General features: G+C 40.8%; 198 protein-coding genes (2 of these 198 running past the window's edge). 78 read left to right on the top strand and 120 right to left on the bottom strand.

The annotated features are described in order from the left end of the window. The 3 genes from G7092_RS12460 to holA all read right to left on the bottom strand — a co-directional run. On the bottom strand, nt 1-465 hold the 5' portion of the coding sequence (locus G7092_RS12460) for a sulfotransferase (protein WP_166089734.1). It extends 366 nt beyond the left edge of the window; 465 of the gene's 831 nt are visible here — the first part of the coding sequence; the start codon lies at nt 463-465; the stop codon falls past the left edge of the window. A 48-nt stretch (nt 466-513) separates the two neighbouring features. Continuing rightward, on the bottom strand, nt 514-1077 hold the full coding sequence (gene cysC, locus G7092_RS12465) for an adenylyl-sulfate kinase (RefSeq protein ID WP_166089736.1): 564 nt from the start codon (nt 1075-1077) through the stop codon (nt 514-516). Nucleotides 1078-1368: 291 nt separating this feature from the next. Continuing rightward, a complete protein-coding gene (holA, locus tag G7092_RS12470) occupies nt 1369-2391 on the bottom strand; it encodes a DNA polymerase III subunit delta (RefSeq protein ID WP_166089738.1) in 1023 nt (340 codons plus the stop codon). 186 nt (nt 2392-2577) lie between these two features. Here holA and G7092_RS12475 point away from each other — a divergent pair, with 186 nt between their 5' ends. Continuing rightward, entirely contained in the window at nt 2578-3039 is a 462-nt protein-coding gene (locus G7092_RS12475) for a type I restriction enzyme HsdR N-terminal domain-containing protein (RefSeq protein WP_166089740.1), read from the top strand. Here G7092_RS12475 and G7092_RS12480 read toward each other — a convergent pair. The 6 genes from G7092_RS12480 to G7092_RS12505 all read right to left on the bottom strand — a co-directional run bounded on the left by G7092_RS12480 (nt 3036) and on the right by G7092_RS12505 (nt 10853). After that, nucleotides 3036-4835 carry an ATP-binding protein gene (locus G7092_RS12480; RefSeq protein ID WP_235953871.1) on the bottom strand — a complete coding sequence of 600 codons (1800 nt, stop codon included), beginning with the start codon at nt 4833-4835 and terminating at the stop codon, nt 3036-3038. The two genes, G7092_RS12475 and G7092_RS12480, sit on opposite strands and share 4 nt — an antisense overlap. Nucleotides 4836-4924: 89 nt before the next feature. Beyond that, nucleotides 4925-7585, bottom strand: a complete 2661-nt coding sequence (locus G7092_RS12485; protein WP_166089745.1) for a valine--tRNA ligase — start codon at nt 7583-7585, stop codon at nt 4925-4927. Nucleotides 7586-8014: 429 nt separating this feature from the next. Beyond that, nucleotides 8015-8587, bottom strand: coding sequence for a cysteine hydrolase family protein (locus G7092_RS12490; RefSeq protein ID WP_166089747.1), 573 nt, complete (start codon nt 8585-8587; stop codon nt 8015-8017). 30 nt (nt 8588-8617) lie between these two features. After that, on the bottom strand, nt 8618-8926 hold the full coding sequence (locus G7092_RS12495) for a hypothetical protein (protein WP_166089749.1): 309 nt from the start codon (nt 8924-8926) through the stop codon (nt 8618-8620). A 17-nt stretch (nt 8927-8943) separates the two neighbouring features. Beyond that, nucleotides 8944-10209: an MFS transporter gene (locus G7092_RS12500; RefSeq protein ID WP_166089751.1), complete on the bottom strand. Its 1266-nt coding sequence runs from the start codon at nt 10207-10209 to the stop codon at nt 8944-8946. Nucleotides 10210-10235: 26 nt separating this feature from the next. Next, nucleotides 10236-10853, bottom strand: a complete 618-nt coding sequence (locus G7092_RS12505; protein WP_166089753.1) for a TetR/AcrR family transcriptional regulator — start codon at nt 10851-10853, stop codon at nt 10236-10238. A gap of 325 nt (nt 10854-11178) precedes the next feature. Between G7092_RS12505 and G7092_RS12510 the strand changes: the two genes are divergently transcribed. From G7092_RS12510 to G7092_RS12545, 8 genes are all read left to right on the top strand, one after another. Continuing rightward, nucleotides 11179-13251 (top strand): M13 family metallopeptidase, encoded by a 2073-nt coding sequence (locus G7092_RS12510; RefSeq protein ID WP_235953819.1) that lies wholly within the window; start codon nt 11179-11181, stop codon nt 13249-13251. 485 nt (nt 13252-13736) lie between these two features. Then, nucleotides 13737-14090 (top strand): DUF2200 domain-containing protein, encoded by a 354-nt coding sequence (locus G7092_RS12515; RefSeq protein ID WP_166089755.1) that lies wholly within the window; start codon nt 13737-13739, stop codon nt 14088-14090. A gap of 630 nt (nt 14091-14720) precedes the next feature. Further along, nucleotides 14721-16055: a rhodanese-like domain-containing protein gene (locus tag G7092_RS12520; protein WP_166089757.1), complete on the top strand. Its 1335-nt coding sequence runs from the start codon at nt 14721-14723 to the stop codon at nt 16053-16055. Between the two features lie 199 nt (nt 16056-16254). Beyond that, nucleotides 16255-16926 carry a tRNA (5-methylaminomethyl-2-thiouridine)(34)-methyltransferase MnmC2 gene (gene mnmC2, locus G7092_RS12525; RefSeq protein ID WP_166089759.1) on the top strand — a complete coding sequence of 224 codons (672 nt, stop codon included), beginning with the start codon at nt 16255-16257 and terminating at the stop codon, nt 16924-16926. A 194-nt stretch (nt 16927-17120) separates the two neighbouring features. Then, complete coding sequence (mazG, locus tag G7092_RS12530; RefSeq protein ID WP_166089762.1) at nt 17121-17924, top strand: nucleoside triphosphate pyrophosphohydrolase; 804 nt, start codon at nt 17121-17123, stop codon at nt 17922-17924. Between the two features lie 64 nt (nt 17925-17988). Continuing rightward, nucleotides 17989-18450, top strand: coding sequence for a hypothetical protein (locus G7092_RS12535; RefSeq protein WP_166089764.1), 462 nt, complete (start codon nt 17989-17991; stop codon nt 18448-18450). A 244-nt stretch (nt 18451-18694) separates the two neighbouring features. Further along, a complete protein-coding gene (locus G7092_RS12540; RefSeq protein WP_166089766.1) occupies nt 18695-19249 on the top strand; it encodes an RNA polymerase sigma factor in 555 nt (184 codons plus the stop codon). Next, nucleotides 19242-20741, top strand: a complete 1500-nt coding sequence (locus G7092_RS12545; protein WP_166089768.1) for an outer membrane beta-barrel protein — start codon at nt 19242-19244, stop codon at nt 20739-20741. Before G7092_RS12540 ends, G7092_RS12545 begins: the two co-directional genes overlap by 8 nt. A 105-nt stretch (nt 20742-20846) precedes the next feature. On the opposite strand, the gene G7092_RS12550 is transcribed toward G7092_RS12545, so the two are convergent. Beyond that, on the bottom strand, nt 20847-22067 hold the full coding sequence (locus G7092_RS12550) for an ABC transporter permease (RefSeq protein WP_166089770.1): 1221 nt from the start codon (nt 22065-22067) through the stop codon (nt 20847-20849). Nucleotides 22068-22152: 85 nt separating this feature from the next. On the opposite strand from G7092_RS12550, the gene G7092_RS12555 reads away from it, so the two are divergent. The 3 genes from G7092_RS12555 (at nt 22153) to G7092_RS12565 (ending at nt 25537) form a co-directional block, all read left to right on the top strand. Beyond that, nucleotides 22153-23403, top strand: coding sequence for an exo-beta-N-acetylmuramidase NamZ family protein (locus tag G7092_RS12555; protein WP_166089772.1), 1251 nt, complete (start codon nt 22153-22155; stop codon nt 23401-23403). A 177-nt stretch (nt 23404-23580) separates the two neighbouring features. Next, nucleotides 23581-24498 (top strand): methionyl-tRNA formyltransferase, encoded by a 918-nt coding sequence (gene fmt / locus G7092_RS12560; protein WP_166089774.1) that lies wholly within the window; start codon nt 23581-23583, stop codon nt 24496-24498. Nucleotides 24499-24739: 241 nt separating this feature from the next. Next, a complete protein-coding gene (locus G7092_RS12565) occupies nt 24740-25537 on the top strand; it encodes a DUF3050 domain-containing protein (RefSeq protein WP_166089777.1) in 798 nt (265 codons plus the stop codon). A 109-nt stretch (nt 25538-25646) separates the two neighbouring features. Here the strand turns inward: G7092_RS12565 and G7092_RS12570 are convergent, their stop codons facing one another. Both G7092_RS12570 and G7092_RS12575 read right to left on the bottom strand, forming a co-directional pair. Further along, nucleotides 25647-26483: an aminotransferase class IV gene (locus tag G7092_RS12570; protein WP_166089779.1), complete on the bottom strand. Its 837-nt coding sequence runs from the start codon at nt 26481-26483 to the stop codon at nt 25647-25649. Between the two features lie 143 nt (nt 26484-26626). Further along, entirely contained in the window at nt 26627-27685 is a 1059-nt protein-coding gene (locus tag G7092_RS12575) for an RluA family pseudouridine synthase (RefSeq protein WP_166089782.1), read from the bottom strand. Between the two features lie 338 nt (nt 27686-28023). On the opposite strand from G7092_RS12575, the gene G7092_RS12580 reads away from it, so the two are divergent. Further along, the gene (locus tag G7092_RS12580) at nt 28024-28911 is read left to right on the top strand and encodes a 1-aminocyclopropane-1-carboxylate deaminase/D-cysteine desulfhydrase (protein WP_166089784.1); all 888 of its coding nucleotides are present in this window, start codon (nt 28024-28026) and stop codon (nt 28909-28911) included. Between the two features lie 63 nt (nt 28912-28974). On the opposite strand, the gene G7092_RS12585 is transcribed toward G7092_RS12580, so the two are convergent. The 4 genes from G7092_RS12585 to G7092_RS12600 all read right to left on the bottom strand — a co-directional run bounded on the left by G7092_RS12585 (nt 28975) and on the right by G7092_RS12600 (nt 35138). Beyond that, nucleotides 28975-30372 carry a glycosyl hydrolase family 18 protein gene (locus G7092_RS12585; protein WP_166089787.1) on the bottom strand — a complete coding sequence of 466 codons (1398 nt, stop codon included), beginning with the start codon at nt 30370-30372 and terminating at the stop codon, nt 28975-28977. Between the two features lie 82 nt (nt 30373-30454). Next, nucleotides 30455-31873, bottom strand: a complete 1419-nt coding sequence (locus tag G7092_RS12590; protein ID WP_166089789.1) for a glycosyl hydrolase family 18 protein — start codon at nt 31871-31873, stop codon at nt 30455-30457. Nucleotides 31874-32570: 697 nt separating this feature from the next. Further along, a complete protein-coding gene (locus G7092_RS12595; RefSeq protein ID WP_166089792.1) occupies nt 32571-33896 on the bottom strand; it encodes an SGNH/GDSL hydrolase family protein in 1326 nt (441 codons plus the stop codon). Nucleotides 33897-33914: 18 nt separating this feature from the next. Continuing rightward, a complete protein-coding gene (locus tag G7092_RS12600) occupies nt 33915-35138 on the bottom strand; it encodes an OmpP1/FadL family transporter (protein ID WP_166089794.1) in 1224 nt (407 codons plus the stop codon). A gap of 242 nt (nt 35139-35380) precedes the next feature. Here G7092_RS12600 and G7092_RS12605 point away from each other — a divergent pair, with 242 nt between their 5' ends. From G7092_RS12605 to G7092_RS12665, 13 genes are all read left to right on the top strand, one after another. Beyond that, entirely contained in the window at nt 35381-36289 is a 909-nt protein-coding gene (locus tag G7092_RS12605; RefSeq protein ID WP_166089796.1) for a helix-turn-helix domain-containing protein, read from the top strand. A gap of 239 nt (nt 36290-36528) precedes the next feature. Further along, nucleotides 36529-37650: a tetratricopeptide repeat protein gene (locus G7092_RS12610; protein ID WP_166089798.1), complete on the top strand. Its 1122-nt coding sequence runs from the start codon at nt 36529-36531 to the stop codon at nt 37648-37650. 389 nt (nt 37651-38039) lie between these two features. Next, on the top strand, nt 38040-39836 hold the full coding sequence (locus tag G7092_RS12615; RefSeq protein WP_166089800.1) for an acyl-CoA dehydrogenase FadE: 1797 nt from the start codon (nt 38040-38042) through the stop codon (nt 39834-39836). A gap of 267 nt (nt 39837-40103) precedes the next feature. Further along, complete coding sequence (locus tag G7092_RS12620; RefSeq protein WP_166089802.1) at nt 40104-40847, top strand: electron transfer flavoprotein subunit beta/FixA family protein; 744 nt, start codon at nt 40104-40106, stop codon at nt 40845-40847. A 115-nt stretch (nt 40848-40962) separates the two neighbouring features. Continuing rightward, nucleotides 40963-41940: an electron transfer flavoprotein subunit alpha/FixB family protein gene (locus G7092_RS12625; RefSeq protein WP_166089804.1), complete on the top strand. Its 978-nt coding sequence runs from the start codon at nt 40963-40965 to the stop codon at nt 41938-41940. Nucleotides 41941-42114: 174 nt separating this feature from the next. Further along, nucleotides 42115-42573, top strand: coding sequence for an acyl-CoA thioesterase (locus G7092_RS12630; protein WP_202985264.1), 459 nt, complete (start codon nt 42115-42117; stop codon nt 42571-42573). A 2-nt stretch (nt 42574-42575) separates the two neighbouring features. Continuing rightward, nucleotides 42576-42836, top strand: coding sequence for an acyl-CoA-binding protein (locus tag G7092_RS12635; RefSeq protein ID WP_166089806.1), 261 nt, complete (start codon nt 42576-42578; stop codon nt 42834-42836). A 395-nt stretch (nt 42837-43231) separates the two neighbouring features. Then, nucleotides 43232-43684: a DUF2147 domain-containing protein gene (locus G7092_RS12640; protein ID WP_166089808.1), complete on the top strand. Its 453-nt coding sequence runs from the start codon at nt 43232-43234 to the stop codon at nt 43682-43684. A gap of 122 nt (nt 43685-43806) precedes the next feature. Next, nucleotides 43807-46182 carry a 3-hydroxyacyl-CoA dehydrogenase/enoyl-CoA hydratase family protein gene (locus G7092_RS12645; RefSeq protein ID WP_166089810.1) on the top strand — a complete coding sequence of 792 codons (2376 nt, stop codon included), beginning with the start codon at nt 43807-43809 and terminating at the stop codon, nt 46180-46182. A gap of 121 nt (nt 46183-46303) precedes the next feature. Beyond that, a complete protein-coding gene (locus G7092_RS12650; RefSeq protein WP_166089813.1) occupies nt 46304-47479 on the top strand; it encodes an acetyl-CoA C-acyltransferase in 1176 nt (391 codons plus the stop codon). A gap of 155 nt (nt 47480-47634) precedes the next feature. Beyond that, complete coding sequence (locus tag G7092_RS12655) at nt 47635-49446, top strand: AMP-dependent synthetase/ligase (protein WP_166089815.1); 1812 nt, start codon at nt 47635-47637, stop codon at nt 49444-49446. A gap of 181 nt (nt 49447-49627) precedes the next feature. After that, nucleotides 49628-50398, top strand: coding sequence for an enoyl-CoA hydratase/isomerase family protein (locus G7092_RS12660; protein WP_166089817.1), 771 nt, complete (start codon nt 49628-49630; stop codon nt 50396-50398). 171 nt (nt 50399-50569) lie between these two features. Further along, nucleotides 50570-51454: an SDR family oxidoreductase gene (locus tag G7092_RS12665; protein ID WP_235953820.1), complete on the top strand. Its 885-nt coding sequence runs from the start codon at nt 50570-50572 to the stop codon at nt 51452-51454. Between the two features lie 31 nt (nt 51455-51485). Here G7092_RS12665 and G7092_RS12670 read toward each other — a convergent pair whose 3' ends face one another. After that, nucleotides 51486-51905, bottom strand: a complete 420-nt coding sequence (locus tag G7092_RS12670) for a hypothetical protein (protein WP_166089820.1) — start codon at nt 51903-51905, stop codon at nt 51486-51488. A 75-nt stretch (nt 51906-51980) separates the two neighbouring features. Further along, the gene (locus tag G7092_RS12675) at nt 51981-52688 is read right to left on the bottom strand and encodes a hypothetical protein (protein WP_202985265.1); all 708 of its coding nucleotides are present in this window, start codon (nt 52686-52688) and stop codon (nt 51981-51983) included. Nucleotides 52689-52906: 218 nt separating this feature from the next. Here G7092_RS12675 and lat point away from each other — a divergent pair, with 218 nt between their 5' ends. Together lat and G7092_RS12685 are read left to right on the top strand one after the other, a co-directional pair. Next, nucleotides 52907-54238: an L-lysine 6-transaminase gene (lat, locus tag G7092_RS12680; protein WP_166089823.1), complete on the top strand. Its 1332-nt coding sequence runs from the start codon at nt 52907-52909 to the stop codon at nt 54236-54238. A 238-nt stretch (nt 54239-54476) separates the two neighbouring features. Beyond that, nucleotides 54477-54914, top strand: a complete 438-nt coding sequence (locus G7092_RS12685; protein WP_166089825.1) for a hypothetical protein — start codon at nt 54477-54479, stop codon at nt 54912-54914. Nucleotides 54915-54994: 80 nt separating this feature from the next. Here G7092_RS12685 and bshB1 read toward each other — a convergent pair whose 3' ends face one another. From bshB1 to G7092_RS12700, 3 genes are read right to left on the bottom strand one after another with little or no spacing between them, the layout of a single operon-like run. Beyond that, nucleotides 54995-55717, bottom strand: a complete 723-nt coding sequence (gene bshB1 / locus G7092_RS12690; RefSeq protein ID WP_166089827.1) for a bacillithiol biosynthesis deacetylase BshB1 — start codon at nt 55715-55717, stop codon at nt 54995-54997. Nucleotides 55718-55731: 14 nt separating this feature from the next. Continuing rightward, nucleotides 55732-56232, bottom strand: coding sequence for a glutathione peroxidase (locus G7092_RS12695; RefSeq protein ID WP_166089829.1), 501 nt, complete (start codon nt 56230-56232; stop codon nt 55732-55734). Between the two features lie 2 nt (nt 56233-56234). Beyond that, on the bottom strand, nt 56235-56852 hold the full coding sequence (locus G7092_RS12700; RefSeq protein WP_166089831.1) for a DUF4294 domain-containing protein: 618 nt from the start codon (nt 56850-56852) through the stop codon (nt 56235-56237). Nucleotides 56853-56960: 108 nt separating this feature from the next. On the opposite strand from G7092_RS12700, the gene G7092_RS12705 reads away from it, so the two are divergent. The 4 genes from G7092_RS12705 to G7092_RS12720 all read left to right on the top strand — a co-directional run bounded on the left by G7092_RS12705 (nt 56961) and on the right by G7092_RS12720 (nt 62575). Then, nucleotides 56961-59183 carry a RelA/SpoT family protein gene (locus G7092_RS12705; RefSeq protein WP_166089833.1) on the top strand — a complete coding sequence of 741 codons (2223 nt, stop codon included), beginning with the start codon at nt 56961-56963 and terminating at the stop codon, nt 59181-59183. A gap of 171 nt (nt 59184-59354) precedes the next feature. Beyond that, nucleotides 59355-59822: a Fur family transcriptional regulator gene (locus tag G7092_RS12710; protein WP_166089835.1), complete on the top strand. Its 468-nt coding sequence runs from the start codon at nt 59355-59357 to the stop codon at nt 59820-59822. A 38-nt stretch (nt 59823-59860) separates the two neighbouring features. Next, complete coding sequence (locus G7092_RS12715; RefSeq protein WP_166089837.1) at nt 59861-61138, top strand: adenylosuccinate synthase; 1278 nt, start codon at nt 59861-59863, stop codon at nt 61136-61138. A gap of 168 nt (nt 61139-61306) precedes the next feature. Continuing rightward, nucleotides 61307-62575 carry an anthranilate synthase component I family protein gene (locus G7092_RS12720; protein ID WP_317169993.1) on the top strand — a complete coding sequence of 423 codons (1269 nt, stop codon included), beginning with the start codon at nt 61307-61309 and terminating at the stop codon, nt 62573-62575. Between the two features lie 120 nt (nt 62576-62695). Here the strand turns inward: G7092_RS12720 and G7092_RS12725 are convergent, their stop codons facing one another. The 3 genes from G7092_RS12725 to plsY all read right to left on the bottom strand — a co-directional run bounded on the left by G7092_RS12725 (nt 62696) and on the right by plsY (nt 64977). Continuing rightward, complete coding sequence (locus tag G7092_RS12725) at nt 62696-63436, bottom strand: YqjF family protein (RefSeq protein ID WP_166089839.1); 741 nt, start codon at nt 63434-63436, stop codon at nt 62696-62698. 87 nt (nt 63437-63523) lie between these two features. Continuing rightward, a complete protein-coding gene (locus G7092_RS12730) occupies nt 63524-64324 on the bottom strand; it encodes a M48 family metallopeptidase (protein ID WP_166089841.1) in 801 nt (266 codons plus the stop codon). Between the two features lie 5 nt (nt 64325-64329). Next, complete coding sequence (plsY, locus tag G7092_RS12735; RefSeq protein ID WP_076374174.1) at nt 64330-64977, bottom strand: glycerol-3-phosphate 1-O-acyltransferase PlsY; 648 nt, start codon at nt 64975-64977, stop codon at nt 64330-64332. Nucleotides 64978-65327: 350 nt separating this feature from the next. Between plsY and G7092_RS12740 the strand changes: the two genes are divergently transcribed. Beyond that, on the top strand, nt 65328-65540 hold the full coding sequence (locus tag G7092_RS12740; RefSeq protein ID WP_166089844.1) for a hypothetical protein: 213 nt from the start codon (nt 65328-65330) through the stop codon (nt 65538-65540). A 161-nt stretch (nt 65541-65701) separates the two neighbouring features. Here the strand turns inward: G7092_RS12740 and nadC are convergent, their stop codons facing one another. Then, nucleotides 65702-66544, bottom strand: coding sequence for a carboxylating nicotinate-nucleotide diphosphorylase (gene nadC / locus G7092_RS12745; protein WP_166089846.1), 843 nt, complete (start codon nt 66542-66544; stop codon nt 65702-65704). Between the two features lie 144 nt (nt 66545-66688). Beyond that, nucleotides 66689-67084: a DUF4783 domain-containing protein gene (locus G7092_RS12750; RefSeq protein ID WP_166089849.1), complete on the bottom strand. Its 396-nt coding sequence runs from the start codon at nt 67082-67084 to the stop codon at nt 66689-66691. A gap of 188 nt (nt 67085-67272) precedes the next feature. On the opposite strand from G7092_RS12750, the gene gpmI reads away from it, so the two are divergent. Both gpmI and G7092_RS12760 read left to right on the top strand, forming a co-directional pair. After that, nucleotides 67273-68796 carry a 2,3-bisphosphoglycerate-independent phosphoglycerate mutase gene (gpmI, locus tag G7092_RS12755; RefSeq protein WP_166089852.1) on the top strand — a complete coding sequence of 508 codons (1524 nt, stop codon included), beginning with the start codon at nt 67273-67275 and terminating at the stop codon, nt 68794-68796. Beyond that, nucleotides 68783-69343 carry a hypothetical protein gene (locus G7092_RS12760; protein ID WP_166089854.1) on the top strand — a complete coding sequence of 187 codons (561 nt, stop codon included), beginning with the start codon at nt 68783-68785 and terminating at the stop codon, nt 69341-69343. The genes gpmI and G7092_RS12760 overlap by 14 nt, the downstream gene beginning before the upstream one ends. Nucleotides 69344-69429: 86 nt before the next feature. Here the strand turns inward: G7092_RS12760 and G7092_RS12765 are convergent, their stop codons facing one another. Then, a complete protein-coding gene (locus G7092_RS12765; protein ID WP_166089856.1) occupies nt 69430-70071 on the bottom strand; it encodes a tetratricopeptide repeat protein in 642 nt (213 codons plus the stop codon). A gap of 369 nt (nt 70072-70440) precedes the next feature. On the opposite strand from G7092_RS12765, the gene lon reads away from it, so the two are divergent. Together lon and G7092_RS12775 are read left to right on the top strand one after the other, a co-directional pair. Next, the gene (lon, locus tag G7092_RS12770; RefSeq protein WP_166089858.1) at nt 70441-72915 is read left to right on the top strand and encodes an endopeptidase La; all 2475 of its coding nucleotides are present in this window, start codon (nt 70441-70443) and stop codon (nt 72913-72915) included. A 121-nt stretch (nt 72916-73036) separates the two neighbouring features. Next, a complete protein-coding gene (locus tag G7092_RS12775) occupies nt 73037-73987 on the top strand; it encodes a lipid A deacylase LpxR family protein (protein ID WP_166089861.1) in 951 nt (316 codons plus the stop codon). Between the two features lie 239 nt (nt 73988-74226). On the opposite strand, the gene arfB is transcribed toward G7092_RS12775, so the two are convergent. Continuing rightward, a complete protein-coding gene (gene arfB, locus G7092_RS12780; protein WP_166089863.1) occupies nt 74227-74634 on the bottom strand; it encodes an alternative ribosome rescue aminoacyl-tRNA hydrolase ArfB in 408 nt (135 codons plus the stop codon). Nucleotides 74635-74790: 156 nt separating this feature from the next. On the opposite strand from arfB, the gene cmk reads away from it, so the two are divergent. After that, nucleotides 74791-75465 carry a (d)CMP kinase gene (gene cmk / locus G7092_RS12785; protein ID WP_166089865.1) on the top strand — a complete coding sequence of 225 codons (675 nt, stop codon included), beginning with the start codon at nt 74791-74793 and terminating at the stop codon, nt 75463-75465. 88 nt (nt 75466-75553) lie between these two features. Here cmk and G7092_RS12790 read toward each other — a convergent pair whose 3' ends face one another. Together G7092_RS12790 and G7092_RS12795 are read right to left on the bottom strand one after the other, a co-directional pair. Next, entirely contained in the window at nt 75554-76006 is a 453-nt protein-coding gene (locus G7092_RS12790; protein ID WP_166089867.1) for a deoxycytidylate deaminase, read from the bottom strand. 93 nt (nt 76007-76099) lie between these two features. Next, nucleotides 76100-77770 (bottom strand): MFS transporter, encoded by a 1671-nt coding sequence (locus tag G7092_RS12795; RefSeq protein WP_166089869.1) that lies wholly within the window; start codon nt 77768-77770, stop codon nt 76100-76102. 170 nt (nt 77771-77940) lie between these two features. On the opposite strand from G7092_RS12795, the gene G7092_RS12800 reads away from it, so the two are divergent. Next, nucleotides 77941-78597 carry a LysE family translocator gene (locus G7092_RS12800; RefSeq protein ID WP_166089871.1) on the top strand — a complete coding sequence of 219 codons (657 nt, stop codon included), beginning with the start codon at nt 77941-77943 and terminating at the stop codon, nt 78595-78597. A 175-nt stretch (nt 78598-78772) separates the two neighbouring features. Here G7092_RS12800 and G7092_RS12805 read toward each other — a convergent pair whose 3' ends face one another. The 4 genes from G7092_RS12805 to G7092_RS12820 all read right to left on the bottom strand — a co-directional run bounded on the left by G7092_RS12805 (nt 78773) and on the right by G7092_RS12820 (nt 83018). After that, a complete protein-coding gene (locus G7092_RS12805; protein WP_166089873.1) occupies nt 78773-80680 on the bottom strand; it encodes an amidophosphoribosyltransferase in 1908 nt (635 codons plus the stop codon). A 116-nt stretch (nt 80681-80796) separates the two neighbouring features. After that, a complete protein-coding gene (locus G7092_RS12810) occupies nt 80797-81159 on the bottom strand; it encodes a hypothetical protein (RefSeq protein ID WP_202985266.1) in 363 nt (120 codons plus the stop codon). 132 nt (nt 81160-81291) lie between these two features. Beyond that, a complete protein-coding gene (locus G7092_RS12815; RefSeq protein WP_166089875.1) occupies nt 81292-81912 on the bottom strand; it encodes an alpha-ketoglutarate-dependent dioxygenase AlkB family protein in 621 nt (206 codons plus the stop codon). Between the two features lie 212 nt (nt 81913-82124). Further along, nucleotides 82125-83018: a hypothetical protein gene (locus G7092_RS12820; RefSeq protein ID WP_166089877.1), complete on the bottom strand. Its 894-nt coding sequence runs from the start codon at nt 83016-83018 to the stop codon at nt 82125-82127. 412 nt (nt 83019-83430) lie between these two features. Between G7092_RS12820 and G7092_RS12825 the strand changes: the two genes are divergently transcribed. Then, nucleotides 83431-83784: a DUF1622 domain-containing protein gene (locus G7092_RS12825; protein WP_166089879.1), complete on the top strand. Its 354-nt coding sequence runs from the start codon at nt 83431-83433 to the stop codon at nt 83782-83784. A gap of 120 nt (nt 83785-83904) precedes the next feature. Here the strand turns inward: G7092_RS12825 and G7092_RS12830 are convergent, their stop codons facing one another. From G7092_RS12830 to yihA, 30 genes are all read right to left on the bottom strand, one after another. Further along, nucleotides 83905-85212 (bottom strand): ammonium transporter, encoded by a 1308-nt coding sequence (locus G7092_RS12830; protein WP_166089881.1) that lies wholly within the window; start codon nt 85210-85212, stop codon nt 83905-83907. A gap of 104 nt (nt 85213-85316) precedes the next feature. After that, the gene (locus G7092_RS12835; RefSeq protein ID WP_166089884.1) at nt 85317-86816 is read right to left on the bottom strand and encodes an NADH-quinone oxidoreductase subunit N; all 1500 of its coding nucleotides are present in this window, start codon (nt 86814-86816) and stop codon (nt 85317-85319) included. A gap of 5 nt (nt 86817-86821) precedes the next feature. Continuing rightward, entirely contained in the window at nt 86822-88822 is a 2001-nt protein-coding gene (locus G7092_RS12840; RefSeq protein WP_166089886.1) for a mucoidy inhibitor MuiA family protein, read from the bottom strand. A 4-nt stretch (nt 88823-88826) separates the two neighbouring features. After that, nucleotides 88827-90431, bottom strand: a complete 1605-nt coding sequence (locus tag G7092_RS12845; protein ID WP_166089888.1) for a complex I subunit 4 family protein — start codon at nt 90429-90431, stop codon at nt 88827-88829. Nucleotides 90432-90561: 130 nt separating this feature from the next. Continuing rightward, entirely contained in the window at nt 90562-92664 is a 2103-nt protein-coding gene (gene nuoL / locus G7092_RS12850; RefSeq protein WP_202985267.1) for an NADH-quinone oxidoreductase subunit L, read from the bottom strand. A gap of 1 nt (nt 92665) precedes the next feature. Beyond that, a complete protein-coding gene (locus G7092_RS12855) occupies nt 92666-93193 on the bottom strand; it encodes a hypothetical protein (RefSeq protein WP_166089890.1) in 528 nt (175 codons plus the stop codon). 16 nt (nt 93194-93209) lie between these two features. Continuing rightward, nucleotides 93210-93950: a hypothetical protein gene (locus tag G7092_RS12860; protein ID WP_166089892.1), complete on the bottom strand. Its 741-nt coding sequence runs from the start codon at nt 93948-93950 to the stop codon at nt 93210-93212. Between the two features lie 2 nt (nt 93951-93952). After that, nucleotides 93953-94258 carry an NADH-quinone oxidoreductase subunit NuoK gene (nuoK, locus tag G7092_RS12865; RefSeq protein ID WP_166089895.1) on the bottom strand — a complete coding sequence of 102 codons (306 nt, stop codon included), beginning with the start codon at nt 94256-94258 and terminating at the stop codon, nt 93953-93955. Then, nucleotides 94255-94803, bottom strand: coding sequence for an NADH-quinone oxidoreductase subunit J family protein (locus G7092_RS12870; protein ID WP_166089897.1), 549 nt, complete (start codon nt 94801-94803; stop codon nt 94255-94257). Before G7092_RS12870 ends, nuoK begins: the two co-directional genes overlap by 4 nt. After that, complete coding sequence (locus G7092_RS12875; RefSeq protein WP_166089899.1) at nt 94800-95387, bottom strand: NuoI/complex I 23 kDa subunit family protein; 588 nt, start codon at nt 95385-95387, stop codon at nt 94800-94802. Before G7092_RS12875 ends, G7092_RS12870 begins: the two co-directional genes overlap by 4 nt. 152 nt (nt 95388-95539) lie before the next feature. Next, a complete protein-coding gene (locus G7092_RS12880; RefSeq protein WP_166089902.1) occupies nt 95540-96610 on the bottom strand; it encodes a complex I subunit 1/NuoH family protein in 1071 nt (356 codons plus the stop codon). A gap of 221 nt (nt 96611-96831) precedes the next feature. Continuing rightward, nucleotides 96832-97671: a glutamate racemase gene (gene murI / locus G7092_RS12885; RefSeq protein ID WP_166089904.1), complete on the bottom strand. Its 840-nt coding sequence runs from the start codon at nt 97669-97671 to the stop codon at nt 96832-96834. 176 nt (nt 97672-97847) lie between these two features. Then, complete coding sequence (locus tag G7092_RS12890) at nt 97848-98360, bottom strand: OmpH/Skp family outer membrane protein (RefSeq protein ID WP_166089906.1); 513 nt, start codon at nt 98358-98360, stop codon at nt 97848-97850. A gap of 47 nt (nt 98361-98407) precedes the next feature. Continuing rightward, nucleotides 98408-98938, bottom strand: a complete 531-nt coding sequence (locus G7092_RS12895; RefSeq protein ID WP_076374198.1) for an OmpH/Skp family outer membrane protein — start codon at nt 98936-98938, stop codon at nt 98408-98410. A gap of 15 nt (nt 98939-98953) precedes the next feature. Beyond that, nucleotides 98954-101506 (bottom strand): outer membrane protein assembly factor BamA, encoded by a 2553-nt coding sequence (gene bamA / locus G7092_RS12900; RefSeq protein WP_166089909.1) that lies wholly within the window; start codon nt 101504-101506, stop codon nt 98954-98956. A gap of 63 nt (nt 101507-101569) precedes the next feature. Next, nucleotides 101570-102310 carry an undecaprenyl pyrophosphate synthase gene (uppS, locus tag G7092_RS12905; protein ID WP_166089911.1) on the bottom strand — a complete coding sequence of 247 codons (741 nt, stop codon included), beginning with the start codon at nt 102308-102310 and terminating at the stop codon, nt 101570-101572. A 392-nt stretch (nt 102311-102702) separates the two neighbouring features. After that, entirely contained in the window at nt 102703-103224 is a 522-nt protein-coding gene (locus tag G7092_RS12910; protein ID WP_166089913.1) for an ExbD/TolR family protein, read from the bottom strand. A 132-nt stretch (nt 103225-103356) separates the two neighbouring features. Further along, complete coding sequence (porG, locus tag G7092_RS12915) at nt 103357-104145, bottom strand: type IX secretion system protein PorG (RefSeq protein WP_166089915.1); 789 nt, start codon at nt 104143-104145, stop codon at nt 103357-103359. Nucleotides 104146-104154: 9 nt separating this feature from the next. Beyond that, on the bottom strand, nt 104155-105036 hold the full coding sequence (locus tag G7092_RS12920) for an NAD kinase (protein ID WP_166089917.1): 882 nt from the start codon (nt 105034-105036) through the stop codon (nt 104155-104157). 110 nt (nt 105037-105146) lie between these two features. Further along, complete coding sequence (locus G7092_RS12925) at nt 105147-105809, bottom strand: CBS domain-containing protein (RefSeq protein ID WP_166089919.1); 663 nt, start codon at nt 105807-105809, stop codon at nt 105147-105149. Between the two features lie 4 nt (nt 105810-105813). Then, complete coding sequence (locus G7092_RS12930) at nt 105814-106575, bottom strand: alpha/beta fold hydrolase (RefSeq protein WP_166089921.1); 762 nt, start codon at nt 106573-106575, stop codon at nt 105814-105816. A 225-nt stretch (nt 106576-106800) separates the two neighbouring features. Next, complete coding sequence (locus G7092_RS12935; RefSeq protein ID WP_166089923.1) at nt 106801-107250, bottom strand: GatB/YqeY domain-containing protein; 450 nt, start codon at nt 107248-107250, stop codon at nt 106801-106803. Nucleotides 107251-107389: 139 nt separating this feature from the next. Next, on the bottom strand, nt 107390-108148 hold the full coding sequence (locus G7092_RS12940; RefSeq protein ID WP_166089925.1) for an SDR family oxidoreductase: 759 nt from the start codon (nt 108146-108148) through the stop codon (nt 107390-107392). Between the two features lie 393 nt (nt 108149-108541). Further along, on the bottom strand, nt 108542-109213 hold the full coding sequence (locus tag G7092_RS12945) for a hypothetical protein (protein ID WP_166089927.1): 672 nt from the start codon (nt 109211-109213) through the stop codon (nt 108542-108544). Between the two features lie 334 nt (nt 109214-109547). Continuing rightward, nucleotides 109548-111251, bottom strand: a complete 1704-nt coding sequence (locus G7092_RS12950) for a M3 family oligoendopeptidase (protein WP_166089929.1) — start codon at nt 111249-111251, stop codon at nt 109548-109550. Nucleotides 111252-111377: 126 nt separating this feature from the next. Beyond that, on the bottom strand, nt 111378-112199 hold the full coding sequence (locus G7092_RS12955) for a universal stress protein (protein ID WP_166089931.1): 822 nt from the start codon (nt 112197-112199) through the stop codon (nt 111378-111380). Nucleotides 112200-112336: 137 nt separating this feature from the next. Beyond that, nucleotides 112337-113269 (bottom strand): NAD-dependent epimerase/dehydratase family protein, encoded by a 933-nt coding sequence (locus tag G7092_RS12960; protein WP_166089933.1) that lies wholly within the window; start codon nt 113267-113269, stop codon nt 112337-112339. A 195-nt stretch (nt 113270-113464) separates the two neighbouring features. Then, on the bottom strand, nt 113465-114070 hold the full coding sequence (locus G7092_RS12965) for a Crp/Fnr family transcriptional regulator (RefSeq protein WP_166089935.1): 606 nt from the start codon (nt 114068-114070) through the stop codon (nt 113465-113467). Beyond that, nucleotides 114058-114912: a UbiA-like polyprenyltransferase gene (locus G7092_RS12970; RefSeq protein ID WP_166089937.1), complete on the bottom strand. Its 855-nt coding sequence runs from the start codon at nt 114910-114912 to the stop codon at nt 114058-114060. Before G7092_RS12970 ends, G7092_RS12965 begins: the two co-directional genes overlap by 13 nt. A gap of 2 nt (nt 114913-114914) precedes the next feature. Next, entirely contained in the window at nt 114915-115538 is a 624-nt protein-coding gene (yihA, locus tag G7092_RS12975; RefSeq protein ID WP_166089939.1) for a ribosome biogenesis GTP-binding protein YihA/YsxC, read from the bottom strand. A gap of 150 nt (nt 115539-115688) precedes the next feature. Here yihA and G7092_RS12980 point away from each other — a divergent pair, with 150 nt between their 5' ends. Then, nucleotides 115689-116177, top strand: coding sequence for a VOC family protein (locus tag G7092_RS12980; RefSeq protein WP_166089941.1), 489 nt, complete (start codon nt 115689-115691; stop codon nt 116175-116177). 61 nt (nt 116178-116238) lie between these two features. Here G7092_RS12980 and G7092_RS12985 read toward each other — a convergent pair whose 3' ends face one another. The 3 genes from G7092_RS12985 to G7092_RS12995 all read right to left on the bottom strand — a co-directional run bounded on the left by G7092_RS12985 (nt 116239) and on the right by G7092_RS12995 (nt 119279). Further along, nucleotides 116239-116973 carry a hypothetical protein gene (locus tag G7092_RS12985; RefSeq protein ID WP_166089942.1) on the bottom strand — a complete coding sequence of 245 codons (735 nt, stop codon included), beginning with the start codon at nt 116971-116973 and terminating at the stop codon, nt 116239-116241. A 111-nt stretch (nt 116974-117084) separates the two neighbouring features. Continuing rightward, nucleotides 117085-117819: a 3-keto-disaccharide hydrolase gene (locus G7092_RS12990; RefSeq protein WP_166089945.1), complete on the bottom strand. Its 735-nt coding sequence runs from the start codon at nt 117817-117819 to the stop codon at nt 117085-117087. A gap of 89 nt (nt 117820-117908) precedes the next feature. Beyond that, on the bottom strand, nt 117909-119279 hold the full coding sequence (locus G7092_RS12995; protein ID WP_166089947.1) for a Gfo/Idh/MocA family protein: 1371 nt from the start codon (nt 119277-119279) through the stop codon (nt 117909-117911). 256 nt (nt 119280-119535) lie between these two features. Here G7092_RS12995 and ubiE point away from each other — a divergent pair, with 256 nt between their 5' ends. Beyond that, on the top strand, nt 119536-120267 hold the full coding sequence (gene ubiE, locus G7092_RS13000; RefSeq protein ID WP_202985268.1) for a bifunctional demethylmenaquinone methyltransferase/2-methoxy-6-polyprenyl-1,4-benzoquinol methylase UbiE: 732 nt from the start codon (nt 119536-119538) through the stop codon (nt 120265-120267). A 2-nt stretch (nt 120268-120269) separates the two neighbouring features. Further along, complete coding sequence (gene porT, locus G7092_RS13005; RefSeq protein WP_166089949.1) at nt 120270-121013, top strand: type IX secretion/gliding motility protein PorT/SprT; 744 nt, start codon at nt 120270-120272, stop codon at nt 121011-121013. Between the two features lie 62 nt (nt 121014-121075). Here porT and G7092_RS13010 read toward each other — a convergent pair whose 3' ends face one another. Continuing rightward, nucleotides 121076-121741: a phosphatase PAP2 family protein gene (locus G7092_RS13010; protein WP_166089952.1), complete on the bottom strand. Its 666-nt coding sequence runs from the start codon at nt 121739-121741 to the stop codon at nt 121076-121078. A gap of 80 nt (nt 121742-121821) precedes the next feature. Here G7092_RS13010 and G7092_RS13015 point away from each other — a divergent pair, with 80 nt between their 5' ends. Both G7092_RS13015 and G7092_RS13020 read left to right on the top strand, forming a co-directional pair. Then, nucleotides 121822-123753: an amino acid permease gene (locus tag G7092_RS13015; RefSeq protein WP_166089954.1), complete on the top strand. Its 1932-nt coding sequence runs from the start codon at nt 121822-121824 to the stop codon at nt 123751-123753. A gap of 14 nt (nt 123754-123767) precedes the next feature. Further along, nucleotides 123768-124184 carry a DUF5655 domain-containing protein gene (locus G7092_RS13020; RefSeq protein ID WP_235953821.1) on the top strand — a complete coding sequence of 139 codons (417 nt, stop codon included), beginning with the start codon at nt 123768-123770 and terminating at the stop codon, nt 124182-124184. 65 nt (nt 124185-124249) lie between these two features. Here G7092_RS13020 and G7092_RS13025 read toward each other — a convergent pair whose 3' ends face one another. Then, a complete protein-coding gene (locus G7092_RS13025) occupies nt 124250-124867 on the bottom strand; it encodes a phosphatase PAP2 family protein (RefSeq protein ID WP_166089956.1) in 618 nt (205 codons plus the stop codon). A 219-nt stretch (nt 124868-125086) separates the two neighbouring features. Continuing rightward, nucleotides 125087-127036, bottom strand: coding sequence for a KUP/HAK/KT family potassium transporter (locus G7092_RS13030; protein WP_166089958.1), 1950 nt, complete (start codon nt 127034-127036; stop codon nt 125087-125089). Nucleotides 127037-127289: 253 nt separating this feature from the next. Between G7092_RS13030 and G7092_RS13035 the strand changes: the two genes are divergently transcribed. The 12 genes from G7092_RS13035 to G7092_RS13090 all read left to right on the top strand — a co-directional run bounded on the left by G7092_RS13035 (nt 127290) and on the right by G7092_RS13090 (nt 140104). Further along, nucleotides 127290-127751 carry a T9SS type A sorting domain-containing protein gene (locus G7092_RS13035; RefSeq protein WP_166089960.1) on the top strand — a complete coding sequence of 154 codons (462 nt, stop codon included), beginning with the start codon at nt 127290-127292 and terminating at the stop codon, nt 127749-127751. A gap of 257 nt (nt 127752-128008) precedes the next feature. Then, nucleotides 128009-128620, top strand: a complete 612-nt coding sequence (locus tag G7092_RS13040) for a fumarylacetoacetate hydrolase family protein (protein WP_166089962.1) — start codon at nt 128009-128011, stop codon at nt 128618-128620. A gap of 3 nt (nt 128621-128623) precedes the next feature. Further along, the gene (locus tag G7092_RS13045) at nt 128624-130342 is read left to right on the top strand and encodes a M23 family metallopeptidase (protein WP_166089964.1); all 1719 of its coding nucleotides are present in this window, start codon (nt 128624-128626) and stop codon (nt 130340-130342) included. A 120-nt stretch (nt 130343-130462) separates the two neighbouring features. Continuing rightward, the gene (bcp, locus tag G7092_RS13050) at nt 130463-130924 is read left to right on the top strand and encodes a thioredoxin-dependent thiol peroxidase (RefSeq protein ID WP_166089966.1); all 462 of its coding nucleotides are present in this window, start codon (nt 130463-130465) and stop codon (nt 130922-130924) included. Between the two features lie 46 nt (nt 130925-130970). Further along, nucleotides 130971-131816 (top strand): transketolase, encoded by an 846-nt coding sequence (locus G7092_RS13055; RefSeq protein WP_166089968.1) that lies wholly within the window; start codon nt 130971-130973, stop codon nt 131814-131816. A gap of 102 nt (nt 131817-131918) precedes the next feature. Then, nucleotides 131919-132893, top strand: a complete 975-nt coding sequence (locus G7092_RS13060; RefSeq protein ID WP_166089970.1) for a transketolase family protein — start codon at nt 131919-131921, stop codon at nt 132891-132893. 16 nt (nt 132894-132909) lie between these two features. After that, nucleotides 132910-133464: an RNA polymerase sigma factor gene (locus tag G7092_RS13065; RefSeq protein WP_166089972.1), complete on the top strand. Its 555-nt coding sequence runs from the start codon at nt 132910-132912 to the stop codon at nt 133462-133464. A 61-nt stretch (nt 133465-133525) separates the two neighbouring features. After that, the gene (locus G7092_RS13070) at nt 133526-134473 is read left to right on the top strand and encodes a hypothetical protein (RefSeq protein ID WP_166089974.1); all 948 of its coding nucleotides are present in this window, start codon (nt 133526-133528) and stop codon (nt 134471-134473) included. 12 nt (nt 134474-134485) lie between these two features. Then, nucleotides 134486-134974: a hypothetical protein gene (locus G7092_RS13075; RefSeq protein WP_166089976.1), complete on the top strand. Its 489-nt coding sequence runs from the start codon at nt 134486-134488 to the stop codon at nt 134972-134974. A 176-nt stretch (nt 134975-135150) separates the two neighbouring features. Continuing rightward, nucleotides 135151-136344, top strand: coding sequence for an aspartate aminotransferase family protein (locus G7092_RS13080; protein WP_166089978.1), 1194 nt, complete (start codon nt 135151-135153; stop codon nt 136342-136344). A 362-nt stretch (nt 136345-136706) separates the two neighbouring features. After that, the gene (locus tag G7092_RS13085) at nt 136707-138986 is read left to right on the top strand and encodes a glycosyltransferase family 4 protein (protein WP_166089980.1); all 2280 of its coding nucleotides are present in this window, start codon (nt 136707-136709) and stop codon (nt 138984-138986) included. Nucleotides 138987-139096: 110 nt separating this feature from the next. Continuing rightward, nucleotides 139097-140104, top strand: coding sequence for a glycosyltransferase family 4 protein (locus G7092_RS13090; protein ID WP_166089982.1), 1008 nt, complete (start codon nt 139097-139099; stop codon nt 140102-140104). Between the two features lie 46 nt (nt 140105-140150). Here the strand turns inward: G7092_RS13090 and G7092_RS13095 are convergent, their stop codons facing one another. Both G7092_RS13095 and G7092_RS13100 read right to left on the bottom strand, forming a co-directional pair. Next, on the bottom strand, nt 140151-140753 hold the full coding sequence (locus G7092_RS13095; protein WP_166089984.1) for a TetR/AcrR family transcriptional regulator: 603 nt from the start codon (nt 140751-140753) through the stop codon (nt 140151-140153). 101 nt (nt 140754-140854) lie between these two features. Then, nucleotides 140855-141997, bottom strand: coding sequence for an MFS transporter (locus tag G7092_RS13100; protein ID WP_166089986.1), 1143 nt, complete (start codon nt 141995-141997; stop codon nt 140855-140857). A gap of 182 nt (nt 141998-142179) precedes the next feature. Here G7092_RS13100 and G7092_RS13105 point away from each other — a divergent pair, with 182 nt between their 5' ends. Continuing rightward, entirely contained in the window at nt 142180-143724 is a 1545-nt protein-coding gene (locus tag G7092_RS13105; protein WP_166089988.1) for a sulfatase, read from the top strand. Between the two features lie 333 nt (nt 143725-144057). Here the strand turns inward: G7092_RS13105 and G7092_RS13110 are convergent, their stop codons facing one another. Continuing rightward, a complete protein-coding gene (locus G7092_RS13110; RefSeq protein WP_166089990.1) occupies nt 144058-145557 on the bottom strand; it encodes a glycoside hydrolase family 130 protein in 1500 nt (499 codons plus the stop codon). Between the two features lie 190 nt (nt 145558-145747). Between G7092_RS13110 and G7092_RS13115 the strand changes: the two genes are divergently transcribed. Both G7092_RS13115 and G7092_RS13120 read left to right on the top strand, forming a co-directional pair. Beyond that, complete coding sequence (locus G7092_RS13115) at nt 145748-146425, top strand: response regulator transcription factor (protein WP_076374238.1); 678 nt, start codon at nt 145748-145750, stop codon at nt 146423-146425. A gap of 12 nt (nt 146426-146437) precedes the next feature. Further along, complete coding sequence (locus G7092_RS13120) at nt 146438-147766, top strand: sensor histidine kinase (RefSeq protein ID WP_166089992.1); 1329 nt, start codon at nt 146438-146440, stop codon at nt 147764-147766. Between the two features lie 97 nt (nt 147767-147863). On the opposite strand, the gene G7092_RS13125 is transcribed toward G7092_RS13120, so the two are convergent. The 3 genes from G7092_RS13125 to dnaE form a co-directional block, all read right to left on the bottom strand. Then, the gene (locus tag G7092_RS13125; protein ID WP_166089994.1) at nt 147864-148784 is read right to left on the bottom strand and encodes a DUF58 domain-containing protein; all 921 of its coding nucleotides are present in this window, start codon (nt 148782-148784) and stop codon (nt 147864-147866) included. A gap of 109 nt (nt 148785-148893) precedes the next feature. After that, nucleotides 148894-149214: a thioredoxin gene (gene trxA, locus G7092_RS13130; protein WP_166089996.1), complete on the bottom strand. Its 321-nt coding sequence runs from the start codon at nt 149212-149214 to the stop codon at nt 148894-148896. A 799-nt stretch (nt 149215-150013) separates the two neighbouring features. Continuing rightward, on the bottom strand, nt 150014-153598 hold the full coding sequence (dnaE, locus tag G7092_RS13140) for a DNA polymerase III subunit alpha (RefSeq protein WP_166090000.1): 3585 nt from the start codon (nt 153596-153598) through the stop codon (nt 150014-150016). A 233-nt stretch (nt 153599-153831) separates the two neighbouring features. Here dnaE and G7092_RS13145 point away from each other — a divergent pair, with 233 nt between their 5' ends. The 4 genes from G7092_RS13145 (at nt 153832) to G7092_RS13160 (ending at nt 162827) form a co-directional block, all read left to right on the top strand. Next, nucleotides 153832-159027 carry a translocation/assembly module TamB domain-containing protein gene (locus G7092_RS13145; RefSeq protein ID WP_166090003.1) on the top strand — a complete coding sequence of 1732 codons (5196 nt, stop codon included), beginning with the start codon at nt 153832-153834 and terminating at the stop codon, nt 159025-159027. Nucleotides 159028-159031: 4 nt separating this feature from the next. Next, the gene (gene tamL / locus G7092_RS13150) at nt 159032-161293 is read left to right on the top strand and encodes a translocation and assembly module lipoprotein TamL (protein ID WP_166090005.1); all 2262 of its coding nucleotides are present in this window, start codon (nt 159032-159034) and stop codon (nt 161291-161293) included. Between the two features lie 110 nt (nt 161294-161403). After that, nucleotides 161404-161835, top strand: a complete 432-nt coding sequence (locus tag G7092_RS13155; RefSeq protein ID WP_166090007.1) for an aspartyl protease family protein — start codon at nt 161404-161406, stop codon at nt 161833-161835. A 245-nt stretch (nt 161836-162080) separates the two neighbouring features. Beyond that, nucleotides 162081-162827, top strand: coding sequence for a basic secretory protein-like protein (locus G7092_RS13160; protein WP_166090009.1), 747 nt, complete (start codon nt 162081-162083; stop codon nt 162825-162827). Between the two features lie 93 nt (nt 162828-162920). Here the strand turns inward: G7092_RS13160 and gyrB are convergent, their stop codons facing one another. Next, nucleotides 162921-164879 carry a DNA topoisomerase (ATP-hydrolyzing) subunit B gene (gene gyrB, locus G7092_RS13165; protein ID WP_166090011.1) on the bottom strand — a complete coding sequence of 653 codons (1959 nt, stop codon included), beginning with the start codon at nt 164877-164879 and terminating at the stop codon, nt 162921-162923. Nucleotides 164880-165189: 310 nt separating this feature from the next. Here gyrB and G7092_RS13170 point away from each other — a divergent pair, with 310 nt between their 5' ends. Next, entirely contained in the window at nt 165190-165789 is a 600-nt protein-coding gene (locus tag G7092_RS13170) for an OmpH/Skp family outer membrane protein (RefSeq protein ID WP_166090013.1), read from the top strand. A gap of 88 nt (nt 165790-165877) precedes the next feature. After that, a complete protein-coding gene (locus tag G7092_RS13175) occupies nt 165878-166357 on the top strand; it encodes a nucleoside deaminase (RefSeq protein ID WP_166090015.1) in 480 nt (159 codons plus the stop codon). Nucleotides 166358-166420: 63 nt separating this feature from the next. Here the strand turns inward: G7092_RS13175 and G7092_RS13180 are convergent, their stop codons facing one another. After that, nucleotides 166421-166834, bottom strand: a complete 414-nt coding sequence (locus G7092_RS13180; protein ID WP_166090017.1) for an RNA-binding S4 domain-containing protein — start codon at nt 166832-166834, stop codon at nt 166421-166423. Nucleotides 166835-167250: 416 nt separating this feature from the next. Here G7092_RS13180 and G7092_RS13185 point away from each other — a divergent pair, with 416 nt between their 5' ends. Then, nucleotides 167251-168687, top strand: coding sequence for an N-acetylneuraminate synthase family protein (locus G7092_RS13185; RefSeq protein ID WP_166090020.1), 1437 nt, complete (start codon nt 167251-167253; stop codon nt 168685-168687). Between the two features lie 83 nt (nt 168688-168770). Here G7092_RS13185 and G7092_RS13190 read toward each other — a convergent pair whose 3' ends face one another. Next, nucleotides 168771-169568, bottom strand: coding sequence for a DUF4249 domain-containing protein (locus G7092_RS13190; RefSeq protein WP_166090022.1), 798 nt, complete (start codon nt 169566-169568; stop codon nt 168771-168773). Between the two features lie 16 nt (nt 169569-169584). After that, complete coding sequence (locus tag G7092_RS13195) at nt 169585-171912, bottom strand: TonB-dependent receptor (RefSeq protein WP_166090024.1); 2328 nt, start codon at nt 171910-171912, stop codon at nt 169585-169587. A 239-nt stretch (nt 171913-172151) separates the two neighbouring features. Here G7092_RS13195 and G7092_RS13200 point away from each other — a divergent pair, with 239 nt between their 5' ends. The 8 genes from G7092_RS13200 (at nt 172152) to miaA (ending at nt 179872) form a co-directional block, all read left to right on the top strand. Then, nucleotides 172152-173219, top strand: a complete 1068-nt coding sequence (locus tag G7092_RS13200; protein ID WP_166090026.1) for a sensor histidine kinase — start codon at nt 172152-172154, stop codon at nt 173217-173219. Further along, nucleotides 173216-173938, top strand: a complete 723-nt coding sequence (locus G7092_RS13205) for a LytR/AlgR family response regulator transcription factor (RefSeq protein WP_166090028.1) — start codon at nt 173216-173218, stop codon at nt 173936-173938. The genes G7092_RS13200 and G7092_RS13205 overlap by 4 nt, the downstream gene beginning before the upstream one ends. A gap of 162 nt (nt 173939-174100) precedes the next feature. Next, the gene (locus G7092_RS13210) at nt 174101-174916 is read left to right on the top strand and encodes a 2,3,4,5-tetrahydropyridine-2,6-dicarboxylate N-succinyltransferase (RefSeq protein WP_166090030.1); all 816 of its coding nucleotides are present in this window, start codon (nt 174101-174103) and stop codon (nt 174914-174916) included. 98 nt (nt 174917-175014) lie between these two features. Next, nucleotides 175015-176004: a glycosyltransferase family 9 protein gene (locus tag G7092_RS13215; RefSeq protein ID WP_166090032.1), complete on the top strand. Its 990-nt coding sequence runs from the start codon at nt 175015-175017 to the stop codon at nt 176002-176004. Further along, the gene (locus G7092_RS13220) at nt 175997-176563 is read left to right on the top strand and encodes an L-threonylcarbamoyladenylate synthase (RefSeq protein WP_202985269.1); all 567 of its coding nucleotides are present in this window, start codon (nt 175997-175999) and stop codon (nt 176561-176563) included. Before G7092_RS13215 ends, G7092_RS13220 begins: the two co-directional genes overlap by 8 nt. 170 nt (nt 176564-176733) lie before the next feature. Next, on the top strand, nt 176734-178152 hold the full coding sequence (locus G7092_RS13225; protein ID WP_166090034.1) for a CCA tRNA nucleotidyltransferase: 1419 nt from the start codon (nt 176734-176736) through the stop codon (nt 178150-178152). 34 nt (nt 178153-178186) lie between these two features. Continuing rightward, nucleotides 178187-178846, top strand: coding sequence for an IS1096 element passenger TnpR family protein (locus G7092_RS13230; protein WP_166090036.1), 660 nt, complete (start codon nt 178187-178189; stop codon nt 178844-178846). A 102-nt stretch (nt 178847-178948) separates the two neighbouring features. Continuing rightward, the gene (gene miaA / locus G7092_RS13235; RefSeq protein WP_166090037.1) at nt 178949-179872 is read left to right on the top strand and encodes a tRNA (adenosine(37)-N6)-dimethylallyltransferase MiaA; all 924 of its coding nucleotides are present in this window, start codon (nt 178949-178951) and stop codon (nt 179870-179872) included. A 50-nt stretch (nt 179873-179922) separates the two neighbouring features. Here the strand turns inward: miaA and rfbA are convergent, their stop codons facing one another. Then, nucleotides 179923-180783 carry a glucose-1-phosphate thymidylyltransferase RfbA gene (gene rfbA, locus G7092_RS13240; RefSeq protein WP_166090039.1) on the bottom strand — a complete coding sequence of 287 codons (861 nt, stop codon included), beginning with the start codon at nt 180781-180783 and terminating at the stop codon, nt 179923-179925. Nucleotides 180784-181114: 331 nt separating this feature from the next. On the opposite strand from rfbA, the gene cysD reads away from it, so the two are divergent. Next, nucleotides 181115-182020 (top strand): sulfate adenylyltransferase subunit CysD, encoded by a 906-nt coding sequence (cysD, locus tag G7092_RS13245; protein ID WP_166090041.1) that lies wholly within the window; start codon nt 181115-181117, stop codon nt 182018-182020. A 113-nt stretch (nt 182021-182133) separates the two neighbouring features. Then, nucleotides 182134-183378, top strand: coding sequence for a sulfate adenylyltransferase subunit CysN (gene cysN / locus G7092_RS13250; RefSeq protein WP_166090043.1), 1245 nt, complete (start codon nt 182134-182136; stop codon nt 183376-183378). 234 nt (nt 183379-183612) lie between these two features. Here the strand turns inward: cysN and rfbD are convergent, their stop codons facing one another. The 7 genes from rfbD to gmd form a co-directional block, all read right to left on the bottom strand. Further along, nucleotides 183613-184479: a dTDP-4-dehydrorhamnose reductase gene (rfbD, locus tag G7092_RS13255; RefSeq protein WP_166090045.1), complete on the bottom strand. Its 867-nt coding sequence runs from the start codon at nt 184477-184479 to the stop codon at nt 183613-183615. Nucleotides 184480-184498: 19 nt separating this feature from the next. Then, nucleotides 184499-185053 carry a dTDP-4-dehydrorhamnose 3,5-epimerase gene (gene rfbC / locus G7092_RS13260; protein ID WP_166090046.1) on the bottom strand — a complete coding sequence of 185 codons (555 nt, stop codon included), beginning with the start codon at nt 185051-185053 and terminating at the stop codon, nt 184499-184501. Nucleotides 185054-185151: 98 nt separating this feature from the next. Next, nucleotides 185152-186237 carry a mannose-1-phosphate guanylyltransferase gene (locus G7092_RS13265; RefSeq protein ID WP_166090048.1) on the bottom strand — a complete coding sequence of 362 codons (1086 nt, stop codon included), beginning with the start codon at nt 186235-186237 and terminating at the stop codon, nt 185152-185154. A gap of 126 nt (nt 186238-186363) precedes the next feature. After that, nucleotides 186364-187773 carry a UDP-glucose 6-dehydrogenase gene (locus G7092_RS13270; RefSeq protein ID WP_166090050.1) on the bottom strand — a complete coding sequence of 470 codons (1410 nt, stop codon included), beginning with the start codon at nt 187771-187773 and terminating at the stop codon, nt 186364-186366. 201 nt (nt 187774-187974) lie between these two features. Next, on the bottom strand, nt 187975-188958 hold the full coding sequence (locus G7092_RS13275) for a UDP-glucuronic acid decarboxylase family protein (protein ID WP_166090053.1): 984 nt from the start codon (nt 188956-188958) through the stop codon (nt 187975-187977). 16 nt (nt 188959-188974) lie between these two features. Beyond that, nucleotides 188975-189901: a GDP-L-fucose synthase gene (fcl, locus tag G7092_RS13280; protein WP_166090055.1), complete on the bottom strand. Its 927-nt coding sequence runs from the start codon at nt 189899-189901 to the stop codon at nt 188975-188977. A gap of 5 nt (nt 189902-189906) precedes the next feature. Further along, on the bottom strand, nt 189907-191022 hold the full coding sequence (gene gmd, locus G7092_RS13285; protein WP_166090057.1) for a GDP-mannose 4,6-dehydratase: 1116 nt from the start codon (nt 191020-191022) through the stop codon (nt 189907-189909). Nucleotides 191023-191343: 321 nt separating this feature from the next. Between gmd and G7092_RS13290 the strand changes: the two genes are divergently transcribed. Beyond that, the gene (locus tag G7092_RS13290; RefSeq protein WP_166090059.1) at nt 191344-192801 is read left to right on the top strand and encodes a glycosyl hydrolase family 79 C-terminal domain-containing protein; all 1458 of its coding nucleotides are present in this window, start codon (nt 191344-191346) and stop codon (nt 192799-192801) included. Nucleotides 192802-192950: 149 nt separating this feature from the next. On the opposite strand, the gene G7092_RS13295 is transcribed toward G7092_RS13290, so the two are convergent. The 32 genes from G7092_RS13295 to secE form a co-directional block, all read right to left on the bottom strand. After that, nucleotides 192951-194228, bottom strand: coding sequence for a WcaI family glycosyltransferase (locus G7092_RS13295; protein WP_166090061.1), 1278 nt, complete (start codon nt 194226-194228; stop codon nt 192951-192953). 87 nt (nt 194229-194315) lie between these two features. Then, nucleotides 194316-195659, bottom strand: coding sequence for an endo-1,3-alpha-glucanase family glycosylhydrolase (locus G7092_RS13300; protein WP_166090063.1), 1344 nt, complete (start codon nt 195657-195659; stop codon nt 194316-194318). A 129-nt stretch (nt 195660-195788) separates the two neighbouring features. Further along, nucleotides 195789-196886 carry an acyltransferase family protein gene (locus tag G7092_RS13305; RefSeq protein WP_166090066.1) on the bottom strand — a complete coding sequence of 366 codons (1098 nt, stop codon included), beginning with the start codon at nt 196884-196886 and terminating at the stop codon, nt 195789-195791. A 23-nt stretch (nt 196887-196909) separates the two neighbouring features. Beyond that, complete coding sequence (locus G7092_RS13310) at nt 196910-197467, bottom strand: WcaF family extracellular polysaccharide biosynthesis acetyltransferase (RefSeq protein ID WP_166090067.1); 558 nt, start codon at nt 197465-197467, stop codon at nt 196910-196912. A 38-nt stretch (nt 197468-197505) separates the two neighbouring features. Continuing rightward, nucleotides 197506-198588 carry a glycosyltransferase family 4 protein gene (locus G7092_RS13315; protein WP_166090070.1) on the bottom strand — a complete coding sequence of 361 codons (1083 nt, stop codon included), beginning with the start codon at nt 198586-198588 and terminating at the stop codon, nt 197506-197508. 39 nt (nt 198589-198627) lie between these two features. Then, nucleotides 198628-199758: a glycosyltransferase family 4 protein gene (locus tag G7092_RS13320; protein WP_166090072.1), complete on the bottom strand. Its 1131-nt coding sequence runs from the start codon at nt 199756-199758 to the stop codon at nt 198628-198630. Nucleotides 199759-199773: 15 nt separating this feature from the next. Next, nucleotides 199774-200514, bottom strand: a complete 741-nt coding sequence (locus G7092_RS13325) for an acyltransferase family protein (protein WP_369074290.1) — start codon at nt 200512-200514, stop codon at nt 199774-199776. 2 nt (nt 200515-200516) lie between these two features. Next, nucleotides 200517-200888: an acyltransferase family protein gene (locus G7092_RS13330; RefSeq protein ID WP_166090076.1), complete on the bottom strand. Its 372-nt coding sequence runs from the start codon at nt 200886-200888 to the stop codon at nt 200517-200519. Nucleotides 200889-200954: 66 nt separating this feature from the next. After that, nucleotides 200955-202166, bottom strand: coding sequence for a glycosyltransferase family 4 protein (locus G7092_RS13335; protein WP_166090078.1), 1212 nt, complete (start codon nt 202164-202166; stop codon nt 200955-200957). Next, a complete protein-coding gene (locus G7092_RS13340) occupies nt 202163-203440 on the bottom strand; it encodes an O-antigen polymerase (RefSeq protein ID WP_202985270.1) in 1278 nt (425 codons plus the stop codon). Before G7092_RS13340 ends, G7092_RS13335 begins: the two co-directional genes overlap by 4 nt. Before the next feature lie 50 nt (nt 203441-203490). Next, nucleotides 203491-204396: a glycosyltransferase family 2 protein gene (locus G7092_RS13345; RefSeq protein WP_166090080.1), complete on the bottom strand. Its 906-nt coding sequence runs from the start codon at nt 204394-204396 to the stop codon at nt 203491-203493. Further along, nucleotides 204386-205012, bottom strand: coding sequence for a CatB-related O-acetyltransferase (locus G7092_RS30650; protein ID WP_166090082.1), 627 nt, complete (start codon nt 205010-205012; stop codon nt 204386-204388). Before G7092_RS30650 ends, G7092_RS13345 begins: the two co-directional genes overlap by 11 nt. Continuing rightward, complete coding sequence (locus G7092_RS13355) at nt 204999-205943, bottom strand: glycosyltransferase (RefSeq protein WP_166090084.1); 945 nt, start codon at nt 205941-205943, stop codon at nt 204999-205001. Before G7092_RS13355 ends, G7092_RS30650 begins: the two co-directional genes overlap by 14 nt. 37 nt (nt 205944-205980) lie before the next feature. Continuing rightward, on the bottom strand, nt 205981-207435 hold the full coding sequence (locus G7092_RS13360) for an oligosaccharide flippase family protein (RefSeq protein ID WP_166090086.1): 1455 nt from the start codon (nt 207433-207435) through the stop codon (nt 205981-205983). Next, nucleotides 207432-208346 carry a glycosyltransferase family 2 protein gene (locus G7092_RS13365; protein WP_166090088.1) on the bottom strand — a complete coding sequence of 305 codons (915 nt, stop codon included), beginning with the start codon at nt 208344-208346 and terminating at the stop codon, nt 207432-207434. Before G7092_RS13365 ends, G7092_RS13360 begins: the two co-directional genes overlap by 4 nt. Continuing rightward, nucleotides 208339-209643, bottom strand: coding sequence for a lipopolysaccharide biosynthesis protein RfbH (rfbH, locus tag G7092_RS13370; protein WP_166090090.1), 1305 nt, complete (start codon nt 209641-209643; stop codon nt 208339-208341). The genes G7092_RS13365 and rfbH overlap by 8 nt, the downstream gene beginning before the upstream one ends. A gap of 48 nt (nt 209644-209691) precedes the next feature. Next, nucleotides 209692-211410 carry a thiamine pyrophosphate-binding protein gene (locus G7092_RS13375; RefSeq protein WP_166090092.1) on the bottom strand — a complete coding sequence of 573 codons (1719 nt, stop codon included), beginning with the start codon at nt 211408-211410 and terminating at the stop codon, nt 209692-209694. Then, nucleotides 211397-212332: an NAD-dependent epimerase/dehydratase family protein gene (locus G7092_RS13380; RefSeq protein ID WP_166090096.1), complete on the bottom strand. Its 936-nt coding sequence runs from the start codon at nt 212330-212332 to the stop codon at nt 211397-211399. Before G7092_RS13380 ends, G7092_RS13375 begins: the two co-directional genes overlap by 14 nt. Then, nucleotides 212325-213407, bottom strand: a complete 1083-nt coding sequence (gene rfbG, locus G7092_RS13385; protein ID WP_202985271.1) for a CDP-glucose 4,6-dehydratase — start codon at nt 213405-213407, stop codon at nt 212325-212327. Before rfbG ends, G7092_RS13380 begins: the two co-directional genes overlap by 8 nt. Continuing rightward, a complete protein-coding gene (rfbF, locus tag G7092_RS13390; protein WP_166090097.1) occupies nt 213407-214180 on the bottom strand; it encodes a glucose-1-phosphate cytidylyltransferase in 774 nt (257 codons plus the stop codon). Before rfbF ends, rfbG begins: the two co-directional genes overlap by 1 nt. 17 nt (nt 214181-214197) lie before the next feature. Then, on the bottom strand, nt 214198-215238 hold the full coding sequence (locus tag G7092_RS13395) for an FAD-binding oxidoreductase (protein WP_166090099.1): 1041 nt from the start codon (nt 215236-215238) through the stop codon (nt 214198-214200). 77 nt (nt 215239-215315) lie between these two features. Continuing rightward, nucleotides 215316-217679, bottom strand: a complete 2364-nt coding sequence (locus G7092_RS13400) for a GumC family protein (RefSeq protein WP_166090101.1) — start codon at nt 217677-217679, stop codon at nt 215316-215318. 13 nt (nt 217680-217692) lie between these two features. Next, nucleotides 217693-218493 carry a polysaccharide biosynthesis/export family protein gene (locus tag G7092_RS13405; protein WP_166090103.1) on the bottom strand — a complete coding sequence of 267 codons (801 nt, stop codon included), beginning with the start codon at nt 218491-218493 and terminating at the stop codon, nt 217693-217695. A gap of 235 nt (nt 218494-218728) precedes the next feature. Next, nucleotides 218729-219040 carry a DUF3467 domain-containing protein gene (locus G7092_RS13410; RefSeq protein WP_076374980.1) on the bottom strand — a complete coding sequence of 104 codons (312 nt, stop codon included), beginning with the start codon at nt 219038-219040 and terminating at the stop codon, nt 218729-218731. 248 nt (nt 219041-219288) lie between these two features. Next, a complete protein-coding gene (gene rpoC, locus G7092_RS13415; protein WP_166090105.1) occupies nt 219289-223575 on the bottom strand; it encodes a DNA-directed RNA polymerase subunit beta' in 4287 nt (1428 codons plus the stop codon). A 153-nt stretch (nt 223576-223728) separates the two neighbouring features. Then, nucleotides 223729-227532 (bottom strand): DNA-directed RNA polymerase subunit beta, encoded by a 3804-nt coding sequence (gene rpoB / locus G7092_RS13420; protein ID WP_166090107.1) that lies wholly within the window; start codon nt 227530-227532, stop codon nt 223729-223731. Nucleotides 227533-227738: 206 nt separating this feature from the next. Further along, nucleotides 227739-228122 (bottom strand): 50S ribosomal protein L7/L12, encoded by a 384-nt coding sequence (rplL, locus tag G7092_RS13425; RefSeq protein ID WP_090473137.1) that lies wholly within the window; start codon nt 228120-228122, stop codon nt 227739-227741. A 63-nt stretch (nt 228123-228185) separates the two neighbouring features. Further along, the gene (gene rplJ, locus G7092_RS13430; RefSeq protein ID WP_166090109.1) at nt 228186-228704 is read right to left on the bottom strand and encodes a 50S ribosomal protein L10; all 519 of its coding nucleotides are present in this window, start codon (nt 228702-228704) and stop codon (nt 228186-228188) included. Nucleotides 228705-228706: 2 nt separating this feature from the next. Continuing rightward, on the bottom strand, nt 228707-229405 hold the full coding sequence (gene rplA, locus G7092_RS13435) for a 50S ribosomal protein L1 (RefSeq protein ID WP_166090112.1): 699 nt from the start codon (nt 229403-229405) through the stop codon (nt 228707-228709). Between the two features lie 29 nt (nt 229406-229434). Then, on the bottom strand, nt 229435-229875 hold the full coding sequence (rplK, locus tag G7092_RS13440) for a 50S ribosomal protein L11 (RefSeq protein WP_076374896.1): 441 nt from the start codon (nt 229873-229875) through the stop codon (nt 229435-229437). 202 nt (nt 229876-230077) lie between these two features. After that, the gene (gene nusG / locus G7092_RS13445; RefSeq protein ID WP_076374894.1) at nt 230078-230620 is read right to left on the bottom strand and encodes a transcription termination/antitermination protein NusG; all 543 of its coding nucleotides are present in this window, start codon (nt 230618-230620) and stop codon (nt 230078-230080) included. Nucleotides 230621-230637: 17 nt separating this feature from the next. Further along, nucleotides 230638-230686, bottom strand: partial view of a preprotein translocase subunit SecE gene (gene secE / locus G7092_RS13450; RefSeq protein WP_076374892.1) — the 3' portion only. The gene runs 146 nt beyond the window's last position; only the last 49 of its 195 coding nucleotides appear in the window; its start codon lies off the right edge, out of view; it ends in the stop codon at nt 230638-230640.

The following is a 230686-nucleotide window of genomic DNA, read 5'->3' on the forward strand; positions in this document are numbered from 1 at the left end:
GGATAAGTATTTACGGCTCATATATTTCTGATCTACCTCTTTAAACTCCCGTCGCAGCAATGAACTTACAACCGACTGATAATCACGCAGGATAATTAAATAACAGGCTTCTGGCAGCAACTCCTGGTAAACATCTAAAAACAAACATGTACGCGGATCCTTCCAGCCCCATTGATCATATAGCTGCTGTTTAATTTTAATAATACTTTTCAGCTTCTCTTTTTCATATATAGAGAAAGTGTCTATTTGTACATCAGTTAAACCAGAAGATGGCAGATGGTTGTTATTCAAAACTTCCTCGTGCATTTTTAAAAATTCCACATCTTCAAAGTGGCCATCTTCATTTCCCCAACCCGGGCCAAGCAGTTGTTCGCCAAGTTGCAGCCCACATTTTGTAAGCCAGTTCGAGATCAATGAGGTACCGGAACGGTGCATTCCGGCAATGATAAGGGTTCTTTTTTGCATAATTTATAAAAGGACGATCGTTTTAAAATGCTTAAGCAGGTAAATAGCTTAAAAATTATCTGTCATTTTATTAGAAATTTTTTCGGTAGCGTAAAGGTTATTAAGTATAAAATAAACCAATAAAGAGGTGCTTTGCTGTATAGAGTTTTCGCTGGTATTAATATAAAGGTCAGCATCATAAGGCACATCAAACCGATCATTTATCCCGGTTAAGTTTAAGAGCTTATTGGGATGCCCTTCTGGTAAAAGAGCTCTCTGATAAAGACCTTTGGTATCGCGATCAATTAGTTTGTTAACCGGGCAGTCGATATGTACAATATTTACATCGTCGTACCGGTTGGCAAGCTCGCGTCTAACATCATCATAAGGGTTTATGGCACTGATAATGGGAACTATACCCTGGTTGGCGAAACGGCTGGCCACAAATCCCAATCTCCTGATGTTTTCGCTCCTGTCTTCCCTTGAAAATCCAAGATCTTTACAGATTTCCTGTCGATATTCATCGCCATCAATAATTTCAATCTTTATTCCGAGTTCTGTTAATTCGGCAGCAACATTTTTTGCTAATGTTGTTTTGCCAGCTCCTGATAGGCCGCAAAATAAAAGTATCATACTCCTTAGTTAAGTTAATAAACATCATCTTGCGAAAGTCTTGCAGGACACTTTCTGAACGTGAACTTATAAAATAACTTACGCGTTACGACGCGGCCGATTGTAAAAGATTATTTACAATCAGGTATAATACTTTCGTTGGAGATAATTTCAGAATACTTAAACCGCACAGAAAGGCCCTTAAAGGCAGTTTTTGACCAAACTCTGAGCTTTACGTGTAATCATTTCCAAATGATACACCTAACAGAAATGTTACGCACATTAACCGGGCTGCAAACAACAAGCAGTGGTTTAATGAAGAATTTTAAACATCAGTTCTTTCATCAACTCGCCATGCGGTGCATTTGACTCAACACCTTTACTTTTCAAATCATACTCGCGCAGATAACTAATGATTTGCATAGTTTTTTGATAATTATAGCTACGACCGGCTTGCTCATAATCTTTTACAAAAAACGGGTTTACCCCCAGTTCCCGGGCCAGGTTTTGCTGCGATTTATCTTTTACATAATGAAAGGCCAGCACCTTACTAAAGTAGTTATTCAGATTGCCCAGCACCAGCACAATAGGATTGGCCTTGGGATTGGCCTCAAAATAATTGATGATCTGGTTAACTTTATAAGCATCTTTTTTACTCAGGGCCGTTTGCAGTTCAAATACGTTATACTCTTTGCTGATGCCTATATTATCCTGGATATGTTTAAGCGTGATCTCCTGACCGGCAGCCACATTAAGCATTAGTTTTTCAAGCTCGTTGGCAATTTTTGAAAGATCATTGCCCAGATATTCCGAAAGCATAGCTGATGCCTGTGCGTTGATCTTATACCCTTTATCACTGATATAACCTTCTATCCAGGCCGGCACCTTATTATCATATAATGGTGCCGATTCAAAAACGATCCCATTTTTTTCAATGGCTTTATATGTTTTTTTCCGCTTATCAAACTTGCCGTATTTGTAGCAGAACACTAATATGGTACTTGGCAAAGGGTTTTCGAGATAGCTTAATACAGGATCGATACCTTTTTTGCCGTCATCATCCTTCCCCCATTTCATCTCCTGCGCCTCCTTTACCAATACTACCTGGTAATCGGCCATCATGGGGTAACGCTTAGCCGCGTTAAGCACCGTCATCATGTCGGTATCCTTGCCGTATACTACGGTTTGATTAAAACCTTTTTCGGCATCCGGTAACAGGCTATGTTCAATATAATTGCTTACCAGGTCAATAAAATAAGGTTCTTCACCATGCAACAGATACAAGGGCTTGTATTTACGGTTCTTTATATCTTTTAATAGCTCTGCTGCGGACATCTTTTTTAATTCAAAATTCAAAAGTAAAAATTGCGAAGCACTCTTGAACTACAAAAAAGAAATAAACATCCGTGAAAAATTCAAAACCGGTATAGTGTTAAAATTAAAGCTAAAAATCCCTTTTAATTTAATTACCCCTGATGATTAGCATTTTTTACTTTTGAATTTTTACTTTTGAATTTAAAAATGGATCTGCTGCAGCCGCTTAATCTTCCTCCTTACCCTTTTAAGATTACCGATCAGAACGGTCAGCTCAGTTTATTTGATGAGATCAGAAAGAGAAACATCATCATTACTCCCGAGGAATGGGTACGCCAGCATTTTGTACAATATCTTATTAAACACAAAAACTATCCACGTGCATTAATTAAGCTGGAAGGTGGGATGAAACTTAACGGACTACAAAAACGAACTGATATTGTTGTATTTAATACCGAAGGTAAACGAATATTGATTGTGGAGTGCAAAGCTCCTTTCATAAGCATTGATCAAAAAGTTTTTGACCAGATAGCCAGGTACAATATGGTTCACCAGGTACCGTTACTGGCCGTTAGCAATGGTTTGCAACATTATTATTGCCGTATAGATCACATCAACAAAAAGTATCTGTTTTTGGAGGATCTGCCTGCTTATCCAGAAGCGCTTTAAATCAATGCTATCAGGTTTTGTATCTTCTCCAGTAGTTCGTCGGGTTTAAATGGTTTGGATACATAATCGTTCATCCCCACTCTAAATACCCTATCCTTTATATCAACCAGGGCTGAGGCGGTTAGTGCAATGATGGGGATCCTTGCCTTTTTGGGATCGGCCATTTTCCTGATTTCCTGAGCAGCATCAAAGCCGTTCATTACCGGCATCTGCAGATCCATCAGTATAATATCAAAATTACCATATTGCATAAACTCAACGGCGCGTTCGCCATTTTCGGCAATAGTGGGTATTATTTTCCATTTTGATAGCAGCTTCTTCATCAGCATAACATTTACCATGTTATCTTCGGCAATAAGTACTTTCAGGCTTTTCAAGCCTTCTTCTTCGGCTGTTTCTGCCTGTTTACCCATGCCAGCGGCAATCACTTCTGTTGATACGGAGAGTTCCATATTAAATAAAAACTCAGATCCTTCACCAATTTTACTGATCACCTCAATGTGTGTACCTTGCAATTCGAGCAGACGTTTTACAATGGCCAAACCAAGTCCGGTACCTCCATACTCACGTGTGGTAGCTAATGACTCCTGCGTAAATGGTTCAAAGATATTTTTCAGGCTACTGTCTTTGATGCCTATACCGGTATCTTTTATAGAAAACCTTACGGTAAGGGTGTTATGCCTATCCTCCTGGCAGGTAACATTCACCCACACATTGCCCTTAGGGGTAAACTTTATAGCATTATTAACCAGGTTAAAAACCACCTGGGTGATACGGGTTGGATCGCCAAAAAAAACTTTGTTTTTCAGGGCATTGTCAACAGTAAGGGAAAACTGCAGGCCTTTTTCGTGAGCCTTTAGCATCTGCCCCCCGCAAATATTATACATCAGCTCAACCAGGTCAAAACGAACATTTTCAAACACCAGTTTCCCCGATTCAATTTTGTTAAAGTCGAGCACATCATTTACGATGGCCAGCAGGTTATTTGCCGAAAATTTCAATATTTCCAGGTTCTCCTTTTGTTCTGGCCTCGGGCTGCCCATCATCAACAAATTACTCATGCCAATCACCGCATTTAATGGAGTACGGATCTCATGCGACATAGTTGATAAAAACTCAGATTGGGCATGTGCCGATTTCTCCGCCTTCTCAATAGCCTTTTCTAGTTTCTGATTCAAGGCTTTTTGTTCATGAGCACTTTCTTTCAGCTGTTTCAAGTTTTTTATAAACGCGTTATAAAGATGGCTATGAATAAAAATGAGCAATATAAAATTGGCAAACAGACTAATCACAATGGTTGATTGATCTATCTTATCGGGCTTTATGGGTATTAAATAATTGTAATTATGCTCAATAAACAAAAAAAGCAGTATAGGTACTGTATTCAACAGGGAATAGATCAGTCCCCATTTTTGGCCCAGCATATAATAGCTGAATACAATCACGATAATAACTACCTGCACCGTAACTATATTGATGCTTTGCAACGATACGTATACAATACTTACATTGAGCAAAGTGCCCACAACGAGCAACACGTGGGATATAGCAAGCCAGTTTGGTTTGTATGTTAGCGCTTTAAACAATACAATGATGCTGAGCATTAAAAATAAAGAAGTATAGGCCAGCATCATCTGCCCCTGAAAATAAACACTGGTTAACAATGCAGCAGCAGCTACAAATACCAGAAAGAAACCATAATATAATAAACGTATGCGCGCCTGATCAAGAACAGATTGTTCCTTTGAAATGATTTTGTAGATAGAGAAGTTAAAAAAACTTGCTTTTTGGCACATACTCAAACGGCAAACATTTTACTAATGCTTAAGCCAACCAGGGCAGTACTGGTTAGCTTAAGCTGTTTGCAGCGAGCTTTTATATGCAATTAGCCAGCCAAATCATCAAGACCTTTTTGGATGATCTGTAATTTGGCTTCGGCATCAGCTTTTTTACGCTGTTCAATATCAATAATTTCGGGTTTGGCATTGCTCATAAAACGTTCGTTATTCAGCTTTGCATTTACCGATTTTAAAAATCCTAAAAGATATTCCTTCTCTTTTTCCAGTCTTTCACGTTCTGCTACCGGATCAATTTCTTCTTGAAAAGGAACAAAAAACTCATCTGTTGAAGCTAAAAAGCTGATAGCCCCGTTCACTTTATCCGTAACTGCCGAAAACTGGCTTATATTTCCAAGCCGGGCTATTATTGCCTCATATTCCAGATAATTTATACCAGAATTAGCTTTTACAAAAAGCTCAAGCGGCTCTTTGTCAGCAATATGTTTTGTTTTGCGGGTGTTCCGAATGGCAGCAATAACTTCCTTCACTGTTTCAACCTCAGTTAGTAGCCGTGCATTAATTTCCCCAATAATTGGCAATTGTGCAACAATACAGCATTCTTTTTCGGCACGTTCGCCAAACAGTTCATCATGCCATAATTCCTCGGTCAGGAAAGGCATAAACGGATGTAAAACTTTTAATATATTTTCAAAGAATTGTATGGTAGCTGAATAAGTTGCCCGGTCAATTGGGTGCTGATATACCGGTTTGATCATCTCCAGATACCAGGCACAGAAATCGTCCCATACCAGTTTATAAGTGGCCATTAAAGCTTCGGATAAACGGTATTGCGCAAAATTATCTTCTATTTCGCCTAAGGCCTGGTCAAAGCGGTTTGCAAACCATTCTATAGCTATAGTATTTGGGTTAGCAAGGGTATCATCAACTTCCCAGCCTTTTACCAGCTTAAACGCGTTCCATATTTTATTGGCAAAGCCACTGCCTTGTTTACAATAGCTTTCGTCGAACATCAAATCATTACCAGCAGGCGAGCAAAGCAGCATACCCACACGCACCCCATCAGCACCATAAGTCTCGATCAGGTCAAGCGGGTCCGGCGAGTTACCTAAGGATTTGGACATTTTCCGGCCCAGTTTATCCCTTACTATACCGGTAAGGTACACATTCCGGAAAGGTATTTCGCCTCTGAATTCATGCCCGGCCATAATCATTCTGGCCACCCAGAAAAACAGAATTTCAGGTGCGGTTACCAGATCGTTAGTCGGGTAATAATAGTTGATATCTGCATTGTTCGGATCTTTAAATCCGCCAAATACCGATATAGGCCATAACCATGACGAAAACCAGGTATCAACCACATCGGGGTCCTGGGTCAGATCATGAGCGGTGAGTGCCGGATTTTTGAGTTTGGCTTCAACCAATGCATCTTCTGCATTTTTGGCGATAACAAATTCGCCGTTTGGTAAATACCAGGCTGGGATCTGTTGCCCCCACCATAACTGGCGACTGATATTCCAATCCCTTACATTTTCCATCCAATGGCGGTAGGTATTGATAAATTTATCAGGTATCAGTTTAATCTCGCCATTCAGTACATAATCCAATGCAGGTTTAGCCATTTCGCCCATTTTGCAAAACCATTGCATGGATAACTTTGGCTCGATAACCGCATCCGTACGTTCCGAAAAACCGATCTGCGATTTATAATCCTCTACTTTATCCAGCGCGCCGGCTTCTTCCAGCAACACGGCTATTTTTTTACGGGCCGCGAAACGGTCGACACCAACAAGTATCTGGGCTTTCTCGTTCAGCGTACCATCGTCATTTAAAATATCGATAACAGGCAGATTGTGTTTCTGGCCAAGTTCGTAGTCATTCAAATCATGCGCTGGGGTAACCTTCAAACAGCCGGTACCAAAATCCATCGTCACATATTCGTCCAGGATAACCGGTATCTCGCGGTTAATCAGCGGGATAAAAACCCTTTTCCCATGCAGGTGCAAATACCGTTCATCATTCGGGTTAATACAAATTGCTGCATCTGCCATGATTGTCTCAGGACGAGTCGTCGCAATCGTAAGATATTCTGTAGGTGCAGCTACATGATTAGCCGCTTTATTAACTAAATCCGAAACAATCTCATACTTAATATAGTACAGTTTCTGATTTACCTCCTTGCGGATAACTTCCTCGTCGGATACAGCGGTTTTACTCTGCGGATCCCAGTTTACCATGCGGATGCCGCGGTAGATGAGCCCTTTTTTGTGCAGGTGGATAAAAGTATCAATTACCGCTTCGGACATATCCGCGTCCATGGTGAATTTGGTGCGGCTCCAATCGCAGGATGCGCCTAGTTTTTTAAGCTGTTCCAGGATGATACCGCCGTATTTCTCTTTCCATTCCAACGCATAAGCCAAAAATTCGGGCCGGGTAAGATCGGCTTTGCTGATACCACGCTCTTTGAGCATAGCCACAACTTTAGCCTCGGTAGCAATACTGGCGTGGTCGGTTCCGGGAACCCAGCAGGCATTTTTGCCTTTCATACGGGCGCGGCGAACCAATACATCCTGTATGGTATTATTCAACATATGCCCCATATGCAGAACGCCGGTAACATTGGGTGGCGGAATGACTATGGTGTAGGGCTCACGCTCATCAGGCACCGATTTAAAAAAATCGTGCTTTAACCAGTAACTATACCACTTCTCTTCGGTTTCTTTGGGCAAATATGTTTTAGCAATACTCATAACGCGCAAAAATAGGGATTTGCACGCTTACTTCATAGCTGATAGTTCATGGATAATTGTTTAACATTTTACCCCTGTATTTTGGCAGCCCAAATGGCAAACAAAAACTTTTTAAAGTTTTATTTTAACACTTTTTTGCCCTAAAACCTGGCAAAAACACTGCAAAAACATTCGAAAATTGATTCAAAACCATCGATTTTAACACTTTTTAACAAATCCCGGGCAGGATTTAAGAGGTTTAAAAAGATTTATATAATTGATATTCAAATAACTAAATTAAAAATAGTCGGTTTTTGGGCCCTATTTCCTTTTAACTAAACAGCCCGGTCATCTCTTTTGGAGAGATAATCGGGCTGTGCTATATACAAATATACGTTTTTTTTGAGTGGGATAAAAGCTCCCGGGGAGGCAAAATTTTAAATTACCGCGCTACAAGGTTTGCCATTCATCCACGGTGAGCACATCTGCCTGGCGCGGGAAAACTTTGGTGGTGAGTACGTGGTGTACTTCCTCGTCGCCATCGGCGCAGCAATCACTTAGTACGGTTAAGCGATAATCTTTATCAGCTGCTTCGCGCAGGGTTGATAAAACTACTCCGCTGGTAGATATACCGGTGAGCACCAGGTGCTGAGCGCCATAAGCACTTAAAACAACTTGCAGATCGCTGCCGGTAAACGCGCTGAAACGGCGTTTAGTAACCACAACTTCACCAGCCTGCGGTTTTAAATCGTCATGAACCTGCATAAACTCGGCCATGTTAACACTCGCGAACCGCTCTTTATTGGCAATGAAGCTTTTATTGTTCGGACTAACCTCCGGAGAACCTGGCCGGAAACCAACTACTACATAGATAACCGGAATTTTTTGATCACGCGCTTTCGCGATTGCTTTGGCTGTATTGCTCAGGATAGCTGCCGCGTTGGGCAGTGCAGCCAGCATGGGTACTATACCCGCCTGCATATCCATAACCAAAAGGGCTGTGTTTATTTTATTTTGTTCCATTTTTTGTTTTTATGATGATTAATTTTCTGATTAAATCTTGTCCTTATGTACAAAGTTCAGGGCTCCAAAAATGCTCATACAGGCAAAACCAATAAAGCAGATCAGGACAGATAGGTTGTCATCAACAGATACTTTACCACACCTGAAAAGCAGGTAAGCTACTGCTAAATTAAACAGGGCCCATAATACGTTTACCAGCGGGGTTGATAAGCCTTTACCTGGCGGTTTGGCAAAAGGCGTAGGAAAGTGATCGCCGGCGATGCCTTTAATAAAATGCGGAACAAAGTTGGCCAGGAACATACCCGCCCAAAAACCGCCGAAATAATTATACCATTGCATACTAAATAGTTTAATGATTAAATAATTGAATGATTTTTTTCTTTTAATTCCTGGCGATCGCTCCTTAAAATTACAGAAAAGCAAACCGCAATAACAAGTGCCGCTATACCCTGGCAAAGCATGGTTAATGGCGCGCCTAATTTTTGAGAAATGGTACCAATAAGCAAACTGCCCAGCGGTATCATTCCAAAATAAGCCATAGCCACAAAACTCATTACCCGGCCGCGCATATTGGCGGCTGCTTCTATTTGGATAATAGTAATACTGGTTGACATCGGTGTAATTGATCCCAATCCCAATATCACCGCAAACGGTAGGGCCAGGGCAAAATAGCTGGTTCGCGAAAACAAAATGAGCCCCATACCTAATGTGGCAATACTGAGTATCAATACCATCTTTAAATTGATCCCTTTTTTTGCCGAGGCGAGTAAAAAACTGCCTATAAGCGCTCCTAAACCAATGCAGCCGCTGATATAGCCGTAAGTAGCGGCATTGCCCTTAAAAATAACCTTGGCAAAAACCGGCTCCATGGTATCATATGGCAAAATCAGCAGGCTTAAACAGAGCATCAGCAGGATAAGCATACTGATGGCTGGGGTTTGTTTCAGGTACTTCAGACCCTCTGCCAATTCGGAGGTAACCTTTTTCTTAATGGCGGGCGGTTTAAAATCCGGAAACTTCATCAGTAACAGGGATATGATCACCGCTATAAAACTCACAGCATTAACAACAAAGCAAACGCCAGCACCAAATTTCTGCAAAACCATACCGGATAAAGCCGGACCAATAAGCCGGGCCAAATTAACCATAGCCGAATTGAGCGAAATGGCATTGGCCAGATCGGCCTTGTCATCTACCATTTCATGTACCATGGGCTGGCGTGCCGGCACATCAAAGGCGTTGATAGTGCCCAATATGGCGCTCAGGGTGAGTATTTCCCAAATAACATAATGATTGGTTAAAATGAGTACCGCCAGCAGTATGGCCTGTATCATAGAGGCGGTTTGGGTAACCAGCAATATTTTATACCGGGGGTACCGATCGGCAATTACGCCGCCAAACAACGAAAATAAAAATGCGGGAAATTGCTGTGCAAAAACAGCAAAACCAATCATAGAGGCCGAGTGTGTAAGCGTATAGATCACCCAGATCACTGCTGTACGCTGCATCCAGGTACCAATTTGAGAAATGGATTGCCCGGTAAAAAACAAGGAGTAGTTACGATTTCGAAAAGCGCGGAAAGTGTGCTCGCTTTTATTTTTCTTTTGGACATTATTTGTCATTTTGTCGAAAATAGTTTAAAAAAATTTTAATCCTTTAGTCCGTACATAGCCATGCGGATAAACATATCTGCCGCAGGCACAGCCTTTACCGTATCATCTTCCAGTTCCAGCTCGCGCTTTATCCCGCGTAGACTGCTTAATAGCACCATAATGAGCATCTCCAGTTCCGGAGCCGCCATTTTACGCAATTCGCCTTTATTCATACCATCGGTGAGCAATTGCTCCATCAAAGCGCTTTCCTGCCGAACAATGAGGTTATGAAGAATAATCTTGGCTTTCTGGAACTCAGATAAGGCATCAGCGTCCATCCCAACGTCGAGCATTTTAAAAAAAGCTCTCTTTTCACGAAGTACTTCTAATTTGGTGATAAAGAAGGCACGAAGTTTTTGTTCAACACCTGATGCCTGATTAACGGCATGGGTCATTGCCGACAGCATTTCACGGACTTCTATCATGACAACCGCGTCAAAAATTTCGTCCTTACTTTTATAGTAGTAATAAAGCGAGCTTCTACCCTTACCAATGGCCTTGGCAACATCATCCATCGTTACCTTAGCTAAACCATACACCTGAAACAAGCGCTTAGCCGCAGCCAGGATCTGCTGCTGCATGAAATCTTCTTTACTGGATGTATTTGCCGACATACGGGGATAAATTTTAACAATACAAACATAAGCCACTTTAGACAATTAAACAAAAAATGTTTAATTGTTTTACTTTTCACTTACAATCAACCGGGGGCTTTTGACTTGACAGTATCTTTATCACAATAATTTTACAAAAGGCACGTTCTTTACAAGAACAACCTTAACAGTCGTGAAATCAATGGACTTACATCGTGTTTGGCTTGATATCCTGAAAAAATCAAAGCTTTCCTTCTTCATAAACTGGTTTAACCGCTAAGTATTTTTTATAGGCCGGTTTGCGCATATCTGCCATAATTCCTTAACTTTAATTTTTGAATCTAACATGAAATTAAAGTTATCTTACGTAATGCTGGCGGGTGCTTTGGCACTATCAGCCAACAGTTTTGCTGCCGATGGCGGCGTATCCCCCAAACCAAAACACAAACCTGCAGTCCCTAAAAAATTTATTGATCCGGCCAATATGGATCTCAGTGTAAAACCTGGCGATGATTTTTTTGATTATGCTAATGGTAACTGGATAAAGCAAAACGCTATACCTGCCAAAGAAACCCGCTGGGGAAGCTTTAACATCCTGCGGCAGGAAAATACCGATAAATTATTAGGCCTGCTCAACGAGGTGAGCAAAACATCGGCCTCACAGCCAAAAGGCAGCCTGAGGCAGCGTGTTGGCGATCTGTACGCCAGCGGCATGGATAGCCTGGCTATCGAAAAACGCGGTTATGATCCCATAAAACCCGATCTGCAGCGTATCGACCAAATCAACAATCTCGATGCCGTGATCGGTGAGATGACCTATCAACGCGTTAATGGCGAAGGGAGTCCGCTTTTCAGATTTGGCGTTGGCCAGGACGAAAAAAATGTAAACAAATATGTGGTAGGCTTTAACCAGGGCGGTACAAGTTTACCAGACCGCGATTATTACCTGAAAGCCGATGCCCGCACCAAAGGCATTCAGGATGCTTACAAAAAATATATCGTAGCACTGTTTACGCTAACCGGCAGCAGCAATGACGAAGCACTTAAAAACGCCGACGTTATTTTTAGCCTGGAAACTACCCTGGCCAAAGCGCAGTTGAGCCGTGTAGCCATGCGCGATCCAAACGTTACCTACAACAAATTTTCTGTAGATGGTTTCAGCAAGATCACACCGCACTTAAACTGGAACACCTTATTACCGCAATTAAAAGCAGGCGGACAGGATACAGTATTGGTTGGTCAGCCTGGATTTTTTAAAGCGGCCGATTCCCTGTTAACCGTTACACCAGTTGACAGCTGGAAAATTTACCTCAAATGGAGCATCCTTAAAGGCGCGTCATCTTCCTTAAGCTCGCCGTTTGTAAACGCTACTTTTGATTTCAGTAAGGTATTATCTGGTCAAAAAGTACAAACACCACGTAATGAGCGTATGAGCGGCCTTGTTGACGGCAGCATTGGCGAATTGTTGGGCCAGCTTTTTGTAGAGAAATATTTTACACCGGCAGCCAAACAATACATGATTAACCTGGTGAACAACCTGAAAGAAACCCTGGGCGACCGTATTAAACGCCTGGAGTGGATGAGCCCGGAAACCAAAGCCCGCGCGCTTAAAAAACTGGCCGCATTTACCGTTAAAATTGGCTATCCTGATAAGTGGGAAGCGTATGACGGATTGGTTATTGACCGTAACGACTATGCCGCTAACCTGAAGGCTTTATCTATCTGGCGTTATAATTTTAATGTTAGCCGTCTGGGTAAACCGGTTGATAAAGCCCGCTGGGGTATGACACCGCCAACCGTAAACGCATACTATAATCCAACCAATAACGAGATCGTTTTCCCGGCCGGTATTTTACAGTTCCCTTTCTTTGACTTTAAGGCCGACGACGCCGTGAATTATGGTGGTATAGGTGCTGTTATCGGACACGAAATGACACACGGTTTTGACGATCAGGGCCGCCAGTATGATGCCGATGGCACCCTGCGCGACTGGTGGACTAAAACCGATGCCGATAAATTTAAAGTACGCGCCAACCAGGTGGTGGAACAATACAACGCCTTTACTGTGGTAGATACGCTGCACGTAAACGGTAAATTAACCCTGGGCGAAAACCTGGCCGATTTGGGTGGTTTAAACATAGCTTACGAAGCCTATAAAAAAACCAAACAAGGTCAGGAAAATAAAAAGATAGACGGCTTTACTGCCGATCAACGTTTCTTTTTATCATGGGCACAAGTATGGCGCAGCAGGCAACGTCCGGAATCGGCAGCACAACGCATCCTGACTGATCCGCATTCACCAGAGCAGTTCCGTACCAACGCACCATTAACTAACATCGATGCCTGGTACAAAGCTTTCAACGTGCAAGCGGGCGATAAAATGTACAAAAAGCCAGAAGACCGGATTAAGGTTTGGTAGTTTTTTTAAGTACTGAGTATAAAATACAAGTCAAAGCCTGGTGAAAGCCGGGCTTTGCTTGTTTTACACGTCACCCAACCCTCTCCAGGTATTTTGTCATCCTGAGGAACGAAGGATCTATTCGTAAACAGGCATATCGCTTAATAGATGCTTCACTTCGTTCAGCATGACAAACATAATTGGAATATATTTCCCCGTCGGCAGATAAGCTTCGGGCGAAAGCGGGCAGAACAATGGTGGCTTGTGCCATAAAAAACAACCATATCATTGCGAGCGTAACATAGCAATCCTCTGGCTGGCGTATTGAACGCGAGGAGATTGCTTCGTCATTCTTCCTCGCAATGACATATTTTTATTTTAGCTTATGGTCGGTGTTAAAAGCGGTCTACACCCTGGCGATTTATTTATGGAACTAAATATCTAAAGCCCCTTTTGTAACTTTACATACCTGCCTCTTTATTCAAGAGCAATTAATAACCAATATTATGGACAACCTTACAAGAGTTTACAAAATGTCTTTTGCGGGTGTTTATCCGCATTATATCCAAAAAGCCGAAAGGAAAGGCAGAACAAAGGCCGAGGTAGATGAGATCATATTCTGGCTCACCGGATATGACGAACAATCATTGCAGCAACACCTCGATAACAAAACCGATTTTGAAAATTTTTTTGCCCAGGCGCCACAAATTAACCCGAATGTCTCCAAAATCACAGGCGTGATCTGCGGGTATCGGGTAGAAGAAATCGAAGACAAGCTGATGCAGCAGGTTCGTTATTTAGATAAACTGGTAGATGAACTCGCAAAAGGAAAAACCATGGAAAAGATATTGAGGAAGTAGGGCTTTATCAATTATTGAATTAGTGATTTAGTGAATTATTGATTTCTGAACCATGATTTCTCCATTATTCAGTTAAACTAATTTGTCATCCTGAAGAACGAAGGATCTACTATTAAACAAGCATATCGTTTATATAGATGCTTCACTCCGTTCAGCATGACAAACATATGGTAAGAAATTCTTTATCTTCTTTCCCCGTCAGCAGATAAGCTTTGGGCGAAAGCGGGCAGAACAATGCTGGCCTGTGCGGTTGCGGGGCATAGCAAGTTTTTGCTGAAGGTAGAGATTGCGCGAACGAAGTGGGGCAAAATAATTGCAGCCCTGGTTCTGCCCGGTTTGTCCCGATAAATATCGGGATGCGGCAAAGAAGCATTTCTGTGAAAGCCGTTTGGCTACTTTGTGGCTACAAAGTAAAGGGCCTACCGCGGCCAAGAGCGGGTCTACGCCATGCAAAACTACCCTGTATAGCATGCGATTGCTTCGTCGTTCCTCCTCGCGATGACATATTTTTTTATATAAAACATCTGAATTACTGTATATTCCATCGTTTTCATAGTATTAATATTTACAACATGTAAACATTTCAACTCTGAAACAACCCGCCTAAACCATTATCTTTGCTGGTATAATATGATTATTCAACAGTTCTACGATAAAGGATTGGCGCATGCATCGTACGCCGTTATCCGTACAGGTAAAATGATCGTTATTGATCCGGCACGCAATCCGCAGCCTTATTATGACTTCGCTAATCAGCACGATGCCGATATTGTGGGCGTTATTGAAACACATCCGCATGCCGATTTTGTAAGTTCGCACCTGGAAATTCACCAGAGTACCAATGCCGTAATTTATTGCAGTAAGCTCACCGGTGCTACCTATCCGCACGAAACTTTTGACGATGGCGACCAGATACAATTGAATGATATCAAGCTAAAAGCTATCAATACCCCTGGTCATTCGCCCGATTCTATTTGTATCCTGCTGGAAGACGAAAAAGGTAAAGATGCCGCCATTTTTACCGGTGATACCTTATTTGTAGGCGATGTAGGTCGACCAGACTTGCGCGAGAATGTGGGTAACATCACCGCCAAAAAAGAAGAACTGGCCAAACAAATGTACCAGAGCACCCGCCATAAACTAATGACCCTGCCTAAAAGCGTGGTGGTTTATCCGGCGCATGGCCCGGGTTCATTATGCGGTAAAAATATGAGTCCTGATCTGGAAAGCACCATTGGCCGCGAACTGCGCGAAAACTATGCCCTTCAGCTAATGGACGAAATGACCTTTGTTAAAACCCTCACTACCGATCAGCCATTTATGCCCAAGTATTTTGGCTATGATGTGGATCTGAATAAAAGCGGGGCACCGCTGTTACAGCAAAGCATTGATGCCATAACCCGTATCAATGCAGAAACGGCTCTTGAAAAAGACGTACTGGTGATTGATGCTCGCCCGAAACAGCAGTTCAGGAATGGTCATCTTAAGGGCGCTATTAACTTGCAGGATGGCGAAAAATTTGAAACCTGGCTGGGTTCGATATTAAGTCCTAATGAGACATTTTATCTGATAGCCGAAACAGAGGAGAGTTTGAATATCCTGATCAAAAAAGCAGCTAAAATAGGTTACGAAAAAAACATTAAAGCCGCGTTGTTGGCTCCGGCCTCTGCTTCCGAAATGTCGGCTACGCTTGATCTGGACGATTTCAGGATCAACCCTAACAATTATCATATTGTTGACGTGCGTAACCACGGCGAGGTAAATGATGGCAAGGTATTTAAAGACTCCATCACCATTCCACTACCCGAACTGCGCGAACGCATCAACGAAATACCAACCGACAAACCCATTGTAATACATTGCGCGGCGGGTTATCGCTCGGCAGCAGCAGCCAGCATTGTAGCTGCCCAAATACATCAGGTACCGGTTTATGACCTGGGTGAGGTGATTGTGGAATTTGCATAAGAAGTTTCATTGGGTCATTGAGGCATTAGGTCATTGGTCTCTGGAGCACAAAGATTATTAACGCCTGTGTGGAAATTAGTAACTTACTGAGCTCAAAAATCCAATGACCCAATGACCCAATGACCCAATGACCCAATGACCCAATGACCCAATGACCCAATGACCTAATGACCTAATGACTCAATGAACGAGTAAACTAATGAACCAACTAAGCATAGTAACCACAGCCGATGGCTCCAAAACCATTTACAACGCCGCGGTAGGTGAGCATTATCATTCGCGCCATGGCGCTTTGCAGGAGAGTTTGCATGTATTTGTAAATGCCGGTTTGGATTACTTTCTGGCTCAAAACAATGCAAAAGAGGCCAGCATACTGGAAGTTGGCTTCGGTACAGGGCTTAACTTTTTGCTAAGTTCGGATTATTGTACCCGTCATCAAATACATCTTCAATATACCGGAATCGAAGCCTATCCGCTTACTGCCGATATGATGGCTCAAACCGGTTATGAGCAATATGTCTCTGCTGAATTATGGGCCGGCTACCTGCAACATTATCCGGATACCTTAAAAAACGAGGTAAGTATTGATGTCGCTACACAACTGCAAATAGCACATTGCAAACTCGTGGAGTTTAAATCAGATCAACTATTCGACATTATATATTTTGATGCCTTTGCCGCCGTGCACCAACCCGAAATGTGGGAACTACCGGCTATAAGTCATATATCCCAATTCTTAAAACCTGGTGGTGTATTTGTAACCTACGCCATCACCGGCAATCTCAAAAGAATGCTTAAAAGCCTGGGCTTTGCCATACAAAAAATACCTGGCGCACCCGGCAAACGTGAAATGCTGCGGGCGATTAGATAATAGCGTATTAAAAAAGCTTCATTGCGAGGTACGAAGCAATCTCTACAAAGGCAGGTCAATTCGCTCTGTATAGCATAGAGATTGCTTCGTACCTCGCAATGACGCTTTCAGTTAATTTCCTTCCTTATCTTGATTCCTGATTCTTACCTCTTGCTTCTCAAAACCCTTATCTTTGCGGCATAAAAATAAAACATATGCCTTTACAAGCACCCGCTACCGCCAATACTCCTGCAACCGGATTTGAACGCCTGCTCCATATTATGGACGACCTGAGAGCCAACTGCCCCTGGGATAAAAAACAAACACTGGAAAGTCTGCGGCACCTCACTATTGAAGAAACCTATGAGCTAAGCGATGCCATTTTAGGCGCCGACATGCCCGAGATAAAAAAAGAGCTGGGTGATATTATGCTTCACCTGGTTTTTTATGCCAAAATAGCTTCTGAAACTAATGATTTTACCATTACAGATGTGCTCAACAGTGTATGCGAAAAGCTCATCAACCGGCACCCGCATATTTATGGCGATGTGGAGGTGCAAAACGAAGAAGATGTTAAACGCAACTGGGAACAGATTAAACTGAAAGAGGGCAACAAATCGGTACTAGGTGGTGTGCCTGCTTCTTTGCCGGCATTGGTAAAGGCATCTCGTATACAGGAAAAAGCACGCGGCGTAGGTTTCGACTGGGAAGAAAAAAGCCAGGTATGGGCAAAAGTTGAAGAAGAAATGCAGGAGTTCAGGAACGAATTTAATGCCGAGGATGAAAGCACCATCGACCATGAAAAAGCCGAAGGTGAATTTGGTGATTTACTATTTTCGCTCATTAATTACGCCCGCTTTATCAACATCAATCCCGAAAACGCATTGGAAAAAACAAACAAAAAATTCATCAAACGTTTTCAATACCTGGAGCTTAAAGCCAAAGAAAACGGCAAGCAACTACAAGACATGAGTCTGGCCGAAATGGATGTATTTTGGGACGAGGCAAAAAAATTATAAAAATTTTTAACCCCGGTGTATCGTTTTAATAAATCGCCCCGTAATGGTAAAAAAGATGAAGATTATGAAGCGAAATTTATTTTTAGTGTTACCATTATTAGCATTGATAGTTTTAGGTGAAGCTTGTTCACCCAAAAGTGATAATACACCTCCGCCTCCGCCTCCTTTGGGCACATTTAGCGGAACTTTTAAATTGCTGGTAAAGAAAACCACCGGCTCAGGATTCGATACGGTAAAAAAAGATCCGTTGTTTGCTGTAAAACTTTCTCAACCGGGCAATTATATTGTAACCCAGTCTACTTCCAGTATACATGCGCTAAGCAGAGGGGCTTTTCAATATAATCCTCTCTCGGGTCTCATGGCTTTTTATGACAGCACTTATGTAGCAGGCCCCCAAACCACAATCCGATTGATGGGCACTTATCAATATGGCTATGATGGACAGAGCAGGTTCCAATTGCAACGTGTTAATGGAACGCAGGATTCTATCCTTTTCTATGACCTTAAAAAGACTGCTTCAAATTAATTATTGTTTTAACTTCCAGGTTGCTGCTATTACAGGCGGCAGCCTTTTATTATTAACCATCTACCTATGTTAACAGCTAAAAGACCAGCAGTACCGGATACTACTGGTCTTTTAGCCGTTAACACCACAGATCAGGTTGATCACCTGAAAATTTATTATTTTTAGGTGTATCAATAAGGCACCTTATTACGTAAGGTACTATAGATCAACAGCAAAAATTTATAGGCGGAATTAAATATATTTAATGCATTCACCCCCTCGCATTACTGAAGAAGAGATCATCAGCCAATGCAAAACCGGCAGCTTAAAGTACCAGGAAATGCTGTATAAGCTATTCTATGGCTACGCCATGGGTATAAGTTTGCGTTACAGTTTAAACAGGGACGATGCATTAGAGGCTGTAAATGATGCCTTTATAAAGGTTTTTAATGCCATACATAGTTATAACATTGATAAACCATTTAAAGCCTGGCTGCGCACCATAGTAGTAAATACTGCCATTGACCGCAGGCGCAAGGATCTTAAATTTCAGCTTAATGTTGATTTGGATAATGCTGCTCCCCTGAGCAGCAATGTAGGCACAGTTGATAATTTAAATGTGCAGGATATTTTAAAACTGATGAATGAGCTGCCTGCAATTCAGCTTACCATCTTTAATTTATACGAAATAGACGGATATAATCACGACGAAATTGCAAATATGCTCGCTATTCCGGTAAGCTCATCGAGGGTTTACCTGAGCCGGGCAAAAGAAAGATTAAGAAAAATGTTAAGGAAAGAGACACAAAACCATGGATGAGCAGTTGGATAACGACTTAAGCAACCGCATCAGGGAGGTGTTTGATAATTTTGATGACACCACATTTCCTTCTGCTGATGAAGGCTGGTTACTGCTCAGGGAAAAATTTCCTGAAACGGAAAAGAAACGTCCGGTTGCCTGGTTGTGGTGGGCAAGCACGGCTGCGGCTATATTGCTATTTTTAAGTATTGGCCTTTGGATGACCGGTAAAAAACAATCTACGGATACATTGGCTCTAAAACCGGCCAAAAAACATACCGAACAAGCCTCAACTGTTGATAGTGCTGTATCATTAGCTGCAACACAAAATCCGGCTAATAAAAATAATGTTCTTGATACCGGTGCAGCCCCTTTAGCCGGCACAAAAAAAACTACCCCGAAAGTGGCTTCTTATAACCCAACTGTTGCCTCCACCATGTCGGGAGCAGCAACGGCCCAGGTTCCTGTTTATGCCAAAACGAATGTAAATCCGGCGGCTTCTCAGGTTCTGGCTAATACGCAAGTCAATCCTGCTCTCAAAGCCCAACCAACTATTGACAGTACAAAAAACGTGGCCGCTAAAGCAAATGCGCAACAATATGCGGCGGCAGCCAAAAACTCCAATACCTCTATAATTGAATCTGCAAAAAAAATCAAACCTGCCGACAGCGCCAAAACTGTAATAGCTAAAACCAATACACAGCGGCAACCCGTTACGCCTCCGGCCACCAAAGGGTCAATCATGTTAAATCAACAACAGCAGGCGCAACCACCTAAAAAGGGTATGGAGGCATTGTTTGCTGCCGAACAAGCCCAACAGCCACAAAAAAACAAGCAAGAGTATGCCGAAGATAAAAAAGTACGTTTTGGGGTGTATGCAGCAACCTTCTTTAACTATGCCAAAGGCAGCCACAACCAGGTAAATGCCGGTGCAGGTGTTACATCTGATATCAGGCTTACTAAAAACTTAAAATTATCAACCGGGTTAATGCTGGCTCAAAATACATTGAGCTATAATGGGGGTTCACCTCCAAATTCCAACCTCGACGCCTTGGCCAGGGCCCCACAGGCTTTTGCCCCTTATGATAAAGAGACTTTATTTTCGGCCAACTCGTCGTTCCCGGTACTTAAAAATTATAATGCCAGTCTTATTGGGTTGGATATCCCGGTAAATATTAAATATGAATTTAACCCGCAAAAAACTGATGCTTATGTTTCGGCGGGGTTAAGTTCGGGTACATTTATCAACGAATCCTATACTTCTGTTTACGGCTATTCCGCTGCTGGTGCATCCACACAAACAACAGAAGATGTAAGCCGCAAAAGCTTCAACAGTTTCTATTTTGCCAAGATGCTCAATGTGTCTTTCGGTATAGGCACCCCTGTGGGTAAAGGCAACCGTTTGATCATCGAGCCATTCTTAAAATATCCTATTGATGGCCTGGGTTCACAACAGATCCAATTCGGTTCGGCAGGCTTAAATTTGAAATTTAATTTTACAGGGAAGAAATAGGAAGAAGTATCAAGTAGCTAGTATCAAGTATCATGACTTTTTAAAGCGGTTATTCAATATAAGCAATCTTGATACTTGATACTAGCTACTTGATACTGAAAAATCCTATTTAAACCTGATAGCCTTTACCGGTGATATTTTGCTTACCAGCATAGATGGGATAATGAGTACCAGCAGGCAAATAACCAGTGTGCCTAAATTGAGGAGGAAAATATCACTGAAACTAAACTCTACCGGTACAAAGGTCATGTAATACGATGCCTGGTCGAGCTTAAAAAAGTGGGTTTGCTGTTGAAAGAAACCTAAACCCAGGCCCAACATATTGCCCAGTAACAATCCTAAACCAATAAGATAGGTTGCGTTAAATAAAAACACCTTTTGTATGTTCCAGTTGGTGGCACCCATAGCTTTAAACATACCAATCATGGAAGTTCGCTCCAGGATCATGATGAGCAGTGCCGATATCATATTGATCACTGCCACTATAACCATCAGTACCAGCATCACTACAGAATTTACATCCAGCAGGTTAAGCCATTCAAATATGGCCGGATAATCCTCTCCTACGGTATAAGAGCGTAATTTTACCGGCAGTATATCATCGAGTTTGTTGGCGGCATAATCTACCCGGTCAAAATCAGATACATGCAATTCATACTCCCCAATTTCGCCGGGCTTCCAGTTATTAAGCCGGTTGATCAGAGATAAAGCCCCTATCACAAAGGTTTTGTCCACCTCTTCTACCCCAATACTAAATATTCCCTTTATTTTAAACTGACGTTTACGCAGCGGTTCCTGAACAAAATACATCAGCAGCTTATCGCCCACCTTTAATTTTAAACGATTGGCCGTGGTTTGCGATAGCATGATCTCTTTTTGTGCTTCTACCGAGTCGGTAAAGTTAATCACATCGCCGGCCACCATGGTCTTTTTAAAATAGCTCCAGTCGTAGTTTTTATCCACACCCTTCAACACCACCCCTTCTATTTCATTATTTGCTTTTATAATACCTGGCTTGGTAGCAAAAGGCATTACCCTGGTAATCAGCGGACTTTTCATCGCCCGCGCTTCAAATTTAGGATCGGCCGCGAAGGGAGAGCTTTCGTAGGAACTGTTCAGGTCGAATTTCACTACCCTGATGTCGCCGGCAAAGCCGCGGATCTTTTCACGGATTTCGCGTTTAAACCCTTTCACAATAGCCAGCGAAAGTATCATCACCCCCAAACCCAGCATAATACCGATGATGGCAATGCGCACAATCAGTTTTGAAAAGGTGCGTTTTGACTTAAATGTTATCCGGGCTGATATAAAAGAGGCGAAACTCAATGCAGAATGATTTTTTGTACCTTCGCAAATATGCGGTTTTGCTGCTAAACCTGCTACTTTAAAAATTGTTTAACCATAATATTTTATGCTGACAACACGTATTTTTTTGCAATGTGCTTTTATTACAGTTTTATGGACAAATACGGCATGTGGTAGCCCGGCTGTTTGTACCGATTGCGACTCAACAAAAATCAATTCGGACGAGGAAATAGTCACCAAAATAATTACCGGTGCCGATCAGGTTCCGCTGTATATTAACTATCTTAAGGGTAAAAATATTGGGATGGTGATCAATCAAACTTCTGTTATTGGCAAAAATCTAAAGCCCAGTGTGGATAGTTTGCTGCATGCAGGTATCACCATAAAAAAAATATTCGGACCCGAGCATGGCTTTAGGGGAAATGCCAGTAACGGCGCCAGTGTAAACGACGATGTTGATACCAAAACCGGTTTACCCGTTATATCTTTATACGGCAATAAACACTATAAACCCACCACTGAGGATTTAAAAGGTCTTGACCTGATGATATTTGATGTTCAGGATGTAGGCGTCCGTTTTTACACTTATATATCAACGCTACATTATGTAATGGAGGCCTGTGCCGAAAACAATATCGAACTGATGATATTGGACAGGCCCAATCCAAACGGTTACCTGATTGACGGCCCTGTATTGGATACTGCCAATGTGCCCCGTGCCTTTGTAGCCATGCACCCTATTCCCATCAGTCATGGTATGACCATTGCCGAATACGCCCAAATGATAAACGGCGAGGGCTGGCTAAAGGATGGACTCAAGTGTAAATTAAAGATCATCAAAGTAGCCAATTACAAGCATTCTTTGCCTTACAAATTACCTGTAAACCCATCGCCTAATTTAAATACCGATCAGTCCATTATCCTGTATCCAAGTATATGCTTATTTGAGGGCACAACTTTAAGTCTGGGTCGTGGTACATTTTTTCCTTTTTTAGAGGTAGGCCATCCTTTGTTAAAGGGTAAATACAGCTTTTCATTCACCCCGCTGAGTATCAAAGGCATGAGCGAAGATCCACCGCAGAAAGACAAAGAATGTTTTGGTGTGGATTTAAAAGGGATGAGTACAGATATGATCCGGAAAAAAGGTCGCCTTGACCTATCTTTATTGATGGAGTTATATAAAGCTTTCCCCGATAAGGCGCACTTTTTTAACGCCTATTTTACTAAGCTGGCCGGTACTCCCGAATTAAGGAAGCAGATAGAAGCAGGGAAAAGCGAGGAAGAGATCCGTAAAAGCTGGGAGCCCGGTTTAAATAAGTTTAAAACCGTAAGGCGCAAATATTTATTATATGAATAAGATAGTATCAAGTAGCAGAGATTAGTATCAAGTAGCTAGTATCAAGATTTTATTTATGAAAGATTCTTTTAAAAGCCTTGATACTTGATACTAGCTACTTGATACCCCCAATAATACTAACTACTTGATAGCAATCTTGATACTTGATACTAACTACTTGATACTAAAAATAAAAGCATGAGAATTGTATTTATGGGTACCCCCGAGTTTGCGGTTGCGTCATTAGATGCGCTGATTAAAGCAGGCAGCGACATTGTAGGTGTGGTTACGGTTCCTGATAAACCGGCAGGTCGTGGGCAAAAGGTAAGCGAATCGGCAGTAAAACAATACGCGGTTGCTAACGGGCTAAAAGTACTGCAACCCGAAAAGCTAAAAAACCCGGAGTTTTTGGCCGAACTAAAAGCACTCAACGCCGACTTACAGGTGGTAGTTGCTTTCCGGATGCTGCCCGAAGTAGTTTGGGCTATGCCGCCAAAGGGTACCATCAATTTGCACGCTTCGCTTTTACCACAATACCGCGGCGCGGCTCCTATTAATTGGGTGCTTATCAATGGTGAAAAAGAAAGCGGTGCTACTACCTTTTTCCTGAAACATGAAATTGATACCGGCGACGTGTTATTTACCGAAAAAGTAACTTTAACAGGTCATGAAACAGCTGGCATCTTGCACGACTGGCTCATGAACAAGGGTGCCGGCCTATTGGTTAAAACCGTAAAAGCGGTTGAAAGTGGTCGTTACCACGAACACCCGCAAACAGCCCTGCTCACCGGCGAAGAATTGAAACACGCCCCAAAAATTTTCAAAGAAGATTGCCTAATCGACTGGACACAGCCTGCCCAAAGCATCTACAACAAAATACGAGGGCTTAGTCCTATCCCAACCACTTACACTGATCTTAATGGTAAAGTATTAAAGATATACGGTTCAGAATTGCAAACAGACGAGCCCGCCATACAACCCGGCGGTTTCCTTACCGACAACAAAACCTACCTGAAATTTGCGGCTAAAGATGGGTTTATTAGCGTTACCGATATTCAGCTCGAAGGCAAAAAACGCATGGGTATTGAAGATTTTTTGAGGGGGATGAGGTTGTGAGGTAATCGCTCCGCGCGTTATGCAACAAAACTCTAATTAATTTGTCATCCTGAGGAACGAAGGATCTATTTGTAAACTATTCATGTTGTAAAATAGATACTTCGCTATGCTCAGTATGACAAACCGTTTTATTAAATACCCGATCAACTAAATCCCCCATCAACCCAAAGTCAAAATAAAATAAACAGTTCGTTAATAATCACCATGTTTGCTATTTTTGCGGCCACAAAATTTATTATCCATGGCCAATTACAGCGACAGAATCACCCTGCTAAAATCCGAGATACAGCCTTTACGTGAGCAACTGATACAACATGAGCTTTATAAAAACATCAACTCCCTGGAGGAACTTACCGTTTTTATGGATCATCACGTATTTGCAGTGTGGGATTTTATGTCGTTGTTAAAATCGTTGCAGCAAAAACTAACCTGCACAGTTACCCCATGGATGCCTACAGGTAACTCCAACACACGTTACCTCATCAACGAAATAGTTACCGGCGAAGAGAGCGATGTGGATGAAGCAGGTAACCGCACCAGTCATTTTGAGCTATATCTGCGCGCCATGCAGCAGGCAGGCAGCCAGGCCGTTGCTATCAACAACCTATTCAATGAGCTAAACTTTGGCAAACATATTGACGAGGCCCTGATCATTGCCGATATCCCGGTAGCTGCGCGCAACTTTGTACAGCACACCTTTGAAGTGATAGATACACCTAAAAATCATGTGCAGGCCGCAGTGTTTACCTTTGGCCGCGAGGATCTGATCCCTGATATGTTTGTGAGCATTGTAAAAGAACTAAGCCAGCAATTGCCGGGCAAGGTTGATATTTTATTATACTACCTGGAACGCCATATTGAGGTTGATGGTGATCACCACTCCCAGTTAGCCTACCAAATGACCGCCGAACTTTGCGGCGATGACGATACCAAATGGCAGGAAGCAACAGAAGCCGTAAAAGAAGCCCTGCAAATCCGCATAGCTCTTTGGGATGGTATTTTGACTGCCATTAAAGCGCCGGTGTCTTCTGAGTTGTAAGTTATAAAGGTTTGTCATCCTGAGGAACGGAGGATCTTCTTCAACATACCAGTTGTAAAACAGATGCTTCACTGCGTTCAGCATGACAAACTAATAAAGACTTTTACCCCTACAGCTTATTCAGCTCATCCATTAATACCTTACTGATACGGTTAAAATAGCGTCGTACGCCAAAACCCATGACTGATTGGATACCACGGGTGGCATTGGTTAAAAACACCTCATCGGCCTCGTATAAAATATCGGGGTTTATCTGTGCCTCGGTAATATCGATATTATTTTCCCGTGCCAGTTTGATCACCACCTGGCGCATCACCCCTTCCACACAACCTTCGCTCAATGCCGGGGTGTATAAATGGTTTTGGTAATAGATAAATATATTGGAACTGCTGGCTTCGCATAAAAAGCCGTTCTGGTTGAGCAAAAACACATCATCCAGCTTGTTCTGGGTTTTGTAGATACCCGCCATCACATAAATAAGTGAATTGCAGGTTTTGATGTTCGACAGATAATTTGACGGCTTGGGCAGCTCGCTGAACACATCCATGATCAGTCCCTTCTCGTTCAAAAAGTAACGCGGTTCTTCGGATGCGGTAAGTTCCAGGCAATAGCCCATTTTATTTTGCGACGGGGTATATAAACCTTCGGCATCACGATAAACGGTAAGGCGTAGCCGACCGTGTTTCACTTTATTGCGTTTGGCTAGTTCTTCTGCAATATCCTTTAAAAACCAGGCATCCATTTGCGAGTAACCGTCTATTTTCAACGCTTTCATACCCCGCTGCAGACGGTCGGCATGCTGGTCGGCAAATTTGAGCTGCCCCTTCATTAAGCGCATACTTTCAAATAAGCCATCGCCATACTTAAAAGCCCGGTTAGCTATAGTAAGCAGCTGGCTGTTTGCCGGAATTATATCTCCATTAAAATTGATTAAAACGGGTGTCATGTAGATGTGCAGATATCAGATGTGCAAATGTGCGGATTTTTTAGATGCGGAAATACTTACAGCGTAATTCATATGTGATGCTCGTGTAAAATCATAGCATGGCATGTTAACAAAAACCATGCTTAACTTACAAACTAAGTTATCTACAACTCTTCGGAGCCCGTATTTGTTTGATTAGCAGCAGCGGTATATTTACGCCATTTTTGCAGCACGCTTTCAAAATCGGTTGGCAGAGGCGATTCAAAAGCGATCTGCTTTTTTAGCGTCGGGTGTAAAAAGCCAAGTGTTTGTGCGTGCAGAGCCTGCCTGGGCATCCGCTCAAAACAATTTTCAACAAACTGTTTGTATTTGCTGAACACGGTTCCCTTCAATATCTTATCTCCGCCATAAGTGGCATCGCTGAACAACGGGTGACCGATATGTTTCATATGCGCCCTGATCTGGTGAGTGCGCCCGGTTTCCAACTGACACTCAATCAGCGTAACATAACCCATGCGTTCCAAAACTTTATAGTGTGTCACAGACCATTTCCCTTTTTCAGGATCATCATATATCGACATTACCCGGCGATCGTTCACACTACGACCGATATAGCCGGTTACGGTGCCGTCTTCGGGCAGATCGCCCCAGGCCAGAGCCACATATTTGCGGGTAATGGTATGATCAAAAAACTGTTTGGCCAGCCAGTTCATGGAGCGTTCGTTTTTGCTGATCAGCAGCAGTCCCGAAGTATCCTTGTCAATACGGTGAACCAAACCTGGTCGTCCATCATTACCCGGTAAGGTAGGCAATTGCTGAAAATGGTAAACCAACGCGTTAACCAGCGTACCGGTATAGTTATTATAGCCCGGGTGCACTACCATGCCCGCGGCTTTATCAACCACCAGCACATCATCGTCCTCATAAACAATATTGATGGGGATATTTTCGGGATAAACTTCGGTATCACGCGGCGGATGCGGCAACACTACCGATATCACATCCAGCGGTTTTACCCGGTAGCTCGACTTTACAGGCTTATCATTCACCAGCACATTTTCCAGCTCAATAGCGTTCTGGATGCGGTTACGCGAAGCATTCTCAACCCGGTGCATCAAAAATTTATCAATACGCAACAGGGATTGCCCTTTGTCAACCACAACGCGTAAATGCTCATATAAGTCCTGTTCTTCCTGCTCTATAAACTCGGTATCGTCTGCCATTTGAGGGCAAAAGTAATCGTTTTTTATTTTAATAGTAGTATCAAGTAGCGAGTATCAAGTATCAAGACTTTTAGCGGCTTTGATATACCTTAACAGAAAATCCTGATATTTGATGATTAATTAGTATCAAGTAGTTAGTATCAAGTATCACGACTTTTAAGTATCGCATATTTAAGCGTCCACGCTTAAATACCAAACAGGTGAGCGTCGACGCTCACCTAAAAATAAAGTTCAAGTGTAGACCCTTGAACTGCTCAGACACTTGAAACGGCAAAGAAAATGTCTTGATACTTGATACTAACTACTTGATACTAAAAAAAGCTACTTGATACTAAACAATGAATATCGATCTTGAAATTTTTAGTCCGGTTCAGCCCATCAGCAACCCGCTGTTTGAGGAACATGGCGTAAAAGTTTTTCTGAAACGCGACGACCTGATACATCCCATGATATCGGGCAATAAATGGCGCAAACTAAAATACCTGCTTAAAACCACGCAAAGCCAGGGCAAAAATCACCTGGTAACCTTTGGCGGCGCTTATTCCAATCATTTATTGGCCACGGCAGCGGCAGCAGCGCGTTTTGGCTTTAAAGCCACCGGCATTGTACGCGGCGAACAAGTAAATAACGATACCCTGTTTTTATGCAAACTGCACGGCATGCAATTAATATTTACCGACAGGGATAGCTATCGCGATAAACCTGCCCTATTTGCTCAGTACTTCAGCGACGATAACGACGCTTTTTTTATTGACGAAGGCGGCGCTTCACCAGAAGCCGCCCTGGGTTGTGCCGAGCTGGTTAATGAACTTACCGAAACTTATGATCATATTTTTTGCGCTTGTGGTACGGGTACTACAGCAGCCGGCATTATCAATGGGTTAAACAATCATCAGTTTAAAACCCGGTTTCACGCGGTTCCTGTATTTAAAAATGGTGATTTTATTCGGGAGGAGATCAATCGCTTTCTGACCACTCCTACCGACTATGATCTCCATACAGATTACCATTTTGGTGGTTATGGTAAGGCCGACGACCAGCTGATTAATTTTATTAAAAAATTTGTATCGGCTACCGGCATCGTGATCGAGCCGGTGTATACCGGTAAAATGATGTACACCCTTTATGATCTGATTGGCAAAGGGCATTTTAAACCCGGCAGCAAGATCCTGGCCATTCATAGCGGGGGAATCTGGGGTTTATTGGGCATGAAAGATAAATTTTGATCCTATAAAAAATGCCTGGCTCCGAAACCAGGCATTCCATTGATAATTAATATATGGGATTGTTTAGTTGCCTACTGTAAAGGCTTCCCATCCCGAGGCTGTAGCACGGGTACAGGTCATGGCCTGGGTACCGTTTTCACTGCTGATAAATTTACCGTTGTTACCCCGCAAGGTTACTTTGCCATCACTGGTAGCTACCCAGTCGAATTTTTCCCAATCGCTTGCCGTAGTACGGTTACAGGTGATAGCCTGGGTTCCGTTTTCTGAGGATACATATTTGCCCATGCTGCGCAAGGAGATTTTGCCTCCGCCGGCATCAATTACGGTAAAATGTTCCCAATCGCCGGCAGTGGTACGGGTACAGGTCATGGCCTGGGCACCGTTTTCGCCGCTCACATAAGCATTGTTAAACCCTTTTAATGATATCACCGAACCAATCGGCGGATTTGAGCCGGTTGGAGGTGTGGTACCACCCGAAAGCTGATCGTAAATAGCCGAAAGCAATGAATTTGCCCCGGTAGCATCCTGTGATAGTTCCCATATCATGATACCACCACCTTGACTAAGCGCCAATGATGTTTTACTTTTAATGGTTGGGATACCATTATAGCCTATGCCATTCCAGGTATCTGAATTTGGGCTGCCACCGCCTGCCAGAATATCGGCATACGAAGTATAGGGCTCCCTGCCATAAAAAGGTACGCCCAATATGGCTTTTGCTTTTGGCAGGCCACGGCCAATCCAATAGTTTAACGAGGTTTGAGCCAGTGAATATGGCGAGTGATTAGGTCCGTCGCCGTCATAGGCCATCAGGTTCAGGAAATCGACATAACCAAAAACATTGGCATTGATGGATGAGCCATCGCTGGAAATTACAGCTGCTGTTAACAGCTTACCCTGGTTATGCAGAGCAGTACTTAACTGCTGCATCAGAGCCGAATAATTATTGGCCGAAGCTCCGTCGTTGGGATACTCCCAGTCAATATCTGCGCCATCCAGATTATACTGGTTCACCATGTTCAGTACATTGTTAACAAAAGTGGTACGGGTACCTGAATTGGCGGCAAGAGATTCAAAACCACTGTCGTCGCCGTTATTCCACCCGCCTATCGAGATTGATACTTTAACACCATTGGCATGGGCGGTGCTTACCAGGCTTTGCAGTTTGGAAACATTGTCAATGGCGCCCAATCCGCCTGAACCATTAGGTATTACAAACGCGTAATTGATGTGGGTAAGCTTGGAGTACTGAACCTGATTAACAGCGCCCGCCCAGCTGGGCAAGTAACCTACAACCTTAAAGCCTGCGGGAATAGCCGAGGTACCTAATTGCCTGTTGGGTACATCCGGTGAAGGGGTTGGAGCAGTAGGTGAAAAATTGTTGTCTTTTCGACAAGAAGAAAGTGCCAGAAGCACCGCAGCCACACAAAGTAGCAGGAACGAGTTAAACTTTGTTTTCATAAATGAATAGATTAGTGGTTAGTTAGATATAGTTAATTCATACCGGCGGTGAGTCGCCGGTATGAATCAGGAGTAGTTTGATTTAATTACCTACGGTAAAAGCTTCCCAGCCAGAGGCAGTAGCACGGTTACAGGTCATGGCCTGGGTACCGTTTTCGCTGCTGATGAATAAACCATTATTGCCGCGCAGGGTTACTTTACCATCGGAAGTTGCTATCCAGTCGAATTTTTCCCAATCGCTGGCTGTGGTACGGTTACAGGTAATGGCCTGAGTACCGTTCTCTGACGATACATATTTGCCCATACTGCGTAAGGATATTTTGCCTCCGCCGGCATCAATCACGGTGAAATGCTCCCAGTCGCCGGCTGTGGTGCGGGTACATGTCATGGCTTGTGTACCATTTTCGCCGCTTACAAACGCGTTATTAAAGCCTTTGAGCGATATTACGCTGCCAATGGGTGGGTTGCTCCCTGTTGGAGGAGTAGTACCCCCGTGTGCTACAATGACATTATGAATGGTTGAAAGCAAGGAGTTTGCTCCTGTAGCATCGCCGGCCAGTTCCCATATCATCATACCACCCACACCCTGGGTAAAACACAGATTGGTTTTGTTGGTAATGGTTGGGATACCATTATAGCCGTAATTTTGAAAGGTATCTGAATTGGGGCTGCCGCCAAGAGCCAATACATCATTATAGTTTTTGGTGATATAATCGCCCCTGTTGTCGCGTGCGTAGAAAGGCACACCTAAAACAGTTTTTTCCAATGCCAGACCGCGACCGCTCCAGTAGTTCAAACAGTCAACTGCCGATTGATAGGTAGAATGCTGAAAGTTATTATCATCATAATCCATAATATTTAGCCAGTCGACAGAAGTCATCGTGGTGCTCGTTACATAAGTAGCCCCGGTTGAAATAACAGCCGCCGATGTCAATTTACCAATACCGTGCATCGCATTAGCTAATTGCTGCATCATCAAAGCAAAATTGTTGGCTTCGGTACCAGCCGAAGGGAATTCCCAGTCGATATCCACACCATCCAGATTATTCTGATTTACATAGTTAACCATCGTATTCACAAATGCGGTGCGTAAGCTTGCGCTTGCTACTATGGTATGAAAAGCATCACCGCCGCCACCGCCACCAACAGCAATAAGCGCCTTTATACCGTTATTGTGTGCCAGCGTGGTCATACTGGCCAATTTGCCGGGATTATCAATGGAGGTTAAGCCACCGCTGGTTGTGGGAGAAATAAAAGCATAAATAATATGCGTTAATTTAGTGTACTGAACGGCATTTACATCGCCTTCCCAACTGGGCAGATAGGCTACTACTTTAAATGTGGCAGCAGTTACCGCGTTGGTGCTCTGTTTACCTTTTGACGCGGCGTCATTGTTGTTGACAGGCGCAAAATCGGCGCGGTTATCTTTTTTACACGATGATAAGGCAAATAATACCGAAAATACTCCGAGAAGCAGAAAAGAGTTAAAATTTAATTTCATAAGTTAAGAGTTAAGTGGTTAATAATGTATTTATGATTGGTTAGTACGCTATTTCAATAAAAAGGCACCCTTTTAGCAGGTATTTTGCGTGCTTATGATATCAATTATTGATATCAATAGTTATAGTAATAAGCAATTCAGGGTATGTTTTATAGAAGTAAATCTAATGTAATATTTTATTATAAATAGCTTAAAAACAGCACAATACGCTTCAATAACAAGTATTGTAGTGCTTTTGTAGGGTATCATTACGATAAGTATATTATAAATATTAATGAAAAATATTTTTCCTGATACGCCTGGCTCACAGTTTACTTATTAGTTAAGGAGCAGTAAATCAAAATGACTTAAGAAAGGAATACCCCATCAAAAGGTAGCTGCCCGGCTTATCAGGCTAAAACCATGTCTCAGAGTGGGCTCACCCGGTCTACGCTTCGCTGGACCACCCTCTCTTCGGCTTCGCCGGAAAGAGGGGATTTGAAAGGTTTATCTCCACGCGTCATTGCGAGGTACGAAGCAATCTCCTCAGAACAATCATATACGATCTGCAAATCGGGGATTGCTTCGTACCTCGCCATGACGCGTTTGCAACAATTCGTAATGATGTCCGGGTAATCAGACATGCCATCAACAAAAAAAGCCGTTCTCTTTTCAGAGAACGGCTGGGGTAAGATCAGTAATAGTTATTTGAATATTTTTATGGGAATTTAACTCCTCTGTAGCTGGAAACATTAGCCAGCGGTATAGAAGCGTTATATTGTTTATTGATAGCTTTAATAAACTCATTTGCCACAACGGCATATCCACGGGGTGTTAAATGTATTCCATCTAATGAAAATATACCACCGCTGATATAAGCTGAGCTCAGGTTTACTCCATTAACAACTAATCCGTTAGCTTTTACATTATTTAAGAAAGCATAAGCATCAAATACAGCCAAACCCTTTGATGAAGCCACTGATTTAATGGTTGCATTGTAGGAGTTTACATAATCCTGTGTCATCGCTACTTCTCCCTGGTCAAGTACGTATTTATCATCAATCGGAGTATATGGGGTTAAACCGTATGGAAGAGGTCCGGCGGGTGTATTCACCGGTTGCCCGATCATACTGGTTGGAAAAGTAAGAACGATCAAGTCGGCTGCTGTAGCTACTCTTGGCGAATGGGTACCATCTGCATTAAGCGCATTAATAACCAAAGCCTTCGCTGCCGGATTGACTTTTTGTACACCGGCTAAAATAGCGCCAACGGTTACCGTATTAAAATAAGGCACGGCAGTAACATCAGGAATGGTAGCAACAGCGCCTTTTTGCCCGTTTTGGGTTAATTTAGCAATGGATACATTATACAACTGCGAAAACACGGCTTTATCGGTTAACACATCACCGGCGCCACCACTTGTGGCATATAGTAAGGCATCGTTATTACCCAGCCAGTCTGTGAAAAAAGTGTAAGGCTTAGCCGTTACAAAATCAAGATAAGTAGTGGTGTTGGTTGGCGAATTACCAGGCAGCAAGCGCTCAAAATAACCATTCAGGTTACCATAAGGCGCATATGTAATTTGCTGTAACTTAATGCCCGGTACACCATAGTTGTTAATATCACCAGTATATTTAGTGTAAAGGATCACGTTACCAAAACCAGGTATCGTAATTTGGCCTCGTATCGCCAGATTTGAGGTCACCTGCTCTGTTTTTGGTGTACCATCTGCATTAAAACCGGCTAACCTTAAATAACCCGATCCATTGGCCTGATCGGCACTGAACAATGGTTGGGTAAACGCACCGCCACCCACTTTTTGCATTTGTGCTGCGATAATACTTGGATAGGAGTTTTGCTGGCCTTCCAGGTACAAACCGCCATCGGCATAGCCTGCGGTAAGGGAGTTACCCACCGAAATGTATCTTGAAAAATCGGCCGTTCCGCGCGTAGGCGTGGGGGTATTGATATTGGTTTTACAGGCGCCAAAGCCCAGTAAACCAGTAACTAAAAATATATGTAAATATGATCTGTAAGTTTTCATTTGATTAGAATTTAAATATTACCAGTGATAAGCAAGCGATAAACCGGGGATGTAAACATTGGTTTTAAACGTTCCCGATAACTGCGACTCGATATTTGTTTGCGTGCGCGCATCAAGATGTTCGTACTCAAATGAAGCATCCAGATCAAGATTTTTGGTTAATTTATAACCCAGACCAGCTGTTAAATAATAGCGATTGGCATCAGGCGCCTCCGGGGTAACATAGCCGTCCCTAACAGCGGTAGTTACGTAACCACCGCCACCGCGTACAAATATTTTATCAGTGGCTTTATATTCGGCACCTGCCCGGTAGCTCCATCCGTTTTTATAATTGCGGGGCGAGTAGGTATCCTGTAATGTTGGTGTGTTTTTGGCATAATCAAAACCAAGCGTTTTGTACACATCCCACTTGGTAAAGTTCACATCTACAGCCAATGTCCATTTGTTTGATGGCTTGTATCCTAACCCAATAGAAGATGTGGAAGGTAAGGGAAGCGTAGTGGTAAATGTATTAGGTTGTGGGAAGCTGCTTTGTAATGAAGACGGTACATTGAAAATAGCATCGCCATTTTTCACAGTAGTATTTACCTGCGAACGGTAATCAAGCCCAATGGTTAAACCTATATTTGTTTTTAAGAAGGCACCTGCGTTCCAGCCAAATCCATGGCCATTGCCCTTCAATTGGGCCTGCCCGTCCTGACCTGATGAATTAGACACCGGAATGGCCCTGGTCAGATCAACTGTACCATGATTATAAACAAACCCTGCACCCAAACTCAGGAAATCTGTTACTCTATAGCTCACCGTTGGCTGAAAATAAATAGCTTTCAGATTCAGGCTTTCGAGCGAATACTTTCCTGCCCAATCTTGCCCCCAGTCGGTTAAACCACCGTATGGAGTATAAACACCTAAACCAATCTTCCATCGGGCATCTTTTGGCCCCCAAACACCATAAGCTGTAAATGGTGTGGCTATTTTGTTTTTGGTACGAAACTGATCTGTGGTACCGCTGGGGTTAAAGTCCGACTTAAACAACAGCGGACTCATGCCGGCCTGTACATAATTTTGTGGCAGCATAGCAACAGCGCCCGGGTTAAATAATACGGAGGCACCATCCTGCAGCAAGCCGGTCCCGGTATGGCCCATACCGATTTGTTTCTGTCCGTGAAGATTAACCTGGAAACCCTGGCCAAATGCAATAGCAGGCATTATTGCAAATAGCAATAGTATAAGTTTTCTCATGAGTAAAATATAATTGGTTTATAATATGCCGCTTGCTTTGAGAGAACAAGGCGGTATTTATTTAAAAAATAAAATTAAGCTGCTTTGAAAGGAAAAAAAGGGCTATAATGCGGAGGTATTGGTCAAAAAGTCGGAGAAAGCTTAATTCATAGTATAATTAATACCAATACTATTAAATATTATTACCGTTTAATTAACAGTTTTCATCAATTATTAGACAATAAAATCATATCTTTCCATACATGAATAAGAATGCCAGATACGTGAGCAAGAAGATCGCTCAGCTTAGCCTTTCCAAATTTGCCGACCTTTATGCAGACAAACGCGTAAGCCCTGAATTTTTTATTGCCGACGAAAAACAACTACTCAGTTTAAGCGAATATCCATACCGCTCCGACGGTTATATCATAGGCATTTGTACCCGCGGACATGCGCTGGTAGAAGCCAATTTGCAGGTTTATGAAGCCAAACCTGATGCTATGCTGTTGGCTACCCCTTTTCATATTTTAAGGATCTATAACAGCAGCGAAGATTTTTTATGTCGCTTCATCGTTTTCTCCAAAGCTTTTTTAACCGAAAACAATGTGAACAGTCACTTCCTGGAGTCGTTCAGTTATTTTAAAAGTGCCTCGCTCCCCGTGATCTACCCCGATCATGAGGATGCTAAAATGTTGCTTGATATTTACCTGCTGATGCAGCAAAAGCTGGAACGGGAACATCATCCCTACCGCATGGAAATATCCCGCAGTATGCTTACCACAATGCTGTACGAGGTTGAATCTATTTACGAAAAGCAGCATGTGATGATCAAAGGCAAGCAAACCCGTAAGCAGGAATTAAACGTGCTGTTTCAGGAACTGGTTTTTCATCATTACAAAGAGCATCGCAACGTGCAATATTATGCCGACTCATTGTATGTATCGCCCAAACACCTTACCGAAACCATTAAGGAAGTAACCGGTCGTACTGCCGGCGAATGGATAGACGATGCCGTGGTACTCGAGGCCAAAGTGTTGCTCCGTAACCATGATATCAGCATAGCCCGCGTGGCCGAAAACATTCATTTTCCTGATCAATCATCCTTTGGTAAATACTTTAAAAAACATACCGGCATGTCGCCTTCTGATTACAGAGTGGTTACCGGGCATTAAAGGCCATCTGAATCAGAATTCTACTTTTTCCGTCAAGCATGTTGGTTTATCGAGATTCCCCTCTTGAGAGGGGAATCACACTACCCTTAGCTCTTTTTTAGTCTTCTAAACACCTGTTGATCGCAGACGGGCGTAAGGTAAAATTTCGTTTTTAGTAACCTCAATTAACAAATTCAACAGTTTTGTGTTATCTCAGTTATAGTACAAAGAAACAACTACAATAATCTCCATATCACAAAATGAAAAACAGGAAATCATTCATAAAACTCCTGACAACAATCACCTGCCTGGTTGTTGTAGCATCATCTGCTTATGGTCAGTCGGCGAAAAACCAACAGGCAGAAAGTTACAAAAAGGGAAAAGAGGATTTTACTAAGGGAAATTTTGATGAGGCCATCAATCATTTTCAGGATGCCATAAAACTTAGTCCCACAGATTCAGCCTATTATGGTTTGGGTCATGCTTATCTCTTAAAAGGAGATGATCAAGACGCGCTCCAGGCATTAAACAATGCACTGCAGCTCAATCCAAAATTTGCTTTAGTGTATAGCGTTCGCGGTTATCTTCACCGCAAGCACAATGAGGTAGATTTGGCTATCAGCGATTATACAAAAGCCATTGAACTTAACCCGCAGCTGTTAGAAAATTATACCAACAGACAAGAAGCCTACATGTACAAAGGCGATTTTAAACTGGCTATTAACGACTTCAACAAAATAATTGAGCTGGACCCAAAAAGTGAACCGGCTTTTCGTGGGCGTGGCTATGCTTATCTTTTAATTAAAGATCCGGCTAAAGCGATTGCAGATGCAACCAGGGCTATTGAATTGAATCCTAATGATTCTGAAGCTTATAAGCTTAGGGCAAGTTCTTATATGGCCATGGATAATGATTATGATAAGGCCATAGCAGATTACACCAAAGCCATCGAGCTAAGCCCCAAAGATGATGGAAGTTATAACAACCGCGGAGCAGTACACTTTCTGAAAAACGACTTTAAACTAGCGATTGCTGATTACACCAAGGCCATTGAACTGAACCCTAAAACTGCTGATTATTATGGCAGTCGCGGAAAGGTTTATACCCGTGATGGAAAATATGACTTAGCAAAAAAAGATCTGGACAAAGCTATTGAGCTTGATCCGATGAACGGGGAAAACTATTACGTTCGCGGAAGAGGCTATGCCCTTATCGGAAAAAATGAACTCGCGCTCAAAGATTATACAAAAGCCATTGAATTGAGTCCTAATGATCCCAAAGCTTATGAATACCGGGGAAAGATTTATGAGCAAACAGGAGAAAAGCAATTGGCCGAAGCAGATTTGAATAAAGCCAAAGAATTGAAAAGTAATAATTTGTGAAAGATCAAATCATGGTTTACATGAAAATCCATAATTTGACGATAAAAAATATATAAAATATTGATTATCAAATATATAAATAAAAATCAATTACAAATTATGTAAACCATGTAAACCCACTTTTAATGCCTATCCAGGGCCTCCCTATTCATTCCACCATTCCCTCTTTCCGACTTTTTGACCAATACCTCCGCATTGCTGCCCTTTTTTTCGGTGGGCAACGCTTCTAATTTTACTTTTGATTATAAAACCAACAAAAACAAGTATCTGCTTAGTATCAAGTAGCTAGTATCAAGTATCAAGATACCTGCATTTGTTTATAGGATGCTTATTAAGAGTCGTGATACTTGATACTAGCTACTTGATACTAAGTATAAAACTTCATAACTATGAGTGAAACTGAATCAATAAAAGCCTTAAAAGGAGGTGAGTTCCTGATCAGGGAAACACAGGCTGATAGTGTTTTCATTCCGGAAGAATGGAACGAAGAACAACTGATGATTGCGGAAACCTGTACCAATTTTTTGGCGCAGAATGTAGCTCCCAATTTAGCTCGTATTGACGATCAGGAAGAGGGCCTGATGCCCCATCTGATGGAAGAGGCCGGAGCACTTGGGCTGTTGAGCATCTCCATCCCCGAAGAATACGGCGGCTTTGGTAAAGATTTTAAAACCTCCATGCTGGTTACCGAAAAGCTGGGTGCAGGTAACTCATTTTCCGTGGCATTTTCGGCCCATACGGGTATTGGCACGCTGCCTATTTTATATTACGGCACTGATGCCCAGAAAGAAAAATACATCCCTAAACTAGCCAGCGGTGAGTGGAAAGGTGCCTATTGCCTTACCGAACCAGGCGCTGGCTCTGATGCCAACTCGGGCAAGGCCCGGGCAAAACTTTCGGCCGATGGCAAACACTACCTGCTCACCGGTCAAAAAATGTGGATCACCAATGCCGGTTTTGCCGATGTTTTCACTGTATTTGCCAAGATTGATAACGATGAAAACCTGAGTGCTTTTATCGTAGAAAAAGGTTTCGAAGGCCTATCTCTCAATACCGAAGAACACAAAATGGGTATCAAAGGCAGTTCAACCCGCCAGGTATTCTTTAACGATTGTAAAGTACCCGTTGAAAATCTGCTGTCCGAAAGACAGAACGGTTTCAAAATAGCGGTTAACATCCTCAACCTCGGTCGTATCAAATTAGGTGGTGCCACTGTAGGAGCCAGTAAAGAAGTCATTACAGCAGCCATCCGCTACGCCAATGAGCGTGAGCAGTTTGGCAGACCGATCTCTAAATATGGCGCTATCCGTTATAAGATTGCACAGCAGGCTATCCGCACCTACGCGTCCGAATCGGCTATATATCGTGCCAGCCAAAACATGGAAGAGGCTACCGAAATGTACGAAGCATCGGGTATGGACGCCATCCAGGCTAAACTAAAAGGAACCGAACAATTTGCCATCGAGGCGGCTATTATTAAAGTACATGCATCAGAAACACTGGATTATGTGGTTGACGAAGGTGTACAAATTTATGGCGGTATGGGTTATAGCGCCGAAGCGCCGATGGACCGTGCATATCGCGACTCACGCATCAACCGCATTTTTGAAGGTACCAACGAAATTAACCGGATGCTTACCGTAGATATGATGCTGAAACGCGCGATGAAAGGTGAGCTCGATCTGATGGGTCCTGCCCAAAAAGTAGCAGGCGAACTGATGAGCGTGCCTGATTTTGGAGGCTCAGATGATGAAGGTTTGTTCACTCACGAGAAAAAATATATAGCCAATTTCAAAAAAGCCATTTTAATGGTGGCCGGCTCGGCAGTACAAAAACTGATGACCCAGCTGGGTAAAGAGCAGGAAGTACTGATGTACCTGGCCGATATGCTGATAGAACTTTATGTAAGCGAATCATTACAGCTACGGGTTGAAAAATTGGTAAGCATGAAAGGTGAAGACGCCGTTAAAGAGCAATTGGATATCATGCGGGTTTACATCAACGATGCAGCCGGCAATATAGCCAAGGCTGGTCGCGAAGCTATCAATTCATTTGCCGATGGCGACGAACGCCGCATGATGCTGATGGGCCTGAAACGCTTCACCAAAACCGAAGATATCAACACCACCCAGGCCCGCAGAAACATTGCGGCCAAACTGATCGAAGAAAATAAATATTGCTATTAACGACAACCCCGACCTCTCCAGAGGAAAGGGAGTGCTATGCACTCGACGCTTCCCGACAAGAGGACCGAGATTCTCCCCTACCAGGCCGGTGGGGAGAACCGAGGGGCTTTTTAAGAGAGACAGGAATATAAGAAATAAGAATCAAGAGACAAGAATCAAGACAGCCACAGTAAGATATGGTATGTTTTTATCCAGGTTCTTGGCTCTTATCTCTTGACTCTTAACCCCTATCTCTTGATTCCAAACCCGCATAACCTAAGATAAAACATGAAGATATTAGTGTGTATAAGTCAGGTGCCGGATACCAGCACCAAAATTGTACTAAAAGATAATAATACAGCAATCAATAACCAGGGTGTTACTTTTGTAATAAACCCATACGACGAATGGTACGCCCTGGTGCGTGCCCTGGAACTGAAAGAAGCAGGAATAGCCAGCGATATACACTTGGTAACTGTGGGCAAGGCAGATACTGAGCCGGTGATCCGCAAAGCGCTGGCGCTAGGTGGCGACGAAGCCATCCGCATAGATGCCGACAGTCACGATCCTTACGAAACCGCTAATTATATAGCCGAATATGCCAAAACCGTAGGCTACGATCTGATATTATGCGGTAAAGAATCCATAGATTATAACAACGGAGCTGTAGGCGCCATGCTGGCCGAACTGCTGGATACCGATTATATCGGCTTTGCCAGTGACATCCAGATAGAAGGCAATACCGCTACCGTAAAACGCGAAATAGAAGGTGGCGAAGAAACCGACACCTGCAGCCTGCCCGTGGTGATTGCCTGCCAGAAAGGCGTTGCCGAGGCCCGGATACCCAACATGCGTGGTATTATGGCCGCCCGTACCCGTCCGCTAAAAGTGGTTACACCAGGAACCGTTGGTTCGGTAACCGAAATTTTATCCTACGAATTGCCACCAGCAAAAGCCGGTATAAAAATGGTTAGTGCTGATAATATGGATGAGTTGGTAGAATTGCTTCACGCGGAAGCGAAGGTGATATAATTTAATTAGTGAATTATTGATTTAGTGAATTAGTGATTTTTCAAAATCTAAAGTAATCTCACAAGAGAACCCTCTCCTTTGGAGAGGGCAGGGTGAGGCTTAAAATCTATAAAAAATGTCTGTAATTGTATTGGTAGAACATACCGAAGGAAATATAAAAAAGAAAAGTCTGGAAGCCGTGCAGTATGCTGCCGGCATCGCCCAAAAAACGGGCACAACAGTGAGCGCTGTTGTATTAGGCACTCTTGCCGATAGCGAAATGGAAAACCTGGGCCAATACGGCGCTCAAAAAGTGCTCCATGTTGCCGATGCCCGTTTGGATGAATTGCACGCCCGGGCCTATACCAGCGCTTTAATAGCTGCGGCTCAAAAAGAAGGCAGTAAAATCATCATCGCTTTACATGATATTAATGGGCGTGCGGTTGCACCACGTTTATCGGCCAAATTAAAGGCGGGTTTGGTAGCAGGCGCGCTCTCCTATCCCGATCTGGATAAAGGCTTTGTGATCAAAAAAGCGGTATTCTCGGGCAAGGCATTTGCCTTTGTGAATATCACCAGTGATGTAAAAGTGATCACCCTGATGCCAAACACTTTTCAATTAAACAAAGGCGAAGGCAAAGCCACTATTGAAAAACTGGATGTGAACTTTGGCGATAAAGATTTTGGGGTGAAGGTAAAAGAAGTGAATCTGATCAAAGGTGAGATTCCACTGGCTGATGCGCAGCTGGTAGTATCGGGCGGTCGTGGCATGAAAGGTCCCGAAAATTGGGGACTGATCGAGGATCTGGCCAAAGAACTGGGCGCCGGCACCGCCTGCTCCCGTCCTGTGGCCGATGCACACTGGCGTCCGCATCATGAGCATGTGGGTCAAACCGGCGGTACGGTAAGACCTAATCTTTACATAGCCGTAGGTATTTCGGGTGCTATCCAGCATTTGGCGGGGGTTAATGGTTCAAAAACTATCGTGGTGATCAACAAAGATCCAGAGGCTCCATTTTTTAAAGCGGCCAACTACGGTGTGGTGGGCGATGCGCTGGAAATTTTACCGCGCCTTACCGAAGCCGTGAAGAATTTTAAACAAAACCATAAGTAAAGCCTCACCTCTTTTGAAGGGCAATGACTAAGGAAAAGACATAACAAATAAAAAAGAGGTGTCACCCTGAGCTCCGTCTAACGGTTGAGCGCAGAGGCCTGCCCACCATGCTTCGACGGAGCTCAGCATGACAGCCTTTTTGAAAAGCCGTCGCTAACATAAATAAGTAAAACGATGAATATTTATTATGAAGGACAAGTAATATGGGCGCAGTTGGACGCCAACCAACACATGCGGCATTCGGCGTATGCGGATGTTGCCGCGCAGGCCAGGTTAAATTTGCTGGAGAGCCTGGGCTCGATGCCCACCAAACTTTTCGAACTCAAAATAGGCCCCGTGTTGTTTAAGGAAGAATTGAACTATCTGCGCGAGATCACCATTAATGATCATGTCAAAGTTACCTGTGAAGTGATCAGTTCAAGGGCCGATAGTTCGCGCTGGACGTTCAGGCAGGAAGTATACCGTGGCGATGGCGTTAAAGCCGCCGTGATTATAGTACAAGGTGCCTGGATAGATACCGTAAAACGCAAACTAACCCCATTACCACCTGAACTAAGCGAATTATTTACCAAAGCGCCCAAAAGCGACGATTATGTGGAAGAACTCCCCAAATCACAAAATCAAAATAAATAAATATGGATCAAAAAGAGCTTTTTGAAAATGCAGTAGCAAACAGTAAAACTTTACCCGCCAAACCCGATAATGAAACGCTGTTGCGCTTATATAGTTTATACAAACAAGCCACCGAAGGCGACATCAACACAGAGAATCTTCCGGGGATGTTTGATTTTGTAGCCAAGGCTAAATATGATGCCTGGTTAAATTTAAAAGGTATTACGGCTGATGATGCCCGCCGGCAATACATTGATCTGGTAAGCAGATTGTCAGGAAAGTAAAGTGCCGTAAAATAATCGCGGAAAACCCCTATCTTTAAATAAACCAATTTACAGCAGCACAAATAGAATTTCCGAAATTTTGACAAATGTTTCCGCCATTTGGCCCTTTGTTAAGATTCGCCAAAAAGGATATTTGTTTACTGTAAATGAGAAGCAAGAATTAAGAGCCAAGAATCAAGAAATGGAAATAGCCAGCAAATTGCTGTTTGTCTTGATTCCTGATTCTAATATCTTGATTCTTTAAAAGAACCAATACTAAATTATTTTTTTAACCCTGTCGCTTAATTGTATTTGTCTCCTGCAAAAAGGATGCTGATTTGCCGTTGTATATATGGTGATTTGGCGGCTTTAAAAAAGACATATTTAATTATCCGGCAATAGCATCAAAAAAAGCCATGTCATCACCTAAAAAGCATTTCGCCCGTTTTGTATTCATCTTGCTTGCAGTAGTATCTGTAAACTTAGCCGCCAAAGCCCAGACCGATAAAATTGAGGGGGTTTGGTATAACGATATCAAAAGCGCCAAAATACAGATCAGCAAGGGTACAGACGGTAAGTTTAACGGTAAAATAATATGGCTTAAGGAGCCGCTCAAAAACGGTAAACCTAAAGTTGATGAAGAAAACAAAGACGAAAAGCTGCGCACCAGGCCTATCATAGGTTTACACATCCTGGAAGGTTTTGTACCCGATGGTGACGACAAATATACCGATGGCAAGATCTATGATCCTAAAAACGGCAAAACCTACTCCTGCAATATCACTTACAAAGGCAAAACATTATCAATCCGCGGCTACATCGGCGTATCGCTGTTTGGCCGCACAACCGTTTGGGAACGGACGGAATAAACTTTCGTATCAAGTAGCTAGTATCAAGTATCACGACTAAAACAAATATTTAACAGCCAGTAAAATCTTGATACTTGATACTAGCTACTTGATACTAATACCAACTACTTGATACTAATCTTATGAAACGAATAATAAAAAAAGTAGCCGTTCTGGGCTCGGGTGTAATGGGCAGCCGTATTGCTTGTCATTTCGCCAATATCGGGGTGCAGGTACTGCTATTGGATATTGTACCCAAGGATGCCCTCGCAGGCGATAAAAAAGTCCGCAATAAAATTGTTAACGACGCGCTTGATTTTGCTTTAAAATCAAACCCGTCGCCTATCTATCTTAAATCATTTGCCCGTCGCATCAGCACCGGTAATTTTGAGGATGATATGGCCAAAATTGCCGAATGCGATTGGGTTATAGAGGTAGTAGTGGAACGTTTGGATATCAAACAACAGGTATTTGAAACGGTCGAAAAACACCGCAAGCCGGGCACGCTCATCACCTCCAACACCTCAGGTATCCCTATCCATTTGATGACCGAAGGCCGCAGCGATGATTTTAAAAAGCATTTTTGCGGTACCCACTTTTTTAACCCGCCGCGGTATTTAAAACTATTGGAGATCATCCCTACAAAAGATACATTACCCGAAGTGGTCGACTTCCTGATGGAATATGGCGAGAAGTTCCTGGGTAAAACCACCGTATTGGCTAAAGATACTCCTGCCTTTATCGGCAACCGCATCGGTGTGTTCGCCATCATGAGTATTCTGCATTATGTCGAAAAAACCGGCATGACGGTAGAAGAGGTCGACAAGCTGACTGGCCCGGTTATCGGTCACCCTAAATCAGCTACCTTCCGTACCAATGATGTGGTGGGTTTGGATACCATGGTTCATGTGGCCAACGGCCTCAGCAAAAACGCGCCCGATGATGAGGCAAAAGATCTGTTCGTTATTCCCGAATTTGTGAACGGCATGCTGAAAAACAACTGGCTGGGCAGCAAAACCGGTCAGGGTTTTTATAAAAAAGAAAAGGTAGATGGCGCCAATCAGTTCTTCGCGCTCGATCTGAAAACGCTGGAGTATAAACCATCGCAAAAGGTAAAATTCCCGGTATTGGATATCACCAAAACGGTAGATAACTTAAAGGAACGTTTAAAAATCCTGTTGGCCGCAAAAGATAAAGCCGGTGATTTTTACCGCAGCACTTTTTACCAGCTTTTTGCCTACGCCAGTAACCGCATTCCAGAAATTGCCGATGAGCTTTATAAAATAGATGCTGCTGTTACCGCCGGTTTTGGCTGGGAAATAGGCCCCTTTGAAAAGTGGGATGCCCTTGGCGTTGCCGATACCGTGAAAGCGATGGAAGCTGCAGGCAACAAACCTGCTCAATGGGTTTATGATATGCTGGCCTCCGGTGCTCAAAGCTTTTACAAGATAGTCGACGGTAACCGTCAGTATTATGATATCGCCTCCAAAACATATAAGGTGATTCCGGGTACCGAGAATTTTATACTGCTGAACAATATCCGTGAAGCCAATACCATCTGGAAAAATACGGGCACTACCATTACCGATATCGGCGATGGTATCATCAACCTGGAGTTCCACACCAAGATGAACACCATTGGCGGCGATGTGATAGAGGGCATCAACAAAGCTATTACCCTGGCCGAGAAAAGCTATAAAGGCCTGGTGATCTCGAACGAAGGCGCCAACTTTAGCGCTGGTGCCAACGTGGGTATGATATTTATGATGGCCGTAGAGCAGGAATTTGACGAGCTCAACATGGTGATTAAAGCTTTCCAAACGGCCATGATGCGCATCCGGTATTCATCCATTCCGGTGGTGGCGGCTCCGCATCAGATGGCCCTGGGTGGCGGCTGTGAGCTTTGCCTGCATGCCGACAAGGTAGTTGCCCATGCCGAACTATACATGGGCTTGGTAGAATTTGGCGTAGGCCTGATCCCCGGTGGCGGAGGTACCAAAGAATTCGCCTTGCGCCTGTCGGACGAGCTTCAGGATGGCGATATCGAACTCAACAACTTCCGCGACCGCTTCCTCACCATCGGTCAGGCTAAAGTATCTACCTCGGCGTATGAAGCATTTGAACATGGCTATCTGAAAAAAGGCCGCGATGTGGTAGTAGTATCACAAAACCGTCTGCTGGCCGAAGCCAAACAGCATTGTCTGCAACTGGCCAATGAGGGCTATGTACAACCTGTTCAGCGTACTGACATCAGGGTACTGGGCAAACAGGCTTTGGGCCTGGGTTATGTAGGCGCCAACACCATGTACAGCGGCAATTACATCAGCGAGCATGACGTAAAGATTTCGCAAAAATTAGCCTACGTACTGGCTGGCGGCGATCTGTCGCAACCCTCATTGGTGAGCGAAGAATATTTGCTGGGCCTGGAGCGGGAAGCCTTTGTTTCCCTCTGCACCGAGCGCAAAACGCTGGAACGTATCCAGTCGATCATAACAGGAGGTAAAGTGTTAAGGAACTGAGCCCCACCCAAACCCTCCCCTAAAGGGAGAGGGCTTAAAAAAAACAGGGTTTAGAAATAGATAATTTAAAAAAAACAAAAAGTCTCCCCCTTCAGGGGGAGATTTAGAGGGGGCTAAAAATATGGACGCATACATAGTGGCTGCAAGCCGCAGCGCAGTTGGAAAAGCAACCCGGGGAGGCTTCAGGTTTACCCGGCCGGATACTCTTGCCGCAGATGTGATTAAACATCTCATGGCATCGGTACCTAATGTGGATAAGGAACAAATAGAGGACGTGATTGTGGGGAATGCTACGCCCGAGGCCGAGCAAGGCTTGAACGTGGGCAGACTGATATCGCTCATGGCGCTGGATACTGATAAAGTACCCGGCATGACCGTAAACCGTTATTGCGCATCGGGACTGGAAACCATTGCCATTGCATCGGCCAAGGTACATAGCGGCATTGCCGATTGTATCATTGCCGGCGGTGTAGAGAGCATGAGTCTGCTGCCTATGGGCGGCTGGCGTGTGGTGCCTAATGCCGATATAGCCCTGGCTCATCCCGACTATTACTGGGGTATGGGTTTAACCGCCGAAGCCGTAGCCAAAGAGTATAAAGTTGGCCGCGAAGAGCAGGACCAGTTTGCTTATAACTCGCACCAGAAAGCCATAAACGCTATTAAAGAAGGAAAATTTAAAGACGAGATAGTAGCCGTAAATGTGACCGAAACTTATGTGGACGAGACCGGCAAAAAGAAAAACCGCGACTTTAAAGTAGATACCGACGAAGGCCCGCGTGCCGATACTTCCCTGGAAGCATTGGCCAAGCTAAAACCGGTATTTGACGCCAAAGGTGTGGTAACCGCAGGCAACTCATCCCAAACAAGTGATGGAGCAGCCTTTGTTATGGTAGTAAGTGAACGCTTTTTAAAAGTTAATAACTTAAAACCTATAGCCCGGTTGGTAAACTATGCCGTTGCTGGTGTACCGCCACGCATTATGGGTATCGGGCCGCTGGTGGCCATTCCTAAAGCTTTGAAACAGGCAGGCATGAAACAGCAAGACATCGACCTGATCGAACTTAACGAAGCCTTTGCATCACAGTCCCTGGCGGTTATTAAAGGTTTGGATCTGGATATCGATCGCATCAACGTTAATGGTGGAGCCATTGCCCTGGGTCACCCGCTGGGTTGTACCGGTGCCAAACTATCCGTACAGCTTTTTAACGAATTGAAACGCAGAGACAAAAAATACGGTATGGTGACCATGTGCGTAGGCACCGGACAAGGCGCAGCGGGCATTTTTGAATTATTATAGTTTTAGGTAGTATCAAGTAGCTAGTATCAAGTATCAAGACTTTGGAATACTTTATACATTACGCAGGTGTCTTGATACAAGCTACTTACTAAATAAAACCCAATATACAAGACTAGTGTCTTGATACTTGATACTAACTACTTGATACTAAAAAAATGGAAAAAGTGGCAAGATTGTTTGATTGCATGGAGATTCAGGCCCGGGAGCCCCGGACCGATCTGTTAAATGCCAAGGAGAATGGTTTATGGCGAGCCTACAGCACACAGGAAACGCATACCCTCATCTACCAGTTAGCCATAGCCCTGTTAGATATGGGTGTTTCGGGCGGTGATGGCACTACCGAAAGTCGTGATAAAATTGGTCTCATCAGCAATGGTCGGCCCGAATGGCTTATTACCGATCTGGCCGTACAGCAAACCGGCGCTATCCTGGTACCTTTGTATCCCAACAGCAACCCGAAGGAACTGGAACAGATCCTGAATGAAGCCGAGGTAAAATACCTGTTCATCAGCAACCAGGAGCTATATGATAAAGTAAACGCCGTATGCGCCAATATCCCATCACTAAAGGCTATTTACACTTTTGATCACCTGGATAATTGCCCCAACTGGACGGTGTTACTAAAACCACTGCCAGAGGATTACCGCGACAGATTATCGGCAATCAGCAAAACCATTAGCGAGGATGACGTAGCAACTATTATTTACACATCGGGGACTACAGGCCGCCCTAAAGGAGTGATGCTTACCCATAAAAACATTGTAAGTAATGTGGTATCATCCGGCGAAGTGCTTAACCAGATTCCGATTGAACAGAAACAGGCGCTGAGCTTTCTGCCACTTAATCACATTTTCGAAAAAATGTGTACTTATATCTACCTCTTTTATGGTTTCTCCATTTCCTATGCCGAAAGCATGGATACCATTGGCGCTAACATGAAAGAGACCAAACCTTATATTTTCACCGCCGTACCCCGTCTGCTCGAAAAAGTATTCGAGAAGATTATGGCAGCCGGGCAGCAGCTCACCGGTATCAAAAAGAAGATCTTTTTATGGTCGATAAAGGTGGCTGAAGAATTCGAGATCGAAAATCAAAGTCTTTGGTATAAAATTAAACGGGCCATTGCCGATAAGCTGGTGTACAGCAAATGGCGCGAAGCCGTAGGCGGTAATGTAAAGGCTATCGTTATCGGTAGCTCTGCCTGCCCCATCAAGCTCGAAAAAATATTTACTGCCGCCGGCATGGTAGTGATGGAGGGTTACGGCCTTACAGAAACATCGCCGGTAATTGCGGTTAACTGCTATAATACCGGCCGCAAATTCGGCACCGTAGGCAAGCTGATCAGCGGTGTACAGGTTAAAATTGCCGAGGATGGCGAAATACTTTGCAAAGGGCCCAACATTACCGTGGGCTATTACAAAAACCCCGAAATGACCGCCGAGGTAATTAAAGACGGCTGGTTTAGCACCGGCGATATTGGCGAGCTGGACAAAGATGGTTTTCTGAAAATAACCGATCGTAAAAAGGAGATCTTCAAAACATCGGGTGGTAAATACGTGGCCCCGATGCCTATTGAAAATAAGATGAAAGAGAATCATTTTATTGAACAAATGATGGTGGTTGGCCCCGAACGGAAATTCACCGCGGCGCTCATCGTACCTTCGTACACCAACCTGGAACCCTGGTGCGCCAAAAACGACATCTCTTTTACATCGCACCAGGAACTCATCAGGGATCCACGGGTTATTGAACTTTACAAATCTATAGTTGATGGCTTTAACCCCGAGTTTAACCATGTAGAGCAGGTAAAAAAAGTGACTTTACTACCCGAAGAATGGTCGATTGAAAGTGGCGAGCTTACCCCTACCGGCAAAATGAAACGAAAAGTGATCATGGAAAAATATAAAACCGAAATTGACAGGATCTATTCCGGCGAAGAGCATGAAAACCCATCGCTGGTGCATTGATTTTAGTATCAAGTAGCTAGTATCAAGTATCACGACACTTTCCATATAAAATATTTAAATTCTTGATATCAATACTTGATACTAAAGCTATTCAGAGACTTACGAAGTTTTAAAAACTTCGTAAGTCTTCAATTACACAAATATCTTGATACTTGATACTAACTACTTGATACCTTAAAACATGACAACATTCCAATTAACGATAAACAACGGCCTGGCGATCTTAACATTGGATCGGGGCCGGTCAAATGCTATTAACCATCAGATGGTTAAAGAGCTGATAACCGCGGTACAAACACTAGAAAACGATACCAGTGTAGGCGGACTCATCATTACCGGCAAACCGGGATTCTTTTCATCGGGTATCGATCTGATTGAAGCTTATGACTATAATGAAGATCAAAGTCGCGCTTTGTGGACCGATTTCCTGTCGCTCCAACGGTCGCTGGTGGCTTTTAAGAAACCTATGGTAGCGGCGATAAGCGGCCATAGTCCGGCAGGGGGCTGCGTACTGGCCATTTGCTGCGATTACCGCATAATAGCCGAAGGCGCTTTTATTATCGGCTTAAATGAGATCCCGGTAGGCATTATTGTACCCGATAGCGTGGCTACCCTATACTCCTTTTGGCTGGGGCAGCGCAGGGCTTATCAATACCTGATGGAAGGCAAACTTCTGAAGGTAAATGAAGCGCTGGAAGTTGGTTTGGTAGATGAAGTAAGCGCCCCCGAAAGCCTGTTGACCACTGCCGAAAGAAAGATCAGAACTTACATGCAGCTTAATCCGGTTACCTGGAGCCAAAGCAAGCTAAACCTGCGTCACGAGCTCCTAACCAAGCTCAGCGCCGACCAAAGCACAGCCCTAAACCACATGCTGGCCCAATGGTGGGCACCCGAGGTACGCAAAGGTCTGCAGATGTTAATCCAGAATTTAAAATCAAAAAGTACAGCTTAAAAAAGAATCAAGAGATAAGAGTCAAGAATCAAGAAGATACTTACACCATAATCAAACTTACGAAGTTTTAAAAACTTCGTAAGTTTCTAATCGATCTAAAAACACGGAGTTTGAAAGATGTTTTTGTCTTAATTCTTAACTCTCGATTCTTGCCTCTCAAAAACAAAAAACATGAGCAATAGCACAGCAGTAACTACAGGTATGTTAAGGGACGATGCCCTGAAAGGAAAAACCATTATTGTAACCGGCGGCGGTACAGGCTTGGGTAAAGCCATGGGTACTTACTTTTTAAAACTGGGTGCCAATTTGGTGATCACGAGTCGTAAGTTGGAGGTACTGCAAAAAACCGCGGCCGAGATGGAGACCGAAACAGGTGGTAAAGTGTTAGCTATTGCCTGCGATGTACGTAATTATGATGACGTGCAAAAGATGCTAGAACAAAGCATAACCACGTTTGGCCGGGTTGATGCTTTGTTGAACAACGCGGCGGGCAATTTTATTTCGCCTACAGAACGCCTTTCGGCCAATGCTTTTTCGGCCGTTATTGATATTGTGTTGAAAGGCTCTGCCAATTGTTCGCTGGCTTTGGGCAAATACTGGATAGCCGAAAAAATTGCTGGTAGCATCCTCAACATTATCACCACCTATGCCTTCACGGGTTCGGCTTACGTAGTACCATCGGCTTGTGCAAAAGGCGGCGTACTGGCTATGACCCGTTCACTGGCGGTGGAATGGGGCCATCACGGTATCCGTACCAACGCTATAGCACCGGGCCCCTTCCCTACCAAAGGTGCATGGGAGCGTTTATTGCCCGGCGATATGGCGCAAAAGTTTGATTTTAAAAACCGCGTACCGCTGAAACGCGTTGGCGAGCATCAGGAACTGGCCAACCTGGCAGCATTCCTCGTATCTGATTTCTCGGGCTATATCAATGGGGAGGTAATCACTATAGACGGCGGCGAATGGCTGCAAGGCGCAGGCCAGTTCAGCGGTCTGGAAATAATACCCGACCAAATGTGGGACAGCATTGAACAGGCAACCCGCAAAGCGCAGTAGGTTTTAAACTCTAAAAACTAAGTTCTAAATTCTAAAAAATCAGGATGTTATTTAACATTTCATTGGCAACATTTTTTAAGGTAAATGCATTGAAAGTCAGAGTAATCACATAAAATAAAAAAAAGCCTAAAGGCGCATAATATTCACCATCTTTTATTAAACTAATCGAAATTACAGTTAGTATAATGATGGGTGCTATCAGACTCCGATAATAACTAAAGGTTACAGAGGTTAAATTATCTTGTAAATTAACGTCAAATTTCCCTCCATCCAATCGTCTCATAGCTTCAAAATTCCACATCAGTTTCCAGGGGCTTTCATCAAATTTCACACTATTATTAGTTATGTTAAGAACCCTGTATTTGTTTTGGTCTAACTCTACCTTTATCCTGTCAATTATAATTTCCGGGGCAAGACTAGTTGTTTGTGAAATTTTAAACTTTAATTTCATATAGATAAGATTCTTGGTAAAGTTACAAAATCATATTTTTTCAGGACCTCCATCTATGGGATAAGGACCGACCCCTCACTTCAAATCATCAATCCCCATCTGCGGCTGGTAACCCGAACTAAACGCGTTAACAACAGACTTAGGTGTTAACACCGTAACCTTTGTTGCAGGCAGCGGAGTCTCCGCCTCATACCCGAAGGGTGTCCAGCGCCAAATCACTTTATTGGCAAAAAGATAAGGGTTTCCGTCGATTTCAATAAATACACCCTTCGGCAAATCCTTAATAAAGCCTTCAAATGTTATTTTCCTGCCATCCTTACCAATCCGTTCCTGGTGTATAATCTCGTCTATTTCTCCGATATGTACTTTTGCATCAAATCCATACTCGGGGTTACCTTTGAGCCAGGCAGTTTTAAAACGGTTGGCATCATCCCTGCGGCATTCAAAACATGGCCTGTGACCAGCTGAAAATGCTGTAGCTTCATCAAAAAAGAACAATTCGGTGTACAAATTAGGCGCCATTACCTGCCGGTGCCTGCCTTTAAATTCCAGCACACAGATCAGCCAGGCCTTCAACTTAAAAGGGCGCAATATGGTTTTAGTATCGCCATGCAGCTGCCCGCGATTGCCTAACCAGGCCCCCCGGGCGCTCGTTTTAATGATATTTCCCTGCGGGTCGACACGATTTTGTAACATAGCGTATTTCTTAATAGCAGTTAGTATAGCTATCGGGTTATCCGAATTTACGATATACCCTTTGTTATCCCGAAACAAATTACTCATTATTTTCCAAGCATCTGGAGAATATCATTGTCGGATTTTGCGCATTATTTGGAGGCCCGGATAACAAAACGTGGTAGTCATCTCACTATACTACTTTTGGCTTTGGTACAAAAAGTAACTTTAAACAATTTAAAGTTACTTTTTCGTCAATCGGTTCAAAAACCGCCTAATTTTTATTTTTAGGCACATTTTAGTAAATTTGTATAAACCAAATTTATATGTACAACCTACTTGTTTCTCCCGAAAATGTGCAGGCTTCGTTACAGAAGCATGTACTTGCCGATGGCTTTGATCTTACGTTTGACATGGAAGAAAGTAAGGGTGTTTATATTTACGATGCTAAATATAACCGGACACTGCTTGATTTTTTCACCTGCTTCGCTTCCGTTCCTTTAGGCTATAATCATCCTAAAATGGTAAATGATGAAGAGTTCAAAAAAAACCTGATGCTGGCCGCGTTAACCAACCCGTCAAATTCCGACATCTACACCACACAATACGCGCAGTTTGTTGAAACTTTTTCGCGCGTGGGTATCCCGGATTACCTTCCGCACGCATTTTTCATCGCAGGGGGCTCATTAGCTATCGAGAACGCGCTTAAGGTTGCTATGGACTGGAAAGTACAGAAAAACTTTGCAAAGGGTTACACAAAAGAAAAAGGCCATAAAGTATTACATTTTGAAAACGCTTTTCATGGTCGCTCGGGTTATACTTTAAGCTTAACCAATACCCAGCCCAATAAAACAAAATGGTTTGCCAAGTTCGATTGGCCGCGGGTATCGGTACCACAAATAAATTTCCCTTACAGCGATGCCAATCATGACGACCTGGTACAAAGGGAACAGTTCTCCATCTCGCAGATCAGGACCGCCTTTGCCGAAAATAAGGATGATATATGTGCCATTATTATTGAGCCCATACAATCAGAAGGAGGCGACAACCATGTACGCAAAGAATTTCTGGAAAAACTACGGGAACTGGCCGATGAATACGAAGCCATGCTGATATATGACGAAGTGCAAACAGGCGTTGGCCTGACCGGCAAATTCTGGTGTCATGAGCATTTTGGTGAAAAGGCTCGTCCGGATATTTTGGCTTTTGGTAAAAAGATGCAGGTATGTGGCATACTTGCCAGCAACCGTGTTGACGAAGTAGAGAATAATGTTTTCCGGGTGTCATCGCGTATTAACTCTACCTGGGGTGGCAGCCTGGTAGATATGGTAAGATCGTCAAAGATCATGGAGATTATGGAAGAAGATAACCTGTGTGATAATGCTGCCAAAATGGGCGACTATTTGCAAGAGCAATTAGCCGATATAGCTTCCCGCACTCCCATTATCAGTAATGTTCGCGGTAAAGGCTTATTAACTGCTTTTGATTTTCCTGATAAAAATAAGCGGGATACTTTTATACAGCAAGGATTGCAAAATAATATCATGTACCTGGGATGCGGCGAAAAAAGCATTCGTTTCAGACCGGCGCTTATTATTGAAAAAGAGCACATTGACATCGGGCTAGCCATGCTTGAAAGAATATCGCACACTTTATAATAATTCAATAATATCGTTACAGGCAAATTGATTATTCAATAGAATAAACGCTTTTTGTATTTAATATGTGGCCAACCATGCTTCTGAAAGGGTGAAATGATACTTTTGAGGGGTAAAAAGGAGTGATATATTAATATATACTATTTTTTAGACAAAATACGCTATATTTTTAATTATTATTTCCGTTACTTTTGTAATATCCCCCTATTAAAAGACTACGGATCAATCTTTTTACGTCATGAGCAAACACATAGAGAAATTAAAAAAACAACTTGTTGAAGTAGCGGAAGTTGTTAATTCATTCCAATCAGAATCTGTACAGGTTCGGATTATCGATCGGTTATTAGATGTAATGATTGAATCTGATAGAGTGGATACCGACGGAGCTGAACTATTCCTGAAAAAAGGGCGCAGAATACGTTCAGATGATGAAAATTTTGGTATACCAGGCCGTAAAAAGCCAGGTGCTACTAAAATACTTAATCAGTTATTGGGTACGGACTTTTTCGATATCTCACGTTCCATATCAGCCATCGCGACCTATTGTAAAGATCAGTTTGATTCTGATTTCAAAACATCAGAACTATCGGGCATCTTGTTAAAACTGGCTAACGAAAACAAACTGAGAAGAGAAAGAAGCAATGAGAACAATCGCTTCGAATACATAAAAGCCTAATAATTAAACTACTTACATATTATTATTAAGCCGCAGTGTTATATAACCTGCGGCTTATTTATTATAGATTAATAAAGATATTATTTTAACGAAAATAAATTATCCACCCCTAAAATTTTTCTACTTGTAAAACCTTCCGCATACTTAACCGAAATGCTTTTCCCAAACTCCATAGCGCGGGCTGCAACAACGTTAATAAACTCTGGTGAAGATATATAGGTCTGTGGTTCACCCTCCCACTCAGGGTTATAGAATTGCGATCCGAAAGCATGGATGCTTTCAATCTTTTTATCCCAATACTCAGTCACATCAATTAAAATATCGGGCTTTATATAGTTATCCTGTATAAAATGTAAAACAAGATCAGGGCGCCAGGCATCCTGCAAAGCGCCATCTGCAGAGGTTTCGATTTTTCGTAAGCCCGATAAAAAGGCCGAGGTTTCTACCAACTCACCGGCTCGCTTATGATCAGGGTGCCTGTCATGATAGGCATTGGTTATTACAATAGAAGGCTGATATTTACGTATAGCAGCAATTATCTCTAGCTGATACTCTCTGGTATTTTCAAAAAAACCATCGGGTAAACCCAGGTTTTCCCTGATAGTTAATCCTAATATTTTTGCCGAAGCCGCTGCTTCCTGATCACGGATCTCAGCCGAACCACGGGTACCTAGTTCACCACGGGTAAGGTCAATAATACCTACCTTTTTACCCTGGGCAATATGTTTTAAAATAGTACCGGAACATCCAAGTTCGGCATCATCGGGATGAACCGATAAAACTAATATATCTAATTTAAGCATAAATATGTGTTGAATTATAAAGCCGCCTGTAAAAGGCGTTCGATCTTTTTCCTGATCTTTGAAGATGTAGGTTTGGTAAAGGGATAATAGAAATCTGTTACATGACCGGTACGGTCAATCAGGAATTTATGAAAGTTCCATCTTGGGACAGATTTCAGGTTACCGTTATCTTTTTTATTAGCAAAAAACTGGTATAGGGGATGCGCGTAAGGCCCCCGCACCCTTATCTTTTCAAATACAGGGTAATTGGCGCCCACATTTTCACAAAAAGTGGCAATTTCTGCCCCTTCTAAAGGCTCTTGTCCGCCAAAGTCATTTGAGGGAAAAGCAAGTATTTCAAAATCGGTATCTTTAAACTGATTTTTAAGACTCACCAGATCTTTAAGCTGAGGGGTAAAACCGCATTGAGAAGCGGTATTAACTACTAAAAGGACTTTATTTTTATAGACCGAAAGGCTAATCTCTTCTCCGTTCAATGTCTGTACATCAAACTTGTAGATACTATTGTTATCCATTATTAATTGTTAGTGGAATTATATCCGGCCTGTTTCAATATGGCCTCGATATCTTTCTGCTCTTCAGGGTCGTAGGTTTCCTTTAAATTGTGGCCAAATATGCTGGCCACTGATTGAAACATAAAGGCCTTAAAACCACCCTTAAGCTCTTTAACCATGGTATAGCTGGTAGTTCCGGTTTCCCGGTCAATCAGCTTAATCAATACCTCACCCTGACTAATTGTCAGATTTTTTATTTCCTTGTTAAACAATGCTTTTATTTCATTTTCACAGGCGGCTACCAACTCTTTCTGTTTGTGCTTATCGCCTGTAAGTGCCAGGTCGCGTTGTAACTGGCGGTAACGCTGCCCTGCAAAACGTGCGTAGGGCAACACTTTGAACACATTATATCTTAACCGGTTATAAGCCATACGGTCGGCATCACTGGCAAATATACGTGTATCAACAATTTTCACCTCGGGAGTAACTATCCAGGGCACCAATTCGCCGTCAAGATCGGTCATAGCCGTTTTGATGGTATCATTTTTGCCTAAAGTTACAGGTGCTGGTTTATCTGTCTGGGCCTGTACCGAGCCCATGATGCTAAAACAAAACAGAAACAGAAAACCAATAAATTTCATAATTTTACTTAAAACAAAATTAAAGCAATTTTTCGTGGTATTTCCATATAATGTGTAATAATAATTTATAATTACAAGTTTATCAACAAATACCATTAATATCAGCATATGAAAGAGTTAGTGATTGACCTGGAAGCGGAAAAAAATGAGATATTAAAAAGATATCGGGCTTTGCTGCGCGCCTGTAAATCAACCCTGCAAAAGGGCGATAAGCGCATGATCCGTAAAGCATTTGATATGGCCCTGGAAAGCCATAAAGACATGCGCCGTAAAAGCGGCGAACCCTATATATATCACCCTATTGCCGTGGCGCAGATAGCGGCCGAAGAAATAGGCCTGGGTACTACTTCTATTGTGTGTGCCCTGTTGCATGATGTGGTTGAAGATACCAACATGACGCTGGACGATATTGAGATGGAGTTTGGCAAAAAGGTAGCCAAGATCATTGACGGCCTTACCAAAATATCGGGCGTATTTGATACCAACAGCTCGTTACAGGCCGAGAATTTCCGTAAGATGCTGCTTACCCTGGCCGATGATGTACGGGTAATATTGATCAAACTTGCCGATCGGCTGCATAACATGCGCACCATGGAGTTTATGCCCCGCGATAAGCAGCTTAAACTATCTTCAGAAACCGTTTACCTGTACGCTCCGCTGGCACATAGGTTGGGTTTATACACCATAAAATCCGAGCTGGAAGATCTGTCCATGAAATACATGGAGCGGGAAACTTACCAGTTTTTAAAAGTTAAGCTGAACGAAAAAAAGGCTGAACGTGAAAAGTTCATTCGTGATTTTATTGAGCCTATTAAAAAAGTATTACTTGGACAAGGTCTTGAGGCAGATATTTTCGGACGTCCAAAATCTATACATTCCATCTGGAATAAGATGAAAAAGAAATCGATACCTTTTGAAGAGGTATATGATCTTTTTGCCATCAGGGTAATTCTGGATAGTACCCCTGAAAATGAAAAAGCCGACTGCTGGAAGGCCTATTCCATAGTTACCGATCTTTATCGCCCTAATCCCGATAGGTTACGCGACTGGATATCATCGCCTAAAGCCAACGGTTACGAATCACTGCATACCACCGTAATGGGCCCACGTGGCCAGTGGGTTGAAGTACAAATTCGTACCAAACGGATGAATGAGATTGCCGAAAAGGGTTTTGCCGCACACTGGAAGTATAAAGAATCAACCACCGACAGCGGTCTTGATCAATGGGTGCAAAAGGTTAGAGACATGCTTAAAAACCCAGATTCCAACGCGCTCGATTTCCTGGATGATTTTAAAATGAACCTCTTTAGTGACGAGATCTTCATTTTTACGCCAAAGGGAGCGTTGATACAATTACCCTTAAATGCCACCGCGCTTGATTTTGCTTTCGAGATACATACCGATGTTGGTGCCAGCTGTATCGGCGCCAAAGTAAATCACAAACTGGTACCGTTGAGCTATAAACTGCAAAATGGCGACCAGGTAGAGATCATTACTTCGGGCAAACAAACACCTAAGGAAGATTGGCTTAATTTTGTGGTTACCGCGAAAGCCAAGGCCAAAATAAAATCGGCATTAAAGGAAGAAAAACGGAAAATTGCCGAAGATGGTAAAGAGATATTGGAGCGCAAGCTAAAATCGCTCAAGATTACCTACAACTCCGAAAACATACATAAGCTGAGTTACTTTTTTAAGCTCCAAACAACCCAGGACCTGTTTTACAATATTGCTAAAGGCATTATTGATATGAAGGATCTGAAAGATTACCAGGCTTCAGAAAAAGTAATTGAAAATAAACCACAGGATAAAATTGAGCAGGAACAGGTTCACAGCCTGTTACGCAACATCAAGGCCAAGGATAGCGATATATTGCTGATTGGTGAGGATATGCAAAAAATTGACTATAAACTAGCCAATTGCTGCAACCCTATCCCCGGTGACGATGTATTTGGTTTTGTTACGGTAAGCGATGGTATTAAAATTCACCGCACCAATTGCCCAAATGCGGCCAAACTAATGGCCAACTATGGTTACCGGATTGTAAAGGCCCGCTGGACAAATCAGCAGGAACTGGCATTTTTAACCGGCTTACGAATTACCGGTATTGATGATGTTGGTTTGATCAATAAACTTACTACCGTAATATCGCAGGATTTTAAGGTAAATATCCGCTCCATTACGGTTGATAGTGATAATGGCATTTTCGAAGGCTCGCTCATGGTATATGTAAATGATACCGAGCATTTAGATAACCTGATCAAAAACCTGAAATTGGTTAAAGGGATTACCGCCGTTAATCGCTTCGATTCGGCTATTGAAAAAGCTTCTTAATCATAGAGTCAAGAATCAAGAGATAAGAATCAAGTTGCTTAAATGCAAAACAAGATTCTTGTCTCTTAATTCTCATTTCTTGGCTTTCACCCTTGTTTCTTGACCCACATCTTTTGATTCTATTCATTTACTTATAAATTATTAATAACTTTGGCTCTTTAATAGACAATTATGCCTCAACAGGATACAATAGCGCTGGTTAAAAAAATTTTCGAGGCTTATCTTGAAAACAAAAACCTGCGTAAAACGCCCGAGCGTTTTGCTATACTTGAAGAAATTTATTCTCGTACCGATCATTTTGATGTGGAGTCGTTATACATCCACATGAAAAATAAAAAATACCGTGTAAGCCGTGCTACCGTATATAACACACTGGAGCTACTGGTATCGTGCGATCTGGTGACCAAGCATCAGTTTGGTAAAAACATGGCCCAGTTTGAAAAGTCATACGGCTATAAGCAGCACGATCACATCATTTGTATTGACTGCGGTAAGGTGGTTGAATTTTGCGACCCGCGCATACAGCAGATACAAAGCATGATGGGCGACATCCTGAAATTCGACATCAAACACCACTCCCTTAATCTTTATGGCAATTGCACCAAATTAAGAGACGGTAATTGTGATAGAAAAGCATAACTTTGCCCCCCTTAATATCATACTCTGAATTTACATAAATGGCTGTTGACGTATTATTAGGCCTCCAATGGGGCGATGAAGGTAAAGGAAAAATTGTTGATGTGCTTAGTGCAGGTTACGACCTGATAGCACGTTTCCAGGGCGGCCCCAATGCCGGGCATACTTTGGAATTTGACGGTAAAAAATTCGTTTTAAATACCATTCCCTCAGGTATATTTTTCGAGAATACCATGAACCTGATAGGTAATGGTGTGGTGATCGACCCGATCACCCTGAAAAAAGAATTAGAAAAACTGAAAGATGCCGGGCATGACCTATTAGCAAAAAAGAATTTGCTGATAGCCAAAAAGGCCCACCTCATATTACCAACACACCAATTGCTTGATGCCGCCAATGAGAAAAAAATGGGCGATGGCAAAATTGGTTCTACTTTAAAAGGTATCGGTCCAACTTATATGGATAAAACCGGCCGTAACGGTTTACGTATAGGTGATATCACGCTGCCAGATTTTAAAGAGCGCTACCAGAAACTGGTGGATAAGCATGTATCTATGCTTCAAGCATTATACGGAGAAGTTGCAGATTTTTCTGAGCGCGAAGCTGCATTTTTTGAAGCCCTTGATCTGCTGCGTCAGTTCCCGTTGGTTGATTCTGAGCATTTAGTTAACAACTACATCAAACAAGGTAAAAAAGTACTGGCCGAAGGTGCGCAGGGCGCTATGCTCGATATTGACTTTGGTTCATACCCTTTTGTTACTTCGTCAAATACAACCGCTGCCGGAGCTTGCACAGGCTTGGGTATAGCGCCACAACAAATTGGCGAAGTGATAGGTATTTTTAAAGCCTATTGCACACGTGTTGGCGGCGGCCCCTTCCCTACCGAACTGGAGAACGAAACAGGCGAAGAATTACGCCAGACAGGCCACGAATTTGGCGCGACCACCGGAAGGCCACGTCGCACCGGATGGATCGATCTGCCGGCTTTAAAATATGCTATCATGCTTAATGGCGTTACCCAATTGGTAATGACCAAAGCCGATGTGTTAAGCGGTTTTGATAAAATATATGCCTGTACCCATTACAACTATTTAGGCGAGAAAATTGATTACATGCCTTACGATATCTGTTCGGTTAACCCTGAACCAATTTTGAAAGAAATTGACGGCTGGAACGAAGATATAACCGGTATAACCGAACTTTCTGAGATCCCTGCCAAACTACAATCATATATTGATTATTTAGAGGCAGAACTGGGCGTTCCAGTAAAATACCTATCTGTAGGACCAGACAGAAAACAAACTCTGGTAATGCACTAATACCGGGACCTTGGAGTAAGGATTTTTGAAACAAGGAGCATGGATCTTTTGTCTTTATTCTTTATTCCACATATCTTTTATCGATCATCCGGAGTATAGGAAATTATTATATTATTTATAAAAGGCCGCATAATGCGGCCTTTTTAGTTTTGTTTTTATTTTTGTCCTGTGATTATAGCTGTTCAAGACCTTCCCCTTTTTAAACAAAAAGCCCTGCAATGGGCCTCATCATTTGATGCGGCATGTTACCTTGACTCTAACGGATTTAATGACCCTTATGGCAAATTTGATACTTTAATAGCTATCGGTGCAAAAAATGAGGTTATAGCACAGGTCGGGAGTTCTTTTGATCAGCTGGAAGCTTTCCGTCAAAATAACCCGGGATGGATAGCCGGATTTTTAGGCTATGATTTGAAGAATGAAACAGAACAGCTATCATCTGCCAATCCGGATGGTTTACAATTCCCGGATCTCTATTTTTTTGCCCCCCTACATCTTATTGTTATTAAGGATGGTAAAACGGAAATTATTAGTGATGAACCTGAACAGATTTTTGATCTTATCAGCCAACAAGAACTAATTATTCATAAAGAGCAGTTCGCTATTACATTAAAATCCCGCTTTAACAAACAGGAATATATAGATGCGGTAAAGGGTATACAGGAACATATTAACCGGGGAGATATCTATGTAACCAATTTTTGCCAGGAGTTTTTTGCTGAGCATGTACAGATAGATCCGTCGGGTATATTTACACAGCTCAATGAGGTTTCGCCAACCCCCTTCAGCACTTTTTTTAAATGGAGAGACAACTATATATTGGGTGCATCTCCCGAGCGTTTCCTGGCCAAACGAGGCAATAAACTGGTATCACAGCCTATAAAGGGCACCGCCAAAAGAGGTGCAGATCTGCAGGCCGATGAATTGATCAAACAAGAGCTCCGTAATCATCCTAAGGAGCTCCAGGAAAACGTAATGATAGTTGACCTTGTTCGGAACGACCTGACCAAGTCAGCCAAACAAGGCACCGTTAAAACGGAAGAACTATTTGGCATTCACAGTTTTCAGTACGTACATCAAATGATATCGACCGTAGTATGCGAGCTCGAAGAGGGGTTATCAGCCATACAAGCCATTAAAAACACTTTCCCCATGGGCAGCATGACTGGTGCCCCTAAGATCCGCGCCATGCAGCTGATGGAACAATATGAGCGCAGTAAGCGAGGTGTATATTCCGGAGCGATAGGTTACCTGAGCCCGGATAATGATTTTGATTTGAACGTGGTTATCCGTACCCTGTTATACAATTCAGCAAAACAATATCTATCATTCCACGCGGGCAGTGCAATAACTTATCATGCCGATCCGGAAAAAGAATATGAAGAATGCCTGCTCAAAGCACAGGCAGTTATGGAGGTTTTGGGAGGAAAGAAGTAAGAAAACATTCCGTCATTGCGAGGTACGAAGCAATCCCTATGCTATAAAGAGCGGATATGTATGATTTACGGCCTATGTGGAGATTGCTTCGTACCTCGCAATGACGCGTTTTCGATAATTTTATAAAGCTTCCTGTGTAATCACTATCTTATCACCCATTCTCACCTTAATATCAGATCCGGCAGCAAAAAATACCGATACAGGTTCTTTTTTCAGATAAGGCTCAAAGGCTTCACCATAAAGTGCGGCAACATCTGCTTCAAACACGTAGGCTTTAACCGCACCAGTTTGCCAGGAGATATGCTCCACCTGATATTCCATCGTGCTCAGATCGGATAGCTTATTATACCCCCAATAATGCTCCAGGATAAATTCTTCGGCGCTACCGGGTTCAATATTTACTAATTGGTTATTCGCTGTGGCACCAAGCTTGTTCCATTTACCTTTAAATTTCCATTCATACATAAATTCTGTATGTCCATCCTCGGTAAGAACAACTGAACTGCGCATGGGCATTGCGCTGTAATGTTCTTTATATAAATTATTGGCGATGAGCGCTATCATGCTTTTGGGTACTATCTCGCTTACAAAAACGGCACCTCGTTTCCATTCATTACCGTTAAAATATCTTACATAAAAGCGCAGGTTTACCTCTTCAAAATTGATATGTCCTGGCCATTTGATCCCCAACACACGGGTATTAGCAAATACAAAACCTACCATACTTACCAATGCTTTTCCCTGCCACAGGTCAAGTTCGGTACCCGGAGGTGTATAGGAGTCTAAAACCTGAGAATCAATCTCGTAATTCAGCATCACCAGGTTTTTCCACTGCGCTTTCAGAAACTGACGTTTGGGCATGGTGATTGGAAAGTTAAGTAGTGAACGCTAAATAAATACCCTGCAAATTAAAAATTTATTCTAATTCACTATTCACCGCTCGCCATCTTATTGCTTGTAATATTTCATAGCTTCGGGTATTCTGTTCTGGATATCCTGTATCCGGGTTGCATCGGCAGGGTGAGTACTTAAGAGTTCGGGCTGGGCTCCGCCTTTATTCTGCGCGGCCATACGTTGCCAAAATGCTACAGCCTGGTGTGGATCGTAACCAGCCATGGCCATAAAGGTAAGCCCCAGGCGGTCTGCTTCAGACTCTTGATTACGCGAATATTTTAATAACAGCAGATTACCACCAACACCATAAAGCTGATTGATAATACCCTGCGTAGCCGACGACTGCCCGCCTGTAGCTACACCGACCGCGCCACCTACGCCCTGCACAGCCATTTGCTGTGAAATACGCTCTGCCGAATGCCGGGCTATAGCATGACCAATCTCATGCCCCATAACCACAGCTAAATAAGCATCAGTATTGGCTACGGGCAACAAGCCACTGTATACGGCAACCTTACCGCCGGGCATACACCAGGCGTTTACTTCAGGGCTTTGTATCAGGTTAAATTCCCATTGAAAATTATATTGATTGGCATAACCATTCTGTTGCAGGTAACGCTCAATAGCCGCCGAAAGATTAGCACCAATTCTTTTTATCCGTTGCGCATCGGCACCGCTGGTAATTACTTTTGTTTTAGGATCTGTTAGTAATTGCTTATAGCTTGCTGCGGCCGATTGGTTTACGTCGGCATCACCTACCAGGCTTAGCTGCCGGCGGCCGGTTAATGGTACTGTTGAACAGGAATACAATGCAATGATCAATATCAGAGCAAATGCAGGTCTGAATTTTTTCATGATGATCAGGTAGTTTTCTTCTTTAAAAAATTAACTTTCGACTCGGTGCCTTTTAGTAAGCGTTCGATATTCTTTTGGTGCGTTACCAATATGAGCAAGCATATACACATACCATAAATAACTACCGATCGGATAGACGTAGGAAAAATAAACGAAACTCCGATAGGATATGTAAACGCTGCAGCTATAGAGCTAAGCGATACATAACGCGTAGTTAAAAGCACTATTACAAATACCAGAACACATAATAAAGCGGCATGCAAATGAATAGCCAAAATCATTCCAAATAGGGTAGCCACACCTTTTCCACCACGAAAACCTGCAAAAATCGGGAACAGGTGACCCATTACCGCAGCAATACCTAAAGCAAGCGCGTAATTGGTGTAAGCTATAGAATTAGACGGCCCGGTGGTTGATACACCGATAAAATAAGCCAGGTTGGTAGCCGTCCATCCTTTTAAAATATCCAGCAACATCACGGGTATACCGGCCTTTTTACCCAACACCCTGAAAGTATTAGTTGCCCCGGCATTTCCGCTGCCATACTCACGAACATCAATATCATAAAAAGCCAGCCCTATCCAAACGGCTGTAGGTATAGACCCGCAGAGATAAGCCAGAATGAGTGCTGAAACTGAATAAACGGTAATCATTTCCCTGCAATATTACGAAATTGATATGGTAACTAAAGCCGAAACTCTAAATACTCAGGTAAATCGCCTTTAAAAGTTTCAAGCTAACTAAATTTGGTTAAACATTACAACCTGTACGTATTTAGTGAGCATAAATACGCCCTCACAATTAGTAATAATACACACTTAATTTTAAAGCACCCTGGTCATACTTCATTAACCATCTGCAAATCGCCCGTACAGATATTATCCTCAATTGTGAATAATCAATAATTTGATTACTAAAAATTTGCAGCTAATTTTAAAAAGCCTAAGCCTTAATTGCATTTACCGAAAAAACATCATTAACCGAAAACCTTAAAACTAAAAAAATGGAAAAGAAAATGAGACTGGCAGGCCTTGAGGGCAAACTGAGCCGAATTGAAATGAGCAAAATTAATGGAGGAAATGTAGCAGCGGTTAGCTGTCAATGTACAGATAACCTGGGCCGTGTATGGTCTGTTCCAGCATCTGATTGTTTAACCTCTTGTTTTTCTGCCTGTGCGGCTTCATCGCCAGGCGGCAGGATGAAATCATGCCATTGAGGTATGCCAATGGTTTTTAAAAACTAAATCTGGATTTAGTCTGAGGTTGATAACATCATCAACCTCAGACTAAATATTATAAAATTGCTATGGCATGAAATATTAAATGCTAAACCTTAGGCATTAAATCTAAACGATAAAGCATTTCTTACTTCAGGAGCTTAAATAGCTTTAAGACTTAGATCGAGGCTTTTAATGGAGTGCGTTAGCGCGCCAACCGATATATAATCAACTCCACACTCTGCATAACCACGTATATTATCAATGGTTATACCACCGGATGCTTCGGTAATAAATCGACCCTGGATAACATCAACGGCTTGCTTCAGGTCGGCAAAGTTAAAGTTATCTAATAGTATACGGTTCACATGACCTGCTTGCAATACCTGATCAAGCTCATCCAGGTTACGTACTTCTATTTCGATAGCCAGTTTTTTGTTATGATCAATAAGATACTGATTGGCTCTTTCAATAGCCTGTCTTATACCCCCGGCATAATCAACATGATTATCTTTAATCAGTATCATATCATACAAGCCAAAACGATGGTTAACTCCTCCGCCAATTCGTACCGCCCATTTTTCAAGGTAACGCATGCCCGGAGTAGTTTTACGGGTATCCAAAACTTTGGTATGGGTATCCTTTAACAAATCAACTATCTGGCGTGTTTTGGTGGCAATGCCCGACATGCGCTGCATACAGTTCAGTACCAAACGCTCGGCCTTTAAAATACTTTGAGAATTGCCCTCCACCTCAAAAGCCACATCTTTCGGCTTTATAACGGCGCCATCATTCAAAAACACGTTTACTTTAAGATTGGCATCAACTACCTTAAAAATTTCCAATGCCAGTTCAACTCCGGCCAGTATTCCTTCGTCTTTTACCAGGAGTTTTGCTTTACCGGTGCTATCGGAAGGAATGGTTGATAAAGAAGTATGGTCGCCATCACCAACATCTTCTTTTAAAGCCTCAATTATAAAATGGTGTATTAGTTCCTTATCCAAGAGTATTAACTTTTAAAGCTCAAAAGTAACAACATTTTGCAGATTTTTTTGATGTCCACGGTCAATGGTCAATAGACCATAGTAAATAATAGTTTGTTTTCAGGATTTATCATGGACTATAGACCATCGACTATGAACTATAAATCACTTCACTTTTTCGTTTTCAATACGAAGTTCAATAATTGACATTTTCCCCCCGGCGTCCTTTAAGGTAAAGGCAACGCGGTATAACCCGGTATCGGTAGTTAAAATAAATACACCAAAACGATAATTGGCGCTTGAGTTTACTTTATGCAGTAATTTGATGTTTTTGGGTTTGTTTTTTGAGAAAAACTTATCCAGTATTAATGAAGCCTGCGTCTGCGAGTAAATATTCTCCTCCTCCATTAGCGTTACCTCTACGCTGGAGGCAAATAACTTGGCTAATTCTTTAGTATTACCTTGTTTTATAAGGTTAGCCACATCATCTATCGGATCGGCCGGGGTAAAGCCAGGCAAAAGAAATAGTATAATAAACGACGACAGACAAACCAGTTTCATATAATTAATTAATAAACAGAATTCTAAACAACACGGATTATTAATGGAATCAACGGGGTTATTGACTTTCAAATAAGATATAACTGTTTTTACACGTAATTATTATCAAACCGAGACATAGTATATTCCGCACATCGAAATTAAAAAAATAATCATATAAAGTACAGCGTTGCCTTTATATTTGCGATGTGGAAAATCAAAAAAAACTCGCATTAATTATTCTTGATGGCTGGGGTTATGGCCGTAACGACCAGTCGAACGCTATACTTGCCGCAAATACGCCTTTTGTTGATGGTTTATTGCAGCAATACCCAAATTCAAAACTGGAAGCATCCGGAACCGCCGTAGGCTTACCTGCCGGGCAAATGGGCAACTCAGAAGTGGGGCACATGAACCTGGGTGCCGGCCGTATAGTTTACCAGGAACTAGGGCGCATCCATAAAGCTGTTGACGATAACGAACTGCCAACCATACCGGTATTGAAAGATGCTTTTGAATATGCCAAACAAAACAATCGCGATGTGCACTTCATCGGTCTGGTATCTGATGGCGGGGTTCACTCCCACATCAGGCACGTAAAGGGTTTGTGCGATGCCGCAAAGCAACTGGAGGTTAAAAATGTATACATCCATGCTTTTTTGGATGGTCGTGATACGGATCCTAAATCAGGATTGGGCTTTGTTGCAGATCTGGAACAATATATAGAAGGATCTGATGCAAAAATTGCCTCAGCTATTGGCAGATATTACGCCATGGACCGTGATAACCGTTGGGAAAGAGTAAAACTGGCCTATGACCTCCTGGTTAATGGCGAGGGCGAAGCAACTCAGCACATTACTGACGCGATCAAAAAATCATACGACGAAGGTGTTACCGATGAATTTATAAAGCCGGTTGTTCGGGTTGATGCGGATGGCAAACCATTGGCCGTTATAAAAGATGGCGATGTGGTGATCTGCTTTAACTTCCGTACAGACAGAGGCCGCGAGATCAGCATAGCCTTAACGCAGAAATCGTTTCCTGAATATAATCTTCACCCGCTGGCTATCCGCTATATCACCATGACTCCATACGACGAGACGTTTAAGAACGTACAGGTGGTGTTTAACAAAGAAGATTTGACCAAAACTTTGGGTGAGATTTTGCAAAATGCCGGCAAAACACAGATCAGAATAGCCGAAACCGAGAAATACCCACACGTGACATTCTTCTTTTCGGGAGGCCGCGAAAAAGAATTTGATAATGAGAAACGCTTACTTGCACCATCGCCAAAAGTAGCTACTTATGATCTTCAGCCCGAAATGAATGCGGCAGGTATCCGTGATGCTATCATCCCCGAGTTGGAAAGCGGCTGGCCTGATTTTGTTTGTCTTAACTTCGCTAATACCGATATGGTTGGCCATACGGGTGTTTTCAGCGCCGTAGTTAAGGCTGCCGAAACCGCCGACGCCTGCACCAAAGCCGTGGTTGAAGCAGGACTGGCTAATGGTTATTCCTTCATTATCCTGGCCGATCATGGCAATGCCGATTATATGATCAATGAAGATGGTTCGCCCAATACGGCGCATACCACCAACCTGGTGCCTTGTATTATTATTGATAAAGACGTTAAACAAGTAAAGGATGGTAAACTGGGCGATGTTGCTCCCACCATCTTAAGTATACTAGGCGTAGCTATCCCTGCGGAAATGACCGGGAATGTATTGGTATAAATTAAAATTATCACCCATAACCGCTTTTTTAGGCGGTATCATGCTGATATCCGGCTTGCCATCATGCAGGCCGGATATCAAGCAAAGCGGTGCTGTATTAAAATATGTGGATATCAGCGGCTTTTTCAAAGCTGACACCGCAAAACTCACCAAACTAAATCCGCTGGTTAATAAAACCGTAACCCATAATGGTGTAACGGAAAATAAAACCCTGCATATTACCAATTGGGGACAGGAATTAAACCTGTTTATCCAATCAGATATTAACCGGCCAGCCTGGAAAAACAGCTACAAAATTCAAACTACTGACAGTTTAATAGTATACCAGGCCAAATACCCTGATCTGCGCACCACCCGCATCGTGATCAAAAAAGAAGGCAACAAAATAAAATGGGTGCTCATTTTTAATCATACCAAAAACCTCCTGTATGAAACCCGCGAAAAATTAAGTTATTTCCCCGATTCAGCCTACCTGATCGAAAAATGGCAGCACGTAAAATTAATGGGGCTCAACAATTACCGCATCGAGGGGATTTTGAAAAAATAGCATCAAGTATCAAGACACTAGCTTCATTATGATATCAGGAATTTAAAATCTTGATACTTGATACTAACTACTTGATACCAAAAAAATTAATGGCGGGCCACAGTTGCGCTGTTTACCTGTGATAGTTTATCTTTTGACTGATCGATCAGATTGGCGATATCCGTTCTTCCGGGGTTATCATTCAGTACTTTTTCAAGATCGGTTATACACGCTTTCAGAGAATTGATTCCTCTTGCCCGGTCATAAAAATGTGAGCTGTTTTGCAATTTGAACAATCCATAATCACGATAGGCAAGGCCTCTGTTTTGGTAGAATTTACTATCATTAGGATCACTGTTGATAGATATAGCTTTGGTAAGGTCAACAATGGCTCCTAGCAAGTACAATTCCTTATCTGCCGGAGATGTTTGATTATCCTTCCCAAGAAAGCTTTTTGCCCTGGCCCGGTAATAATAGGCAGAAGCATCTGCTGGTTTTATGGCAATAACACGGGTATAGGCAGCTATTGATTTTTTATAATTATCACTATGGTAATACGAGTATCCCAGCATCCAGAGCGCATTGGCATTGGTTGAATCTGTGATACAAGCCTTTTCCAGGTGTGATATAGCCGATCTGAAATCGCCATCCATCAGTGCCTGCTGGCCCATTTTTACATAGGCGCTTTGAGCCACAGCCGATTCAAGCGAGGATATAATCAGGAAAGATACGATGACCGATAACTTCATTAGCGATTAATAGTGAAACAGAAACGGTATAACATTAACTACCATTATATCGAATTATTATGCCAAAAAGCATTTTTCTTCAAAAAAAATGTCCTTTTAAAAAAATTCCAGAAGGCTATAGTATGACTTTTTTTCATATTTATCAATAAATTCTTATTTAATTAGTAAACTTATAAGTCATTTATATTAAACAAATAAGCAAACCATTACCCTGCCATATTGCTTGTTAAGCATTATTACCATAACTTGGCACAGCTCTTGAAACATAGGTAGCAACAAGTAATAACCGCAGTTTTACCTGTATTTAACGGCTTGATGATGATACAGGCTGACAACATGACGGTTTTATCTATATATAAAATATAATTAATGACTTTTGATCCATTCGATTTTAAAAATGCTCTACCGGTTATAAACGAAGATTCGGAGTTTTTTCCGCTAATGTCTACAGAAGACGAGGAAGAAATGAACAATGAGGAAATGCCGGAGGTATTATCTATACTGCCTTTGCGTAACACGGTTTTATTCCCGGGTGTAGTGATACCAATAACGGTAGGCAGAGACAAATCAATTAAACTAATACGCGATGCCAACAAAGGCAATCGTATGATTGGGGTAGTTGCGCAACAGGATGTGGGGATAGAAGACCCTAATTTTAACCAGTTAAATAAAATTGGCACCATTGCCCTTATTATAAAAATGCTGCAAATGCCCGATGGTAACACAACCGTTATTATTCAGGGTAAAAAGCGTTTTGTGTTAAAAGATGAGGTACAAAGCGAACCTTATATAAAAGCTACTGTTGAACCTTTTAAAGAAATAAAGGCTAAGGAAGATAAAGAGTTTAAAGCCATGGTATCGTCTATTAAAGACATGGCCATGAATATTATCCAATTGTCGCCCAACATCCCGAGCGAGGCTGGCATAGCTATCCGTAACATTGAAAGCACATCATTTTTGATCAATTTTATTTCATCAAACATGAATGCCGATATGGCGGCCAAACAACGCCTTCTGGAGGTTGCCAATCTGCGCGAAAGAGCCAATATGGTATTGGAACACCTCACGCTTGATTTGCAAATGCTGGAGCTTAAAAACCAGATCCAAACCAAGGTACGTGTTGATCTGGATAAACAGCAGCGTGATTATTTTTTAAATCAGCAACTAAAAACCATCCAGGAAGAACTAGGTGGTAATTCACCCGATCTGGAAATTGATGACCTGCGTCAGCGTGCCCTAAAAAAGAAGTGGGCCAAAGAAGTAAAAGATCATTTTGCCAAAGAATTGGAGAAGCTGGCCCGGACCAATCCGGCTGCGGCCGATTATTCGGTACAGATCAATTATTTGGAATTACTGCTCGACCTTCCCTGGAACGAGTTTACCAAAGATAATTTCGACCTTAAACGTGCCCAAAAGGTGTTGGATAAAGACCATTTTGGCCTGGACAAGGTAAAGCAGCGCATTATTGAATACCTGGCCGTGCTTAAATTAAAGCACGATATGAAAGCCCCTATCCTTTGTTTAGTGGGCCCTCCGGGAGTTGGTAAAACATCTTTAGGAAAATCAATAGCTAAAGCGCTTGGTCGTAAATATGTACGTATGGCTTTAGGCGGAATCCGTGATGAGGCCGAAATAAGGGGCCATCGCAAAACCTATATTGGTGCTATGCCGGGTCGTATTATACAATCGGTTAAAAAAGCAGGCGCGGCTAACCCGGTATTTATACTGGATGAAATTGATAAAGTAGGAAATGATTTTCGTGGAGATCCGTCATCGGCTCTATTGGAAGTACTTGATCCTGAACAGAACAGCACTTTTTATGACCATTATGTAGAGATGGATTTCGATCTGTCGAATGTGATGTTCATCGCCACAGCCAATTCATTAAGTACCATCCAACCCGCTCTTTTAGACAGGATGGAGATCATAGAAGTGAATGGCTATACCATTGAAGAAAAGATTGAGATTGCCAAACAACACCTGTTACCCAAACAGCGCGAAGCTCACGGCTTAAAATTAAAAGATGTAAGCTTGAAAACCGATGTATTGGAAAAACTCATTGTTGATTATACCCGCGAATCGGGTGTGCGCGCATTGGAAAAAAAGATAGGCTCTGTAGTTAGAGGTGTTGCCAAAAATATTGCCATGGAAGAGGAATACAATCCTGTGGTAAACAAAAAAGATATTGAGAAAATACTGGGCGCCCCTATTTATGATAAAGACCTTTATGAGGGTAACGATGTTGCCGGTGTAGTTACAGGCCTGGCCTGGACATCGGTTGGCGGCGATATCCTGTTTATTGAGGCCAGTTTAAGCCCGGGCAAAGGGCGTTTAACGCTAACCGGCAGCCTGGGAGATGTGATGAAGGAATCGGTTACTATCGCATTAGCTTATCTGCGTGCACATGCTGATTATTTCAACATCAATCCTAAATTGTTTGATCAATGGGATGTGCATGTGCATGTGCCCGCGGGTGCCACACCAAAGGATGGCCCTTCTGCTGGTATAACCATGCTTACTGCATTAGTTTCGGCATTTACACAACGTAAGGTAAAACCAAACCTGGCCATGACCGGCGAAATCACCCTTCGCGGCCGAGTATTGGCTGTAGGCGGTATCAAAGAAAAGATACTGGCGGCCAAACGTGCCAACATCAAGGAAATCATTCTATGTAAATCGAACCAGAAAGATATCCTGGAGATCAAGGAAGATTATATCAGGGATCTGAAATTCCATTACGTAGCAGATATGCGCGAAGTTATTGCCCTTGCCCTTTTGGATGAAAAGGTAAGTCATCCGATCGATCTTACCGTGAAGGAAGACGAAAAAGCGGTAGTTAATTAAGTATTGTCATTGAGTCATTAACGTCATTGAGTCACTTTGAAAAATTTAATGACCAGATGACGTTAATGATTCAATGACGTTACTTTTTTTCTATATTAGGCGTTGATATATTTAACACCTAATGTTCAATAAACTATTCCTCACACTGTTGTGCCTGTTTGGCACCATCAGTCTATTTGCGCAAACCCGTGGTCACGAAATTGCTATACAAACTGATAATGATGGGTATCTGGCCCAAGGCTCAGACAGGTATTATACCAATGGCATCTTCTTTTATTACCGTAAAGCTTTAAAAGCCGACGGTGATCTTCAGAATAAAGTTTTAGGTTTTGAGTTAGGGCAAAAAATGTACAATGCCCAATCAGGCTATGTACCTAATGCCTCGTATATCGACAGACCTTTCGCGGCCTACTCCTATATCGGTTCAACACTGAACTTATTGTATAAAAACGAAAGCACGCTTAAACTAAGCGCCCAGTTAGGTGTTGTTGGCCCGGCAGCGGGCGGCGAACCGATACAGAAATTCATCCACAATACTTTTGGGTTTTATGCTTTAAATGGCTGGCAATATCAAATTAAGAACAATGTGGAACTTAATTTAGGCGCCGAGTATAATAAACTACTGGCAAGGGCATCATGGGTTGATGTAAGCCTGACTTCGTATGCCAACCTGGGTAATGGGTTCACCGGCGCAGGTGTAGGTCCGTTAATTCGTTTGGGTAATTTTAACCAGCTTTTTAATTCGGTAAGTACACAAAGTACGGTATCTGCTACCGATCAGACCGGTCTGTTGCATGCCCATGAGATCTTCTTTTACTATAAGCCACAGATCAATGGCGTACTTTATGATGCCACTATACAAGGTCCTTTGTTCAATAAAAACCACGATCCAAACAGTCTGGAGGTTACATTAGATAAAAAGCCATTTATATTCAGCAATCAGGTGGGCGTGGCCTTTACTACCAGTCGTTTCACTTTTGATATAGCAGCCATTTTCCATACCAAAGACGTGGAAGAGATGTTAAGGTCGCATCAATGGGCCAGTATTACCGGCGCTTACAGATTTAAGTAATCTGTAAGAATCAGAATTTACAGAATTCAAGGATTAACAGAATGAAGACTAATTCTGTTAATTTATAAATCCTGAGAATTCTGATTCAGACAAAAATTCGACAAAATCATGGTTTACACTTTTTATCAATAAAATTTACCAACACGTTGATTATCAATAAATTAATTCGATATTAATCCTGAAAAGTGTAAACCATGTAAACCCACTTTTTAACAAAATTATTGTCGACTTTTCAAGGCTCAATCAAAATCAACTTTCCGGTTTTCCTTCCTGGCGGAGTGTTTCTTTTTGTCATCCAGACGGGCGGCTTTCGCGGCCTTACTTACTTTAGTTGGTTTGCGTACTTTGGGTTTCTGCAATGCCCGGGTAAGTAATACTATCAACCGTTCGATAGCTTTTTCTTTATTGAGATACTGGCTACGCTCTTCATCACAAATCACCTGTACAAAACCATCCTTGTTCAAACGGTTTTGTAGTTTATCTTTCAGCAGTAGTTTTTCCTCGTCGGTAAACAGTTCAGAGCTATCTACGCTAAACAAAAGCTCCACCTTGCTCGATACTTTATTTACATTTTGGCCACCCTTACCACCGCTACGCGAGGTTTTATAAGTAATTTCTTTTTGCAGCTCAGATTTAGTAAGGTTCATGCGGCAAAGGTAATTATTTAGGTTGATTGGGGGAATTGGTTGATTGATTGAATAAGTGGTTTCCAGAATATCCACCAATCAACTACTCAGTCAATGAACTTAATCAACCACCCACTCACTCAAACAATCACAATTATTTGTACTTTAGCTACGCTTATGAGTAAAAACATAGTAGTGGCAATTGATGGTTATTCATCATGTGGTAAAAGTACACTGGCCAAAGCTTTAGCTAAAAAACTTCATTTTATTTATGTGGATAGCGGCGCTATGTACCGCGCTGTTGCCTTATATTTTTTACGCAACAATATCGACGTAACCAACCATGATCAAATTGAGGAGGCGTTAGAAAACATCCACCTTAATTTTCACTCGCGCGATTATCAAACTCACATCACCCTAAATGGTGAAGAAGTATCAGATGAGATCCGCTTGATGCCGGTATCTGATAAGGTGAGCGAGGTATCTGCCATTCGCGAAGTGCGTAAAGAGATGGTTAAGCAGCAGCAGCGCATGGGTCATTCCAAAAACATCGTGATGGACGGCCGCGACATAGGTACTACGGTTTTCCCGGATGCCGATGTAAAAATATTCATGACAGCTGATCCTAAAGTGCGCGCAGAAAGACGCTACAACGAGATCAAAGATAAAAACCCGGAAATTACATTAGAAGAGATATTTGAGAACATAGCCCACCGCGATTACCAGGACACCACCCGCGAGGAAAGCCCGCTTGTAAGGGCCGAGGACGCCATTATATTGGACAATACCAACCTGACACCACAACAGCAGTTAGACTTTGCCCTGGACAAGGTAAAACCGCTTATTCTTTAATAAGGGTAGAGAGGTGAAAGACCAAAGGTAAAAGGAGAAAGGTAGCATCAAGCATAAAACCTTTGGCCTTTTACTTTTAGCCTCAAAATCATCCTATGAACTTCTCGGCTTTAACACCAAAGTGATTCAAAAAATCAACTCCCTCATCGCTGGCTAAACCTTTGTATTCCGCGTATGATTTATCAAAATACACGTGCTTAATACCTGCCGAAAATATCAGACGGGCACAAGGCAGGCAGGGCGACAAGGTAGTATATAACGTAGCACCCTCCAACCTGGCGCCATTTTTTACGGCATAGAGTATGGCATTTTCTTCGGCATGCAGCGCCAGGGAGCAACTTCCTTTTGAATCACGAGGACAACCTTCGCCAGGCCATTCTTCATCACAATTGTGGGTATGCGCGGGCGGCCCGTTATACCCAATAGATATAATACGGGTATCGCGGGTTAAAACAGCTCCTACCTGGGCTTTAACGCAATGTGAACGCTTGGCCAGATCGGTAGCCAGGTTCATGAAGATATGATCGAAACTTGGTTTCATATGTTTTAAATCATTGAGTCATTAAACGTCATTGGGTCATTACTTCATTTAAAAATGACTTAATGACCCAATGATCAAATAACTTGTAAAATATTAATGCCCGCCCGAAACTTCAACGTGGTCAAGGTCGATGCCCTGGCTGCGAAGTTCGCGACTTACTTTCCAGGCAAAATACGCCAGGTAAGCAAAACCCAATACCGGTACAATATAGCTGAAATGGATGCCGCTCATGCCTGGTACAACATTCCCAGCGCCATCGGCAATTTTCCCTTGTAATGGAGGGATAATTGAACCACCCAGGATCATCATGATCAAAAATGCCGAACCCTGGCTGGTATATTTACCCAAACCAGTGATAGCCAATGAAAATATAGATGGCCACATGATAGAGCAGCATAAACCACCGCTAATGAAAGCGAATGTAGCAACCCTTCCGGTTGTGAACAAACCAGTCAGCATAAATATAACACCCAGGATACCCAGCACCGATAGAGTACGTGTTGGCTTTTGCTGACCGATAAAGAAGGCCACAATAAGCACCGCTACACATATAGCATAGGTGTACAGATTACTTACGTTCACTCCTGTTACAGCATTTACAAGCAATACTAAGCCAAACGCTACAAACGGAACCAGAACATATAAAACATATTTGGTTGATGTAGAAAGATTGAAGGCCCCGATTGAACCTGCAAAACGACCGATCATCAAGCTACCCCAGTATAAAGATATATAAGGAGCAATGTCAGATTCGTTAAACGATCCAAATTCCGGAGTTTTTAGTAACGAGCCCATATTACTTTGGATAGTAACCTCGGTACCTACATAAGTAAAAATAGCCAGCATGCCTAAAATCAATTGTGGATATTGCATAGCCCCCCAACCTTCTTTGCTTTTTTTAGCGGCAAAAATGGTTCCTACAAGCGTAAGCACAATAATAGCTAATGAAGCATAAACAAAATACTGGCTCTTTACAATGTCGGCTACGTGCTCTGGATTGGATGATAATAATTTATTAATTGCGGCGCTCAGTGGATCAGCCGCCAGTATCAATAAAAATGCGATGAATATGATAAATAATGGCTTGTTTGCTTTTTGGCTCGACTCAATTTTTTCGTCGCTGGTAACCTTTGGCAGGTTAGAAAACCAGAAGAATACCGCCACAGCTATAAACAAAGCCGCCAGCATGTAATAAAGGTTATTGATAGACGATATTTTAACTTCTGGCTTAGCGCCGGAGTTTGCAGTACCGAACAATACCACGCTCACTACAATCGGGCCCAGCAAAGCACCGATGTTATTAATACTACCGGCAAAATTTAAGCGATTGGAACCAGTTTCTGCAGGGCCCAAAGCCACCACAAAGGGGTTTGCTGCAGTTTGTTGCAAAGAGAAACCAACAGCTATGATAAAAAATACGGCTAAGATAAAACCAAACGCACCACTGGCAACAGCAGGTATCATACCTAATGCTCCTACTGCCGATATAACTAAACCTAAGATGATACCATTTTTGTAACCTAACTTATTCATGATATCAACCTTACTGGCTTGTGATGCAAAATAAAGTATCAATGAGCCTATAAAGTATCCGCCATAAAAGGTAAAATCGATCAACTGTGACTCAAATTGAGTTAAATGAAAATGCGTTTTACAAAATGGTATAAAAATACCGTTTGATGCAGCTAAAAAGCCCCAGAAGAAAAATACAGTGATCAGCGTATAGAGTGCCGAGCTGTAATTTTTTTTGTCGTTTTGTTCCATTTTTAAGTTTAGTTATACAGAATGTATTTTGAATCGCTAAACATAATTCAATTTTTGTAAATGTTATTATTCTTTTTCAAATTAAATAAATCACAATTTTAAGTTTCGTTGTTTAAGAGATAAAATTGCATATTCGCATGGTTCAAAATTTTGGAACATAAGTCTAAATAATGATAGAAGCTATTATTTCGGGACTGGGGATAGGATTAGTGTTGACGTTTTTGACTGGCCCGGTCTTTTTTGCTCTTATTAAAACCAGCATCGAAAAAGGTTTTCATGCCGGCGTTGCATTGGCACTCGGCGTAGTTAGCAGTGATGTGGTTTTCGTGGGGGCAATTTTATTTGGCTCTCAATATTTTGATATATCTAATCATGCCAAAACCATAGCCGGTGTTATAGGCAGCATTATATTATTTAGTGTAGGGATACGCTACCTGTTTAAAAAGGGAGAGGTGAACTATGAAAATAAAGTGCCCTCGGGTATTAACCGTGCGGGCTATTTTTTAAAAGGTTTTCTGATGTGTATTTTTAATCCTACCCTGCTATTTCACTGGATCACTGTGATAGGTACTGCCAGTACTGTTTTTCACGAAGGCGTAGCCCATCGTTCCTTTAAAATTGCGGTGATGTTTGCCACCGTACTTATAGTACAGTTTGGCATGGATGTTACCAAAGCATTTTATGCCAATAAACTACGGGATAAGATATCGGTTAAGCTGGTTCATCGCCTTAACGAAGTGGCAGGTATTGCCCTGATTATAGCTTCGCTGATACTTTTGGATAAACTGGTTACCCACTTTGTATTTTCGGCACCGGCGGGTAGTTAACCCCCTTTTTAATTATTGAATTAGTGATTTAGTGAATTATTGAGTGCTATTTCTATTAGGCAATTTTCTTCTTTATTAGCAGTAAGTTTCAGCTGAATCAGCAAAAAAAAAGGCGATGATCTAACTCACCGCCTTAAATATCATATTCCCCCTTCAGGGGGCTAGGGGGCTTAGCTTACATATAAGCTCTTTGGTTTTTACCTTCCATCCAGTTTACAAAAGCACGGTTAACTACCTTGTTACCGCCTGGAGTTGGATAATCACCGCTAAAATACCAGTCGCCGGTATGATCCGGACAGGCGATGTGCAGGTTATCTAAAGTTTGATATAAAACCTCTACCTTACATTTAATATCTTTTGGTGTAATGATCTGCGCTATACGATCGGAAATTTGCTGATCGGTAAATAAAGAGTAAATCTCTTTTACGTAGTTTTTCACCTCTTCTTTTGGCAGTTTGGCGCTATCCTTACATTTCTGATAAACATCCAGAATAATATCTTCGCGATCCATCTCTTTCAACAGGCTGATCGCTGCCTCAAAAGCTACGAATTCGCCCATACGCGACATATCAATACCATAGCAATCTGGGTAACGAATCTGCGGAGCAGATGAAACCACAACAACCTTTTTAGGACCTAATCTGTCTAATATTTTCAGGATACTTTGTTTCAGCGTGGTGCCGCGTACAATCGAATCGTCCAGTACTACCAATGTATCAGTATTCTTTTTAATCAGGCCGTAAGTGGTATCATATACGTGAGCAACCATTTCACTGCGATCAGCATCCTGGGTAATAAAAGTACGCAGTTTTACATCTTTAATGGCAATTTTCTCAACCCTCGGTGCCATCTGCAATACCTCTGTTAACTCTTCTTCACTTATCTTGTCCTCGCGGTTAAGCAGTTTATCGCGCTGGTATTTTTTAACGTATTTATGTATTCCTTCAACCATACCGTAAAAAGCAACCTCGGCGGTGTTTGGGATATAAGAGAATACGGTATTTTTAATATCATTATCAACCGCATTCAATATCTGTGGGCAAAGTAATCGGCCCAACTGTTTACGTTCGCGGTAGATAGATGAGTCGCTGCCACGTGAAAAATAGATCCGCTCAAAGGAGCAGGCTTTCTTTTCCAATGGTTCGCTGAACATATCCTCGGTTATTTTACCGTTCTTTTTAACGATAAGGGCATGACCAGGACGGATCTCTTTGATATCTTCAACAGGTATATTAAAGGCTGTTTGGATAGCCGGGCGCTCTGAAGCTGCAACAACTATCTCGTCATTATAATAGTAATAAGCTGGACGGATACCTACCGGATCGCGCATTACAAAGGCATCACCATGACCTATGATACCGGCAATGGTATAGCCACCATCCCAGTTTTTGGCCGATTTGCGAAGTATTTTGGCTACATCCATATCGTTGGCTATAAGTTTGCTGATCTCCATATTATCGTCCAAACCTTCGCGTTTGTACTGATCAAACAAGCCTTGGTTCTCTGTATCCAGGAAGTGGCCGATTTTTTCAAGAACGGTTATAGTATCTGCTCTTTCTTTAGGATGCTGCCCCAGGGCATACAACTGTTGCAATAGCTCATCAACATTGGTCATGTTAAAGTTACCGGCGATAACCAGGTTACGGGTCATCCAGTTGTTTTGCCTTAAAAACGGGTGACAGCTTTCGATGCTATTTTTGCCATGGGTGCCATATCTCAGGTGCCCAAGCAAAACCTCACCGGTAAAGCTTACATTTTCCTTCAACCATTCGGTATCAGCCAGTTTTTCGGGTGCTTCTTTCTGAATATCAGCGAATTTCTTCTGGATGTATTCAAAAATGTCAGCAACAGCATTTGACGCCATTGACCGGTGCCTGCTGATGTACCGCTTGCCAGGCTCAATATCCAGTTTAATGGTGGCAACCCCCGCGCCATCCTGGCCGCGGTTATGTTGTTTTTCCATCAAAAGGTAAAGCTTGTTCAGGCCGTACAGAGCTGTTCCGTACTTTTTCTGATAATAAGACAGTGGCTTTAAGAGGCGGATAAATGCCACACCGCATTCATGTTTAATCTGATCGCTCATGATTTGGAATGAGGCTGCAAAGGTATCATTTTATAATGAACTATCCCTATATCAATTGTCATTAAACCGTAGTTTGTGGATAAGTTACCTAAACGTTAATTTTTTGCAAACACCCTTTAGCCTTCCAGAGGATAGAAAGATTGTGTAATTTCTATTTTCCCAATAATATGATCATTAAAATCCTCTAACTCTTCGGCCGGAACCCATAACTCATTATGAATACGGCCGCCAACATTCTGCACTTCGTATTTTTTTAAGAAATCTGCAGGTAAACTAAATTTGGTAACAAAACCCGCCCCTGAGGCCGGAACATTCCAATCTCTGGCTATCTGTACAGCATATTCCTCATTCATCACCGGGTAAAAAATGGGCTGCTCAGCCAATCTCTTAGGGAATCTTTTCCAGTCTGACTCTTCGATCAGTTTAAGTTCTTTCGGCCCGACCGGTCGGTATAATGTAACAATCTCGTTTGTTTGCACTTCACTAATTTAACCTATTTATCCTTGTTTTGCAAAACCTATCATCTGGCGCAACTTTACCGGATCATAAACCCAGCTACCTTTTATAAAAATCGAAACGTTGCTATTAACGCTTAAATTCAGTTAGCCACATTAATATTTAATATCCCTGAAAGTAATATTGATACGCGGACCTGTATCGCCAGTGATTTTGGGCACCTGGTGCAGCCAGTGATGCTGTGTCTCACCCTGCATAATTAGCAGACTGCCATTACTGAGTGCCGTGGATATTTTGGCGTTTTTTTGTTGTTTGTGTTTAAATTGAAAAGCACGCGTGGCTCCGAACGATGCCGAGGCGATAACCGGGTTATCGCTCAGTTCTTTTTCATTATCACTGTGCCAACCCATGCTGTCTTCGCCATTGCGGTAAAAGTTAAGCAGGGCCGAATTAAATTGCTTATTGCATTGCTGCTCGGCTGCCATTTTGATCTGGAGTAACAGCGGTGTAAATGGCAGCGGTGTATTTACCACGCCCGAATAAGTATAAATTTTGCCGCCATCGGCATACCAGGAAGTAAGGCGCGGAAAATTGACCGATTTTCCATAGATTTTCATCTTATCCTGTTTCCACAAAATGGAATGTTTCAACTCCTCAAACACATCATAAACACCATCCTCCTGGTAAAAATTGGGATATAAGAATACCTCCCCATCAAACGGCAAAAGGTTATGACGGGCCGGGTTAAATATATTTAATTGATTATCGGCATTCATTTTTTTGAATCAAGGTACAAGAGTCAACACAAAAAATATCACTTCTTCTGCTTTTCTAAGAATTAGACAAAAGAAAATGTAAATCGTTTAAAAAAAGACGTCAGGAAATACCACTGCGCTTAATGTAGTCTAAAGACTGCAATCCTAACCGTTTCAGACGGCCCGGTTACAGCACCAGCAACGGCCCATTCTTATCTTTTCGTCAACATCCTTTAAAACTTCAAAGTAGCCCCTGTCTCAAAATAAAAAATATTTCCGTTTACCAAACCGGCAGCGATAGCAGACGGCAGTTTGTTTTTGGTTATGGCATAAGTTGGGGTAAAATTCAAAATAAGCATTCCTATTTTGTATTCTAACGGTGCAGAAAACTCATAATCAAGTACATCAAAATGACTTAGTTGTTCTTTTCGTTGGTCTAATAGCGCTGTTTCTTTTGCCACCAGAGCCTGGTTCTTTGCAGTAGATTTATATTTTCTTCCGGTAACGTATGCATCATAAAAATTTTGCGTCCCGGCGTTTATAGCTACTGTAGGCGAAATAGCAAACAGATCTTTATCATTAAAAACACCCTTTTTCTCAAAATCATGCGATAGGCTTCCATTTATAAAAACATCGTTGCTGAAACCATTCTTAATAATATTATAATCAACACTTACGGCGGGGGTAATAATACCGGCAATGTCATAATTTATATTTGCATTAAAAACGCTGCTGATGGATGATCCTATCTGTACACTGTTACTACTGTAAAATAGTTTGGCAACGGATACACCACCACTCAAATCATCAGTTATATCAAAATCATAACCTGCCACAATGTTCCCGCCATCAAGTTTCTTGCGTTTATTGTTTGGGATATAATTAATGTTTCCCGAAATAAATATCCCATTGTTAAAAGTGTATTTGAGCTCGGGTAAAATTATTGAAGTTTTAACCGTATCGGCACGGCCCATAAACACATTATTACTTAAATAATTAACACCTGCTTTAAAAGATGCTGTTTTGTCGGGTTTCTCCGCATTATCTATTGCTGATATTTGAGCAATAGCGTTACTGCCAATAAATAATGACACGAAAGTTAATAGGGGTATGTAAATAATCTTCATAAAAAAAATGGTTTAAAAATAGCTGTAATTAAGATATAATAGGGTGTAATAAACATTAATGATTAAATGGCGATTGCCTGGCTTAAGAAAGCGAATGTCAAAAAAAGAGAATTTTGTTTTATCAGAATTAAGAAACATGACAAGGCACTTATTAGGTATAAAACTATAGGAATATTTTGTTTTCTATCTGGTATAATGAAAATAAGTAGCCATGGTGTAAACAGCGGTGAAAGATAAATAATACCGGGGTGGTTATTGCCGCAATACCGCCATCTTTACGGTCGCAGGATATGATCCCTACTGTTCATGGATTTAAAGGCTCGGTATAGTATCAAGCATTCTGCAATAACAACGGGGGTTTAATAGCAGCACTAACCGTAAATTTTGTATTTTTATATAAACACCAATTTGCATGAGCTCTGTACTCGAGTCTATATCACGTATAATCAGCTATTGCAGCATAGCCATTATCTGTTATGGCGCCGCGCTGGGTTTACTCAAATTTATCCGTAACGAACTTAAGCGCTTCCAAAACTCATTTTCATTAGCGAAGACCGTTCAGATCAAAATTGAAGTAGGCTATTACCTGTTGCTGGGACTCGAGTTTTTAATAGCATCTGACATTATTGATACTATCCTCAATCCATCATTTAATGATCTGGGAATATTAGCAGGCACCGTTTTTATCAGAACAAGCTTATCATTTTTCCTGAATAAAGAGATTGAAAACGTTGCTGATAATAAACCGCCAAAGGAAACAAAATAACAAACAGCGCTTTCTTTCTTACACGAGGAGCCCTTGCTCCCCAAATCCTTACTCCAACAAAAAATCCGGCTTTTCAGCCGGACTCACTCAGGTTTATGTAATTGGTTTGAAATTCAATAGTTATAGTTTTTCGCCATGCTGGCTGATGTCCAGACCTACCACTTCCTCCTCGGCCGAAACCCTTAATGGCGATATCATATCTGTAATTTTCAGCAACAGCAATGAGCCAAAGAACGAGAATATGGACACACACACAAGCGCCACTAATTGCACAATAAACAAATGTGTTTCGCCAAAAAACAAGCCGTTCCCGGTTACATTTCCTGCATTTACATGCTGATTGGCAAAAACACCGGTAAGCAACATACCTACCATACCACCAACACCATGGCAAGGGAATACATCCAGCGTATCATCAATAGAAGTACGTGTGCGCCATTCAACTACCAGGTTACTTACCACGGCCGATATGATGCCAATGGCTAGTGAATGCGGCACGGTAACAAACCCGGCTGCTGGTGTAATGGCTACCAGGCCCACTACGGCACCAATACAGGTACCCATAGCTGAAGGTTTGCGCCCGCGCAGCATATCAAAAAATATCCAGGTAATACCACCAGCTGCAGATGCTGTGGTACTGGTTGCTAAAGCGGTAACAGCTAAGGCGTTGGCACCAAATGCCGAGCCCGCGTTAAACCCGAACCAACCGAACCATAAAAGCCCTGTACCAATCATTACATAAGTAATACGTGCAGGTGAATGATTAGCCTCGTTGCGACGTTTTAAATAGATAGCCGAAGCTAAAGCGGCCCAGCCGGCCGACATATGTACCACGGTACCACCGGCAAAATCCAGCACACCAAATTTGGCCAGTATGCCATCCGGGTGCCAGGTGCAATGTGCCAGCGGCGAAAATATAAATATCGAGAACAGACAAAGGAATATAATGTATGAGTTGAAACGGATCCGCTCGGCAAAGGCACCGGTGATTAACGCGGGCGTAATGATAGCGAATTTAAGCTGGTACATGGCGAATAACAGTAACGGAATGGTTGGCGCTGCTTTCCAGGTGGCATTACCCAGCATACCCTTCATCATAAAATAAGTAGAGGGGTTACCGATGATACCATAAAAACTATCGCCAAAAGCTAAACTAAAGCCAAATATGCCCCACATCACCGTAATAATTACCATGCAAACAATGCTCTGCAGCATGGTTGATATTACATTCTTTTTGTTAACCATCCCTCCGTAAAAAAAGGCAAGACCGGGTGTCATGATCAAAACCAGAGCCGTCGACATCAACATCCAGGCAATATCGCCGGTGTTAAAGTGAGGATCGCCAGAATTTTTGAATTCTACAGATGGAAAAAGAAAAGTTAGTACTAAAATGACAAGAATTACTAAGAAAGGAAAATACCGTTTCATGGAAATATTAGAATTGCTTTGTAAAACGGCCTGAAAGTATGATTTTAATTATAAAAAAACGAAGATTATTAAGTTTTTGTTAAAAAATTACGAAAATTGAAAAATTAGAGCACCTGAAGTACCCAATGAGGAAAAATACCAAGCAAAATCAGGATAAAACTTATGAATATTGACAAAACAAGCAAATTCACAGATTTTTTATTGCTTATTTCGGCCATTTCCTTTCTTTTCAGAAATAAATTGAGAGGGATCTTGATATAGTAAAACAGCGAAACAACTGTAGTAAGCGCGCCGGTAATCATTAATAACAGAAGCCAGATACTATGCGTTTGCTGATAAACTCCATAAACTGCCGAAAACACGAACAATTTCCCGGTAAAACCGGCGGTTACCGGCAAACCGGTTAGCGATATGAGGATAATCACAAAACAAACGGAGGCTATGGGGTATTTAAGACCAAATCCGCGATAATCTTCCACATCTTCGGCACCGGTTTCGTTGGTAAAGTAGGTGGCCAGTGCCAGGGCGCCGATATTGGCCAAGGCATATACCAATAAGTAGTATGTTAATACCGATACGCTTTGTAAGGATAAAACTACAACCGCCATAAGCGCAAAACCGGTATGACCGATACTGGAGTAGGCCAGCATCCTTTTGATATTGGTTTGTAACACCGCTGCAAAGTTGCCGGCTATCATGGTAACTATACCGATTACAGAAAGCGCTATACTCATATTAAAGCCGGTCCAAAGTCCGGTAAACATAAACGGCGAAAGGAAATTAATGAGCAAGGCAAAGGCCGCTATTTTAGGTACAGTTGATAAGTATGCAGTAACTGGTGTGCTTGCTCCCTGGTATACATCGGGTACCCAAAAATGGATGGGGACAAAGGATAATTTAAAACCAATACCTATTAAAACCAGGATCATGGCAAAGGATGTACTGACAGAATTAACTCCTGATAGTTGCTCAATAGTATGGTGAAATATAATATCCAATGAACCGCTAAAGCCATACAACAAGGAGATACCATACAGCATCATAGCTGATGACGCGGCCCCGAACAGTACATATTTTAAACCAGCTTCGGTGCTGAAAGCATTTTCGGTACGATAAGCTACCATGAGGTATGACGCTATGGATACCATTTCAATAGCCAGGTAAATAGATAACAAATTCACCGCCATCACCATTAAATGCAAACCGAATACGGATGCTATGGCAATAGAATACAGATCAGACAATCCTTTTTGGTGACTGTTAAGCTTATTATCCCAGCTAAAATATAACAACAGGATAAACGACAACAGATCAATGATCAGTTTAAAAAATATGCCGCTGCGAATAAGCAGCAGCATATTACTGAATATCAAATGCCCGCCATCAGCCACCAGTGCAAACTGTTTCAGGTCGAGGTACATTACCAGCAGTAAACCTGCACAGGCTACTATACGGCACAGTTTTAAAGATCGCTTCCCAAATATCAGGTCGGTTATCATCACTACAATAAACAGCAATGCCAGGTAAATCTCGGGCATAAAAAAGGCTATGCTGCCAAAAACAGATGATAAAGATGCGGATATATGAGGTAGCAGATCGTGCATTTATTTTATTGAACTATTACAGATTGATTTTTAGGGTACTTAACCTGGTACTTTAATTGTATTTTCTTATTGTCCTGCGAATTTAGCATGAAATTCCAGGAAAGTTTACCTGTGAGGGCATCCAGTTTCGCGCCGGATATTTCCTGTTGCTCCACCTCGATGGCCGAATTTTGCGAAACCGGTATCTGATCCTCCACCAATAAACTCACGGGTTGGTTTTTGCGGTTCTTCACTTCGATGAGCCAGTTGCGTGTTTCTTTTTTATTAGAACCGAATGATTGGCGCTCGGTCAGGTCCTTTTGCAATGTACGGGTTACCACAATGTTTTTATCGGTACCTAACGAAAGGTTCAGCGTATCGGCGGTAGCTTGTGTATTGATGAGTGATTTACCAATAAACGTACCTTCAAAAAACAAATTAGCTTCGCCCGAAAGGAAATTATACTTGTTCCAGTTGGTTAGCTGCGCGGTTAAAAACACATCGGTGCTCACCTTAGGCGCTACAAAATACTGGTAACTGGCGTTCAGGTCAAACTGCCCTATCTCTACAGCATATTGTTTACCATCACTCGGTATAGAGTATGGATTGGCGATATTAAACTCTACGTTGGTTTGGTTTTCAATAGGTTTAACTTCTACCGGGATAGATTGTATACTGGCTGCGCCACGTATACGGATGCCTGATACGCTGCCGGATAAAGCACCAACTAACCTCCGCTTATCTTCAGCTCCGTAACCTGTTACTACCACTTCACTCAAATTATTAGTCGATGGAGACATGGTTACATTGATGAGCGGCATATTGGCTGGTCGTTCCACGACTTCATACCCAATATAATTAAAGGCAAGATCAGGACTGTTTGGTGGTACTTGCAAGCTATAAAATCCCTGGGCATCACTGGTCGCACCGATAGATGTACCTTTAACCCTGATACTCACACCGGCTAAGCCATTACTTGTACCAGCTTCAAATATTTTACCGGTTACTTTAGTAATAGGTCCGGCATTACCTGAATAGTACATACCCAGGTTTAAATAATTGGGGGTAAGCTCCGGTTTGTTACCACTGATACTTGGATTGCCTGTGGACAGCGTTATTTTAATATTCCTCCAGTCTTCGCCGCTTTGCTGTGATACATTGGCTTTGTAAGTAATACTGATTGGACTGTTTACGTTTTTTGCCCGGATATCATAGGTTGGGTACCAGCTGGCATTCTGCACCACATAATTCAGTGTAAAGGTTGATTGCAAAGCGCTTTTTGAAGAAACCGTAACCAGCACATTACTGGTAGCTTTACTACTACCTTTGGTGATATCGGCAATTTGCCTATCATATTTTTGGAGTTCCGTGTTCAGGGCATCAACCTGATCATTAACCGTTTGTTGTTTTCTCTTAATCTCGGTTAAACGCGCCGTTTGAAAGTCGAGTGCTTGTTTAAGTTTTAAAACATCCAGACTGGCATTCACCCCGGTTACTACCTGGTTTTTCCCCAACATGGTAGCTTCTTCCTGGTAAATGGACAGCATATTATTTTGCAAGGATATTTTATCCCTGATCATTTTTTGCTGTGCCTGCAGATCAACCAGTTGCTTTTGCTTGGATTCCTCATTCAAAAAGTCGAGCTCCTGCTTCACTGAAAGTATGGTAAACTCCCCCCCGGCACTCACCTGTAGGCTCTGTACATCTATACCCGGCGACATATTACCGAACACTAATGTAGAAGTACCCGGGCTCACGCTAACCAGCGCCGTGCGCGTTACTTGCGCACCGTTTAGGAATACGGTAACTTTTTGAACTTTAGAAGCTATTTTTTGTCCTTCATCGGCTTTGGATGCCATCGCCATAAAAAGAAGAACTGCGGCGGTAGATAATTTTTTAAACATCATGCTTTCGGTTAAATACATATCATCTGTTAATTTGCCCGAGCCTGCCATTAAACCGGCTGGGTAAACTAAAGATGCATGGCTATGCATTTTTCCATAAAAGCATTGATGCTTATTCACCATTATTTTATTTAAGCTGTAAAAACTGGACAAAGGCCAGCACAGAATCATTGATCTTATCAAAAACCAGCGAAGGCATGATTCCTAAAGCCAGGGCTATCAGTGCCAGTGGTGCCAGTGTCAGTTTTTCGCGCAGATTCAGATCGGTTAAAGCTATTTTCCAAACGTTACCGCCTTTTAATGATTCGGTGCCAAAAAACATGCGCTGCAGTGTCCACAAGAAATAGGCGGCGCTTAGCAATATACCTATCGAGCCACAAACGGCCATCCAGTACGGCAACAAGCCATTTACTGTTGGCGATTTAAAAGCTCCGGTTAAAGAAAATGCCTCGGCCACAAATGCCGAAAAGCCCGGTAAACCAAGCGACGCAAAAAAAGCGATCATCACAAAAGCTGTGTATTGCGGCATTAGAGTACCCAATCCCCGGAAATGGTTAATACCCCTGTCATGCACCCTGTTGTACAGCACGCCCACCAAAAAGAACAGCATGGTTGATAAAAATCCATGACTTACCATTTGCATTATTGCTCCGCTAACACCTTCGGCGGTTTGTGAGGCGATTCCTAAGAGCACAAAACCCATATGTGATACCGAGGAGTAAGCAATCATGCGTTTCAGGTCCTTTTGAGCGAGGGCGTTGAAAGCGCCATATAAAATGGAGATCACGCCAAGTAGTCCCAGCCAGAACGCGCCGGAGGTGGCCACCTCGGGGAAGATGCCCAAACAAATGCGAATGATACCATATCCCCCTATTTTGAGCAGGATACCTGCTAATATGATAGATACCGGGGTTGGCGCTTCCACATGCGCATCAGGCAGCCAAGTATGCAGAGGCACCACCGGTACTTTGATGGCAAAGGCGATGAATAAGACCACAAAGCCAACCGTACGTGCGGGCATGCCCAATATGGTTTGATGACCGGCTATGGAAAACACAGATTGTGCATTGTAATTAGCGGGATTCATCATCTGAATAATATTAAAAGTATGGTTGCCCGTTGCCGGATCGGTCACCGATAGGTACAAGCCTACCATCACCAGCAGCATAAACACCGAACCGAATAAGGTATACAGGAAAAATTTGATAGCTGCATATTCCCTGCGTGCGCCGCCCCACATCCCGATGAGAAAATATAACGGCAGCAGCATCAGTTCATAAAACAAGTAAAACAGGAAGAAATCCAACGCGCAGAACACGCCGATAACCGCCATATCCAGCAATAAAAACAGCAGGAAGAAACCTTTCAGGTTACTCTTGATCTCCCATGACGACAGCGTAGCGATAACCATCACCAATGATGTCATCACCAGCAGACTGATAGACATGCCATCGATACCTACAAAATAATCGATCTGCATTTTGCCCATGCTGCCCAGGTTAAGGGAAATCCAGGGAAGTTTTTGCACAAACTGGAACTGATCCTCATGATTGATACCACCATAAGCCGCACCCGTTTTAAAATGCAGGTACATCCATATGCTGATGCCTAATTGTATCAGCGTAGCCACTAGCGTGAGGTACTTAAAGCAGCCCCGCACAGACGACGGCAGCACCATAATGATAAGGCCGAACAGTACAGGTACCAGTAATAGTAAGGTTAATATATTCATGCGAATTAAATCTTAGAGTCAAGAACCGAGAGTCAAGAATCAAGAAAAAACAATAACTGGCTAATTATATTTCAATTTTAATATCTCCACCCAGTTCTTGATTCTTGACTCTTATCTCTTGATTCTTTCTTCATATCAGTATTTTTAAAATAAACAACAGCAGTACAATTACCAACATGCTAAACAGGTAGTATTGTACTTTACCGCTTTGAAACTTACGTGCAAAATTGCCAATACTTTGCACTATAGCGGCCAATAGATGTAAAAATCCATCAACGATATATTCGTCTGCCCAGGCAGCTAATTTGGCTATGGCGCCGCTGATACGTGCCAGCAAATGTAACAAGCCATCCACAAGCGTACGATCGATCCAGAAACAGATACTGCCCAGACGCAATGCCGGGTTTACAATAGCACGTTTATATAAGCTATCAATATACCATTGATTGTAGGATAAGCGATAGAAAAAGCCTCTTTGTGGGAATTTGAAACGCTTTGCTTGCACATACATCCGGTAGGCCTCTAACAATACCAACAGGTTTAAAACAGTTACTACCTTGGGAATAATACGATGATACGAGCTTTCCAATTTCGGAAAATGGGGATGTGCCAGCCCCATATACAACCAGGTATGTTCAAACGAAAATGGGTTAAAAGAAAATACTGGAAATAAACAGCAAACGGCTAATAACACCAAAGGTAATTTATATGGCCAGCCACCATCGCTTAAGTGCAATTTAATATCCGGGTTGCTTTTCAACAACCGGAACTCGCCAAAGAAAACTTTGAATATTAACCTGCTTACATAAAAAGCAGTAAGCAAGCTGGTAAGCAAAGCAGTAACCGGAACAATCTTAAACCATCCGTTTTGCCTTTCACTCCAATCAAAAGCCTGGATCAAAATACCATCTTTTGACAGATAACCCGAAGTAAGCGGCAAACCCACCAGGGCCAGCGCACCTATAACAGCAGCGATAAAAGTAAGCGGCAGTTTTTTATGCAGGCCACCCATATACGTGATATCCTGCGGATCGATATCCAGCTGATTATCATCCTTGATATGCTGCATCTGGTGTATTACAATACCAGCCACCAAAAACAGCAAACATTTAAAAAAGGCATGTGTAGCCAAGTGAAACAGTGAAGACGCATAAGCCCCTACCCCCATCGCCAGGATCATAAAACCTAATTGCGATATGGTAGAGTAAGCCAGAATACGTTTCAGATCGTTTTGTGTTAGGGCGATGGTTGCTGCCATAAACGCAGTAAAACAGCCAATGCAGGCCAGTATAGTGAGCTCGCTCTCGGTGAACATAGGGTAAACCCTGCCCAGCAAAAATACACCGGCGGCCACCATGGTTGCGGCATGGATGAGTGCAGATACCGAAGTGGGGCCTTCCATCGCATCAGGCAGCCAAGTGTGCAGTGGAAACTGTGCCGATTTAGCGGCTACAGCCAGGAAAATACCGGCACAGGCCACATATTGCCAAAGGGCTGGTAATGAGACCATAGTTCCCCGAACCCAAACAGAGCCGACTGAATCAGGCAAGTGACTCGGAACAAAAGTCCATTTCCCATCCCGTACACCCATGAGGTGCGCAAGTCCGTTGTGGCCGAATATGGTATCAATATCAAAAGTATGGAATTGGGCAAACAGGATAATAATAGCACTCAGCAAGCCAATATCACCTATTCTATTCATAATAAAGGCTTTTTTATTAGCTTGAATAGCCTTGTTTTTGGTAAACCAAAAGCCAATGAGCAGATATGACGAAAAACCAACCAACTCCCAAAAGGCGTAGAACAATATCAAACTATCTACCACAACCAAAGTCAGCATGCTGAAACAAAAGAAACTGAGATAGGTAAAATAACGACTGAACCGCTCGTCGTGCTTCATGTAGGCGGTGGAATAGACATGCACCGGCAAGGCGATAACCGATACCAGCAACAGCATCAATACCGAAAGGTTATTGAGCAAGATGCCGGCATAAACCTGGGTTTGACCAATGGTGAACCAAACACGCTGCGCATGTATCTGCGGATTATTCCACACCGTTGCAAATACCCGGGCTGATAATACACAGCTTAATAAAATAGCTATAGTTGAGATCCAACCGCTGGCTTTACTTTTTACAGGTAAACAAAAGTTTATCAGAGCAGCGAGCAGCGGTAATGCTACGGCGGCAACCGTATAGTTTAAACTTTGTATGGATGGTAAAAAGTTGTCCAATTTATTTGGTTGTGATAATTACAATTTCTTTAATATTGTTAAGTGTATTTTTATAAAATTTCTCGATAAAAATCACCTCTTTTATTTTCCCTGGAGAAATATCATATAATGATTTAATCCGTTTATCGCTTTCGTCAAATAGCTTACCATTTAAAACGTAGGACAATTTAGAATCATCCCCTTTGTTTAATTCCAAGTAATTTTTATACTTCTTTGAAAAGACACTTAACTTCTTTTGATACTGAATAGAGGCAAAACCTTTAGTTGTAATTATAACTGTGTTATTCCTTACAATTTCCTTAAATGCGGAAGTTGTGTCTTTTTTTAAAATATCTACACTAAGGATAGCATTAGGGTCGAGTCCATCTAACTTTTTATCGGATATTTTCCCATCTATAACATAAACAGCATCTTTACCAACAACCGCTTCCAGAGCAGCTGCTTTTTTAAGTGTATCAGTTACCTGTGCAAACGCATAATTAAAAGTGCAAACCCAATAACATATGCATATAAAAGCTAGCTTTCTCATCCTTGATCCCCTCAATTTATTTGGTATCTATTTTAATAAATGAAGGTGCGCGGCCATATCCCATAATGTATTTCAAATTAAGATCCTGAACCTTATCATCTGAAATCAATTCATATATCTTTTTTATCCTATCGTCTGTTGATACAGCGTACTTTTCTCCGTTAATGATAAAAGTTAAACCTTTATCGTCGTGATGATGTTTATTCAGATATGTTTTGTATCCGGTTGAAAGTCGGCTCAGCTTCGTTTGGTATTGCTTAATGGCATAATTCCGGGTAACGGCTATTAAAATAACTTTGTTCTTTGATGGATCGGCAGCCGTTTTTTTATCATATTTTGAACTTAAAACACGGCGCCCCAAATGCGTTATCTCCATTTTATTTGATCGCCTGCCATCTAAAACATAATCCGTAATATCGTTTTCACCCGGGGGAGCCCCAGCTACAGATTTACCGGGAATATGTGGAGCTCTCATGGAGATCTGAATGGCGCCATTTTTTCCTTTTTTACCCAATACAGCTACGGCCTCAGTTGCCTTCAACACTTTAAACTGTATAATATTATCTGTATTTAAACTATCTAATACCCCGGTATAAGCCCTCCCATTAATCGTAACATATGATCTGTTGCTGTCAATAGCCGCACTGCACATGATCATTTTCTTTTTGGGGCCATCCACATAAAAAAATGTATCCCGCTTTTGAGCAAAAGCACCTGTACAGGCCAATACGAAAAATATAAACATTAATCCTTTCATGTTCAATCCCTCAGTTTAGTAATGTCATTTGGATCAATAGTCTTATACCTCCTGTATACGTTCAAAATAATAGCCAATGCTACTGCTGTTGTAGCGGCGGCCAGCACAATAGCAAACAGGGCAAATATTTGTCCGCTGTTATTCACTTTATCATATTTGCCAAAGGCTACCAGGTTTAAAATGGCGGCGTTCAGGATCAATTCAATGCCTATCAATATTTGTATGGCGTTTCGTTTAGAGATGGTCATGTACAAACCTATACAAAACAGGGCAGCGCTTACTATCAGAAAATCGGTGAGTGTGATCATGCTTTGCCCTCCTTACGTGATAAATGAGCCGCTCCTACTAAAGCTACCAGCAATAAGATGGATATGGCTTCGAATGGTAACAGGTAGCGGGTCATTAAATTAACCCCGATATTATCAATCATGATATCCTTTGGGGTAATTCCATTTTTAAGGCTGATTGCATCCCTAACCCATGGCAGGTTATCGGCATTGGCCTTAATCACGATGTTGATCAATACAATAAAAAATATCGCAGCTAAAAGTATAGCAGGCAATTTTTTCATACTCAGAAACTTCCCTTCCTGCTTTTGCAGTACGTTGAGGGTTTCTTTACCCGAAAGCATAAAGGCAAAAAGGATGAGCACCAGTATTCCTCCTACATAAATCACTACCTGGGTTACGGCCACAAAATCGGCCAGGGCCAGTACGTATAAACCGGCCAGTGAAAACAAGGTAACAAAAAACACAAATATACTGCGCACCAGGTTTTTGCTGGAAGCCGCGTATAGTGCCGAAATTATAGCTATAAAACTCAGGAAGTAAAAGAGTATGCGTACCAGGGTCATGCTCCGCCCTCCTTTTTTTGCATGGCGGCCAGTTTAGCGGCTTGTTTTTCGGCTTGCTGCTGATCAAACAAAGCCCGTTTCTCGGCAGCAACCTCCGGCGACATGTCTGAGAACTGATAGGTAAGATCGCTCAACTGAAATACCGTTTTATCATACTGGTTGGTCATCACAATACACTCTGTTGGGCATACAATGGTACACAAGCCGCAATACATGCATTTGGCCATATCAATATCAAACTTAGCCGCGTACAAACGTTTAGTAGTACCATCGGATGTTTGGCCGATGGCTTCCGTTGCTTTGATCGATTCTATATCGATACAGTTAACCGGGCATACCTTGGCGCACAAATCGCATACAATACAATCGTCCATTTCCACGTCCAACTGATAGCGGCCCACCTCGGGAACAGGTAACTGTTGTTTAGGGTATTGAATGGTGTTGGTACCTTCCAGCTGCTTAAAGTAATTATTGTCGCTTACGGTCATGATCTTCCTGTCGGCATTAGAGGCAAAAAGGTGCTTCACGGTAAGGCTTAAACCTTTCCATGCCGTAGTAAAACCGTTAATTAACCTTTTAAACATCGACCGTTGATTTGTATGATTACGTTGATTTCGCTGATTTTTTGTCTTGATTTTGTCTGAATCTTGATTCGCAGAATTCAGGGATTATCTTGATTTTATTTTCTTATTTATTTTTTATCTTATTTCTTGATTCTTATCTCTCGACTCTCCCCTTACATTAGCCATAATCGCCATACACCTGATATTAACATACAGGCAAAAGCCAGCGGGGTAAGCACTTTCCAGCAGAGGTTCATTAGCTGATCCACCCGGAAACGGGGCAGTGTCCATCTGATCCACATCTGCACAGCTACCAGACCAAGCGTTTTCAGGCTTACCCATAAAATGCCCCATGCCATATTGGTTGTCCATGTTGCTAAATGCACCGGGCCTATATTCGGCAACGGTGTATTCCAGGCTCCCAGGAATAGGATAACCCCGATCATGGATACCAGGAACATCATGGAATATTCGGCTAAAAACACCAGAGCAAATCTGATACCTGTAAATTCGGTATGGAAACCTGCCACCAGCTCTGATTCTGCTTCGGGGATATCAAATGGGGCCCGGTTACTTTCGGCCAGTGAGGCTATAAAATAAATCACAAACGCGATGATCAGGTGCGGCGCGCGGAATATGTTCCAACCCAAAAGCCCCCCAATTTTAGAAACATCCCAAAAGCCTGCGAATTTTATCTTTTCACCGGCCAGGATGCCTTGCTGCATGGCCACGTCCTGCAGGTTGAGGGTTTGCGCAATCATTACTACCGCTATAATGGCGAAGCCTGCAGGTATCTCATAGGAGATGATCTGCGCAGCAGAACGCATAGCGCCTAGTATAGAATATTTGTTGTTTGATCCCCAACCCGCCATCAGGATGCCCAGTGTTTCTACCGAGATAATGGCGAATATGTAATAGATACCCAGATTTATTTTGGAGGGGATAAGTCCAGGAGCCCAGGGCAGCGCGGCAAAGCCCATATAAACGGCAATAAAAATTACCGCAGGGGCCAGCATAAACAGCCACTTATCGGCAGCGGCCGGGATAATGAGTTCCTTCTGGATCATCTTTAATATATCAGCAAGCGTTTGGAGCGAGCCAAACTTACCGGTTTCTGTTGGGCCAAGCCTGTCTTGTATAAATGCCGAAATTTTGCGCTCGGCATAAACACCAAACAACGCAAAAAAGGCCGAAAAGCTAAACAGCCCAATAGCGACAACAAAATATATCAGATAAGTATTCAAAGGCCTGTTTTGCTTAAACCGCAAACTTACTAAATGTTATACTATTTTAGGGCGGGTAAGTTATATTAAGTTGGTGGGGATTGTGGGGTAGAGAAAATAAAAAGCGCGTCATTGCGAGGTACGAAGCAATCTCTAAACTGTACAGAGCGATTAACTAAGTATATTTGATCTACCTATGTAGAGATTGCTTCGTACCTCGCAATGACGCGTGGACTTTTACTTCAGCACTTCACCAGATCATTGGCTGATATAAAAGTTGATTTTACCGGGGCCGAGAAAAACACGGAGGCATGATGATCAAAATCGGCCGTATCATCGGTAGTGGTAAAAAATGCTTTGGTTTGGTTCCGGCTTAATTGGGTTTCCATTTCGGGATGGCGCTGCAGGTAATCAACCAGGCTTTTGGCTACAATATCTCCCTGAGCTACCACTTTAACATGAGCGGGTAAATTAGCCTCTATTTTTTGCTGAATAAGTGGATAATGGGTGCATGCCAGTAAAATAGTATCAATTTGCGACGATTGCGCCATGATCTGATCCAAGTATAATTTCACAAAGTAATCGGCACCTGGCTGATCATATTCGCCGTTCTCAATCAACGGCACCCAAAGCGGACAAGCCTGCTGATGAACTTTGATATCCGGAAAAAAGTGCTGGATCTCCAAAAGATAAGAACCCGATTGCACGGTTCCTTTTGTACCCAATACACCAATTTCTTTGCTTTTGGTATAATCACCAATAACTTCGGCTGTCGGGCGTATTACCCCGAGTATTCTTTTTGAAGGATCAACGGTCTTAAGATCCTGCTGCTGTATAGTGCGTAGGGCCTTGGCCGAAGCGGTATTGCAGGCTACAATGATAAGCGGGCAGCCTTGTTCAAAAAGCCACTGCACACACTCCCAGGTATACTGATGAATGGTGTTGAAAGAACGGTTACCATAAGGCGCCCGGGCGTTATCGCCAAGGTATATATAATCATACTCTGGGAGCTGCTCTATAATTGATTTGAAAACAGTAAGGCCGCCAAAGCCCGAATCGAAAATACCAATGGGTTGTTTCATTCAGTTATTGAATTAGTGATTTATTTGTCTGAATCAGAATTTGCAGAATTTTAAAATGATCAGAATTTATTGGGGGAATTTTAAAATTCTGCAAATTCTGATTCAGACATTTTCAAAAATAAAAAAAGCGTCGCGTAAATACGCGACGCTTTTTTTAAATGACTAATAATTGATGTTTATTTTAATCCTAATTTCACTTTTACAGCAGCCATCAGGTCATCAGCATCCGGAGATACCAATAAACTTACCTGTGAAGAATCTAATACGTAAGCATATCCTTTTTCTTTAGCAACGGCATTAACTGCAGCAGTAGCTTTATCAATTAGCGGTTTACCTAATTCTTGTCTTTTAGCATCAACTTGTTGTTGTGCGTTATTTTGGTAATCCTGCATACGTTTTTGCAAATCCTGTAGTTCGTTACCTTTTACGGTACGTACAGCATCGGTCATAGTAGCCTGATTTTTTTGAAACTCCTGACCTTTTGTAGTGTACTCATTGTTCATGCTGGTAAGCTGATCAATAAATGTTTTTTGATAAGCCTGCATCTGAGTGGTCACAGTTTTAGTTTCAGGCATCATGTCAATTAATTGATTAAAATTAATGTGCCCGATCTTAGTCTGCGCATTGGCAAAGTTGCCCGCAAATAACATACCTACTGCAACTAAAGCAACTTTAAATAGTTTTTTCATTTTTCTTGTCCTGTGTTTAATAATAGTCTGTTTATTTATTCAAAAATTTATTTAGCAAATACTCCGGGTTTAAGCCCTAATTTGGTAATCACATCGTTGCTCCGGTTATAACGCGGGTTGGCATACAACATAATTACTTCACTGTTTTTATCAAATACCATATCGAGGTTATCGCCTTCGGCAATTGCCTGTACAGCTTTAGACACACGATCCTGGATTGGTTTAATCAAGGCATTACTCTTTTGTGAAAGTTCGCCATCGGGCCCGAATTTTTGCCGTTGAAAATCTTTTGCAGCTTTTTCTTTATCAACGATTTCGGCCTCGCGGCGTTTTTTCATATCAGCCGTCATTAAAACCTGATCGGCCTGGTATGCTTTGTACAAGCGGTCAATTTCCTGAAAACGGCTATCTACTTCTTTTTGCCATTGATCAGATAATGCTGCCAGCTGTTTTTGTGATGAGGCATATTCGGGCATATGTTTTAGTATATACTCCGAATCAACGTAAGCAAAACGTTGCGCGTAAGCTCCCGTAAATGCTGTTAACGTTAAAAACGCTATTAAAATTATCTTCTTCATATATCGCTGTGCAAATTAATTAAATCCGCCGGATAAACTCTGAGAAATTGTAAAATGGAATTGGCCCCTGTTTGCGTCAGGCTGACCTGGTATTTTATCAAATCCGTAGCCATAATCTAATCCAAGCAAGCCAAATATAGGTAAAAATATTCTTGCGCCAACACCTACCGAACGCCTAACGTTAAACGGATTGAATTGACTAAAGTTATTCCAAACGTTACCACCTTCGGCAAATGCCAGTAAGAATATGGTGGCCGACTGGCTTGCAATTACCGGGTGACGCAGCTCCAATGTGTATTTATTATAGATAGTGCTACCGGTGTTATTGTTTTGATTTTCGGTTGAACCTTCCGGTACTATCGAGAAGTTTTGATAACCCCTTAAACCGATGATCTCACTACCTTGTAAAAACTGATAGCTCTGCATACCATCACCACCCAATTTGAAACGCTCAAACGGCGACGGGCCTACATCTTTGTTATACATGCCCAGGAAGCCAAATCTTACCTGCGACATCAGTACAAATTTACCAACCAGTTTAGAGAACCACTGCGCATCATATTTAAATTTATAATACTCCACAAAGTGATAGCGTTCCTCTGGAGTTGCTATTTTGTAGTTTATATTATTAAATAACGAGTACGGAGGTGTTGCCTGTACGGTAAATTTAATATTTGAACCCTGAGTTGGGAAAATTGGCGCATCAATAGAGTTGCGGCTTAACTCCTGGGTTAACTTAATGTTGTATGAAGTACCATTTTGAAACAAATAACCGGTATAGTTATCCAGGTTATAGTGGTCGACGTTTAATGAGTAGTTTAACTGGAAGTAGTTATCTGGCCATTTTAAACGTTTACCCAAGGTTACACCAATACCGTTTATACGCAGATTGTTATAATTAGGGCTCGATTTTGGATAATACTGCCCGGTTGAGCTACCTTGTGTATAAGCTGATAACGCAAAGTAAATAGGCTTTTTACCACCTAACCATGGCTCAGAGAAAGTGAACGAGAAGTTTTGATAGGTACGTCCGCTTGACTGGCCACGTAAGCTCAGTTTCTGACCGTCGCCTTTGGGCAATGGTTTGTATGCTTTGAGGTTGAAAATATTTCTTAATGAAAAGTTATTGAAAGTTAAGCCCAGGGTACCCACCAGTTGACCGCCGCCGAAACCACCCGATAGCTCAATCTGGTCTGATGGTTTTTCAACTACGTTGTAAACCAAATCAACTGTACCATCCTGCGGATTGATGTTAACCGGTTTCGGCTCCGTTTTTTGTTCATCAAAGTTACCTAACTGACCAATTTCACGTGAACTACGGATCAACAATTCCTTGTTGAATTTTTGACCTGGCTTAGTTTGAATTTCACGCATAACCACTTTATCGTTGGTTACATCGTTACCTTTTAAGCTTACACGGTTAATGGTGTATTGCGGACCTTCGTAAACGCGGATGTCTAAATCAACCGTATCGTTATAAACTTTAACCTGTACCGGGTCGGCAGTGTAAGTTAAATAACCATCGTTAAGATATAGCGACGAAACATCATCATTGCTTGGGGTTGGGCCCACCAACCTTTTGTTCAACTCATCTTCGCTAAATACATCACCTTTTTTAACGTGCAATATCCTGTTCAGTAACTCGGTAGAATATTTGGCGTTACCAGACCATTTTACATTACCAAAGTAATATTTAGGGCCTTCGTAAACTTTAATTTTCACGTTAACGGTGGTTGCATCATGGCTCCAAACAGAATCACTTACAATCTCTGCGTCGCGGTAACCTTTATTCTGCATCGATTCAACCAAACTTTGCTTATCCTCTTCGTATTTATCCTGCTTGAATTTTTTAGAACCAAACAGGTTATACCACTTACGCTCTCTTGTTTTTTTCAAAAAGCCCTTCAGCTTTTTTGATGAAAATGCCTTGTTGCCTTCAAAAACAACCTGGTTTATTTTCACCTTGGTTTTCTTATCAATGGCTACATCCAATATTACACTGTTGGCATCTCCCGGATCCTTACGCTGGGTAAGTTTTACAGTGGTGTTCAGGAAACCCTTTTCGCCAAAATGTTTTTTGATGATGGCTGTAGTGGTATTTATTAAATTTTCATTGACGATTTTCCCGGTACGGTCATTTAATTTTTTCTGTACGTCTTCAATTTCACCTTTACGTATACCTGTAATATGCAAACGCGATAAACGCGGGCGTTCAGAAACAGCTATCTCCAGGTAAATGGTATCCATGTTTATTTTGGTAATGTTTAACTGCACATCATCAAATAAGCCCTGGGAATATAAGGTCTTTATTACCTCGGCATTACGCTCGCCTGGCAGGTTGATACGATCGCCTTTGGTTAATTTTGAAAGTTGTATCAAAATATCTTTATCCAGATACTTTGCCCCACTAACAGAAATGCCACCAATAATGTAATCCCGGGGATTAAGATAACTTAAACTATCGGCCGGTATCGATTTTGTCAATGGTGCTCTCTGAGGATTGGAAACCTGGGCAAATGCGGAGGTAACAAAAACAGAGAAAAGAATAGCAAAAAGAAATTTATACATTCGAATATTTTAGTGGGCTAAAATTAATTTATACAGTTGTTAAAAAGTGTTAAAAGAAAAAATTTAGTTAACTTGCTCACTTGTCATCCCAAAACGGCGTTCGCGTTTTTGATAATCAAGTATAGCTTCGTACAAATCTTCCTTTCTAAAGTCGGGCCAAAACTTAGGTGTAAAATACAACTCAGCATAGGCAATTTGCCATAATAAATAATTACTTATACGGTATTCGCCGCTTGTTCTGATCAATAATTCAGGATCGGGCATATCACCGGTAAACAGGTTATCTTCAAAAACATCTTCATTGATGTCGGTTATCTCTAATTCGCCATTTTGTACTTTGATGGCTATATTTTTAGCGGCACGTACAATTTCACGGCGTGAACTGTAGCTTAATGCCAGTGTAAGTACCACCCCGGTATTTGCCGATGTTTTTTCCATGGCGGCCTTCAGTTCCCGGTTACATTTATCGGGTAACATATCCAGATCGCCTATGGCATTTAATTTAATATTGTTTTTCATAAAACCGGCTATTTCTTTATGAATGGTACTAACCATTAATTCCATAATAGCCATAACCTCCAGTTTAGGCCGGTTCCAGTTTTCGGATGAAAATGTGTAGAGCGTTATGTATTTTATACCTAATTTATCAGCGCCTTCAACAACATCTCTAACAGATGTTACCCCGTTATGATGGCCAAACACCCTTAATTTGCCTTTTTCTTTTGCCCAACGACCATTGCCATCCATAATAATGGCAACATGCTTTGGTAGCCTTAACAAATCAATCTGATCAAAATATCCCATACTGTTCATTATCAAAAGCTACTCTGTAAATGTCTGCAAAAGACATATTGGTGTTTTAATTTTATCAATGCGATGCTTAAATAAAATATCTGTTCAACGTCAACCTTCCAAAATAGCACCCGGCCACACAATTGTAAAAATTCAATTTGCCGGTTTTTTCAGGGTACAAAGGTAAAACTTACTTTGTATTTTTTTAGTATGCCGCAGGAAAAGAAAATGTTATTATCAATAATGCACTAAAATGATACAAAAAGCACACAAATAACAGGTTATGCAGGGATTTATTATGCTTATTTAAAACTAAAATTAACAAGCCGGACATCAAAAATCATCAAATGATTATGATACCCGGCCTGTAAATCTGCTTATTTTAAGCCTGGAAACTAATGCGGTTAATAAATGTTTTTTTGTTTGAGCATATTGGTATCATCAGGATTAATATCCACAATGGCGTAGGTAGATACATCAGTTATAGTAAGTTCATCTAAAATATTAACCAGGTTATTGTATAGTGAATGATCGGATGGCTTTACCAGCACAATCATATTTTTACCGGTTTTATCATGTATCGATTTACCGGTTTCGAGCAATACTTTACGGATCCCGTCTTTATTAAAACCTGTAACAGTCGGCGCGATAACCGGATTTTTCAACTCACCCAGATAGTACATCAGCTGGTTATTTTTACCCAGGCATAGGGTAAGGCTCCGGGATGCTGATACTGGTTCGTTGTGTTCGTCAGCAGGCATCGCCAGATCCATTGCTTTGGGTTTTGCCAGAGTGGTGGTCATGATAAAAAAGGTGATCAGCAGGAATGCCAGATCAACCATAGCGGTAAGATCAACCCGGAGGTTCATTCTTTTGCGTCTGTGTGCTCCGCCAGCTTTTGGTGTTGAAGGATTTAACTCGGCCATGATATTAAAGTTTAAGGTTAAATAATAAACGCCAATCATTATTAGCATTTATATATTAAACGAAAAATTTAATTCTTTTATTGTATTAAAAACAAAATATAATTTTGTTTTTAATACAATAAACCATAGAAGTTAGTAATAACACCGCTGTGTAACAAATGTATAGGAGATGGTAAAGCCTAAAAAGAAATAGGTATCGCGGGATTTAAAATCGCCACGCTGGGAACCTATCGCATTTGGCGGTTTACCTACCTCCCCAGAACGATCAGAAAGCGCTCTTGCCAGGTCACTTGGCAGTTGGGCCGGGTTAGGATAAACCTTGCTTACATCATCCAGATAATCGGTCATCGTATACCGGTACCCCAGATCGCCGGCAACTGTCCATTTACTATTAAAATTATATTTTACCCCCACACCATACGGAATTACAATGGTGGTTTTACCATAAGGTGATGGTTCACCTTCTGTTCTTAAGTTCCGCAAGCTGTAGGAGTGCCCGTTATAATTAGTGCGAGGGGTATAGGCAGTTAAACCAACGCCCGAATATATATAAGGTGTATATTTATGCGGACCTGCATCGGGTATATAGTTCATGAAATTAAACTCACCAATTAGGCTCAACTCTTTCAAAGGATCATTAAAACTCAAATTGCGATCTCTAAATTGCTGATTGCTTGATTTACTGTCATCGGCGCTGATCTTCCCATATATAAAATTCAATTTTGCCGAAAAATAGCCATCAAAATTGCGCGCCACAAATACACCCCCAGAAATGCCGCTTATTTTAACAGGATTGTTAGGATTAAGATCGCCTATATAGCCTGCACCACCAAGCGCACCACCAACCTCCCAGGTTTGGGCCCGCAACTGATAGGATATCAATAAAAAAAATAGAAGTACTACAAATTTAAATTTGGGCATTAAGCAAATTTAGTAATTACGGGCATCTAAGCCCCATAATAGTTTGTTTCGTAACGTGGTTAAATAACTTTCATTATTTAAACGTACCAAATTTAACTGAAAGTCGGCTTTCTGAACGTGAAATTTAACAGTTTGATCTAACGCTGCCACACGCGAATCGCACGATACCAGGTAATTTGCACTGCGGCTCTCTACCTCAAAGCATAGCTTACTGCTATCAGGTATAATGATGGGCCGCACATTAAGGTTATGTGGTGATACTGGCGTTAACACGATACTGTTTGACTGCGGAAAGATAATTGGCCCGCCGCAACTTAACGAATAAGCCGTTGATCCGGTTGAGGTGGATATAATAATACCATCGCCCCAATAGGAGTTCAAAAACTCGTCGTTCAAAAACACATGGGTAATAATCATGGCGGCATCGTCGCGCTTATGAATGGTTACATCATTCAGGGCAAAGTTATCCTCGCCAAAAATTTTCATGGTGGAATCAATGGTCAGTAACTCGCGGCAATCCAGCGAAAATTCTTTATTCACTACTGCATGTATAGCGGCTGTGATGTCGTTTTTATTAATACTGGCCAGAAACCCAAGGCGACCAAAATTGATACCGATTACAGGTATCCCAGAATCGCGAATTACCGTTACCATATCCAACAGGGTACCATCGCCACCAAGAGTTAAAAAAAGATCAATAAACCCTTTGATGGAATCGGTATTTTCAAGTACGTTGTATTTTACGTTGGTTATTTTATCCTGCAGGTATTCATTGAGCTGATAATGAACATATATTTCGACATTGTGCTGAGCCAGGTTATCAAATACCTGCTGAATATATGGTATTACAGACGGATCATTAAACGGTCTGCCGTAAACTGCTATCTTCATTTATTGAGTGGTTGGGTTTGTTCATGGTTGATGGTTCATGGTAGCTAACGGTTGACGACTATTCTTTTTTATTATCAACTATGAACCATGATTAATGATCTATGAACTAATTACAAATTAAGGTAATTCATTAGTGAGTCGTACCGGTCTTTCGCGTTATCGTTATTATCAGTATTGTTAAAAGTAGCCTTTACATCATACTCATAACGCAAGAAGGTAGCTAGTATGGCCGAAATATCTTGTTTGTTTACTTTGAGGGTCACCTCCATTTTGGTAGAATCCGGGAAAGTTTGTACGTATGAACTTAATATCTGGGCATTGTCCGACTCCACAATCTGCGCCATGTGAGCCAGCGAATTATTTTTATTATTGATCTCCAATACAATGATACCACCCGGCTCGGCTACTGCAGTAATCTTTGCAAAATATTCTGTGATGGCATTAACGGATATAAGTCCAAGGTAGTTTCTTTTGGCATCAAGCACCGGTATAGCGGTAAGCTGACGCTCATAAAACATACGTATCACATCATATATATGCTGATCTTCGAGCACATACGGATTTACCTGCGATAAGGCCAATGCTCCAACAGCGGTCTGATAATCGCTCTCCCCTACCAGGTCATCCTCGGCAATAAGGCCCAAAAACTGTTCTTCGTTTACAATAGGCAAATGTCTGAGGCGGAACTCTACCATACGGTCAAGTACTTTCTGTATCGTATCAGAAGTGTGCACCGGCGGAATCGCGTCTGCCATCAGTTCAATTGCTACCATGATATTAAACTTTTAGTTTTTCCAAAAATCCAGTTAACAACCTGTTAAACTCCTTCGGATGCTCCATCATCGGCGCGTGTCCGCATTTATCTATCCAATGCAATTCTGCATTCGGTAATAGTTCGCTAAACTCTACCGCAACATCGGGTGGAGTTATTTTATCGTCTCTACCCCATATTAATGATACCGGCAGATTCATTTTATGTAAATCTGCTTTCATGTTATGACGAATGGCCGATTTTGCCATGGCCAGCAACCTTACTACACTGTGCCTATCGTTAATTAACTTATATACGTCATTAACCAGTTCATCGGTTGCCACGGCAGGGTCATAAAAAGTATATTGCACCCTTTCTCTTACAAAATCAATGCTCTCGCGACGAGGAAATGAGCCTCCAAACGCGTTTTCGTATAAACCGGAACTACCGGTTAATACCATAGCTTTAATGTTTTCCGGATGAGCCAAAACATATATCAAAGCCACGTGTCCGCCCAATGAATTACCAAGTACCGTGATGTTACTTAACTGTTTAAACTTTATAAATTTATGTATAAATTTTGAAAGACTCTTTACACCTGTGGTTATAAGAGGCATATCATAAATTGGCAGCATAGGTAAAATAACACGATACTTTGGCCTGAACTCTTCAACAACCTCTTCCCAATTGCTCAAGGCGCCCATTAAACCATGTAATAATAATAGTACCTCGCCTTCACCCTCATCTATATAACTAAACCCGTGTTCCTCTTTAAGCACGAAATCCATATAAAATTCTGATATTAATTTTTTTAAATTTTCTATACCGAAATCAAATTCAGTATAAATTCTACTATTCCGCCATAAAATTAGTTTATTACGGACGAGTTACAACAATTATAGTAATAAATTTCTAAGTCTTGAGCCTCAAGTTTTAAGTCTTGAGTTCCGAGTCTTGAGTTTTAAGTCAGTAACATACTTCTGGGTTCCGTTTTTGAAATTCAAAACTTAAAACTATCCCAGCAATTGTCTTACTACTTCTGATATGGTTTTGCCATCAGCTTTACCAGCAAGTTCTTTATTGGCAGCACCCATTACTTTACCCATATCGCTGGTAGATGTTGCACCTAAGCGGCTTATCAGTTCCTGCAGATAACCTTCAATTTCAAAGCGGGTCATTTGCTGAGGCAGATAAGGCTCAATCACCTTCATTTCTTCCATCTCTATTTCATAAAGATCTTCGCGGTTTTGGGTTTTATAGATATCGGCCGATTCTTTACGCTGTTTGATCAGTCTCTGAAGTACCTTGATCTCTGCTTCAGCGGTAAGTTCCTCTGCTGCGCCTTTTTCGGTTTTAGCTAATAACAAAGCTGATTTTATAGCACGGAGCCCTCTTAAACGATCGGCCTGTTTGGCCAACATAGCCAATTTAATATCCTGATCTATTTGATTTATTAATGACATTTTACAATGAGTGAATTATTGAATTAGCGAATTATTGATTTGTGAAAATAGCAATTATTATTTCATCATCTAAACATCTGAAACAGCGAAGCCCTCAACGAAATCAATTTGCACATCTGCACATTCAAAATCTGTACATCTATTTTCTGAATATGTTACCTGCTGTGGCCTGGGCTGTTGGCATGATCACCAGATCATTGATGTTCACATGCGCCGGGCGTGAGGCAACAAACCATATGGTTTCGGCAATATCATCGGCGGCAAGAGGTTCAAACCCTTCGTATACTTTTTTAGCCCTGTCTTTATCTCCTTTGAAGCGAACTTCTGAAAATTCAGTTTCCACTGCTCCCGGATGTACAGCTGTAACCTTTATACCATGCGGCAACAGATCAATACGCATACCTTTATTTAAGGCATCAACTGCATGTTTGGTAGCACAATATACATTGCCGTTGGCGTACACTTCTTTTCCGGCAATAGAACCCAGGTTAATGATATGGCCAAAGCCATTACCGATCATCCAGTTAGACACCACGCGACTTACATAGAGCAAGCCTTTTACATTGGTATCAATCATGGTATCCCAATCATCATAGCTACCATTTTGTATAGGATCAAGTCCCTGGCTTAGGCCGGCATTATTGATCAATACATTAACCTTTTTCCATTCTGCAGGTAAACCTTCCAGGTTCTCTACTACCTGTTCCCGGTTACGTACATCAAATGACGATACCGCAACCTCCACATTATATTTGTCATTTAAATGATGAGCCACTTTTTCCAGGCGGTCAAGTCGGCGACCGGTTAATATCAAATTATAGCCTTCGCGGGCAAATACATGGGCACAAGCTTCACCAATGCCGGCGGTAGCTCCTGTAATTAAAGCAATTTTTTTCATGGTAAGTAGATAACTATGGCCGCGAAATTATGTTTTTTACTTTAAATTATTGTCGGGCAACGGTAATGAAGTTTAGTAGGTTATCGTTTTGCGAGGATCCACTCCGGCGTTGTTTCACTTTAAATATTTTCCACTTATGTCATTGCGGGGAGGAACGACGAAGACAACCGACCGGAGGGAGCTCATTAATACCTTTAAAAACAAATAAAACATTAATAATCCCGTAGCTATTTTTACCGTTGAGAATGCGAAGAGATTGCTTCATGCCTCGCAATAACATGATGTGAACATATCGTGGCAGCCTGTTCTGGGATCATGTAGTTCAGCATAACTAATAAAAAGAAGAGGCCCGGATTTAAATCCGGGCCTCTTCTTTTTATTTAAATTTTAATATTAAGCTTCTTCAAGCGCTAATCTCCTGTTTCTACGGATAACCATCATTACAATGATAAGTATTATAGGTATACCACCATATATGGCCATTTTGGCTCCAAAGGAAATACCTTTGGCATCGGATATATACTGGTCATGACGTTGCAGTTCAGGAGCTATTTTTAAGGAACTGCTAAACGCTTTTAACTCTCCCTTAGCTAAGTCCTGGCGTTGTTCAGGAATCAGATACTCCATAGTATAGGCAGCTTCACGGGTATATATGATGATAAAGTTCCTTAACTGCGGCGATTCGCCGGTGGTGTTGCTGTTATCAACGCGCAGCGTAAATACTTTAGCTTTTAAAGAGCCAACGGTGGTGTCGCGCAAATTCATGACACTACCGGTACGTGATTGTTTCTGGATATCATTCACAGTGTTTTTAAGCACCTGGTTCAAATCACGTTCTTTATCCAGTGGTTTGGTATTAGCCGGGTTTGGAGCTTTAATAACTACCATATAACCAAAAGCCCCGTTGCCGGAGTAGATCTGCTGACCCAGTGTATCCTTCTTTAAAAAATTAGCAGGTAACGATATCGAAACCAGGCTATCTATCTGCACCGGTTTTAAAGCCTGGCTAAAACCTAGTGTTGCAAACAAGCATATGATTGTTATACTTAAAATTATCTTTTTCATACTTAATTTAACTCCCAAAAGAGTGGCTGGTTTAAATAATAGTTAATAATGAATTTTTTATGACAATTATCTTATTGGTTATCAATAAGATACAAAATAACTTAATATGAATAAGTAGAGCAAGAGTTATGCCAGTGAGTACCGGGTAGTGGTTTTAAAGTATAAATGACAAGCGCATGATGCTGTAGCAGAGCAGGATAGATGCAAACATTCCCGGCCTCATCAGGATAAGTTGGCGAGTGACTTTTTTGTATTCAAAACAATACACTTTGGATTTACCACAAATAAAAAAGCCTCTCTGTTGCGGGAGAGGCTTTTGTTTGATCTGTATTTTTTAGTTGATCTTATCCATTTCGGCTTTTACAAATTCGGCCAGTTCTTTGACGTAAGCCGCGCTGAAATCAAATTTGATACCCGCTGTTTCGTAAATTTCTTTAATGGTTTTGGTATAGCCCAACTTTAGCGCATCCAAATATTGCTGTAAGCCTTTCTCCGGGTTCTCTTTATAGTTTTTCCATACCGCTATGGCGCCCAATTGGGCCATACCGTATTCAATGTAATAGAACGGCACTTCAAAAATATGCAGTTGTTTTTGCCATAAATTGGCTTCGGCATCTGGATGCTCGCTCCAATCTACAAAGCCGGTACCAAATGGCTCATATATTTTGATCCAGGCTTCGGTACGCTCGGCATCAGTATGATTAGGGTTAGTGTAGATCCAATGTTGAAACTGATCAACCACGGCTACCCACGGCAGTGTTTTCAATACATCAACAAGCTGATCGCGTTTGGCGCGTTTCAAATCTTCTTCATTATCAAAAAACACATTCCAGTTATCCATAGAAATCAATTCCATCGACATGGAAGCCAGCTCGGCTACTTCTGATGGGCAATGTTTAAAATCATTCAACTCTAAATCGGCAGTCAGGAAGGTATGTACCGCGTGGCCACCTTCATGTACCATGGTAGTCAAATCGCGGAAGGTATTGGCCGAATTCATGAAGATGAAAGGTGCACCGGTTTCGGCCAGTGGATAGTTGTAACCACCAGGAGCTTTACCTTTGCGACTCTCTACATCAAACAAGTTATTATCCTTCATGATCTCCAGACGCTCGCCCAGGTAACGGTTAATATTGCTAAAGCATTGAATGGATTTTTCAATGAGCTCATTCCCGCTGTTAAACGGTTTTAGTGCAGGTTTGCCGGATATATCCACATCCATATCCCATGGCTTTAACTGGGGCAGGTCAAGAGCCTCTTTACGTTTGGCTGCCTGTTCGCGCAGGATAGGTACAATTTCGGTTTCAATGGCAGCATGGAAGGCATAGCAATCCTGTGGAGTATAATCAAACCGCCCTAATGCCTGGAACATATAATCCCTGAAGTTTTCGAAACCAGCATTGGTAGCCACAGTATGCCTTAATTTACGCAGGTGATCAAACAGTTCGTCCAATTGATCTTTGTCCTGCAGGCGGCGGTTGGTTATTTTTTCCCAAACTTCCTGGCGTTTTGCACGGTCGGTGCCTTTTAAAAATACAGAGGCTTGCTCTAGAGTAAACTCTTTATCATCAATATGAACAGACATCGCGCCAGTTATTGACTGGTACTTTTGCTGTTCAACCTGTATCTCGGTTTGTACCGGTATATTCTCTTCCCTGAATAATTCAAGAGCCTTTTTTACGGCACGTAAAAAGATAAAATATTTTTCGCCGTCCAGTTGGTCAACATATTCGCTGGCAACCAGCTTTTTATTAAGCTCGTTGCTATAAGGGGCAACTTTAGGCTCAATTTCGGTAGCAAAGTATTGGAAATTCTGTAACAGTTCTTCGCTGGTGGTATCGCAGGTCATACGGATATAACGCCAGGCAAAATCTTCTTCCAGTGCAGCTTCCAATTCGCTTTTATCATGCAGCCATTTTTCCAGCTCTTCAACGGAATTAATAGAGCGATCAAGCAGTTCTTTATAAATAGGCTCCAGGTTTTCCCACTTCATTTCGAGTGTGGCCGGGATGTATGTTTTTGTTTTCTTGTGGATCATAATTTTTGGATATGCAGATATGCGTATGTGCAAATATGCAGATTAGTAAGGAAGTCCGAAAGACCGGAATGCGTGAAGATATAAAATTACACCCCGACACTTTCTGATCAATAACCTGAAATTTTTTTAAGCAGGTATAGAAAATAAAGGAATATTTAAACCTGAGGCCATGATGCGTGTTTTGCTGCGGTGTACCATGGAGCCCCAGAATCCGTGCTGCTCCGGAACCATGATTAACAGGTCGGCACCCATCTTTTTGATCTCGTTGGCTATGCCGTCAATAATAGAGTCGGATTTAACGTTTTTATAATAGTAATCGATGCCTTCCAATCCGTCATCAATGCGGTTTAATGAGGTCGCGTCGCCACCTGCTTCCTGCAATTCCTCTATGGTTTGATTGATCAAAAGAACTTCTATTTCAGCCTTGGTAACCAATGCAACATCCTTAACCTGGGCCAGTATCTCTTCAGAAACCCCGTTTAGTACATCGCAGGCAAAAAGTACCTTTTTAGGAACATTAAACTTTACGTGAGCAGGAACGGCCAGTACCGGGGTCCGCAGTTTTTTGATGATGGATGTAGTGGTATTTCCCAACAGCTCCTGTTCCAATGATTTTTCTTCCATGCCCATCACAATCATCTCGGGCTGATACTCGGCAACTATTTCTTTAATAGCATTATCTATAAAAGAGAACGTAGCTCTGGCTACTGTTTCGATGCCGTATTCGTCGGCCAGTAATAATGCTTTTGATTCCAGAAGCAGTCTGTTGGCTTCTATCATTTCTTCCACATGCTGAGCCGAAAGACGGGCGTTCTCCACGTGTACAGAAATCGTGAAGTCATTCAGCAGGATTAATTTATAATGGTTTAAACGGGCAACACCTGCGGCCCAGGCAACGGCGTTTTCGGCCAGATCGGTATAATTGGTTGCAGCTAATATGGTTTTCATAATATAAAGATGAAATTATTTAGGCTGAAATTAGCTGCAATTAATACACCAATTGTTATCACAAGGTAATATTGCAGAAAACAGCACCAGGACTAAGCCTGGTGCTGTTTTATAATACACTTGAGTTGGGTATTTATTTAAACGGACGCTTTATATAATGTTTGCGACATATGTTTGATACCATCCTCATAACTGGTGGTTTTAAAGTTGAAAGCTTTTTCAAATTTTGTTGAGTCAAAAATGTAATCGTGGTCATATTGGTAGTACATCTCTACCGTACCCATAACCGTTTTGTTAAAAAGACCATAGCACCACAATAAAAATTTATTAACCGCGAAAAAGCTGGGTTTCATTTTGTAAATGCGTGCGGCAAGTTCAATAAACTGTTGCCCGGTTATAGCGGGTGCGGTTGGTATATGCCATACCTGGTTATCGCTTTCGGGATGTTGCCCAAGCAGAAACATGGCTTTACCTGCGTCAGGAATATAAGTAAAGCTGTGCAAGGTTTTAGCTTTGCCAATCCACTGGGCACTCAATTTTTCAGAAAGGCGTTTCAGCACCATCTGATCAAAAAAGGCATTCAGCGAGTCGGTACCGTAAAAATCGGCCCCGCGGGCAATGCTGGCCCTGATATTGCCTGCTTTAACTTCGTCCATTAAAGTGTTGGCAACCCCCACACGTATCTGACCTTTAACACTGCTGGGATGGTAAGGGGTATCTTCGGTCATGGCACCGTTAACCAGTCCGTAGCTGTAAACGTTATCAAAAAATATCAGTCGAGCGCCGGTTGCTTTGGCTACGTTGATCACATTTTGAATAATTACAGGCCATTGCTGCCGCCATACCTCTATATCATAAACCAGGCCTGCACACAGGTATATGACTGTTGAACCTTGAGATGCCTGTAATATTTCGTCGTAATTTAAAAGATCTGCTTTTTGCCAGGTTACATTGGCCGAGGTTATTTGTACAGGTTTGCGACTTACCAAACGTACAGTATCATTATTGTTGATTAATTCCTGAGTGAGGGCGTTGGCCACTGGGCCGCCGGCTCCTAATATAGTGTGCATATGTTTTCTTGTTTTGTGTATAACAAAGGTAGATTGCCTTTGTGAGTCAAAACGTTAACAAAAGATAAGAATTTGAGGGAGATTTCGGACGTCGGATGTTCGATGTCGGATTTATTTAGATTTAGTAATTGGGATGTTCGGTTTCGGATTTATTATTCTGTTAATTCTTTAATTCCGATAATTCAGGTTCAGACATCAAGCGCTTATCTTCATGATCCTTCTGCGGATGCGGGAAAGTGAAACAGGGGTTATACCTAAAAAATTGGCCACATAATGTTGGGGGATACGTTGTAAAACTTCGCCACCGGTTTCTAGTAGTTTGTTATAGCGTTCTTCGGGAGTTTGCGTTATAAATGATGTTACACGGTCTTCGTAGCAGATCAGGTATTGTTCTGCAACAAGCCTGTATATGCGTTCCATTTTGTGGCCTACCAGATCATCAGCATAAAGTTGTTGTGTGTCGTTGTAGTTAAGCGTAACCAATACGCTGTCTTCCAATGCCTGTATATAGTTAATGGCCGGTTGACGCGTTAAAAAACTTTTGTATGAGCTGATGAATTCGTTTTCGAAGCAAAAATAGCCGGTGATCTCTTCGCCATCTTTCACGTGAAAAAATCGTACAGAGCCTTTTATCACTAGGCCGATATGGTTACATACTTTGCCGGGCTCAGCAAAGTTTTTCTTTTTCTTAAGTATGCTTACCTCCAGGTAGGGCACTAAAAGCTGCCACTCCGCATCGGTAAGCGGAACGAATGTTTGGATATGATCTCTGAATCGGTTGAGTGCGATTAATGAATCCATATTCTATCTAGTAGAAATAATGCTGCAAATACTACACTGGCTATACCATTGGTGGTCATAAAGGCAAAATTTACCCTGGTTAAGTCATTGGGCTTTACCAGCAGGTGCTGATAAATAAGCATAGCACAAAAGAATACGATACCTATATAATACAGAAAGCCTACATGCGTAAAAAGTACCGGCATGATAATAAAGGCAGCTGAGAGCACATGTAAAAAGGTCGACAGTCTTAAGGCATTCACCTTTCCTAAATAGGCTGGGATGGAGTGCAATTTCAAGCTGCGATCAAAATCTTCATCCTGCAGGGCATAAATAATATCAAAGCCGCTCACCCAGCACAAAACTGAAAGCGAAAAGAATAAAGGTGTTAAGGCGAATGCTCCTGTTACTACCAAATAAGCGCCGATAGGAGCCAGCGATAAACCCAGGCCCAATACCAAATGGCAAAGCGCTGTAAAACGTTTGGTAGCGCTATAACCCATCACCACAAATAAAGCCACCGGGGATAAGTAAAAGCACAGTGGATTGATAAACCAGGTAGCCACGATAAATAACGCGCAGTTAACCAACGTAAAAGTTAAAGCCGACGAAGCGCTGATGCGTCCTGCAGGAATATCGCGCTGTTTAGTTCGAGGGTTTTGCGCGTCGATATCCCGGTCCAGATAGCGGTTAAAGGCCATAGCTGAATTGCGGGCAAATACCATACAGAGTACCATCAGTACCAGTTTGCGCCAGTCGAAATGATTTTGTGTAGTGGTAACCGCCAAAAAAAAGCCGATAAAGGCAAATGGCATAGCGAAAATGGTATGTGCAAATGTTACTAATGAAAGGTATTTTTTCATTGTTAATCTCTTGGTTCAAAATGTGGTATTACAAATTCCTTATTAATCGTATCTATAAAAGCCAGAATCTCCTCGCGGCCTAATTGGGTTTCTGATGAGGTTACGAAATATTGCGGCGCTTCCTCAAAGGTAGCCAACAGGGCCTTTTTAAATTTGGCGATGCTTTGATCAGTTTTGATGCTTGATTGCTTATCGGCCTTGGTGAATACCAGTACAAATGATAAGCCTTTTTCGCCAAGCCAGTTACAAAACTCCAGGTCGATTTTTTGCGGTTCCAGTCTGCTGTCTATCAAAACCATCACGCATTGCAGGCTTTCGCGTTTGTCCAGGTAGGTATGGATAAACTTATCCCATTTGGCTTTTTCGGTTTTGGAAGCTCTGGCATAGCCGTAACCCGGCAGATCGACAATATACCAGCTCTCATTGATATAGAAATGGTTAATCAGCTGTGTTTTTCCCGGTGTTTGCGATGTTTTTGCCAATCCTTTTTTTGCCATGAGCATGTTGATCAACGACGACTTGCCCACGTTTGAGCGCCCGATAAAAGCATATTCGGGCTTTACCGGTGGCGGCAGTTTGGATATCTGGGTATTGCTGCAAATAAATTCGGCCGATTTAACAATCATGCTGCAAAGGTAATTATTTTTAATTGCGCGTTGATGAGCTTTAAAGTTGATTAGGTTTGTGTAATAACCTGCGTAATCAACTTGTTTTACAATAGCTCAACAATTGTAAACGCAATAATAGTTAAATTTGATGTTTAAACATGTAAATTAATGAACGATTATAAAATTCCTGTCCAAACGCGTATTGGCCATGTGCATTTAAAGGTGAGCAATCTGCAGCGTTCGCTTGATTTTTATTGTGGCTTGCTGGGGTTTGAAAAAATGGCTGCCTATGGCGATCAGGCTGCTTTTATCTCAGCCGGAGGGTATCATCACCATATTGGCCTCAACACCTGGCAAAGCAAAGGGGCGCCTCCTGCACCTGAATATGCTCCCGGCTTATACCATACCGCTATTTTATACCCGGAACGGAAAGATCTGGCGGTAGCGCTGCAACGCTTGATAGATGCCAAATACCAGATCACCGGGGCTTCTGATCATGGCGTATCCGAAGCTATATATTTAGATGACCCTGATAAAAACGGCGTGGAATTATACTGGGACAGACCAAAAGAACAGTGGCCAATGGATGAGAACGGTAACCTGGGTATGTATACCCGCAGATTGGATATTGAGGGATTGCTGGGTTTGTTGAAATGATTAAACCATTATCATGCAATGGGTAGTCGGCAATTGAACTACCCATTGCATGGTAAGCTATTTATTTGGCATTTTTTTGATTGTAATCTTGTATGGCGGCTACTAATCCTTCCCATTTCATAGGCATGTAAGTTGCTTTTTTGGCCATGCTCAGCATTCTTGCGGCTAAACCCTTTTTTTCAGATATCGGTTCGTTGCCGTATTCGCCCTTTTTGTATTTTTCCAGTACTTCCGGGGTGTCTTCAAAGTATTTCTGCAGATTAGTGTCAAATATGTTGTCATATTTATCCTGATTATCTTTCTGGACGAGGAATTTCCAATTTTTAATTTTATTGTCGTGATCACGTTTAATTTGCTGCCTCACCTCCTCTTCAGATACCAGGCTTGCAAAGGCCTCTTGCGGGTAGGGATAAAACCGGTAGGCGTTAATTCTGCCCAGGGCTAATATCTCCAGCATATGATCATTTGAACCAAGGCTTTTTACCTGCAAATTTTGCAGATCCACGTAATGGATTTTTGTAAACGTTCGGTCGCCAATCTTGTAGTATTTAAGTTCACTGGCAGTGTATTTTTTTGCAGTGATATCTTTATTCGGATTTGCGGCAACTGCAGCTGAATCTTTCAAAAAAATAAAACGCTGGTTAAACCAAGGGTCTGTATCATATACAGAAATGAGCCCGCTTATGCGCGTTCCGTCATTTAATATCGCAAAACCGGGTTGGTAGGTGTCTTGTGCTTTTGCACTGAATACAGTTAAAAGACACAAGCAGATAAGAATTAAGGGGGACTTTTTCATGAAAAGGCTAAGTTTTTGTTTAAGCCTACAAGATACATATATCTATTGATATAGCCCTCCATAAAATAAAAGAGCGGACACTATCCGCTCTTTTATTTTCAAGTAACTTGGTTATAGCTCCCTTATCCTAATATCCTTAAAATAAGCTTTATGACCATGATCCTGCAGTGCTATCACGCCGGTTTTAGCATTGCCATAGTCGGGATGATCTTTCCATTTTCCTTCGGCTTTTTTCTTTTGCCAGTCGGCATCCCAGGCAGTAAACTCTAAAATTTTAGCACCGTTAAGCCAATGTTCTACATGGCCTTTGTTGAAAACAATTTTGCTGGTGTTCCATTCACCTACCGGCATTAATTTCTTTTTATCATTAGGCAGGTGCATGGCATAATCGCAGCCGGTTTTTTGCCAGTCTTCCAGCTTTTCCGGCCAGCCATTATCATCGATGATCTGGTATTCCGGACCGGTTACGTAGGTAGCATCATATTTAGGATCTTCAACCACATGGTACAGTACACCGCTGTTGCTGCCTTTGTCTATTTTCCATTGCCAGGAAAGCTCAAAATTTGCGTAGCTTTTATCGGTAACAATGTCACCGCCGGTATCACCCTGTGCAGCACCAAGACAAACCAGGGCGCCATCTACGATAGTCCAGTTTCTTACAGGGCCTTTTTTATTAAAGCCATGCCAGCCTTTCAGGCTTTTACCGTCAAACAAGCTTACCCAGCCGCCTTTAGGGGCGATTTTTTTTACAGGCGATGGGGCATTTACCGGAATACCCGAAGTTTGCACGCAAACCAAACCAGCCGCAGCCAATATCAAACCAATTTTTTTAAGTTGTTGTTTCATTTTTATTTAGTGTTGTTATGTTCATAGTTGATGGTTCATGGATCATAGTTGAACTGAACTTTTACCATGATCTATGAACCATCGACTAATTATTTTTTAATTAACTGCATTTTTTCAGGATCCCAGAACATGGGGCTGTTATTGTAATAACTATCATTGCACAACAAGGCAGGAGCAGCCGCGCGGTAGCCAAAAATGGCATCCTCGGTTACTTTGCCATTGTTACGGATGGCATTAAAAAAGTTATTCATGTGATCATATGGGCCACCCTTGTATCCTTTTTCGGCGTCGTAAACAATCTCCTCCGGGGGGAGCATTTTTTTGCGTTCGGCATAACCGCTGCCTGCTTTTTTGAGCTTATCCAGGTAAAAGGGATCATCGGAACCAAAGGTCTTGTTGCGTTTCAGGGTTACTTTATCCCAGGTAATATCCATTGAACCTTCACTTCCTACCAGTTTCAGATAGGTAGTACCGCTGGTGCCGTCTACAAAGTTACAGCGCAGGGATAGGTTAAAGGCAGGATGAGCTGCCGATTTACCATAATCAAAAGTGCCCAATAACACGTCCGGAACTTCACGGCCATCATTCCAGAAACGGAGTCCACCCGCCGCATAGATCTTATTGGGGCCCACAGAATCTGTGATAAAATGCAGACTGGAGAACAGGTGCACAAACAAATCGCCGGCCATACCGGTACCATAGTCCGTATAATTGCGCCAGCGGAAAAAGCGTTTGGAATCATAATCGCGTTTCTTGGTATTGCTGATATAGGTTTCCCAATCCACCGTTTGTGCCGATGCGTCATCCGGGATAGGATATTGCCAAACCTCCAGCGGTTCGCGGCGGGCCCAGAAACCTTCGGCATAGTTGAGTTCCCCAATAGCACCGCTTTTTAATAGTTCGTGCGCCTTCTCGTTACCCAGTGATGATACGCCCTGGCTGCCTACCTGGAAAATCTTCCCGGTTTCTTTTTGGGCTTTAATTACAGCAGGGCCTTCGGAAATGCCATGCACCATAGGTTTTTCGCAATACACGTGTTTGCCGGCGTGCATGGCATCAACAGATATTTGCTGGTGCCAATGATCGGGTGTACCAATAATTACTGCGTCGATATCCTTGCGGTTCAGTATCTCTTTATAAACTTTGGTAGTAAAAATATCGGCACCCCAGCGGGTTTTGGCATCTTTAAGCCTACCATCATACAAATCGCAAACCGCTACCAGTTTTACCCCTGGGATTTGCAGGGCCACAATAGCGTCCTGTGTGCCCATTCCACCGGCACCAATCAGGGCGATGTTGATTTGGTCGTTTAAACTGTGTCCTAAGGGTCTTTTGAGGATAGAAAAAGGTTTTAGCTGATGGTCAGCAGCAAATACACTGGCACCTGCGGCTACAGCAGCGGTAGTGGTGGCTAATTTTTTAATAAAGCTACGGCGCGACGATTCTTGTTTTTCTTTCATAGATCAGGAAATGAATTTTATAACAATAATTAATTTAAAGAGAACTGGTGAACCCGGATTATCTTTTGCAAAGAATAACCCCGTTCACTTATTATTGGTAATAATTGGTTTTTAAAATTAATGAATTGAGTTGATAGATCATAGTTGACGGTTCATAGATCGCAGAAAAAGAAGAAGAAAAATGTAATCATCAACCAACTGGCAGCTATCATGAACTATTGAGCATACAATCACTATCTTTGCGCTCATTATACAAATGAGCAAAACTATAACTCCCTACCGCGATGAGCAGGCTACCAAAAAAGAGCAGGTGGCCGATATGTTCAACAATATATCCAAAACTTATGATTTCCTCAACCATTTTATGTCATTGGGGATTGATATTATCTGGCGCAAAAAAGCTATTAGCGAATTAAAAAAGGATAAACCTAAATTGATACTGGATGTGGCTACCGGCACCGGCGATTTTGCGTTTGAAGCTTTAAAAGCCCTTAATCCCGAAAAAATAATTGGTGTTGATATTTCGCGTGGAATGCTTGATATTGCGGAACAGAAGATACAGAAACGTAACCTTAGCGACAAATTTAAAGTAAAACTGGGTGATTCTGAAAGGTTGCCCTTTGAAGCTGATGAGTTTGATGCGGTTACTGTAGCTTATGGCGTTCGTAATTTTGAAAATCTGGAAAAAGGCCTGGCTGATATACAAAGAGTGTTAAAACCAGGAGGCAAAGCGGTGGTATTGGAATTTTCAAAACCTCGTGTGTTCCCGGTAAAGCAGTTGTATAATTTTTATTTCAATTATATTACACCTGGTATTGGTAAACTTTTCAGTAAAGATGCGAGGGCTTATTCCTATTTACCAGAGTCAGTAGCGGCTTTTCCGGATGGTAAAAGTTTTGTTAGCCTTATGGATAAAGTTGGTTTTAAAAATACCAAACACCGGCCGTTATTGTTTGGCATATGTTCTATATATACCGGCATTAAATAAAAATGATTTTAAAAAGGTACCTGGTTGTATTTATACTGATGTGTTGCAGCAAATTACTATTTGCGCAAGAGCGGGTACCGGCATGGGGTGGCGGAGCCGATTTGCAGGATTTTAGTTTTGGCTTTAGCTTTAGTTATGTAAGCAGCGATTTTAAGATTGTTAAAAAGCCAAACTGGAGTACCCCGTTTACCAATCCTGATAATGGTCAGCCGCTTACCAGTCATTTAAGCAGCATCAGCTCTAAAAGTTTACCCGGTTTTTCTGTGGGTTTTGTTACCCGTTATAGCTTGTCCGACCATTTGGAAGTGCGTTTTACACCGTCATTGGTTTTTGCTGACCGTGATTTGAGCTATACTTATGAAGATCCGAATCAAAACCCGGATGTGAGTAAGAAGGTGCAGTCTACTACTATTGATGCACCATTGTCGTTTAAACTAAAATCAGACCGTTTAGGTAATTTCAGAGCCTATATGCTTGGTGGGCTTAAGTACTCTCACGCTATCGGAACAGGAAAGAGTGACGTTAACGCCGACTTATTAGACAAACTGGTTAAAAATGTACGTGGCTATGGCTCATATGAGGCCGGTTTAGGCTGCGATATCTACTTTGAATTTTTTAAACTTTCGCCCGAAATTAAAATATCCAATTCCTTGGGCAATATGCTGGTACCTGAAAATCAACCATTCTCTGCCCCAATCAGCAAATTGTCATTACATACAATTATGTTCAGCCTGTTTTTTGAGTAGAGGGAGTCAGCAGCCTACTGTATAAAAGCCGTATCATTGACATATTGCAACCCATTTGATGCTTATTTGCGAAGCGTATGTATCAAACCCTTATTCCATTTATCCGTATGGATAAAAGATTTGCTATCCAACCAACTTAACCAGATTACGGTTACAATTACTCCAACAACAGAGCCGGTCACCACATCTTCAAAAAAGTGCTGACTCAGGTACATCCTGGAATAACCTACCGCAACAGCTACCAGTAAAGCCGGTATGCCCCATAGCTTATTTTTACATAAATAAGTGATTACCACCGTAGCCGAAAATATGGAAACCGTATGCCCCGAAGGAAAACTATGCGTGGCCAGTATGTATATCCCTTTCACAAAGTGGATCCGATCAAGCTGATTGGCAAAATATATCCTGGGGCGGGGCGCATCAAAAATGAATTTTAAAATTTGCGCCACTATGCTGGTAATAGCATAGCTTGTAGCTAACAGCAGCCCTTTACGGTAGCTGAATAAACCGATGACCAAGGAAAGGATCACAGCGGTTAGGCCTTCGCCAATATCGGTTACGTAAGGTGCCAGCGTATCTGCCCATGGCCTGTTTAAACCATTCACCGTGAAGTATATAGTTTCGCGGCTATAGGTTAATTTAATAATCAAACATACACACAGCACGAGCAGATATAGGATAAAAAACGGCCTTATCCGGTACAAAACATCTTTTATTCCTATCTTCATGGCGCAAAATAAGCATATACTTATTCAATGCAAAAAAATGATTATGTTTGAATTTGAGTTGGACTAATTAACTGAAATAAATGTCGAAAAGTATATTTCGTAAGAAATCTGTAGAAAAAATATTACATGATGTAGAGTGTGGATTTAGTGATAGCGAACACCCGGGGACACCATCATCACAACTCAAAAAAGAACTTAATGTAAAAGACCTTACCCTCATGGGTATAGCCGCCGTAGTTGGCGCAGGCATATTTTCAACCATCGGCGAAGCCTCTTTTCATGGCGGGCCTGCCGTTTCCATTTTATTTGTAGTTACCGCTATTACCTGTGGTTTTTCGGCCTTGTGTTATGCAGAATTTGCCTCACGTATACCAGTTGCTGGCAGTGCTTATACTTATGCTTACGCCTCCTTTGGCGAATTGATAGCCTGGATTATTGGTTGGGATCTTTTAATGGAATATGCGATTGGCAATATCGCGGTAGCCATATCCTGGAGCGAGTATTTTGTAAACCTGTTAGAAGGTTTTAACATCCACCTGCCCAAATATCTTACCATGGATTATGTGTCGGCCCTGCGGGCGCATGAACAGGTACAGGCGGCCGGCAGTCACCTGGCAGATATAGGCGACAGGGTAAAAATGGGCGCAATGGCCTGGGACACCGCTCCTGGTATAGGCAGTTTTAAACTGATAGCAAACCTGCCCGCTTTAGGCATTGTATTTATTATTACTTACCTGGTTTATGTAGGTATTCGCGAAACCAAAAAGGCAACCAATGCCATGGTTATCTTAAAAATATTAATTGTTATAGCCGTTATTGTGATCGGCTTTTTTTATGTAACCCCGGCCAATTGGCACCCTTTTATGCCTAATGGCTTTAGCGGCGTAATGAAAGGCGTATCCGGCGTTTTCTTCGCCTATATCGGCTTTGATGCCATATCAACCACAGCCGAAGAGTGTGAAAAACCACAGCGCGATCTTCCCCGCGGCATGATCTATTCGCTTATCATCTGTACTGTATTGTATATATTGATTGCCCTGGTACTTACCGGTATGGTGAGCTACAAAGAGTTGCAAGTTGGCGATCCGCTGGCATTTGTATTTGCTAAAGTAGGCCTGCATAATATCAGTTATGCCATATCTATCAGCGCGGTTATTGCTACCGCCAGTGTGTTATTGATATTTCAGTTGGGGCAACCCCGTATCTGGATGAGCATGAGCCGCGATGGTTTACTTCCAAAAGCCTTCTCCCGCATTCACCCTAAGTTTCATACACCTGCATTTGCCACAGTGGTTACCGGTTTTGTAGTAGCTATACCAGCCTTGTTTATGAACCTGACCGAGGTTACCGACCTGACCAGCATCGGTACATTGTTTGCTTTTGTGCTGGTATGCGGCGGTGTGCTATTATTGCCACGTGAAGCAGCACAAACCGGTAAATTCCATCTGCCTTATGTTAACGGCAAAATAATTGTACCCCTGATAACACTCATTATTTTAGGGGCCTGTATTTATTTTAAACCAGCCCCACAGGCAGAGATGATGCAGTTTAAAAAGCTAAAAGACCGCTCGGCTATTATTGAAAGTATGGATGCCAATGATAATGCCACACTGGTTACCAGTTTTAATACCTTATACGGTGATCAGCATATTACTCCTGCTAACGCTACAAAATACTTCAAAGATACGGAAGAGGATAAGTTTGATACCGCGTTGAGGGCAACCAATATTAGCGATGCTAAAAAGTATTACCTGGGTTTGGATGGATTCCTTTATAACTTTCCGAATTACCTGTTCTTTATTCTCATCATCATTATCAGCGTTTACAGCTTCATTAAAAACTTTTCGCTAATACCGGTGCTGGGCCTCATGAGTTGCTTTTATTTAATGACGGAGCTGGGTTACACCAACTGGCTGCGCTTTTTAATATGGCTTGTGATAGGTTTGGTTATTTACTTTACCTACAGCTATAAAAACAGCGTACTGGGTAGGGAGGCGAGTTCTAAGTCTTAAGACTCATTACTTTTATGACGTGGATATGCCCCATATGTAACCGCGAATTTGCCAATACCAATCAGGTACATTCCTGCCGCGAACGTAATCTGAGCGATTTTTTGCAGGGGAAGTCGGAACACACGGTGGAGCTATTTGATCATTTTATTACCGAATATCTGCAAATAGCGCCCATCAAAGTTTATCCTACCAAAAGTATGATCGCTATAGGTACCCGTGTAAACTTTGCCTATGTTACCCAGCTAGGTAAAAATTTTATTGATGTGGTGCTTCCCTTTCAGGAGATATATGAAGACAACTTATGCTTTACCAAAATAAAAACGGTACCGGGCACCAGTAATCATAACCATTACTTCAGGATGTATTATAAAGAGGACCTGAACAACGAGGTCAGGAAATACATGAAAATGGCCTGGGAGAAGAAGTTGTGAGTCTTGAGTTCTGAAAAAAACAGATTTGCCTTTAAATTGACATATGACTCAGAACTCAAGATTGCTTACTCCGGATACGTTTTAAGTTTCTTTTTACCCAGGATCCATTGCTGTGCTTTAAAGCTCAGGTAAGCAGAGCCCGCGCCAACAATTGCACCAGCTACCACATCACTCGGATAGTGCACCCCCAGGTACATCCGCGAATAACCTACCGCACCGGCATATAAAAATGAAGGCGCTATCACATACCACTTAGGTATAGCCAAACTTAAGGAAGTAGCTGCCGAAAAAGCAAATGCGGTATGCCCCGACGGAAAAGAAGGATCTGTAGGCCCGGGAGATTCTTTCAGTGTTATCAGATCGGGATGCGCAATAAATGGGCGGGTACGGTTAAATATCTTTTTTAACACATAAGTAGAGCCGCCGGCAACAATCAGGGATGCCCCAGCCTGTAAACCTGTGATCTTAAGATCATCGTCATGATTTACAAAACCAGCTACCAGGAAACCAACAGGTACCGCAGCATCAACATAAATAGCTTTTTTGGTAATAAATCTCCAGGTTTTATCGCCACCGCTAACAGGGCCATTGATATCTTTCAGGAGGTTAAGATCAAGCCCCTGGGCAAATAAACCGGTGGTAAAAAGTAATGCCCAAAACGTTAAATATAATTTCTTTTTCACTTACAGGATTTTATTCAAATGCTGTAAAAATGAAAAAACATTCTGTAGTAATACTGAATTAATATTGACTTAACACATTTTTTAGAAGGAGCAACGATTTTTGATTGGAATAAGGATTATTAGAACAAAGAACAAGGACTATTTTTGCAAAGGAACAAAGACAAGTTTTTTTTAAAAATCCTTGCTCTTTGCTCCCAAAGTCCTTACTCAAAAAAACATCTAATTCACCCGGTGTATCTCTATAGCTTCAGGGATCGACAGCATTAACGGAACTTTCTCTACGGTAACAAAGCTCAGGTCCAGACCAAAGCCCCGCTCTTCAGACAAACTCACCTTTTTAAGCTGTACATAAAAATCCATGATAAACCGTTCGTAGAACGACAGGCTATGTGAGCGTGACAATACCTTCTCAATCACCACAAACCTGAAATCGCCAACGATTTTATGTTTGTTCAGTGATTTATAATGACTGGTAATATCCACCTCGCCTTTTTTAACCAGATCTTCCACCACTTTGCGGAACAGCAGGTTGATCTGTTGCTCTACCCGGAAACCTAGTTTAAAGTCGATCCTGATAAGCTTATTAGGCACCAGGAACTCTACTTCGTATTCACGTTTGTAAGGTTCATCCACAACGTCAACGTGCACCAGCCAGTAAACGTCGGCGCGTTTAGGCTGTTTTTGTAATATGGAGTAAACTATTTTCGATTCAATTTCAGAATTAAAATTGGCACTGGTTAAATACACCAGTTGCGACGCGTATTTAGGTACGGTTTCATCGGCACTTAATTCTTTCAGGATATCAAAGTAATCGTCAATACCTACAAACTTCACATAACGGTTCCTGATCTTGCGGGCAGTATGCCAGGTCCACATTACGGTAAACAGCATAAAGCCTATAGATAAGGTAAACCAGCCACCATCCAAAAACTTATGTAAGTTACCCGCCAGGAAAGTTCCCTCGATAGACACGTAAACAATCAAAAACACTGTAATGATATAGTTGGGTACCTTTTTACGCTTCAGAAATTTGGATACCAGTATAGTGGTCATGAGCATGGCCACCGTGATACTTAAACCATAGGCAGCCTCCATCCTATCAGAATGACGGAATATGAGCACCACTCCTAAACAGCCTGCCCAAAGTATCCAGTTTACGCTGGGCACATACAACTGGCCTTTTTGTTCCGATGGGTAATTGATACGCACCTTGGGCCATAGGTTAAGTCTTACAGCCTCGGCTATCAGCGTGAACGAACCTGATATCAGGGCCTGGCTGGCAATAATAGCGGCCACAGTGGCTATACCAATACCATACAGCAGAAACCAACCCGGCATTATCTTATAAAACGGATTATTAATATTAAGATCCATTGCGGTGCCATTACGCTGCAATAGCCAAACGGCCTGCCCCAGGTAATTTAATATCAAACAGGTTTTAACATATATCCAGCTGATACGGATGTTGGCTTTACCGCAGTGTCCCAGATCAGAATATAAAGCCTCGGCTCCGGTGGTACATAAAAACACTGCACCTAATACAATAAACGCGTTACCGCTGGTGCTGGAGCTTAATAATTTATAGGCATAATACGGGTTTAAAGCCCTTATTACAATAGGATCATGGATGATATAACTTATCCCCAGTACGCCCATCATGGTAAACCAAATAAACATGATAGGGCCAAAAGCCTTACCTACCAATGATGTACCGAACTGTTGTATTACAAAAAGCACGGTGATGATGGCCATTACAATTTCAACCGTTGGCAAACGGGGGTAATAGGTTTGCAAACCCTCAATGGCCGATGATATGGTAATAGGCGGCGTAATGATACCGTCGGCAAGCAGTGCGCAGCCACCTACCACAGCAGGTACAATAAGCCATTTGGCTTTACGGCGCACCAGCGAAAAAAGTGAGAAAATGCCACCTTCGCCTTTGTTATCGGCACGCAGGGTGATTACTACATATTTCAATGTAGTTTGCAGGGTAAGTGTCCAGAAAATGAGGGATACACCACCAAGTACTAATGTTTCGGAAATTTGTTGCTGACCAACTATAGCCTTAAATACGTATAATGGAGAGGTACCAATATCACCGTAAATTATTCCTAAACTGATGAGCAGGCCTGCGGCCGTCAGTTTTTGCAGATCTTTATGGTTCGACACTATTATATTTTAAAGCTGCAAAAATATTAATTTTTTCGGTTAAACTTAAATAAACATTAAACGTATAAATGAAAGACGAGTCTAAACTATAAAATGGACACATTTTGTTAAAATTTGTTAAAATGTTTTACAAAAGCATCATTTTTTTAATTGATGAAGGCTTTATTTATACTTTTGTAGGCGAAGACTTAATATGAGGCGAAAAATAACTTATACCTTTATTTACACCTATACTTGGTTCGTACTAATTGCGATGGCAGTTTTTATGAACTTTGCCTTTGTCTCCGATGCCAAGCCTACTCATACCAAAAACGATACTACTTATCTGCGTGTTTCAAAAGGTAAAGGCTCTAAACCCTCTTATTTAAAAAATGGCCTGCACCTGGTATTGCCGCCATTAAAACCAGCCGTAACCTCAAGCGTAAAGGTTAGCGTATCGCACCCGGATGATAAATTATTGAATGATGTCCAGGTATACCCTAACCCGGTTACCGATCAGATCAATTTAAAATATACCATATCTCGTAATAGCAACATCACTATTAAAATAATGGATGTGTTGGGTAATGATATTACCACCATGTTTTCGTCAAGGGTTGATTCCGGCGATCATAACATCAACTATCCTATAGCCAACAAACTTACCCGCGGCTTTTACTTTGTACGCGTTGTAGCCGGTACCGAATCGGTTATCAAACGGATCTCAGTACTGTAATCCCTTCATCTTTTATTTTGTCATCCTGAGGAACGAAGGATCTAATATTTAACTATTCAGGTCGTATAATAGATGCTTCACTCCGTTCAGCATGACAAACCTTTTACCCCCCCTCTTTCCTGCGAAGCCGAAGAGAGGGGGGTCGAGCGAAGTGATGACCGGGTGAGTCTAATCTTCAGCGTTAAAACATTCATTTACTCAAATCCCCATACCACATACCACGCTATTTTTTTAGCTTTGGCGTTTAAGCTTTACTTATGAAGATAATTGCCATTGGCCGTAACTATGCCGAACACGCCAAAGAATTAAATAACCCTGTACCCACCGTTCCGGTTATTTTCATGAAGCCCGAAACGGCCATCATTAAGGATAACAAACCTTTTTATCATCCCGATTTTTCTGACGATGTACATCACGAGATCGAGATCGTTTTAAAAATAAGCAAGGAAGGCAAGCACATCAACGAGAAATTCGCGGCGGGTTATTATGAAGAAATTGCCCTGGGTATTGATTTTACCGCCCGCGATATACAGAGTAAGCATAAAGAAAAGGGCCTTCCCTGGGAACTGGCCAAAGCATTCGACGGCTCGGCGCCTATCAGTGCTTTTGTGCCTAAAAGCAAATTCGCCCAGATCTATGATCTGAATTTTAAACTGGATGTAAATGGCGAAACCCGGCAACAGGGCAATACCCGCGATCTGCTGTTCCCGTTCGAAAACATTATTGCCTTTGTTTCACAATACATCACCCTCAAAAAGGGCGACCTTATATTTACCGGCACCCCTCCGGGTGTATCAAAAGTAAAAGTTGGCGACAGACTGGAAGGATATTTAGAAAACGAAAAATTGCTTGACTTTTACGTGAAATAAAAGATGATTAAAAAACAGCTGATTACCGCCGCGCTATGTCTTGTTTTTAATTTGGGCATACAGGCACAAACACCTATACAAAGCAGGCAATACCCGCAAAACTATTTTCGCTATCCGCTTGATCTGCCGCCAACAACGGCCGGTTCATTTGGCGAACTCAGACCGTCCCACTTTCATTCGGGGCTCGATTTTAAAACCAATCAGCGCACCGGCTACCCCGTACATGCCGCGGCCGATGGTTATGTGTCAAGGGTAAGGGTACAATTTGGTGGTTTTGGTCGCGCGGTTTACATTACCCATCCTAATGGCTATACCACCGTTTATGGTCACCTCGAAGCTTTTTCGCCGGCTATAGCTGCACTGGTAAAAGCTTATCAATATGAGCACCAAACCTACGAGGCCGATTTTAACCTTGATGCTAAAAAGGTACCGCTTCAAAAAGGCGAGGTATTTGCCCAATCTGGCAATGCAGGCGCATCGGCCGGACCGCATGTGCACTTCGAGATCAGGGATACCCAAACGGAAGAAACCATTAATCCGCAGCTGTTTGGTTTAACTATTCCAGACCGGGTTCCGCCATCCATCACTTCTATCGGTATCTACCACCTCAACGGCAATCCATTCAGCGAAAAAACACCCAAGGAGTTTCTGGCAGTAACTGGAGCCACAGGTACAGGCAGTTATCGTTTGTTAAAACCACAGGTATTGCACCTGAGTGGTTATGTGGGTTTTGGTATCAATACCACGGATATGAACAGCGCGTCGGCTAATCACAATGGTATTTATTCACTGGAGTTAAAGCTCGACGGTCAAACGGTGTACACTTTTACCGTAGAGCGTTTTGCCTTTGATCAAACCCATGCTATTAACGCCTATATTGATTACCCCGCTTTTGAATCATCGCGCCGCTGGATGCAGAAGTGTTTTATATTACCCGGAAGCCATATATCTCTTTACCCTCAATCCATCAACCGGGGCATCATCACTTTTGATGACAATGCCCTGCATGATGTGGAGTATGTTGTAAAAGATGTGGCAGGCAACGTATCTACCTTAAAGCTAAAAGTACAGTCCGAAAAATTCACTCCCCCCGCTTATAAAATAGCCGGTACGCTATTCCACTTTGATAAAAAGAGTGAGTTTAGTACCGATAAAGTGAAAGTGAGCATTATGCCCGGCAATTTATATGACGATCTGGATTTTATTTATTCCGTATCACCAAAACCGGCTTCCGGCTTTTCGCTGGTACACCATATCCATAATCGCCTTACACCTATTCATGATAGCTATGATCTTTGGATAAAACCTGATGCCGACATGGGTAAATATGCCGATAAAGCGGTTATCGTTAGTACTGCCGGAGGTTGCCAGGGCGGTTATTTTCAGGATGGCTACGTAAAATCAAAAGTGACCGCCTTTGGCGATTATTTTATCAAGATAGATACTATTCCACCAGTTATACACCCGCTTAACATCCTCAATGGCAAAAACATGGCTGCTGCTAAAAGTATTAATTTCCGGATGAGCGATAATTTGTCGGGCATTAAAAGCTATAGTGGCACTATCGACAATAAATGGGTTTTAATGGAGTGGGATTATAAAAGTAAAATACTAAGTTATACCTTTAGCGGCGAAATTGCTCCCGGTAAGCACGTATTTAAGCTTACAGTTGGCGACAATAAGAATAATTTTTCGGAATTTACAGCCGATTTTTACAGATAGTATAATTTAGTATCAAGTAGTTAGTATCAAGTATCACGACTTCTAAAAAGTGGTATTTATAATTAGCAAAAAAATCTTGATACTTGATACTAACTACTTGATACTAAAAAACAAAAACCTATGGCAACATTAAAAGAAGGCGATAAAGCCCCTGATTTTACGGCAAAGGACCAGAATGGTAAAACCATTTCGCTTGCCGATTACAAAGGAAAAAATGTGATCCTTTATTTTTATCCAAAAGATGATACCCCCGGTTGTACTGCCGAGTCATGCAACTTTAGGGATAACTATCAACTTTTATCAAAAATTGGCTTTGAAGTGATTGGTGTAAGCACCGACGATGAAAAATCACACAAAAAATTCGAAACCAAATATAGTCTTCCTTTTACCCTGATAGCCGATAACGAAAAACAAATTGTAGAAGCTTACGGTGTTTGGGTAGAGAAAAACATGTACGGCAAACAATACATGGGTACCGCGCGCACTACTTTCCTTATCAGTGCAGATGGTATCATCAGCAAAATAATTCATAAGGTTGATACGCAAAACGCTTCACAGCAAATACTCGACCTCATATCATAAACTTTAAAACCCTATCAAAGCTATTTTTAGCACCCGAACTTTATTAATGAAACCTACTATTCAAGAATTAGAAAAAACCGCGTCGCAAATCCGCCGCGACATTGTACGTATGGTACACGCCTGTCAATCGGGTCATCCGGGTGGCTCATTGGGCTGTACAGATTATTTTACCGCCCTTTACTTTTCGGTAATGAACCACGATCCGAAGTTTAATATGGATGCCGTAGGCGAGGATATTTTCTTTTTATCAAACGGGCACATTTCGCCTGTATTTTACAGCACCCTGGCACATGCCGGTTATTTTGACAAAGCCGAACTGGCTACCTTCCGCAAGCTGAACACCCGCTTGCAGGGGCACCCTACTACTCATGAGCATTTACCGGGCGTGCGTATCGCTTCGGGCTCATTGGGTCAGGGCTTATCAGTAGCTATCGGCGCCGCGCTTACCAAAAAACTAAACGGTGATAAATCATTAGTGTTTACCCTGCATGGTGATGGTGAATTACAGGAAGGACAAATATGGGAAGCCGCCATGTTTGCACCGCACAATAAGGTGGATAACCTGATATCGACCATCGATGTAAACGGTCAGCAGATTGACGGACCTACCAACCTGGTACTGTCACTGGGCGACCTGCATGCCAAATGGGAAGCCTTTGGCTGGGATGTACTGGAAATGAAAGGCAACGATATGGCCGATGTGGTAAAAACACTGGAACTGGCCAAAAGCCGTACCGGTCAGGGTAAACCGATCATGATACTGATGCATACCGAAATGGGCTACGGGGTTGATTTTATGGTGGGCAGCCACAAATGGCATGGTGTAGCACCAAACGACGAGCAGCTGCAACTGGCCCTCGGTCAACTGGAAGAAACACTGGGCGATTATTAGGCGCCCTCTTAGAAGCAAGAGACAAGAATCAAGACAAAAGAATTTATCACATAGAATATTTCCTAAAAGCCCTCTCCATCAGGCGAGGGTTGGGTGAGGCTCATGAAAAAATACACTTACACAGATAAAAAAGATACCCGCTCGGGCTTTGGCGCCGGGCTGCTGGAAGCCGGCAGAAAAAACGACCAGGTAGTGGCCCTTTGCGCTGACCTGATCGGATCATTAAAAATGAATGATTTCATTAAGGAATTTCCTGAACGTTTTGTACAGGTAGGCATTGCCGAAGCTAACATGATGGGCATTGCCGCCGGTATGACCATTGGCGGTAAAATTCCGTTCACAGGCACTTTCGCCAACTTTTCAACCGGCAGGGTTTATGACCAGATTCGCCAGTCGATAGCTTACTCTAACAAAAACGTAAAAATTTGTGCCTCACACGCAGGTTTAACCTTGGGTGAAGATGGCGCAACCCACCAGATCCTGGAAGATATCGGTCTGATGAAAATGTTACCGGGTATGACCGTGATCAACACCTGCGATTATAACCAAACCAAAGCCGCTACCCTGGCCATTGCCGAGCATGACGGCCCGGTTTACCTGCGTTTCGGTCGCCCGGTGGTACCTATTTTTACCGATCCGGATCAAAAATTTGAGATTGGCAAGGCCTGGATGGTGAATGAAGGCGCAGATGTAAGTATATTTGCCACCGGTCACCTGGTATGGCAAGCCATATTAGCCGGCGAAATACTGGCTGAGGAAGGTATTGATGCCGAGATCATTAACATACATACCATAAAACCTTTGGATGCAGAAGCCGTATTAAAGTCGGTAGCCAAAACAGGTTGTGTGGTTACTGCCGAAGAGCATAACCGCCTGGGTGGTTTGGGCGACAGCATTGCACAGGTGCTGGCAACACATAACCCAACACCACAGGAGTATGTAGCCGTTAATGACAGCTTTGGCGAAAGCGGTACACCAGAGCAACTGATGACCAAGTATGGCCTTGATGCTGAGCATATTGTATTGGCGGCAAAAAAGGTAATGAAAAGAAAACAAAATGCGGTAATTAGCATTTAACTATAAAAATTAAAAAATGTCGTTGCAGGTTGAAGATTCAGAGATTTTAAGTAAGTTCCAGGACGAAAAAACACGTAACGAAGCGTTTAACCTGTTATTGAAAAAATACCAGCAAAAAATTTACTGGCACATACGCCGCATGGTTGTTGACCATGACGATGCGGATGATCTGGTGCAAGATGTTTTTATTAAGGTTTGGAAAAACCTGATGGGTTTTAGAAACGACGCGCAACTATATACCTGGATGTATAGGATAGCATCCAACGAGTGTATTACTTTTTTGAACAAGAAAAAACAAAAAAACAATATACCGTTGGATGATGTAGCCTATGAATTGGCTGATTCACTGGCCGATTCAACCTATTTTAATGGCGATCAGGCACAGCGCAAATTGCAGGAAGCATTGTTAACCCTGCCCGAAAAACAACGCCTGGTTTTCAACATGAAGTATTATGATGATATGAAATATGAGGAAATATCAGATGTTTTGGGCACAAGTGTAGGCGCCTTAAAGGCATCTTTTCACCTGGCTGTCAAGAAGATAGAGGCGTTTTTATTGTCGAGAGATTAAATTCAAAATTAATACAGAATTACGTTAAACCTTTTAGCAATAAATTCATCTATAGTACTGTATGAAAAGCGATATGGACAATAGGGAGTGGCTGGATGATTATGAATCACTGAAACGGATTGATGCCAAGAATCCGTTCCTGGTTCCGACTGGCTATTTCGATGAATTAGCGCAGCATATAACATCACGCATAAGGCTGGAAGAGTTGAAAAACTCATCCACAGGATTTTCCGTGCCTGAAAACTACTTTGATCAATTAAGCAGTAACATACAAAGCCGCATACGTGTTGAGGACGCTGTGAACATACAGGACTCCGGTTTTACCGTACCTGAGAATTATTTTGATGAACTTGGCAGCAATATTCAAAGCAGGATAACTATTGAGGAGGCATTAAACCCGGAGCACCAGGGTTTTAGTGTACCCGAAAATTATTTTGACGAACTGAGCAGTAATATCCAAAGCAGGATAGCTATTGAACAGCATATCAACAGCGAAGCGGAGAGCTTTACTGTGCCCGAAAATTACTTCGAAACACTGAGCAGTAATATTCAAAGCAGGATAACTGTTGAACAGCATATCAACAGTGAAACCGAAAGTTTTGCCGTTCCTGAGAATTATTTTGAGCAATTGACTCAGAATATTTTAAATAAAACCGTTAACGAGGATGAGGTAGTTATTGCCAAAAACTTTACCTTGCCCGTGGCAGCTAAAAAGAAAGGTATTGTACGCAGGATGTTCGCGTCACCAACATTCAGGTATGCAACCGCAGCCTGCTTTGCCCTGCTACTGGGTATTGGTGTGGTGATCAGAAATGGCGATTCACCTGTAAAACACAATCATTCTTTTTTACATGAACAACTATCAACAGTGCCGGTTGATGAAATTAAGAGTTACCTGCAATTACACGCAGATGCAAGCGATACCCGTACCCTGATGGATGGAGGACAGCAAATTAACAGTGCAAATTTGGATGAAGACCTGTCAGACTATTTGGATACAACTAATTAACGATACTTTTTAATGCGTATATTGATCAGGCATATTTTTATTTTATTTTTTATAATAGCAGCGGGTTCCCAATCCTTTGCACAGGTAAATAACAACCTGGTGCAAAGGCAAAAGATAACCCCTGCTCCTTTGCGTGATAAAAAAGGCGTTGGCAAAAGACTGGAAGCCGCCCGCGACAGGTTCATCACCAAACAGCTCAGCCTTACGGATGAAGAATCGACCAAATTTTGGCCGATATATCGTCAATATCAACAAGAACTTACTGCCGTTAATGTACTCAAGCGTTTAAACAACTCCAGCGCCGCAGCCAATGGTACCGAACAAATAGATAAAGAAATTTATTACGAAAGTCAGCTGGTAGCTATACGCAAGCGTTATAAAGACGCATTTCTGAAAATACTCCCCCCCGAAAAAGTAAGTGAGCTTTACAAAAGCGAACGCGAGTTCCGTGATGAACTCATCAAACAACTCAGCGAACGCAGCGAAAGAGCAGGAAATTAATTATTGATTTAGTGAATTAGTGATTGGTTTTCAATAACTGAATTATTGATTTAGCGAATTAGTGATTTTATCATTACTGAAGTATTGATCAGAATGCTGATTTTTGCATCATGGTAAATTAATAATTAAAAAATTCCCAAAAATCACTAAATCAATAATTCAATAATTGCCCACCCATGCCTACTCTTCGCCAACTCTTTTTAGCCAATAATGCGCAAACCACCAATTTTCCGCTATTACTGGAGTTTGAGCGGGCCGAAGGTGTGTACATGTATGATACCGCAGGCAAAGCCCATACCGACCTCATATCGGGCATAGGTGTAAGCAGCCTGGGACATGGTAATCCCAAAGTTATAGCGGCCATCAAACACCAGGTTGACCAATACATGCACCTAATGGTTTATGGCGAATATGTACAAACCCCGCAAGTTCGTTTTGCCGAAAAATTAGTATCTCTGCTGCCCCAAAACCTACAGTCGGTATATTTTACCAACTCTGGCGCCGAAGCCGTGGAGGGGGCTTTAAAATTAGCCAAACGCTATACCGGGCGTCAGCAGATCATCGCTTGTCATAACTCCTATCATGGCAGTACCCAGGGTGCTTTAAGTGTAATGGGTAACGAAGAATTTAAACAGGCTTACCGCCCGCTGTTACCCGGCGTAAGTTTTATCCGGTTTAATGAGATAGACGATCTGCAACTCATCACCCATCAAACCGCCTGCGTCATTATCGAAACCGTACAGGGCGAAGCAGGTATCCGCGTACCGGATGCAACTTATATGCAGGCCCTGCGCAAGCGCTGTGATGAAACCGGCACATTACTGATACTGGATGAGATACAAGCCGCTTTTGGTCGCACAGGCAAACTTTTCGCTTTTGAACATTTTGGCATTGTACCCGATATCTTACTGCTGGCCAAAGCGCTGGGCGGCGGCATGCCTGTAGGCGCTTTCATCTCCTCTAATACTATTATGGGCGCGCTCAAGGAAAATCCCATCCTGGGCCATATTACCACCTTTGGCGGGCACCCTGTATGCTGTGCCGCAGGATTGGCCGCATTGGAAGTCTTACTGGAGGAAAACCTGGTACCCGGAGTAGCCGAAAAAGAAGCTTTGTTCCGCAAGCTGCTGGTTCATCCTGCTATTAAACAAATACGTGGCAAAGGACTAATGCTGGCCGTTGAACTGGACAGTTTTGACCTGAATAAAAAAATAATTGACCGCTGCATTGAGCACGGTATTATCATCGACTGGTTCCTCCATTGCAGCAACTCCATGCGCATAGCCCCTCCGCTTATTATTACACCCGCCCAAATTGAACATGCCTGTGGGGTGATACTGGAGGCAATTGAGTATTATACTGCAGGTTAACAGATCGGCAAAGCCTCACTTGAACGGCGAAGTTCTCATATAATAATCCTCCTCAAAGAGAGGACTTACCTTAATATTATTCTTATTTAGTTTTAATTCCCTCTCCTTTGGAGAGGGTTGGGGTGAGGCTTCCTCACAGTAACTTTCAAGTTACTTTATTGAATAATATATTAAAATTTTTATTTTGAATTAAATTGGTATGGTTTGTGCATTTATGGCATAGACGGTATAAAAAGCTCTGAAAATGATACTTTTCTATCAAAACAGATCAGCTCTGCTCTTTTTTATAGTCACAGTTTAAACAATTAATTAAAAGGAATTGTTTAAACAATAACCATACGTTCTTAACATCTATACCCAATATGAAAATAGCATATATATCAACCTACCCTCCCCGCGAATGTGGTTTGGCCACCTTCAACCAAAATTTGATGCGCGCCATTAATGCCAATTTTCCCGAAAGGCAATCGCTGGCACACGGTGGTTTCGTGGTCGCGCTGAACGATTCGGAAAACCTGCAGCATTACGAATACCCCGAGGAGGTGAAATATGTTATTCGCCAGGACCATCAGAAAGATTATATCCGCGCAGCCAACTATATCAACACCAGCAATGCCGATGTGTGCATCATGGAGCATGAATTTGGCATATACGGCGGCGAAAGCGGCATCTATATTTTACCGCTCATCAACCGGCTCGAAAAACCACTGATCTCGATACTGCATACCATACTGAAAGATCCCAGTTATGTACAGCGCATTATCATTCGCGAAATAGCCGAGCAATCGTCAAAGATTATTGTAATGAGCCAGCGCGCCTTGGAATTTTTAACTACCATCTATGATATCCCTGCCGAAAAGATCCAGATCATTGAACATGGTGTTCCGGATGTGGAGGCGATGGTAAATAATCCGGTTAAAAACCTGTCATCATTTAAGAACCGCCGGGTATTGTTAACCTTTGGTTTGCTGAGCCGCAACAAAGGCCTGGAGACCGTGGTAAAGGCCCTGCCCCGTATTGTGGCCAAACACCCCGATGTAACTTATGTAATATTGGGTAACACCCACCCGGGAGTAATCAAAAGCTCGGGTGAAGAATACCGCGATCACCTCAAGACCCTTGCTGCTCAATTGGGTGTATCGGCTAACCTGGCTTTCATCAACAAATTTGTGTCGGAAGAAGAGCTGGTGAATTACCTCACCGCCTGCGAAATTTATGTAACACCTTATCTGAACGAGGCACAGATCACCAGCGGTACGCTATCTTACGCCGTTGGTGCCGGTGCCGCCGTAGTATCAACCCCCTACTGGCATGCTACCGAACTACTGGCTGATAAACGCGGCAGATTATTTGATTTCAAAAATGCCGATGCATTGGCCGATACCGTTATCGAGCTGCTTGACCAGGATCGTATATTAAAAGAATTAAAAGAGAATGCTTATCAATATGGCTTGCACTTACGCTGGCCGGTTGTGGGCGCCGAATTTATAAAAGTAGCCCAGGAAGCCAGTGTCAGGTTTGATTTTAGCGATAAGATACTCAAAAACAGCATTGTTGATCCCGAGATATTACCTAAGTTTAGTCTCACACATGTGCTGCGCTTAACCGATGATACTGGCATTGTACAACACGCCAAATACGGCATACCCAATTTAAAAGAGGGTTATTGTTTAGATGATAATGCTCGAGCCCTTATTATGGCGCTGATGGCTTATCAGCGTAGTAAAAGCCGCGAAGCATTTGAGCTGCTGCCCATCTACCTCAGCTATATTCACTACATGCAAACGGACGATGGTAATTTCCGTAATTTCCTGAGCTTTGATCGCAGGTATTTGGACGAGGTAGGTTCAGAGGATTCTTTCGGTCGTACCATCTGGGCGCTGGGCCATCTCATTGGCTGCGCGGCCAGCAACTCGTACAGGGAGTTCGCATTGGAGATATTCCATAAATCGGTACCGCACTTTGAAAAACTGGAACATTTAAGGGGCATGGCTAATACCATCATCGGCATCAGTTCATACCTACAGGTTTATCCAACCGACGAGGGCATGGTAAACATACTGAACCAGCTCACCCAACCACTGATTGATGCTTATGAAAATACTCAATCAGCCGATTGGCAATGGTTCGAGGAAAAAATGACCTATGATAACGCCATACTGCCGCTGGCCCTACTGCACTCCTGCGAAATTACCGGCAACGAGGATGCCAAACGGATAGCCCTGGCTACAATGGCCTTCCTGGACAAGCTCACGCTGTCAAACGGTTATCTGAGTCCGGTAGGTAACGATGGCTGGTATTATCGCGGCGGTAGTTTTCCGACGTTTGACCAACAGGCTATTGAAACCATGGCTATGGTGCTGATGCATTTCCAGGCCTACCAGATATTCCGGGTGCCTCAATATGTCGAAAAAATGTTCCTGAGCTATAAATGGTTCCTGGGCGAAAACACGCTGCGTGCGCCACTGTATGATCATGAAACCAAAGGCTGCTGTGACGGCTTGCTGCCCACCGGCATCAACCGCAACCAGGGCGCCGAAAGTACGCTGGCCTATCTCATATCGCACTTAACGGTACTGAAAGCCTTCGAACTCGAATACGAATACAACAAGTATGGTAATCAGAAAATGGAGATCTGTTAGTGAGAGGTAAATGGTTAGCAGTGAGTTATTGGGATTTATCCCTTTTTTAATCGCTCCTACTCACTATTCCCCATTCACTAATTCAATAACTCACTAATTCACTAATTAAAATGAAGGTTGCCGTATTAGCGCCGGTTGCCTGGCGCACACCGCCCAGGCATTATGGGCCCTGGGAACAGATAGCATCAAACATTGCCGAAGGTTTGATAAAACTGGGCATCGATGTTACCCTTTTTGCTACCGGCGATTCGATAACCGCTGGCAAACTGGAATCGGTTTGTGCCATGGGTTACGAGGAAGACCGCGGTCAGGATGCCAAAGTGCTGGAATGCCTGCACATCAGCAATCTGATGGAACAGGCCGCACGCTTTGATATCATCCATAATAATTTTGATTTTTTGCCCCTTACTTATTCTGGGCTAATCAACACACCCCTCATCACTACCATACACGGCTTTTCATCGCCCCGCATTATCCCGGTGTATAAAAAATATAACCGCAGAGGCCATTACGTAAGCATCAGCAATGCTGATCGCAGCCCGGAACTGGAATACCTAGCCACCGTTTATAATGGTCTGGATACCGCCGATTTTGAATTTTACGAAAAGCCGGATGATTACCTGCTCTATTTTGGTCGTATCCATCCGGATAAAGGCACAGCCGAGGCTATAACCATTGCCAAAAAAAGTAAACGCAGATTGCTGATAGCAGGCATCATTCAGGATGAAAATTATTACCGAGAAAAAGTAGAGCCATTTTTATCCGGCGAAATAGAGTACATCGGTCATGCCGGACCAGAAAAGCGGAAACAATTGTTGGGCAAGGCTTATGCCCTGCTGCACCCCATCAGCTTTAACGAACCTTTTGGTATGAGTGTAGCCGAGGCTATGCTCTGCGGTACTCCGGTGATCGCCTTTAACCGCGGATCGATGCCGGAACTGATCAGGGATACCGAAACCGGTTTTTTGGTGGATACCATTGATGAAGCCGTAGATGCAGTAAAGCAGATCCATACTATTGACCGGGTGGCTTGTCATACCTGGGCGGCTTCACGGTTTTCGAAAGATAAAATGGTAGCTGATTATTTAGGATTGTATCAGCAGATATTGGCGCCCTAACCCCCTAAAGGGGGGATCGATGCTTTTTTAGTACCATGGGTGATGCTTATGAAAGCTCAATAGTGCCAATAATCCCTCCAATGGCTTTTTTTAATACCATATTGTTCATGGCAGGGTCTATATCTTTATAATAGCGATTTAACGCAACCAATCCGTGTACAAAAGACATGCAAATGAGATAATTACACCAAAAAATCTCCTCTGTAAATGTATTTCCTTTTACTACAGGTCGCATTTCCTCACGGAATACGTTGATAAATGTGGATAGTGCAGGAAATGCTTTTCCAACATCCTCAACACTGGTACCTACCGTATACATTAACTGGTAAAGTTCATTTTCGTTGGTAGCAAAATATAAAACAGCTCTCAGTACAGTTTCCATTCTTTCTTTTGCACCGGTTACGGATGCCAACTGCTGCTGTATGCAATTGATCAGCATGATAAAACCCCGTTTGGACAGTTCAATCAAAACCGCTTCCTTGTTCAGAAAATAAGAATATACAATAGTTGGGCTGTATTCAATAGTATCGGCAATTTTCCGGATGCTTACGGCCTCGCATCCTTCATTTTTAACGATACCCATTGCTGCATCCAAAATAAGCTGATGGACTTCTGCTTTTAAACGTTCTACGCGTTCTTTGCTACCCATATGTTTTAGTAATTGGTGAAGGTAAAGTTAATATTTTTTGAACTCTTCCCCCACCCCGTACTATTGAAAGCGCCTTGCTTGTGACATCAACAGAATATAGCTTAAACCTTGGCTTGTATTTCTTTTACCAGGATCATCACCAATGCCAATACCAGTAGCAATACACTCGACCATACAATTTGATGGATACCAAATTTCACTATCCAATATCCTCCAACACATGTGCCCATTGTTACAGCGATGTTTCCGCAGGAGGTAAAAATGCTATTGATAAACTCTGGAGCCTCTGGAGCCGAAGAGGTAACCGTAATATTGCTGATCAAAAAACCACCCGTATGGATCAATCCCCAAACGGCTACCATCAGGGCAATCGGCAGTAATTGGGCGCCTAAAAAATAAAGCAATATATGTGCGGCAGCTAAGGCGGGTATAAACAGCAATGTGGTAACCGTTCTGTTTTTACTCAAAAATTTACCCGCCAAATAATTGCCCAAAACACCTGCTATCCCAAAAACAAAGAGCAGTATACTGATCTGCTTGCCATTCATGCGATTTACTTTGCCTAAATAATCGGCCATGTAGCCATAAGTAGCATACATGGCCGCTATTATAAAACAAGCCAGCAGTAAATTCAGCCATAATATTTTCTTTTTCAAAATACCGGCATGAGATACGGTGTCTTTTTTAACCGGGATCGGAATATCGGGTAAAAAGAGCAGCAAGCCAGCCAATGAAACAAGGTTTATAAAACCATAGAGCATGAATGATGCTTTCCAGTTAAATACATCGGCCATTAGGGTAGCCATTGGTACGCCTATGATGCTGGCAATGGTAAAGCCACCAAATACAACGCCGACAGCTTTGGGTGCTTCCTTTTCGGCCACTATATTGGCTGCGGTTGATAAAGCGATAGACCAGTAAACCGGGTGAAAAAAACCAGGCAGTATCCGTGCCGCCAACAGGAAGCCAAAATTTGGCGACACGATGGATAACAGGTTGGACAAGGTAAATACGCCCAAAACAAAAGCCAGTAAGTTTTTTCTGTTGAAGGCCGATAAAAATAGCATCATAAACGGACCAGAAACAGCAACAGCCAATGCAAAGCCGCTTAACAACCACCCTGCCTGCTGGATACTTACATGAAATGCCGATGCCAGTTGCGGCAAAATGCCAATAACACCAAACTCCGTAGTTCCGATGCCGAAAATGCCTACTGCTAAAATGTAAAGGGTTCTTTTTTGCATAAAAGTTTTTTAATTTTTATGCAAATCTGCGGCAAACACATCTCCGATACCATATACTTACCTTGAAGTAGCATACTATCAATTTGGAAAGTATAAGATAGTTATAAATGATAGCTGTATCATCTATTTGAACTTATATCAAAAATGTTTGATATTAGGCTAGCCATAAATAAGCCCTACAAATGAAATCATCTTTACTTAAAAGCGCGATAGGCGCCTTGCTGGTATTTGGACAAATATCTATAGCCAAAGCCCAGAAACAGCCGCAATCGCGCCCAAACATTATTGTATTCCTGGTTGATGATATGGGTTGGCAGGATACCTCTTTACCTTTCTGGACGGAGGCAACCGCTTTAAATAAACGCTATCATACACCCAATATGGAGCGGCTTGCCCGCGAAGGGATGAAGTTTACCAATGCCTATGCTGCACCTGTTTGTACCCCCTCCCGAACCAGCATGCTTAGCGGTATGAACGCCGCACATCATGGCATTACCAATTGGACATCGCCGCAACGTAACGAGCCAACCGATGCCAAAGACGATCAGTTTTTACCCGCCGAATGGAATTACAATGGTTTAAGTCCACAGCCGGGAATAGCACACACCTTGTATGCAACACCATTTCCGGAGTTACTTAAAGCTGCCGGGTACTATACCATTCATGTAGGTAAGGCACATTGGGCATCGGCCGGAACGCCCGGGGCTAATCCATATAACATGGGTTTTATGGTCAATATTTCGGGCCATGCGGCCGGGCACCCGCAAAGCTATCTGGGTACCGAGAATTATGGAAATATGCCCGGTAAAGCCACACCACAGGCCGTGCCCGATCTGGAAGAATATTTTGGAACAGAAACTTTTTTAACGGAGGCCCTTACCAAAGAGGCCCTAAAAGCACTGGATGAACCTATCCGGAACAAGCAGTCGTTTTATTTAAATATGGCTCATTATGCCGTTCATGCTCCGCTGATGGCCGATAAGCGCTTCTATCAAAAATACCTGGATGCCGGCCTGGATATGCAGGAGGCCAAATACGCCACCATGATTGAAGGTATGGATAAAAGCCTGGGCGATATCATGGATTACCTAAAAGCGCAGCACGCAGATGGCAATACCATTATTATATTTATGAGCGACAATGGCGGTTTAAGCCTGGCCCCACCAAGGGACGGACCAGCACATACTCAAAACGCCCCACTCAAAGCCGGGAAAGGTTCTGTAAATGAAGGCGGCATCCGCGAGCCCATGATGGTAAAATGGCCGGGAATAACCAAACCAGCATCCATAGCAAACCAGTATGTAATTATTGAGGATTTTTTCCCAACCATATTGGAAATGGCCGGTGTAAAAAACTATCGGACCATCCAGAAAATAGACGGAAAAAGTTTTGTACCGGTTTTAAAGAATGCAGCCTATACCGATAACCAGCGTTCTTTGTTTTGGCACTATCCTAATAAATGGATCCCCGAAGATGGCCCCGGCATTAACTATTGCAGCGCCATACGCCAGGGCGACTGGAAACTGATTTACCACATGCGCGACAGCAGCATGCAGCTTTATAATTTAAAAAACGACATTTCGGAAACAGAGGACTTATCCGGAAAGGATCCAGCTAAAACAACCCAGCTGCTAAAACAGTTAAGAGATCAGTTAAAAAACTGGAACGCCCCAATGCCCGTTGACAAAAAAACCGGAAAGCCGATAGGGATAGCTAATGGGTTTTGAACATTTAAAGTTGACATTGGAAAAATTTATCGGCAAAAATCTGCCGATAATTTAGTATATTTACAATACACAAACAGCCCGTTTTTTCCCGATCAAAAAGGAAAAAACGGGCTGTTTAGTTAAGAGAAAAATGGCTCAAAAATCGGCCATTTTTCGTATAGTTATTTGACAATCAAATATTTAATACTTTTTAAAGTTTAAAAAACAGCTCAAAATCGCGTTTAAATTTGTTAAAAAGTGTTAAAATGAGAGTTTTTCGAGCGTTTTTTAGGCGATTTTCATCCTATTTTGATCCGAAAAGTGTTAAAATTCAAGGTTTAAAAAGTTTTTGGATCAAGCTTTCTGCTTCTTGGTTTTTGCTTTATGTTCCGCCGCATCCTCTTTTAATTTTTTGAGCAGCTCGTCCAGGCAAACTTCGGCAAAGGCCGTTGATGAGTCGGACACCCCGTAAGGGATAATGAGTTTGTCGTTATGTACAATAGTTCCGCAAGAGTAGAGTACATTGGGCACATACCCTTCGCGCTCATCGCTGTTTGGGATCAGCAGGGGCTCTTTCAGTCTGCCAATTTCAATGGTTGGGTCATCCAGCTTCAATAGGCTTGCACCCAGCACATAGCGCCGCATGGGGCCTACGCCGTGGGTAATCATAATCCAGCCCTCCTCGGTTTCAATCGGCGATCCGCAGTTGCCTATCTGGATAAACTCCCAGGTAAATTTAGGCTGCTGCAGCAACATGGGCTTTTCCCAGATGTTGATCTTGTCGGAGTACATGATATAGTTATTACAGCCATCAATACGGGATATCATCACAAACTTGCCATTCACCTTGCGTGGAAAAAGCGCCAGATTCTTATTCTGGGCGCCCGCACCATAAAGGGGCATAATTTTAAAATTATAAAAATCAGTGGTTTGCAGCAATTTAGGCATAATCAGCGAACCATCATAGGCCGTATAGGTGGCATAGTATACGTACGTGCCATCCTCGTTGAAGAATTTCACAAAGCGGGCGTCTTCGATGCCCTTCCGTTCATACTCCGATATGGGGAATATAACCCTGTCTGATATATCGGTATCCAGCGAAAATACGATCTCATAGTAGGAATCAGCCAGCCAGAGTACTTTATCATACTCCAGGCGTTTCATATCGCTTTCCTGCAGCTTCTGTGAATCGAGGATAATACGGCGCAGGTTGGCATATTCAAAATGGTGGTCGAGTTTAGATTCCAGCTCATTGATCACATCGATACTGATCTGGGTGATAGCTGCTTTTTCAAAAAACAGTTTTTTATTATAAACCGCGTTTCTTACAATTTCAGCCTCATCAATATAGCTGCCTGAAGGCTGAATAGTGATGTTATTGTATTTATCAATCAAAGCCCGTCTGAAAGTGATGGAGGAGATATGCCCCTCACCCACTGCCCTGAAACTGATGATCACTCGTTTCTGGCCGTCTTCCAGTTCGGTCTGGTCGGGGTCCTCTACGATTGATGGGTTAAAAAACGCCGCCGATTCGATGGAATATTCGTGTGTAAAATAGGAGCCTATCAATAGTTTACGGTAAACCGTGATTGTGTCAAAATCAATATTCAGTTCGCTAAATAATGGCTTTAGCTTACTGCAATGCCGATTTAATACCCTGGTAATGTTACGGTGCCGTTTGGAATACTCCTGCAACAATGGCGAAATGATACCGAAGGCCTCTTCTTCGCTGATGTCCATTACGCGTTCTATCACTTCTTTAGCTCGGTCGTTCCCATTGAAAAAGAATCTGGCTATAACGCGTTTGGGATCGGGATTAACTCTTATGGGTTTTCGTTCGATGGAAAGTCTCATATAGAAGGTAGTATTTATTCTTTAACAGTATTAACTGTAAATTGATTTGAGTAATTTGTATTCATTTCGGATTTTCAAAATATAGGTCCTGCTGTAATATGATGAATCAACTTACAGACAAAGTCCGAAATCGAAAATCCGAATTCCGAAATTCACCTTGATTCTTATATCTTTTGTAAATTGCAGGCGTATGAATGTATTAATTGTTGAAGACGAAAAGGGTTTGGCCCTTGAAGTAGATGAGTTTTTAAGTCATGAAGGTTTTACGGTTGAACACGCGCGCACCAAAAAATCCGCAGAGGAAAAGATATTTGTAAACAACTATGACTTTATACTGCTTGACCTTGGTTTGCCCGACGGTGACGGCTTTGACCTCCTAAAAATGCTGAAGGCCCTGGAAAAACGTGACGACGCGGTTATTATACTCACCGCCCGCGGAGCAGTTGACGATCGTGTAATGGGTCTGGAGCAAGGCGCCGACGATTACCTGGCCAAGCCATTTTCATTAAGCGAACTTTTGGCCCGCATGCACGCCATCACACGCCGAAAGCACCGTTTAGAGAGTAATGATATCAATATCAAAGGCCTGCGCGTTAATATCCAGAACCGTACAGTGATGTATAATGATGAGCGCATTAACCTGACTAAAAAAGAGTTTGAAATATTCAACTACCTGGTGCTGAATAAAAACCGGGTAATATCCCGCACCAACTTAACCGAGCATGTGTGGGGTGATGTACTGGAGATCAACTCAGACTCTAACTTTGTGGATGTGCACGTGAAAAACCTTCGCAAAAAACTATCGCAATACATTCCTATTGACTGGTTTGAAACCGTAAGGAGCATAGGTTACCGTATTAATATTTAAATACACCTACAAATGAAACTTCAGGTAAAGCTGGCACTGTATAATACATTAACCAAAGTAGCCATCATTTTATTTACCGGCCTGCTTATCCTGTTATCCATTGAAAAAATTTCCTATAACCACATTGAGGTACGTTTAGAGGATGATAAGGAAGAAACTTTAAAAAGCCTTGAATCAAATGAGATCAACCGCTTTTTGAGCAGCCAGCAGGTTTATACCGATTATAATATCTTAAAGGAGGAGTTTATCAGCATTACACCTGCTGCTAAATATGATCCCAATGTATCAAAAGAAGTAAAATTTACAACCGAGCCTCGTAACCTCGACAAAAAGAACTTTCAAGTTTATCGCATTCTATCCCATAAATTTAATTTTAACGGACATACTTACTTGCTTCAAATAGGCGAGGCGATTGAATCGGTTGAAGAGTTAAAGTCGATCATCAAAAAGTTTACTTTACTCGTATTATTTATTGCACTGGTACTTACACTCATCAGTGACCTGGTGTTTACCAAATTTTTGCTTGCTCCATTTTATAAGATCATTGACCGCAAGCTGATCAAAGTAAATGATCCCATGAACTTTGATTATGAAAAAATTCAAACAACAACCCAGGACTTTGAATTGCTTGATGACAGTATAAGTTCGTTAATGAAAAAGATATCCAACCTTTTTATACTGGAAAAGCAATTTATAGCCAATGTGTCACATGAATTGCTTACACCGATATCCATCATCAGTTCAAGGCTTGAAAATATACTCTTACATGAAGATTTAAGTGAAGGCAGCGAGAATAAGATGCATGCTTCGCTGAAAACGCTCAATCGCCTAAAATCTATCATTAATAGTTTACTGCTTATATCAAAGGTAGAAAACAACCAATTTGACAAAGCCGATATGGTGATGATAGCCGGAGTAGTAAAAGAAATACATGAAGAATTGGAAGATCGTATAGAGGAAAAACACCTCACGTTTACCAATCATCTCAAGTACATTTATTCTATTCAAGGTAATCGCCCGCTTATGCATACCTTACTGTTCAATATCATCAACAACTCCATCAAATACAACAATCCCAAAGGAAGTATTACCATTAGTGATGATCTTAACGATGATGTTTACGCTATTACCATTGCTGATACCGGTGCAGGCATGGATCAAAAGCAAATTGAAAATGCCTTTAACCGCTTTGAGAAGTTTGACACCGACGAAAAAGAAAGTTATGGTTTAGGCCTGGCCATAGTGAAAAGCATAACCGCTTTTCATAATATTAAGGTTAAAATAAGCTCGGTAAAAAACAAGGGAACTTCTGTAAAGCTGATATTTGATCATCTGGCTTAACTTCACTAAATCTTCATTCAAAGTTTATTACTTTGGGCAGTTTTAGTAAGTGTTACCCCTATTAAGAGGGCTATTTTTATTTAAGGATAGCCTTTTTTTATATCATCTTATTTCGCTTCACCAGGTAAGTCTTTAGTATGTTTTGGTAGCCTTCCTGTATATCGGCATCAATCAAATCAATATGATATTGCGCGCATTTGAGTTCCAGCTCATGTCGGTATGCCTCTAAAGATTTTCTATAAGCATCGCGTATTTTACCGGGATGTACTTTTATCTCGGCGCCAGTTTCCATATCTATAAAATGGTGGGGACGGTTATCAAAATTAAAATCGAGTTCTTTTTGCTTATCGTGGACATTAAATACAACTACTTCGTGTTTATTGAATTTTAAGTGCTGTATGGCAGCAAACAGCGATTGTAATTTTTCGGCATCAAGGTTATTCTCCAACATATCACTAAAAATGATCACCATCGAACGCTGATGTATCTCCTGGGCAATATGATGTAGTACATCGGTTATATGGGTAACTGTATTTACCCGGGGAGTGTTATACATTTTTTCCAGCTCGGCATACAGGTGAAATAAATGTGTGCTGGTTGATTTGGCGGTGCTCAGCCAATCAATTTTATCCGAAAAAAGGCATAAGCCAAAAGCATCACGTTGCTTTTTAAATAAATACATTAATGAGGCCACAGCATAAACGGAAAACTGCAGTTTACTCAACCCCTTTTCGGGGAAATTCATAGATGATGAAGTATCCAGCAGTAAATAACAGCGCAGGTTGGTTTCCTCTTCAAACTGCTTTACAAACAGTTTTTCGGTTCGGGCCAGTAATTTCCAGTCGATATTTTTTACTGATTCACCATTATTGTACAAGCGATGTTCTGCAAACTCTACAGAAAATCCGTGAAATGGGCTTTGATGCAGGCCGGTTATAAACCCTTCTACCACCTGGCGGGCCAATAGTTCCAGATTGGCCAGTTGCCTTATTTGCTGATCATCATTTAACCGGGACATAGGGCTAATATAGGGTATAAAAAAAGCGTCACCAAATAGGTAACGCTTTTTTAAGGTAATAAATATGGTGAATTAAGCTATCAATAAACTTAATTTTTGCCTTTTATAATTATGCCAGTTGCTTAGCCAATTTATCAGTTAAAACTGATTTTGGAACAGCACCAATTTGTTTGTCCACAATTTCGCCGTTTTTAAAGAATAATAAAGCAGGGATATTACGGATTCCGTATTTCATTGATATACCAGGGTTGTTGTCAACATCAACTTTACCAACAACGGCTTGACCTGCGTACTCTTTTGCAATGTCTTCAACAACCGGACCTACCATTCTACAAGGACCACACCATTCTGCCCAAAAGTCAATAAGTACGGGTTTGTCTGATTTCAGCACAAGTTCGTCAAAGTTCGCATCAGTTATTTCTAAAGCCATGATTTCTATTTTTTAATTTTTGTATTACAAATATATACTATTCAAATAGCTTGCCACAACTGCGACCTGACAATGTGACAATTATATTAATATAAATATAAACATCCACCATGATTGTTTCTTACTAAAGTTTTAAAAACAAGTTCAGCAAAAGCCCAAAAGTGGGTTTACATGGGTTTACACTTTTCATGGTTAACATGGGCTTATTTTACTGAAAATCAAATAATTACTTAAAATCAAGGCTAATTAATGTAAACCCACAATAATGGTAAAAACAAGGTATCCCATGGCATTAGCTAATGCTAAGTTATCAACATTTCACTCAATTATTGACTAATTGAATTATTTAGTCAGAAATTATAAAAATCAAATAATTTGTTTGATTGCCGATAATATAATGAGCTACCTATAGATATTGAATATAGGGTTACTTTTATTAAACATGGGTATTAATAAAAAGTAATCCAATCACAAATGCTTTCATTTTATATCCCACTGCTGATGCTTTTGATAGCCCCTGGTATTCAGGTTATTTTTTCATTTAAAAGAATTAACTCTAAAATCAATTGCTCTCTTGCAGCTATAGCAGGGTTATCGTTTCTGTTAGGATTAATACTGTCAGTAGCGGGTGTAATTGTTTCCATGTGGTTATTGCCATCAGATATTAAATGCGCTACCGCATGTATCGGATTCGCCCCACTTGGATTTGGGCTACTATGTATAACTACCCCGCTTACATTTTTTTTAAGCTTATACCAATACAATTCCAGACAGAAGGCTACTTCCGTTACTAATTAATTTAATTCAGCACCGGCTGTATATTGGTCAAATTAAAAATATCGGCCATCAGATCGTCACTGGGGTTTACTTTGAATAATTTGGAGGCTAGCTCAACCTGTAGTGCTTCTTCCCTGTCCTTAATTAAAAAACGCAGTTTACAGTTCTGAACCGGGTACTTTTCGTTGTTTACCATAATGGCTTGCTGAATATCATCCAGCAACTTGCTGTTCAAACTGTTTACATCCAGACAAACGGTTAATGATTTGGTCATTTTATCGCGCATTTCCGATAACAGGCTCATCACCTGTATACGCAGATCCCAGTTATCTTTTTGCCTGAATTTTTCTTCGATGTTACCTTTGATGTGCAGAAAATAACCATCCATCATCAGGTTACGAAATTTCACATAATCCTCGCCAAACAAGGCAAACTCGTATGATTCGTTATAATCTTCCAATACAAAGGTACCGAAAGGCTTACCGGTCTTCGTCATTTTATGCTGCACATTACCAACCAGGCCACCAATGCGTATCTCGCCCCGTTTACGTAATTCGTTAAAGGCACTCATGATCTCTTCCCCACCCTCACCTGTACGTGCTTTTTGTACCAGTTTCAGATCACTTACAGTACTGTTGCAGAACCGCTCCAACTCAATTTTATAATTATCGAGCGGGTGGCCGGTTAAATATATACCGATCACCGTTTTTTCGTATTTCAATTTCTCAATCAGCGGCCACTCTTCCACATCGGGCATAGCGGGTTCCGGCACATAGGAGGCTACCGAACCGCCAAATAATGAGGATTGCGAACTGCTTTGTACATTCTGATAATCATTGGCGTACTTGATCAATCGTTCAACACCTGTTAATACCCCAAGCTCCGTCTTGGCAAAAAACTGCGACCGGTGTACGCCAAAGCCATCAAAAGCTCCCCCGTAAACCAGGTTTTCATATGATTTACGATTTACACTCCGGGTATTTGATCTGCGGGCAAAATCATATAAAGTTTCATAAGGGCCGTTAGCCGCACGCTCTTCAATAATACTTTCAACCGCTTTATCGCCAACACCTTTAACACCGGTTAACCCAAAACGGATCTGCGCCTTTTTATTTACCGCGAATGACATGTCCGATTCATTGATATCCGGCCCCAAAACTTCCAGCCCCATCCGGCGGCATTCCTCCATAAAAAAGGTGATCTTTTCTATATTATTCTGGTTATTTAAAACCGCAGCCATATATTCAGATGGGTAATGCGCTTTTAAAAAGGCCGTTTGATACGCTACAAAGGCGTAACAAGTGGAGTGCGATTTATTGAAAGCGTATTGTGCAAAAGCTTTCCAGTCGGTCCATATTTTGGTGAGCTTATCTTTGGGGTGTCCTTTGGCAACGGCCCCGTCCATAAACTGGGCCTCCATTTTGTTCAACACCTCAATTTGCTTTTTACCCATGGCTTTACGCAGTACGTCGGCATCACCTTTACTAAAGCCTGCCAGCTTCTGCGACAAAAGCATCACCTGCTCCTGGTATACGGTAATACCATAGGTTTCACCCAGGTATTCCTCCATATCCGGAAGGTCAAACACAATAGGTTCCTGCCCATGTTTACGTTTAATAAAGTTGGGGATGTACTCTATCGGTCCAGGACGATAAAGAGCGTTCATGGCAATTAAATCCTCAAACTTATCGGGTTTCAGATCGCGCAGGTACATTTGCATACCATCACTTTCAAACTGGAACGTTCCGTTAGTATCTCCCCGCTGATAAAGTTCATACGTTTTTTGATCGTCCAGCGCTATGTAATCAATATCAATGTGTACGCCATGATTTTGTTTGATCATCCGCAGCGCGTCCTTAATAATGGTCAGGGTCTTTAACCCAAGAAAGTCCATCTTGATAACGCCTGCATCCTCAATTACACGTCCGTCGTACTGGGTAACCAATAAGTCGGAGTCTTTGGCGGTTGCTACCGGTACAATATCCGTTAAGTCATAAGGCGCAATGATGATACCTGCTGCGTGTACACCGGTATTACGAACCGAACCTTCGAGCTTTTCGGCCTCCCGCAGTACCTGCCCGCGCAGGTCGTTCCCTTTTACAATCTCTTTCAGCTCGGGCACCTGTTCAATGGCTTCTTTAAGTGTGATACCCAAAGTTTCAGGAACCAGCTTTTTAAGGGCCGCCATTTCGGGCAGCGGCATATCCAGCACCCGGCCCACATCCTGTATACTGGTACGGGCAGCCATGGAACCATAGGTAATGATCTGCGCTACCTGGTTTTTGCCATATTTTTCTACCACATAGTCAATCACCCTTTGCCGACCGGCATCATCAAAGTCGGTATCAATATCGGGCATAGACTTACGATCCGGGTTAAGGAACCTCTCGAACAGGAGATTATACTTCATCGGGTCGATATTGGTGATCCCTGTACAGTAAGCCACCACCGATCCCGCGGCCGAACCACGACCCGGCCCAATAAATACGCCGATATCCCGGCCATGCTTAATAAAGTCGGCTACAATTAAAAAGTATCCGGCAAAACCCATGGTACGTATGGTGAACAACTCAAAGTTGATACGCTCCTCTGTTTCGGGCGAAATATCTATATAGCGCTCCTTAGCGCCTGTAAAGGTTAAGTGTTTTAAATATTCCCACTGGTTCAGCGTATCAGCATCGGGTGTGTTGTGGATCTTAAACTCTTCCGGGATAATGAAATTGGGCAACAGGATATCCCGTTTTAGCTTTAACACCTCTACTTTATCCACAATTTCGTTGGTATTATCCAACGATTCGGGAATATCAGAGAACAGACTGCCCATTTCTGCCTGTGTTTTAAAATAAAACTGATCGTTAGGAAAACCAAAACGATAGCCCTTGCCGCCTTCTTCATCAGTCGCAATCGGCGTACTTTGCATATCACCGGTGTTTACACACAGCAAAATATCGTGGGCATTGGAGTCCTGCTGATCCACATAGTGCGAATCATTGGAGCATATCACTTTTACATTATACTTTTTAGCATAAGTAAGCAGCACATTATTAATAGTGGTTTGCTCCGGAATTTCATGGCGTTGCAGCTCGATATAAAAATCTTCGCCAAACAGATCAAGCCACCATTTAAATTCCTCCTCTGCCTTTTCTGGTGTCTCGCGTAATATAGCCTGGGGCACTGATGCACCAATACAGCAAGTAGTAGCAATGAGGCCTTTATGGTATTTTAATATCAGCTCTTTATCAATACGCGGCCATTTGCTGTATAATCCTTCCATGTACCCTAAGGAGCATAGCTTCACCAGGTTTTTGTAACCCTCGGGGTTTTTGGCCAACATCAGCTGGTGGCGGCGCACGTCTTTTTTCTCCTTGGTAAATTGTTTTTTATGCCTGTCTTCCACCACATAAAACTCACAGCCCACAATAGGTTTTACATTATGCTTGCCGGCTTCAGCCACAAACTTAAATACCCCGAACATGTTGCCATGATCGGTTATGGCCAATGCCTTCATACCATCAGCTGCAGCCTTTTTATATAGTTTTGATATATCGGCAGCACCATCAAGTAATGAAAATTGGGTATGTACGTGTAAATGAGAAAAATCTGGCATAATGAATCCTTTTCAGCAAAATCCTGTAGAAATACAAAGTTATCAATAAAACAACTTTGCCGCATCATGTGTTGAAAAACTAAGCCCGATAATTTTTTTATCTATGGGTTGAGGTGTTTAGTTATTTTGCTGATGAAGCTGTAACTTAAACCGGACTAATCAAACAGGTATCTAAAGTATACTGTTTGAATGTTTGACAGTGAACGATCATCACCCTTGAAAAATTTATACAGTTGAAAAAAATTGGACGAATAGCCCTAAAAACCATACTCTGGATAATTGCAAGTATCATTTTCCTGGTGCTGCTTATCGTTATTCTGATACAGGTTCCTGCAGTGCAGAATTTTGCCAAGGATAAAGCGGTAAATTTTTTGCAGGGAAAAATCCACACCAAAGTACAAATAGGCCATATTAGCCTGGGCTTGCCTAAACTACTGGTATTAGAAAATGTTTATTTTGAAGATCAGAAAAAAGACACGCTGATTGCCGGCGAAAAATTAAAAGTAGATATCAGCCTGTTTAAATTATTTCACAATAAGGTAGAGATTAATGAGATCAACTTACAGGGTATCACAGCCAATGTAAACCGTGGAGCAGATAGTGTTTTCAATTTCGATTATATCATCAAAGCTTTTGTGGGTGAGCAAAAAAAAGAGGTAAAACCCGAAGATACTACCTCAACGATGAAATTCTCATTGGATAAGATTAATCTTGACCGTATCAATATCAAATACAAAGATAAGATCACCGGTAATGACGTTAAATTCCTGCTCGGGCATTTTGATACCCGGATCAAAGATTTTGATATGGATAAAATGAAATTCACCATACCAAAAATCACACTATCTGATGTTAACGCGCGGGTTATCCAAACTCCAACCGGACCGCCTCCTGTTGATACAGCTACTACACCGCTCAATATGGATCTGAATTTGGGTGTTATTGATGTATCGAAGATCAAAGTTGATTACCAAAGCAGCGAGATGAGCGCCAATGTTAATCTGAACAAACTTTTGGTTGATATGGATAAGATCGATCTGAAGAAACAAAAAGTAGGTATTAAAAGTATCGAACTCAGTAATACCAATGCGGCATTGAGCCTGGCTAAACCCAAAACGGTACAAAAAGCTATTGTAAAAGCTGCCAAAAAACTCGATACGCTGGTATCATCTCCACAAACATCTAAGTGGGCCGTTACTTTGGGTAAAGTAAATTTCACTAACGATAACATCAAATTTGATAACGAAGCACAAAAGGCCATACCCAAAGGACTTGATTTCGGTCATATGGACATTCGGAGCCTTAACGCCGAGGCGGAGAACATTTCTTATAACCCCGATACTATTTCAGGCAAGATCAACTCCTTCGCCTTTAGTGAAAAAAGCGGATTAAAAATCAATAAATTTCACACTGCTTTCTTTTACGGGCCAACCAATGCGTATATGAACGATCTATTGCTGGAAACCCCACAAACCGTTCTTCAAAAATCGGTACAGGTGCGTTATCCTTCTATTGACGCTATCACCAAAAATATTGGCGCCCTGGGTGTCAACGCTAATTTAGATGGGAGTCGCCTCGGTTTAAAAGATGTACTGCTGCTGATGCCAACAATGGCTACTATGGAACCTTTTAAAAGTTCGCCTGGCGCGGTATTCAAAATAAATGGTAAAGTTAAAGGTCAGGTAAATAATCTGGATATCCCCAGCCTTGAAGTAAGTGGATTAGGTAGTACCTATATCAAAGCATCAGCCAAAATGAAAGGTCTGCCTGATGTGAATAAGGCTTATTTTGATATTAACATTGCCGATTTCACCACCAGCAGCAGGGATATAGCCAAACTGGCTCCGGCGGGCAGCATCCCTCCTAATGTGAGCATTCCTGAAAAAATGAACCTGAAAGGTACATTCAAAGGCGGTATGACCAACTTTGATACCAAAATGCAATTGCGCTCCAGCTATGGCGCGGTTGACCTGGTTGCCGCCATGAAAAACGGCGAGCATAAAGGCAAGGAAATGTATACGGCTCACATCAAAGCTAATGACCTGAATGTGGGCGCGCTAACCAAGCAGCCGCAAATGGTTGGTAAAATAACCATGGATGCCAACCTGAAGGGTGTAAGTCTTGATCCTAAAAAAGCTAGCATACAGTTTAACGGCAACCTGACTAAAGCTTACGTGAAGGGTTATACTTACCAAAATTTGGTACTGAAAGGTAGTTCGGAAAATGGTAACTATACCGCCGTTGCCCGCATGAAGGACCCTAATATTAATTTCAGTCTGGATGCAAAGGCCTATTTAAATCGTAAATATCCATCAGTTAATGGAACGCTGCTGGTTGATAGCATTAACCTGCAAAAACTGAATTTTGTAAAGGACGATATGCGTTTTCACGGCAAAATGGTAGCCAATGTACCAACCGCAGATCCTGATTACCTGAACGCCGATATATTGGCCACCGATCTGTTGGTGGTAAACAAAGGACAGCGTATACAACTGGATACGGTAAGCCTTAAATCGACAGCAAATGCCGATAGCAGTACCCTGCGTTTAAAAACCCCCATCATGACTGCCCATATGGCCGGCAAATACAAGCTTACTCAAATAGCCGATGCCCTGCAGGATGTGATCAATAAATATTTCAATACCGCTATAGCCGGCGGGCAGCAGGTGGCAGTGAAAAGTCAAAAGTCAAAAGTTAAAAGTCAAAAATCTAAGACACCGCCGCCTGCCGTTAAACCAAAATATTCGCCACAACAATTTGTATTTGAGGCACATTTAGTAAAAACACCATTACTGACTCAATTTGTCCCTGACCTGAAACAGCTTGATCCGGTATTGCTGAATGGTAGCTTTAACAGTGAGTCGGGCGAATTAATAGTTAAAGGTTCCATCCCAAAAGTGGTTTATGGCACCAATACCGTTAACAATGCCAGGCTTGATATTAATACCAACAATAACGCGTTGAACTACAATTTGGCGGCTGACGAAATAAAAGTAGGCTCGTCTTTAGACCTGCTGTACACCAGTATATCTGGCAAAGCACAGGACAACAAACTTAACGTGAGTTTAGAGGTACGCGACGCGGCCAAAAAAGATCGCTACCGTCTTGCCGGGGTGTTTAGCGTTTTGCCGAATCAATACCAGTTCAGTTTTGCACAAGATGGCCTGCTGCTTGACTATATGCCCTGGGCCGTTAGCTCCGATAACTATCTGCAATATGGTCCCAAAGGGATATTGGCACATAATTTCACTATTACCAATACCAACCAGGTACTCAGTATAAATAGTAACCCACAGGAATTTAACGCTCCCGTTACTGTTAACTTTAATAATTTCCGAATCGAGGCCCTTACCAAAATTGCCAAACAAGATTCATTACTGGTTGGCGGTGTAATTGATGGCAAAGCCGAAATCAGCAATCTTGAAAAATCGCCCTTGTTTACCGCGGCTATTGATGTTAAGGATTTTAATTTCAAAGGTGATACGGTAGGCAATATAGCCGTTAAAGTAAACAATCAAACCGAGAACGCTTATGCGGCCAGCATGAGCATTACAGGTAGGGGCAATCAGGTTGATCTCACAGGCACCTACTATACCAGCCCGGAAAGCCGGTTTGATATGAACCTGAATATCGTCAATCTCAGCATGAAAAGCATTGAAGGTTTTAGTTTTGGCAGCCTGCGCAACTCTTCAGGTAACATCACGGGTCAGCTTAAGATAGCCGGTACCACCAGCGCGCCGGCCGTGCGCGGTGATATTCATTTTAACAAGGTTGGCTTTAATGTGGCTATGCTCAATTCCTACTTCCGTATGCCACAGGAAAGCATCACCTTTAACGATGCGGGCATCCGTTTTAATGATTTCACCTTAGTTGATTCTACCGATAATAAAGCGGTTATCAGCGGTAGCATTTTCACTAAAACCTATACGGATTTTGCTTTCGGTTTGGACATCAATGCCCGTAACTTCAGGGCCATGAACTCAACCCAGGCCGATAACAAGTTGTATTATGGCAAGTTATTCGTAGATACGCGTGTTAAAATAAGGGGCAACATGGACAAACCCGTTGTGGATGCCAACCTGACAGTAAACGAAAAAACGGATATGACAGTAGTGCTGCCCACTACCGATCCAAGTGTGGAAGACCGGAAAGGCGTAGTGGAATTTATTGATCAGAACGCGCCTAAATTAGATTCCATTTTACTGGCCAAACAACTTGATTCGTTGAAAAAATCAAATGTGAAAGGGCTGGATGTATCCGCCACTATCAACGTAAATAAAAACGCCGCCTTTACCATTGTAATAGACGAAAGCAACGGTGATGTGGTACACCTGAAAGGTGAAGCAAGCTTAAATGCAGCGATCGATCCAAGCGGTAAGATCAATTTAACCGGAACCTATGAGGTAAATTCAGGATCTTATAACCTGTCTTACGCTACGGTAAAACGCAAGTTTAACTTTAAAAAAGGCAGTACCATTGTTTGGACGGGCGACCCAACCAGCGCTAATATTAATCTGACAGCTATTTATGTAGCCAATGTACCTCCCATTGATCTGGTTGAAAATCAACTAGGTTCAAGCGATAATTCTGTTCAATACAAGCAAAAATTACCATTCAACGTAAACCTGAGTCTTAAAAATCAACTGCTTACGCCAGATATCAGTTTTGACATTGTACTGCCTGATAGTTCTTATAATGTATCAAGCGAAGTAACCACCAACGTTAATACACGTTTGGCTCAGGTAAGACAGGATCCTAATGAAATGAACAAGCAGGTACTGGGTGTATTGGTGTTAGGGCATTTTATTGGCGATAACCCACTGCAAAGCCAGGGAGCCGGCTTTTCGGCCGAAGGGTTGGTGCGTAACAGCGTAAGCAGCTTGTTAAGCGACCAGCTTAATAAACTGGCCGGTAACCTTATTGAAGGCGTTGATTTGAACTTTGGTTTAACGTCCGGCGAGGACTACTCATCCGGAACGGCTACCAACCGAACGGATTTGAATGTAGGATTATCCAAAAGGTTCCTGAACGACAGGCTTACGGTAACTGTAGGCAATAACTTTAACCTGGAAGGTAACCAGCAAGGCCAGAAAGCTACTAATATTGCGGGTGACGTATCTGTGAATTACAAATTAAGTAAAGATGGTCGCTATGCTCTGCGCGCTTATCGTCGCGATGAGTTTATTGTAATCCAGGGCCAGATTATTGAAACCGGTTTAGGGTTCACACTCACTGTTGATTACAATCGCTTCAGAGAAATATTCCGCAAGCGTACACAACAGGAACGAGAAATGCGCCGCAAATACCTGCAACAGGAAAAAGACAAGAAAAAAGCACAGGACGACGCCACCAATAAAGCTAATGACGCAGCAAAAACTGAGGAACAAAAAGAACAGGAAAAGAAAAAACAAACAACTACCTCAAACTAAGCTTATGAGCAAACACTTTAGATATATACTCATACTAACAGTTTTACTGAACGCCTGTAGCAATACCAAGTACCTGGCTTCTGGCCAGAAACTGTATACCGGTGGTGAAGTAAAAATTCAGGATAAGGATATTAAAAAAAGTGATGCCAAAGCTCTAAGCGAGGAATTACAGCCTTTGCTGCGCCCCAAACCCAATGGCGCTATACTGGGCTTAAGGGTTAAACTTTGGATTTATAATAAAACCCGCACAAAAAAAACCAAAGGTCTGGCTCATTGGCTCAATACCAAATTTGGCGAACCACCGGTTTTGATAAGTGCTGTTGATATGGAAAAAAACAGCAGTATATTACAAAACAGGTTACAGAACGAAAGTTATTTCCAGGCGCAGGTGAACGGCGATACAGTAACTACAAAAAAAACAGCCAAAGTAGTATATACCGCTCAACCCGGACCAGCCTATAAAATACGGAAAGTAATATTCCCGCCAGGTAGTGAAAGTATTGATACAGCTGTAACCGGCACTGCTGCGCAAACACTCCTAAAACCAGGAAATAATTATAACCTGGACGTGATCAAAAATGAACGTATCCGTATTGATGCCAAACTAAAGGAAGAAGGTTTTTATTACTTCGCCCCCGAAAACCTCATCATGCGGGTTGACAGTACCATAGCCGGTCATCAGGTTGATATCTTTGTGGCCATTAAACGCGATATTTCGGAGAGAGCACAAGAAATTTATACCATTAATAATATTTACGTATATCCAAGCTACTCCCTGCGCGATACTTCATTAATGCTGGATAAAGCACAAAAATATCGCTGGTATAATATTGTGGAGAAACGAAAAACAGTGAACAGCTATATTTTTGCCAATACTGTCTTGCTGCGCCCCGGCGAAGTATATAACCGAACCGACCATAATAATTCACTAAACCGTTTTGTTAATCTTGGGCCGTACAAGTTTGTAAAGAACAGATTCGAGGATGTAACAGATTCCGCTAAACTGGATGTATATTATTTTTTAACACCCTATAAAAAGAAATCGTTACAACTGGAGTTATTAGGCCGTACCACATCGGCCAATTATACCGGTACCCAGATAAACATTAACTGGCTTAACCGTAATGCCTTTAAAGGTGGCGAAGCTTTAAAAGTAACCTTGTTTGGTAGTACCGATGTACAGTTTGGGGGAAACAACAACGGTTTTAATGTTTACCAGGCAGGTATACAAACAACTTTATCATGGCCGCGCTTTATCAGCCCTTTTTATCCCAAGGCCGATAATGCCTATATCCCTCATACTAATGTTACCCTGGGATATACATTGGTCGATCGGCAAAAATTATACAGACTAAATTCCTTTAATGCCTCATTTGGTTATCAATGGAAAGAATCTGTCCATCGCTCTCATGAGTTAAACATTTTCAATTTCAACTTTGTCAACCCTCAGCATATATCACAGCTGTATCTGGATAGTATTAATAACCCTAAAAACACTAACCCGGCTTTAAAACATGTTATTGATAAACAATTTATTTTTGGCCCAAGCTACGGATACACCTATACCAATACCACCGAGAATTATCGTACCAACACCTTTTACTATAATGGAAAAGTAAGTCTGTCAAACAATTTATATGGCATTATTTCCGGTGCTGATACCGTGAAAGGCAAAGTGAAACAAATTTTCGGTGCCAACTTTAATCAGTACATAAAAATTGAGAATGAGATCAGGTTTTTTCATAAAACCGGGCCCAACAGCACATTTGCCAGCAGATTATTGGTAGGAGTTGGCCTCCCATATGGTAACTCAACCCAGCTGCCGTACAGTCAACAGTTTTTTATAGGCGGCCCTAACAGTCTGCGAGGTTTTCAGGCACGAACTATAGGTCCGGGTTCTTATGTTGTAAAGGTGGCGGCTGGTAACTTTTTCCCTGATCAATCAGGCGATATCAAAATAGAAGCCAACCTGGAGTATCGGCCCAAATTATTTAGTATAGTATATGGAGCGCTATTTGTTGATGCCGGTAATATATGGCTAAAAAACTCCAATGGTTTACAACCGGGTGCGGTTTTCACCAAAAACTTTTTAAATGACATGGCCGTTGACGCAGGCTTTGGTTTACGTTTTGACCTATCGGTATTAGTATTACGTACCGATTTGGGTGTACCGCTTAGATACCCATACAACCGGCCAGGGAAAAAAGAATGGGATATGAACTTCCGCTACAGCGTATTTAACCTGGCCATTGGTTACCCATTTTAATTATTGAGTTAGTGAATGGGTGATTTAGTGAATAAATGCTCACTTTTGTTTTTTTGTAATGGAGCTGTGGAATCACTAATTCACTAACTCAATAACTCACTAATTAAAAAATGACATCTATCCCCCTACAGATCATTGACCTACATGACGACGGTTTTCATCCACTGCTGGAAGTTGCCTTATTTGGTAAAGCCTTTATAGTAGTATTGGATACGGGAGCTTCCAAAACCGCCTTTGACCGCACAGCGCTTTTGGAGGCCAATGAAACCATGGCGGTATTAGCCAGCGACAGGCTCTCAACCGGATTGGGAACTAATACCATGGAGTCATTCACGGCAATCATCAGTGGAATGCTGATAGGTGATATGACAATCGCCGACTTTGAGGTGGCTGTGCTTGATCTTTCCACCATTAATATAGCTTACAGTCAGATGGGACATCCGCAAGTATTGGGTGTATTGGGCGGAGATATATTGATGAAGTATAAAGCCGTTATTGATTATGGCAAACAAGTGTTGAAGCTAAAAAAGCCCCGTTTTTAATAATTCAAAGAAATCTCTCCATATTACCCCCTTCAATAGTTTCCTATTATTAAATAATATACTTTATTATTTTTTCACCTCTTTATTGGAACTAAAAACCAACAATATAAATTAATAAAATTTTATAATATATATTTTAACAATATTATACTATATTAGTAAAACGTTTTATTAAATAAATTTTACCATATTTTAAAGCTAAATACCAGTTAATACATATTTAATAACCTATCAAAACGTAAAACATGAGAAACCTGTTTAAATTGCCTGCTTTATGGGCATGTGCATTGACCTGCACCATCTTTTCCTGCAAAAAATCAGAGAATACTGTACCGGATAATGCAGCAAGTAAAACATCCAACAAGATTACGGCTGCCGTTACACCTGTTGGCACTGTAGTTTACACCAGTAATGGGTATAAACTCACATTTACCAATAAAGAGGCTACTTTTGACGATCAGGAACGCCAAAACTTTGTGAATACTTTTTTTACTGTTTATCCGGCCATGGTAAACCGCTTTAATACTTCGGCCACCAAAAATGTTACGTTTGTGGTTGATCCAGCTTATAACGGCGTAGCTGCTACGTCAAATAATATTACCACATTTAGCCCGGCCTGGTTCAAAAACAATCCTGCCGATTATGATGTAGTAACCCATGAGGTAATGCATATTGTACAGGCCTATCCCGGAGGTGTACCCGGATGGCTTACCGAAGGTATGGCAGATTATAGTCGTTATAAATTCGGCGTAAATAATGCCAATGCGGGCTGGTCGTTACCGGCATGGTCATCATCACAAAACTACACGGATAGCTACAGAGTTACCGCCCGTTTTTTTGCCTGGCTGGAGCTGCATGTAAACAGTTCTATTTTAAATAATTTAAATACAACCTGTCATAACGGTGGATATACCAGCAATACCTGGGTACAGCTTACCGGCAAAACGGTAGATCAGCTTTGGGCGCAATATTCCGCAAATCCTGCTTTATAGGCTACCTTTTATATAAATTATTAAACAAAAAAAGCGGTTGTTTCCTGATGAAACAACCGCTTTTAATTTTATAAGCTCCAAAGAGCGGGTATGCTAAGTATCAATTTTAGCGTATTTGGCATTGCGCTCAATAAATTCGCGGCGCGGTGCTACCTCATCCCCCATCAGCATGCTGAAGGTATGATCGCACTCAGCGGCGTTTTCAATGGTGGCGCGTTTCAGTGTACGAGTGGCCGGGTTCATGGTAGTATCCCAAAGCTGAATATCATTCATCTCACCCAAACCTTTATAACGCTGCACGTGTACGCTATCCTCTTTACCAGCACCTTTCAAGCGCTGTATAGCGGCGTCGCGCTGCACATCGTTCCAGCAATATTCTGATTCCTTGCCTTTTTTAACCTGGTACAGTGGTGGCGATGCAATGTAAACATAACCCGCCTCAACCAGCTCCTTCATATAACGGAAGAAGAAAGTAAGGATCAGCGTGGTAATGTGCGAACCATCCACGTCCGCATCCGTCATGATGATGATTTTGTGGTAACGTAGTTTAGAAATGTTCAGTGCTTTATCATCTTCAGGTGTACCGCGGCTTACGCCCAAACCGGTAAACATGTTCTTGATCTCCTCGTTCTCATATATCTTGTGCTCCATGGCTTTCTCCACGTTCAGGATCTTACCACGTAAAGGTAAAATAGCCTGGTATTCGCGGTCGCGGCCCTGCTTGGCGGTACCACCCGCCGAGTCACCTTCCACCAGGTATATTTCACAAAGTGAAGGGTCATTATTAGCACAATCAGATAGCTTACCGGGCAAGCCAGATCCTGTCATTACGCTCTTGCGCTGCACCAATTCGCGCGCCTTGCGGGCAGCAGCACGGGCAGTAGCTGCCAGTATTACTTTGTTAACGATTAATCTGGCCTCTTTCGGATTTTCTTCCAGGAAGTTACCCAAAATCTCACCAACAGCCATATCCACGGCACCCATTACCTCGTTGTTACCCAATTTGGTTTTGGTTTGCCCCTCAAACTGCGGCTCCTGAACTTTTACCGAAACTACAGCGGTTAACCCCTCACGGAAGTCGTCACCGGTGATCTCGATCTTCATGTTTTTCAACAAGCCCGATTTATCGGCATAAGCTTTCAACGTACGGGTAAGACCTCTGCGGAAACCAGCTACGTGTGTACCACCTTCAATAGTATTAATGTTATTTACGTAAGAGAATACATTCTCAGAGTAAGTATCATTATACTGAAAAGCCAGTTCAACCGGGATGCCATTTTTTACACCATCCAGGTAAATAGGCTCTGGGATGATAGAAACCCTTGTTCCGTCCAAAAACTTAACAAACTCCCGTAAACCACCTTCTGAATAAAATTCTTCCGAAGGGAAAGAACCATCATCGTTAGGGAAACGTTCGTCGGTTAAAGTAAGGCGGATGCCTTTATTTAAAAATGCCAGCTCGCGCAAGCGACCAGCAAGCGTTTCGTATTTATATTCGGTAGTGAACTGGAATATTTCCGGATCGGGCTGAAAGGTCTGGGTGGTTCCGGTTTTGTCTGATACACCTATTTCCTTTACATCAAACAAGGGCTTACCTCGTTCGTACTCCTGGGTAAATATCTTTCCTTCGCGGTGTACCACGGTTTTAACATGGGTTGATAATGCGTTAACGCAACTCACACCTACACCGTGTAAACCGCCGGATACTTTATAGGTATCCTTATCAAATTTACCGCCGGCGTGTAAAACCGTCATTACTATTTCCAGTGCCGATTTACCTTCTTTGGTATTGATACCGGTAGGGATACCCCGGCCATTATCAACAACGGTAATGGAATTTCCTTTGTGTATAGTAACATTTATAGTATCGCAGTAACCGGCCAGAGCCTCGTCAATAGAGTTATCAACAACCTCATATACTAAATGGTGCAAACCTTTAACGCCTGTATCACCAATATACATCGAGGGACGCTTACGTACTGCCTCTAAGCCTTCTAATACCTGTATATTATCTGCTGAATAATTGGATTTGTCCTGATTTTCTTCGCTCATATTTATTTAGTACAACAACCTTCAAAAATACGAAATTAACACGAGATTAACGATTAGTTGTTGATAAAAATGCAGGTGTGGAATACTGTACGATGTCTTTAATTCTTAAAAAAACAGTTCAAATAATATCAGATTAGGATACTTGTAATGAAAGATTATCTTTGTCAAAATTTTTACTTAAAAAAGATAAACCTTCGTGTGCAGCTGCACAAAACGTTATAATTGCACAAAGGAGTTTGATAAAGAATAAATAAAGGCGTAAAACTTAACGATCGCCAGCTAATAAAACACGAAAAAATCAATTAATTAGATGAAAACTACGGCTTCAACATTAACAAAGTTCACATTAGGGATATTAATTGCCGGAAGCATAGCCGCCTGCAATCAAAATAAAACTGCCGACAAACCTGCCACTGCGGCTACAACAGCTTCGAGCGAAGTTAAAGAAACAATTGTTTACGTAAACTCTGATAGCTTACTGAATAAGTATGACTATTTTAAAGATATGTCAAAACGTTTGGAAGATAAAGGCAAAGCTTCGCAGGGCGACCTGCAGGCAAAAGGCCAGGCTTTTCAGCGTGAGGTTGCAGAGTATCAAAAAAATGCTGCTACTCTTCCTGCCGATCAGCGTCAGACTACCGAGCAGCGTTTACAGCGTAAACAACAGGAATTACAAGGCTACCAACAAAATGCCAATGCTGAGTTTCAGAATGCCCAGGCAACTGAAAATGCCAAGTTGTATGATAAGATAGCAGATTTTACAAAAACTTACGCTAAAGAAAAAGGATACAAGCTGGTTTTAACTTACTCAAAAGCTAATCCTACCGTATTATATGGCGACCCATCGTTAGATGTTACTGCCGATGTAGTAAAACGACTGAACGAAGCTTACGCTAAAGACAAAAAATAAGCGTATTCTGAATCAGACAACAAAAAATCATAAAATATTAACTTTAAAAACCTCAACTTCGGCTGAGGTTTTTTTAATTTAGATGTATATGCAAAATACGGTTCACGAAAAGTTTATGCAGATAGCGATTGAACTATCAGAATATAACGTAAAGCAAGGTACTGGCGGCCCTTTTGGTGCTGTTATAGTAAAAGATGGAATGATAGTAGCCCGTAGCGCCAACCGTGTAGTACCCACCAATGATCCTACCGCTCACGCCGAAGTTTCTGTGATACGTTTGGCTTGCCAGGAGTTGGGGACTTATGACCTGTCGGGCTGTGAAATATACACCAGTTGTGAGCCTTGCCCGATGTGTCTCGGAGCTATTTACTGGGCACGTATTGATAAGGTTTACTATGCCAATACCAAAGCCGATGCTGCTGCGATTGGCTTTGACGATCATTTTATTTATAATGAACTGGAAAACCCAATGGCCCAACGAAAATTACCGTTTGTACAATTACTTCGCGACGAGGCCCTGGTAGCCTTTAAGCTTTGGGAAAACGCTGAAAATAAAACGGACTATTAAACCAGACTTGTCATCCTGAGCGCAGCGAAGGATCTATCAAGCGCTCAGGATGGCAACACTTTTCTATTCACTTTCTTCTTCTTTTTTATCGAAATAATCATCTTTCAGATCATCAATTTCGCGGCGATCACGCTTGGTTGGGCGGCCTGTGCCCCTATCGCGTTTTAATATAGGTGCATGAAACATGGATTTGAAGGCCTGTGTTTGCTCCACAGGAGTTATATCATCATAAAAATCTACAGCGGTTTTGGCATCAACCCGGTTCTCAAGTAAACCAGTTACGCGCACCACTTTACGTTCAATTCCTTTAGCAACCTGGTAAGTATCGCCAATTTTTACTTCATATGATGGTTTGATATTTTTACCATCTAATTTTACACGGCCTGCCTTGCAGGCATCTGATGCCAGGGTACGTGTTTTAAAAAGCCTGATGGCCCACAGGTATTTATCTATCCTTAATTTTTCTTTTTCGGGCATGGGTAAAAGTCGAACCCCAAAATTAAGCAATACAAAACAAATTGTACATACCATACGCATTCAGGCTATTTACTCCTAAGCAAATTGACTAAAAAACGCAGCCTGATAAATAAAAGCCATTCCTTTGAACGGGTTTGGATGAGGACATATCAATAAAACTAAAACCCTTATCCAGTCATAGCTTTGTAATTATAGCGTTAATTTAAAGATGATTACTTAATAATTTAATAACTTAAATTTCTCATTTTATAAAAGCTACGGCCTTACATTTAATCCATCATGAGAAATCCGGTTTATCCGGTTTATAAAGTAAAATATTAGTTATATTAGTTAATAAAAAGACCCCTGGCGGTCGCAACCTAAAAATGGATTTTGCAAACGGCTTATGCCGGTTGGCAACTTAATTCACAAACCCAATGAACGAAATTTTAAAACAAAAAGCGGCAGGCATCAAATTATTGATAACCGATTGTGATGGCGTATTAACTGATGCCGGAGTGTATTATGGCAGCAATGGTGAGGACCTGAAAAAATTTAACATGCGCGATGGCATGGGCGTTGAACGTTTACGTAAACATGCTGGCGTACAAACCAGCATCATTACCGGTGAATTATCACCATCTATAGCCCAAAGGGCCGAAAAACTACAAATAACGGAACTGCATTTAGGCATAAAAGACAAAGTAGTTGTTTTTAAGGATATCTGTAACCGTTTAAATCTACAACCAGAACAAGTGGCCTATATAGGTGACGATTATAATGATTTGGAAGTAATGAGATTGGCGGGCTTAACCGCATGCCCTGCAGATGCCCTGCCTCAAATCAAAAACCAGGTGGATATCATCTGCACATTGAATGGCGGCGAGGGTTGCTTTCGTGAATTTGCTGAATTGATCATCGATTCAAAAAGCAACGCGTTTTCGGCTAGTAGCCTTAATGGTACTATTACCTTAAATAATGGTCGCGTGATAGGCAAAGGTCAGCCCAGCTATATCATTGCCGAAATTGGCATTAACCACAATGGATCTCTGGAAACAGCAAAAAAATTGATTGATGAAGCAGTGGCTGCAAAGGCCGATGCCGTTAAATTTCAGAAGCGTACCCCGGAGATTTGCGTGCCTAAAGATCAGTGGGAATTGATGCGCGATACTCCCTGGGGCCGTATAACCTACATTGACTACAAACGCAAAACAGAATTTGGCATTGCAGAATATGCCACCATAGACCAGTATTGTAAAAAATTGGGTATCGATTGGTTTGTATCTGCCTGGGACGCACCATCAGTTGATTTTATGGAGCAGTTTGATACCGTACTATACAAACTGGCATCGGCATCATTAACTGATTTTACCCTGATACAACGTATCCTGGAAACCGGTAAACCGCTGATGCTGTCAACCGGTATGTCGACCATCAAAGAGATTGAGGCTACCATGGACTATATTATGGCGTTTGATGAAAATTATCCATTGTTCATCGCGCATTCTACCTCGGCCTATCCATGCCCGTTACAGGAACTAAATCTGAAAATGATACAAACACTGGAAGCTAAGTATCCGGGTATTCCGATTGGTTATTCTGGTCATGAAACCGGGCTGGCTACTACCGTAGCTGCTGTTACCCTGGGTGCTACCTTTGTAGAGCGTCACTTTACACTTGACCGCGCCATGTGGGGATCTGATCATGCTGCTTCTGTTGAGCCGCAAGGCTTACAACGCCTGGTACGTGACATCCGTGATGTAGAAACTGCCCTGGGCGATGGACAGAAAAAAGTTTACGAGTCTGAACTTGCCCCTATGAAACGTTTACGGGTAAATATTAGCGACGAATATAAAGAGAAGCCAACGGCCTAACTTATAATAGTAATCCCGTATACTTTTACTTTCTGCACAAAAAGTAAAAGTATACGGGATTATCCTTGTAAAGATCTTTTTTATTACTTTACCGTAATAGTTCTGGTTTGCGTGGTGTGAGCGCTAAAATACCCAAGTACTAAGGGAGTAATATTGCTGGGAGGATCAGATGGCGTAACGCCTCCGCCAGGGCCGGTATAGTTTTGCTGCATAAGCGCAAACCAATAAGTATACATTGCCTTATCAATACACTGCATCTCTACAGTTACTTTATCCCCCGGATTTATAGCAATATCGTTTTCTATCAAATCAAAATTCACATCGTTTCCATCCGTAAAATCGTCATTATTAACCAATACACGCTTCACCCGTACACCGTTAACATACATCAGAAAATTATACTGATTAGCCACTCCTTTGGGATCATGATAGTTAACTGTTATTTTCCTTGTACCATCATTCCCATTGAAACTACTTTTTGACGAGCTAACATACTTTAAAGCAACCACCCCGGGCATCACCGAACTGGCTTTATAGCTTTTCCCATCGGTAACTACATTCATCGTATAAGTGTTTCCTGTAATTCCAACCATTTTGGGATTTATGTAGGTACCTGCGGGCCCTTCAGTAAATTTATAAACATTACCAGCCTGATCATTAACTGTAACCGTTGCCCCCGTAACCGGAGGATAGGTGTTTGTGTTTGAAACAGGAACATTAGTATTAAGCTTTATGGTTTGGGGGCCAAGCTCATTAGTAATGTTTCCTTCAATAACCAATCTGTCTGTTGCATTATCCAGTCTGATATCAATTACCTTATTACAGGAAACAATAACCAGGATAAAGGGTAGTAACATGAAATAAATTAGGGGAGTTTTCATAGGATCATGTTTTAGTTTAAAAATTAAAATTCCAGGTAACTGATGGAATAAGCGTGGCAAAAATGCTTGTTTCAACAGCCTCTGTAGTATTTGGGATAGTTTTGCTATCTCTGAATGTTATACTATAAGGATCTCGGTGTGCATATACGTTGTAAACACTGAATGTCCAGCTGGAGTGATATCTTTTATGCTCTTTTCCGTCGAGCGTAGCACCGATATCTAACCTGTTGGATGAAGGCAGGCGGCGCCCATTTCGCTGGGTATAAGAAAAAGTGGTGAGTCCACCCGAACTGTATTTTCCGGTGGGATAAGTAACCGCATTGCCCGTACCATAAATAAAGGTGCTGGAGAAGGTCCAACGTTTGTTGAGTTGATAAATGCCAACAACCGAAACATCATGTGTGCGATCCTGTCTTGCGGGATAGTAATGTCCATTATTAATATCGTCAAATTTCCGCTCGGTTCGCGACAAGGTGTAACCTATCCATCCATTAAAACGGCCATATTTTTTCTTTAAAAACAACTCGATACCATAAGCCCTGCCGGTGCCGTAGGTAAGCAGCGACTCTACATCCTGATTAACTAATAGCTGGGAGCCATCTTTATAATCAATTTGGTTCTGCATCCATTTATAGTACACCTCTGTAGAAAACTCATAGGCATTATCGCTAAAGTTCTTAAAGTAACCGGTTGACACCTGGTCTGCAATCTCGGGCTTTATGTTATTACTGCTCATCACATACAAATAGGTAGGCGAATTGCTTGATGAATTACTAAGCAAATGAATGTTTTGGGTATTGCGATTATAGGAGGCCTTTATTGAATTTTGATCATCTATTACATAATTTGCTGTAAAACGAGGCTCCAGATTTAAATATTTTTTTACAAGGTTGCTCCTGGAGTAATATGTTCTGGAGCTTACAACATTACCGGCATCATCATAAGTTTTAAACGTTCCGGGCCCCATCAAAAACAACCCGCTTAATCGTAAACCATAAAGAAAGGTCAAATGCTTACTAATATTCCATTCATCACTTGCATATAAGGCATTCTCAAAACCATACCTTTTTTCAACATGTTTTTCGTTATAGCTTGAGTTTTTGGGAGAGGTGATATCGCCCGGTGTGATATCATGTTGCAGTATATTGAATCCAAACTTCAGCGTATGCTGGTAACCAATCGAATATTGCAGATCCTCTTTTAAATTGATATCGTTAATTTGAGAGGTTGCTTTAAACGACTGTGCATTTTGAAGGCCTTCCACAACAAAATTATAACTGCTGTAGATTACAGAGGTATTGGAAAATAAGCTATTGCTAAATAAATGATTAAATCTGAGTGTGCCGGTTTTATTTCCCCAGTTTGTTCCTAAAACATTTTTTAAAGCCAAAACATCCTTACCAAGGTAACCTGAAATATAGATGGCGTTTTTATCATCAAAATGATAGTTGGCTTTAGCATTAACATCATAAAAATATAGCGAGTTGCCTCTTATACTCGTATCTGTTGTGAGTTTTAAAAAAAGATCAATGTATGTTCTGCGGGCGCTCACCATGAATGATCCCTTATCTTTTACAAGCGGTCCCTCAACCTTGATCCTTGAAGAAATGAGGCCAATGCCGCCCTGAACACCAAAGCCTTTATCATTACCATCATTCATCTTAATATCCAAAACGGAAGATAAGCGGCCACCATATTCCGCAGGCATCCCCCCTTTATAGATACTGACATCCTTAATAGCATCAGAATTGAATGTTGAAAAGAAACCCAATAAATGCGACGCGTTATATATCGGCGCTTCGTCCAGTAAGATCAGGTTCTGATCCGAACCTCCGCCACGCACATAAAAGCCAGTATTACCTTCACCTGCCGACTTAATACCGGGCAATAAGGTTATTGTCTTCAGAATATCTCTTTCGCCTAACAATACGGGTACCTGGTTAATTTGCGACATGTTCAACTTGTCCATTCCCATCTGAGGCGATACCACATTGTCATTACTGAGTCGCTTGGCTTTCACAACAACTTCCTGCAAATCATTTTTGGGAGATAAGGATATATTAACAACCTGATTTTTATGGAGAGATACTTTTTGAGCTATAGTATTATACCCAACACAAGTAAATAATAAGGTATATTCACCTTCGGCGACAGACAGTGAATAAAATCCATAGTTATTAGTAGCCGTTCCAACTGCCGAAAGTTCCTGAAGGGTAACGGAAGCTCCTATTAAGGTTTCGCCGGTAGCAGCATCTTTAACAGTTCCGTTAATGGTGGCCTTCTTTTGGGCGTAGGCGGTAATGGTGGTAAGTATTATGAAAATAGTAAAGAGGGGGCTGGCCATTTGCATATAGCACTAAGGTATCCGTATCCATCACCCAACTATTTTAATTTATACGAAACCCAGTATAAATTATAGGAAGTGCACTATCGCTTATACTAAAAAAACATAAGCGTTAAGCAAATTCAAATAAGTATTAATAAATTATTAAACTAACATTTGGTATAATAATTTACACATTTGGTATAAACAAAATTTACACTTTGTTTAAAATACTTATTTTTAAATGACCAGACATCCCAATGAAACCTGAAACCGATACAAAGCAGTTAAATAATGACATGCTGATACAATTTTTAAGCAGTGCAAAGTATAGAATTTACAGACATATTGCACTGATCTTATTTCTTGGAGTCATATTTTCAAGCACAAGAGATACCTTTATTGAACCAGTCAATACTTATTTAAAAATCACCTTCTTCCTTATCCTGTTGTCACTGTTTTATGTTAACATGTATGTACTGATACCCCGTTTTGTATTCAATGCCAGTTATGTAAAATATTTTATGTGGGTAATGGTGTTATTTGGTGTGGCTTTATTATTTTTTGTATCGGGGCGATACCTGATTAATCCTTATTTTAAACTTCAATATAAAGGAAGTAACGAAAACACCGGTATCCTCCTATTTACTTTTATTACATTAATATTTCTGATCCTGATAGCTGCTTCTGCGGCTATTAAATTATTTCAGCATTCTATAGTTGTTAACCAACGGATCAATGATTTGGAAACAGTTACTATCCAGGCCGAATTGGAACAATTAAAAAATCAGATCAATCCGCATTTTTTATTTAACATGCTCAATAACGTTAATGTATTAACGCAAACCAATCCGGAAAAAGCATCTCAGGTGGTCATGAAACTAAGTGACCTGCTCCGTTATCAGCTTTACGACAGCACCAGGAACAAAGTCTTGCTCACTGCCGAGATTCATTTTTTGGAGGATTTTTTAAACCTAGAGAAAATACGGCGCGACAACTTTGAATTTATCATGTCAAGAGAAGGTGGCATCAGTGGTGTACAAGTATCTCCTTCGCTTTTTATTACCTTTGTTGAAAATGCTGTAAAACATAATATGGATGCAGAAAACACATCCTATATTCACGTTTTTTTTAAAGTAAAGTACAACGAGATCATTTTTAATTGTATCAACTCAAAACCCAGAATAGAAGTAATCGGTAACGGGAACGGCGGTTTAGGGCTTGGAAATGTAAAGCGAAGATTAGAATTGCTTTACCCCGAAAAGCACTTTCTCCAAATTCAAGATGATAAAGATAAATTTAGTGTAAACCTAAAGATTATTCTATGAATTGCATTATTGTAGACGATGAGCCCTTAGCCAGAGAGGCTATCCAGTTGCTTGCCAGCAAAACACCTAATTTGCAATTACTTAATAGCTTTGGAAGTGCTAACGCCGCGGCGAAATTTATTAATGAATCACCGGTAGACCTGATTTTTCTGGATATTCAAATGCCGGGGATCAGTGGGATGGAATTTGCCAAAATAATACCCTCAAAAACTTTGCTCATTTTCACCACAGCTTATGCAGAATACGCCTTAGAAGGCTTTGAGGTTGAAGCTATTGATTACCTGATTAAGCCTATCCGGCATGAACGGTTTCTGAAAGCTGTAAATAGGGCACAGTTTTATCAGGACATTTTAAAAGCCGATCATTCGAACAACAAAATTGAGAATATTGCGGAAGATTACTTTTTTGTTAAAGCAGATCGGAAATATATTAAAATCTATTTTAAAGACATTTTGTTTATAGAAGGGCTTAAAGATTATGTGGTGATGCAAACCGATGATCAAAAGGTTATAACCGCCATGAATATTAAAACCATTCATGAGCAGCTGCCTCAAAACCTCTTTGCCCGTATCAGCAAATCTTATATCATCAACATTAATCAAATAACTGCTTTTGATAATAATACCGTGAACATACGCAAGTATGAATTATCTATTGGTAATGCTTACCGTACTTACTTTTTTGATGAATTTGTGACCAAGAAAATATTAAGCAGATAAAGTCCCTTCTGTACTGTTTAAGTTTTGTGTTTACTACTCAGCTTTAACTTCTATAGCTTTAGCTTAATCAAAAGCCTGTTTCAAAAGGTTACCTACTAATCGTCTAAATTCAAACAATTCTCCTTAAAATTCCTTTAATTTGCCAAAAGTTTAATTTTACCAATGCAAGATCTTAAAAAACTGATTGAAGATGCCTGGGAAGACAGGAATCTGCTAAACTATAATGAATATACCACCGCTATTGAAACCGTTATTGAACGGTTAGATAAAGGCGAGATCCGTGTAGCTGAACCTATCGGTTCACGCTGGCATGTAAACGAGTGGATCAAAAAAGCAGTAGTGCTATATTTCCCCACCCGCCAGATGGAAGAAATTAAAGTTGGCCCTTTTGTTTTTCATGATAAAATGAAACTGAAGACCAATTATAAAGCCGAAGGCGTTCGTGTGGTACCTCACGGTATTGCCCGTTATGGCGCTTATTTGGCAAAAGGTGTTATCATGATGCCATCGTACGTAAACATTGGCGCTTATGTTGATGAAGGTACCATGGTTGATACCTGGGCAACAGTAGGTTCATGCGCGCAGATAGGTAAGCATGTACATTTAAGCGGTGGTGTTGGCATTGGCGGTGTACTGGAGCCACTACAAGCTGCCCCGGTTATTATTGAAGACAATTGTTTCCTGGGATCACGCGCTATTGTGGTGGAAGGTGTGCATGTTGAACACGAAGCTGTATTGGGTGCCAACGTAGTTTTAACCGCATCAACCAAAATTATTGATGTAACCAGTTCAACCCCGGTTGAATATAAAGGTCGGGTACCGGCACGTTCGGTAGTTATCCCAGGTTCATATACCAAAAAATTCCCGGCAGGCGATTACCAGGTACCTTGTGCCCTGATCATCGGTACCCGCAAGGAATCAACCGATAAAAAAACATCGTTGAACGACGCGTTAAGAGAAAATAACGTAGCGGTTTAATTTAGATATGAGACGTTAGATATGAGATTTGAGACTACCTTCTTAGCGAAATAGTAAAAAATCTCATATCTAACATCTCACATCTCATATCTCAAAAAATGAAAATACTGATAAGGCTGCCCAACTGGCTTGGCGATGTGGTGATGAGTACCGCATTTGTTAACGCAGTTAGTCAGCTTTATCCTGATGTTCAGATCGATGCTATCATCAAAAAAGAGCTCGGTAATATTGCTCCTCTTATACCAGGCTTAACTCAAATCCACCTTTTTTCAAAACAGGAATTTAATGGTCTTGGCGGTGCTTATCGTTTTGGTAAAAAATTAAAAGCCGAAAAGTACGACCTCTTTTTTAATCTGCCTCAATCGCTTTCGTCCCTGGTGATGGCATGGGCTACAAAAGCAAAAAAACGGGTTGGTTTTGGCAAGGAAGGTGGATCCCTTTTGTTAACCAACTCACTCAAAAAGCCCGCAAACCTGCACCGCGTTGACGAATACGTATCCTTACTGGAGCAATTTACCGGCAACGCGATAGCTCATAAAGAGGTAACATTAAATGCCCCTGCAACAGAACCCAAACAAAACAACCGGGTGCTGATCAATTTTAATTCCGAAGCATCATCACGCCGGATGCCTTTGGATAAGGGGCAAACGTTGCTTAGTAAATTAACTGCCGCTTTTCCGGATATCACTTTTGGTTTGATCGGTTCGTCTAAAGAGGCCGACTTTGTAAGCCAGCTCATTAATGGTTCTGAAAATCCGAAAAGGTTGGAAAACTATGCCGGCCAAACTGACTTACCGGGTTTATGCAGCCTGATGGCTCAAAGCACAGCCATATTAACAACCGATTCAGGTCCGGCTCATTTAGCTAACAGTGTGGGTACGCCTGTCATTGTATTGTTCGGTGCGGGCAATGAGCATAATACGGCACCTTATAATAAACAAAATTTAACCGTATTGCGTTATGGTAAACTAACCTGCGAACCCTGTGTACGCAATACCTGCAAGCTTTATGGTGTTCCGCGTTGTATGGAACTGCTGGATGAATTACAAATTATAAATGCATTAAGCCAATATATTAACCATGCTTAAAGAAGAAGTTACCAAAGCACTAAAAATAGTACAGGAAGGCGGCATTATCCTTTACCCTACCGATACCATCTGGGGTATTGGCTGCGATGCCACCAATACCGAAGCCGTACAAAAAATATATCGCCTGAAACAGCGTGATGAAGCCAAAAGCATGATCATTTTACTGGATACCGAAAACAAGCTGGAAAGCTATGTACAGGAGGTTAATGCCCTGGCTTATGATTTAATTGAATATGCCGAAAACCCATTGACCTTGGTTATGCCAGGCGCCAAAAATATTTCACCGGCTTTAATAGCCGCGGATGGCAGCATTGGTATCAGGATAACCAGCAATGAGTTTTGCCAGCAACTGATACAGCGGCTGCGTAAACCACTGGTGTCAACCTCGGCCAATATCAGCGGCAAACCATCTCCGCAATATTTTTCACAGATCGATCAGGAGATCATTGACGGTGTTGACTACGTAGTTGATATTGATCAGCACAGCAAAGAGATCAAAAATCCGTCAACCATTATGAAACTGGCACCCGATGGTACGTTTGAGTTTTTACGACGCTAAAAAAGAGAGTCAAGAGGTTAGAATCAGGAGATAAGATTCAAAAGGATAAGAGAAAATCAAGGTAATCCAAGAATCCTGTCAATCATGGTTCAGACAATTTAAAATTTACCATTACCTTTGACCTTCGTTTTAGAATTTAGGTTTTAGAACTTTGAATTTTATTAAACTACATGAAAGCCCATCTGCAGCATCCCGTATTTTCTACAATATCAAAACTTGCAGCTCAGCACAATCTGCAGGTTTATGCTATCGGGGGCTTTGTACGCGATATTTTCCTTAATCGCCCATCAAAGGATATTGATATTGTTATTATAGGCAATGGTATCGCTTTTGCCGAAGCTGTAGCGGCTAAATTAAAAGTAAAAGTTGCCGTGTATAAAAATTTCGGCACGGCATCACTTAAGTATCAGGATCTGGAAATAGAGTTTGTTGGCGCCCGTAAAGAATCATACCGACGTGACTCCAGGAAACCTATAGTAGAGGACGGCACTTTGGAGGACGATCAGAAACGCCGCGATTTTACCATCAACGCGCTGGCTATTTCTCTCCATCCGGATACTTTTGGCGATCTGCTCGATCCTTTTAATGGCATAGCTGATCTGGAACAGAAACTGATCCGGACACCACTTAACCCGAACGAAACCTTTTCTGATGATCCCTTGCGCATGATGAGGGCCATCAGGTTTGCAACGCAGCTTAATTTCCGGATAGATGACATAGCTGTAGAAGCCATTAAAAATAATGTCGATCGCATCAGCATCATATCCCAGGAGCGTATCACCGACGAATTGAATAAGATCATCTTGTCGCCCATACCTTCTATCGGTTTTAACTATTTATTTGATACCGGTTTACTGCACAAAATATTTCCGCAGATGACTAACCTCTACGGGGTTGATTATATCGACGGCAAGGGTCATAAAGATAATTTTTATCATACCCTGCAGGTATTGGATAATATTTGCGAAACCACAACTGATCTCTGGTTGCGCTGGGCGGCTATATTACATGATATTGCCAAACCGGCCACCAAACGTTTTGAACCTGGTCACGGCTGGACGTTTCACGGTCATGAAGATCGTGGCGCCCGCATGGTACCTAAAATATTTGCCCAGTTAAAATTACCGCTTAACGAAAAAATGAAGCAGGTACAAAAACTGGTGCAATTGCATTTGCGCCCTATCGTATTATCACAATCTATCGTTACCGACTCAGCCGTACGCCGGTTGCTTTTTGAGGCAGGCGACGATATTGAAGGCCTGATGTTGTTGTGTAAAGCAGACATCACCACCAAAAACGAATATAAAGTAAAAAAATACCGTAACAATTTTGAGTTAGTTCAACAAAAATTAAAAGATGTTGAAGAGCGCGACAATATCAGAAATTGGCAACCACCCGTTACCGGCATTGATATTATGCAACTTTTTGGCCTTAAAGAAGGGCGTGAGGTTGGAATTATCAAAAATCAGATACGCGAAGCCATATTGGAAGGCGAAATTCCAAACACCCGTGAAGCTGCTTTAAGCTTTACAATTGCCAAAGGTTTAGAAATTGGCTTAAAAGTTGTGGCAGACACAAAATTGAATTAAAAGATTATTTTTGTTCCCAAAATTCACAAAAACAATGGCACTATACAGGTTCAGGGTAACTTTCGAAGATTATGATGATGTAATGAGAGAGATTGATGTTAAATCAAATCAAACCTTCGAGGATCTCCACCGCGCAATACACCAATCGACGGGTTATAATCCCGAGTTTTCATCTTCTTTTTATATCAGCAATGATCAATGGACAAAGGGTGAAGAAATTACTTATTTACCCAATCAAAAAAGGATAGATCGTGGCGTATCATTAATGAACAATGTAAAACTGCTGAGTTTTATTGACGACCCGCATCAAAAATTTTACTACACTTTTAATTTCGATCGTCCTTTTGATTTTCACGTCGAACTGATGAAGATCATTCTTGACGAAACACCTGGTACTATTTATCCTGCAGTTATAAAATCTGTAGGCGAAGCACCAAAACAATTCGGTAACGTATTTAACCCAACTGTTATACCACCTACCAACGAAGATTTCGACTTCCTGAACGAAATGACTTTTAATCCCGAAGATGCTGAAGATTTCTCGGAAGTAACGGATACAGAAGTTGATGATCTGCCGGAAGAAAAACACGAGGCCGAAGAGGAAGAAGAAGATGAGTTTGGTAACGAATTTGCCGACGACGAAGGTTTTGATGAAGATGATCGCCCGCATCGTGGTGGTGGCGATGACTATTAATTAGTTGCTTCGCAGTTCATGGATCATGGTTAATGGTTCATTGTCAGAAAATACAGATTTTATAGCCTTGAGAAAGTGACTATGATCTATGAACCATAAGCTATGATCTCCCCTACCAAAACCCTTATTGTAGTTGCAGGCCCCACGGCTGTAGGTAAAACGGCAGCAGCCATTGAACTGGCTAAGCATTATCATACGGTAGTGATATCTGCCGATTCCAGGCAATTTTTCAGGGAAATGAGTATCGGTACCGCCAAACCCAGCCAGCAGGAATTAGCAGCCGTAAAACATTATTTTATCGATTCACATTCCATAACCGAACCATTTTCTGTTGGCAATTTTGAGAAACAGGGGCTCGCTTTATTGGATGAGCTATTTAAAACACACGATCAAGTTGTTTTAGCTGGGGGCTCGGGATTATATATCAAAGCAATATGCGAAGGTTTTGACGATTTGCCTACGGCCGATGCTGCTATCCGGGAAAGGCTAAACCAGGAGTTAGAAGAAAAAGGGATTTCTTATCTACAACAGAAATTACTATTGGCCGATCCGGCTTATTATAACGAGGTAGATCTGGGCAACCCTCAACGCATCATTCGGGCTTTAGAGGTTTTTGAAAGTTCGGGCAAGCCTTTCTCATCATTTCGCCAGGCTACTGTGAATAAAAGACCATTTAATATCATTAAACTGGCGCTCAACCTGCCCCGGGAAGTATTATATAACCGTATTAATGACCGGGTTGACCTGATGGTACAGCAAGGATTATTAGCCGAGGTAGAAGCATTACTCCCATCCCGGCATCTCAACGCTTTGAACACAGTAGGTTATGCTGAACTATTTGACTATTTTGATGATAAAACCAGTCTTGAGAAGGCCATTGAAATGATCAAACAAAATACCAGGCGATTTGCCAAAAGACAACTCACCTGGTTTCGTAAAGACAGTTCTTTTCATTGGTTCCAGGCCAGTGATCCGGATTTGATCGGTCAAATGATCGACGCGGTGGAAGGTCAGCTTCAAAAGTAAGACTTACGAAGTTTTGAAAACTTCGTAAGTTTGGCTGTTCTATAATGAATTTACGATAACAGGCTTTGTAAGTAAGCCCCGTAACCGCTCTTAATATATTTAGCAACCAGCACTTTTAACTGCGCATCATCAATAAAACCGCGACGGTAAGCTACTTCCTCAATACAGCCAATTTTGGTCGACTGGCGCTTTTCAATTACGCGTACATATTCCGTAGCATCGCTTAAGGAATCAAAAGTTCCGGTATCCAGCCAGGCAGTACCCTTATCCATTACCCCTACATGCAAGTTACCTTGCTCCAGGTAATACTTATTTACATCGGTAATTTCATATTCACCGCGTGGCGAAGGTTTAAGATACTTAGCTATCTGAATAACACTGTTGTCATAAAAATACAATCCCGGTACCGCAAATTTTGATTTGGGCTGGGTTGGTTTTTCTTCGATAGATAAAGCTTTAAAATCGGCATCAAATTCCACCACACCATACCTTTCCGGGTCGGCAACGTGGTAGGCAAAAATAGCCGCGCCATCTACATTATTAAAGCTACGGATCAGTTCACTGAAACCTGTTCCGTAAAATATATTATCGCCCAAAATAAGAGCTACTTTATCGTCGCCAATAAATTTTTCGCCTATTACAAAGGCTTGTGCCAGGCCATTTGGCTTTTCCTGTATGGCATATTCAAATTTACAACCCAGTTCGGCACCATCGCCCAGCAAGCGTTTAAAGCCTTCATTATCTTCGGGGGTAGTAATGATCAGTATTTCCTTGATATCGGCCTGCATTAAAACCGACAAAGGATAATAGATCATGGGTTTATCATAAATAGGCATCAACTGTTTACTGATTGCTCTGGTAATTGGATAAAGCCTGGTACCCGACCCACCCGCTAAAATAATTCCTTTCATTAGTTAGATTGATTTTTATTATAGTTTTTAAAAGTAGTTATTTTTTACGCATAACCTATAAGTAGGTTGCTGTAATAACACATTTTAACAGTAGCATATTATTATTTGTGTTTAACAGCATTTTGTTTAATATACCAATAACATATTAGTCATATTTATAGTTTATATAAAACTTCTTTTGATTTTGCCTCTCCCTCCCATTTCATGAAATGGTGTTAATTTTCAGGTTTAAAATAGATTAGATAACGAAAAAATGCGCATAATTTGCTAATATTGCAGTTTGATTGCCAAATACTACTATTTAGGTGGATTTAGGGGTTTTCATTTAAACATGCATAAATATTATCTTACTCATCTGCAGGAATTAGAATCAGAAGCTATATACGTTATACGCGAGGTTGTAGCCCAGTTTGATCGCCCTGCTATATTGTTCTCCGGCGGAAAAGATTCCATCGTGGTAACTCACCTGGCCCGTAAAGCTTTCTGGCCTGCCAAAATACCTATGCCCCTTATCCACATTGATACCGGGCATAATTTTCCCGAAACCATGGCGTTCAGGGATAGCCTGGTAGCCGATCTTGGGGTACAACTTATAGTGGGTTCGGTACAGGAAGCCATTGACAAAGGCCGTGCTGTGGAAGAAAGTGGCATAAACGCAAGCCGTAACGAACTACAGATAGTTTCCTTACTGGATACCATCGAGAGCCACAAGATAGACGCAGCGATTGGCGGAGCACGTCGTGACGAGGAGAAAGCGCGTTCAAAAGAACGTTTCTTTTCGCACCGTGACGAGTTTGGCCAATGGGATCCGAAAAACCAACGTCCGGAACTTTGGAACATTTTCAACGGCCGCAAACGTATGGGCGAACATTTCAGGGTATTCCCCATCAGTAACTGGACAGAAATGGATATCTGGAATTACATACTGCAGGAAAATATTGCCATCCCTTCCCTTTACTTCGCCCATAACCGTGAGGCTGTTTATCGTGATGGTACCTGGCTGCCGGCATCAGAGTTTTTAGCATTACGTGAAGGAGAAAAAATTGAGAATAAGCTGATGCGTTTCCGCACTTTGGGCGATATCACTATAACCGGTGGCATTGAATCGGATGCGGATACATTGGAAAAAATAGTAGCAGAAGTATCAGCCACCCGCAGTACCGAACGTGGAAACAGAAGTGATGACAAACGCTCTGACACTTCTATGGAAGACAGAAAAAAACAAGGTTATTTTTAATTTTAGTATCAAGTAGCTAGTATCAAGACAGTCTCAAAAAGGGGAGTTAATAATTTTCAAAAATCTTGATACCTGATACTAGCTACTTGATACCAACCACCACCACATAAAAAATGGAACTATTACGTTTTACAACAGCAGGCAGTGTAGATGATGGAAAAAGCACATTGATCGGCAGGCTATTATATGACTCCAAATCGATCTTTGAAGATCAGATGGCAGCCGTAAAACAATCGAGTGAGCGGAAAGGCTTGCAGCATATCGATCTTTCTTTGCTTACCGATGGTTTACGGTCTGAAAGAGAACAAGGTATTACTATCGACGTCGCCTACCGTTATTTTGCCACGCCTAAACGTAAATTTATTATTGCCGATACCCCGGGGCATATCCAATATACCCGTAATATGGTTACCGGCGCATCTACAGCTAATTTAGCTTTGGTGCTGATAGATGCCCGTAAAGGTGTTGTGGAGCAAACCTGCAGGCACTCCTTCATCGCGTCGTTATTAAAGATTCCCCATATTATTGTATGCATCAATAAAATGGACCTGGTTGATTATTCCGAAGAAGCATTCAATAAAGTAGTTGAACAATACGAAGATTTTGCAGCCAAGATAGATGTTACCGACATCCGCTATGTACCTATCAGCGCGCTGGAAGGTGACAATGTGGTGAATGACTCTGTAAACATGCCATGGTATAAAGGCGAGAGCCTGCTGCACACCCTGGAAACTATCCACATAGGCAGCGATGAAAACCACTCAGACGCACGTTTCCCGGTACAAACAGTAATACGCCCGCACGCGGCCGAATATCATGACTACCGCGGTTATGCCGGTCGTATTGCCGGTGGTATCTTCAAACCCGGCGACAAGATCACCGTTCTGCCATCAGGTTTAACATCAGTTATCAGATCTATCGATACCTACTCGGGCTCCGTTGAGGAGGCTTTTGCGCCTATGTCTGTATCTATTACCCTGGAAGATGATATTGACATCAGCCGCGGGGATATGATCGTTAAAGACGACAGTGAACCCGAGGTAAGCCAGGACCTGGATGTAATGCTTTGCTGGATGGCCGCTAAAGGCCCAAGGCCGGGAGCGAAATACCACTTAAAGACTACTACCCGTGAGGTAATGGCTATTATTAAAGAGGTAAATTACAAGTTGGATATCAATACGATGGAAAAACTGGAAAATGCCGGCGATATCAAAATGAATGAGATGGCACGCGTGCGCCTGCGCACCACCCAACCTGTTGTATTTGATGAATATCGTAAAAACCGCATCACCGGCTCACTTATCCTGGTTGATGAAGCCACTAACGAAACCGTAGCCGCGGGAACAATATTGGTTTAGTCCCATATTTTATTGGACATTTTTTCCAAAAAGTGGGTTTACACTTTTTGGGCAGAAAAATTTATAATTAATTGATTATCAATAATATAATATCATGTTAACCCTAAAAAGTGTAAACCATGTAAACCCACTTTTTTAACAAAATGGTACACTAGTCGGGATTTAAAAAACAAAGCCCTGTTTCTTAAAAGAAACAGGGCTTTGTTTTTATGATGCTAATCAAAAGCTCCTCCTTCAGGGAGCTGGAGGGCTAAGTTTTTCTAAACAAGTTATCAGGCTATCTCTCCAGTAAGGTATCTGGATATTAAAAGTAGCTTTGATCTTTGCTTTATCCATTACCGAAAATGCAGGTCGGGTAGCTCTTGTTGGATATTCGCTGGTACGTATAGGATAAGTTTTCACCTGAGTTCCTGAAAGATCAAATATTCCTTTTGCAAAATCATACCAGGAGGTTACCCCTTCGTTGCTGTAATGATAAATACCGAAGCTTTCGCTGCCCGAGGTAATGATATCCAGTATAGCAGCAGCTAAGTCAATAGCATAAGTAGGCGTACCTACCTGGTCGGCTATAATTTTCAGTTCATCGCGTTCGGCACCTAACTTGAGCATAGTCTTCACAAAATTATTCCCATATTCTGAGTACAGCCAGCTGGTGCGTATAATAAAGTGTTTTGGTAAAATGTTTATAACATCCCGTTCGCCTTCTAATTTGGTAAGGCCATATATGCTTATCGGATCAGCTGCGTCTGTTTCAACAAGCGGATAAGGTTTATCACCTTTAAAAACAAAATCTGTTGAGGTATGCACCAATATCGCTCCGTATTGCTTACAGGCCTGCGCCAGATTAGCTGCCCCGGTTTTGTTTATTTTACGAGCCGTATCCACATCATCCTCTGCTTTATCAACGGCCGTGTAAGCCGCACAGTTAATTACATAAGCAGGCTTGTATTGTTCAAATACCTTTGCTATGGCATCAGTATCCAGGATATTAGCTTCTGCTTCCGGGGGAAAAATAATGGTACTTATACCTTTTTCGCCTGAAACCTTTTTGAGGCATTGCCCCAGTTGTCCAGACGCTCCGAAAACCACAATGTTTTGCATAGTTGTGTTTGTTTTATTATTAAAATCCCAGATCGGTAAGTTCCTTTAAAAAGGGTAATTGGTTGTCTTTATCCGCAACTATCAATTCATCATTAGCCAACTGCCAATTGATATTTAAAACAGGATCGGCATAGTTCAGGCCGCCTTCGGCTTGTGTATTATAAAAGTTATCGCATTTGTATTGAAAAATTGCGGTATCGCTTAACACAACAAAACCGTGAGCAAAGCCCTTAGGTATGAAAAACTGCTGATGATTATCTGCCGTTAATAATACGCTATAATGCTGGCCATATGTTGGCGAGTTTTCACGCAAATCAACAGCCACATCCAGCACTTCTCCTTGCGTTACTCTTACTAATTTTGCCTGTGCATGTTCTCCTTTTTGCAGATGGAGGCCGCGTAATACTCCTTTTGTTGAGAATGATTCATTATCCTGTACAAATTGAATTTTCGCACCAACAGCATCACTGAAAGTTCTTTCATTAAATGATTCGAAAAAATAGCCCCGGTCATCGTTAAAAATACGTGGCGTTAAAACAATAAGCCCCTCAATCGGGGTTGGAGTAATAGTCATATATTATTGATGCTTTTCTTAGATAAAACAGGATATGCAAAACTATCACATATTATTAAAGTTGCGGCTTACTATTCAAAAATGAATAAAAATGCATGCTAAATATACTTGGCCCCGAATTTAGCTTTTACATCAGCCACTACTTGTTTTACATTTTGTTCCTGATCTCGCGGACAGATCAGCAACGTGTTGTTGGATTCTACCACGATAAAATCATGCAAGCCCTGCAATATTACCAGCTTCTCGCCCGGTACATTCACCATACAGTTCGAGGAATCATACATGATCACCTTTTCTGACGGGATCACCGCGTTGCCTACATAATCTTTCTCGGCCAGATCATAGATCGAAGCCCAGGTACCCAGGTCGCTCCAGCCAAAAGCCGATGGCAGCACATACACGTTATCTGCCTTTTCCATGATCCCGTAATCGATCGATATATTGATGCATTGCTGGTAGGCTTTATGCACATAGCTCTTTTCTTCTTCGGTATTATACACCGGTCGGGCTTCGGCAAAGATCTCGTGCATCTCGGGTAAATGACGACCGAAAGCCTTAACAATGGCCTTGGCCGACCATACAAAGATGCCCGCGTTCCATAAAAAATCACCGCTCTGGATAAAGGTTTTGGCTATCTCCAGCGTGGGTTTCTCGGTAAATGTTTTTACTTTATGAAAATCATGGTCAATAGCCTGATCGGTATACTGGATGTAGCCATACCCTGTATCGGGCCTGGATGGTTTGATACCCAGGGTAATTAAACTATCGGTTGATGCTGCTGTTTGCAGTGATTTCTCGATGGCAGTCACAAAGGCTTCCTCATCCAGGATCTGCTGATCTGATGGCGCTACCACGATAACCGCCTCCGGGTTCAGGTTTTCGATCTTGAAGCAGCCATAAGCCACACAAGGCGCCGTATTACGCATTACCGGCTCTGTCAGTATCTGGCTATCGGCCATATCCGGCAGCTGCTGTTTTACCAGTTTGGTGTAATTCTCATTGGTTACTACATAAATGTTTTCTTTGGGGCATATTTTCAGAAAACGCTCGTAGGTGTTTTGGATCAGCGTTTTGCCTGTTCCCAGGATATCTATAAATTGTTTAGGATACGATGAACGGCTTATCGGCCAGAAACGGCTCCCGATGCCGCCCGCCATGATGATCGCATAATTGTTTTTATTCATGTGGTAGTAGGGAGGTTAATAATACGTAATGTTAAATACAAATAGCAAAACCAAAAGTACGGAATAAAAAAGCAGTTACGAATTTCGTAACTGCCGGTAAAATTAAACTTCTTCAAATGATGTAGCTCACTTTTCTAAAACATTAGTACCTATTGATCGCACCTGGAATCCTATAGCTCTTAATTTATCAGCATCAAGTAAGTTTCTTCCGTCAAATATTTTAGCGGGTTTTAACATATTGTCGTAAATCCTTTGCCAATCGTACCCTTTAAATTCATCCCACTCTGTTAAAACAGCAATAGCGTGCGAACCTTTACAAGCCTCATAAGGATCTGTAATAACCTGAACTCCGGCTTTATTCTCCTCAGCTCCACGGGTATTTAAATAATCCAGATCATTATACACCTGACTTCCAGGAACCTTAGGATCATATACAGAAATATGGGCCTGCTCATTCAATAAATGATCGGCAACATAAATAGCAGCAGATTCCCTGGTATCATTCGTGTCTTTTTTAAATGCCCATCCAAAAAAGGCAATCTTTTTACCATTAACGGTATTATATAAATTCTTGATGATCTGATTTGCAAAACGCCTCTTCTGATGATCATTCATAATAATAACCTGCTCCCAATAGTCGGCAACTTCTTGTAAGCCGTAACTACGGGCTATGTAAACGAGGTTTAAAATATCTTTCTGAAAACAGGAACCCCCAAAACCTACAGAAGCTTTTAAAAATTTAGGTCCTATTCTGCTGTCAGTACCAATAGCCTTAGCTACTTCATTGATATCGGCTTCAGTTTGCTCACAAATTTCGGTGAGCGAATTAATAGAAGAAACCCGCTGAGCTAAAAAAGCATTGGCAGTTAGCTTTGATAATTCTGACGACCATACATTAGTAGTTAATATTCGCTCTTTAGGAACCCAGTTGGCATAAATATCAACTAAAGCCTGTACTGCTACCTTACCTTCCGGCGTGTTATCACCACCTATTAATACGCGATCGGGGGCATCAAGATCTTCAACAGCAGTCCCTTCAGCTAAAAACTCAGGATTTGATAATATCTGGAACTGAACTCCATTACCTGTATGGGTAAGAATATCCTTTATTGCACTCGCGGTTCTTACCGGTAAAGTTGACTTTTCAACGATAATCTTATTATCTTTTGAAATATTTGCAATTTGCCTAGCGCAAAGCTCTATCCATTTAAGGTCGGCAGCTTGTCCTTTTCCGGCACCATATGTTTTGGTCGGCGTATTAACTGATATAAATATCATCTGAGCCTCGTCTATGGCTTTATCTACTTCTGTAGAAAAAAACAGATTTCTTCCACGTGCTTCAGCAACTACATCACTTAAACCAGGTTCGTAAACCGGGATATTATTTACATCCTCATCATTCCAGGCTTTAATACGGGCTTCATTCAAGTCAACTACCGTAACTTGAATATGAGGGCATTTTTTGGCTATCATAGCCATTGTGGGGCCGCCCACATATCCTGCACCTATGCAGCAAATTTTTGTAATATTTTCCATCTGTAAAATTGACTATTAAATATTCATAGCTAATCGAAAGATAATGACTATTGCTTAGATAATTGATAAACAATTGGCAATTACCTTTTTTATTTAGTTAAGCTGATTTTTATAGGTATCTGATTTAAAAATCGAATTAGGTATAATCTGTTAACGATGAGATGCATCCGGCTTTATTTAAATACAAAACACCTATTAATGCTATTTATTATAGTACGCAAAATCCTTGTGGTTTATTTCTTTTTCGGGCAGAGATTTAAAATAATCTAGCGTGATCTTCAAACCCTCGCTCCGGGATACTTTGGGCTCCCAGCCTAAAATGGCTTTGGCTTTAGTGATATCCGGCCGGCGTTGTTTAGGATCATCAACCGGCAATGGCAGGCTGATGAGTTTTTGATCGGTACCGGTTAGCTTGATAATCTCTTCGCCAAATTGTTTTATTGTGATCTCATCGGGGTTACCGATGTTTACCGGCTGTGCATAATCACTGTGCAGCAGGCGGTAGATGCCTTCAACCAGATCGTCTACATAACAAAATGAGCGGGTTTGTGAACCATCGCCAAACATGGTTAATGATTCGCCCCTCAAAGCCTGACCAATAAAGGCGGGTAATACACGTCCGTCATTTAAGCGCATACGGGGGCCATAGGTGTTAAAGATTCGCACAATACGGGTTTCCAGTCCGTGGAAGGTATGGTAAGCCATAGTTATAGCTTCCTGGAAGCGTTTGGCTTCGTCATAAACACCACGTGGCCCAACCGGGTTTACATTGCCCCAATATTCCTCGGGTTGTGGGTTTACGTTAGGGTCGCCATAAACTTCTGATGTAGAGGCAATCAGCATCCGGGAACCTTTGGCACGGGCCAGCCCAAGCAGGTTATGGGTACCCAGCGAACCCACTTTTAGGGTTTGGATCGGTATTTTTAAATAATCAATCGGACTTGCCGGCGATGCAAAATGTAGTATATAGTGAAGTTCGCCGGGAACATGCACAAATTTGGATACATCATGGTTGTAAAACTCAAAGTTCTCCAGTTTAAACAAGTGCTCAATATTACGCAGATCGCCGGTAATCAAATTATCCATACCAATTACATGGTAGTCTTCTTTGATAAACCTATCGCACAGGTGCGAACCCAGAAAGCCGGCTGCTCCGGTTATTAATATCCGTTTACGAGTTGACATATTTTGATTGTTCTCCTCACAATTTATCAAGGAAATCCTGATAAGCTAATTTTATACCTTCTTCAAGCTCAATTGTATGTTTCCAACCTTTACTATGTAACTTAGAAACATCCATTAACTTTCGTGGAGTTCCATCTGGCTTTGTTGTATCAAAGTTAATTTCTCCATTGTAGCCAATTATATTTTTAATTAAGATTGCCAGATCTTTTATAGAAATATCCTCCCCTGTGCCAATATTCACCAAACCAGGTTCATCATAATTTTGCATTAAATAGTAACAAGCTTCTGCCAAATCATCTGCAAATAAAAACTCTCTTTTAGGTGATCCGGTACCCCAAATAGTAACATTGGTTAAGTTTTGCTCTTTTGCTTCATGAAATCGACGAATCAAAGCAGGCAATACGTGTGAATTTTGGGGATGATAGTTATCGTTATACCCATACAAATTTGTAGGCATTACCGATATAAAATTACAATTATATTGATCACGATACGCATCGCACATTTTTATACCGGCAATTTTTGCAATGGCATATGGTTCATTTGTAGGTTCGAGTAAACCTGTTAACAGATACTCCTCTTTTAGAGGCTGAGGAGCCATTTTAGGATAAATGCAACTTGAACCCAAAAACAAAAGCTTCGTTACCCCATTAACATATGATGAGTGAATGATATTATTTTGTATCTGCAGGTTCTCATATAAAAAATCGGCGCGATAGGTATTATTGGCAATAATACCGCCCACCTTAGCAGCAGCTAAAAATACATAATCCGGTTTCTCTACAGAAAAAAACTCAGTAACAGCTTTCTGATCACGAAGATCAAGATCTGATGAATTACGAGTTATAATATTTCCAAAACCTTCTTTAATCAATTTCCGATATATAGCAGACCCAACCATACCTTTGTGGCCGGCTATATATATTTTAGAAGTTTTCTCCATTTTGTTTATTCAAACTGGTTTCTAATCGAGTAACCCGAATCTTTCAATAATTTTTCTCTTCTGAAGAGATCTACATCGGCTGCAACCATTTCACGTACCAAATGCTGAAGATCATATTTTGGCTGCCATCCTAGTTTGGTTTTTGATTTAGTAGGATCGCCTATTAAGAGATCAACTTCTGTAGGACGAAAATATTTCTCATCAACAGCAACTACTTCTTTTCCAATTTCAATTTGAAAATCGGGATTAGAACAACTAACTACGTAACCTTTTTCAGCTGCACCCTCGCCTTTAAATTCAATAGCTATACCTACTTCGGCAAATGCAAGCCTTACAAATTCACGAACTCTGGTTGTTACACCAGTAGCTATAACATAATCTTCTGGCGTTTCCTGTTGTAAAATCAAATACATGGCCTCTACATAATCTTTGGCATGTCCCCAATCTCTTTGTGCATCAAGATTCCCCAAAAACAACTTATCCTGTAATCCCATTGCTATTTTAGCCGTTGCCCTTGTTATTTTACGGGTAACAAACGTTTCGCCACGTAAAGGGCTCTCGTGATTAAACAAGATACCATTGCAGGCATAAATCCCGTAGGCTTCTCTATAATTTACCGTTATCCAGTAAGCATACATTTTGGCTACCGCATAAGGAGAACGGGGATAAAAGGGGGTGGTTTCTGATTGCGGAACCGCCTGAACCAAACCATATAATTCAGAAGTAGAAGCCTGGTAAATTTTAGTTTTCTTTTCCAGTCCCAAAATACGAATGGCCTCTAACAACCTTAAAGTGCCTATACCGTCTGCATTAGCTGTATATTCAGGCGTATCAAAGCTAACTTTTACATGCGACATCGCACCTAAATTGTATATCTCATCGGGTTGCACCTGCTGAATAATTCTTATTAAATTGGTGCTGTCACTCAAATCGCCATAATGGAGTATTAACCTCTGGTCGTCATCATGTGGATCCTGATATAAATGATCTATTCTGTCTGTATTAAACAAAGAGCTTCGGCGTTTAACTCCATGAACTTCATATCCTTTTGATAATAACAATTCAGTTAAATAAGCTCCGTCTTGACCGGTTATACCTGTAATGAGGGCAATTTTTTTCATAGTTTATACTGTAGTGACCTAAATTATTTGACCTATAACAACATTTACAATGCAAAGTTTGTAATAATTTTATTTTTACTATATTTAGTAACAAAAACATTGCAAGATAACATTAAAATTGCTATTCAATTGAAATTTTTACAAAATCAATAAAACTGTCTACACTAGAATTTCTGGAATATTAAATATATAATACCAGTTTTTTACAACTGTAAACAATGAATTTATTGAAAAAATAAAATAACAAAAAAATAACAATTGCATTCATTAAATTTAATGCTCTAAATAATATCTTTGCTACAATTTATACCCCTAATTAAAATGAATAGACCCGGACTTATCATCATAGCATTGCTATGTTTTTTTTCTTGTAGCAAGAATACTCAACAAACCGACCCAGCGTTAATACCAGACGTAAGTAAGCCTATTAATTTAAATCTTACGATAGATCAAAAAAATCCAGGTCTGGTCATCCCAAAAACATTTGAAGGATTAAGTTACGAAGTAGAAATTCTTACTCAAAATCCAGATTTTTTAAATGAACAAAATTCAGCAGTAGTCCAGTTATTTAAAAATCTTGGGCCAGGTGTATTACGTTTCGGAGGTAATACCAGCGACAGAATTCCATGGACTGGTAACTCACGTACCATTACTAATGGTGTAAACTCGCTAAATACAACTGATATCGACCGAGTGGCGAAATTTACAACCGCTACAGGATGGCCTGTTATATTTGGATTAAATTTGGGAGCGAATGATCCCAAAAGTGCAGCAGAAGAAGCAAAATATATTGCAGCTACATTAAAAGGCAACCTTAATGCCTTACAAATGGGAAATGAGCCCGATTATTATATGTTCGATAAACTACGAAAATCTAATTATGGCTATGCAGATTTCATTGGTGAATGGAAGAGCTATTATTCGGCAATTAACTCAGTTAGCCCACGGCTTCCGTTTGCGGGTCCAGATGTTGGATATAATACCGGGTGGATAGAAGCTTTGGCAAATAACGAAAGAGGCATTCTCCGTTTAATTGATCAGCATTATTACGCCTATAGCCAGGCCGTAAAACCAAATGTAGCATACAATGATATTTTAATAAAAGACCAGGGCTTAGACAAGTATTTCCAGGTTCTTCATGATATCTCAAAAAGAGTTAATTTACCTTATCGCATTACGGAATGTAATAGCGTTTCTTATGGTGGTAAAGTCGGCGTGAGTGACGTATTTGCTTCAGCATTGTGGGGACTTGACTTTATGTGGCAGGCAGCTCAAAATAATTGTGCAGGTGTTAACTTTCATACCGGTATTAAAACAGACCAACACTACACCGCCATAACTATTGATAATGGTTCACTAACCGCAAGACCATTGTATTATGGTATGCTAGCTTTCAGATATGCCACTAACAGCAATGCCTCCATTGTTCCGACTGTTATTGATAATAACACCTATAATTGTAATGCCTATGCTTGCGTACAGGCCGATGGTAGCTACGCAATAACAATAATAAATAAAGAAGTATCTAAAAACTTTTCTGTTAACGTACAATTAAGTAAATCTGCTTCAACAATATCAATTGCCAGATTAACTGCACCTCTGGTAACTTCAGCTACAGGCGTAAGATTCGCAAACAGTCAGGTTAATACCGATGGTACCTTCAAACCAAACATTACTGAACAGTTTGTCATCAATAAAGATACCTTTACCATTAACATTCCTGCATCAAGCGCAGCTGTAATTAAGGTACAAACAGCTTCCAATACCTCAGTACAATAAATACTGGTCGGTTTTACAAAATATCAACAACAGATTAGTAGAATTTACCTGATCATTATGAAATTAATTACTTTGAAAAGTAATTAATTTCATAATGATCAGATTTCGAAAGAGGTGGTTTATTGGCCCACTGGGTTTAAGAGAGGTTCTTAAGAGTGACTTATTAAGGCAAACTTAGTTAAGAACTCATTCATCACATTATCAATATTGAGATATTTCAAAGCATATTCACGTGACTTTTGTTTCTTTAATTCAAAGTCTGCATCAAATTTCATTTCAACTATCGCTTTGCATAGTAACTCAGTGTTTTCGGGTTCAATAATGTACCCTAAATTATATTGATCAATTGTTTTATAAAGTGATGTACCTTCAGGTGCTGTTACTAAACTTATCCCGCCAACAGCTAAAATCGTTGTAAGTTTTGATGGCATAACCAAATCACTTGCATTTGATTTCTGCAAAATTAAATGTAGATCGGCCATATTTAAAAACTCATTAAATACATCCATTTCCTGAACTGGCAAAAAAGATACGTTAATTAAGCCTGCAGTATTGGCCATTTCAATTAATTTTTCTTTATATGGGCCTGAACCGCAGATAACGAACTTTATTTTGTCATTATTAATTAATTTTTCGGCTGCATATAAAATTGATTCCAGGCCTTGTTTTTCTCCTATGGCACCAGAATAAAGAAAAACCTTATCATCAGCTTGAAAACCCCATTTTGTTTTTAGCTCTCCTCTATCTGTTATTGGAAAGAACCGATTTGTATCAACCCAATTTGGAAAAAACTGAACCTCTCTTTGAGCCTTTTCAGTAATTTTTTTGATCATACCTTCCGAGATACTGCTTACAAAATCAGCCTTATCCAGAACTTTTTTTTCAATTTTATATAGTCTTTCAAATAGTTTAGTACTTGAAAGCATATTCAAATCCTGCGCAGCTTCGATTTGCAAATCCTGAACATGATACAATAACTTTCCACCAGTATATTTTCTGATCATTAAACCCAGGTATGCCAGGTGAAAAGGAGGAGCTACTGTAATAATAAGATCAAACTTGTTCTTTTTTACAATCAATTTTAAGATAGTCCAAAACATAGAGCTCCAAAATGATAAATCCTGAATCATCCTTTTTAATCCTGTTGGTTTAGAAGGGACGTAAGACGGACAACGATAAACCGTCATTGAAGATTCGCTCTGATTGTAGTTAACAAACTCCTTTTTATACCATCTATTCTTATACGGACTCTGTACTTTCCAATAGGGATAATAAGGATAGGTTGTTACCACAGTACAATCAAAACCATTTCGGGCAAGCCAGTCCATCATTTCTCCATTATATTTTCCGATACCCGTAGGTTCCGGAGAAAAATTGTGACTGATAAGTAAGATCTTCTTTTTATTAAACTGTTTTTTAAAATCCACTAACTCGTTAGTTTAATCTATATGGTATATAAACAAATTAACCTGTAGCAATTTGCCTGCTAAAGGAAATAATAATAATCTCTGGTTTTATTTATTATTAACAGCAAAGCCGCTGTATACATTAAAATTAAAGCTTTTAGGGGCCGATATAATGTCTTCACCCTGTTGATTTATAATAGTAGTACCACTCCTTACTACTTTAAAAATCTGTTGACCTGCCTGGAATGGTATCCTTGTATTGTTGATTCCTATACCCAGATCATAGCTTGTAACAACCCCGCCTGAACTAACAACAAGCGTTGCCGGCGACCGTAAAAAAGATGTAACGTATATTATATCATCAACCTTCCCTATACGGCTACGAACCATTCCTTTTGGATCAGCAGGGGTAGCATTTTTTGATTGTGTACGATAGAAGTAAAAGATTTTATCTTTATTAATTGCTGGCTTTACTCCATTTTTATACCATTGAATATAGTATTTACTCAATTCTGCAAAACCTTTATGAGACTTATAGAATCCCTTTTCCGGATGCAATTGCTTTAATGGGAATACGTAATCATCAATATTATCTATAGGTGAAAAGTAAGTTCCCTCTGTCCAATCATTCCATGTTGATAACTCTACCCAATCAGGCTTTTGGGATTTAATAATGGATTCCCATTGCGAAATTATCCCCTCGCCACCATTATACTCATAATAACGCCTACCAGCAGTAGGTTGCCTATCTCCCCAGTACTGGGGAGATACAAATGACATAAATGTCATTCTGTTTTGATGTAATACAGAAGCACTTGCCTCGGCAGCATCCAGATTCGATCCTTTAATATTTTTGAATGGCAAACCAACTGCACCAAAATAGAAATATCCATCTATATAATTTTTCCAATATGCGTTATAATTTTGCACGATGGTTCCATAGTCGGGAATTTCTGTTGCATAAGACCCTACTTTGTTATAAAGAAATGGTACAAAATAAACGTTATACCCTTTCTTTCTTAAATCTGTAATTACACTCCTAAAAAAATCGCCCCCGCCCCACGCTGATAAAAATGGTCGGTTGTTATACTTATAATAGTTTTGATTACCGGTATAAGTTTGAACCATATCCTCAACCTGATCGCTGGTAATACCACAGCATTTATCAACAGAGAAAAATAAATTAAAGTTAGTCCCGAGTTCATTTGCTGCCTGAAATAACTTTGATACATGTAACTTGTATGTAGCATCCCAACTTCCGCAATTAAGGGCAAATCCATCAATTCCTAAATTTTGAGCATCCTGAATATCTTTCTTATATCCATCAACACTGCCATTATCATAGGATGTAAAACAAACCATATAATGTGCAAAAACCTTTTTGGCTTGCGCGTAAACATATCCGTTTAACAGCAATATGTTAAGCATTATTAATAAAAAAACTTTTTTCATCTTAAATAATTTTGTTTTATTAAAAATTAATACGTTGATGCACACATAGGCGTGCAATAATTATTGTGTAAACAGGATTAAAATACTTATTTTATTTAATTACATACCGCACATTTAAGATATACCTGTTTAGGTAACCTCAATCCCCCGCTCCTTGCTTATTTTACTACTATACTGGAAGTACTTTTTAAATTTCAAAATATTAGCCTCAAAGAGGTAATAACTAAGAGTCGCAATGATATAAGCTGAGCCCATGTCAAACAACAAATTTAGACCTATATTATTAAATTGTAAATGTTTACGATGAAATATTGCAAAAAGCGTTGGATGATAAACGTACAATCCATAGCTTATTTTTCCCGTATAGGTTAATGGTTTTGACGTTAACAGTTTATTGAGAAATGTTGCTTTTAATGAAGATGCAACAACAAAGCCTATAAATCCATAATATGCAACCGCAATTAGCGGAATTTTAATTATCTGTATAAAAACATTGCCAGTCCCTCCAACAAAACGCCAAAGTATAACAGTTGGTATAATGGTAGCAGTAAAAAGTAGCCCATAATGCTTTTTGTTCATACCTTTTAATTCTGCCAAAGCTAATAAAGACCCAAGCGCTAACGAATCCATATTAGAGAAAGTAAAATAGAAAGATTCATAGCCATTTTTGATTAATAGAAATCGAGATATAAAGCCTAACGCAAAAATGATCCACACCGATATCTTTATTTGTTTTACATTAAGATAGTATATCAGCAAAGGCCAAAAAAGATAAAAATGCTCCTCAACTGCTAATGACCATAACTGACCTGGCCCCACACACCCCCAGTTAAACGTAGTTCCAAAATTTTGTAAATAAACCCAATAATACCACTGCTTGTGGAATGGAATAAAAGGCTCTTTTAATAAAATGGGCAAAAGAAAATAGCTAACTACAAGAAAAAAATAATATAATGGAAAAATTCTTAATGAACGGCGAATATAGAATGCACTAAAATATCCTTCATGATTTTTAGTTGATAATAAAATTCGGGTTATTAAAAATCCTGACAATACAAAAAAAAGAGTAACACCTGTTTGTCCGAATCTGGAAATATTTTGCAGTTGTTTCAATAACGTATGATGAGTTGACGGCACTTCCAAAACTTGAAAAAAGTGAAATATCATTATCATTATCGCAGCTATACCCCGTATACCGTCTAACTCATGTATATGTTTTAATTTCATTTGAATATTTTATAGCAAATGTTCTAATTAATTTTTTTTATATTCCTGAGCCTGACAAATATAGCGGGGTTTCCAGCATATATTTTAAATTCATCTAGGTGCTTATTGGCAACTGAATTTACCGCTAAAATTGCATGTGACTTACAAACTACCCCGGGACATACTACGGATTGGGCTCCAATCCATACTCCATTTTCAATATGTATTTTCCCTAAACGATATGGAAAAGTATCTATAGTATAATCGTGATTACCTGTCAATAACATCGCTCCTTGGGATAATGACACATTATTTCCGATAACAACATCTTCCAAATTATCAATCCAGACAGACTCTCCTATCCAGCAATTATCACCTATTGTAAGCCTCCAGGGATTTTTAATCCTTACTTTTGGTTTTATAACCAACCCTTTACCTACTTTTGCCCCAAAAAGTCGTAATAGAGAAGCTTTTATACCGTATGGCCATGGGAACGAACTATTAAGAAGATAATAATTAAAGAAATACCAAATCAGCACTTTCATTTTTCCAGCACCTACTTTATAATCACCAATATCAAATTTTGAAAGATCAGTCTCCATTTTTTGTAAATAACATAACTATTGATTGGTCATAAAACTCAAACTGCTCTAACAACCTTTAATATGTTCTCTGTAAATTTCGCTTCTGTGAATTTAGAAGAGGTATATTCCATATTATATTTTGAAAATTTATTCACGTAAAAACCCAAATTCTTATTTATATTCTCTAAAACCGCCTGAATTTGTACCGGAGATTTCCCATCAATTAAAAATCCATTTAAATCGGTTATAATGTCAGGTATACCAGCATGTTGAGTGGTTAAAATTATATTCCCGGTAGCCATACCCTCTAATAAAGAAATTGGTTGTCCTTCCATTTTATAGTAGGTGGGTAATACAAAAACGTTTGCTTCCAATAGCCTTTCTTTTTTTGTTAAACCCGTAATTGTTCCTACGTACTCTATTTTATCTCCCAGTTTAGCTATTCCGGCTGCTACCTCTTCGCTAATTTCGGCCTCAATAACGCCTGCTAATACTACTTTGAAATCTACGGCTTGTTTATCCAAAACCAACAATGCATCCAAAAGATCAATTATCCCTTTTTCCCGCATCAAGTTACTCAAATAAATTATTCTGATTTTATCCGTATTCTTTTCGTGTCGACTCAATCCAAGCAAACTATCACTTACAAAGTTTTCTACAATGTGTAGTTTTTCATCAGGCAACAAACCGGTAAAGTTTTTTAATAACGACTTTGATAAAACTATACCAGCTGCGGCATGAGATATTAAATAATGAAATATTTTACGTTTTACACCAGTGAGTCTTTTATATTCTGCACCTAAGTAATTACCATGCAAGTGTATTATATAAGGTTTACGAAACAAGATAGCTATAAAAATAAATGGCGCATATTTAACTATCCCAAAAAAGGTTTGTCCAGGAGTAAGGTAAATCACATCGGATGATATTACTTTTCCTGCTTTTAAATAAGTGTGTATAAAACTAAAAGCTTTTCTGATAGAAAATTTAGTTCCTTGATTTGAAGATATAGACTTAGTGCTGGTATCAATAATTTTTGTTTCCAAATTCTCCTTTTTGAAATTCCTCAACAAAATTTCGTTTGCGTAGGAGCATCCATTTATAGGTAAAGGAAATGGGCCGATAATTAAAACTTTCATTAATTTTTTATTTATTGATCGTACTTTATCGAGTTACACTTATGCAAGAAGCCTAGTAAAAATATCATAAACATAATTTGCATTATAATCCGAAGAAATTAAAGGAATAAGCTTTTGCGAATGCTCTTTAATATCAATTCTTTTGTTTTCGTTGGATAATAGCGATATCATAGCCTCTTTAAACTCTTGAACATCACCTGATTTACACAATAAGCCTAAATCAGGATGAGTAATCAACTCCTTTGCGGCTCCTACCGCATCACTACTTATAATAGGCACATTCGCTGCTATCGCTTCATTGATCACTACCGCCCAGCCATCATATCTACTGGCAAAAGCAAAAACATCAGCGATTCCAAAAAAATAAGGAATACGATCTGGGGTTTGGAAACCTGCAAAAATTATACGATGATCATCTGCACAAAGATCTTTTAATTTTTGTTCATCAGGGCCGCCACCTATAATTATTAATCTAAGATCGGGATTCCCAATTTCCTTCACAGCATTTATGAGCACATCCATCCCCTTTCGTTCAATTAAAGATCCCGACGATAGAATGATCTTTTCATTGGCGCTTTTATATTTTGATTTAAATTCTTCCAACTTTATTGACTTTAACTGCGAAAAGAGTTTTGAATCAATATTATAGGGTATTATAAATTTAGGCTGTTTTACGCCAAAGTTTTCAAAACTAACAGCTGCCTGTTTACTAACACAAAAAATGGCATTGCAATTAAATTGCAAAATTCGCAGAAGCAGCCATTTTATGGCGTATTTGACTTTATTTCTTACTTCAAACAACGGCTCAGAAAAATAAGCTATCTTTTTTCTTTTAATTTTATTAAAAGTTAGTGCAACAGCGGCATTAGGTATCCAATAGCTGCCCCCGATTATAAAATAATCACTTTTATCATTCCATGCCAGTTTAAATATTTGCCAACTAAAATGAAAATCGATCACCTTTTTTTGGATTATTTTAGCAATAAAGTTATTACTAAGCACAACTGTCTTGTATTCTACATTTAAATCAAATTTCCATTCCCGGTTATTTTCGGTATTTGAATAGTATATTACCGTTAAATCAAATAGCTTGCTGAGCTCATTAAAAAAAGATAGCTGGTAAGGCGTTGGAATATTTGTGTAAAAAGAAAGAGAGGGTTTGGTAGCCATACTTTAACAATTAACCTATTTTACCTTATGCTTAGTAACAAATGGTTTTTCTGTAATAAGATGTAATGCCCACGCAAATGGTAATGCTATAATAACACCACAGATAACATAAAATGAGTGCATAGGTAAGATTCCGCCGGAAGCATGCATAACATAGCCCGACAATAAACAAATTAATGGTAGGTGAACAACATATAAGGTATACGAAAAGCCGCCTAACTTATGAAGTTTACCCAGGTAGCTAAACCTATTGGTGGTAAGTACAAAATATAAAAAAACAACAATACCAACAGCCAATGCAATATCTTTACCTATACCATTATAATACCTTAAGCAGGAAACTGCTAAAATTATAGCTAAGTAACCTATCGGCGCTTTAATATTAACCGTTTTATACATTAAGAAATCAGCTAGTAATACGCCTATATACCAAGCGATAAAATAATTAATTACCATTTTTAATAACAGCACATTTACTCCATACTCTGCATTTAAAATCCAAACGAGTAAAACCAATAGAGATGTGGCAATCTTGTGTTTACGAAACAGCCATCCAATGGGTATATACAGTATATAAAACCACCATTCATACATCAACGACCATAAAGCTCCGTTTGTGCCCCAAACCGGTGTGTAAACAGTTTGTAAGAAAAATAGATTTCCTAACAAAGAGTTCCAATTTAGAACAGGGTGTATATTTTCATTTATAGACAAGTATTGCGTATGTGAAAAATAAATAGGTAAGTTTTGAAACAAACCTATTTTATCAAAAAAACAGGTAAAAATAATAGCTGCAACCAGGGGGGATAAATCCTTCTAAATCTCCGTAACAAATAATCACCAATCTCAAATTTTCCGCTTTTATCTACTCTTTTTGATACACTCCAATGAATTACAAATCCGGAAAGAACAAAAAAGAAAAGAACAGCCTGGTGGCCAAATTGAAATAGGGAAAAAAAATACATTCCAACCTTATCTACAAAATTATAAGCGCCAGGATGCAATTTGTATCCCTCATGATAGCCTTCCCACAATAACCAGCGGGCGTGGCCAACTAATACATAAATAGATGCTAACCCTCTGAGTGCATCAAGAATATTCAAATTCTTGTTAACTACCTTATTTTCCATATTTATACACTCATATAAACTGTATTTTCGATTTTATTAAAATCCACGGGTAATAAAATTGAGTTTTTATGATAACAGCAACATTTCTTCAGCAAAACTTTCTAAAGTAAATTGCTCAACTCGTTTTAAACAATTGCCTGACATAGTGTTAAGCAGATATGGGTTTTCTATCAAATTTATTAATGCCGTTGATAACGCTTCTGCAGAACACTCATTTAATAATATACCATTAACGGTGTTCAGCACTACATCTCCACAAAATTTGCTCGCAATAACAGGTAATCCCCATGCCATGGCTTCCAATTGTGTTAATCCAAAACCATCGGATAAGGTTGGAAATAAAAACACATCGGAATTTTGATAATACGCATCTGTTTCATTTCGCGGAGCAATACCCTTATATTGAACATTTTTTAAACTTAATAACCCGGGATCGAGCTCATTTGGCCCTACTAATATAAATTCAACAGGATAATCAAGTAGTGCACGGGCTGTTTCTAATACTATGTGGATTCCTTTTCTAAGCGTTAATGTCCCTAAAAAAAGGCACTTTAACGGCCGCTCTGCATTAAAACTTTTGGGATAACTTTTCTTAAAATCCTTGTGTTTTTGTTTTATTTCAAATGGCAATGGAATAATTTTAATTTTCTCTTTCTTAACCCCCTGCTCCATTAAACCTATTTTACTCCATTCAGAATTAACCATGATAACTTCAGCCAAATCACACTCTTCTCTCCATTCTTTCCAATAAGTATCTGATGATCTTTTCCAATTTGTTGTATAAACACTACCATACTGTTCAACAATATCTGCTACTATTTCTTCTTCTTTGTAACCAGGGTCTATTTGAAACAATATGGTTTTACGATTTTGTTCTTTTGCCACTCTTAAAATATACAGTGAAGTGTAACTGATACTTAAAACCGCAGAATCTGGTGCCTGTTTTTTAAACAGGGCTAAAGCTAATTGCTGAAATTTTATATTTCTTTCCAGAATACGGCTCCAATCATTTTTGAATTTAAGTCTTAAGGAAAGCTCAACAAATAAAAACCGCCAGCTAAACGAACGAACTAACGAAGATGATATTTCAGCTGAATACCGGTCGGCAAATGATTTAATTATCCTTACCGGAACTTTAGAAAGGATATTCCTCACCAATTTAGACGAAACCCATGTATCTGTTATCAGACACTCCAGTTTATTTTTTGTCACCAATGATTTCGGAAGAAGGTAATGAGCTCTGGCACCTATATGGATACAAACTATTTTATTTGTCATGCCGCTGCTTTATTTAAGTAAAATTCTTTGCGAAGTTCTTTTACGACAAATTTCTTGTACCCTCTAACAAACAGTATCATTGCCCAATAGCTCAGAAATATAATAAGTACATCACCAGCCAAGTCTCCGCTTCTGAAAAGCGGGATCATAGCGGCCAGCATAATTCCTACAAGAATACCCCATAAAGATGATGCAAAACTTCGGAAATAGCTATAAAGTTTAGCCAACCACCATGCCCATATTATACTAAAAATTATCACCCCGATTACTCCCATTTCTGCATAAAAAACGCCCCATATAGTTGGCGAAAAACCAATGGTGGTCATAGAAGTTCCATATTTTGCTGAATAGTTTTGAAACCACCCGGCCAAGGGCTTATCCTTCCATAGCCATCGGGGTATAGGGCGCAAAATCACATCTAAGTGCTCTTTCCCATAATCATAGTCAAGATAATCAGGATAAATCTGATACATCATCATAAAGCCATCAATAAAATTGATGTCATCTGCAATGAGCATACGCTGAAAACTATCAGAAACAAGCTCCTTGAATGACATTTCATCCATTTTTTTATTGCGAAGTACCCCGGCTGATGAGAACACGATTAATGTGAGTACTATACCGATAAGTAAAAAGGTTACTTTTCTGGATGATTTTACATCCCTAGTTAGATAATAAGCAATAGGAATCATCCAACCTAAAAACTGAAACCGCAACCTTGGGCTATAGCTGATATATGCCATTGCTATAAATAGCGCATAAAAAAATATTTTAGTTGCCCTGTTTTTACTCTTCGTAAAAATAGTTATCAAAAATAGAAGTATGATGAATGAATTGTTGCCAACCTTGGCTAAAAAAACAAAATTATCACTTATTGATTTTCCTAAGGTAAGTTGAAAAATACTAAATATAATTAAACCGACAACAATGTATGACTTTTTTGAAAGTGTATATTTACCTAAATAATAGTCAGAATCATTCAATAAACGTTTAGGTGGGCGATAGAAAAACATAAAGCAGTACATCATAATTGTTGTACCCAACGCTATTAGATCACTTACGGCATAAGCCATCTCATAATTAAATTTTAGAGAAATACCGTAATCAAAGTTTACCCAATGGCCATATCCAAGCTGAAGAGATATTAACCTATACTCCACCATTATATTAAATAAGGCTAAGAAAAAAGGCACCTCACACTTCTTTTTATGTAAAAACCTAATTGCAACAATAAAATTAGTTATTACTATAAAATATACTAATACTCTATCCATGATAACCCTTTAATTAACTCATTTATTTTTATAGAAATGAAATTATATTATTACTTCTGGTCTTTTTTCAGGGAAAGTATTTCGGGCAGATAATAAAGTCCTTTTCGGATTTTAAACCATAATTTCCACCAAACAAACTGCTTATTCCACGGAACGTCTGGCTTCATCACAATTCCAAACTCACTTCTAAGCTTAACCCATTCATCCCACCCCGTACTCATATTAATAGTTGATGATTTTGCTTCTTCATGTAATCTAAAGCAGCCCAGCACTTGTTTAATATGAACAAATTTATTTGTTCTGCTTGCTATATCGAAAAAAAGCGCTCCATCCATAACATACCTAAACTCCTTTTTGATTTTAATATGATCAAAAAGATTTCTTGAAAAAAAGCAGGCTTGATTGGTAATATTCCAGCCTGAGAACTTTATTTCATTAAAGGAGAAAGGAGCATAGCGATGTAGATTTAATGGCTTACTATTCTGATCGATTGTAAGCATGTTGCCAAAATAAACATCGTTGCCGGGATTTTTATTATAGGTTTCAGCAAAATGATAAAATGCATTGACTGAGTAAATATCATCAGAGTTTTGCCATCCTAAAAACTCCCCTGTAACCTTCTTTATTCCTTTATTTATAGCATCACTCTGTCCTCCGTCTTTTTCACTTACCCAATAATAAATCCAGGGTTCATATTTTTTAATTACATCGATGGTATCATCGGTGCTACCTCCGTCGATAATAATAATTTCAAAATTCGGATAGTTTTGTAAAATTATAGAACGCAGGGTTTCCTCTAAAAACTTACCTTGATTGTAACTTGGTACAATCACCGAAATTTTAGGATATTTCCAATCACTCTTATAAAGAGCATAATCAGATTCGATGGTCCACGGCCAATTCGACTTTTGGTTTGCCACCGGTAAAACGCTTATTAGTCCCTTTTCAAGAATCATACTTATCAACAAACTTATCTACTTCAAAAAACATTTGCTCAACATCTGACAATTTCTCATCACTCCAATCCCACCATTTTATCTTTAACAGCTTATCTATTATTTGAGATTCAAACCGGTATTTAATAATTTTTATTGGGATTCCAACGGCTATTGCATACGGAGGAATGTTTTTACTCACAATTGCACCTGCTCCAATGACTGCTCCATCTCCAATTTCAACCCCATCTAAAATAATTACATTGGCCCCTATAAATACATCATTCCCAATAGTTATGGGCTTTCGTTCAACTATTTTATTTTCCCGACTCAAGGTAATACCGTTTTGCTTTCCGGTAGAATAAAACATAGGAGCAGTTGAGATTCCTTGTGTTTCGTGTATTCCCCATCCACTAAATACATTTGGGCCAATAGAGCAAAACTTTCCAATAGTTGTGAAAGACATTTTGGAATTTTCTGAAACGTATGTATAATCGCCAATATTTACATTCCATAGCTGGTACCTGGGTGCAATTTTAACATGCTTACCTACATTTACCTTTTTATATATACTGAGAAAGCGGTTGTATATATTTTTAAAAAAAAAGACAACCTGTTTCAATTTACTTAATAGCATCCTTAATTTTTTTCAGGTGATCAAAAATTCCCATTTTCATCGTAGTATTTATAAGAAATCGTTTAAACGTGGCCTCCTTTTTTGCGTAAAATTTGTCGATGCGTTTTCGATTGTATAAGTTTTCGACAATAGGCTGTCTGATTACCTGCACATTAGCAGTAAGTTGGGTATTGAATCCTTCATCAACGCCACAATTTTCACCAGAACCATCAAAGCCATCATTTGTCACCAACGAATTGGCAGGAAATAAAGAAAATCCTCCGGCACTAAGCCATGATGCATACCATCTTACTGCCCATGAATAAAGTTTACCACTTTTATTATCAGTTAGTTGTACATAGTAATTTGCATTACCATAAATATCAAATCTCTTGATGCTCTCTTTGGTTTTAAAAGTGTTTAAATGAGTGTCTATATCATGATTATAATATTTCCACGCTCTTTTCCATGTGGCCCAGCCCCAACACGAAAGAATATTTACGAAAAAAGTTTGTTCTGTTTTATCCAATTCTGTAGCCGGATAAATGTATCCGCTTATGTGCATTACTTCGTTATCGGGCTCATATAAATTTAAGGTATCATTCATGTATTGCAAAAAGCCATTTGAGGTAATCAAATCGTCTTCTAAAACTATCACTTTACCATGCTTATTGACTACCTCTGTAACTCCTTTTACTATGGAGTTTGCCAAACCATTATTTACATCCGATTCAATAATAATTACTTCTTTACACCAATTGGCCAACCGTATAACTCTTCTGGTTTCCTCAATTTGTTCAATTTGGCTCTCCGTTGCATTTTCTTTTGGTCCATCAGCATAAATATATAATCTGCTTTCACTGGCGAGATAGTTTTTTGACAAGGCATCAAGCGTCTTTTGCGTATGCGATGGCCTATTAAATACAAATAATACTATAGGAGCTAAATCCATGACAATTGTATCTTTAAAATTGATTTTCCCTCTTCGCCTATATAGATGATTCGGAGGTTGTAACTTCTTTTTTCCTTTTTAATACCTTAGTCTGTATAAGCTGAGTAAGGCCTCCAACTTCTTTTCTGCCGTCGTAAATCAAGTATACCAAAATCAACAAAAGCAAAATTAACTTTGCGCTAAACACATTGAAATATAAGCTAAACCACAATGCTACAGAAAACGCTACTTTTGGCAACCAAAATGACATTGCTTTTAACTTATCAAACTTTAACGTACGTATATAAATGTAAAACAAGTTGTAGATAAGTATAAGTACAATGAAAGCTAATGAATAATACTGAGCAACTCCTACTAAAGAAACGGAAGCACCTGCAAAAATTGCAACTACTAATATAATTCCTCCTATCCACCCAGATATCATAAACTCCCGTTCCTTTCCTTCAACAACCAATAATTGGCCAACAGTTGATAGTAAAGTTTGTGTAAATATCAACAGTCCAAAATATGGTAACAAATCAGCTACCAAAATCCATGACTTTCCCCATAAAAGCATAATAAGTTGCTTAGGGAATATAATAAAAAGTACCGTGAGCGGAAAGCTCAAAAAGGTAATAATCCTTAAAACAAAATAATACTCGGTTTCAACACTTCCACCTTGCGTTTTCAATACTTTTAAACTTGGAAAAAGGATATTACTAAACAATCCTGTAATTAAGTTTAAAGGCAACGTTAACAGCATATAAGCTCTGTTATAAATACCCAGATCATTTACCCCGTACCATTTTCCCACAATCATATTATCAGAATTACGCGCCCAATAGGATATAATATTAAATCCGATTATACTACCTATAAGCTTCCGGGTAAATTTATAGGCAACCTTGATATAATTTAATGGAAATATTTTGAACCCTAATTTCACTTCTCGCTCATATAAAACAGCAGTAATTATAGCTGTAAAAATTTGCGGAATAATTAGTGCCCAATACCCTCCTTTAAAATATCCCAAAATCATTGTAATAACTGCTGAAGCTACTGTACATATCAGAGTAACTTTACCTATAAAACCAAATTTTAGTTGTTTGGCTAATAAAGCTCCCTGAGCTAAACTCAGGCTTCGTAATACAAAAGTAGATGCTAAAACAATGGTCGGAATTAAAAGTTCCTGATTTTTATAGAATAAAGCGATAGGGTAAGCCAGGATTACAGTAATTCCAAAAAGTAAAATCCCTAATAACCAAGCTAAATTAGTTAGTACTCTCTGATAAGTTCTTCCATAATCACTTCTGATTAATGCGTATGATAAGCCCCCGTCAGAAAAAACAGCTATGAATCCTGTAAAAACCGTGATCAATCCAATAGTACCATAACTATTCGGTGATACCAATCGTGAGATAATGATCGATGATAAAAAGGATACTGCTTGAGAAATATATGTATATGAGCCAGCGATCAAAACATTACCTAGTAATTTTTTCTTAAAACTCATATGCCTATTGATTTTCTGATAGCATTTACAACAGCCCTTGTCTTATCTGACAAATTTTGTTTAAAAAGCGTACGCTTTATTTCAGATATGTATTTAGCCGGAAGTCCTTTTTTAAGCTCTTCCTGGTCATTTTTTGAAAACCTGATAGAGTGAAGCTTGCAAATTTCATAATAAAGCGCATCATCAATCTTTTTATCGTCATGTAGTGATTTAATGATCGCCACCCGTCCCCTGTTTAATTCATCACTTTTATCTGGAGATATCCCCCAGAATGTTTCATTTTCCCACAGATGTATAGCGGTAGGGAAACTTATATAGCCACAGTTCATTCCTGCACATCCCATTAGTGCCATACTGGGATACCAATCCGTATCATGCTTTCTGATAAATTCTGATTGGTATAAATCTTTGTCAAAACAAAGCCCGGTATATATATGAGAGGATAAAAATATGTGAGCTGCAGCATTAACCGTTATATTTCCTTTGTGGAAATCCGTTTTGGAGAACGAATACACTGATGATGTTAATGACTTTTCAAGCAACATTATTAATGCTGTTTTAAAAGCCAATGGCTGATGTTCGCTTATATATTTCTTTAAGTTATCAATAGCGCCGGCCAACAACATGTCATCATCCGTTAATAGATACACATATTTGCCGGACGCACTTTGAATTACTTTTGAAAAATTAACTATAGGTCCAACGTTAACTTCATTTCTGAAATATTTAATACGAGAGTCTTTAAAACTACCTGCGACCTGCGCTGTATCATCAGGAGAGCAATTATCCTGAATAACTATTTCAATATCATCATCCTGATAACCAATAATAGATTCTATGCACTTTTTTAACAGTGCAGAACGATTATAGGTAGGTATACAAAATGATATTATGGCTTTTTCATTAACCATTTATATATGCTTTGATAGTATCAGAAATATAATCATAATGGGTTTCATTAAGTCCGGGCCAAACCCCTAACCAAAAAGATTGGTTCATAATGATATCAGTATTAGTCAAATCCCCAACAACACGATGCGGCACATTTGCATAAGCTGGTTGCCTTAATAAATTACCAGCAAATAGTAAACGTGTTCCTATCTTGCTTTCTTCAAGATGCTGCACCAACATGTGCCTATCGGCAGCATCTCCCTCTCTCAGGGTTAAAAGGAAACCAAACCAAGATGGGTTACTATGTTCGGTTGGTTCAGGAAGGATAAATATTTCTTCAAACTCCTTCATCCTTTCATAAAGTAATTTATAATTCTGACGGCGCTTCTCTACAAAGCGATCCACTTTATTTAATTGTGATACGCCAAACGCTGCCTGCATATCGGTAACCTTTAAATTGAACCCAATATGCGAGTAAGTATATTTATGATCATAACCATATGGCAACGATCCTAGTTGCTGTGAAAAACGGCAACCACAGGTATTGTCTTTTCCTGGTTCACAATAACAATCTCTTCCCCAATCTCTAAAGCTTTCTGCAACTTTAGCTAACTCCGGATTATTTATCAGAACGGCTCCACCTTCGCCCATGGTAATATGATGTGCCGGATAAAATGAGAATGTAGCAATATCACCAAATGTTCCAGTCTTTTTATCTCTATAAGTGGCTCCTAATGAATCACAGTCGTCTTCAACCACCCACAAATTATATTTTTTTGCAACCCGCATTACTTCATCCAGATTAAACGGATTACCTAAAGAATGCGCAATCATGATAGCTTTTGTTTTAGGAGAAACAGCAGACTCAATCAACTCGGCCTTAACATTGTGTGTTGCTACATCCACATCTACAAAAACTGGGATAGCTCCAAATTGAACAATCGGGTTTACTGTAGTTGGAAAGCCGGCAGCTACGGTAATTACCTCATCACCTGCTTTAATAGCCCTATCCCCTAACTTGGGAGATGTTAGCGCGTAAAAAGCAACCAGGTTTGCAGAAGAACCAGAATTTACCAAAAGTGCTTTAACAGCACCAAAGTAATTAGCAAATTTATATTCAAAATCGTTAGCAAAACGACCAGCTGTTAACCACCCATCAAGTGTAGCGTCAACACCTAATAATATATCATCCTCATCAAGTACTTTACCTGTAACAGGTATATAGTTCTGACCTGGAATTATAATTTGAGTTGTTTTTCTTTGCGCAATCTCTCTAAGACTTTTTTCCAGTTGAGGGTCGGTGATATTTTTTAACATGACAATTTATCTTGTTTATAGTATAGTATAATATATTTATTGTTGATATCAGGTACTTTCCATTTCAATAGGCTTGGCAAAAGGCTCCATTTCTGTTATAGGCTTGCCAAAGGCTATTTTAGGGTAAGTATTTGTATAGGGATCTATCATAATTTGCAGTAAAACAGGGGCATCTCTGTTAACATCATTCCACATCCACTTTACTGCATCCTCAATTTCATCTTCTTTGGAAATTGTTATGCTATTTATTCCATATGCCAGGGCAACCTTTTCAAAGTCTGGAGCGCTATAGCCCCAATAAGTTGATTGATACCTTGACTCAAAATAACTATCCTGAAACTGCCTGATCATTCCCAAATTCTTATTATTCAGGATAATGATCTTGACCGGAAGTTTATTGCGGGCAATAGTTTGTAACTCCTGTATGTTAATTTGCATGCAACCATCTCCAATTATGGTAACTACAGGTTTAATATCGAGGGCAAAGCTAGCACCTATACCCGCGGGTAAAGCATATCCCATAGCTCCCATCCCTGCAGATGTAAGAAACAACTGATCTTTTTTTAATTCTATTGACTGTGCTGTCCACATTTGATGGCTTCCTACGTCAGCAATAAAACATTTTGCCAGGGGCGAGTTTTTCGATAAACTGTGAATGAATACGTTTGGGTTTATACCGTTGGGGTCAAGCTCCTTAACATCCGGCCATTGCTCCCTTAATCCGTTAATATATTCATACCATGTGGTTGGACCTGGAAATTCATCACCTGCTGAAAATGTATTAAAATCTTCAAAAAATTGCTTTGCATCTGCAACAACCGGAACACATCCCTTTATTCTATTATTGATTTCTCCGGGCTCACAATCTATATGGTAAATTTTTCTGTTTTCGAAAAATTTAGTATCTGCTCCTGTTTGCCTAATATCAAGGCGGCTACCAACTACTATTAATAAATCACTTTCTCCAAATGCAATATTTGCCCACCGGTTACCATAACTTCCAATAAAACCCACTCTTGAGGGATGAGTATATTCTAAAGCATCTACGGCCAATAAGGTTGTAATAACAGGCACATTGGTTTTTTCAACAAATACTTTCATCGCATCTATTGCAAAAGCCGACCTTACCCCTCTGCCAACTAAAAGTAATGGGCGTTGAGCTTGTTTAATATCTTCAACAATATCTTCCAGCACTAATTTAGTGGGTGCCGGAGGAGTTGTAACATCTAAACTAGGGGCAGGAACAGTAATTAAGGACCTCTGAACGTCCATCGGCACATCAATAAGTACTGGTCCTGGCCTTCCTTCTACGGCTATTGAAAATGCCTCTTCTAAAATTAAAGGCAAATCATCCTGATGTTCAACCTTATAACAAGCTTTCGTTATGGGTTTTACCATTGAAATAATATCTGTTTCCTGAAATCCCAATTGTCTGATTGGGCGATCACCCTTCTGTTCATGCCGGTTAACCTGTCCCGTTATAAATACAGCCGGCGTTGAATCAAAATAACAACTTCCTATACCTGTAATTAAATTTGTTGCACCTGGGCCACTGGTGGCCAAAGCAACACCCGGTATTCCAGTAATGCGACCATAAGCATCAGCTGCAAAAGCGGCAGCTTGTTCGTGATGCATTGTAATGATATTGATTGATGTTTTTTGGTTTAAAGAATCCAAAAGATGAGTAATCATCCCACCAGAAAGTTCAAAAACATACTGAACTCCCTTTTGCTCCAAAAATTTCGCTATGTAATCAGATGCTTTCATTATTGATGTTTTTTACCAGTTCCTTAATATGGTTTATTGTTAGAATAAGTGATTCTTTAAAATCTGAAATCTCAAATTCACCAAACTCATTAACAAATTTCGAAACATTACCCTGCATATGCATGGGTTGATTCTCCCTATATGATAATTTAGAGAAATTTAACAGAAATAACGGATTTATTTGATCTCGTATAAACTCCACTAAACTTCTAAGGCTGACTAAGTTTTTCCCAGAGATATTATATGCCCCTGAAGTTCCATTAATATTAATAATTTGGTTAATTGCTCTTCCTAAATCTTCAACATATAAATAAGCATACTTTTGTTCGCCTGGTGTTAAATCCATTTGATCAGTAGTTAGTAATTTATTAACTAAAGTAGGGATCAACCATTTTTCAGATTCACCTTTACCAAAAAACGAGAACAACCTAAGCCAAAACCAATCTATTTTATTATGATTACAAAATTGTTTTACGAGTTCGGCACAAACCAGCTTAACACAACCATAAGCTTCTGTAGGGCTTAAAGCATGTTCCTCCGTTATACAACCATCAAAAACGCCATATTCGGCTTGCGATCCCAAAGAAATAAACTTTTTGGCCATGGCTTTTTGTGCCACAGACAATACTTGCTCAGTAAAAACAATATTAGCTGATTGTATTTCCCACACATTTCTTTCCAAATGACCAACCCCTATCCAAGCAGAATGAATAACTATTTCCGGTTCAAAATCTATGGCTTTCTTTAGCCAGCTATTCCCATCCTGCAATATCCAAATAATTCTGTCCTCAAAATCCTTACATAAATGTTTCGAGGAGCCATCCCTATAAGTAGCTGCTAAGGTATGCCCTTGCTCCACTAAATAGGTGGCTATATTTGAGCCTAAAAATCCGGTAATACCTGTAATAAAAACCTTAGCCATTAAGAAAATCGGTTATCTGCGTTTCGGTATATTTATCTGAACTTTCCTCATTTTCAAAAAAGTTTTTATACCAGTCAATCGTATATTCAACTGCGCTTTTTGCGTTTAGCTGTGGTCTCCAGCCTAATTGATCAGTAGCTTTGCTGATATCAAGTTTTAACAGCCCAGCTTCATGTGGCTGATTTGTAAATTGAGGTACTTCGTATTCGCCCATACCCCACGTAGCAATAGAAAGTTCCACCATTGTTTTAACGGTAAGCGCATCTTCTCCGTATGGCCCAAAGTTATATGCCTGCGCATATTTAATCGGGTCGGTTACTAATTTAGCCCCAAGCAATAAATAACCCAAAACAGGTTCTAAAACATGCTGCCATGGCCTTATAGAAGAAGGATTTCGGATAATTACTTTTTGATTGTTGCCAATTGCCCGTGCTATATCCGGTATTAAACGGTCCTTTGACCAATCGCCACCGCCTATAACATTACCAGCTCTGGTAACTGCAATAGCTTTTTGGTGTTCCTGATAGTTTTTGATATTAAAGAACGAATTACGGTACGAATCTATCACCAATTCGGCACATGCTTTACTCGCACTATAAGGATCATAGCCACCAAGCCGGTCATTTTCACGATATGGGTATATCCATTCATTATTATGATAAACCTTATCAGTCGTGATCAGTATCACGTTACAAGGTTTATTTATAGCCCTTACCCCTTCAAGCAAATTTGCTGTGCCAATGGCATTTATTTCAAAAGTTTCTGTTGGCAGTTCATATGATAACCTTACCAAAGGCTGGGCTGCAAGATGAAACACAAAATCTGGCTGAAACTCTTTTATATCATCAATTAATTTTTTTTTATTTCGTAAATCGGCTATAGTTGATTCACACAACTGATCGCCTTTTATTAAATGATATAAATTTTTGTCGTTATCCGGAGCTAACGCATATCCCTTTACATCAGCCCCCAACATAGACAGGGTTTTAAGCATCCAGGAACCTTTAAAACCAGTATGACCGGTTAAAAAAACTTTCTTGCCTTTGTATACTGAAGCTAAATTATTATACATCATTACCAAATTTTCCAGGGTGCCTTATTTGTTTCCCACATTGCATTCAAATCCTGCTTATCCTTAAGTGTATCCATTGGTCGCCAAAAACCAGTATGCTTATAAGCATTCATTTGGCCAGCATTAGCTATTTGTTCCATCGGTTGTTGTTCCCAAACTGTGCTATCGCCTTCTTTTATATAATTAAAAACCTCTGGTTGGCAAACAAAAAAACCACCATTGATCCAAGCCCCATCACCTTTAGGTTTTTCCATAAATGAGTGAACCGTGGAATCTTCGAGAATATTTAATGAACCAAATCTGCCTGATGGCTGTACTGATGTAACTGTGCATGATTTACCATGTTCTTCATGATATTTTACCAAAGCCTTTACATCAATATCACATACTCCATCACCATAAGTAAGCATAAACGGAGAATCACCAATAAAGGGCTGAATACGTTTTATTCTCCCCCCCGTCATTGATTCATTGCCTGTATCAACCAACGTTATTTTCCATGGCTCAGCCTGCGAATCATGCACTTTAATTGAGTTATCAGCAAGGTCAATAGTAACATCGGACTTGTGCAAAAAGTAATTGGCAAAATACTCTTTAATAACATAACCCTTATACCCAAGACAAACAATAAAATCATTATAGCCATAGCTGGAATAGATTTTCATGATATGCCATAAAATGGGCATTCCACCTATTTCAACCATGGGTTTAGGTTTTAATACTGTTTCTTCAGATAGTCTGGTGCCTAGGCCGCCTGCTAATAATACAACTTTCATCTAATTATTTTAATTGATTAATTTGTTACTAAAACACTAACATTGCTGGTGATTGGAAAACTACAACATAACAAACATTCATCCTGCAATAACTCACTCTTTTTATGTACACCAATCATTTTAACTTCGCCAGAAAGCAATTTTGCTTTGCATAGCAAGCAGCTCCCGGTTTGACAGGAATAAGAAAGCTCCAGGGAGGCATCAAGACCAGCTTCAAGAATACTTTTTCCTTTTACAACCTCAACATTTTGATTCAGATTACCTACAAGAATTTCTACGTTCTGAGTTAATATAAATTCAAACTCCTTGGGATCTCTAACAATTTCAAAATCTTCTGTATAAATATTTTCTTCATGCACACCTAATTTATATAGCTGATCTTTAACAGACTCCTTTAAACCCGTAGGTCCACATATGTAGTGGATAGTATTCTCTAAAGGCGTTTCATTTTTCATGACAGAAAGAATTTTTTTAGGGTTTATTCTTCCTTCTATAACATTATCATTTGTAGCACTTATTGCAAGCTTTGAATAGAAATGAAATAAAGAGAGGTTTTTAAATTTTTCTTTAAACTCATTTATTTTACTTGAAAAAATAACGCTTTCAAAACTTTTATTTCCATACACCAGCGTTACGTGTTTACAAAGTTCATTATGTAAAACAAACTTTGCTATTGATATTAAAGGAGTAACACCACTCCCCGCACCCCATAAAACCAGATGCGAATTAGCCAAATCAGCTATTTTATCTAAAGTAAAATCACCTAAAGGCTCAAAAACTTCAACGATATCACCAACTGATAATTTATCATGGATATGATTCGATACAATCCCACCGGGTACTCGTTTCACGGTTACTTCAATATTTGAATCAATCCCTGGCGCAGATGAAAAAGAGTAAGGTCTAATATATCTGCGACCATTTATACGGAAAATTAATGTTAAATATTGACCAGCTAGATATTTAACTTTTTTTAAGGCCGGTTGCTTAAAACAAATAGTTAAAGTATCTGCTGTTTCGTGTCGTAACTCTACAATTTTTAAAGTATAAACTAACATAATATATTGTTAAACTAAACAAGCAAATGTCATATCTACAACTTTATAACCATTAGCCATCCTTGTTTAGTAGATTATTAATCCTTTTTTAAAAATCTACTAAACGGACTTAATATTCTTTTTTTATTTAAGTCCTCCTCATAGTATCCATAACCGTAACCATATCCATAGCCGTAACCATACCCATTTCCTCTATTGACAGAGTTATACACAATGTTTAGATTTTTAAATATTTGCTTACGATACAGATTGTCAATTAAACTAACCTGAGCTTTGATACTATAGTTATTTCTAATTACAAACATTGTTGCATCAGCCCACTTGCTTAATATTTGGGCATCGGTAACCAAACCTACAGGAGGTGCATCAAGAATTATAAAATCAAATTCTTTTTTAAGCTCAGCTATCAATATATCCATTCGTCCGTTGGTTAATAATTCCGCAGGATTTGGCGGCACAGGGCCGCTTGTTATAATATAATAATTCTCTTGTTGCGGGATAGATCTTATAATGTCTTTAGAACTTACCTTACCTATAAAATAATTGGATAAACCAACCGAATTTTCTAACCCAAGAGCCGAATGGAGTTTAGGCTTACGCAAATCCAGTTCTAAAACAACTACTTTTTTATTTGCGGTTGCTAAACTTGCGCCTAAGTTCAATGAGATAAATGACTTGCCTTCACCACTTATGTTTGAAGTAAATAAAATCACTTTATGATCATTATTGAAATCAATATATTGAAGATTAGTACGAAAAGCTCTCATCTGTTCGGCAATCATTGAACGAGGGCGTTCAGAGACAATAAGAGGAACCGAATCATCTGAGTGGGCTATCTCAGCAAGAATTGGTGTTCTCGTAAGCTTTTCAATTTGAGATTTATCCCTGATTTTATAATCTAATACGTTTTTCAGATATATTATTATAATTGGCAGAAGTAATCCTAATAGTATAAAAAAAGAATAGATTACACTCTTAACCGGCTTCAAAGGTGTGTTATCACTTATCGCTTTATCAATTGTTCTACTATCTGAAATAGTTGTAGCTAAAGAAAGCTCTGTTGATTCGCGTTTTTGCAATAAGAAATTAAACAGGTTATTTTTGATATCCTGCTGCCTCATTACATCAAGTAACCCTCTTTCTTTAGCAGGTACATTTTTTATTATTCCCGAAAACTTTTTGCTTTCGCTTATTAACTGCTCTTTATTTAGTAGTAAGCCACTCTTTACGTTCTTTAATGTAGGCAGTAATGTTTCTTTAATACTTTGTATCTGGTCGTTTAGAGAGTTAACAATTGGATTTGTCTCTGGTGTGGTTCGTAACAAACTTGTTCTTGATATTTGGGCCTGACCCAATTGTTGTACCAAGGCCAATAAAGAAGGATCTTGTATACCCAGCATGGATGGTAATTTTACTCCTGTATTATCATTGCCTTCATTTAAATAAGACTCCAGATTATCCAACGATGCAAGTTGCAGGTTTATTTTGCTTAATTGATCGTCGTTATCTTTCACACTACTTAAAAACAATCCTGATTCAGCAGATATATCAGTGATGCTATTGCTCGATTTATAGTCCTGAACTTTCTTTTCAACAGAACTTAAATCGTTGGCTATTGATACCAGCCGGCTTTGAATAAAGTTTAATGAATTTGTTGCCGTTTTATTTTTATCATCAATGGCAGCTATATTGTATTCGTCAATCAGATTATCCAAAATGTCTTTTCCTCGCTGCGGTATAGCATCTTCTAAACTAATTAATAATACAGTAGCCTCTTTACTTGCAGGATCGATTTTTATATTACCTGAATAAGCAGCAGCAAGATTTGCGGTTGTACTAAAAGTAACATAAATAGGCTGATTAGAAAAACGAACATTTTTGGAGCGTGTAATAAGTATCAGACCAGCGTCTGTTTGTACAGGTTTATTTAATGAAACTGGCCTTCCATTAAACAAAGCTTTTTGTTCATCAACCAAATTAACAAGCCATTCCTTAGAATAAGTAAGTGCCCCCGGTTTTAGAACCTCTACTTCAAATGGGCCATTTTTATACAAATAGTATTTTGCTAAATGATGTTGTATATAATAATTTGTTTGAAGATGCAATGCTTCTACAACTTTAGTCATTAAAGAGTTAGACTTCAGTATTTGTATTTCATTATCTATAATCTTACTTGAAGAATTCAGATCAAGTTGATTTAACAAATCTTTAGCATCACTGCTTGCTGGGTTTTTATCGTCCTTAATTAATAAAGTAGTTTGAATTTTATACTGAGGAATTTGCGTTTGGATAAACAAATAACCAAGTACCAATGCCAATAGAAAGGACACAATAAACCACTTCCAATGAACTAAATATTTAAATAATATCTCTCGAGGATTTATTTCGGGTTCTTCAGCACCACTAACAATATATTCGGAAAACTTTTTTTCTTCTTGCATAAAAACTATATAACTATCTCCTTACAATGTAAAGTATTAAAGTAAGTAAGCTTACAACAATTGGTACTACCTGATAAGTCCTATCAATTGATTGGGCTTTGGCTTTTCCTGTTTTTACATATATAACATCGTTAGCGTGCAAATAATAATAAGGAGAATTAAAAACGTCCCTTCCTCGTAAATCAACATTACCAAAAACTTTCTTCCCGTTCATATCTCTAACAATTGTTATACTATCTCTTCTTGCAAATACAGTTAAGTCTCCTGCTAAACTCAATGCTTCAGGCAATGTTATCATTTCATTTGGAATAGTATAGATTGAGGGCTTGGCTACCTCCCCTAAAACGGAGATACGATAGTTTAAGAATCTAACGTTTACAGTTGGTTCTTTTAAGTACTTACTTACTAAAACCTTTATGGTGTCACTTGCTTGTGTTGTTGAAAGCCCGCTTATTTTTAAGTTTCCTATCAAAGGTAATTGTATAACACCCGATGAGTTTACTAAATATCCAGGAGCCGCAGACTGACTCAGTACAGCCGCGCCACTACCAGGGGTTGAAGAAGAACTACTGGAGCCCGAACTAACCGAATAAGGGTTAAAAAAGCTACTAGCCTCGGGGTTTAATGAATTTACATAAATCGAAAGAATGTCTCCTGGTTGAATTTTGGGGATATAAACTTTAGCTAAATCAAGCGTATCGGTAAAACCTTTTGTTTTTTGAAAATAAACCAGCTTTTTCTCATTGCTACAGGAAGATATAAGAATTACGGAAACAATAGCTAAAAAAAACTTTAAGAAATTATTTTTTATCATTTAGATTGTTTTTAAATTTTAGAAGATACATTACAACCTTCCCTTTTATTGATAACTATTTAGTATGCTGGCAATATTAATAAAAAACAATTGTCGTGCCCAAATATACAAAATCACTTAACAAAGTATCATTTTTTTTAGCAATTTATTTGTATTTTGGTATTTTTTTTATTAATAATGAAATAATCTAAGATTAATTTAGAGTTCACTTTCCTCAAGTTAAATGAGGAATAAATTATGCCTGCCCCATTGTTCCACCAAAATTCATCGGGAAACCTGAAGGCTCTTGTTGAACCTTAATTCGTCCATTAATCGATTCAAATTTTTCCAGATTGTCTTCCAATGCGGTTAATAAACGTTTAGCATGCTCTGGAGTTAAAATAACCCGTGACTTTACTTTTGCCTTTGGTATTCCTGGCATTACCCTGATAAAATCGAGCACAAACTCTGAGCTTGAGTGGGTAATTATCGCCAAATTTGAATAAATTCCTTCTGCTATTTCTTCAGAAAGTTCAATATTCAGTTGATTTTCATTTTGTTCTTCCATTTTATTAAATAATAAAGCCATCCATTTATCAAAAGGCTCTCCAATAATAACAAATATTGTTCAACCTTTAATTGCATTTCAATTCATGCTTTAAAAAAATGCTTTATCGTAAGCAGTGAAACTCAGAACAGCCATGTTTTATTTTTGTTTCATTTTTTTTTCTTTTTACTAATGTGATATAATCTCATCATTAAACAAAAAAGCCCTTCGGTAAAAACCGAAGGGCTTGTTAATATATTCAAATGAATTTACGCTTCTACTTCTTCAGTTTTTGAAGCCATTAAGCGATCAAATTCTTCCTGTGAACCTACACGGATATTTTCATATTCACGTAAGCCTGTACCAGAAGGAATCAAGTGACCAACAATAACATTTTCTTTCAAGCCAAGCATCAGATCCTTTTTACCAGCTATAGCAGCCTCATTAAGAACCTTTGTAGTTTCCTGGAATGACGCAGCCGAGATAAACGACTTAGTGCCTAATGAAGCCCTGGTAATACCTTGTAGTATCGGACTTGAAGTTGCCGCAATAGCATCGCGTACTTCAACTAACCTTAAATCACGACGTTTCAGAACAGAATTCTCATCACGTAATCTTCTTAATGATACGATCTGACCGGCTTTTAAAGTAGTTGAATCACCTGGTTCAATTACAACCTTTTTATCAAATATATCATCATTCTCGGTCATGAAATCCCAGCTGTCAACAGCTTCACGCTCTAAGAAACGAGTATCACCCGCATCTTCGATTGATACTTTCTGCATCATCTGGTGAACAATCACCTCAAAGTGTTTATCATTGATCTTCACACCCTGTAAACGGTAAACCTCTTGTATACCATTTACCAGATATTCCTGTACCGCAGCCGGGCCCTTAATAGCCAGGATATCAGCAGGTGATATAGAACCATCAGATAACGGCATACCAGCTTTCACAAAGTCGTTATCCTGTACAAGGATGTGTTTTGACAATGGAACAAGGTACTTTTTAACCTGACCATCTTTTGATTCGATAGTGATTTCACGGTTACCACGTTTAACACCACCTAAGGTTACCACACCATCTATCTCTGTTACTACAGCAGGGTTTGATGGGTTACGTGCCTCAAATAACTCAGTTACGCGTGGTAAACCACCGGTGATATCCCGGGTTTTACCAGTTGAACGAGGGATCTTAGCAATAACCTGTCCTGTTTGTAGTTTTTCACCTTCTTCAACAGCGATGTGCGCCCCCACAGGGATGTTATATCCTTTTATTACGTTACCTTTTGTGTCGGTAATTTGAATAACAGGGTTTTTTGTTTTATCCCTTGTATCGATAATTACCTTTTCACGGTGACCAGTTTGCTCATCAGATTCTTCCCGGAAAGTGATACCATCCAATACGGCTTCAAACTGGGTTAAACCTGCAAATTCAGATATGATCACCGCGTTATACGGATCCCATGAACAAATACGATCGCCACGGGTAATTTTGCTGCCATCTTTTACATACAGGTATGAACCGTATGGAATGTTATTGGTAACAATTACTTTATTGCTTCCTTCTTCAACAATGCGGAACTCACCAGAACGACCTAATACCACGTCTACATCACCTTCTTCGGTTTTGTATTGAACAGTACGTACGTTTTCAAATTCAATGATACCATCAAACCTTGCGTTGATCTGTGATTCAGCCGCGATGTTTGAGGCGGTACCACCCACGTGGAATGTACGTAATGTTAACTGTGTACCCGGCTCACCAATTGACTGTGCTGCAATTACACCAACAGCTTCACCTTTTTGCACACGTTTACCGCTTGCCAGGTTGCGGCCATAGCATAATGCACAAACACCACGCTTACTTTCGCAGGTTAATACCGAACGTATTTCGATACCCTCTAATGGAGAGTTTTCAATCTTTTTACCTACTTCTTCAGTAATGTCCTGACCAGCTACTGCCAACAATTCGTTGGTGATAGGGTCATGCACATCATGTAAAGTTGTACGGCCTAAGATACGGTCATATAACGGCTCAACAATATCTTCATTGTCTTTCAGCGCAGTTGTGTAGATACCTCTTAAAGTACCGCAATCAACTTCACCAACAATCATATCCTGGGCAACGTCATGTAACCTACGGGTTAAGTAACCAGCATCAGCCGTTTTCAACGCCGTATCCGCCAAACCTTTACGGGCACCGTGAGTAGAGATAAAGTATTCCAATACAGACAAACCTTCTTTAAAGTTTGAAAGGATCGGGTTTTCGATAATCTCACCACCTGAACCTGATTTTTGCGGCTTAGCCATCAAACCACGCATACCTGCAAGCTGACGGATCTGCTCTTTTGAACCACGGGCACCTGAATCAAGCATCATGTACACCGAGTTAAAGCCCTGGTTATCGTTACTTAGGATGTCCATTACATTCGCAGTTAAGCGATTGTTGATACGTGTCCAGATATCGATAATTTGGTTATAACGCTCGTTGTTGGTAATGAAACCCATGTTGTAGTTACCCATTACTTCTTCAACTTGTTTAGAAGCTGTTTCGATCAGTGTAACTTTTTCAGCAGGGATATTGATATCCTTCAGGTTAAATGATAAGCCACCTTGAAATGCCATTTTGAAACCTAATTCCTTAATATCATCAAGGAACTGGGCTGCACGGGCCATACCGGTAATTTTAACAACCTCACCAATAATATCACGCAGTGATTTTTTGGTCAGCAATTCGTTGATATAACCTACTTCAACCGGTACATGCTGATTAAACAACACGCGGCCTACGGTAGTATCAATGATTTTGCTTACTATGCTGCCATCTTTTTCTTTTACTAAACCTTTAACTTTAATAAAGGCGTGCAGGTCAATTTTCTTCTCGTTATAAGCAATAAGTACTTCTTCTGCAGAATAGAAAGTTAACCCCTGCCCTTTAACCACACGGGTTGCATCTGTTTTACGGCCTTTGGTTATGTAGTACAAACCAAGCACCATGTCCTGTGATGGTACAGTAATAGGCGTACCGTTAGCAGGGTTAAGGATGTTGTGTGATGCCAGCATTAAAATTTGGGCTTCCAAAATTGCCGCGTTACCTAGTGGTACGTGAACGGCCATCTGGTCACCGTCAAAATCCGCGTTGAAGGCGGTACAGGTTAATGGGTGCAATTGGATCGCTTTACCTTCAACCAGTTTTGGCTGGAACGACTGGATACCTAATCTGTGCAGCGTAGGCGCACGGTTTAATAATACAGGGTGTCCTTTCAATACGTTTTCCAGGATGTCCCAAACTAATGGGTCTTTACGATCAACTATCTTTTTGGCAGATTTTACTGTTTTAACCACACCACGCTCAATCATTTTGCGGATGATAAATGGTTTAAACAGCTCGGCAGCCATATCTTTTGGTAAACCGCACTCGTGTAATTTAAGGTTCGGGCCTACAACAATTACCGAACGGGCAGAGTAATCCACACGTTTACCTAATAAGTTTTGACGGAAACGGCCTTGTTTACCTTTCAGGATGTCTGAAAGTGATTTCAGGGCGCGGTTACCTTCGGTTTTTACCGCGTTTACTTTACGTGAGTTATCGAACAACGAGTCAACAGCTTCCTGTAACATACGTTTTTCGTTACGTAATATAACTTCCGGTGCTTTGATCTCGATCAAACGTTTTAAACGGTTGTTACGAATAATTACACGACGGTAAAGGTCATTCAAATCCGAAGTTGCGAAACGGCCACCTTCCAGTGGTACCAACGGACGCAATTCAGGCGGGATAACCGGAACGATTTTAACAATCATCCACTCAGGATTATTCTCGATACGAGTTTTTGCATCACGGAAAGCTTCAACAACCTGTAAACGTTTTAAAGCTTCGTTTTTACGTTGTTGTGAAGTTTCGTTTGCTGCCTGGTGACGCAGGCTAAATGATAACTCATCCAGGTCAAGGCGTTTCAACAGCTCTTCAAGAGCCTCGGCACCCATTTTGGCTACAAATTTCTGCGGATCTTTATCATCCAGGTATTGGTTTTCTTTTGGCAGGGTATCCAACACATCAAGATATTCCTCTTCAGTCAAGAAATCCATTTTGTTGATACCATCAGCTTCTTTGATACCTGGCTGTATAACTACATAACGCTCGTAGTATATAATTAAGTCGAGCCTTTTTGTTGGCAAGCCTAACAGGTAACCGATTTTGTTTGGTAATGAACGGAAGTACCAGATATGAGCAACAGGAACTACAAGGTTAATGTGGCCCATGCGCTCGCGGCGTACTTTCTTTTCGGTTACTTCAACACCGCAACGGTCGCACACGATACCTTTGTAACGGATACGTTTGTATTTACCGCAATGGCACTCATAATCTTTAACCGGACCAAAAATACGTTCGCAGAATAAACCATCGCGCTCAGGTTTATAAGTCCTGTAGTTGATGGTTTCTGGTTTTAAAACTTCACCGCTTGAACGTTCCAGAATGGACTCAGGAGAGGCCAGACTGATCGTAATTGTGGTGAAATTACTTTTGATTTTATTATCCTTTTTGTAAGACATAGTCTCCTTGTTTTTTAATGATTGAATTAGTGAGTTAGTGAATTAGTGAGTTAACCTGTTTTGTTAAATCACTCTTTTACTATGTTTGAATTAGTGAGCCAGCGAATTGATGATTTGTTCAATCACTAATTCACTAACTCACTAAATCACTAATTATTCTAACGTGATATCTAAACCTAAACCTCTTAATTCATGAACCAATACGTTGAATGATTCAGGAACTGATGGTGTTGGCAGGTTTTCACCTTTAACAATAGCCTCGTAAGTTTTGGCACGGCCGATAACATCATCCGATTTAACGGTCAATATTTCCTGCAGTATGTTTGATGCACCGAATGCTTCAAGTGCCCAAACCTCCATCTCACCAAAACGCTGACCACCAAATTGAGCTTTACCACCCAATGGTTGTTGTGTAATTAATGAGTATGGCCCGATAGAACGTGCGTGCATCTTATCATCAACCATGTGACCCAGTTTCAGCATGTATATAATACCTACTGTAGTTTGCTGGTCAAAACGGTCGCCTGTTAAGCCATTGTATAAATAGGTACGACCTGATTCTGGTAAGTTTGCTTTTTTAACCCACTCTTCCACTTCTTCATGGCTTGCACCATCAAAAATCGGGGTAGCGAATTTAATACCAAGCTCTTTACCGGCCCAGCCTAATACGGTTTCATAGATCTGGCCCAGGTTCATACGTGAAGGTACACCCAGTGGGTTCAACACAATATCAACCGGTGTTCCATCCTCCAGGAAAGGCATATCCTCGTCACGTACAATACGTGCTACGATACCTTTGTTACCGTGACGACCGGCCATTTTATCACCTACTTTAAGCTTACGCTTTTTAGCGATGTAAACTTTAGCCATTTGTACGATACCTGATGGAAGCTCATCACCCACACTGATAGCGAATTTATCACGACGGTAAGCTCCTAATTCCTCATTAACTTTGATGTTATAGTTATGAAGTAAAAGCTTGATCTGATCGTTTTTATCATCATCAGTTGTCCATTTAGTTGGGTTAATGTTTTCGTAATTAAGCTCAACTAAAATTTTCTGGGTGAATTTTACACCTTTTGGTACTAAAAGCTCTTTGTAAATGTTGTAAACACCTTGTGATGTTTTACCATTCACGATCTCAAATAACTTTTCGATCAAAGTGTTTTTAAGTTCTTTTACAGCTCTTTCGTGTTTAGTATCCAGTTTCTCCAACTGTGCTTTTTCTTCGGCCTTAGAGGTCTTTTTAGCACGGCTGAACAATTTGGTATCAATAACAACACCTGCAATAGATGGTGGAGTTTTCAGTGACGCATCTTTAACGTCGCCTGCTTTATCACCAAATATGGCACGTAACAGTTTTTCTTCCGGTGACGGATCTGATTCCCCTTTTGGAGTGATCTTACCAATCAGGATATCGCCTTCTTTAACCTCGGCACCAACACGGATAATACCGTCTTCGTCAAGATCTTTAGTAGCTTCTTCTGATACGTTAGGGATATCTGGTGTCAATTCCTCTTCACCACGTTTGGTATCACGTACTTCCAGCTCAAACTCTTCAACGTGAAGTGAAGTGAAAATATCCTGTGAAACTACACGCTCAGATATTACGATCGCATCCTCAAAGTTATATCCCTGCCAAGGCATGAACGCCACTTTTAAGTTACGGCCCAATGCAAGCTCACCATTCTGAGTAGCGTAACCTTCGCAAAGAACTTCACCTTTTGATACTCTTTGGCCTTTTTTAACAATCGGCTTCAGGTTCATGGTGGTGCTTTGGTTGGTTTTTTTGAATTTGGTTAAACGATAGCTTTTTGAATCGCCATCAAATGAAACCAAACGGTCAAGCTCATCACGGTCATATTTAATACGGATCTCGTTGGCATCAACATATTCCACAACACCATCGCCTTCGGCGTTGATCAGTGTACGTGAATCTTTTGCCACACGTCCTTCCAGTCCGGTTCCAACAATTGGCGCTTCAGGGCGTAACAATGGTACGGCCTGGCGTTGCATGTTCGATCCCATCAATGCACGGTTAGCATCATCATGTTCCAGGAACGGAATTAATGAAGCCGCTATAGAAGTGATCTGGTTTGGAGCGATATCCATCAAATCGAGTCTTTCCGGCTCAATGATCGGGAAGTCACCTTCAAAACGTGCTTTTACTTTTGGCAATGCAAACACACCTTTATCATCATAATGGGCATTAGCCTGACCAATAGTTTTACCGTCCTCATCTTCTGCAGATAAATAGATAACTGGCTCTTCAACCTGTACCTTACCTTCAACCACACGTTTGTATGGAGTTTCGATAAAGCCTAAGTTGTTGATCTTAGCGTGTACGCAAAGTGATGATATCAAACCAATGTTCGGTCCTTCCGGGGTTTCAATAGTACACAACCTACCGTAGTGGGTGTAGTGTACGTCACGAACCTCGAAACCGGCACGCTCACGTGACAGACCACCGGGCCCAAGGGCTGACAGACGACGCTTGTGCGTGATCTCTGCCAGTGGATTGGTTTGGTCCATGAACTGTGATAACTGGTTTGTTCCGAAGAACGAGTTGATCACTGATGATAATGTACGTGCGTTGATCAGGTCGGTTGGGGTAAACACCTCGTTATCACGGATGTTCATACGCTCACGTATAGTACGTGCCATACGTGCCAAACCAACACCAAACTGAGCATATAACTGCTCACCCACTGTACGAACACGACGGTTTGACAAGTGGTCAATATCATCCACCTCAGCTTTAGAGTTGATCAGTTTGATCAGGTACTTAACAATGGCAATGATATCCTGCTTGGTTAATACCTTTGTTTCATCAGAGGTATTCAGTTTCAACTTACGGTTGATGCGGTAACGACCTACATCACCCAGGTCATATCTTTTATCAGAGAAGAATAAACGATCGATGATACCACGAGCTGTTTCTTCATCAGGTGGTTCAGCGTTACGTAATTGACGGTAGATGTGCTCAACCGCTTCTTTCTCCGAGTTCGAAGTATCTTTCTGTAAGGTATTGTATATAATAGTATAATCACCGCTGGTGGCCGCATCTTCCTTGTTCAGGATGATGGTTTTAACACCCGCGTCGATGATCATATCAATATGATCGTCTTCCAATACGGTTTCACGCTCAAGGATGATCTCATTACGGTCGATAGAAACCACTTCACCGGTATCCTCATCCACGAAATCTTCAACCCATTTTTTAAGCACCCTTGCAGCAAGCTTACGGCCAATGAATTTCTTCAGACCAGATTTGCTCACTTTTACTTCGTCGGCCAGTTCAAACAATTCTAATATATCTTTATCAGAATCGTAACCAATCGCGCGAAGCAATGTAGTAACCGGGAATTTCTTTTTACGGTCAATGTAAGCATACATCACGTTGTTAACGTCTGTAGCAAACTCAATCCATGAACCTTTAAAAGGTATAACACGGGCAGAGTATAATTTTGTACCGTTGGTGTGGCGGCTTTGGCCAAAGAACACACCTGGTGAACGGTGTAACTGAGATACAATTACGCGCTCAGCACCATTTATAACAAATGTACCTTTAGGGGTCATGTATGGGATAGTTCCCAGGTACACGTCCTGTACAATAGTTTCAAAATCTTCGTGCTCCTCATCATTACATGAAAGGCGAAGCTTGGCTTTTAAAGGCACACTGTAGGTTAATCCGCGCTCAATACACTCTTGTATATCGTAACGTGGCGGATCAATAAAGTAATCAAGAAATTCTAAAACAAAGATGTTTCTTGAGTCCGATATCGGAAAATTTTCAGCAAACACTTTAAACAAACCTTCTTTATAACGGTTGTCTGAGGTGGTTTCCAATTGAAAAAATTCCTGGAAAGATTGTAACTGCACATCCAGGAAATCAGGGTAATCAAGTACCTTTCTGCTGGTTGCAAAGTTTACTCTTTGATTATTGTTGTTTGCCAAGGTATTATAATTTTAGTTTATTAATAAACCTGTATTTAGAAGTGAGATATGAGACGTAAGTATTGAGACCAAAAAAATTTCACAAGCTATATCCTGCAAAAAATCCCAAATCTCAAATCTAATATCTCAAGTCTATTATATATAAACAGCAATAGACCCCGACCAAAATAGGTCGGAGTCTGATGCTATATTTTTATTGGGTTAACTTATTTAACCTCAACTACTGCTCCAGCTTCTTCTAATTGAGTTTTCAAAGATTGAGCTTCTTCTTTAGTTACACCAGTTTTTAATTCTTTTGGTGCGCCGTCAACAAGATCTTTAGCTTCTTTCAAACCTAAGCCAGTTAAGTCTTTTACTAATTTAACAACTGCTAATTTTGAGCCACCTGCTTCTTTCAGGATAACGTCAAATGCAGTTTGTTCTGCTGCAGCAGCAGGGGCATCATCGCCACCAGCAGGAGCAGCAGCAACAGCTACAGCTGCAGCAGCAGGTTCAATACCATACTCATCTTTTAAGATCTGAGCTAATTCGTTTACTTCTTTTACTGTTAAGTTTACCAACTGTTCAGCAAACGCTTTTAAATCCGCCATTTTATTTAAATTTTACTTTTAATGCTTTTTGTTTGTTAATATCGAACTTTAATAAGGTGTTCGTTAACCTCTTTCCTGTAATGTTTTTACAAGGCCTGCAATAGTATTTCCGCCTGATTGTAATGCAGAAATAACGTTTTTGGCAGGTGATTGTAGTAATCCTATTATCTCGCCAATCAGTTGTTCTTTTGATTTCAACTTGATCAATGTATCGATCTGGTTGTCGCCAATAAACACTGATGAATCAATATATGCTGCTTTTAAAACTGGTTTGTCACCTGCTTTTCTCAATTGTTTGATCAGCTTTGCCGGAGCAGTTGCTGATTTAGAGAAAAGGATTGATGAAGAACCTTTTAATACATCATATATCGGGCTAAAGTCGCCGCCTGCAGCTTCCATAGCTTTTTTAATCAAGCTATTTTTTGCTACCTGCATTTTGATGTCGCTGTCGAAACATTTGCGACGAATGTCATTGATCTTTGCAACCGTCAAATCAGAAGTATCGGTGATATAAAAATTACCGTATTCTTTCATTTGCTCAGTAAGGGCAAGAACAAGATCGTATTTTTCTTCTTTATTCATGATTAAATCCCCGCTACTGTTTTGGTTTCAATTTCAATTCCTGGCGACATAGTTGAAGAGATATGGATACTCTTGAAATATGTTCCTTTAGCTGCAGATGGTTTTAATTTTGAGATAGTTTGCAATACTTCTAATGCATTCTCATAAATTTTATCTGCAGAGAAAGATGCTTTTCCTATTGAGGCATGGATAATACCTGTTTTATCAACTTTGAAGTCGATTTTACCACCTTTTACGTCAGTTACAGCTTTTCCAACTTCTGGAGTTACTGTTCCTGATTTAGGGTTAGGCATCAAGTTACGTGGACCTAATATACGACCCAAACGACCAACTTTAGCCATAACACTTGGCATAGTGATGATAATATCAACATCAGTCCATCCACCTTCAATCTTGGCAATATAATCATCCAAACCTACGTAATCTGCACCCGCGTCTTTTGCTTCTTGTTCCTTGTCAGGAGTACAAAGCACCAGTACACGTACAGTTTTACCGGTTCCATGAGGTAATGTTGCAATACCACGTACCATTTGATTGGCTTTACGCGGGTCAACACCTAAACGAACGTCTATATCAACTGATGAATCAAATTTGGTAAGGGTTAATTCCTTTACTAAAGATGACGCATCCTGTAATGAATACGATTTGTTAGCCTCAATTTTGGAGAGTGCCACTTTCTGATTTTTTGTTAATCTAGCCACTGTCTTAAACTGATTTTAATATAAATTAATTAATTCCAGGGAGCCGTACCTGATACGGTTATTCCCATACTACGGGCAGTACCTGCCACCATTTTCATGGCTGATTCAACTGTGAATGCGTTTAGATCCACCATTTTATCTTTAGCAATAGTTTCAACCTGTTCCCAATTTACATTGGCAACCTTTTTACGGTTGGGCTCTGCTGAACCACTTTTTAATCCTGTTGCTTCCAATAACTGGATTGCAACCGGAGGGGTTTTAATGATAAAATCGAAAGATTTATCAACGTAAACAGTAATCAAAACAGGCAACACCTTACCAGGTTTGTCCTGGGTACGTGCATTAAACTGCTTGCAAAACTCCATGATATTCACCCCTTTTGCACCTAAAGCAGGTCCAATTGGAGGTGATGGGTTTGCAGCGCCGCCTTTTACCTGCAGCTTTACCATCGCACCGATTTCTTTTGCCATTTTAATTTACTTTAATTATAACTCAATGTTAGTAAGTGGAAGCTAAGTAACATTTAAGATTTTTATAGTTGTAAGTTTTCAGCGATCAGTTCAAAGTTTTTAACTCTAACTTAATACTTAAACTTCTTTCTTTTAATATTCATTACGTAAGTTTATCATGCCAGGGATTGAGCTTCCAACTCAAAGCACATGATTAAACAAACTATTCTTTTTCTACCTGCATGTAATTCAATTCAAGCGGCGTACGACGCCCGAATATCTTTACCATCACCTTCAGTTTCTTTTTCTCTTCGTTAACCTCTTCTATCACACCGCTAAAGCCATTGAACGGACCGTCCATAACTTTAACATTCTCGCCAATGTAATAAGGCACATTCATTGTTTCGCCCTGAGCACTCATTTCATCAACCTTACCTAAAATACGGTTAACTTCGGCCTGGCGCAATGGAATAGCATTTCCGGCTTTATCGCCTAAAAAACCTATCACACTGTTTATATTTTTGATGATGTGTTCGGTTTCACCGTCAAGCACAGCTTCCATCAGTACATAACCCGGAAAATAATTACGCTCTTTGGCTATTTTCTTTCCGTCGCGCATTTGATAGTACTTTTCGGTAGGTATTAATACCTGTGGTACTAAATGCGTAATGCCCAAACGACTAATTTCGGCATCTATGTATTGTTTAACCTTCTTTTCTTTACCACTGATGGCCCTAACTACATACCATTTCAATTGATCACTCATCGTTATCTCCCTTGATGTTATGTTAGTGAATGATAAAATATACCAAGCAAATAATTAATGATCTGG

Origin of the sequence: Mucilaginibacter inviolabilis (assembly GCF_011089895.1) — a bacterium.
Taxonomy (GTDB): domain Bacteria; phylum Bacteroidota; class Bacteroidia; order Sphingobacteriales; family Sphingobacteriaceae; genus Mucilaginibacter; species Mucilaginibacter inviolabilis.

What these genes read in the sequence shown, in the direction of transcription:
- gmd (WP_166090057.1), bottom strand. Translation starts at nt 191,022, where the DNA reads ATGAAAAAAATTGCCCTCATTACAGGTATAACCGGTCAAGACGGAGCT.
- G7092_RS12555 (WP_166089772.1), top strand. Translation starts at nt 22,153, where the DNA reads ATGCTGACAACACGTATTTTTTTGCAATGTGCTTTTATTACAGTTTTA.
- G7092_RS13110 (WP_166089990.1), bottom strand. Translation starts at nt 145,557, where the DNA reads ATGAGACTTTCCATCGAACGAAAACCCATAAGAGTTAATCCCGATCCC.
- G7092_RS12650 (WP_166089813.1), top strand. Translation starts at nt 46,304, where the DNA reads ATGGACGCATACATAGTGGCTGCAAGCCGCAGCGCAGTTGGAAAAGCA.
- mnmC2 (WP_166089759.1), top strand. Translation starts at nt 16,255, where the DNA reads ATGAACCAACTAAGCATAGTAACCACAGCCGATGGCTCCAAAACCATT.
- G7092_RS12860 (WP_166089892.1), bottom strand. Translation starts at nt 93,950, where the DNA reads ATGAAAGGATTAATGTTTATATTTTTCGTATTGGCCTGTACAGGTGCT.
- G7092_RS12825 (WP_166089879.1), top strand. Translation starts at nt 83,431, where the DNA reads ATGAGCTCTGTACTCGAGTCTATATCACGTATAATCAGCTATTGCAGC.
- G7092_RS12750 (WP_166089849.1), bottom strand. Translation starts at nt 67,084, where the DNA reads ATGAAACTGGTTTGTCTGTCGTCGTTTATTATACTATTTCTTTTGCCT.
- G7092_RS12740 (WP_166089844.1), top strand. Translation starts at nt 65,328, where the DNA reads ATGGAAAAGAAAATGAGACTGGCAGGCCTTGAGGGCAAACTGAGCCGA.
- G7092_RS13300 (WP_166090063.1), bottom strand. Translation starts at nt 195,659, where the DNA reads ATGAAAAAAGTTTTTTTATTAATAATGCTTAACATATTGCTGTTAAAC.
- G7092_RS13180 (WP_166090017.1), bottom strand. Translation starts at nt 166,834, where the DNA reads ATGCCCGAAAAAGAAAAATTAAGGATAGATAAATACCTGTGGGCCATC.
- G7092_RS12600 (WP_166089794.1), bottom strand. Translation starts at nt 35,138, where the DNA reads ATGAGAAAACTTATACTATTGCTATTTGCAATAATGCCTGCTATTGCA.
- G7092_RS12575 (WP_166089782.1), bottom strand. Translation starts at nt 27,685, where the DNA reads ATGGCAGACGATACCGAGTTTATAGAGCAGGAAGAACAGGACTTATAT.
- G7092_RS12685 (WP_166089825.1), top strand. Translation starts at nt 54,477, where the DNA reads ATGAGCAAACACATAGAGAAATTAAAAAAACAACTTGTTGAAGTAGCG.
- G7092_RS13185 (WP_166090020.1), top strand. Translation starts at nt 167,251, where the DNA reads ATGAACGAAATTTTAAAACAAAAAGCGGCAGGCATCAAATTATTGATA.
- G7092_RS12710 (WP_166089835.1), top strand. Translation starts at nt 59,355, where the DNA reads ATGCCTCAACAGGATACAATAGCGCTGGTTAAAAAAATTTTCGAGGCT.
- G7092_RS13080 (WP_166089978.1), top strand. Translation starts at nt 135,151, where the DNA reads ATGCCTACTCTTCGCCAACTCTTTTTAGCCAATAATGCGCAAACCACC.
- G7092_RS12645 (WP_166089810.1), top strand. Translation starts at nt 43,807, where the DNA reads ATGAAACGAATAATAAAAAAAGTAGCCGTTCTGGGCTCGGGTGTAATG.
- G7092_RS13360 (WP_166090086.1), bottom strand. Translation starts at nt 207,435, where the DNA reads ATGAGTTTTAAGAAAAAATTACTAGGTAATGTTTTGATCGCTGGCTCA.
- bshB1 (WP_166089827.1), bottom strand. Translation starts at nt 55,717, where the DNA reads ATGCTTAAATTAGATATATTAGTTTTATCGGTTCATCCCGATGATGCC.
- G7092_RS12995 (WP_166089947.1), bottom strand. Translation starts at nt 119,279, where the DNA reads ATGAAAGAAAAACAAGAATCGTCGCGCCGTAGCTTTATTAAAAAATTA.
- G7092_RS13090 (WP_166089982.1), top strand. Translation starts at nt 139,097, where the DNA reads ATGAAGGTTGCCGTATTAGCGCCGGTTGCCTGGCGCACACCGCCCAGG.
- holA (WP_166089738.1), bottom strand. Translation starts at nt 2,391, where the DNA reads ATGTCCGCAGCAGAGCTATTAAAAGATATAAAGAACCGTAAATACAAG.
- G7092_RS13365 (WP_166090088.1), bottom strand. Translation starts at nt 208,346, where the DNA reads ATGGTTAATGAAAAAGCCATAATATCATTTTGTATACCTACCTATAAT.
- rplK (WP_076374896.1), bottom strand. Translation starts at nt 229,875, where the DNA reads ATGGCAAAAGAAATCGGTGCGATGGTAAAGCTGCAGGTAAAAGGCGGC.
- G7092_RS12660 (WP_166089817.1), top strand. Translation starts at nt 49,628, where the DNA reads ATGACAACATTCCAATTAACGATAAACAACGGCCTGGCGATCTTAACA.
- G7092_RS12855 (WP_166089890.1), bottom strand. Translation starts at nt 93,193, where the DNA reads ATGAGAAAGCTAGCTTTTATATGCATATGTTATTGGGTTTGCACTTTT.
- yihA (WP_166089939.1), bottom strand. Translation starts at nt 115,538, where the DNA reads ATGATTGTTAAATCGGCCGAATTTATTTGCAGCAATACCCAGATATCC.
- G7092_RS12545 (WP_166089768.1), top strand. Translation starts at nt 19,242, where the DNA reads ATGGATGAGCAGTTGGATAACGACTTAAGCAACCGCATCAGGGAGGTG.
- G7092_RS13190 (WP_166090022.1), bottom strand. Translation starts at nt 169,568, where the DNA reads ATGAAAACTCCCCTAATTTATTTCATGTTACTACCCTTTATCCTGGTT.
- G7092_RS12640 (WP_166089808.1), top strand. Translation starts at nt 43,232, where the DNA reads ATGTCATCACCTAAAAAGCATTTCGCCCGTTTTGTATTCATCTTGCTT.
- G7092_RS12535 (WP_166089764.1), top strand. Translation starts at nt 17,989, where the DNA reads ATGAAGCGAAATTTATTTTTAGTGTTACCATTATTAGCATTGATAGTT.
- G7092_RS12540 (WP_166089766.1), top strand. Translation starts at nt 18,695, where the DNA reads ATGCATTCACCCCCTCGCATTACTGAAGAAGAGATCATCAGCCAATGC.
- G7092_RS13125 (WP_166089994.1), bottom strand. Translation starts at nt 148,784, where the DNA reads ATGTCCCGGTTAAATGATGATCAGCAAATAAGGCAACTGGCCAATCTG.
- G7092_RS12960 (WP_166089933.1), bottom strand. Translation starts at nt 113,269, where the DNA reads ATGCACACTATATTAGGAGCCGGCGGCCCAGTGGCCAACGCCCTCACT.
- G7092_RS12965 (WP_166089935.1), bottom strand. Translation starts at nt 114,070, where the DNA reads ATGGATTCATTAATCGCACTCAACCGATTCAGAGATCATATCCAAACA.
- G7092_RS12890 (WP_166089906.1), bottom strand. Translation starts at nt 98,360, where the DNA reads ATGAAAAAACTATTTAAAGTTGCTTTAGTTGCAGTAGGTATGTTATTT.
- G7092_RS13305 (WP_166090066.1), bottom strand. Translation starts at nt 196,886, where the DNA reads ATGAAATTAAAACATATACATGAGTTAGACGGTATACGGGGTATAGCT.
- murI (WP_166089904.1), bottom strand. Translation starts at nt 97,671, where the DNA reads ATGAAACAACCCATTGGTATTTTCGATTCGGGCTTTGGCGGCCTTACT.
- G7092_RS12515 (WP_166089755.1), top strand. Translation starts at nt 13,737, where the DNA reads ATGGACAACCTTACAAGAGTTTACAAAATGTCTTTTGCGGGTGTTTAT.
- G7092_RS13010 (WP_166089952.1), bottom strand. Translation starts at nt 121,741, where the DNA reads ATGAAGATAGGAATAAAAGATGTTTTGTACCGGATAAGGCCGTTTTTT.
- G7092_RS12835 (WP_166089884.1), bottom strand. Translation starts at nt 86,816, where the DNA reads ATGCACGATCTGCTACCTCATATATCCGCATCTTTATCATCTGTTTTT.
- G7092_RS12730 (WP_166089841.1), bottom strand. Translation starts at nt 64,324, where the DNA reads ATGAAAAAATTCAGACCTGCATTTGCTCTGATATTGATCATTGCATTG.
- G7092_RS12990 (WP_166089945.1), bottom strand. Translation starts at nt 117,819, where the DNA reads ATGAAACAACAACTTAAAAAAATTGGTTTGATATTGGCTGCGGCTGGT.
- G7092_RS12945 (WP_166089927.1), bottom strand. Translation starts at nt 109,213, where the DNA reads ATGAAAAAGATAATTTTAAGTATAACAATCATATGCTTGTTTGCAACA.
- G7092_RS12700 (WP_166089831.1), bottom strand. Translation starts at nt 56,852, where the DNA reads ATGAAATTTATTGGTTTTCTGTTTCTGTTTTGTTTTAGCATCATGGGC.
- G7092_RS12805 (WP_166089873.1), bottom strand. Translation starts at nt 80,680, where the DNA reads ATGAGCGATCAGATTAAACATGAATGCGGTGTGGCATTTATCCGCCTC.
- rfbC (WP_166090046.1), bottom strand. Translation starts at nt 185,053, where the DNA reads ATGACTATTACTCCAACCCCGATTGAGGGGCTTATTGTTTTAACGCCA.
- cysC (WP_166089736.1), bottom strand. Translation starts at nt 1,077, where the DNA reads ATGATACTTTTATTTTGCGGCCTATCAGGAGCTGGCAAAACAACATTA.
- G7092_RS12980 (WP_166089941.1), top strand. Translation starts at nt 115,689, where the DNA reads ATGAACGATTATAAAATTCCTGTCCAAACGCGTATTGGCCATGTGCAT.
- G7092_RS12920 (WP_166089917.1), bottom strand. Translation starts at nt 105,036, where the DNA reads ATGAAGATAGCAGTTTACGGCAGACCGTTTAATGATCCGTCTGTAATA.
- G7092_RS13095 (WP_166089984.1), bottom strand. Translation starts at nt 140,753, where the DNA reads ATGGGTAGCAAAGAACGCGTAGAACGTTTAAAAGCAGAAGTCCATCAG.
- G7092_RS13355 (WP_166090084.1), bottom strand. Translation starts at nt 205,943, where the DNA reads ATGGATTTAGCTCCTATAGTATTATTTGTATTTAATAGGCCATCGCAT.
- G7092_RS13230 (WP_166090036.1), top strand. Translation starts at nt 178,187, where the DNA reads ATGGCACTATACAGGTTCAGGGTAACTTTCGAAGATTATGATGATGTA.
- G7092_RS13075 (WP_166089976.1), top strand. Translation starts at nt 134,486, where the DNA reads ATGCGTATATTGATCAGGCATATTTTTATTTTATTTTTTATAATAGCA.
- G7092_RS13195 (WP_166090024.1), bottom strand. Translation starts at nt 171,912, where the DNA reads ATGGCCAGCCCCCTCTTTACTATTTTCATAATACTTACCACCATTACC.
- lat (WP_166089823.1), top strand. Translation starts at nt 52,907, where the DNA reads ATGTACAACCTACTTGTTTCTCCCGAAAATGTGCAGGCTTCGTTACAG.
- G7092_RS12950 (WP_166089929.1), bottom strand. Translation starts at nt 111,251, where the DNA reads ATGATCCACAAGAAAACAAAAACATACATCCCGGCCACACTCGAAATG.
- G7092_RS12675 (WP_202985265.1), bottom strand. Translation starts at nt 52,688, where the DNA reads ATGAGTAATTTGTTTCGGGATAACAAAGGGTATATCGTAAATTCGGAT.
- G7092_RS13335 (WP_166090078.1), bottom strand. Translation starts at nt 202,166, where the DNA reads ATGACAAATAAAATAGTTTGTATCCATATAGGTGCCAGAGCTCATTAC.
- G7092_RS12485 (WP_166089745.1), bottom strand. Translation starts at nt 7,585, where the DNA reads ATGAGTATTGCTAAAACATATTTGCCCAAAGAAACCGAAGAGAAGTGG.
- G7092_RS13375 (WP_166090092.1), bottom strand. Translation starts at nt 211,410, where the DNA reads ATGAAAGCATCTGATTACATAGCGAAATTTTTGGAGCAAAAGGGAGTT.
- G7092_RS12765 (WP_166089856.1), bottom strand. Translation starts at nt 70,071, where the DNA reads ATGAAGTTATCGGTCATCGTATCTTTCCTGATTATATCCTCGCTTGAA.
- G7092_RS12610 (WP_166089798.1), top strand. Translation starts at nt 36,529, where the DNA reads ATGAAAAACAGGAAATCATTCATAAAACTCCTGACAACAATCACCTGC.
- rfbA (WP_166090039.1), bottom strand. Translation starts at nt 180,783, where the DNA reads ATGAAAGGAATTATTTTAGCGGGTGGGTCGGGTACCAGGCTTTATCCA.
- cysN (WP_166090043.1), top strand. Translation starts at nt 182,134, where the DNA reads ATGGAACTATTACGTTTTACAACAGCAGGCAGTGTAGATGATGGAAAA.
- G7092_RS12910 (WP_166089913.1), bottom strand. Translation starts at nt 103,224, where the DNA reads ATGGCCGAGTTAAATCCTTCAACACCAAAAGCTGGCGGAGCACACAGA.
- gyrB (WP_166090011.1), bottom strand. Translation starts at nt 164,879, where the DNA reads ATGAGCGAAGAAAATCAGGACAAATCCAATTATTCAGCAGATAATATA.
- rfbD (WP_166090045.1), bottom strand. Translation starts at nt 184,479, where the DNA reads ATGCAAAACATTGTGGTTTTCGGAGCGTCTGGACAACTGGGGCAATGC.
- rfbH (WP_166090090.1), bottom strand. Translation starts at nt 209,643, where the DNA reads ATGTTAAAAAATATCACCGACCCTCAACTGGAAAAAAGTCTTAGAGAG.
- G7092_RS12520 (WP_166089757.1), top strand. Translation starts at nt 14,721, where the DNA reads ATGATTATTCAACAGTTCTACGATAAAGGATTGGCGCATGCATCGTAC.
- G7092_RS12695 (WP_166089829.1), bottom strand. Translation starts at nt 56,232, where the DNA reads ATGGATAACAATAGTATCTACAAGTTTGATGTACAGACATTGAACGGA.
- G7092_RS12815 (WP_166089875.1), bottom strand. Translation starts at nt 81,912, where the DNA reads ATGAATGCCGATAATCAATTAAATATATTTAACCCGGCCCGTCATAAC.
- mazG (WP_166089762.1), top strand. Translation starts at nt 17,121, where the DNA reads ATGCCTTTACAAGCACCCGCTACCGCCAATACTCCTGCAACCGGATTT.
- G7092_RS13200 (WP_166090026.1), top strand. Translation starts at nt 172,152, where the DNA reads ATGAAACCTGAAACCGATACAAAGCAGTTAAATAATGACATGCTGATA.
- porT (WP_166089949.1), top strand. Translation starts at nt 120,270, where the DNA reads ATGATTTTAAAAAGGTACCTGGTTGTATTTATACTGATGTGTTGCAGC.
- G7092_RS30650 (WP_166090082.1), bottom strand. Translation starts at nt 205,012, where the DNA reads ATGCTATTAAGTAAATTGAAACAGGTTGTCTTTTTTTTTAAAAATATA.
- G7092_RS13170 (WP_166090013.1), top strand. Translation starts at nt 165,190, where the DNA reads ATGAAAACTACGGCTTCAACATTAACAAAGTTCACATTAGGGATATTA.
- ubiE (WP_202985268.1), top strand. Translation starts at nt 119,536, where the DNA reads ATGAGCAAAACTATAACTCCCTACCGCGATGAGCAGGCTACCAAAAAA.
- bcp (WP_166089966.1), top strand. Translation starts at nt 130,463, where the DNA reads ATGGCAACATTAAAAGAAGGCGATAAAGCCCCTGATTTTACGGCAAAG.
- G7092_RS12940 (WP_166089925.1), bottom strand. Translation starts at nt 108,148, where the DNA reads ATGAAAAAAATTGCTTTAATTACAGGAGCTACCGCCGGCATTGGTGAA.
- G7092_RS13065 (WP_166089972.1), top strand. Translation starts at nt 132,910, where the DNA reads ATGTCGTTGCAGGTTGAAGATTCAGAGATTTTAAGTAAGTTCCAGGAC.
- G7092_RS13270 (WP_166090050.1), bottom strand. Translation starts at nt 187,773, where the DNA reads ATGGAAAATATTACAAAAATTTGCTGCATAGGTGCAGGATATGTGGGC.
- G7092_RS12830 (WP_166089881.1), bottom strand. Translation starts at nt 85,212, where the DNA reads ATGAAACGGTATTTTCCTTTCTTAGTAATTCTTGTCATTTTAGTACTA.
- G7092_RS12725 (WP_166089839.1), bottom strand. Translation starts at nt 63,436, where the DNA reads ATGCCCAAACGTCAGTTTCTGAAAGCGCAGTGGAAAAACCTGGTGATG.
- G7092_RS12705 (WP_166089833.1), top strand. Translation starts at nt 56,961, where the DNA reads ATGAAAGAGTTAGTGATTGACCTGGAAGCGGAAAAAAATGAGATATTA.
- G7092_RS13275 (WP_166090053.1), bottom strand. Translation starts at nt 188,958, where the DNA reads ATGTCAACTCGTAAACGGATATTAATAACCGGAGCAGCCGGCTTTCTG.
- cmk (WP_166089865.1), top strand. Translation starts at nt 74,791, where the DNA reads ATGAGTAAAAACATAGTAGTGGCAATTGATGGTTATTCATCATGTGGT.
- G7092_RS12655 (WP_166089815.1), top strand. Translation starts at nt 47,635, where the DNA reads ATGGAAAAAGTGGCAAGATTGTTTGATTGCATGGAGATTCAGGCCCGG.
- G7092_RS12580 (WP_166089784.1), top strand. Translation starts at nt 28,024, where the DNA reads ATGAATATCGATCTTGAAATTTTTAGTCCGGTTCAGCCCATCAGCAAC.
- G7092_RS13205 (WP_166090028.1), top strand. Translation starts at nt 173,216, where the DNA reads ATGAATTGCATTATTGTAGACGATGAGCCCTTAGCCAGAGAGGCTATC.
- G7092_RS12870 (WP_166089897.1), bottom strand. Translation starts at nt 94,803, where the DNA reads ATGACCCTGGTACGCATACTCTTTTACTTCCTGAGTTTTATAGCTATA.
- G7092_RS13210 (WP_166090030.1), top strand. Translation starts at nt 174,101, where the DNA reads ATGCAAGATCTTAAAAAACTGATTGAAGATGCCTGGGAAGACAGGAAT.
- G7092_RS12925 (WP_166089919.1), bottom strand. Translation starts at nt 105,809, where the DNA reads ATGGTAGCAATTGAACTGATGGCAGACGCGATTCCGCCGGTGCACACT.
- G7092_RS12625 (WP_166089804.1), top strand. Translation starts at nt 40,963, where the DNA reads ATGTCTGTAATTGTATTGGTAGAACATACCGAAGGAAATATAAAAAAG.
- G7092_RS13115 (WP_076374238.1), top strand. Translation starts at nt 145,748, where the DNA reads ATGAATGTATTAATTGTTGAAGACGAAAAGGGTTTGGCCCTTGAAGTA.
- G7092_RS12670 (WP_166089820.1), bottom strand. Translation starts at nt 51,905, where the DNA reads ATGAAATTAAAGTTTAAAATTTCACAAACAACTAGTCTTGCCCCGGAA.
- G7092_RS13400 (WP_166090101.1), bottom strand. Translation starts at nt 217,679, where the DNA reads ATGCAAGAAGAAAAAAAGTTTTCCGAATATATTGTTAGTGGTGCTGAA.
- G7092_RS12615 (WP_166089800.1), top strand. Translation starts at nt 38,040, where the DNA reads ATGAGTGAAACTGAATCAATAAAAGCCTTAAAAGGAGGTGAGTTCCTG.
- fcl (WP_166090055.1), bottom strand. Translation starts at nt 189,901, where the DNA reads ATGGAGAAAACTTCTAAAATATATATAGCCGGCCACAAAGGTATGGTT.
- G7092_RS13070 (WP_166089974.1), top strand. Translation starts at nt 133,526, where the DNA reads ATGAAAAGCGATATGGACAATAGGGAGTGGCTGGATGATTATGAATCA.
- G7092_RS12510 (WP_235953819.1), top strand. Translation starts at nt 11,179, where the DNA reads ATGAAATTAAAGTTATCTTACGTAATGCTGGCGGGTGCTTTGGCACTA.
- G7092_RS12495 (WP_166089749.1), bottom strand. Translation starts at nt 8,926, where the DNA reads ATGCAATGGTATAATTATTTCGGCGGTTTTTGGGCGGGTATGTTCCTG.
- G7092_RS12715 (WP_166089837.1), top strand. Translation starts at nt 59,861, where the DNA reads ATGGCTGTTGACGTATTATTAGGCCTCCAATGGGGCGATGAAGGTAAA.
- nusG (WP_076374894.1), bottom strand. Translation starts at nt 230,620, where the DNA reads ATGAGTGATCAATTGAAATGGTATGTAGTTAGGGCCATCAGTGGTAAA.
- G7092_RS12475 (WP_166089740.1), top strand. Translation starts at nt 2,578, where the DNA reads ATGGATCTGCTGCAGCCGCTTAATCTTCCTCCTTACCCTTTTAAGATT.
- G7092_RS13045 (WP_166089964.1), top strand. Translation starts at nt 128,624, where the DNA reads ATGATTAAAAAACAGCTGATTACCGCCGCGCTATGTCTTGTTTTTAAT.
- fmt (WP_166089774.1), top strand. Translation starts at nt 23,581, where the DNA reads ATGAGAATTGTATTTATGGGTACCCCCGAGTTTGCGGTTGCGTCATTA.
- G7092_RS13085 (WP_166089980.1), top strand. Translation starts at nt 136,707, where the DNA reads ATGAAAATAGCATATATATCAACCTACCCTCCCCGCGAATGTGGTTTG.
- G7092_RS13020 (WP_235953821.1), top strand. Translation starts at nt 123,768, where the DNA reads ATGACGTGGATATGCCCCATATGTAACCGCGAATTTGCCAATACCAAT.
- G7092_RS13265 (WP_166090048.1), bottom strand. Translation starts at nt 186,237, where the DNA reads ATGAATAAAAACAATTATGCGATCATCATGGCGGGCGGCATCGGGAGC.
- G7092_RS12845 (WP_166089888.1), bottom strand. Translation starts at nt 90,431, where the DNA reads ATGAATATATTAACCTTACTATTACTGGTACCTGTACTGTTCGGCCTT.
- G7092_RS13155 (WP_166090007.1), top strand. Translation starts at nt 161,404, where the DNA reads ATGACATCTATCCCCCTACAGATCATTGACCTACATGACGACGGTTTT.
- G7092_RS12665 (WP_235953820.1), top strand. Translation starts at nt 50,570, where the DNA reads ATGAGCAATAGCACAGCAGTAACTACAGGTATGTTAAGGGACGATGCC.
- G7092_RS12605 (WP_166089796.1), top strand. Translation starts at nt 35,381, where the DNA reads ATGAATAAGAATGCCAGATACGTGAGCAAGAAGATCGCTCAGCTTAGC.
- G7092_RS12620 (WP_166089802.1), top strand. Translation starts at nt 40,104, where the DNA reads ATGAAGATATTAGTGTGTATAAGTCAGGTGCCGGATACCAGCACCAAA.
- G7092_RS13160 (WP_166090009.1), top strand. Translation starts at nt 162,081, where the DNA reads ATGAGAAACCTGTTTAAATTGCCTGCTTTATGGGCATGTGCATTGACC.
- rfbF (WP_166090097.1), bottom strand. Translation starts at nt 214,180, where the DNA reads ATGAAAGTTGTATTATTAGCAGGCGGCCTAGGCACCAGACTATCTGAA.
- G7092_RS13290 (WP_166090059.1), top strand. Translation starts at nt 191,344, where the DNA reads ATGAATAGACCCGGACTTATCATCATAGCATTGCTATGTTTTTTTTCT.
- bamA (WP_166089909.1), bottom strand. Translation starts at nt 101,506, where the DNA reads ATGTATAAATTTCTTTTTGCTATTCTTTTCTCTGTTTTTGTTACCTCC.
- G7092_RS13040 (WP_166089962.1), top strand. Translation starts at nt 128,009, where the DNA reads ATGAAGATAATTGCCATTGGCCGTAACTATGCCGAACACGCCAAAGAA.
- G7092_RS12500 (WP_166089751.1), bottom strand. Translation starts at nt 10,209, where the DNA reads ATGACAAATAATGTCCAAAAGAAAAATAAAAGCGAGCACACTTTCCGC.
- G7092_RS13105 (WP_166089988.1), top strand. Translation starts at nt 142,180, where the DNA reads ATGAAATCATCTTTACTTAAAAGCGCGATAGGCGCCTTGCTGGTATTT.
- G7092_RS13395 (WP_166090099.1), bottom strand. Translation starts at nt 215,238, where the DNA reads ATGTTAGTTTATACTTTAAAAATTGTAGAGTTACGACACGAAACAGCA.
- G7092_RS13175 (WP_166090015.1), top strand. Translation starts at nt 165,878, where the DNA reads ATGCAAAATACGGTTCACGAAAAGTTTATGCAGATAGCGATTGAACTA.
- lon (WP_166089858.1), top strand. Translation starts at nt 70,441, where the DNA reads ATGACTTTTGATCCATTCGATTTTAAAAATGCTCTACCGGTTATAAAC.
- G7092_RS12895 (WP_076374198.1), bottom strand. Translation starts at nt 98,938, where the DNA reads ATGAAGAAGATAATTTTAATAGCGTTTTTAACGTTAACAGCATTTACG.
- G7092_RS12775 (WP_166089861.1), top strand. Translation starts at nt 73,037, where the DNA reads ATGTTCAATAAACTATTCCTCACACTGTTGTGCCTGTTTGGCACCATC.
- G7092_RS13320 (WP_166090072.1), bottom strand. Translation starts at nt 199,758, where the DNA reads ATGGCTACCAAACCCTCTCTTTCTTTTTACACAAATATTCCAACGCCT.
- G7092_RS12565 (WP_166089777.1), top strand. Translation starts at nt 24,740, where the DNA reads ATGGCCAATTACAGCGACAGAATCACCCTGCTAAAATCCGAGATACAG.
- G7092_RS13100 (WP_166089986.1), bottom strand. Translation starts at nt 141,997, where the DNA reads ATGCAAAAAAGAACCCTTTACATTTTAGCAGTAGGCATTTTCGGCATC.
- G7092_RS12840 (WP_166089886.1), bottom strand. Translation starts at nt 88,822, where the DNA reads ATGGTGAATAAGCATCAATGCTTTTATGGAAAAATGCATAGCCATGCA.
- G7092_RS12875 (WP_166089899.1), bottom strand. Translation starts at nt 95,387, where the DNA reads ATGTTTAAAAGGTTAATTAACGGTTTTACTACGGCATGGAAAGGTTTA.
- G7092_RS13015 (WP_166089954.1), top strand. Translation starts at nt 121,822, where the DNA reads ATGTCGAAAAGTATATTTCGTAAGAAATCTGTAGAAAAAATATTACAT.
- G7092_RS12490 (WP_166089747.1), bottom strand. Translation starts at nt 8,587, where the DNA reads ATGGAACAAAATAAAATAAACACAGCCCTTTTGGTTATGGATATGCAG.
- G7092_RS13060 (WP_166089970.1), top strand. Translation starts at nt 131,919, where the DNA reads ATGAAAAAATACACTTACACAGATAAAAAAGATACCCGCTCGGGCTTT.
- G7092_RS13215 (WP_166090032.1), top strand. Translation starts at nt 175,015, where the DNA reads ATGAAAATACTGATAAGGCTGCCCAACTGGCTTGGCGATGTGGTGATG.
- miaA (WP_166090037.1), top strand. Translation starts at nt 178,949, where the DNA reads ATGATCTCCCCTACCAAAACCCTTATTGTAGTTGCAGGCCCCACGGCT.
- G7092_RS13405 (WP_166090103.1), bottom strand. Translation starts at nt 218,493, where the DNA reads ATGATAAAAAATAATTTCTTAAAGTTTTTTTTAGCTATTGTTTCCGTA.
- G7092_RS13330 (WP_166090076.1), bottom strand. Translation starts at nt 200,888, where the DNA reads ATGGAAAATAAGGTAGTTAACAAGAATTTGAATATTCTTGATGCACTC.
- G7092_RS13315 (WP_166090070.1), bottom strand. Translation starts at nt 198,588, where the DNA reads ATGAAAGTTTTAATTATCGGCCCATTTCCTTTACCTATAAATGGATGC.
- G7092_RS13055 (WP_166089968.1), top strand. Translation starts at nt 130,971, where the DNA reads ATGAAACCTACTATTCAAGAATTAGAAAAAACCGCGTCGCAAATCCGC.
- G7092_RS13035 (WP_166089960.1), top strand. Translation starts at nt 127,290, where the DNA reads ATGGCAGTTTTTATGAACTTTGCCTTTGTCTCCGATGCCAAGCCTACT.
- arfB (WP_166089863.1), bottom strand. Translation starts at nt 74,634, where the DNA reads ATGAACCTTACTAAATCTGAGCTGCAAAAAGAAATTACTTATAAAACC.
- tamL (WP_166090005.1), top strand. Translation starts at nt 159,032, where the DNA reads ATGAGCAAACACTTTAGATATATACTCATACTAACAGTTTTACTGAAC.
- G7092_RS13410 (WP_076374980.1), bottom strand. Translation starts at nt 219,040, where the DNA reads ATGGAAGAACAAAATGAAAATCAACTGAATATTGAACTTTCTGAAGAA.
- G7092_RS13380 (WP_166090096.1), bottom strand. Translation starts at nt 212,332, where the DNA reads ATGGCTAAGGTTTTTATTACAGGTATTACCGGATTTTTAGGCTCAAAT.
- G7092_RS12820 (WP_166089877.1), bottom strand. Translation starts at nt 83,018, where the DNA reads ATGAAGATTATTTACATACCCCTATTAACTTTCGTGTCATTATTTATT.
- G7092_RS13340 (WP_202985270.1), bottom strand. Translation starts at nt 203,440, where the DNA reads ATGGATAGAGTATTAGTATATTTTATAGTAATAACTAATTTTATTGTT.
- G7092_RS12795 (WP_166089869.1), bottom strand. Translation starts at nt 77,770, where the DNA reads ATGGAACAAAACGACAAAAAAAATTACAGCTCGGCACTCTATACGCTG.
- rpoC (WP_166090105.1), bottom strand. Translation starts at nt 223,575, where the DNA reads ATGTCTTACAAAAAGGATAATAAAATCAAAAGTAATTTCACCACAATT.
- G7092_RS12635 (WP_166089806.1), top strand. Translation starts at nt 42,576, where the DNA reads ATGGATCAAAAAGAGCTTTTTGAAAATGCAGTAGCAAACAGTAAAACT.
- G7092_RS12585 (WP_166089787.1), bottom strand. Translation starts at nt 30,372, where the DNA reads ATGAAAACAAAGTTTAACTCGTTCCTGCTACTTTGTGTGGCTGCGGTG.
- G7092_RS12955 (WP_166089931.1), bottom strand. Translation starts at nt 112,199, where the DNA reads ATGAAAACCATATTAGCTGCAACCAATTATACCGATCTGGCCGAAAAC.
- G7092_RS12970 (WP_166089937.1), bottom strand. Translation starts at nt 114,912, where the DNA reads ATGAAAAAATACCTTTCATTAGTAACATTTGCACATACCATTTTCGCT.
- G7092_RS12505 (WP_166089753.1), bottom strand. Translation starts at nt 10,853, where the DNA reads ATGTCGGCAAATACATCCAGTAAAGAAGATTTCATGCAGCAGCAGATC.
- G7092_RS12590 (WP_166089789.1), bottom strand. Translation starts at nt 31,873, where the DNA reads ATGAAATTAAATTTTAACTCTTTTCTGCTTCTCGGAGTATTTTCGGTA.
- G7092_RS12595 (WP_166089792.1), bottom strand. Translation starts at nt 33,896, where the DNA reads ATGAAAACTTACAGATCATATTTACATATATTTTTAGTTACTGGTTTA.
- rfbG (WP_202985271.1), bottom strand. Translation starts at nt 213,407, where the DNA reads ATGATGTATAATAATTTAGCTTCAGTATACAAAGGCAAGAAAGTTTTT.
- G7092_RS13120 (WP_166089992.1), top strand. Translation starts at nt 146,438, where the DNA reads ATGAAACTTCAGGTAAAGCTGGCACTGTATAATACATTAACCAAAGTA.
- plsY (WP_076374174.1), bottom strand. Translation starts at nt 64,977, where the DNA reads ATGATTACCGTTTATTCAGTTTCAGCACTCATTCTGGCTTATCTCTGC.
- G7092_RS12790 (WP_166089867.1), bottom strand. Translation starts at nt 76,006, where the DNA reads ATGAAACCAAGTTTCGATCATATCTTCATGAACCTGGCTACCGATCTG.
- dnaE (WP_166090000.1), bottom strand. Translation starts at nt 153,598, where the DNA reads ATGCCAGATTTTTCTCATTTACACGTACATACCCAATTTTCATTACTT.
- porG (WP_166089915.1), bottom strand. Translation starts at nt 104,145, where the DNA reads ATGCCCAAATTTAAATTTGTAGTACTTCTATTTTTTTTATTGATATCC.
- G7092_RS13345 (WP_166090080.1), bottom strand. Translation starts at nt 204,396, where the DNA reads ATGATTCTTGAAAAGGGACTAATAAGCGTTTTACCGGTGGCAAACCAA.
- G7092_RS12935 (WP_166089923.1), bottom strand. Translation starts at nt 107,250, where the DNA reads ATGTCATTAATAAATCAAATAGATCAGGATATTAAATTGGCTATGTTG.
- nuoK (WP_166089895.1), bottom strand. Translation starts at nt 94,258, where the DNA reads ATGATCACACTCACCGATTTTCTGATAGTAAGCGCTGCCCTGTTTTGT.
- G7092_RS12930 (WP_166089921.1), bottom strand. Translation starts at nt 106,575, where the DNA reads ATGGATTTCGTGCTTAAAGAGGAACACGGGTTTAGTTATATAGATGAG.
- G7092_RS12570 (WP_166089779.1), bottom strand. Translation starts at nt 26,483, where the DNA reads ATGACACCCGTTTTAATCAATTTTAATGGAGATATAATTCCGGCAAAC.
- G7092_RS12480 (WP_235953871.1), bottom strand. Translation starts at nt 4,835, where the DNA reads ATGTGCCAAAAAGCAAGTTTTTTTAACTTCTCTATCTACAAAATCATT.
- G7092_RS12760 (WP_166089854.1), top strand. Translation starts at nt 68,783, where the DNA reads ATGTATTGGTATAAATTAAAATTATCACCCATAACCGCTTTTTTAGGC.
- cysD (WP_166090041.1), top strand. Translation starts at nt 181,115, where the DNA reads ATGCATAAATATTATCTTACTCATCTGCAGGAATTAGAATCAGAAGCT.
- G7092_RS12800 (WP_166089871.1), top strand. Translation starts at nt 77,941, where the DNA reads ATGATAGAAGCTATTATTTCGGGACTGGGGATAGGATTAGTGTTGACG.
- rplL (WP_090473137.1), bottom strand. Translation starts at nt 228,122, where the DNA reads ATGGCGGATTTAAAAGCGTTTGCTGAACAGTTGGTAAACTTAACAGTA.
- rplJ (WP_166090109.1), bottom strand. Translation starts at nt 228,704, where the DNA reads ATGAATAAAGAAGAAAAATACGATCTTGTTCTTGCCCTTACTGAGCAA.
- G7092_RS12630 (WP_202985264.1), top strand. Translation starts at nt 42,115, where the DNA reads ATGAATATTTATTATGAAGGACAAGTAATATGGGCGCAGTTGGACGCC.
- G7092_RS12985 (WP_166089942.1), bottom strand. Translation starts at nt 116,973, where the DNA reads ATGAAAAAGTCCCCCTTAATTCTTATCTGCTTGTGTCTTTTAACTGTA.
- G7092_RS13225 (WP_166090034.1), top strand. Translation starts at nt 176,734, where the DNA reads ATGAAAGCCCATCTGCAGCATCCCGTATTTTCTACAATATCAAAACTT.
- G7092_RS13310 (WP_166090067.1), bottom strand. Translation starts at nt 197,467, where the DNA reads ATGGAGACTGATCTTTCAAAATTTGATATTGGTGATTATAAAGTAGGT.
- uppS (WP_166089911.1), bottom strand. Translation starts at nt 102,310, where the DNA reads ATGGGATATTTTGATCAGATTGATTTGTTAAGGCTACCAAAGCATGTT.
- G7092_RS13220 (WP_202985269.1), top strand. Translation starts at nt 175,997, where the DNA reads ATGCTTAAAGAAGAAGTTACCAAAGCACTAAAAATAGTACAGGAAGGC.
- trxA (WP_166089996.1), bottom strand. Translation starts at nt 149,214, where the DNA reads ATGGCTTTAGAAATAACTGATGCGAACTTTGACGAACTTGTGCTGAAA.